This is a genomic window from Variovorax sp. RCC_210, assembly GCF_041355175.1.
GTDB lineage: Bacteria > Pseudomonadota > Gammaproteobacteria > Burkholderiales > Burkholderiaceae_C > Variovorax.
Window position 1 is genome coordinate 554,363 of the sequence record NZ_JBFUPJ010000001.1, and the last position, 221,575, is coordinate 775,937.

The window sequence follows — 221,575 nt, forward strand, 5'->3', positions numbered from 1 at the left end:
CCAGCCCGTCGCGGCTGGTCAGTGCGATGCGCTTCGGCGTGGACAGCGGCAGGCCCTCGAGGCTGGGGTGCGTGTCGGCCAGGCGCACAAGCTGCCGGTTCGTCCAGTTCATCGTGAAGTACTGCGGAGGCCGCGAGCCCGCGACCGACAGCACGATGCTTTGCTGCCCGGCGTCGTCGTCGCTCACGATGCGGTTGCCGCGCTGGGGCAAGGCGCGGTCCAGTGCGTCCTGCCGCTGGCGGGCCGCGTCGTTCCAGTACACGACGCGCGACACGTCGGTGCGGTAGTCGAAGCCGACGACGCGCCGCGTCCGCGGCTCGCGCAGCAACTCGCCGCGCACGTCGAAACGCGCATCGGCCAGCAGGGTCTCGCGCGGAAAGGCCGGGTCTTGCAGGTCGATGCGCACGAGCGCGTCGCGGCCGTCGACCGGGGCCAGCGCGTAGAGAAAGCGCGGGTCGGCGTCGAAGCCCAGCGGCTTCAGCGCCAGCCGCCGCGCTTCGGCGGGGTCGGTGCCTTCGTAGCTCATGAGGGGGCGCCAGCTGCCGGAGCCCGAGCCGATTTCGTCCTTGTTTTCGCTTTTGTTTTCGGCAGGCGCGGCGGGCGGCCTGACCATCACGCGCAGCACTGTGCGCGTCACGCCGTAGCCCAGGCGCACCTCGCCCTGTGCATCGGCCATCCACTGGCGGATGCCGCCCAGGTTGCGCTGCACCAGGCGCGAACGGCCGGTGCGCGTGTCAAGCCGGTACACGTCGGGCTGCCCGGGTGCGCTCGCGTCGAGGGCGATGAGAACCGTCTCCGGCTCGTTGGGCAGCGCGCCGACGATGCGGTCCTGAAACTGCGGAACACGCCGCGCCCGCTCGAAGGCGTTGCCCTGCTGGATGCCCAGCGTCAAGTCGCCCTTCAGGTTGCCGCCGTCGCGGTCGACGGCGATCAGCCGCGACTCGAAGGTGCGAACCCCGCGCCGGTCTTCCTGGAACCGCGCGCCCACCAGCACGCGCCGACTGCCGGCCCAGCGCACCATGCCGATGGTGTATTTGTCGCCGTCGGACTTCAGCACGATCCGAGGCTTCTCGCCGAAGCCGCTGACCACCACGTAGCCCTTGCCGTCGATGGTCTGCACCATCACCGCGCCGCGGCCGTCGGGCGAGAGCTGGGGCTGCTCGATGGCGGGCAGCTCGGCGAAGGCGTGGAGGGGGATGGGTGTTGCAGTGGGCTCGGCCGCGAAGGATGTGCCGAGGCCGGCGGCCCACAACGCGGCCGAGCAGAAGATGCGTCTGTGCGCAATGTGCATGAAGGACTCCCTGGAAAAAAGGCCGGGGCAGTCTATCGGCGAGGGCAGCTCACATTCTGTTTACACGCCCACGCAGCAGGAAGGGGGAAAGGACGGCGTCTTGCCCGCGGCACTTCACTCCAAGTGCCCAGGGCACCTCACGCCAGCTGCCCGCTCGCCAGCGCCGCCGCCGCGGCGCGCGTCTCCACGCCCAGCTTCTCGAAGATGTGCTCCAGGTGCTTGTTCACCGTGCGCGGGCTGGTGCCCAGGATCTCGCCGATGTCGCGGTTGGTCTTGCCCTTGGCGAGCCAGGAGAGCACCTCGGTCTCGCGCGGGGTCAGCGCGGCATCGGCCAGCCGCGCCGACGTGGTGCCGGCGCCGCCGTCGCGCTGCAGCGCGAACAGCAGCATCGTCTCGCCCAGCGCCGCCGCGCCCAGGTTGCGCACCGACAGCCGCATGCCCGTGGCGGTGCCGATGGCCATCGACGCGCCCGCCGCCAGCGCCGGTTCGATGGACGCGGGCAGCAACCCCGGCGCCACCGGGTCTTCGAGCGCATGCAGCCACAGCGCGGCCTGCGGCGAGCGCCAGGCGATGCGCCCGCGCGTGTCGACGAACACCACGCCCATGCCGGCCACGTCGACCGCGTCGCGTGCCATGCGCGTGATGCGGGCGTTGCGCGCATGGGTGTGCAGCCGCGCCAGCACCTCCTGCGCGCGAATGGGCTTCACCACGTAGTCGACGCCGCCGCATTCGAAGCCCTCGACCACGTGCGCGGTTTCGGACAGCCCCGTCATGAACAGCACCGGAATGTGCGCCAGCGCCGGGTTGGCCTTGATGCGCCTGCAGGTCTCGAAGCCCGAGAGCCCGGGCATCAGGCCGTCGAGCAATATCGCGTCGGGCACCACCAGCTCCAGCCGCTGCAGCGCGGCCTCGCCGTCGGCGGCCACCAGCACGGTGTAGCCGCTGGCCTCCAGCGTGTCGCACAGCATGCCCAGGCTGCTGGGGGCGTCGTCGACCACCAGCACCACGGGCCGTTCGGCCTCGGGGCGGGCGGCCGCATCGAGAGAACCGGGGGAAACAGGAGATCCAGGGGATTCAGGGGGCGAGGGTGTCTGCATCTTCAGCCAGTGCGTTGCGAAGGTTGTCGAGCTCGAAGCGCGTGACCATGCCGCGCAGCCAGGTGCAGGTGGCCGCCGCGCCGGGCGATGCGGCGGCCAGCCGGTCGAGCGCGGTGTGCAGGCCGCGCACATGGCCCATCTGCACCAGGCGCATGAGTTCGGCGCGGTCGTCTTCCGGCAGCGCGAGCGACGCGGGGCGCCGCGGTGCGGCCTCGTCGGTGGCGGGCGGCAGCGCGTCGGCGGCCGAGAGCCATTCGAGCCCGAGGTGCCGCTCCAGCGTGGCGATCAGCTCCGACTCGATCACCGGCTTGCCCACGAAGGCCTGGCAGCCCGCGGCCAGCAGGCGCTCGGGCTGGTTCTCGAACATGTTGGCCGAGACGATGACGATGGGAATGTCCGCGAAGCCCGAGGCCCGCACCGACGCGGCGGTCTGCCAGCCGTCCATGTCGTCCATGGTCAGGTCGAGCAGGATGGCCGAGGGCAGCTCTTCGCGCAGGCTGTCCAGGCACTCGGTGCCGCTGGCGGCCTCGCGCACCGCGAAGCCCAGCGGTGCCAGCATGCCGGCCAGCATCTGGCGCTGCACGGGCTGGTCGTCGACCACCAGCAGCGTGCGCCGCGCGCCGACGTAGCCCGACACGGGCTGCCTGAAGTTGGGTCCCTTGGCCTGCGGGCCGGGGTCGGCCACCGCGCGCAGGTACACGCGCACGCTGAAAGTGCTGCCCTGCGACGAGGTGCTGGCCAGCTTCAGCTCGCCGCCCATCAGCGACGTGAGCAGCCCGGTGATGGTCAGGCCCAGCCCCGTGCCCGGCTCGCCGCGCCGGCGGCCCGCGGCCCCGCGCTCGAAGGGCAGGAAGATGCGCTGGTGGTCTTGCGGCGCCACGCCGATGCCGGTGTCGACCACGTCGAAGCGCAGCACCTCGCGCCGCGCGTCCACATGCAGCGTGACGCTGCCGCTGTCGGTGAAGCGCACCGCGTTCGTCAGCAGGTTGATGAGCACCTGCCGCAGCCACTTGGCGTCGGCATGCACCCACGGCGGCAGCCGGCCCGCATGGGTGTAGACGAAGGCCAGGCCCTTGTTCTCGGCCTGCGGGCGCACCATGTGCACCAGCTGGTCCAGAAAGGCCGGCAGCGCCAGCGGCGCGGGCTCCAGCTGCAGCCGGCCGGCCTCGATGCGCGCCAGGTCGAGCAGCCCGTCGATCAGCCCCAGCATGTGCTCGCCGCTGCGGTGAATGGTCTGCACCGCCTCGCGCGGCGGCGCGGCGGCGTCGCCCTTCAAGAGAATCTGCGAGTAGCCCAGGATGCTGTTGAGCGGCGTGCGCAGCTCGTGCGTCATGCCGGCCACGTAGCGCGTCTTGGCCTGGTTGGCGGCCTCGGCGGCTTCCTTGGCGGTCTGCAGGGCCGCGTCGGTGCGGCGGTGCGCCTCGATTTCGAGCGCGAGCAGGTTGTTGTGGCGGTTCGATTCTTCCTGCGCCATCTGGCGGCTTTCGCTGCCCAGCACCACCCACCAGGCGGCCACCGCGGCCACCACCGACAGCAGCGCGAACACCTTCAGGAAGGCCGTGGCCATCACCGCGTCGCTGGTGCCGGCCAGTGCCTCCTGCGCGTACACCACGCCCACCACCGTGGCCAGCAGCGCGATGAGCGAGGCCGCCACCAGCAGGTAGTGCGCCACCCTGAAGTTGAGCCTGGCCGACAGCGCCGGCGGCAGCATGGCCTGCAGCCAGCCGCTCATCTGCTCGGCCGCGCGCGAGTCGGTCTTGCAGCGGTCGTGGCAGCGCGACTCCAGCGTGCAGCACAGCGAGCAGATGGGCGCGCTGTAGGCCGGGCAGTGGGCCATGTCCTCGGACTCGAAGCTGTTGTCGCACACCGAGCACTTCACGCTCTGGCCCGGCGCCCAGCGGTCGATGTCGGTGCGCGCCAGGTAGTAGCGCCCGCGCGTGCGCCATGCCAGCAGCGGCGACACCGCCATGGCCGTGGCCAGCGCGATGAAGGGCGAGAAGGCCTTGGCCCACTGGCCCAGCGCGCCCGAGTACGCCAGCATGGCCAGCGCCGCGGCCACCAGCATGGCAACCAGCCCGACGGGGTTGATGTCGTACAGGTGCGCGCGCTTGAACTCGATGGTCTTCGGGCTCCAGCCCAGCGGCTTGTTGATGACCAGGTCGGCCACCAGCGCGCCCACCCATGCGATGGCGATGTTGCTGTACACGCCCAGCACGTGCTCCAGCGCGGCGAACACGCCCAGCGCCATCAGCAGTATGGCGATGGCCACGTTGAACACCAGCCACACCACGCGCCCCGGATGGCTGTGCGTGAGCCGCGCGAAAAAGTTCGACCACGCCAGCGAGCCCGCGTAGGCGTTGGTCAGGTTGATCTTCATCTGCGAGACCACCACGAACAGCACCGTGATGCCCAGCACCCAGGCCGGGTCGCGCAGCACGTACGAGAAGCCCGTGAGGTACATCTGCGTGGGCTCGACCGCGTGGTTGGCCGGTATCTCGTGCTGCAGCGCCAAAAAGGCGAGAAAGGCGCCGCCCATCATCTTCAGCATGCCCGGCACGATCCAGCCCGGCCCGGCAATGAGCACCGCGGCCCACCAGCGGCCGCGGTTGGCGGCGGTTTTCTCGGGCAGGAAGCGCAGGTAGTCGACCTGCTCCCCGATCTGCACCACCAGCGAGAAGGCCACCGTGGCGGCGGCGCCGAACATGAGCGGGTCGAAGCCGCTGCTGTCCGACGTGCGGCCCACGAGGCCGGTGAAGTCGGCGTACAGCTCGGGCTTTTTCACCAGCACCGCGATGAAGGGGCAGACGAACAGCACGATCCAGATAGGCTGCGTCCACAGATGCAGGCCCGATATGAGCGTGATGCCGCGCGCCACGAGCGGAATGATCACGATGGACGACACCAGGTACAGCAGCCACAGCGGCCAGTCGAGGTACATCTGCAGCGCCAGCGAAAGAATGGCCGCCTCCAGCGCGAAGAAGATGAAGGTGAAGCTCGCGTAGATCAGCGAGGTGAGCGTGGAGCCCAGGTAGCCGAAGCCCGCGCCGCGGGTGAGCAGGTCCATGTCCACGCCGTGGCGCGCGGCGTAGTACGAAATCGGCAGGCCGGTCAGAAAGGTGATGAGCCCCACCACCAGGATGGCCCACAGCGCGTTGGAGAAGCCGTAGCTCAGCGCGATCGCCCCGCCGATGGCCTCCAGCGCCAGGAACGAGGTGGCGCCGAAGGCCGCGTTGGCCACGCGGAACTCCGACCACTTGCGAAAGCTGCGCGGCGTGTAGCGCAGCGCGTAGTCCTCCAGCGTCTCGTTCGCGACCCAGGCGTTGTAGTCGCGGCGGATGCGAAAGATCTTCTGTCCGGACACGGAGACGGAAGCGGGTTGCATGGTGGGTTCTCGCGGCGGCGGTGGCATGGATGCGGACACAGCAAGAAGCGCTCCCTGCGTCCATTCCATGGCCATCGACCTCGTGGTCTGGCCCGCGAGTCTGCGGGCAGGGCGTGCGCACGCCGCTACGTTGAATGACGTATTCGCGAACACGCGGCCGATTTCTAAAGTGCCAGCCATGGTGCTCGAGGCGCCGGCCGGTGCACTTCGATGGTGCGCCGCCTCTTTGGCTCCTTGGCTCCTTGGCTCCTCGGCCTCTCTATCGCTCGTTTTCATTCATCCCCGTTCCTCAACCTGCTGGAGTTTCCTGATGTCGCGTGATTCCGATACTTCTCTCGATGCCCTGGCCTTGCGCCGACGCCGCCTGCTGCAGGGCGCCGCCGCGCTGCCCGTGATGGGCCTGAGCGGCCTGAGCTTCGGCCAGGGGCAGTTCCCCACCGCCAAGGTCAACACCACCAAGCTCGCGGTGACCGACACCGAGGTCACCGTGGGGCAGCTGCATTCGTCCACCGGCACCATGGCCATCTCGGAAACCGGCTCCATCCAGGCCGAGCAACTGGCCATCGACCAGATCAACGCCATGGGCGGCGTGCTGGGCCGCAAGATCAAGGTCATCAAGGAAGACGGCGCCTCCGACTGGCCCACCTTCGCCGAGAAGTCGAAGAAGCTGCTCGTGAACGACCACTGCGCCGCGGTGTTCGGCTGCTGGACCAGCGCCTCGCGCAAGGCCGTGCTGCCGGTGTTCGAAAAAGAGAACGGCCTGCTGTACTACCCCACCTTCTACGAAGGCCTGGAGCAGAGCAAGAACGTGATCTACACCGGGCAGGAAGCCACGCAGCAGATCATCTGGGGCCTGGACTGGGGCGCGAAGGAGAAGAAGGCCAAGACCTTCTTCCTGGTGGGCTCCGACTACATCTGGCCGCGCACCTCCATGAAGATCGCGCGCAAGCACATCGAGAACTTCCAGAAGGGCTCGGTCAAGGGCGAGGAGTACTACCCGCTGGGCCACACCAACTTCAACTCGCTCATCAACAAGATCAAGGTGGCCAAGCCCGACTGCATCTTCGCGGCGGTGGTGGGCGGCTCGAACGTGGCCTTCTACAAGCAGCTGAAGGCCGCAGGCATCACCGGCGACAAGCAGTTCCTGCTGACGCTGGCCGTGACCGAGGACGAGATGACCGGCGTGGGCGGCGAGAATTTCGCGGGCTTCTATTCGTCGATGAAGTACTTCCAGTCGCTGGACAACGAGAACAACAAGAAGTTCGTCTCGGCTTTCAAGGCCAAGTACGGCAAGGACGCGGTGATCGGCGACGTCACGCAGGCCGGCTACCTGGGGCCGTGGCTGTGGAAGGCGGCGGTGGAGAAGGCGGGCAGCTTCGACGTGGACAAGGTGGTTGCCGGATCGCCCGGCATCGAGCTGAAGACGGCGCCCGAAGGCTACGTGAAGCTGGACGCGAACCACCACCTGTGGAGCAAGGCGCGCATCGGGCAGGGGCAGCTGGACGGCACGTTCAAGGTGGTGGCGGAGTCGGCGGAGCTGATCAAGCCGGACCCGTTTCCGAAGGGCTACCAGTAAGCGCTGCATTTCTCCCTGACTTGCTCCCTCCCCCTCTGGGGGAGGGCAGGGGTGGGGGCAAGCAGCGGTTGATAAGGCCTTGCGCTTGCCAGCGCCGCTGTGCCCCCATCCCAGCCTTCCCCCAGAGGGGGAAGGAGCCAATACCCCCAAACACCGGAACACCTTGCCATGACTCTGTCGGACATGATGAACATCGGCCTCATGCAGGGCTTCGCGGGGCTGAGCCTCTTCGCGGTGCTGCTGCTCATGGGGCTGGGCCTGGCGATCATCTTCGGCCAGATGGGCGTCATCAACATGGCGCATGGCGAGTTCATGACCATCGGCGCCTACTCGATCTACCTGGCCGCGCGCGTCACCGAAAGCCTGGCGCCAGCGTTCATGCCGTACTACTTTCCGATCGCCATCGCGCTGGCCTTCGTGTTCGCCTTCATCACGGGCTGGATCGTGGAGTGGGTGCTGATTCGCCACCTCTACAAGCGCCCGCTCGACACGCTGCTCGCCACCTGGGGCGTGAGCCTGGGGCTGCAGCAGGTCTTTCGCACCTTCATCGGCCCGAAAGAGGTGAGCCCCACGCTGCCCGAGTGGCTCATGGGCTCGTGGACGCCGCACGAGGGGCTCGACATTCCCATCAACGGCCTGTTCGTGCTGGTGCTCACCGCGCTGGTGACTAGCGGCGTGCTCATCGCGCTGCACAAGAGCCGCTGGGGCCTGCGCGTGCGCGCCACCGTGGCCAACCGCACCATGGCCAATGCCACCGGCATCGACACCATGAAGACCGACCGCCTGACGTTCGCCATCGGCTGCGGCATCGCCGGCGTGGCCGGCGCGGCCTTCACCACCATCGGCTCGACCGGGCCCACCTCGGGCTCGCTGTACATCGTCGACGCCTTCCTGGTCGTCACCTTCGGCGGCGCGGCCAGCCTGTTCGGCACCGTGGTCTCGGCCTTCGGCATCGCGCAGACGCAGTCGATCTCGGAGTTCTTCATGACCGGCTCGATGGCCAAGGTGCTGACGCTGTCGCTGATCGTGCTGATCCTGATGATGCGGCCCCAAGGCCTGTTCGCCGTGAAGGTGCGCCGTTGATGAACCCGATTGATTCCAGGAGAACGTTCCGATGAATTTCATCAAGGCCTCGATCCAGCGTTACCAGCTCGGCAGCCTGCTGCTCCTGGTGCTGCTGCTGGCGGTGGTGTTGCCGCTGTCGCTCGACATCTTTCGCCTCAACCTCGTGGGCAAGTACCTCACCTATGCGTTCGTGGCCGTGGGGCTCGTCATGGTGTGGGGCTACGGCGGCGTGCTGAGCCTGGGGCAGGGCGTGTTCTTCGGCATCGGCGGCTATGCGATGGCGATGTTTCTCAAGCTCGAGGCCTCCGACCCGGTGTCGACCAAGATCCAGACCACGCCCGGCATTCCGGACTTCATGGACTGGAACCAGATCACCGAGCTGCCCGCGCTGTGGTTGCCCTTCAAGAGCCTGCCGCTGAGCCTGGCGCTGGTGGTGCTGGCACCGATGGCGCTGGCCTGGCTCGTGAGCTTCGCGATGTTCAAGCGGCGCGTTGGCGGCGTGTATTTCGCGATCATCACGCAGGCCGTGGCGCTGATCTGCACCGTGCTCATCATCGGCCAGCAGGGCTACACCGGCGGCGTGAACGGCATGACCGACCTGAAGACGCTGCTGGGCTGGGACACCCGCACCGACAGCGCCAAGTACGTCCTGTACTACGTGTGCGTGGGCCTGCTGGTGGCGAGCATCCTGCTGTGCCGCTGGGTGCAGACCAGCAAGCTGGGCACGCTGCTGCTGGCCATGCGCGACAAGGAAGACCGCGTGCGCTTCTCGGGCTACGACGTGTCCAACTTCAAGGTGTTCACCTTCTGCCTGGCGGCCGGGCTCTCGGGCATCGGCGGCGCGATGTTCGCGTTGCAGGTGGGCTTCATGTCGCCGAGCTTCGTGGGCATCGTGCCCTCCATCGAGATGGTGATCTTCTGCGCCGTCGGCGGCCGCATGAGCCTGGTGGGCGCGGTGTACGGCGCGCTGCTGGTCAACGCGGGCAAGACGCTGTTCTCCGAGAGCTTCCCGGACCTGTGGCTGTTCTTGATGGCCGGCCTGTTCATCGGCGTGACCATGGCCTTTCCGATGGGGCTGGCCGGTGTGTGGGAAGAAAAGATCCGCCCATGGTGGAAGTCGCGCCGGCAGGCGTTGCGCGATGCGGCGGTGAAGCCGCCGGCCACCACGGCACCGGTTGCGCCACCGGCGACACAGCCACCCGAACCCGCGCTGCATGAACTGCCCGACGGTGTCGGCAGCCAGCGCGCCTGACCCGGAGCCACACCCCGTGAGCAACACAGACTTCGCGCTCGCTGTCGAAGACCTCACCGTGTCCTTCGACGGTTTCAAGGCCATCGACGACCTCACGCTGTACATCGACCGCAACGAGCTGCGCGTCATCATCGGCCCCAACGGCGCGGGCAAGACCACGCTGCTCGACCTCATCTGCGGCAAGACCCGCGCGAGCGCCGGCAGCATCAAGTTCAAGAACACCGAGCTCACGAAGATGGCCGAGCACAAGCGCGTGCGGCTGGGCATCGGCCGCAAGTTCCAGACACCGTCGATCTACGAGAACCTCAGCGTGTTCCAGAACCTGGAGGTGTCCTTCCCCAAGGGCCGCTCGGTGTTCGGTGCGTTGGCGTTCAAGTGCGACGACGAGGTCAAGGCCAAGGTACAGGCCATTGCCGTGGAGATCGGCCTGGCCGACCGCCTCGACACCGAGGCCGGCCTGCTGAGCCATGGACAGAAACAGTGGCTGGAGATCGGCATGCTGCTGATGCAGGAGCCCGAGCTGCTGATGCTCGACGAGCCCATTGCCGGCATGAGCGCGCGCGAACGCGAACTCACCGCCGACCTGCTCAAGCGCATCTGCCAGAACCGCGCGGTGATCGTCATCGAGCACGACATGGCGTTCGTGAAGCAGATCGCGCACAAGGTCACCGTGATGCACCAGGGAAAGATCCTCGCCGAAGGGCCGATGGAGAAGGTGCAGGCGGATCCCAAGGTCATCGATGTCTACCTGGGGCATTGAACGACGCGGATACCCCGCCGTCGTGATCGTTGGGCAGTGCAGTCGTTGAGCGCAGATCAAACGCCCTGAATAAGAGCATCAAGAACGCATACAGGAGCCATGAAGATGAGCAACACCATGCTGAAGGTAGAAGACCTGCACGTAGCCTACGGCCAGAGCGAGGCCCTGCACGGCCTCTCGTTCGAAGGCCAGGCCAACGAGACCATCGCCATCATGGGCCGCAACGGCATGGGCAAGACCACGCTGTTCAAGAGCCTCATGGGCATCCTGCCGCTGAAGAGCGGGCGCATCGAGGTGGCGGGGCAGGACGTGTCGCGCGACGAGAGCTTCAGGCGCGTGGCCAAGGGCATCGCCTACGTGCCGCAGGGCCGGATGATTTTCCCGACGCTGACAGTGGAAGAGAACATCCAGACCGGCCTGGAGAACTCCAAGACGCGCCGCATCCCCGAAGAAATCTACGCGCTGTTCCCCGTGCTGTGGGACATGAAGGGCCGCAAGGGCGGCAACCTTTCCGGCGGGCAACAGCAGCAGCTCGCCATTGCACGCGCGCTCGTCACGGACCCCAAGGTGCTGCTGCTCGACGAGCCCACCGAGGGTATCCAGCCTTCGATCATCAAGGACATCGCCAAGGCGCTGAACGAGATCCGCAAGCTGCGCGGCATCACCATCGTCGTGTCCGAGCAGGTGCTGAGCTTCGCGATGGACGTGGCCGACCGGCTGTTCGTCATCGAAGGCGGGCGGCTCGTGCACGAGACCGCGCGCGACAAGACCGATGTGGACCACATCAAGGCCTATCTCTCCGTTTAACCACCACCCACCAGGAGCCACTGCACATGACGGACACGCTGATCAAGGTCGACCTGACCAAGCCACCCACCGAGAACGAGAACATCCACAACCGCTGGCACCCCGACATTCCGATGGCCTGCTGGGTCAACCCCGGTGACGATTTCATTCTCGAGACCTTCGACTGGACCGGCGGCTTCATCAAGAACAACGACAGTGCCGACGACGTGCGCGACATCGACCTGAGCACCGTGCACTACCTGTCGGGCCCCGTGGGCGTGAAGGGCGCGGAGCCGGGCGACCTGCTGGTGGTCGACCTGCTCGACATCGGCGCCAAGCAGGACAGCCTGTGGGGCTTCAACGGATTTTTCTCGAAACAGAACGGCGGCGGCTTCCTCACCGACCACTTTCCCGAAGCGCAGAAATCGATCTGGGACTTCAAGGGCATGTTCACCAGCTCGCGCCACATTCCGCGCGTGAACTTCGCGGGGCTGATCCACCCCGGCCTCATCGGCTGCCTGCCCGACAAGCCCATGCTCGACATGTGGAACGAGCGCGAAGGCAAGCTCATCGCCACCGACCCGGACCGCGTGCCCGGCCTGGCCAACCCGCCTTTCGCCGGCACCGCGCACATGGGCAAGATGACGGGCGATGCGAGTGCCAAGGCCGCGGCCGAGGGCGCGCGCACCGTGCCGCCGCGCGAGCACGGCGGCAACTGCGACATCAAGGACCTGTCGCGCGGCTCGAAAGTTTTCTTTCCGGTGTACGTCGATGGCGCGGGCCTGAGCGTGGGCGACCTGCACTTCAGCCAGGGCGACGGCGAAATCACCTTCTGCGGCGCCATCGAGATGGCGGGCTGGGTGCACATGAAGGTCACGCTCATCAAGGGCGGCATGGCCAAGTACGGCATCAAGAACCCCATCTTCAAGCCCAGCCCCATCACGCCGCAGTACAACGACTACCTCATCTTCGAAGGCATTTCGGTCGACGAGAGCGGCAAGCAGCACTACCTCGACGTGAACGTGGCCTACCGCCAGGCCTGCCTGAACGCCATCGAGTACCTGAAGAAGTTCGGCTACTCGGGCGCGCAGGCCTATTCCATTTTGGGCACCGCGCCTGTGCAGGGCCACATCAGCGGCGTGGTCGACGTGCCCAACTCGTGCGCCACGCTGTGGCTGCCCACGGGCATCTTCGACTTCGACATCAACCCCAACGCGCTGGGCCCGGTGAAGATGCTCGACGGCAGCGTCGACATGCCGCTGTCGCCCGACCTGCGCTGAAGGCGGCACGCGCCATGCCCACCTACGACTACGCCTGCGCGCAGTGCGGCGGCTTCGAGGCGCTGCGACCTTCGGGCCTGCGCGACGAGCCCGCCGCCTGCCCCGATTGCGGATGCGCCTCGCCGCGCGTGCTGTCCGCGGCGCCGCGGCTGGCGCTGATGGCCTCGGGCACGCGCCGCGCCATGGAAACGAACGAGCGCGCGCGGCACGAGCCGGGCAGCTCGCGGGACTACGCGCGGTTCAAGCACCCGGCGGGGTGCGGGTGCTGCGGGTCTTCATCGAAACGCGGCGCGACGGTGACCGCGCCCAGCGGCGCGAAGTCGGCGCCGTCGAGGCGGCCTTGGATGATCAGCCACTGAACTTGTGTCATTTCTGAGCGAACTGTTTTCAGTCGTTTCAGAAACCTTCGTTTCGCTCGTTCTCGCCCCAGCTGTTTCACAGGGACATGCTGGGGCAATCCCTATTGACCATGCGAATTTCAAGGGCGGCATTGTTTCAATACCGTGAACGCCGCGGTTCCTTTTGCGGCGGTTTATTCGGGGTCTTCAGGATCAAACTTCTCCTCACCAACCAAACACCTGAAGGAGATTGAAATGAATGCCTCGAAGATCCTCGCCGCTGCTGCTCTCTCGCTCCTGGCTGCCGCCGGAGCCCATGCAGAAACCTACGACGGCGTGCACGTCGTGAACTCTTCCGTGTCGCGCTCCGAAGTCGCACCGCAAGCCGCTGCCGCCGCCCGCGCCGGCAACGAGTACAGCGATGCCTCCGGCGCCGGTGCCCAAGCCTTCACGTCGACCGCCAACCGCGCGACCGTGCAAGCCGAAGCCGTTGCCAAGGCCCACGACCCGCTCGCCAGCCTCGACCGCCGCGCTTTCTACCGCGACGAAGTGCCGCAAGCCTACAAGAAGCCCAGCGTGTCGTTCACGCGCCAAGCTGGCCTGTAAGCCACACCGGCAAGCCGATGCGCGACGCTTGATGCGTGGCACGCCGGCTGCATGAAGAACGGGCCCTGCGCAACCGCGAAGGCCCGTTTTTTTACGCCTGCATGTTCGACACGAGCTGTGCCACATGCGCGCCCAGGGCAAGCGATGCGGTGAGCCCCGGCGACTCGATGCCGAACAGGTTCACCAGCCCCGCGATGCCGTGCACCTGCGGCGTCTGGATGACGAAGTCCGTCGCCGTGTTGTGCATCGACGAGCCCGGCCCCGCGAGCCGCGGCCGGATGCCGGTGTAGCCCGGCTGCAGTTCGCCGTCCCGCAGGCCGGGGTAGTAGCGGCGCACCGATTGGTAGAAAGCCGCCTCGCGCGACGGGTCGAAGCTGTAGTCGATGCCATCGCGCCAGCTCAGGTCGGGGCCGAACTTGCATTGGCCGCCCAGGTCGAGCGTCACGTGCGCGCGCAGGGCGCCTTCGCGCCCCGTCGGGTACACGAGGTGGCGAAACGGCGATTTGCGCGCCAGCGAAAAGTAGTGGCCTATCGCGTAGTACAGCGGCGGGACATGCCCGGCCGGCATGCCTTCGATGCGCGACGCGATTTGCTGCGCGCCCAGCCCGGCCGCGTTCACGACCGTGTTGCACAGCACGCTCGTTTCTTCGGCACCGCCCACGTCGAGCACGATGCCGTCCGCGGTGGGCCGCGCCGCCAGCACGCGGCTCTGCAGCGCCAGCGAAGCACCCGCGCGCTCGGCATCGCCCAGGTACGACAGCATCAGCCCATGGCTGTCGACGATGCCGGTCGATGGCGAATGCAGCGCGCCCACGCAGGCCACTTCGGGCTCCATGTCGCGCGCCTCGGCCGCGCCGATGATGCGCAGGTCGGTCACCCCATGCGCCGCGCCCAGCTTCACGTACTTGTCGAGCTCGGGCAGCTCGGCTTCCTGCACCGCGACGATCAGCTTGCCGATGCGCTGGTGGCCGATGCCGCGCTCGGCGCAGTACGCATACAGCGCGACCTTGCCCGCCACGCACAGCCGGCCCTTCAGCGAGCCGGGCGCGTACGAGATGCCCGCGTGGATCACTTCGGAGTTGCGCGCGCTGGTCTGCGTGCCGATGGCGTTCTCGGCCTCGAGCAGCACCACCTCGCGCCCCGCCATGGCGAGCGAGCGCGCGACCGACAGCCCCACCACGCCGGCGCCGATGACGACGCAATCGATCCTGTCCATGCGCTTCAGTCCAGCTTGACGTTGGCTTCGCGAATCAGCGCGCCCCACTTGGCGTGCTCCGCGCGGATGTAGGCGTCGAACTGCTGCGGCGTGCCGGTGGCGGGCACGCTGCCTTCCAGCGCGAGCTTGTCCTGCACATCCTTGCGCGCCACCACCTTCACCACCGCGGCGTTGATGCGCGCGACCACGTCGGCAGGCAACCCCGCCGGCCCGACCAGGCCGACCCATGTCGTCGCCTCGAACCCCGGGAAGCCCTGCTCGGCCACGGTCGGCACGTTGGGCAGCGCGGGCAGGCGCTGCGCCGAGGTCACGGCCAGCGCGCGCACCTTGCCGCCCGTGAGCTGCGGCATCACCGACACGCTGCTGCCGAAGTACAGGCCGATCTGCCCGCCGAGCAGGTCGGTCATGGCCGGGCCCGCGCCCTTGTACGGCACCTGCAGCACCTTGATGCCCGCGCGGCGCGCGAGCATTTCGCCGGCCAGGTGGCCGACCGTGCCGTTGCCGGCCTGCGCGATGCTGAACTCGCCCGGCTTGGCCTTGGCCGCGGCGATGAAGTCGGCCAGCGTGCGCATCGGCGAGTCCGCGCGCACCGAAAGCACCACGGGCTGCGCGGCCACTTCGGCGATGGGCGTGAAGTCTTTCAGCGCCTCGAAGGGCATCTTCGGGTACAGCCACGGGTTGATGGTGAGGTTCGAGGTCTGCCCCATGCCCAGCGTGTAGCCGTCGGGCGTGGCCTTGGCCACGGCGTCCAGCCCGATGTTGCCGGCGGCACCGGGCTTGTTGTCGATGATGACGGTCCAGTGCTCCAGCACGGTGAGGCGCTCGGCGATCAGGCGCGAGGTGGCGTCGGTGCCGCCGCCGGGGGTGAAGGGCACCACTAGGCGCACGGGTTTCTGCGGCCAGCCACCTTGTGCGTGCGCCACGCCGGCGGCCTGCGCCAGCGCGGCGAGCGAGGCGAGGGAGGTGGCCTGCAGGAAGTCTCTGCGGTTCATGTCTTGTCTCCTTGGGGTTCTTGTCGGGTTCGGGGGGCGCCGCCGGGTCAGACCGGCAGGCCCTTGGCGCGCAGCACGGCGTCGAAGCGCTCGGGGTCGGCGGTGCCGGCGCGGTTGGTCTCGCGGATCTTTTCTTCCTTGGCGAGGTGCGCGCGCGTCTTCTCGAGCACGCTGGCCGCCTCGGCGGCCGGCACGGCGATGACGCCGTCGGCGTCGCCCACCACCAGGTCGCCCGGCAGCACGACCAGGCCCGCGCACGACACGGGCACGTTCACCTCGCCCGGGCCGTCCTTGCTGGGGCCGCGGTGGGTGTGGCCGCGCGCGAAGATGGGCATGCCTTCTTCGGCCCATTCGCACAGGTCGCGCACCGCGCCGTCGATGACCAGGCCGCCCAGCCTGCGCGCGATGCAGGTGGTGCGCATCAGCCCGCCGACCAGCGCCTGCGTGAGGTCGCCGCCGCCGTCGATGACGAGCACGTCGCCCGGCTCGACCATCATCAGCGCCTTGTGGATCATCAGGTTGTCGCCGGGGCGCACGCGCACCGTGACCGCCGGGCCGCACAGCACCGTGTCCAGCCGCGCGTGGTACTGGCGCAGGCCGACGGTGCCGATGTTGCGGCTCATCGCGTCGCCGATGGCGGCCACGGGCATCGTCTTGAAGGCGTCGACCACGGCGGCGTCGGGGCCGGCGGCGCGCGGGTTGATGCGGTAGCCGGGCGGCCATTGAAGGGGCGTGGTCATGCGGTGACTCCGTGAACGGTTGCGTGAGAAGAAAGAACCTGCGGGTTCACGCAGGCGGAAGCGTCTGCCGGTTGCCCTTGCAGCCAGCCGAGCACGTTGCGCGCGGCGCCGCTGGCCATGCCCGCGAGCGCGGCGGGCGTGGAGCCGCCCACGTGCGGCGTGAGCACCACGTTGGGCAGCGCGGCCAGCGGGCTGTGCGCGGGAAGGGGTTCGTCGGCCATCGTGTCGAGGCCGGCGGCGTACAGGTGGCCGCTTTGCAGCGCGGCAACGAGCGCGGGCTCGTCGATGACTTCGCCGCGCGCCGTGTTGACCACGATCGCGCCGCGCGGCAGCGCCGCGAACTGCGCAGCGCCCAGCATCTGGCGCGTGTGGCTGTTCAGCGGCACGTGCAGGCTCAGCACGTCGGCGAGCGGCAGCAGCGCATCGACCGAGGGCAGCAGGCGCACGCCGGCCACGGGCGAAACGCCATCGCCGGTGGTGGAGTGCAGGGCGGGATCGAATGCGACCACCTGCATGCCCAGCGCCAGGCCCACGCGGGCAACGCGCTGGCCGATCTGTCCGAAGCCGATCAGGCCCAGCGTCTTGCCTTGCAGCTCCACGCCGTCTTGCGCGCGCGACCAGCGGCCTTCGTGCAGTTCGCGGTCCATCCAGCCGATGCGGCGGGCGGCGGCGAGCATCAGGCCCAGCGTCATCTCCGCGACCGACTGTGCGTTGGCGCCGGGCGTGACGTACACCGGAATGCCGCGCGCCGTGGCCGCGTCGACGTCGATGTTGCTCACGCCCACGCCGTGCTTGGAAATGACCTTGAGCGTGGGGCACGCGGCGATGGCCCTGGCCGACAGCTGCACGGTGCGCGAGATGACCGCGTCGATGGGCTCGCGGGCCATGAGCTGCTCGACTTCTGCGGTGCTCTCGGCGCTGTCGGGGTTCGCGAGGTAGATGACGCGCGCGCCGGCTTCGGCGAGCAGGTCGGCGCCGGCTTTGGCGAGCCGCGGCGCCGTCACCAGGACGGTGGGTTTCATGTGTCTCCTGAAGGTTCGGTCTTCGATGTGAGGCGGATTGTGGAAAGTGCCATTCATTCCGTCCAATCGATAATGTTCATCTAAAGATTCCTCGGAGCTATGAATGGACATCCAGCTGCGCGACCTGAAGTACTTCGAGGTGGTGGCCGATACCGGCCACCTGGGCCAGGCCGCCGACAAGCTGGGCCGCACGCAGCCGGCGCTCACCAAGGCCGTGCAGCGGCTCGAAGAGGCCTTCGGCAGCGCGCTGTTCGAGCGCAAGGGGCGCGGCATCCAGCTCACGGCGGTGGGCGAGGTGCTGCTGGCGCGGGCGCGGCTGCTGCGCGGCGCCACCGAGGAGGCGCTGCGCGAGGTGAGCGATTTCGCCAAGGGCAACGCGGGCCATGTGCGCATCGGCAGCGGCCCCATCGCGGCCGACCATGTGCTGCCCGAGGTGTGCAACCTGCTGCTGGCCGAGGCGGGCGACACGCGCATCGACATCACCGTGGCGCCCAGCATGGCGCTGCGCGAGCGGCTGCGCGAAGGCGCCATCGACCTGCTGATCGGCCTCATGCCCGAGCACGACCCGGCCTTTGTCACGCACTCCATCGTCGAAGACGTGGTGGTGGTGGCCGCGAGCCCGCAGCACCCGGTGTTCGACATGCCGAAGATCAGCATGCAGGCGCTGCTGCAGTGGCGATGGGTGCTGCCGGCCGACCCGATTCCCAGCCGCCAGTGGCTGGACGCGGCCTTCCAGTCGCGCGGGCTGCCGCTGCCCACGGTGCAGGTCAACGCCAACTCGATTCCGCTGCTGCCGCGGCTCATTTCGCGCAGCGACATGCTGAGCTTTCTGTCGCGCCACACGCTGGGCGCGGCCGGGCGCGAGGGCACGCTGCGCGAGGTGCCGCTGAAGGCGACCACGCTGCGCCGCCACCTGGGCGTTACCTACCGGAAAGAGGGCTACCTGTCGCCCGCGGCGCGCCGACTGGTGACGCTGCTGCGCTCCGAAGGGAAGCAGCTTTTTTCGTCGGCGCTTTCAAAATATACGCATTGAGTATATATTCGCCGCCCATGAACATGCCGCAACAGGTGCTACTCCGCGACGCGATGCGTCAACTCAACATGACGCGCGACGCCTTCGCGGAACGCATCGGCAGCCGAAGGAGAGCGCTGGACGCCTGGCTGCTGCCCGACGAATCGAACGAATTCCGGGCCATGCCCGAAGTGGCGCGGCGCTTTGTCAGCGAAATCATGGCGTCCGACGGTTTGCGCGGCGAATATACGCAGAGCGCACATGAAGGCGCCTTGCGCAAGGCCACGGCGGTGGACGGCTCGCACCACCTGCTGTCGGTCAGCCAGTTCAACCGCGACGCCATCGACGAGCTGTTCCAGCTGGCCGACGTGATGCAGCCCATTGCCCGGCGCCGCAAGGTGAGCCGCGTGCTCGAGGGCGCCGTGCTGGCCAACCTGTTCTTCGAGGCCAGCACGCGCACCCGCGTGAGCTTCGGCGCGGCCTTCTGCCGGCTGGGCGGCTCGGTGTGCGACACCACGGGCTTCACCTTCTCGTCTATGGCCAAGGGCGAGTCGATCTACGACACCAGCCGCGTCATCAGCGGCTATGTCGATGCGATGGTGGTGCGGCACCCCGAGCAGGGCTCGGTGGCCGAGTTCGCGCGCGCCACCAACGTGCCGGTCATCAACGGCGGCGACGGGCCGGGCGAGCACCCGAGCCAGGCGCTGCTCGACCTGTACACCATCCAGCGCGAGTTCTCGCGCCTGGGCAAGCTGGTCGACGGCGCGCACATCGCGATGGTGGGAGACCTGAAGTACGGGCGCACGGTGCATTCGCTCATCAAGCTGCTGGCGCTGTACAAGGGGCTGAAGTTCACGCTCGTCTCGCCGCCTTCGCTGGCCATGCCCGCGGAAATCGTCGAGGCCGTGAGCCGCAACGGGCACGTGGTCGAGGTGGCCGCCACGCCGGCGAAGGCGCTGGCGGGCGCCGACATCATCTACGCCACGCGCATCCAGAAGGAGCGCTTCGCGCACGACGAGGTGCTCGAGGGTTTCGACAACGCCTTCGAGGTGAACCTTGCGCTGGTCGAGTCGGCTTGCAAGCCCGAGGTGGTGGTAATGCACCCGCTGCCGCGCGACGGCCGCCCCGGTTCGCACGACCTGAGCGTGGACCTGAACAACGACCCGCGCCTGGCCATCTTTCGCCAGACCGACAACGGCATTCCGGTGCGCATGGCCATCTTCGCCACGCTGCTGGGCGTGGACAAGCTGGTGAGCCGCTCGATGCGCGACGCCGCGTGGACGCCACCTTCGCACATCGGGCCGGACGACAGCGTGTTCCACGGGCTCGACTGAGGCCCGCCGCAAAGCGGGCGTGCGGCTCGCTTCAGGCGTGCGCGAGGATGTTGACCAGCTTGCCGAACGGATCGCGCACGTAGAAGCGGCGCACGCCCCATGGCTCGTCGACGGGGCCGTATTCGATCGCGAAGCCCGCCGCTTTCATCCGCGCCAAAGCAGTGTCCACGTCGTCGACTTCGATGGACAGGTCGGGCACCGGCGTGCCCGAGCCGCCTTCGGACGCGATGCTGAGCTGCACCGTCATGTCCGCCTGCGAGCCATAGGTCAGGATCCAGCCATGGTCCATCAGCAGGTCGAGGCCGAGCACGTCCTTGTAGAACACGGCGGCGCGTGCCGGATCGGGTGCCGCGATGTTGGCAACGATGCGTTCGACCTTCATTGCTCGGGCTTCGTCATGGCGAAGGTCTGCGGCTGGCCGTCGCGCTCCACATGGAGCAGGCCGTCTTCGATGCGGATGCGGCTCCACCGCTCGATGCGTTCGTTGCCATGCAGGATCTCGACGCTGTCTTCGGACACCACGCGGTAGTCGAGCAGCGGCGCCGCCACGGGGCCGTTCTTCTCGCCGAGGATGGCGGTCACGCGGCCAGCGGCGTTGAAGTGGTAGATGTTGACGAGGGTGTCGGAGACGAGGTCGAACGTGTGGTCGACGAGCAAGGGGAGGGGGAGCGGGGCGAGGGTCATGCGTGCTTTCGTTGAGGGTCCGGCATGGCTGAACCTCGCGGAATATAGGGCACCCTCGACCGCTCGACGCTTCAGCCCTCGACCCCTCGGTCCTCGACCTCTCAGCCCTCGACCCGCCGGTACGTCAGCAACCGTCCCCGGTACGCCGCCTGGCTCACGCTCGCCAGCTGGTCCAGCCGCTCCTCGCACATGCCGAAGCCCTCGTCGGCCATCTGGCGGTTGAAGGCGGGGCGGTTGCCGCGGTCGGGGTCGACGATCCACACCTCGGCGGCGGGGCTGGTGTGGCGGCCGATGAAGGCGGCGAGCAGGCCCTTGGCGTCGCGCTCGTACAGCAGGTCGCTGCCGATCACGAGGTCGAACAGGCCATGCACGTCGCCGTCGGCGCCGGTCTCGCGCATGCCCCAGTGGCCGCGGCGGTACTTCATGGGCGGCAGCGCGTTCAGGCGCAGGTTCTCCAGCAGGAAGCCGGCCGCGAGCGGGTGGCAGTCGCTGGCTGTCATGTCGTTGCCGCGGCGGTGGCCCACCAGGCTGGCCAGCCCCAGGCCGCAGCCGATCTCGAGCACGCGCGCCCCGCGCACCACCGGGTGCGCGGCCATGCGCGCGGCCAGTTGCGCGCCCGAGGGCCACAGCAGCCCGAACATGGGCCACGACGCGGAAGAGATGCCCTGCGCGGCGGCCATGCCCAGGGGGTCGGAGAACTGCTGGCGGTCGAGCAGCGAGCGAATGACGAGGTCGTCGGCACCCGCGATGGCGATGCGCTCCAGCTTGAGTAGATAGCCCGGCATCGAAGGGGTGCGGGGTCTCGCGTGCGAGGCCCCAGTGCTGCAAAGGTGGGCCAGTATGCGCCCTGGCCCAACACTCTGGCCCGCTCACGCTCGGCTAAGCGTTCCGTCACGCGCGCGTAATGCAATCGTCACCCGTGCCTAAGCTGCCTCTCACGGGCCGGTAAGAGCGGCGTCCTAGAGTGAAAACACCGTCATCACTCAAGGAGACAACCATGAGAGTCCGTACCGCAACCCTGTGCATCGCCGCCGTGCCGGCGCTGGTGCTCGCGTCGTTCGCGCATGCCAACGGCTTCGCCGACCCCGACTATCCGCAGGCCTCGCATTCGACGATGTCGCGCGACGCGGTGGCCGCCGACGCCATGCGCGCGAACAACAGCATGCATTCGACCGAGGTGCTCGAGTCGCAAGTGGCCACGCCGGTCTCGGGGCTGGACCGCGCGCAGGTGCAGGCCGAAGCGGTTCGCGCGAACAACAGCATGCATCCGACCGAGGTGCTGGAGTCGCAGGTGCAGGCGCCTGTGGCATCGGGAAGCCTGCCGGCAAGCAACAGCGGCGAATAGGCGGGCTGCGCGCGAGAGCGGCACGAGAGCGGCACGAGAGCGGCCGCGAGGGCGCCGCGGCAGGGTGCGCCGCGGTGCACGAAACCGCCATCGAGGGCGGGTAAGCTCGCGGCCCATGAAGCGCAACAGCACCCCCGGCACTCCCGCATCTTCCAGCGGCAAGGCAGCTGCCGTCGGCAGCAAGAATTCGGCGGCATCGGCGACCGCCGCCGCTCCTTACCCCACCGCTTTCCCGGCATCGCCCGACGGACCCGACGTGCAGGTGTCCGCCGTGCTCGCGCGCATCCAGGCCCTGTGGTCCTCGCTGGGCCCGGTGGGCCAGCGCATCGCGGACTTCATCGTGAAGAACCCGCGCGAGGTGGTGCACATGTCGGTCAGCGAAGTGGCCGAGCGCACGGGCTCCAGCGAAGGCAGCATCGTGGGCCTGTGCAAGAACCTGGGCGCCACCGGCTTCCAGCAGATCAAGATCGCGCTGGCGCAGGAGCTGGTGCGCCCGGTGCAGTTCATTCATGAAGACCTCGACCCGCAGGACAACGCCACCGCGGTGATCCGCAAGATCTTCAACAGCAACGTGCAGACCCTGCACGACACGGAGGCCACGCTCGACGCCAAGGCGATGGAGCGCGCGGTGAAGCTGTTTCGCAAGGCCGAGCGCATCGAGATCTACGGCATCGGCAGCTCGGCCACCATCGCCGAGGACGCGCACTACCGCATGCTGCGCATCGGCCTGAACGTGAAGCTGGCGGTCGACTCGCACGTGCAGGCCATCAGCGCATCGCTCACCGACGCGAAGACGGCGGTGCTCACCATTTCGCATTCGGGCAGCTCGCACGAGACGGTGACGGCCACGCGGCTGGCGAAGGAGGCGGGCGCGTCGACGGTGTGCATCACCAACTTCGGCAAGTCGCCTATCCAGGCCTATGCCGACGTGCTGCTCTTCACCATGGCGCGCGAAACCAACTTTCGCACCGAGGCGATGACCAGCCGGCTCGCGCAGCTGGCCATCATCGACGTGCTCATCGCCTGCCTGGCGCTGTCGGACTACGACGCCTCGGTGCGCACGCTGCGCCAGACCTTCGACGTGCTATCGCTCAAGCGGTACTGAAGCGGGACTGAAGCGGTAGTGGGGCGGCGCCTCGACCGCCTCCGGCTTTTCCGCCTCCGGCCTTTCCGCCTCCGGCTTTCCCGCCGGCATGGCGAACAGCCCCGCCACCGAAGGCGCGACCGCGCCGCTGGCCGTGCCGACCAGCACGCAGGTCATGCCCAGCCGCGCGGCGCCCTCGGCGTCGGTGAGCGGGTTGTCGCCGACCACCACGGTGTCTTCGGCGCGCGCCCCCAGGCAGCGCAGGCCTTCCTCGAACAGCAGCGGCGCGGGCTTGCCGACCACGCGCCAGGGCTGCACGCCGCTGGCCGCCACCACGGCCGCGAGCAGCGCGCCGGTCTCGGGCACCACGCGGCCCTGCGGGCCGGGGTGCGTGGCGTCGGCGTTGCTCACGACCAGGCGCGCGCCGCGCAGCAGCTCGTTCACCACCAGCGCGAGCCGCGCGTGGCTGAACTGCATGTCGAGTGCGAGCAGCACGAAGTCGGCGCCGGCCTGCACCTGCTGGCAGCCCAGCGAGCGCGCGAAGCGCTGCAGTGCCGGGCTCGCGGCCAGCAGCACGCGCGCGCCGGGGTGCTCGCGCGCCAGTTGCCGCACCGCCAGTTCGCCGGCCAGCACGATGCGCTCGGGCGGCACGCGCAGCCCGAGCCGGCGCAGGCGTTGCGCCAGGCCCGGCGCGGTGTGCGTGGAGTTGTTCGACACGATGGCGTAGCGCCCGTCGAAATGCGCCAGCAATTCGGCCGCGCCCGCAATGGGCTCCTGCTGGCGCACCAGCGTGCCGTCGAGGTCGACCAGCAGGTGGCGGGCCCGCGCCAGGCGGGCATGGGTGACCACGCTGCCTCGGATGTCATGGCCTGCGGTGGTCCCGGGTGTAAGGGGGTTCGTGCTCATGGCGGCGGATTGTATTGAACATTGCTCAGTGGTTTATTGAATTTGGAGTGAGCAAATTTCATTTGCTTGTCATCTTCGTTTTCTAAAGTTCCAGGCATCGGCTACCGAACCCAGCCCCCGAAACGAAAGAAACGCACCATGAAAAAGCTCCTGGCCCTTGCCTCCGCCGCCGTCTCGCTGACCGCCGCGCTCTCCCTGCCGGCGCAGGCCCAGTCCGTGGCCGACGGCTCGCCCGCGCACCCGCTGCGCGTGCTGCTGATTCCCGCCGATGGCGGCACCGAGTCGGGCACCAAGGCCGACTACGCGCCGGTGTTCAACGCCATCACGCGCACCACGGGCCTGAACTTCGACCTGAAGGTGGGCCAGTCCTACGGGGCCGTGGTCGAGGGCATGTGCAACCAGCTCGCGGACATCGCCTTCTTCGGTCCGGTGGCCTACGTGCAGGCCCACAAGCGCGGCTGCGCGCAGCTGCTGGCCGTGGGCGTGGAGAAGGGCGCCTCGGTGTACTACGCCGGCATGTTCGCCAAGGCCTCCGCGCCCATTGCGGGCATCAACGACGTGAAGGGCAAGCGCGTGGCCTTCGGCGACGTCAACTCGGCGTCGAGCTTCACCTTCCAGGTCGCGATGCTGATGGACGCGGGCATGGACCCGGCGCGCGACCTGTCGGCCATTCGCATGACCGGCAGCCACGCCAGCAGCCTGGCCGCGCTGGTGCAGGACCAGGTCGACGTGGCCTCGCTGTCGTTCGACTCCTACGAGAAGGCGGTGAAGCAGGGCGCGGTCGATCCGAAGACGGTGAAGGTCATTGCCAGGAGCATGGCCATTCCGTACCCGCCGCTCGCGCTCAACTCGAAGCTGCCCGAGCCGCTGAAGGCGAAGCTGAAGGACGCCTTCCAGACCGTGAACAAGGCCCCCGGCATCACGCCCGACATGATCCGCGGCTACGGCGGCGGCAAGATCGACGGCTACGACACCAAATTCTCCGAAGACGAGTTCAACGTGGCGGCCGAGAAGCTGGGCCTGCTCACCGACGAGCTCAAGGGCCGCATCCTGGCCAAGGCCGCGCAGCGCTGAGCGGGCAGGGCACGCCATGCTGAATTTCGAATCGGTCGCCATGCGCTATGCCGACGGCACGCAGGCGCTCGGCGACGTCTCGCTGCAGGTGCCCGCGGGGCAGTTCTGCGTGGTGCTGGGCTCTTCGGGCGCGGGCAAGTCGACGCTGCTGCGCATGGCCAACGGGCTGGTGAAGCCCACGCGCGGCACGGTGCAGGTCGAGGGCGTGCGCATCGCGGCCGATTCGCTGGCCCGCATCCGCCCGCGCATCGGCATGATCCACCAGCAGTTCAACCTGGTCACGCGTTCGTCGGTGGCCGACAACGTGCTCGCCGGTGCGCTGCCGGCCATGCCGACCTGGCGCGCGCTGCTGGGGTTGTTCACCGACGAAGCGCGCCGCAAGGCCTGCGAGCTCGTCGAATCGGTGGGCCTGCAGGAGCAGCACCTGCTGCGCCGCGTGAGCGAGCTTTCGGGCGGGCAGCAGCAGCGCGTGGGCATTGCGCGCGCCTTCATGCTCGAGCCGCCGCTGGTGCTGGCCGACGAGCCCGTGGCCAGCCTCGACCCGCAGACCAGCCACGACGTGCTCTCGCTGCTGCGCACGCAGGCGCGCGAGCGCGGCACCACGGTGCTGTGCAGCCTGCACCAGATCGAGCTGGCCTGCGAGTTCGCCGACCGCATCGTCGCGCTGCGCCACGGCGCGGTGGTGTTCGACGGGGCACCGGGTGCCTTCGATCCGCAGGTGTTCGATGCGATCTATGGACGCGAGCCCGTGGCGGTGCCCGTGCCCGTACCTGCGGTGCGGTCCGGCGACCATGCTGCGGAACCCGAGGCCGCGCTCCCGCTGCACGCCGGCGCGCTGGAGCTCGCGCAATGAACCGCCCCGCATCCGCCTGGAACCTGCCGCGCCCCTACGGCGCGCGCAGCCTCGCCGTGCTGCTGCTCGTGCTGGTGCTCGGCTACTTCGCCGGCCAGCGCGTGGAAATGGGCCGCATGCTGTCGCTCACCGGCGAAGGCGTGCTCGCGGCGGTCGGCCTGCGCGAGCAGTCGCAGGTGCTGTCGGGGCTGAGCACCATCGCGCGCTCGCTGTTTCCGCCGCAGGTCTCGGAGCGCACCGAGGTCGCACGCGTCGAGGGCTTCGACCGCAACCGGCTGCCCTGGTTCTCGCATGTGGAAACGGTGGAAACGCGCGAGCCCAAGCTCAACCCGCAGACGCTGCAGATGGAAGAACGCATCGACACCCGCGAAGAGCTGGTGGAGCCCTTCGGCTACCTCTGGCACGTGGCGGTGAAGATGCTGGAAACCTTCGAGATCGCCATCTGGGCCACGCTGCTGGCCATCGTGCTGAGCGCGCCGCTGGCCTGGTGCAGCGCGAAGAACTACACGCCCAACCGCGTCGTGTACACGCTGGCGCGCAGCGTGGTCGGCCTGTGCCGCGCGGTGCCCGAGCTGGTGAGCGCGCTGTTCCTGGTGCTGGCCTACGGCTTCGGTCCCATCGCCGGCGTGCTGGCGCTGGCGCTGCACTCGGCGGGCTTCCTGGGCAAGTTCTACGCGGAAGACATCGAGACCGCCGACGACAAGCCGCAGGAGGCACTGCGCGCCATTGGCGCGAACAGGTTGAAGGTGATGCGCTTCGCGGTGCTGCCGCAGGTGATGCCGCAGTTCATCGCCTACACGCTGTACGTGCTCGACCGCAACGTGCGCATGGCCACGGTGGTGGGGCTGGTGGGCGCGGGCGGCATCGGGCAGGAGCTGAAGGGCCGCTACGACATGTACAACTACGCGCACGTCGGCACCATCCTCATCGCCATCTTTCTCACCGTGCTGGTGCTCGACCGCCTCGCAGCGCGCCTGCGCAGCCGCTATGCCTGAGCCCTGACGTCCTCGCGCGCCGAAAGCGCCCACGGTCGCCGTGGGCCATAGCGCACCACACCCCTGAATTTCTTCACGCCGGTGCAACCCCCAGGGGGCTGCTCGGCCCCGCCTTGCCCGTCGTTCGTCCCACGTCCCCTCTTCGATCAAAGGAAATTGTCATGACTCCACGTGCCTCCCGCCATGGCTTCGTCGCTTCGGCCGCGGCCGGTCTCCTGCTGTGCCTGAGCCTGGCCGCCTGTGGCGGCGGCGGGGGTGGTGGCGGTGTGCCGGTGCTGCCGCCCGCCGGCACCACGCCGCCGACCACCACACCGCAGCAGCCCGACCAGCCGGCCGCGCCGGCCCTGAAGTGCGCGCCCTGAACTGCGCGCTGAGCCGTTCGCCTTCATCCATCGACCTGCCTCCCATTTTTTGTTTTTGCCCGCGTTGAAAGACTCCCCATGAACACCACCAACCGTCGCGATTTCTTCCGCAAGTCGGCCGGCGCCGTCGGCGCGGCCTCGGCCCTCACGCTGCTGCCGCCATCGATCCGCAAGGCGCTGGCCGTCGAGGCCGCGGTCGACACCGGCACCATCAAGGACGTGAAGCACATCGTCATCCTCATGCAGGAGAACCGCAGCTTCGACCACTACTTCGGCACGCTGCGCGGCGTGCGCGGCTTCGGCGACCGCTTTCCGATTCCGCTGGCCAGCGGCAAGCCGGTGTACTACCAGCCCAACTCCGTCGTGGGCGGCCCCGACATCCAGCCCTTCCGGCGCGACTCGCGCGTGGGCAACGCGCTGATCGGCTCGGGCACGCCGCACAACTTTCCCGACATGCAGGGCGCATGGAACCAGGGGAAGATGGACCGCTGGATCCAGTTCAAGAACCAGGCGACCATGGGCTTCTACCTGCGCGACGACATTCCGTTCCAGTTCGCGCTGGCCGACGCCTTCACGCTGTGCGACGGCTACCACTGCTCCATCCTCACCGGCACCGACCCGAACCGCATCGTGTTCTGGTCGGGCTCCAACTTCAACCCGGAGCTGCGCAAGAAGGGCATCAACAGCACCGACACCGACTCGGAGCCCGTCAACTCGCGCTGCTGGCCCAGCCCGTCGAGCTGGGTCGCGGGCCGCGCGCAGCAGGCCGACGGCACCGGCCAGAAAGACCCGGGCACGGGCGCGTACAACTACAAGTACGTCAACAACTCGTTCAAGTGGGACACCCTGCCCGACGTGCTGCAGAAGGCCGGCATCAGCTGGCACATCTACCAGAACATGAACAACAACTGGACGGGCGCCATGAACGGCTGCCTGGCCTTCGAGAGCTTCCGCACCGCGCAGCCCGGCTCGCCCAACTACGAGCACGGCCTCACGGGCGGCCCGGCGGCGGCCGACGGCGCCGTCAACTTCCTGGCGCAGCTCAAGCAGGACGTCATGAACGACACGCTGCCGCAGGTCTCGTGGGTGCTGCCCACGCAGGCGCTGGCCGAGCACCCGGGCAGCAGCGAAGGCGTGGCCGGCGCGGCCGACTTCATCTCCGACGTGCTGGCCGCGCTCACGTCCAACCCCACGGTGTGGAGCAAGACCGCGCTGTTCGTCACCTTCGACGAGAACGACGGCTTCTTCGACCACCTGGCGATGCCCGCGGTGCCTTCGTACGACGCCAGCGGCACGCTGATGGGCAAATCGACCGTGCCGCTGGACGGCGAGTACTTCGACGCCTCGGTGGGCAGCTACCTGAACGCGGCCGACACCACCAGCAGCAAGGTGCGCCCCTGGGGCCTGAGCTCGCGCGTGCCGATGTACGTGGTGTCTCCTTGGAGCAAGGGCGGCTGGGTCAATTCGCAGGTGTTCGACCACACCTCGCTGGGCCGCTTCCTGGAGCAGCGCTTCGGCATCACGGTGGACGCCATCAGCCCGTGGCACCGCGCGGTGTGCGGCGACCTGACCTCGTGCTTCGACTTCGTGAGCCCCAACGACCCGGTGGTGCCCAAGCTGCCCGACACCAGCAACTTCCCCGCGATCAACGCGGCGCAAAAGCTGCTGCCCACGGCCCCGGTCACCACCGCGCCCACCACGCCGCAGCCGCTGTTTCAGGAGACCGGCACGCGCTTTTCTCGCGCGCTGCCCTACGAGCTGCACACCAGCGCGCGCGTCGAGGCGCGCGGCATGCTGCAGCTGATCTTCTCGAACACCGGCACGCAGGGCGCCGTGTTCCATGTGTACGACAAGCTGCACCTCGACCTCATTCCGCGCCGCTACACGGTGGAAGCCGGCAAGCAGCTCTCGGACTACTGGAACACCGGCGCCACCGACAGCGGCAAGTACGAGCTGTGGGTGTACAGCAGCAACGGTTTCGTGCGCACCTTCAAGGGCGATGCGCTCGCGGCCGACGCCGCGGCCTTCAAGCCCGAGGCGCAGGTCTGCTACGAGCCGGCCACCGGCCAGGTCTACCTGAAGGTGCACAACATCGGCACGGCGGCGGGCACTGTCACGGTCACCTCCAACGCCTACCGCGGCGACGGCCCCTGGTCGCTGGAGGTGGCGGCGGGCGGCACCGGCACGCTGCACTGGAACCTGGACGACAGCGGCCACTGGTACGACTTCACCGTGAGCGGCGCCAACTTCGAACGCCGCTTCTCGGGCCGCGTGGAAACCGGCAAGCCCGGCGTGAGCGACCCCGCGATGGCGCTGCACCTGAAGGGCTGAGCACCGCCACCTTCACCCGCACAGACACCATGAAGCACAACAAGCGCGCCACGCGCGGCGCAGCCCTGCTCGGGCTGGCCGTCGCGCTCGGCTCGGGCAGCGGGCTGGTACAGGCCCAGACCACCACCTGGGACCCGGCCAAGTCGAACCTCGGCATCGGCACGGGCACCGGCAGCACCGGCGTCACCGGCACCAACAACCAGGCGCTGGGCGCCGGCACCGGCAACAACGTGAGCACCAATTTCAACCTCGCCATCGGCGACGGTGCGGGCGTGGGCGTGAGCGGCGGCAACGCCAACCAGGCCATCGGCTTCCAGGCCGGCGACAACGTCAAGGGCGGCTGGAACCAGGCCATCGGCCGCAGCGCGGGAGACAACGTCACCGGCGATCACAACAACGCCATGGGCTTTCACGCCGGCAGCGGCGTGACCGGCTCCGACAACAACGCGATGGGCACCAACGCCGGCATGACCGTCACCGGCAGCAGCAACGTGAGCCTGGGCAACGGCGCGGGAAACAACGTCAGCACCAACTGGAACCTGGCCATCGGCGAGGGCGCGGGCACCAACGTGTCGGGCAAGAACGCCAACCAGGCGATCGGCTACTACGCGGGCACCAACGTGGTCGGCGGCTGGAACCAGACCATGGGCCGCAGCGCGGGCGAGAACGTGACCGGCGACTACAACAACTCCACCGGCTACGCGGCCGGCCAGTTCGTCACCGGCAACCGCAACGACGCCACCGGCAGCAACGCGGGCCAGCACGTGAGCGGCTCCGACAACGAGGCCTACGGCACCAGCGCCGGCAGCAACGTGACGGGCAACGCCAACCAGGCCTACGGCAACGGCGCGGGCGGCAACGTGAACGGCAGCAACAACATCGCCTCCGGCCAGGGCGCCGGCGCGGGCGTGACGGGCTCGGGCAACCAGGCCAGCGGCATGCAGGCCGGCGCGCAGGTCTCGGGCAACAACAACGTCGCGACCGGCCAGGCCGCGGGCGGCGGCGTGCAGGGCAGCCAGAACCTGTCGTTCGGCAACGCGGCCGGCCAGGGCGTGGTGGGCAACGGCAACCTGGCGCAGGGCAACGGCGCCGGCCAGCACGTGAGCGGCAACGGCAACATCGCCATCGGCAACGACGCGGGCGTGTACGTGAACGCGAGCCAGGGCATTTCGCTTGGCGCGTCGTCGCGCGCCAGCGCCGACAACGCCATTGCGCTGGGCAGCAACGCCACGGCCAGCCACGAGAACAGCGTGGCGCTGGGCGCGGGCAGCACGACCACGCGCGGTGCGCAGGCGGCGTACACGGCCATCGGGCTGGCGGGCGTGCAGTCGTCGGTGGGCGAGGTGGCGCTGGGCAACCGGCAGCTCACGGGCGTGGCGCCCGGCAGCGCGGCCACCGACGCCACCAACGTCGGCCAGGTGCAGGGCATGGTGAAAGACGGCGTGGCCTCGGCCAATGCCTACACCGACACCATCGCCGCGCAGGGCCTGCCGCTGGGCAAGGCCTACACCGACGCGACGGCGGCCCGCCTGCAGGGGCAGATCGACGACAACGCACGCCGCGCCTACGCCGGCATCGCCAGCGTGGCCGCCATGGAAGCCGCGCCGATGGTGCCCGGCAAGCTGAGCTATGCGGTGGGCCTGGGCAACTACCGCAGCGAAAGCGCGCTGGGCGGCTCCATTCGCCACACCACGCAGGACGGGCGCTACAGCGTCACGCTGGGCGTGGGCGCGAACAGCTCGGGCGTGGTGACGCGGGTGGCGCTGACGGGCGTGTTCGACTGAGGGGCTTGCGCTTCAGTCGCGGCCAGGCCGCAGCTCAATCGCGCGTCAGCACGAAGCGCTTGCGGATGCCGCCCGCGGCCGAAGGCGCCACCCACAGGTCGAACTCCCCGGGCTCGACCACGGGCTTCATGTCGCGGCCGATGAACTTCAGGTCGTCGGCCGTGAGCGTGAACTCCACCTGCTGCGAGGCGCCCGGCGCGATGCTGATCTTGCGAAAGCCCTTCAGCTCGCGCACCGGGCGCGTCACGCTGGCGGCGCGCTCGGCAATGTAGAGCTGCACCACTTCGTCGGCCTCGCGCTGGCCGGTGTTGGTCACGGTGGCGCGCACGCGCAGCGTGTCCGACAGGGTCATGCGCTCCTGGCTCAGCTCCACGCTGTCGTAGCGCACGGGCGCGTAGCCCAGGCCGAAGCCGAAGGGGTAGAGCGCCTCGTTGGTCGTGTCGATGAAGCGCGCCTTGAAGGCGGTGTCGGGTGCGTTCTCGGGCGTGGGGCGGCCGGTGCGCTTGTGGCCGTAGTAGTAGGGCACCTGGCCGGCGGCCTGCGGAAAACTCACGGGCAGGCGGCCCGAGGGGTTGAAGTCGCCGAACAGCACGTCGGCAATGGCGTTGCCCGTCTGCACGCCGAGGAACCACGTGACCAGGACGGCGCGCGCATTGCGCACCGCGCCCTTCAGCGCCATGGCGCGGCCGTTGCTCAGCAGCACCACCACCGGCTTGCCGGTGGCGGCCACGGCCTCGGCCAGGTCCTGCTGCGCCTGCGGCAGGCCGATGTCGCTGCGCGAGCGGGCCTCGCCCGACATCTTCTGGCTCTCGCCGACGGCCAGCAGCACCACGTCGGCGTCGCGCGCGGCGGCCACGGCCGCGTCGATGCCGCCGGGCAGCGCGCTCTCGATGCCCGAGCCGCGCACCACGTTCACTGACGAGCCCGGGCCCAGCGCGGCGCGCAGGCCCTGGTCGATGCCCACCGGCGCCGACTGTCCCGGGAACAGGCTCCAGGCGCCCATCAGGTCGATGGTGCCTTCGGCGAAGGGGCCGACCAGCGCGATCCTGGTGCCGGCCTTGGGCAGCGGAAGCAGCATGCGCTCGTTCTTCAGCATGACGATGGAGCGGCGCGCGCTCTCGCGGGCCAGTTCGATGAAGGCGGGGTTCTCCGCGCGTTGCGCGGCGGGCGGGCCGTCCAGCCCGTGCATGGGGTCGTCGAACAGGCCCAGCTTCATCTTCACGCGCAGCACGCGGCGCACGGCCTCGTCGAGCCGCGACACCGGCACCTCGCCCGAGGCCACCAGGTCGGGCAGGTAGCGCATGTACAGGCCGCTTTGCATGCTCACGTCGGTGCCGGCCATGAAGGCCTGCTTGGCGGCCTCGCGCGGGTTGGCGGCGTAGCCGTGCTCCACCAGCTCTTCGTCGGCGGTGTAGTCGGAGACCACGAAGCCCTGGAACTTCCACTCGTCGCGCAGCACGCCGGTGAGCAGCGCGGGGTTGGCGGTGGAGGGCACGCCGCCGATCTCGTTGAACGCGCTCATGATCGACAGCGCCCCCGCGTCCAGCGCGGCGCGAAACGGCGGCAGGTACACCTCGCGCAGCGTGCGCTCCGAGATGTCGCTCACGTTGTAGTCCAGCCCGCCCTCGGCCGCGCCATAGGCCGCGAAGTGCTTGGGCGTGGCCAGCATGGCATCGGGCCGCGCGAGGTCGGGCCCCTGGAAGCCGCGCACGCGCGCCGCGGCGAACTGCCGCGCCAGGTACACGTCTTCGCCCACGCCTTCGAGGCCGCGGCCCCAGCGCGCGTCGCGCGCGATGTCGACCATGGGCGCGAAAGTCCATCTGAAGCCGTCGGCCGTGGCCTCGACCGCCGCCGCGCGCGCGGTGCGTTCGGCCAGCGCGGGCTCCCAGCTGGAGGCCTCGGCCAGCGGCATCGGGAACATGGTGCGAAAACCGTGGATCACGTCGGCGCCGAAGATCAGCGGAATGCCCAGGCGCGACTCCTTCACCGCGATCTGCTGCAGCCGGCGCTTGCCCTCCAGGCCGGCGTTGTTGAAGAGGCCCGTGAGGCGGCCGGTGCGCACGTCCTGCGTTTCCTGCTGGGCATTGCGCCAGCCGGCCTGCGGGTTGTTGGGGGTGTCGATGTCGGCGGGGCCGTAGAGGCTGAGCTGGCCGGCCTTTTCCTGCACGGTCATGCGGGCGATGAGCGCGTCGATGTCGGCCTCGCTGCGCACGCCGGCCGCCAACGGGAGCACAGGTGGCAAAGCCTGCACCGGTGCCCCGGCAGGGGCTTTTTCGGCGGCGGGAAGGGTGGGGGAGAAGGAGACGGAGGCCAGCGCAATCAGGCCGGCGAAGCCAAGGTTTCGAACGCTCATGGCGCATCATTTTGGGCCGAAAGCGAATCGCCCCAAAAAAATAGCCGCCGGCACCCGTCGCGCAGGCACCGGCAGCCATCGAAAAAACGGGCGGCGCTTACTGCTTGTAGCTGTCGTCCACGCGGTCGAGCTTGCGGATCAACGACGGCCACACGAAGCTGCCGCCCAGGCCGCCGGTCTGCACCTTCATGGCCTGGCCCACGCCCTCGACGATCTTCGGGTTCACGTGCGTGAGCTCGCTGCCGCCGGACTGCGCCGCGATCTGGATCTGGCAGGTGTTCTCGAAGGTGTACATCGACAGGAAGGCGTCGGCGATGGTCTTGCCGCAGGTCAGCAGGCCGTGGTTGCGCAGCATGAGGAAGTTGGCGTGGCCCATGTCGGCCTGCAGGCGCGGCTTCTCGTCGTCGCGGAAGGCCACGCCTTCGTAGTCGTGGTACGCCAGCGAGGCCAGCACGAAGGTCGACTGCTGGCTGATGGGCAGCACGCCGTTCTTCTGCGCGCTCACGGCGATGCCGGCCTTGGTGTGCGTGTGCAGCACGCACTGGATGTCTTCGCGCGCGGCATGCACCGCGCTGTGGATCACGAAGCCCGCGGGGTTCACGGGGTAGGGCGAGTCGATGACCTTGTTGCACTGCTGGTCGACCTTCACCAGGCTGGAGGCGGTGATCTCGTCGAACATCAGCCCGTACGGGTTGATCAGGAAGTGGTGCTCGGGGCCCGGCACGCGCGCGCTGATGTGGGTGAACACCAGGTCGCTCCAGCCGTACAGCGCCACCAGGCGGTAGCAGGCGGCAAGGTCGACGCGAAGCTGCCACTCTTCGGCGGAGACGAGCTTCTGGATTTCGGGTTGGGAAAAAGCGTTCATGTCGGGGATGTCCTTCGTGGTGGGTCTCAGGCCGCGGCGGGTTCGGAGAGCGCGGCCTTGTAGATGCTCTGTTTGGGCTGCGCCATCACGCGGCGCAGCATGGGTTCGAACTCCGCGATCGGCAGCGTCTCGGCCTGCGGGTCGAAGGCGGGGTTGTCGTAGAGCGCGCAGAACTCGGCCGTGCGCTCGTAGTGCGGGTGGTCCCTGAAGTTGTCGCGCATGTCGCGGTTCAGGCCGATGTGGTGAAAGAAGTAGTGGCCCTGGAAGATGCCGTGGTTCTGCACCATCCAGTGGTTGGCCTCGCTCACGAAGGGCTTGAGGATGGCCGCGGCGATGTCGGGGTGGTTGAAGCTGCCCAGCGTGTCGCCGATGTCGTGCAGCAGCGCGCACACCACGTACTCCTCGTCGCGGCCGTCGCGCAGCGCGCGCGTGGCGGTCTGCAGCGAGTGGGTGTAGCGGTCGACCGGAAAGCCGCCGTAGTCGCCCTCCAGGATCTGCAGGTGCTTGATCACGCGCGCGGGCAGCCCGGTGGTGAACTGCATGAATTCGCCGCCGATCAGTTGCCAGTCTTCGCGGGTGCTTTCCTGCATGCTCTTGAAACTTGCGCGTGCGTTCATCGGGAGGGGCTCCGTTCTTGTGTGTCGTGGGGTGCCGGTCACTGTAGACCCCGGCTTGACGCTCAACTGTCAAAAATTTGACAATGCAGGGTGCTCGTTAACCCCTGTCGCCAGGGAGACGGCGCACGCTTCGACATGCCTTCTTCCCCACCTTCTTCTGCTCCTGCTTCCCCGAAGCCACGGCTCTCGGCCCCGCACCGCGCCGCGCTGGAACGCAACCCCTGGTTCACCAGCATGCCGCGCGCGCAGCGCGACGCGCTGGTGGCGTCGGCCGAGCTCATCCACGTGCGCCGCGGCGCCATGGTGTTCCGCCAGGGCGATTCGATCGAGGCGGCCGGCGGCGGCTTCTATGGGCTGGTGGCGGGCACCATCAAGATCTCGTCGCTGCGCCAGGACGGGCGCGAGGCCATCCTCGCCATGCTGGAGCCGGGCATCTGGTTCGGCGAGATCACGCTCATCGACGGCTCGCCGCGCACCCACGACGCCACCGCGCTGGAGGCGCTCGACCTGCTGGTGGTGCCGCCCGAGGCCTTTGCGCGGCAGATGCGCGACGTGGTCTTCTCCAACGCCATGGCCGCGATGCTGGCCGCGCGCGTGCGCATGCTCTACGGCCTCACCGAGGACGCGACGCTGCGCAGCCTGCGCGCGCGGGTGGCGCATCGGCTGCTGGTGCTGGCGCGCGGCGACGCCACGCAGTCGGTGCTGCTGCGGCATGTGGTGAAGCTGTCGCAGGAGGCGCTGGCGATGATGCTCGGCGTGACGCGGCAAACGCTGTCGAAGGAGCTCAACGCGCTGGCGAGCGAGGGCGTGATCTCGCTGGGCTACGGGCGCATCGAGCTGCTGTCGCTCGATGCGCTGCAGGCGCTGGTGAGCACGGGGTAGGCGCGTGGCGTGGCCCGTGCCATGTTGCTTACGCCGATGCGGGCGCGGCCGCCTTGGGCTTCATCATCCGCCCCATCTGCCGGAACATGAACTCGGGCGCGAGGCGGCTCATCAGCATCAGCACGTTGGCCAGGCCGGGGCGAATCTCCGTCTGTCCGCGCTCGATGCCTTCGATGGCGCGCCGCGCCAGCTGCGCCACCGGCATGCCCTTGGTGCCTTGCATCTCGGCTTCAAACTCGCCGCGCAGCAGCGGCGTTTCCACGCCCGGCGGCGCGATCTCGAAGACGCTCACCGTGCCGCCCGACAACTGCATGCGCAATGCCCGCGTGTAGGCGTGCAGGGCCGACTTGGCGGCGCTGTAGATGGGCGATATCGCCAGCGGCACGAAGGCCAGTCCGGACGACACGTTGACGATGGCCGACGCGGGCTGCGCGCTCAGGTGCGGCAGGAACTGCTGCACCATCTGCATGGGCCCGCGCACGTTCACGTCGAGCTCGCGCGTCACGTCTTCGAGCCGGCGCGCCTCGTTGAGAACCAGCTTGCGCATGATGCCGGCGTTGTTCACGAGCACGTCCAGCGTGGGGAAGCGTGCCGTCACGCTCGCGCAGAGCGCCGCGATGGAGGCAGGGTCTGCAACGTCGCTCACGAAGCCGTGCAAACCGGGAAGGCGCTGCTGCGCCTGGGCGAGCCGGGCGGCGTCGCGGCTGGTGATGATGACTGTGTTGCCGCGGGCCAGCAGCTGGCGCGCCAGCTCGAAGCCGATGCCGCTCGTGCCGCCGGTGATGAGGATGGTTCGTTGACGCAGTTGCATGGTGTGTATCGCTGGTGGACGCTGGTGGAGGGGGATGGCTGCATCCTAGAATTAATGCTCTCCGTTGAACAGAAGGCACCGGAAAGTTTGATACCCACCCAAAAGAGAGTGTGAAATGAAAGCTGCGCCGACTACGTCTTCATCTGTCAAATCGCGTTTCACCAAGGAGGAAATCTCCCGCGCCAGGTCTTACGCCGTGAAGCGCCCCGCTGGCCCGATCGACCCGCGCCTGACCATGCTGGCGCATGACCTGATCGATCGCGTGGCCGACAAGTGGACGATGCTGACGCTCGAGGTGCTGACCGAAGACGCGCCATTGCGTTTCAGCCGCCTCGCCGAAAAAGTGACCGGCGTGAGCCAGAAGATGCTCACGCAGACGCTGCGCCAGATGGAGCGCGACGGGCTGGTCACGCGCACCATTTTTCCGGTGGTGCCGCCGCGGGTCGAATACGAACTGACGCCGCTCGGCCTGAGCCTGGGCGGCGCGTTCTGCGGCGTGTGGGTGTGGGCGTCGGACAACCTCGAGGAAGTCGAGCGCGCGCGGCGCGCATTCGACGCGAAGGCCGCCCAGGCCTAGGTCGCGTCGCGCCGCTCGGGGTGCGTCGTCACGCGCAGCCTTCGGCCGCCGACGGCCGCGGCCGGGCTCGCCACCCCAGCGCCACCACGGCACATGCCGCGGCCACGACGATCAGCACGGCCACCACCATCACGGCGAAGAACGCCTGGTCGAACGCCGTGTGCGCGAGCGCGACGAGCTGCGTTGCCGCGTGCGCCGGCATCGACTCCGCCGCGAGCAGCGCCGCGTCGATGCCGTCGCTGGCGGACGCGGGCGCGCCCAGCCCGTCGGGAATGGCCAGCGCGGCCGTGTAGCGCCACGAGAGCACGCTGCCGAGCAGCGACACACCCAGCACGCCGCCCAGCTCGTACGACACCTCCTCGATGGAGGCGGCCATGCCCGCGTTCTCCAGCGGCGCGTTGTTCATCACCGCGTTGGACGCCGCCGTGATGGTGGCGCCCACGCCCAGCCCCAGCAGCACGAGCACGGCCAGCTTGCCCAGGCCTTGCACGTCGGCATTCGATGCCAGCGCGCACAGCGCCAGCGCGGTGGTGAGCAGGCCCGCCAGGATGATCGGGCGCGACCCGGTGCGCGCCAGCAGCAGGCCCGCCAACGGCCCCGCCACGAACGCGGCCAGCGGAATCGGCAGGATCGCCAGGCCCGCCTGCAGCGGCGTGAAGCCGGCCACCAGCTGCAGCCGCTGGCTGAACACCAGCTCGACGCCGATGAGCGCCACCGATGCGACGATGGCCGCGATCACGCCGCCCGAGAAGTACGGGTTGCGGAACAAGCGAAAGTCCACCAGCGGCGCCGCGCTGCGCCGCTGGCGCCGCACGAACAGCACCATGGCGATCAACGCCAGCACGCCGGTGGCCGCGGCCATGGCCAACGAGGGCGAGGCCTTGGCGAATTCCTTGATGGTCAGCACCAGGCAGACCAGCGCCGCCAGCGCCTGCAACGAGCCGACGAAGTCCCAGGGCCGGCGCGGTGCGTCGGCGCCCTTGCGGTGCGCCGGAATGAGCCACAGCGTGAGCACCAGCGCCGCCACCACCACCGGCACGTTGATGAGAAACACCGACCCCCACCAGAAGTACTCCAGCAGCACGCCGCCGACCACCGGCCCCAGCGCGGCACCGCCGGAGGCCACCGAGGCCCACACGCCGATGGCCACGGCGCGCTCGCGCTCGTCGGCGAAGGTCAGGCGAATGATGGCCAGCGTGGCCGGCATCATCATTGAGGCGCCCACGCCCAGCAGCGCGCGCGCCGCGATGAGCACGCCCGCGCTGGGCGCATAGGCCGCGCACAGCGACGCCACGCCGAACACGGCCAGCCCCGCGACGAACATGCGCCGGTAGCCCAGCCGGTCGCCCAGCGCGCCCATGCCCAGCAGAAAGCCGGAGACCACCACGGTGTAGGCATTGACGATCCACAGCTTCGTCGAGGCCGATGCACCCAGGTCGTGCACGAGCGTGGGGAGCGCCGTGTAGAGCACCGTCATGTCGACCACGATGAGCAGCAGCGCCATGGAAACGATGGCCAGCGTGAGCCACTTTCTTGTCGGGTTCGTCATGGCTCAGCGCTCCAGTTCCTTGAGCATCGTGACGGACACGGGCGTGCAGCCGCGTGCCTCGAAGAAGCGATGCGCGTGCTGGTTGTCGATGCCGCTTTCGAGAAAGAGCCGCGCAATGCCGCGCAGGCGCAGCTCGGCGCAGACCCAGTCGAACAGCGCGCGGCCGGTGCCGTGGCGCTGGAAGGGCGCATCGACGACAAGGTCGTCGAGCGTGGCGAAGGCGCGCGCGGCCACCTGAGCTTCGTCGATGGAAACGAAAGCGATGCCGGCGAGCGAACCGGCGCTGTGCGCGGTCGCGATGAGCTGGGTTGCGCCGTGCGCCGGCTGGGCGAGGGCGTTGCGCACCTGGGCCAGCAGCACCTCGGGCAGGTCGCCGCACCATTCGCCGGGGGCGACGGCGCGTGGCCCCTGCAGTTCGCCGTGCGAGATGTAGCGGGGGCTGAGCTGTCGCAGGAACAGATCGACGATGGCCTGCGCCTGGGCAGGGTCGTGGCACCAGGTGATGTCGAAGGATGCGGCGGGAGTGGCGAGGATGAGTGGATTGCGGGTAATGGACATGGCGCCATGTTGCGCCATTAAAATGGATGAATAAAGATGAAATCCATCTGAATAATTGATGACAAGAGAGAGAAAGGGCCCCACATGGAATGGACAGTCGACCAGCTCCGCCAGTTCGTGACCACCGCCGACTGCGGCTCGTTCTCCGCCGCGGCGCGCCACCTGGGCAAGGCCCAGTCGGCCGTGAGCACCGCCATCGGCCTGCTGGAGGTGGACCTGGGCGTGGCGCTGTTCGACCGCTCGCGCCGCAACGCGCAGTTGTCGGCAGCGGGGCAGGTGCTGCTGCTGGAGGCGCGCGAGCTGCTGCGGCAGGCCGAGCAGCTCGACCAGCGTGCGCGCGACCTGAACGCGGGCAGCGAGGCGGCGCTGTCGCTGGCGCTCGACGAAGCCTTGCCGTACACCGCCATCGCAACACTGATGCGCGAGCTTTCTGCGAAATTCCCCAGCTTGGAGCTCACGCTGCTCAACGGCACGGCCACCGAGGTGGCGGACTACGTGGAGCAGGAGCGCGCGAGCGTGGCCTTTCACATCGACCGCGGGCCGGCGCGCGCCTGCTTCGACCAGCGCCACATCGGTACGGTGCCGCAGGGCGTGTTCGTGGCGGTGGACCATCCGCTGGCCGATGGCCGCACCGTGCGCCGCAAGGACCTGGCGCGGCACCGCCAGCTGCTGATGCATGCGGACGACGTGCACGAGGTGGCCTACAGCCCCCGCGTGTGGCGCTCCGACAGCTTCTACACCACCGCCGAGATGGTGGCGGACAACCTCGGGTGGGCGGTGCTGCCGGTGAACATCGCGCACTACGAGGGCTACCGCAAGGCGCTGCGCGAAGTGCCTTGCCCGTCGCTGGCGCTGCCGAGGCTGTCGGTGCGCATGCTGTGGCTGCAGGGGCGGCAGCCGGGCGCGACGGCGCTGTACGTGCAGCAGCGCTTCACCGAGCTGCTGGTCGAGAGCGGGGCCTGAGCTGCACCTGGGCAGGGCCTGAACAGGCCCCGAACAGACGCCGAACCGGACCTATCGCAGCACGCGCCCGTCGGCCGAGATGCTGATCAGGTCGATGCGCCGCACGTTGTCGCGCAGCCCCGGGCGCAGGTTGATGCGGAAGCCGCCGACGTCGTAGTCGGTCATGGCGGTCATCGTGCGCTGCAGGGTCGCGGTGTTGAAGCCGCGGCCCGCGCGGCGCACCGCCTCGCCGGCCGCCTTGGCCGCGATGAAGCCTTCGAGCCCTTCGTACGACGCGGTCTGGTCGGAGGTGTCCACCGCGGCCAGGTACTCCTTGACGATGGGAATGGCCGAGGGCCGGGGCGAGGGCACCACCTGCGAGATGACGATGCCGCCGATGTCCTTGCCCAGCGTGGCGTAGAGCGGGTCGATGCCGACGATGGAAAAGGCCATGAAGTTGCCCGTGTAGCCGTTCTTGCGCAGCGTGCGGATGGCGTTGGCCGTGGTGCCCGACAGCGACACCAGCACGATGGCCTGCGGCGACTTCTGCTGCACGCCCTTCAACGCGGCGTCCAGCTTGTCGCCGTTGGGCGGCACCAGCGCGGTGGCGACCAGCGCGGGCAGCTTCAGCTCGGCGATGGCCTGCTCCACAGCGGCCAGGCCGGCGCGGCCCATGGCGTCGTCGTCGCCCACCAGGGCCACGCGGGTCTGCCCCACGGTGGCGCACTGGCGCACGATCTTGAGGGCCTCGTCGATCATGCCGGGGCGCACATGGAACACGTTGGGGTGGTCGGCGCCGCGCAGGTTGTCCGACGCCGCGAAGGGCGCGAACAGCAGGCTGCCCTGCTGCGTGGCGACGTTGGCGCCGGCCTCGCTGCTGGCCGTGCCGACAAAGCCGAACAGCATGTCGGCCTTGTTGGCGCCCAGCAGCGTGCGCGCGTTGGCGGTGGCGCGGGCGGCGTCGTAGCCGTCGTCGAGCTGCAGCAGCTTCAGCTGCAGGCCGGTGGCGGCGTTGCGTTCGTTGAAGTCGGTCACCGCGAGCCGGCTGCCGGCGGCGAAGGCGCTGCCGATTTCACTGGCGCTGCCCGTGAGCGGCACCGACTGGCCCAGCAGCACCACGCGCGGCGCGCCGGCAGCGGCGGCGCGGGTGGCCTGGGCCGTCGCCGAAAGTGAAATACCGCCGATGCCGCTTCCCAGCAGCGTCGCTCCGAAGGCCTTCGCCAACCATTCCCTGCGCGATGTGCTCATTGGACACTTTCTTAAACAGTAGTAAAAAAGTGTAGCAATTTCGAGGCCAAAGCGAAAGGCGAGGAAAACGCGCTGTCACAGAATCGGCGCCATGCAGTTCACAAATACAAACAGATGGTGTTGCGAGGGGGTGGGGTCGGCGCTCGCCATCGCGGTGGCCGTCGCGGTGGCCATCGCACTGGCCGTTGCGGTGGCCGGTTGCACGGCACCGGTGCCGGCGACGAAGACGCTGGAGGTCGCGCAGCCGCCCGTTCAGCAGCAGGAGGCCGTGGCGCCGACGATTCGCATGCCGGCGGCCGAAGCGCCCGCCGTGCCGGCGCCGGCACCTTCGGAGGCCTCATCCGAAGCGGTCACCCAGCCCGTTCCGCAGCGCAGGCCCGTGCCGCGGTATCCGCCCGACCTCGCCAAAACGGGACTGGGCGGCACCGTCGTGGTGAGCTTCACCCTCGGCGCGCAGGGGCAGCCGGAAGACGTGCGCATCGAATCGTCGTCGCACCCGATGTTCACCAGGGAGGTGAAGGCGGTGCTGCCGCAGTGGCGTTACGACCCGGCCCGCGACGCCGCCGGCCGCGTGGTGCGCCAGCGGATGCGCGTGCCGTTCAGATTCCTGCAGGAGGACTGAGCGGCTCGCGGCGCTTCAAAGCAGGGTGGGTCAGGGTGGGTCAGGCGGTGCGCTCGAACACCAGGTCCCACACGCCGTGCCCCAGCTTGATGCCGCGGTTCTCGAACTTGGTGAGCGGGCGGTACTCGGGCTTGGGCGCGTAGGCCTCGGCCGTGTTGCGCAGCAGCGGCTCGGCGGCCAGCACCTCGAGCATCTGCTCGGCGTAGGGCTGCCAGTCGGTCGCGCAGTGGATGTAGCCGCCGGGGCGCAGGTGCTGCGCCAGCTTGGTCACGAACTCGGGCTGGATCAGCCGGCGCTTGTTGTGGCGCTTCTTGTGCCACGGGTCGGGAAAGAAGACGTGCACGCCGGCCAGGGTGCCGGCCTGCAGCATGTGGTCGAGCACGTCGACCGCGTCGTGCGCGCAGATGCGGATGTTCGAAATCGACTGCTCGCCGATGCGCTTCAGCAGCGCGCCCACGCCGGGCTCGTGCACCTCGCAGCACAGGAAGTTGGTGTCGGGCCGCACCGTGGCGATGTGCGCGGTGGCCTCGCCCATGCCGAAGCCGATTTCCAGCACCGTGGGCGCTTCACGTCCGCCGAAGGCCGCCGTCAGGTCGAGCGGCTCGGGCGTGTAGGGCAGCAGAAACAGCGGGCCCAGCTCGGCGAAGGCGCGTGCCTGGCCGTCGGTGGTGCGGCCGGCGCGCTTCACGAAGCTCTTCAGACGGCGGTGCAGCGGGTGCAGCTTGGACGCGTCGGGGCTGCTGTCGCCGGCATCGCCGTTGTCGGGGGCGGGCACGTCGCCAGCGTGGCCGTCGCCATGGTCTTCGCTGTGGTCGTGGCTGTTCTGGGGGGCGTGGGACACGGTGTCGGGAATGTTCATGAGGGCCGCGAATTGTAGAGAGCGCGCCATTCGGGCACCCAGGCGGCCAGTGCGGCGGCGCGATCGCTGGCTGTGGTGGATGAGGTAGGCGAGAGGCCCAGCACCTGCGCCGCGCGGTCCAGGGCCTTCAGCGCTTCCTCGGGCGTGCCGGTGTCGATCGCCGCGGCGTCATTTTGCTTCGACAGCTTGTCGCCGTCGGCGCCGCGCACCAGCGGCGTGTGCAGATAGCTGGGCGTAGGAAAGCCCAGCGCGCGCTGCAGCAGCACCTGGCGCGCGGTGTTGTCGGCCAGGTCTTCGCCGCGCACCACGTCGCTCACGCCCTGTTCGGCGTCGTCGACCACCACCGCGAGCTGGTAGGCCCACGGGCCGTCGGCGCGGCGCAGCACGAAGTCGCCGACCTCGTGCTGCACGTCTTGTCGTTGCGGGCCCAGGCGGCGGTCGGTCCAGTGCACGTCGGCATGGACGGCATCAACGGCGTGGACGGCATCAGCGGCATCGAGCTTGAACGTCGCAAAGCGCCAGGCCCGCGCGGGCTTGCCGTGCAGGCCGTCTCGGCAGGTGCCGGGGTACACGCGCTCGCCGTGGCGTTCGGGCGTCTGGCCGAGCCGTGCCAGGGCCTCGGCAATGTCCTTGCGCGAGCAGCCGCAGGGGTAGGCCAGCCCGCGCGCCTGCAGGGCGGCCAGCGCGGCCTCGTAGCGCGCGGTGCGCTGCGTTTGCCACACCGGTGCTTCATCGGGCAGCAGGCCGCAGGCGGCCAGTTGCCGGAGGATGTGCTCGCCCATGCCGGGCAGGCAGCGCTCGGTGTCGGCGTCTTCGATGCGAACCAGCCAGCGCGCCCGCGGGCCGCGGGCGCGCACGTCGAGCCAGCTGGCCAGCGCGGCGACCAGCGAGCCCGCGTGCAGCGGCCCGGTGGGCGAGGGCGCGAAACGGCCGGTCTCCCCCATCGCGCAGTCAGATCACGGCAAGCGCCAGCGACAGCCCCGAGAGAAACGCGTCTTCCACGCGGTGGCCGGTGCACCAGTCGCCCGCCACGCCGATGCGCGCCTTGGCGTCCCACAGGTGGGTGGTGCCCAGCGGCACCTGCGTTTGCGCTTCGCTCCAGCACAGCGCCTGGGCGTGCGCGGGCGTGGCGTGGATGCCGGTGATTTCAGCGAACGCGCGCAGCAGCTTGGCCTCGATGCGCGAGGGCGCGTCGCGCAGGTGTTCCTGCGACCAGGCGGCGCTGGCCTGCAGCGTCCAGCGTTCGATGGGCTCGCGGCCCGGCTTGGACGACTCGCGCGCCAGCCACGCCACGCGGTGGTGGGTGCTGCGCGCCGCATTCCATTGCGGGCCCAGGTGCGACATGGTGGGCTGGTTGGCCTGCGGGTAGGCGACCATCAGCGTCCAGCAGGGGGCGATGCGCACGGGCTCCACCTTGCGGCTGAGCGTGGCCGACAGCTTGCCGTCGCCCAGCAGCGCGCGGGTGCGCGACGGCGGCACGGCGAGCAGCACGGCGTCGAAGCCGGAGTACACATGCTGCGATTCTTCGGCGCCCGCGGTGCGCAGTTGCCAGCGTTGGGGGGCGAGCGCATCGGGCTCGATCTGCGTCACCTGCGTGCCGGTGACCAGGCTGGCACCCAGCGGGGACGCCCAGTGGGCCACCAGCGCATCCATGCCGGGCTGGGCCACCCAGTGCGGCTCGAGCGAAGGCAGGGCGGCCTCGGCCACGCGGCCGTGGGCGTCGAGCACGCGCACGAGGTTGGCGCTCCAGCGCTTGCACAGGCCGGGCGTGGCTTCCAGCGCCAGCGCGAAGCGCGGGTCGCGCACGGTGAAGTACTGCGCGCCGCTGTCGAACTTGCCGAAGGCGGTGTCCACGCTCGCCATGCGTCCGCCGGCGGCGCTCTCGCGTTCGAACAGCGTGACCTTGTGGCCGGCCTGCACCAGCGTGCGGGCGCAGGCCACGCCCGCGATGCCGGCGCCGACGACGGCGAAGTGGCGTGGGGTGGAAGCTGTGGAAGAGGTTCGGTGGCGGTCAGCCGGCTTGGCCGACTTTTCCGTTTTGGCTTTGGCGCGAGTGCTCATGACGGACTCTTTTCTTCTGGAGGGAATGCGGTTGGATGTGTCTGCACTCTACATCGGTCGGGCAGGGGCTTCGCCTGAGGGCACACCCCTAGCGCGGCGGTGCCGAATGTGCGTCATCCTCATCGACCCCGGTGCCGCTCCAGCAGCGCGCGCCGCGTGGCTTCATGCTCGAACTGCGCCAGCCACCATTCGAGCGCGCGCCCCGGCTTGCCCTTGCTGCGCGCGCGCCATACGCAATGCATGGTGCCCATCGGCGGTTGCCGCTCGGTCTTCAGCTCCACCAGGTGGCCGGCCTCGATGTACGGCCGCGCCATCGGCTCCGGCAGAAAGCCGCCGCCCAGCCCGTGCAGCTGCGCGGCGATCTTGGCCTGCATGCTGGGCACCGTGAGCACGTCCTGTCCGCCCATGAGGTTCACTGTCATCGGCGTGCCGTGGCGGGCCGAGTCGGCGGCGGCCACCGCGCGGTACTGGCGCAGCACCGTGTCGCTCAGCGGCTGCGGCAGGCGCGCGAGCGGGTGGTGCGGTGCCACCGCGTACACGAAGCGCAGCTCGCCGATCAGCCGGCTGCGGATGCCCGTGGCCGTGAAGGCCAGGCCCGCCGCATCGAGCACCGCGCCGATGGCCAGGTCGGCCTCGCCGGTGGTCAGCGCCTCGATGGTGCCCAGCAGCGTCTCGTCGCGCAGCTTCAGGCGCGTGGGCGGCTCCAGCGCGAAGAAGGCGGTGGCCAGGTCGAGCAGCGGGTCGCGCGCGATGACGCTGTCCACCGCGATGGTCAGCATCGGCTCCCAGCCGGTGGCCACGCGCTTCACGCGGTTCGCCACGGCGTCGATTTCGGCCAGCAGGCGGTCGGCCTCGCGCAGCAGCTCGGCGCCGGCCTCGGTCACCTTGGCCTGGCGGGTGCTGCGGTCGAACAGCAGCACGTCGAGCGCGTCTTCTATCTGGCGCACCCGGTAGCTCAGCGCGCTGGGCACCAGGTCGAGCGCGCGGGCGGCGGCGGCAAAGCTGCCGGTGGCGGCCACGGTCTGCAGCATCGAGAGGGCGTCGGGGGTCAGCACGTCGCGTGGGCTGGGCATGGCGGCTCCATTGATCAAATTATTTGAATGGTGCCATCAAAGTGCGGCGTCTTTCAGAAGGGGGCGCAGACCTAAAGTTCTTTACATCCGCTGCGCATCCGGCGCGGCATACGACGAAGGCCCGACGCGCCCCCCCAGGGGCAGGGCCACCAAGGAGTTCACGATGTTGCAAGTCCGTAAATCACAGGAACGCGGTTATGCCGACCATGGCTGGCTGCGCTCGTTCCACAGCTTTTCGTTCGCTGGTTACTACGACCCGGCCCACATGGGCTTCGGCAACCTGCGGGTGATCAACGAAGACCGCGTGGCGGCGGGCGCCGGCTTCGGCACCCACGGCCACAAGGACATGGAAATCATCAGCTACGTGCTGTCGGGCGAACTGGCCCACAAGGACAGCATGGGCAATGTGGAAAGCATTCCGCCGGGCGACGTGCAGCGCATGAGCGCGGGGCGCGGCGTGATGCACAGCGAGTTCAACCACAAGGCCGACGAGACCACGCACTTCCTGCAGATCTGGATCCAGCCGAACGTGCGCGGCATTGCCCCCGGCTACGAGCAAAAGCAGTTCAGCGACGCCGAGAAGCGCGGCAAGCTGCGCCTGGTGGCCTCGCCCGACGGCAGCGACGGCTCGGTGACGGTGAACGCCGACGCCCGCCTGTACGCCGGCCTGCTCGACGGCGAGGAAAAGGCCAGCCTGGCGCTCGACCCGGCGCGCAAGAGCTACGTGCACCTGGTGCGCGGCGAGCTCGAAGTGAACGGCCAGAAGCTCGTGGGCGGCGACGCCGCGATGCTCGAAGGCGAGTCGCAGCTGGCGCTGGCCGGCGGCAAGGACGCCGAAGTGCTGGTGTTCGACCTGGCCGCCTGATGTTTCCCCTGCCGGGTGCCGCGCGCACCTGGCTTCTTTCCTGTTCCCCTGTCCGCTTTTTTCATTTCAACAACCGAGGAGTTTTCAATCATGGCAACCAACAACACCACCCCCGCGCTTTCCGCCGCCCAGGACACCCTGGCACTGGTCGGCCGCATCCTGATCGGCACGCTGTTCATTCCCGCCGGCTTCGGCAAGCTGATGGGCTTCGCGGGCACCGTCGGCTACATCACCAAGGTGGCCGGCCTGCCGCTGCCCGAAGTGGCCGCGGCGATCGCGATCGTCGTGGAACTGGGCCTGGGCATTGCGTTGCTGGTCGGCTTCAAGACGCGCTGGACCGCGCTCATCATGGCGATCTTCACGGTGGCGACGGCGCTGTTCTTCCACAAGTTCTGGGCCGACGCGACGCAAAATATCCAGTTCTTCAAGAACATGGCCATCGCCGGCGGACTGCTTTCCTTCGCCGCCTTCGGCCCCGGCCGCTTCAGCATCGACAAGCGCTGACCGACCGCTGACCCACAGACCCATCCTCCCATCGACCCACTGACCCAGGAGCTCTTCACCATGGCAAACATCGTCGTCGTCTTCCACTCCGGCTACGGCCACACCCAACGCGTGGCGCAAGCCGTGGCGGACAGCGCGGGCGCGCAGCTGCTCGCCATCGACGCCGACGGCAACCTGCCCGAAGGCGGCTGGGAGCTGCTGGGCGCGGCCGACATGATCGTGTTCGGCTCGCCCACCTACATGGGCGGCGTGAGCTGGCAGTTCAAGAAGTTCGCCGATGCGTCGTCGAAGGTCTGGTACACGCAGGGCTGGAAGGACAAGCTCTTTGCCGGCTTCACCAACAGCGCGACCATGAACGGCGACAAGGTCACCACCATGGGCTACCTGTGGACGCTGGCCATGCAGCACAGCGGCATCTGGGTCAGCATGGGCATCCTGCCGACCAACAACAAGGCGGCCACGCGCGACTCGACGAACTACGTGGGCGGCTACGGTGGCCTGCTCACGCAGTCGCCGTCGGACGCGAGCCCGGCCGAGATCCCCAAGGGCGACCTCGACACGGCCCGCGCGTTCGGCGAACGCATTGCCACGGTGGCAAGATCGCGCAGCTGATTCCAAAGACCCGCCACGGAGAACACGATGACCGACCCCACCCACGACACCCAGTTGCTCACCCCGCACGACAAGGACCTGGGCGGGGGCTTCAAGGTGCGGCGCCTGCTGCCCGCGGCGCAGCGCCGCTCGGTCGGCCCCTTCGTGTTCTTCGATCACTTCGGCCCGGCCACGGAAGAGCCGGGCGGCGAGCACGACGTGCGGCCGCACCCGCACATCGGCCTCTCCACCGTCACCTACCTGTTCAAGGGCGCGATGATGCATCGCGACAGCCTGGGCAGCGTGCAGGAAATCTTGCCCGGCGCCATCAACTGGATGACGGCGGGCCGCGGCATCGTGCACTCCGAGCGCAAGCCCGAGCGCCTGAAGGCCGACACCTACGTAAACCACGGCCTGCAGCTGTGGGCCGCGCTGCCGCAGGCGCATGAAGAAGCGGAGCCCAGCTTCGAGCACACGCCGGCCGATGCCATTCCCGAGCTGGTGGAGCAGGGCGTCGACGTGCGCGTGCTGGTGGGCGAGGCCTTCGGCGCGCGCTCGCCGGTGAAGACGCTGTCGCAGACCGTGTACCTCGACATCGCGCTGCCGCCCGGCGGTCGCTTCGAGTTGCCTGCGCTGGCGCCCGAGCTGGCCGTCTACGCGGTCGATGCCGACATCGCCGTGAACGGCGAGCCGGTGCCAGCGCACACCATGGCCGTGCTGCCCGACGGGCAGGGCGCGGTGCTCACGTCGGCCGCTGCCGCGCGGCTGATGGTCATCGGCGGGGAGCCGCTGGACGGCCCGCGCTACATCACCTGGAACTTCGTTTCCAGCCGGCGCGAGCGCATCCTCGAGGCCGGCGCCGACTGGGCCGCCCAGCGCATGGGCCACGTGCCCGGCGAGACCGAGTTCATTCCGCTGCCGGGCAAGCCCTTCGGCGTGCGCGAGCCGGACACGGGCACCACGCCGGTCTGAAATTTCCGATTTCGCGCGAACGAAAAAGGCCCGATGCATTCGATGCATCGGGCCTTTTTTCTTTTGGCATGGCGCCCGCAGCGGCGCGCCATGCCCTGTCAGCGCATCACTCGTTGCCGATGGCCACGGTCTCCGACGGCGACGCACCCGCGGGTGCCTTCGGCAGCTCGACGACCGCCTTGCGGCCGCCACGGGCACGCCAGGCCGAGAAGCCCACGCCGGCCAGCAGCAGCACGCACAGGCCGATGAAGGTGCCGCTGATCGGGCGGGTGACGAACACCGACATGTCGCCGCGCGACAGCAGCAGGGCGCGGCGGAAGTTCTCTTCCACCATCGGCCCGAGCACGAAGCCCAGCAGGATGGGTGCGACCGAGAACTCCAGCGACATCAGCAAGGCGCCGACGATGCCGAACACCAGCACTTCCCAGATCTGGAACAGGCTGTTCTGCGTGCTGTACACGCCGGTGGCAATGAAGAACATCGCGGCCGGGAACAGGTACTTGTAGGGCACCTTCAGCAGCTTGACCCACACGCCGATCAGCGGCACGTTCAGCACCACCAGGATCACGTTGCCGATCCAGAACGAGGCGATCAGGCCCCAGAAGATGTCCGGATGCTCGGTGATGAGCTGCGGGCCGGGCTGGATGCCCTGGATCAGCAGCGCACCCAAAATCAGCGCCATCACCGCGTCGCCGGGAATGCCCAGGCTCATCGTGGGAATGAAGTCGACCTGCGTCTTCGAGTGGGCCGCTGCCTCGGGGCCCGCCACGCCTTCGATCATGCCGGTGCCGAACTTGTTCGGCGTCTTGGAGATCTTGCGTTCCACCGCGTAGGCGATGAAGGTCGTGATGGTCGGGCCCGTGCCCGGCATCGCGCCGAACACCGTGCCCACCAGCGTGCCGCGGATCATGGCGGGGAAGGCGCGCTTGAGCTCTTCCTTGCTCGGGCGCATGTCGCTCAGCTTGAGCGTGCCGGTGTCGCCGATGGCCTTCATGCGGTTCACGTTGAGCAGGAAGTCGGCCACGCCGAACAGGCCCATCGAGATCGCCACCAGCTCCAGGCCGTCGCTGAGTTCAGGCAGGCCGAACGCGAAGCGGAAGCTGCCGCTGTTCACGTCGGTGCCGACCACGCCGCACAGCAGGCCGAAGATCGTCATGGCCACGCCCTTGAGCGGCGAGCCGCGCGACATGGTGGAGCCGGCCAGCAGGCCCAGCATCATGATCGAGAAGATCTCGGTCGGGCCGAACTTGAACGCGATCTGCACCAGCAGCGGCGAGGCGAAGATCATCACGATGATGCCGAACGACGCCGCGAAGAACGACGCGATCATCGTGATGCCCAGCGCGACCCCGCCCTTGCCCTGCTTGGTCATGGGGTACCCGTCCAGGCAGGTGACCGCATGCGGCGGGTGCGAGGGCATGTTCATCAGGATGGCGCCGATGGCACCGCCGTACTGCGAGCCGTAGAAGATGCCGGCCAGCATCAGGATGGCGGGCACCGGGTGCATCACGTAGGTGAGCGGCAGCAGGATGGAGATGGCCTGCAGCGCGCCCATGCCCGGCAGCACGCCGATCAGGTTGCCTACCAGCACGCCGAAGAAGGACCACATCAGGTTCGAGCCCTGGAAGGCCACGCCGAAGCCGAACCACAGGTCGTGTAGCGATTGACCGATCATGATTTCAGCCTCCCCACTGGAACAGGGGGAGCTGCAACTTGAGCGCCCACCAGAAGACGACCACCGCGATGAAGCACATCGCAAGGGACAGAAGCAGCGCTTCGGTCAGCGTGTTGTCGCGGTCGCCGAGCGCCGAGATGAACACGATCGCGAAGGTCGCGGGCAGCAGGCCGCCGTACTCGCCGAACAGCAGGAACGCCAGGATGCCCAGGATGATGCAGACGCCGCCGCGAATGTCGGGCATGCCGCCCGGATGGCCGTGCGAAGCGGCTTCTTCGCTCGCGCCTTCGTCGCTCTTGTCGCCGCGCGCCGAGACCGCGATGAGCAGTCCCGTGAGCGCCAGCAGCGCACCGAGCGCGACCGGGAAGAAGCCCGGTCCCATGTGCGCGAGCTCGCCGACGCGGTAGCCGATGCCGGCATAGACGGCGGCCAGGCCGACGACGATCAGCAGCGCGCCGCCGTAGTAGTCTTTCTTGAATTTCGATGCGGGCCGAAGCGCGTGCGAGGCCGGATCTTCACCGTGCGGGTGCTGCATAAGTCTCCTTCGTTGGGAAGGAGCGGAGTCTAGGAATCGAGGCTTTCAATCCCCTTTCGGACCCGTCGCAAAGGCCCTGCGCGGCTTCAAAATACGTGTAATCACGTACCGGCGTATCCGGTGAAACCCTTGCAAAAACGGGGCTGCGATGTCGCTCGAGCGGAGCGCAGCGGTGGTCGGCTTACGCGACGTGCAAGGGCAATCGCAACGTGGCGCGCAAACCGCCGCCGTTCGCACGCTCCGGCGTGCCCGCGCTGTCGAGCGCGATGTCGCCCGCATTGCGCCGCGCATAGCCGCGCGCGATGGTCAGGCCCAGGCCCGCGCCCTGCGCGGAACCGTTGCCCGTGGCGGGGTCGCGGTGAAAGCGCTCGAACACGCTCTCGCGTCGCTCGGGCGGAATGCCCGGGCCGCTGTCGCACACCTCGGCCAGCGCCTGCGCGCCATCGCGCCGCACGGTCACCGTGATGTTGCCGCCGCGCGGCGTGTACTTGATGGCGTTGTGCACGAGGTTGGCGAGCACCTCGTGCAGCTCGGCGGCGTTGGCCTTCACTGGCAGCACGAGCGCATCGTCGTCGTCATGGCCTTCGCCGCCGCCTTCGTCCGCGAGGCCGCGCGCGTCGACCCAGCCCAGGTCCTGGTCGTTCTCGTGCGCCAGCGGCAGGTACTGCAGCACCACGCCGCGCGCAATGGCGTTCAGGTCGACCACCGCGGGCGCGGCGGGCGCCACCTCGTCCTCGGTGGTGGCGTGGGCCAGCGCGAGCAGCTGCTCGCTCAGCCGGCGCGTGCGCGACAGCTGCGCCACGATGGCGTGCAGCGACTCACGCATGCGCGCAGGGTCGGTCTCGCGCACCGCGTAGCCGGCCTGGATCGACAGGATGCTCAGCGGCGTGCGCAGCTGGTGCGAGGCATCGGCCAGGAACTGCGACTGCTCGGCCACCATGCGCCGGTGGCTCGCGATGTGGTGGTTCACCGCATCGACCAGCGGCGCCACCTCCTGCGGCACGCCGCCGGCGTCCAGCGGCTTCAGGTCGTCGCGCGAGCGCTCGCGCAGCGAGCGGCGCAGGCGGTCCAGCGGGCGCAGCGTCCAGGCCACGCCCAGCCACACCAGCAGCGCCATCACGAGCACCATGCGCGTGTCGCGCAGCAGCTCCTGGCGCAGCGACTCGGCCTGCGCCTCGGTGCGCGGGCCGGTGCCTTCGGCGGCCTGGATGAGCACGCTGTACGACACGCCGGGGTGCACGTTGTCGAACACCGTCTGGCGCAGCGCGGCCACGCGCACCGGGTGCTGCTCGTGCACCGCGTCGTAGAACACCGGCGTGCCGTCGGGTTGGGCTGCTCGCAGCGGCTCGGGCGGGCGGGGCAGGCCGGGCACGCCCATCAGCGTGGTCTCGGGCGAATTCACGTCCAGCGTCTCGCCCTTGGGAATGCGCTGCACGCCCACGTGCAGGTACTTGTAGCGCAAGTGCGTGGACTCGAACATCGCCTGGATCGAGAACGGCTCCTGCACCCGCACGCTGCCGTCGCTGGCCACCACGATGCCGTTGGCCAGAGCCTGCACGGGCTCCAGCAGGCTCTGGTCGTAGGCGACCACCAGCGAGTCCGTGAGGGCGCGGTAGTCGTTCCAGCTGTCCAGCGCCAGCAGCGCGACCATGCCCGGCAGCAACAGCGCGAGCAGGCGCGCGCGGATGCCGAAGCGCTGGGGTTCGGCCGCCGTGGCGGCCACGCCAGGCACCGAGGCCTCAGTCGGTGTCGGCGAGGTCGGCGGCGGGCGCTGAAGATCCATCGGCAATGCTCTCGAGCATGTAGCCCAGGCCGCGCACGGTCACGATGCGCACGTCGCTGTCGGCCAGCTTGCGCCGCAGCCGGTGCAGCACCACCTCGATGGCGTCGGGCCCCGCGGTGCTGTCGTTGGTGAACACCTTGGCGAACAGCTGCGACTTGCCCACCGGCGAGCCGCTGCGCATGAGCAGCGCGGTGAGCGCGGCCTGCTCGCGCGGCGTGAGCGACAGCAGCGTGCCGCGCAGCGTGAAGGCGTGGCTTTCGCTGTCGTACGAGAGCGAGGCGCACTGCAGGCGCGGGTGCTGCTTGCCGCGGCTGCGCCGCACCAGCGCCGACAGGCGCGCCTCCAGCTCGACCAGCTCGAAGGGCTTGGTCAGGAAATCGTCGGCGCCCAGGTTCAGCCCGCGCACCCGGTCCTGCAGCGCGCCCTGCGCGGTGAGGATCAGCACCGGCGTGCGGTCGTCGGCGTTGCGCATGTCGGCCAGCACGCTCAGTCCGTGCTTGTCGGGCAGGCGCAGGTCGAGCACGATGGCGTCGTATTCGGTGCCGGCCATGAAGGCCTCGGCGGTGCGCGCGTCGGGCGCGTGGTCGGCCACGAAGCCGCTCTGGGTCAACGCCCGGATCAGCCACGAGGCCATGTCCAGTTCGTCTTCCACCAGGAGGATGCGCATGGGAGGCTGCCGGTTATTTCTTCAGGCCGAGGGTGAGTTCGGTGTCTTCCGCGGCACGCGCGCTGGCATCGGCCGCGCGCGCGCTCAGGTCGGGCGCCAGGGCGCGCCGGCCGTCGAACACGAAGCAGTCGCCGTGGTAGTGCGCGCCGCCGACCTGTTCGAAGTATTTCAGGATGCCGCCTTCGAGCTGCAGCACGTTTTCCACGCCTTCTTCGCGCATCAGGATGGCGGCTTTTTCGCAGCGGATGCCGCCGGTGCAGAAGCTCACCACCGTCTTGCCCGCGAAGTCGGCGCGGTGCGCCTTGAGCGCGGGCGGGAATTCGGTGAACTTGGTGATGCGCCAGTCGATGGCGCCGTCGAAGCTGCCTTCGTCGACCTCGAAGTCGTTGCGCGTGTCCAGCAGCGCAATTTCGCGGCCCTCGTCGTCGTGGCCCTGGTCGAGCCAGCGCTTGAGCGTGGGCGCGTCCACGCCGGGCGCGCGGCCGGCGGCGGGCTGGATGGCGGGGTGGTCCATGCGGATGATCTCGCGCTTGAGCTTCACCAGCATGCGGCGAAACGGCTGCGTGGCCGACCAGCTTTCCTTGGCTTCCAGGTCGGCAAAGCGCGCATCGGCGCGCAAATGGGCCAGAAAGGCCCGAACGCCGTCGGCCGAGCCGGCCAGGAACAGGTTGATTCCCTCGGGCGCCAGCAGGATGGTGCCCATGAGGTCCAGGGCCTGGGCGCGGGCGCGCAGGTCTTCACGCAGCACGGGGCTGTCGTCTATGCCTACGAACTTGTAGGCAGCGATATTCAAAATCTCTTGCACGGGGGGCGATTCTAGGCGGCGCCGGGCCGCCCCAAGCCGCCGAGCCTCCCCCTTGGGGGGTGGCGAAGCACACGAAGCGGCAAGCCGGGGGGCTGAAGTTTCGATCGTCAACCCACATGGTGGAGGCGGTGCTTTCTACAATGAGGCCATGTTTGTTCACCTGCGCCTTCACACCGAGTTTTCCGTCGTCGACGGTACCAACCGCATCGACGAAGCCGTCAAGGCCGCCGCCTCCGACAACCAGCCCGCGCTGGCCATCACCGACCTGAACAACCTGTTCGGGGCGCTCAAGTTCTACAAGCAGGGGCGCGGCAAGGGCGTCAAGCCCGTCATCGGCGCCGAAGTGTTCGTGGACGGCCTGGGCAAGGAGCCCGGCGCGCTGACCCGCATCGTGCTGCTGGTGCAAAGCACCGAGGGCTACCTGAACCTGTCCGAGCTGCTGGCGCGCGCCTGGACGCAGAACGTGAGCCGGGGCCAGTCGCAGGCGGCCTGCAAGCTCGACTGGCTCGAGGAACTCTCGGGCGGCATGATCGCCTTGTCGGGCGCGCAGGCCGGGCCGCTGGGCCAGCCCTTGCTGCAGGGCCAGGACGAACGCGCGGCCGAACTGGCGCTGCGCCTGGCCGGCATGTTCCCGCACCGCTTCTACATCGAGCTGCAACGCGCCGGCCGTCCTGAAGACGAGCCGCACGTCATTGCCGCCGTGAAGCTCGCGGCCCGCCTGAAGCTGCCGGTGGTCGCCACGCACCCGGTGCAGTTCGCCGCCCGCGAAGACTACGAGGCGCACGAGGCGCGCGTGTGCATTTCCGAGGGCGAGATTCTCGGCAACCCGCGCCGCGTGCGCAGGTTCACCGACGAGCAGTACTTCAAGTCGACCGCCGAGATGCAGGCGCTGTTCGCCGACGTGCCTAGCGCGCTGGCCAACACGGTCGAGATCGCCAAGCGCTGCAACCTCACGCTGGTTCTGGGCAAGCCGCAACTGCCCGACTTTCCGACGCCCTTCATCGCCGAAGGCGTGCGCATGCCGATCGGCGACTTCTTCCGCCAGGAGTCGTTCGAGGGCCTCGAGGTGCGCCTGGCGCACCTGTACCCCGACGCGGCCAAGCGCGACGCCGAACGGCCGCGCTACGTGGAGCGGCTCGAGTTCGAGATCAACACCATCCTGAACATGGGGTTCCCGGGCTACTTCCTGATCGTGGGCGACTTCATCAAGTGGGCCAAGGAAAACGGCTGCCCGGTGGGCCCGGGCCGGGGCTCGGGTGCTGGCTCGCTGGTGGCCTACGCGCTGAAGATCACCGACCTGGACCCGCTCGAATACAAGCTGCTGTTCGAGCGTTTCCTGAACCCCGAACGCGTCTCGATGCCCGACTTCGACATCGACTTCTGCCAGGGCAACCGCGACCGCGTGATCGACTACGTGAAGGACAAGTACGGCCGCAACGCCGTGAGCCAGATCGCCACCTTCGGCACCATGGCCGCGCGCGCGGCCATCCGCGACGTGGGCCGCGTGCTGGACATGAGCTACATGTTCTGCGACGGCATCAGCAAGCTGATTCCGAACAAGCCCGGCATGTCGGTCACGCTGCAGTACCCGCCCGAGAAGAAGATCGAGGGCGACAAGAACAACTACGCCATCGAGATGGAGCCGCAGCTCGCGGAGCGCATCGAGAAGGAAGAAGAAGTGCGCATGCTGGTCGAGCTCGCGCAAAAGCTCGAAGGCATGACCCGCAACATCGGCATGCACGCCGGGGGCGTGCTCATTGCGCCGGGCAAGCTCACCGACTTCTGCCCGCTGTACCAGCAGCCCGGCAGCGAATCGGCCGTGAGCCAGTACGACAAGGACGACGTGGAGGCCATCGGCCTGGTGAAGTTCGACTTTCTGGGCCTGGCCACGCTCACGATCCTGGAGATTGCGCGCGAGTTCATCATGAAGCGCCACAAGGGCCAGGAGAACTTCGCCTTCGAGAACATTCCGCTGAAGGACGCGGCCACCTACCGCCTGTTCTCCGACGGCAAGACCGAGGCCGTGTTCCAGTTCGAATCCCGCGGCATGCAGGGCATGCTGAAAGACGCGCGCCCCACGCGGCTGGAAGACCTGATCGCGCTGAACGCGCTGTACCGCCCCGGCCCGATGGACCTGATTCCCAGCTTCGTGGCGCGCAAGCACGGCCGCGAAGACGTGGAGTACCCGCACCCGGCCGTGGCCGAGATGCTCTCCGAGACCTACGGGATCATGGTCTACCAGGAGCAGGTGATGCAGACCGCGCAGATCCTGGGCGGCTACTCGCTCGGCGGCGCCGACTTGCTGCGCCGCGCCATGGGCAAGAAAAAGCTCGAGGAAATGGCCGAGCACCGCGAGAAATTCCGCGCGGGCGCACTGGCCACGCACGGCATTCCGCAGGACAAGGCCGACGAGATCTTCGACTTGATGGAGAAGTTCGCGGGCTACGGCTTCAACAAGTCGCACGCCGCCGCGTACTCGCTGCTGGCGTACCACACGGGCTGGCTCAAGGTCCACTACACGGCCGAGTTCTTCTGCGCCAACATGACCGTGGAAATGGACGACACGGACAAGCTGAAGCTGCTGTTCGAAGACGCCCAGAAAAACTTCGGCATCACCTTCGAGCCGCCGGACGTCAACCGTGGCAACTACCGTTTCGAGCCCGTCACCGACAAGGTGATCCGCTACGGCCTGGGCGCCGTGAAGGGCACGGGCCAGCTCGCGGTGGAAGCCGTGGTGCGCGCGCGCGAAGAGGGCGGCCCGTTCAAGAGCCTGTTCGACTTCTGCGTGCGCATCGACCGCCAGCGCATCAACAAGCGCACGGTCGAGGCGCTGATCAAGGCCGGCGCGTTCGACGCCATCCAGCAGAACCGCGCCTCGCTGATCGCCTCGGTCGACCGCGCCTTCGAGTTCGCCAACGCCACCGCGGCCAATGCCGCGCAGGTCGACATCTTCGGCGACGCCGAGCACGGCTCGGCCACCGCCGAACCCGACCTGGTCGACGCCACGCCCTGGGGCGTGAAGGAGCGGCTCACGCTCGAGAAGACGGCCGTGGGCTTCTACCTGTCGGGCCACCTGTTCGACGAGGTGTCGCACGAGGTGCGCCGCTTCTGCAAGCGCGAAATCGGCGACCTGCTCGACAGCCGCGACCAGCAGGTCATCGCGGGCATCGTGAGCGACTTTCGCGTCATCAACGGCCAGCGCGGCCGGCTGGCGATCTTCAAGCTCGACGACAAGTCGGAGTCCATCGACGCCACCGCCGACGAGGCGCTCATCAACGCCAACCGCAACACGCTGAAGGACGACGAGCTGGTCATCGTCAGCGGCCGGCTGCAGCCCGCGCGCGGCGGCTTCGAGGCGCGCTTCCAGGTGCAGCAGGTGTGGGACCTGGCCACGGCGCGCTGCCGCTTCGGCAAGTTCCTGCGCGTGGCAGTGAACGGCAAGGCGCCCGACATCGCGCGGCTGCTGAAGGCCTTTCCGCCGCGCACCGAGCAGACCGAGGTGGGCGACCTGGTGCAGGGCCTGCCGGTGCGCCTGTCGATGGCGCGCGCGGGTGCGCAGGTCGAGCTGCAACTGGGCGAGCGCGCCAAGTTCTTCCCGACCGACGCGGCGCTGGCCAGCTGGACCGCGCAGGCGGAAGCGGGCAAGGCGCTGATCGTCTACGACTGATCGGGCCCGGGTACTTCCCGAGTACCTCCCAAGTACTTCCCATGTGCTTCGCCGGCGTGGGCCCATTGGGGCGCTGGCTACGATTCCTCCCGCATTGCAACCCCTGCAGTTCAAGGAGGAACTCGCCATGAAGAAAAAACCGTCACTCGTTTGCGCGCTGGGCCTGGCCACGGTGCTGGCCCTGCCGCTCGCGGCCTCGGCCCAGTACGTCGGCCCCAGCTCGGTGCCCGCCATGACCGTCAAGCAGCTGCTGGACACCGGCAAGGACGACCAGCACGCCACGCTGCGCGGCTTCATCGTCTCGCACGACGGCGGCGAGCACTACACCTTTGCCGACGACACCGGCCGCATGAAGGTGGAGATCGACGCCAAGCACTTTCCGCCCGGCGTGAAGATCGACGACAAGGTGCGCGTCGAGGTCTCGGGCGAGTTCGACAAGGACCTCGTGGGCAAGGCCGAGCTCGACGTGAAGCGGCTCAGCGTCGTCCGCTGACGCCGGCCTTTCGTTTTCAGAGCGCCTTCTTGAGCGCCTGCTCGATCTGCTCGAGCACCGCTTCAGGCGCATGCAGCCAGTCCTTGGCCAGCACCTGCATCACCTGCCAGCCGAAGGCGTCCAGGATGCGCGGGCGCGACACGTAGCGCTCCAGCACGTTGCGGTTCTCGTAGTGGGTGGCGGTGTCCACCAGCACGCCCAGCGCATAGTGGCCGTTGCCCTCCACGCGCACCGCCAGGTCGCAGCGAAAGCGCGACTGGCCCACCTGTTCGTCCACCGCGTGGCCGCGCGCGCGCAGTGCCTGCGCGATCTGCGACGCGACGTCGTCAGCGTGCGCATGACGCGACCGACCTGCCGCCGTGCCCGCGCCGCGCGTGAGCGGGTTCATGCCCTCGAGCACGCGCCGCGCCGTCTCGGCGTCGCCGCGCGACAGGCACTCCGCGTAGCGCAGGAAGTTCTTCAGCGCCGCCGCGCCCTCGTTGTGGTCGTTGGTGATCGCCTCGTGGCGAATGGTCGAGACCACCGCCATGTGGTGCCTGGCGCGGCTGAAGATCACGTTCAGCCGCTTCTCGCCGCCGCGCTGGTTGATGGGGCCGAAGTTCATCAGCATGCGGCCTTCGGGGTTGTGGCCGTAGCAGATGCTCAGGATGATGATGTCGCGCTCGTCGCCCTGCACGTTCTCCAGGTTCTTGATGAAGAGGCCGCAGAACTGGTCGTCTTCCTCGCGCACGTACTCGGCCTCGAGGCGGGCCGCGAAGTCGGGGTCGGTGGCGCCGAGCGCGTTCAGCTCGTCCTCGATCTCGCCTTGCTGCGCTTCGGAGAAAGCCACGATGCCCAGGCTGCGCCCGGTCTCGCGCTTCAGCAGCTCGCGCACCAGCTGTGCGATGTGGCGCGCCTCGCCGTCGTTCACGCGGTTCTCGTACACCGCGTCGCTCACGCGGTGGAAGCTGATGGCGCGCGAGAGCAGCGCGTCGGCATGCGCCTTCACCGATTCGTCGGTCGGGTTGCGCGACTGCACCACGATCTCGCCGCGCTCGGGCGCGGGCAGGCTGCGGTCCGGAATGGTGTACAGGTTGCCCGCGTAGAAGGCCGCGTTCGAGAAGCCGATGAGCGACTCGTAGCGGCTGCGGTAGTGCCAGGCGAGCAGCGTGGCCGGCAGGTTGCGCGCGCCCTGGTTGAGCAGGCTGTCGGCGTCGAGCACCACGGCGATGCGGTCGCCCCGTTCGCCGCTTTCGCTGTCCTCGCTGTCCTCGCTATCGTCTCCGCTCACGGAGATCGTGTCGTCTTCCGCGTCGCGGCTCGACGAGAAGAAGCTGGTCGGCGGCAGCTGCATCTCGTCGCCCACCACGATGATCTGCGGCGCGCGGTACAGCGCGGGCACGGCTTCTTCCACGGGAATCTGGCTGGCCTCGTCGAAGATGACCACGTCGAACAGGTCGGCCGCCAGCGGCAGCGTGTCGGACACCGACAGCGGGCTCATGAGCCAGATGGGTTTCATGTCGCGCACCACGCGGCCGGTGTCGCCGCTGGCCAGTTCGCGAATCGCCTTGTAGCGCATGGTCTTGCCGAACTCGTGCTCCAGCTCGCGGCGCCCGGCGTTGTAGCTCTTCTTGAAGAGCTTGCCGTCGGCGTCGAGCTGGCTGGCGGGCAGGGCGCTTTTCTGCACATGGTCGCGAAAGCGCTGGCGCACCGCGGCGGCCAGCGTGCGTGCGTTGTGCGCCAGCAGCAGGCGCTCGGCGTCGCCCAGGCGCTGCGCATGGCGCGCGAGCACGGCGCCGTCGAAGCGCGGCAGCCAGCGCTCGGCGCGGTACACGCGCTCCAGCCCTTCGCGCGCCACGGCGAACTCGATGGCGTCGGGCGGCAGCGCCAGGGTGCGCAGCGCGGTGGAAACGGCGGCGTCGGCATCGGCCAGTTCCTGCAGCGGCACCAGCACGGAGGGCAGGGCGTCTGCCTGGTCGCGCAGCGTACGCGCCAGGGCCTCGAGGGCGTTCAAGGGCTGCGCGCCGGCGTCGTGCAGCAGCTGGTGCCACAGGGCGTCGAGCGTGTCGGTGCGCGCGCCGGCCGCGGCGAGCTTCTCGACGGTCTTGCCGGCAGCGCCCGTGGCGTCGGTGCGCAGGTGCACCTGGAACCCGGCGCGCAGGCTGGTGCTGTCGTCTGCGTGGCGCATCGCCTGCAGTTGCTGCGCGAAGGCCTCGGCGTCGGTGCAGCCGTAGTCGGCCTCGATCTGCGCGGCCTGCTTCTGCAGCGCGGCGCGGGCGCTGTGCTCGGCCAGCAGGTCTTCCAGCAGCTGGCTGGGCTGCGGGCGCACGGCATGCGCCGCGAAGTCGTAGCGGCGCTTGAGCTCGCCCGACAGGCGCCACCACGACGGCTGCAGCCAGCGCAGCAGCGAGCCTTGCTGCGCGCGGGCCTGCGCGAGGCCGGCCTCGGTGTCGCCGGGCGAGAGCTTGTCGCGCCAGTGGGCGGTGCGCTGCAGCGTGTCGTCCAGCGCCTGCTGCAGGCTGCGGCGTTGCGCCAGTGCATTGCCGAGCGCCACGCTGCTCGGGTGCGTGCCGTCGAGCAGGGCCAGCTGGCCGCGTGCCGCCAGCGAGGCGACGCGGCGCGCGTCGGCCACCACGGCCAGTGCGTCGCGCCACAGCACCTTGTCGCCGGCCAGCGGCGGCCATGCATCGGCCAGCGCGTCGCGGCAAACACCACTCAGCTCGGTGGCGCGTTCGCTCAGCTCGACCAGCCGCGCAAGCGGCTTCTCCTGCTTCAGCAGCGCAGGCGCAAGCTGCGCGAACACATGCTGCGCGAGGCTGGGCGCGCCCAGGCTTTCGGTCACGGCCAGATGCAGCCGCGACACCAGCTCCGCATGCTGGCGCCAGGCTGAATAGGTGGGCAGCGCCTCGGCCTGCAGCGGCGTGAGCGCGGGGTCGTGCGCCTTCAGCGCAATGAGCCGCGCGACCAGTTCGCGCAGCGTGACCGCGATGTGCGCGGGCACGTCGCGCATGGCGGCGTCGAAGCGCTCCAGCGCCTGCAGGTCGAGCGCCATGGCATCGAGCACCCGGGTGCGCTCGGCCGATTCCTGCGTCAGCGCTTCGGGCGCTTCCAGCCATTGCTCGTAGGTCTTGCGCAGGTTCTGCATGAAGGACTTCTTGTCGCCCTGCGAGTCGTGGATCATGCAGCACAGCTCGTCCAGCCCCTGCTGGCGCAGGCGGTGGAACACCACGTCGATGGCGGCGCGCTTCTCGCAGACGAACAGCACGCGCTGGCCGCGGCCCACGTAGTCGGCAATCAGGTTGGTGATGGTCTGCGACTTGCCCGTGCCCGGCGGCCCCTGGATGATGTAGCTGGTGCCCGTGCGCGCCAGCGCCACGGCGGCCGTTTGCGTGGCGTCTCCCTGCACCACCGGCCACTGCGCGGCCAGCGGCAGCGCGGGGGGCGCCTCGGCATCGACCTGGCGCGGCTGCAGCGAGAACACGCGGTCGAAGGCCTCGCTCGCGAGTTCGCTTTCGGCCAGGCCCGAGTAGTCGCGCACCAGCGACATCTTGCGGTGGTTGAAGTTGCCCAGCGTCACGGCGGTGAGGTCGATGTCCCACTGGTAGGGGTTGCCGCTGCTCTCGCGCAGCGCGAGCGTGGTGCGCTCGGTTTCTTCCGCGGTCGCGGTGCCCGTCATTTGCGGCGCGCGCGGTTGCGGCGGCGCGCCGACGGCGTCGCGCAGCGGCAAGGGCACCGGGCGCACGCGCGCATGAAAGAGCTGCAGCCCGAGCGGGCGGAAGTCGTCCTGCGCGTAGCTGAAGTCCTGCGCGGCCACCGGCACGGCGGACGGCGTGCGCACTCGCGTGCGGCGCTTGAACTGCTCCAGCCGCTGGCGCGCGCGTTGGTGAATGACCGCGATCTCGGGCTGCTTCACCAGCCGCAACTGCACGCCCGGTTCGCTCTGCGCGATCTGCGCCGCGATCTGCGCATGGAACTGCTCGATGGGGGTCTCGCGCAGGTCCACCGTCTCGGGCAGCACGATGCCGTACAGCTGGCGCAGGTGGTGGCGCAACGTGGGGTTGACCTGTGCCTCGCTGGTGGCGGCTTCGAGCAGGTACTGGTCGCGCACGCCCTTCTTGCGCGTGAGCTCGACCGGCAGCATCAGCAGCGGCGAAGCGATGCGCTCGGCCTGCTCGGGCCCGCCGGGCGCGCCTTCCTTCAGGTTGTGCCAGCGCAGGAACGCGATGACCAGCGACAGCTGCGACAGGCCGTATTCGGCCCGGTCGCGCCGCGCTTCCTGAAGGATGCGGTCGAGTGCGCCCGGCAGGTAGGGCTGGTCTTCGAAGCGCAGCCAGCGCGCGAGCGGCACCGGGTCGCAGCTGGCGATGTCGGCGGCAAAGCGGCCGTCCCACACGCAGAGCTGGTCGACGCGGATGCTGTGCATGTCCACCACCAGCGGCACGCTGGCGATGGTGAGGTTCACGTGCGCCTGCGTCGGCTTGAAGTACAGCAGGCGGTTGCGGCGCGACAGGTCGAACAGCCGGTCGCGCAGGTGCAGCTGGATGGCCTGGCGGCGCTGGCTGGCGCCGTCCTTCGCGGGGGCGACGTGCCCGATACCCAAGCCCAGGCCGAAGTTCAGGTCCAGCGGCTGGTCGCGGTAGGTTTCGAGCCGGCGGATCACCGAGGGCAGGTCGCGCGCGCGCTCGTGGCGGTCGAGCGCGGTCATCTCGAAGACCACGGCGGCCACCACCGGGTGCAGGCGGCGGTTCAGCTCGAACAGGTTGCCGCGGTGCGCGGCGAAGCGGGCGAGTTCGTCGCCGAGCGTGAAGTCCAGCCCGCACGACAGGCTGGCCAGCACCTGGCCCAGGCACAGGATGTCGCCGAGCGCGTCGTGGTGGCCCAGGCGCAGCTCCCACGCGGTGTAGCCGGGCAGGTAGACGGGGCGCGTGGGCACGGTGTCGGGCGTGGCGTCTGCCATCACCGCGAGGTTCTCGACCGCGACGCTCGCATCGGCGTCGATGGTCACGCGCTGCTCGCCCACCACGCGCAGCACGGAGGCGACGGGTTGCTCCAGCGGCGCGATGGCCTCGGGGTGGCGGCGCGGCTCGGCGCCTTCGGGGTCGGCAAGGGCGAGTGCCGGTGCTGCGGGCGCCTCGGTCACGCGGTACGCGAAGACATTGCCGAGCGCGGCGACCTTGCCTTGCTCGTGCAATGCGGAGACCTCGCGCAGCAGCGGCAGCACGAGCTTGAGCACGTCGTCGGTCTGCAGGCCGCCGTGGACGTCGGCGGTGTCCAGCAGCTGCAGCAGGGGAGCGGTGGCGGTGGCTGTGACGTTGTGGGTGACGTTGGGGGTGACGTTGGTCATGCGGCGGCGGCCTTGGTGTGTTCGGTGGCAGCCTTGTCGAGCAGGGCGGCGGCGTCGCGCTTCACGCGTGCGAGGCTGCGCTTGGGAAAGCGCAGGTCCTTGAGCACGCGCTGCTCGAAAGGCTCGGCGCAGCCCAGGGCATCGGCCAGGCCGAGCGCGGCGGCGAGCGCAAGGTCGTCGAGCTCGGGGTCGGCCGCGACGAAGTCGACCAGCACGCTGGCCAGGTAGTCGTGCAGGCCGGCGGGCACGGGCTCGGGTGGCGGCAGCGCCGGCACAGGAGAGGTGAGCGACGTGGGAGATCGGGCCGGCGCGAAGTCGGGGAAGAAGCGGCGCGCATGCGCCAGCAGCGGTTCCGACTGCAGGAAGGGCCGCTGCAGCAACTGCGCGATGGTGGCGCGCGTGACGGCGCTCACGCGCTGCTGGCCGAGCATGTCGAGCGTGTCCAGCGCCAGCGGGCCTTCGAGCGCGGTGGCGAGCCAGTCCTGCGCGTCGTGCTGGCGCTCGGTCCACAGGCGCAGGGCGCGGGCGCGCACGAACACCTCGGGGTGGCTGGTGCCGCGGGTCTGCGTGTTGCGGGCGGTCGGGTCGACGCAGATCTCCTCGGCCTGCGCCAGGTAGCTCGCCACGTTGACCTGCGTAAGCCCGGTCTCGATCTTGATGAGCGCGCTCACCGCGGGCTCCAGCGCGCCGCAGGCCACGCAGGCGCCGCGGTCGGCGAAGGCCTCGGTGTAGAGGGCGAAGCGCCGCGCCGCCTGCAGGTGGCTGGCGTCGGCGCGCGGGTCGCTCGCGGTGGCGTGCAGCAGGCGGTCGACCACGTGGTACTTGCCGCCGTCGATCGCCCACAGCAGGTAGTGCGCCAGTTCGTGGCCGAGCACGGCCTGCAGCTCGGGGCCCTGGAGCCGCTCCAGCAAGGGGCCCGAGAGCACGATGTGCGCCTCGCCCGGCACGCAATGGATGGCCGCGTTCATCGCGCCGTCGCCGGCCTGGTACAGCGTGATGCCCGCGGTGACCCCCAGGCGCTGCGCCGCGAGCTGCGCATGGGCGTGCAGGTCGGGGTGCGCGGCTGCGTCGAGCCGATAAGAGTTGCGCAGCAGCTCGGTGCGCACCGCCGCGGCGTGCTGCTCGCGCGCCTGCGCGGAGGCGGCCCATTGCCAGACCTCGGGCTCCTGTGCCTGCAGGTGCGCGGCCAGGGCCTGCTGGTAGGGCAGCGGGGTCAGGTCTTCGAGGCGGACGGCAGGGGTGGCGTCGGTGGCAAGGGAGGTGTCGACCATGTCGGGAGCGCCGTTGTCGGTGGGTGGCCGACGATCCTAAACGAGCGGCCCCCGCGAGCGGGCGCACGCCCTGCCGAGCGCCTGCCGAATGACTCGCCAAGTCACTCCAGGTGCCTCGTCCCTACCAGCTGTAGCCCGCCGTGAAGTACACGCTGCGCCGCTCCCCGTAGTAGCAGCCGGTGGACGACAGGCAGGTGGCCACATAGGTCTTGTCGGACACGTTGGCCACGTTCAGCGCGAGCCGCACGCCCTTCAGCGCGGGCGACTGCCGGCCCAGGTCCCAGCGCACGGCGGCGTCGAACAGCGTCACGCCCGGAATGCGAAACAGGTTCGCGTTGTCGCCGTAGGTGGCGCTGGTGTGGCGCACGCCGCCGCCCACCGTGAGGCCGGCCAGCGCCTCGTTCTGGAAGGCGTACTCCAGCCAGAAGGCGGCCTGGCGCTGCGGCACGTACGCGAAGCGGTTGCCGCGGATGCTGACGCCCGCCGCGTTCGGGTTGGCGCGCGTCACGCGGCTGTCGGTGTAGGCGTAGGAGGCGATGGCGTCCAGGCCCCTGAGCACCTGGCCGCGCGCTTCGAGCTCGAGGCCGCGCACGCGCACCTCGCCGGTCTGCTCGCTGAAGGCGCGGCTCAGCGGGTCGGGCGTGAGCACGTTCTGCTGCGTGAGCTCGTAGGCGGCCGCGGTCAGCAGCGCCCTGGAGCCCACCGGCTGGTACTTCACGCCGACCTCGGTCTGCCTGCCGGTGGTCGGCTGGAACACGTTGCCCTGCCGGTCGGTTCCGGCGGCGGGCTGGAACGAGGTGGAGTAGCTCACGTACGGCACCACGCCGTTGTCGAAGCTGTACATCAGCGCGGCGCGGCCGGTGAACTTGCCGTCGCGCTGGTCGGCGTTGGCCAGGCGCAGCGGCGCCATGGTCAGCGTGCGGGTGTCGGTGATGGCGCGGTCGGTGCGCCCGGCGAGCACCAGGCTCCAGCGGTCCCAGTGCATCTGGTCCTGCAGGTAGAAGCCGGTCTGGCGGCGCTGCTGGTCGATGTGCGTGGCCACCGAGGGCACCTGGCCGCTGTCGCGCCCGTACACCGGCAGGTAGGCGTTGAAGGGCGTGGTGATGATGCGCAGGTTGGTCTCGTCGAACGCCGACTTCTCGTCGGAGTAGTCCACGCCCACCAATGCCGTGTGGCGCACGGGGCCGGTGTGGAAATCGGCCTGCACCTGGGTGTCGACCGTGAGCAGCTTCGCGGTCTCGGGAAAGGCCCACGCATAGCGCAGCAGCGACGAGGGGTTGCATGCCGCCAGGCAGAAGGCCTGCACGCGCTGCGTGTACGCATCGACCTTGCCGTAGCGCAGGTTCTGGCGCAGCGTGAAGGTGTCGTCCAGCTTGTGCTCGGCCTCGTAGCCGACGAAGTGCTGGCGGTTGTTGAAGCGGTCGTAGCCCGGCTCGCCGACGAAGGCGCGCGTGGGCAGCGCGGCGTAGCGGCTGGTGTCCAGCGTGCCTGCCGAAGGCAGCGCGGGCGCGCCGCCGCCGCCGGGGGAGTCGAGCGTCTGCCAGTGGGCCAGCAGCGTGATGCGGGTGGCGTCGGAGGGGCGGAAGGTGAGCGAGGGCGCGAAGTAGCTCTTCTTCTCCGACACGTAGTCGTACGACGTGTCGGCCTCGCGGTGCAGGCCGACCAGGCGGTAGCTCCACACGCCCTCGTCGTCGATCGCGCCGCCGAAGTCGAAGGCGGTCTGGCGGCGGTTGTGGCTGCCGAGCTGCACCTCGACCTGTCGCACGGTTTCCAGCGTCGGGCGCTTGCTGACCATGTTCACCAGGCCACCGGGCGTCGACTGGCCGTAGAGCACCGACGACGGGCCCTTCACCACCTCGACCCGTTCCAGCCCCCAGGGCTCGATGCGCGGCTGCGAGTAGCCGCGCGCGCCGAAGGGCAGGCGCAGGTTGTCGAGGTAGCGCGCCGGCGGCGTGAAGCCGCGCAGCGTGAGCCAGTCCAGCCGCAGGTCGGTGTTGCCGTACTGCGCGACGATGCCGGGCGTGTAGCGCAGGCTTTCGACCAGCGTGGTGGCGCCCTGCGAGTCCATCTGGTCGCGCGTGACCACCGACACGGACTGCGGCGTTTCCAGCAGCGGGGTGTCGGTCTTGGTGCCGCCGGTGCTGCGCTGAGCGACAAAGCCCTTGCCGGGGCCCTTGCCGCTTTCTTCCTCGGCGCTGGCGGTGACGGTGACCGGCGCGAGCGAGCCCGCGCGCTGGCCCGTCACGCGCACTTCGGACAGGGTCTCGGAGGTGGCGCCGCGCTGCAGCGCATAGACGTTGCCCGCGCCACGCACGGCCTGCAAACCGGTGCCGGCCAGCGCGACGGCAAAGCCCTCGTCGACGGTGAAGCGGCCGCGAATGCCGGAGCCGTTCAGGCCCGAGGTCAATGCGGCGTCGCTCGACAGCAGGATGCCGGCCTGGCTGGCGAACTGGCTCAGCACCGTGCCGAGCGGGCCGGCGGGAATGGCGTAGTCGCGGGCGGTGGCCTGGGCTTGCGTCTGGGCTTGCGCCTGGGCCTGGGCTTGCGCCTGGGCCATGGCGGGCAGCGCCTGCACCGCGGCGGCCACGGGGAGCACGGCCATGGCGCCGCGCAGGGCGCGCGCGAGCTGGCGCGTGGTGCGCGGGCGGAGGCGGGCAGGGCTGGAAGGGCTGAAAAGGCTGGAAGGAGAACGGTTCGGCAGGGGCGCGGGCATGGCGGCTTTCGGGCAAGAAGAAAGGGTTGGTACCTGTGTTGCCAACCGACGCCGCGAAAAGGGAACCTGCGCGCCTGGGTTTTTCAGAAATTTTTTTCGAATCAGCGTGCAGCCGCGTGCGGCTTCGCCTCGACCACCGTCCACCACGGCAGTGGCCGGCGCACGCGCACCGGCAGCGTGGCCTGCAGCGCCGACAGAATGCGCTCGGTGTCGGCCAGGGGATAGGCACCCACGAGCCGCAGGTCGGCCACCTCGGGCGCGCAGCCCAGGTAGCCGGTGCGGTAGCGGCCCAGCTCGGCGATGAAGTCGCCCAGCCGCATGCCGTCGGCCACGAGCATGCCGCGGGTCCAGTCGTCGCCGTAGCCCGCCGCGGGTTCGGGCGGCTCGACGTGGTCGGAGAAAAGGCGCGTCTGCTGGCCGGCCACCAGCGTGAGCGAATCGCCGCTGGCGGGACGCGACTCGATGGCGCCTTCCAGCACAGCGAGGCGCACTGCGTCATCGTCTTCATGGCGCACGGCAAAGCGCGTGCCCAGCGCGGTCAGCCGGCCCTGGGGCACGTCGACGACGAGCGGGCGATGGCTGCTCGAGGGGTTGGCATCGTCCGGGCCGCTCGTGACCAGCACCTCGCCCTTGTAGAGCACGATGCGGCGCAGGCGGGGCGAGAAATCGACGTCGAGCGCGGTGCCGGTGTTGAGCCACAACCGGCTGCCGTCGGCCAGCACGATTTCGCGGCGCTCGCCGGTCTCCGTGCGGTGCGCGGCCACCCAGCCGTGCCAGGGCACGTGGCGCGAAGCCAGCCAGCCCGTGAGGCCCGCGACAGGCACCAGCGCCAGGGCGCGCAGCACGGAGCGCCGGCGGTTGGCGGCGGCGCCGCCGCGCTCGAGCACCCGGCGCGCCGGCAGGCTGGCCACGCCGGCAAGGCCGCTGAACTCGCCCGAGATGCTTTCCACGCGACGCCATGCCGCGCGCTGGCGCGGACCGGCATCGAGCCACGACTGCCAGCGCCGGCGGTCGGCCTCGCTCACGGCGCCGGCCTGCAGCACGGCGAACCATTCGGCGGCTTGCTGCAGGTCTTCGAAGGCCGGCAGCTGCGTGGCCTCGGCGGCGGGGAGGGCCAGGCCCCTCATGAATTCGTCAGCAGCAGGCATTGCAGCATGGCCTGCGCCATGTATTTCTTGACCATGCGCTGCGACACCTTCAGCTGCGCGGCGATCTCGGCGTAGCCCAGCCCGTCGAGCTGCGACAGCAGGAAGGCGGTGCGCGCCTTGGGGTTGAGGCGGTCGAGCATGGCGTCGATGCGGCACAGCGTCTCGAGCGCCAGCAGGCGTTCTTCGGGGGAGGGCGCGAGCGGCTCGGGCAGCACGGCCACCGCTTCGAGCCAGGCCCGCTCGATGTCCAGGCGGCGCCAGTGGTTCACCACCACGCCGTGCGCCAGCGTGCGCAGGAACGCGCGGGGCTCTTTCAGCATCGGCGAATCGCGCGAGACCATGAGCCGCACGAAGGTGTCGTGGGCCAGGTCGGCCGCGCACGACGCACCACCCAGCCGGCGGCGGAACCAGCCTAGCAGCCAGCCGTGGTGTTCGCGGTAGATCGCATCGATGGATGCCGGCTCGGACGGAAGCGGGAGTGCTGACACGGGGCTGCGGCGGAATGCGAGAAGATGAGAATAGTTCGCATTCTATCCACGCGTGTGCATTCCAGCCACTTTCGACTGACAGCGCCAGGCCGGAGCCGGTCAGATGCGCAGGCTCAGGGCGACAGCCTCAATGCGCCATCGGCGCCACCGCCAGGTCCGGCACCACGTTCAGGATGCGCAGCGTCTGCTGCACCACCTGGCTGAACACCGGCGCGGCCACCAGGCCGCCGAAGTACTTGCCCGCGCCGGGCTCGTCGACCATCACCGCGACGATGATGCGCGGCTTGTCGATGGGCGACATGCCCGTGTACCAGGCGCGGTACTTGTTGCTCGCGTAGCCCTTGCCGACCTGCTTGTGCGCCGTGCCGGTCTTGCCGCCCACCGAGTAGCCCTGCGTCTGCGCCAGCGGCGCGGTACCGCCGGGCGCGGCGGCCAGGTGCATCATCTGGCGCACCTCGCTGGCCACCAGCGGCGAGAACACCCGCATGCCGGCAGGCTCCTCGCCGGTGTTCTTCAGCAGGCTCACCGGAATCACCTCGCCGTCGTGCGCGAAGGCGGTGTACGCGTGCGCGATCTGGAACAGCGAGGCCGACAGCCCGTAGCCGTACGACATGGTGGCCTGCTCGATCGGCCGCCACGATTTCCACGGCCGCAGCCGCCCGGTGACCGCGCCCGGGAACGGCGTCTGCGGCTTCTGGCCGATGCCCACGGCGGTGAGCGAGTTCCACATTTCCTGCGCCGACATGCGCTGCGAGATCTTGGTGGCGCCCACGTTGCTCGACTTCTGGATCACGCCCTGCACCGTGAGCACGCCGAAGTTCTCGTCGTCGTGGATGGTCGCGCCCGACACGGTGATGCGCCCCGGGTTGGTGTCGATGATGGTGTTGGGCGTGACGCGGCCCAGCTGCAGCGCGGTGGCCACGGTGATGGGCTTCATGGTCGAGCCGGGCTCGAACACGTCGGTCATGGCGCGGTTGCGCAGCTGCTCGCCGGTGAGGGCGTGGCGGTCGTTGGGGTCGTAGCTCGGGTAGTTGGCCATGGCCAGCAGCTCGCCCGTCTGCGCATCGACCACCACCACGCTGCCCGCGCGCGCCTTGTTGGCGACCACGGCGTCGCGGATCTTCTCGTAGGCCACGAACTGCACGCGGTCGTCGATGCTCAGCTGGATGTCGTGGCCCGGGGTGGGCGGCACCTGGTCCTCGGTGTCTTCCACGATGTGGCCCAGCCGGTCTTTCAGCACATGGCGCGAGCCCGACTTGCCGGCCAGCTCCTTGTTGAAGGCCAGCTCCACGCCTTCCTGGCCGATGTCTTCCACGTTGGTGAAGCCGGCCAGGTGGGCCGCGGCCTCGCCCTCGGGGTACTGGCGCCGGTAGTCGCGCCGCAGGTACACGCCCTTGATGCCGAGCGCGGCCACCTGCTTGGCGACGGGCTCGTCGACCTGGCGCTTGAGCCACACAAAGCTCTTGTCCTCGTCCTCGAGCTTCTTGTCGATGTCCTTCAGCGGCATGCCGAGCAGCTTGGCGGCCTGCCTGAGCTTGTCTTGCGTGGCCGGGTCGTCGCGCTCGATGTCTTCCGGAATGGCCCAGATGCTGGGCGCGGGCATGTCCGACGCCAGGATCAACCCGTTGCGGTCGAGGATGCGCCCGCGGTTGGCCGGCAGCTCCAGCGTGCGCTGGTAGCGCACCTCGCCCTGGTGCTGGAAGAAGTCGTTGTTGAAGATCTGCACGTAGGCCGCGCGGGCCGCCAGCAGCGTGAAGCCGAAGGCGATGCTGGCCACGATGAACTTGCTGCGCCACACGGGGGTGGGGCTGGCGAGCAGTGGACTGCTGCCGTAGCGGATGCGGCCGGTGGGATTCATGAGCCCCGATTATCGAGTTCCGGGTGACGTGCAAGTCACCCGGAACGGGGCCGTTTTCTTAGCTGCGCGTTAGGCACGCGCGAAAATCAGCGCTTGGGACGCAGCGTGATGATCAAGCGAGGAGGCACTGTGCCATCGATGTCGCGCGGCAGCTTTTCTGTCTTCTGCAATGCACGCAGTGCAGCTTCGTCCCAGGTCGGCAAGCCGCTGGACTTGGTCAGGGTGGGTGTCCCGACGATGGTGCCATCGGGCGCCAAACGAACATCAAATTCAGCGCCTGGGTTCCCGCTAACAAGTTCCGCATCGGGGTACACGACGTTAGGGCGAACCGCTCCGTTTACCTTGGCGCCATATCCCCCTGAGGGGCCGGAGGAGCGCAATGCGTTGCCCTTTGAGTCGTCTGCACCGCTCGCCCCCGCCATGCCCTGCATGCGCTTGAGCGTGGCGGCGCGGTCGGCAGCAGCCTGCTTGGTAGCGGCCTCGGCCTTCTTGGCTTCGGCCTGCTTTGCGTCCGCAGCTTTCTTCGCTTCAGCCTGCTTGGCCTCGGCCTCTTGTTGCTTCTTCTGGTCGGCGAGCTTCTTCTGCTGCTCCTTCTGTTGCTCTTTCAGCTGGGCCTGCTTTTTCTCGGCCTCGTCCTCGGCGCGCTGCCTGGCCTCGAGCTCTTTCTTCTTTTGCTGTTGCTGCTTTTCGAGCTCGCGCTCTTTCTGTTCCTTCTGCTCCTTGAGCTTCTTCTCACGCTCCAGGGCGATGTCAGGGGCCTTCGGTGCGGGCGCGGGCTCTGGCGCCTTCGCCACCGGGGGCGGCGGTGGAGGCGGCGGCGCGGGCGTGGGCGCCGGTGTGGGCGGCACGGGTGCGGGCACGGGCGGCGGCGGGGTGGGAACGGGGGTAGGCGCCTGCGGTGCCTGCAGCCGCGGCGCGGCCTGCTGCACCGTGGACGACCACAACTCCGCATCGACGGCGCCTTCGTCGGCCTCGCTCTTCCAGCGCACGCCCCAGGTGAGCGCGGCAATCAGCAAGCCGTGCGCGATGAGGGCCAGCACGACGGCACGCGGCGTGCCGCGCTGCGGCGGCGGCGCGAACTCGGGGCGATCCAGTGCGAGCGACATGCCTTATTTGCCGCCCGTGGTCGTCACCGACAGGCCCACGCGCTCCACGCCGCTGCGCTTGAGCTGGTTCATGGCCTTCACGACGGTCTCGTACTTCACCGACTTGTCGGCGCTGATGACCACCGGGCGGTCGTTGTCGCCGCCCTGGGCCTGCTTGGCCGCGGCGCCGATCTGCGTCATGGGGATCGACGTGCCGCCGGTGCCGGTGGACGGGTCCTTCTTGATCTGCACCTCGTCGTCGCTCTTGATGACGATCTCGATGGGCTTGTCGGGCTGCTTGTTGGCGCGGTCGACCGTGGGCAGGTTGATCACGCTCGGCGTGATGAGCGGCGCGGTGACCATGAAGATGATCAGCAGCACCAGCATCACGTCGATGAACGGGACCATGTTGATCTCGTTGATCGTCCGGCGTCCACGGCCCCGGGAAGAAACGGCGGGCATGCGTTGCGCCTCCGCTCAGCGGTTGGCCGGCGAAACCGACGACGCGGCGCCGCCCGCGTTCGGGTTGGCCGAGAGGTTGCGCTGCAGGATGTTGGAGAACTCCTCGATGTAGGTCTCCAGGGCAATGGCGATCTTGTCGATCTCGCGGGCGAAGCGGTTGTAGCCCACCACCGCCGGAATGGCGGCGAACAGGCCGATGGCCGTGGCCACCAGCGCCTCGGCGATGCCGGGGGCCACGGTGGCCAGCGTCACCTGCGTGAGGGCGGCCAGGCCGGTGAAGGCATGCATGATCCCCCAGACCGTGCCGAACAGGCCCACGTACGGCGACACCGAGCCCACGGTGGCCAGGAACGACAGGTTCTGCTCGGCCGCGTCCAGCTCGCGCTGGAAGCTCGCGCGCATGGCGCGGCGGGCACCGTCGAGCAGGGTGGGGGCGTCGCTCACATGGCGTTCGCGCAGCTTTTGATACTCGCGCATGCCCGAGGCGAAGATGCGCTCCATGGGGCCGGCGAACTTGGCGTTCTGCGCGGCCGAGGCAAACAGCTCGTTCAGGCTGGTGCCCGACCAGAACTCGCGCTCGAAGTCGTCGTTCAGCGCGCGCATGCGCCGCAGCGCGAAGTATTTGCGGATGATGGCGGCCCAGCTGGCAATCGAGACGATCACGAGCAGCAGCACGACCAGCTGCACCACGAAGCTCGCGTGGAGCAGGAGATTGATGATGGAGAGATCTTGGTTCATGGCTTGATAGGTTGTGTCATGGAGCCGCTGTAGCGCTCGAGGGTTCCCGTGACTTGCTTCGGTATGCGTGCGGGACGCAGTGTGGCGGCATCCACCCAGCCGATGCGGATCGTGCCTTCGCACAGCAAGACAGGTGCCGCGGCCCCTGTTCGCTCTTGCTCTGTTTTTGATAGCACGCGCTGACCGATTATCAACGACGCGGTGCCCAATTGTTGGAGATCGGCTGTAACCAGCAGTTCGTCGTCCAGCCGCGAGGGCCGGTGGTACTTGAGCTGGGTTTCGCTCACCACGAACTGGCCGCCTGTGTCCTCGCGCAGCTTGCGCTGTTCGATGCCCAGGGAGCGCAGCCACTCGGTGCGGGCGCGCTCCATGAACTTCAGGTAGTTGGCGTAGAACACGATGCCGCCGGCGTCGGTGTCTTCCCAGTAGACGCGGATGGCGAACGCGTAGCTCATTGCGCCTTGTGGCCTGCCTGGTTCGTCTGGTCCGCCTGGTTCGCCATGACGCGCAGCCGCTCGATGGCTTCCTGCAGGTGCGCCATCGAGCTGGCGGTGGAAAAGCGCACGAACTTCGCTGTCTCGGCCGTGCCGAAGTCGCGGCCCGGCGTGATGGCGACGTGCGCGCGCTTCATGGTCTCGAAGGCGAAGTCCCAGCTTCCTGCGATGCCGAGCTTTTCGGCAAAGCCGGTGCAGTCGGCCCAGGCGTAGAAGGCGCCGTCGGGCATCACCGGCACGTTCAGGCCCAGCGCGTTGAGCTGCGGAATGAACCAGTCGCGGCGCGCCTTGAACTCTGCGCGACGGCGTTCGTATTCCGCGATGCTGGCGTCTTCGAAGCAGGCGAGCGCCGCGTACTGCGACACCGTGCTTGCGCAGATGAAGAGGTTCTGCGCCAGGCGCTCGGTCACCGGCACCAGCGCCTCGGGCACCACCAGCCAGCCGAGGCGCCAGCCGGTCATGTTGAAGTACTTGCTGAAGCTGTTGATGCTGATGACGTTGTCGTCGATGGCCAGTGCCGTCTGCCCGAAGGCGTCGTCGTAAGACAGGCCCAGGTAGATCTCGTCGATCAGCGTGATGCCGCCGCGCTGCGACACCACTTCGTGGATGCGGCGCAGCTCGGCGGGCGCGATCGAGGTGCCCGTCGGGTTCGACGGCGAGGCCAGCAGCACGCCGCGCGTCTTGTCGGTCCACGCCGCCTTCACCTTGTCGGCCGTGAGCTGGAAGCGCTCTTCGGCCGTGGTGGGCACCAGCACGGCCTTGCCGTCCGCCGCGCTCACGAAGTGACGGTTGCACGGGTAGCTGGGGTCGGGCATGAGGATTTCGTCGCCCGATTCGATCAGCGCCAGGCAGGCCAGCTGCAGGGCCGCCGATGCGCCGGCCGTGACCACGATGCGGCGCGCCGGCACATCGACGTTGAAGCGCTGGCGGTACCAGGCGCTGATGCGTTCGCGCAGGAGGTCGAGGCCGGTGGCCTGCGTGTACTGCGTGGCGCCTGCGCGCACGGCGCGGGCGGCTGCTTCCTGCACCAGGGGCGGGGCGGTGAAGTCGGGCTCGCCGATGTTCAGGAAGATCATCGGCCGGTCGGTGTGGGCGACTTCCCGCGCCAGCGCACCGGCCGCCTTGGCCACTTCCATCACGTAGAACGGCTCGATGCGCTGGGCGCGCGTCGAGATCCTCATGCCTTCGCTTTCCCCGAAGCCCGGTCGGCCTCCACTTCGAGCGGACGCAGCTGCGGGGCCAGGCCGTTCAACACCGCGTTCACGTACTTGTGGCCGTCGGTGCCGCCGAATTCCTTGGCCAGCTCGATGCATTCGTTGAGCACCACGCGCCAGGGCACGTCGGGGCAGTTCTGGAATTCATACACGCCGATCCACATCACGGCGTGCTCGATGGGCGAGATCTCTTCGAACTTGCGGTCGAGCAGCGGGCGGATCAGCGCATCGAGCTGCTCGGCGCCTTCGATGGAGCCGTGCAGCAGCGCGTCGTAGTGCAGCGCGTCGGCCTTGTGGAAGCCGGCGAGGTCGCGCGTGAAATGGTCGATGTCGGTCGGGTCGTTGTGGCCCACCAGGTGCTGGTAGAGCGCCTGCAGCGCGAACTCGCGCGCGCGGCTGCGGTTGGACTTGGCCGAAGCCTTGCGCGCGCCGGTGCTGGTGAGGCCGACGCGCGACTGTCGGGGCTTGGTGCCGGCTGGCTTCAGGGGCTTGGAGGTGTCTTCGGTCATGAAAGGGTGGCCAGCAGTTGCGCCATTTCGACAGCCACGCGGGCCGCGTCGCGGCCCTTGTCGGTCTGCCGGGCAACGGCTTGCTCGAGGTTCTCGGTGGTGATGATCGCGTTGGCGATGGGCAGCTTGTAGTCCAATGAAACGCGGCTCACGCTGGCGCCCGATTCGTTGGCCACCAGCTCGAAGTGATAGGTCTCGCCGCGAATGATGCAGCCCAGCGCCACCAGCGCGTGGTAACCGCCGCGCTCGGCCAGCGCCTGCAGGGCGATGGGCACTTCGAGCGCGCCGGGCACCTGCAGGTGGTGGATGTCGGAGGCGCTCACGCCCAGCGACTCGAGCTCCGACAGGCAGGCCGACGCCAGCGCGTCTGTGATGTCGGCGTTGAAGCGCGCCTGCACGATGCCGATGCGCAGCCCTTTTCCGTTGAGCGGCTTGGTCTCGCCCTTGTTTGCAGCTTGCATGGTCGTTCAGTCTTTCGTGAGGTAGCCGGCAATCTCGAGCCCGTAGCCCGCCGCCATGCTCGGCATGCGGCGCGGCGTGCCCAGCAGGTTCATCTTGTGCACGCCGCATTCGCGAAGAATCTGCGCGCCGATGCCGTAGCTGCGCAGGTCCATGCGGCCGCGCTCGGGGGCTTGCGCGGGGCGCGCGGTGCCGTCGAATTGCGCGAGCAGCTCGCCGGCAGTCTCGCCGCAGTTCAGCAGCACGGCCACGCCCTTGCCCTCGGTGGCGATGTGCGACAGGCTGGCGTCCAGGCTCCACGAATGCAGCGAGCGGTTGATTTCGAGCGCGTCGAGCACCGACAGCGGTTCGTGCACGCGCACCGACACCGTGTCTTCGGGGCTCCACTTGCCGCGCACCAGCGCCAGGTGCACGCCGCGGCTGGGCTTGTCGACGAAGGCGTGGGCCGTGAAGGCGCCCCAGGCCGTCTGGATTTCGCGGCAGCCGACCTTCTCGACCAGCGACTCCACGCGGCTCCTGTGCTCGATGAGCGCGGCGATGGTGCCGATCTTCAGGTTGTGCTCGGCCGCGAAGATCTGCAGGTCGGGCAGGCGGGCCATGGTGCCGTCTTCGTTCATTACCTCGCAGATCACCGAGGCGGGCGAGCAGCCGGCCATGGCGGCCAGGTCGCAGCCGGCTTCGGTATGGCCGGCGCGCATCAGCACGCCGCCGTCCACTGCCTGCAGCGGGAAGATGTGGCCGGGCTGCACCAGGTCGGCGGCCACGGCGTTGGGCGCCACGGCGGCCTGCACCGTGCGGGCGCGGTCGGCGGCCGAGATGCCGGTGGTGACGCCTTCGGCGGCCTCGATGGACACGGTGAAGGCGGTCGAGTGCTTGGCGCCGTTGCGCTGCACCATGGGCGGCAGCTGCAGCCGCTCGCACATCTCGCGCGACAGCGTCAGGCAGATCAGGCCGCGGGCATGGCGGGCCATGAAGTTGATGGACTCGGCCGTGATGTGGTCCGCCGCGACGACGATGTCGCCTTCGTTCTCGCGGTCTTCCTCGTCCACCAGGATCACCATGCGGCCCGCGGCGAGCTCGGCCACGATCTCCTCGACCGGCGAGATCGGGGCGGGGGCGCGCGCGGCGCGGGGGGCGCCGATCGGCGTGACGGAGGCGTTCATTCGGCTGTGTCCTTGGAATACGGGGATGTGGGCGTGGATGTGGGGGGCACCAGCACGCCGGCCTGGAGCATGCGCTCCACGTAGCGCGCCACGGTATCGATTTCGAGGTTGACCTTCGAGCCCGCGTTCAGGGCGCCGAGGGAGGTGTTTTCGACGGTGTGCGGGATCAGGTTGATGCTGACCTCGGCGCCGTCGGCAATGTCGCTCACGCTGTTGACCGTGAGGCTCACGCCGTTGATGGTGATCGAGCCCTTGTAGGCCAGGAAGCGGGCCAGCGCCGGCGGGGCGACCACGCGCAGCTCCCAGCTTTCACCGATCGGCTCGAAGAAGCTCACGCTGCCGATGCCGTCCACGTGGCCCGACACGATGTGCCCGCCCAGCCGGTCGCTGGCGCGCAGCGCTTTCTCCAGGTTGATGCGGCTGCCTTCGTTGGTCAGGCCGGCGGTCTTGTCGAGGGACTCCGCGGAAATGTCGATGGTGAACAGCTGTCGCTCGGGGACGAGCGTGGTGACCGTCATGCAGGCGCCGTTGAGCGCAATGCTGTCGCCGAGCCCGACGTCATCGAGGTAGCCGTCGGGCACCGCGATGCTGAGTCGTTTGCCATAGGAGGAGGAGGTGCCGAGGTCGTGAATGGCGGCGATGCGCCCCACGCCGGTGATGATTCCGGTAAACATTCCCGCATTTTCGCAGAGAACGCGGGGTGTTCGGGGTAAACGCTAGAACGCGTCCCTTCCCGCGACCCGGGCCACCACGCGCAGGTCGGGGCCGAGCAGGTCCACCGACCTGAATTCCAGCGGCACGACGCCCTCGAGTGACGTGAGCGGACCGGCCGCATGGAGGTGGCTCGCGATGTCGAGCCCGCTGCCGATCAGCTTGGGCGCCAGGTACACCAGCAGCTCGTCGACGCAGCCTTCGCGCAGCATCGAGCCGTTGAGCTTGTGGCCCGACTCGACATGCAGCTCGTTCACGCCGCGCGCCGCCAGGTCTTTCAGCAGCGCCGGCAGGTCGACCTTGCCCTCGGCGTTGGGCAGGTAGGTGACGGTGGCGCCGCGGGCTTCGAGGGCTGCGGCCTTTTCGTCGTCCTGGTGGGCCGCGTAGATCCAGACCTGGCGACCCGCTATGAATATGTGAGCTTCGGGCGGCGTCTGCAGCCGGCTGTCGACCACGACCAGGTGCGGCTGCCGTGGCGTGTCGACCAGCCGCACGTCCAGCCGCGGGTTGTCTTCGAGCACCGTGCCGACGCCGGTCAGCACCGCGCTGGCCCGGGCGCGCCAGGCGTGGCCGTCGGTGCGGGCTGCTTCGGCGGTGATCCACTGGCTCACGCCGTTGGCCAGGCCGGTCTTGCCGTCGAGCGACGCCGCCACCTTCATGCGCACCCAGGGCTGCTTGCGGACCATGCGGCTGAAGAAGCCGAGGTTCAGCTCGCGCGCTTCGGCCGCGCCGGGGCCGACCTCGACCTCGACACCCGCCGCGCGCAGCCGCTCGAAGCCCTGGCCCGCGACCAGCGGGTTCGGGTCGGCGAGCGAGGCGACCACGCGGCGCACGCCGGCCGCGATCAACGCGTCGCAGCACGGGCCGGTGCGACCGTGGTGCGAGCAGGGTTCGAGCGTGACGTAGGCGGTGGCGCCCTCGACCGTATGGCCTTGGGCCGCGGCATCACGCAAGGCCATGACTTCGGCGTGCGGGCCGCCGACTTTCTGTGTGTGGCCCTGGCCGATCACGGTGTTGTCGGGGGCGACCAGCACGCAGCCGACGCGGGGGTTCGGGTCGGTGTCGTAGCCGGCCTGGCGCGCGAGATTCAGCGCGTCGGTCATGAAATTCACAGATGTCTTTGCCATTTCTTCTTGTTAATCAAGGTGTATTTGAATGGTCAATTGAAAGCTAATTGCAGGTCAATTGAAGATTGAAGCCGTTGAGCTATTGATATTCAACCGTCTGTCGCAATTGCGAATATCGGAGGACAGCGGGAAATAGAATTTTTGGTATTGCAAACAGGGAGCAGCGCTCGCCGACGCACAAAGATGCGAGGCCGGCGCGATACAACATGAATCACGGATTTTGCGCGTGCGCGCAGGCGAACTCGCGCCGCGTCGGAAAGCCGGGCGGCTTCACGCTTGTCGAACTGATGGTCGTTATCGCGTTGATGGCCATCCTGCTGGCGATGGCGTTGCCGAGCTTCAGCAGCATGACCGAAAAGCTCCGCGTCGAGGGCATGGCCTCGGCGCTGGTGGCGAGCATGAGCCACGCGCGCTCGGAAGCGGCCCGACGTGGCAAGACCGTGACGGTGCAGCAGCGCACGAATTGCGCAAGCAAGGACTGGAGTTGCGGTTGGGACACGGTGGTCGGCGATGACGACGACGTCGAAACGCTCAGGCGGCAAGAACCCGACACTCGGGTAAAGGTCACCAAGAGCAAGCACGGTGCGCTGTCATTCGATGCCATGGGTCAATCCGCAAGCTTCGTCAGCTTTGACTTCCAACCCGCGGGCGTGAGCAATTCGACCAACGTTGCCACGCTGTGCATCGCGCTGGGCGGACGCGCCAAGCTCGTCAAGGGGACCACCACATGTCCAACCTGATGCACCGCCTGCATCCCCATGGCCCGCACATGGCGCAAGCCGGCGTCTCGATGATCGAGGCCATGGTGGCGGTCCTGGTGCTCTCTTTCGGGCTGCTGGCGCTCGCGGGTTTCCAGTTGCGCGTGCTCGCCGACAGTTCGAGCGCGAGCAACCAGAACATGGCCGCGCAACTGGCCGGCGACATGGCAGATCGCATGCGCGCCAATCCCGTGGCGGCCGCCGCGCCCGGAACACCCTACGTGGCCGACTGGACGCCAGCGGGCTCCGCTGGCTCCAGCAAGTCATGCACGGGCGCCCAGATCACTTGCAGTGCGGCCGAGCTCGCGGCCGACGACGTGCGCCGCTGGCAGCGCGCGGTGGCCAGCGCGCTGCCAGGCGGGGCGAGCAACATCCAGCGCAAGGCGATGGCCGGCGGCTTGCTGTTCGTGCACGTCGCGTGGGACGAGCCTGCCGTCGCGCACCCGATTCCGCCGGACCCGGGTTGGAACTGCCCTGATGGCAAGGCCTGCCTCGAAGTCGCCGTCGCGGTGCCGCAGCCATGAGGCGCGGCCACGCATTTCGCCTGCGGCAGGCCGGCTTCACGCTGGTCGAATTGCTCGTCGCGATGATCGTCGGCATGCTGGTGGTGCTGGCCTCCATCACCAGCATGCTCGGCACACGCAGCGTTGCCATGGTGGGCGACGACGTCAACGCGCTGCACCAGTCTTCTGCATTTGCGTTCAGGCTGCTGGGCCAGCAGATCCGGCAGGCCGGCTACATCCCGATCGACCCGACCGAGCCGCTGTTCTACTTCGACGCCAACGCGAACAGGGCCACGAATCTTGCGGGTGAACGGGCCTTCTTCGCGGTCAAAGGCGGGGAAGCCGCTGGGGGCCCCGGCAATGACAGCCTGAAGATCGGGTATGCGCCGAATCCGAACTACTTCGCGGATTGCCTGGGGCAGGCAGGACGAGGCGCCGGGCGCCAGGGATACGTCCCCACGACACCCTCCGATCCGGGCAACGTTCGCCTGATCACCAGCGAGTTCGATGTTGTGAGGGGAACTCTCCGATGCAAGGGCAGCGGCGGTGACACGCCGAAGCCTATCGTCGACGGCGTCGAGCGCTTCGATGTCATGTATGGCGTGGGGACGCCAACCGGAGGCGACCATGTCGCGCGCTATGTGACCGCCAATGACGTCGCCAATTTCGATCTGGTCCGCACGGTGCGCGTGTGCCTGCAACTCGCGGGCAGTTCGAGGAGCAATCCGCACGGCAGGTACACCGACTGCGACGGCGCCGAGCGGGCGAGCGTCGACGGAAAGTTGCGGCGCGTCTACGCCGCGGTGTTCGCGTTGCGAAACAACCTGGGCGCGCCATGAATCGCGACGAATGGCTTCGCGTGCGCCGTGCCCTAGCAGATGTCCGCCGCCGCAAGGCGCAGCACGGCTTTTCGCTGTTCATCGTGATGCTCATGCTGGTGCTCTCGGCGCTGCTCGCGGTCGGTGGTGCGCACATGGCGCAGTTGCTCGAGTCGGTGGCGGGCAACCAGCGCGAACACCAGCGCGCCTTCGAGGCCGCGGAAGCCGCGCTGCTGGACGCGGAGCGCGACATCCGGCAGCTGGCCTTCGACGCCACGAAGCAGAGCTACGTGCCTTGCTCCGCGCTCGCGGTCTCGCCGTGCCGCAAGGCCGAGCAAGGCCGCGTCTTTCCCGACCGCGACACCGGTTGGGTCACGGCCTACGTGGCGAACGGAGAGAACAGCTGCGAGCGGGGCATCTGCTACTTCGCCGCGATCGATTCGGCGGCGGCGGCTTCCGAAAGCGAGGCCTACCGGTTCTGGTCCCGGAGGGCGTACGCCGACAAGCACGCGCTGTACGGGGCGTTCACCGGCGCACCCGGCGCCGGGAATCCGGCGCTGGAAAAGGCGAGGTACTGGATCGAGGTCATCGACCGCCCGAACAGCAAGCACCCGCTGTACCGCATCACCGCCGTGGCCACCGGCGCCCGCAGTGCGGGGAGCGCGGGGAGCGCGGGCGGCACGCGGGTCGAACTGCAGGTGACCTTCGATCCTGATCCCGTCACCAAGGTGAATTGAACATGGCAAGAACAAGAGATATGACATTCACCGGGCTGTCGAAAAGCGCCATGGCGTGCGGCCTGGTACTGGCGCACAGCGTCGGCCACGCCGCGCAATACCCGTTGGCGCAGACGCCACGCAACGCGGCGGTCAAGGAGCCGGCGCCGAACGTGATCGTGTCGGTCGACAACTCGGGAAGCATGGCCTTTTCGTCGATTGCATCGGAAGGGGACAAGGCGCCGCCCCCCGGAACGCCCAACCGCATGGAGGCACTGAAGACCGCGTTGAAGGACAACTTTTCCACCGCCAGCATCCCCGATGACCGGATTCGCCTTGCCTGGCAGGCGATGAATGTCGGCGCGGTACAGGTCAACCAGAACAGCTGCGTCGGGTTCTTCGGCGACACCGCGCCGGGGCGCTATCGGGCTGGCACCTGCAACATCGGCGGCCGCGCCAACGCCAACCTGATGCGTTCGCTCGACGGGGCGCATCGCGCGAATTTCATGACCTGGGTGGATTCCATGATCGCGGACGGCGGAACGCCGCTGCACGCGATGATGACCCGCGCCGGCGAATACATGAAGACCTCCGGCCAGTACAGCCCTTACTCGGACGATCCGGGCGTCAAGGACGCCACCGAGTCGAGCTGCCGCAAGTCGTTCCACATCTTCATGACGGATGGCGACTACAACCTCTTCGGCTTCGACGTGGAGCCGAATCAACTCAACATGCCGGACATCGGCAACGAGGACGGAACGCGCCGCGTTTTACCCGACGCCGAGGTCTACACGCCAGTGGCGCCCTACAAGGACGGCGCGGGCACCGTCAACAGCCCGGCCAAATGGAAGAGCACGTCTGGCACCTGGGCGCCGATCGCCGAATACCGTCCGACGCTGGCCGACATGGCCTTTCACTACTGGGCCAGTGACCTGCAGCCCGGCATCGCGAACAACCTCAAGAAGGTCGTTGTCGAGCCAGGCCAGGCACGGGTCGGCACGGCCACTGTTCCCGAGTACTGGAACGCCAAGAACGACCCGGCCACCTGGCAGCACCTGACCACCCACACCATCGGCTTCGGCGCCGCCTCGTCGTGGTCCGGTGCGCCGGCCATGTCTACGAACCTGGCTCAGCCCACGTACAGCGGCGGCTATGTGGGCCTGGTCGAGGGCACGATCGGTTGGAGGAATCCATTGGTGGCCACGGACTTCCAAGGGTGGAACAGCTCCAACTTGGGCTACTTCTACAGCAACCCCGCGGATACCGCCGCAGTGCGCATGGACCTCTGGCACGCGGCGCTCAACAGCCGTGGCACTTTCACGCCCGCTTCCAATTCCCAGGCGCTGAATGCGGCCTTCAAGTCCATCCTGTCGCAGATCCTGTTCAACACCAGCATTCCGCTCACGTCGATATCGGCGAACAGTTCCCGCTTGTCGACAGGCAACGCGGTCTACCAGGCGGGCTACGACACGGCAGACTGGTCGGGCAAGCTCACTGCCTCCAAGTTCGGCGCGAACGCCAGGCCGGCAGGCGAGCCCGACTGGTCGGCGCGCGAACTGCTCGACCGGCGCATGGCGGCGCCGGGGGCACACGCCACCGATCGCAAGGTGCTCAGCTTCTCTGGCACCGCGGCGGCCACGGCCACCACGACCGCGACCGTCGGTTCGGGCATTCCCTTTCGGTGGGATCGCCTGAGCGATGCGCAGAAGACGGCGCTCCAGGGACGCACCGGCACCGACACCGAAAGCGTCGCGTTCGGTAACGCCGTGCTCGACTTCCTGCGAGGCGACCGGCGCAACGAGGGGGCCGGCCTGCGACTGCGCCAGCGCGGCCACGTGCTCGGCGACATCGTGGGCTCCGGCGTCTGGTACGCAGGGCAACCCCAGAGCGGCTTCACCCACGATGGCTACGCCGCTTTTGCCGCGACCGCGCGCAAGCCGATGGTCTACGTAGGCGCCAACGACGGCATGCTGCATGCCTTCGACGCCGGCACCGGCAACGAGGCGTTCGCCTATGTGCCCGAAGGCGTCTACGGCACGCCGGCAGTGCCGATGCTCAAGCGGCTCAGCGAAGGGACCTACGTGCACCGCTACTTCGTCGATGGCAGCGCCTTCGTGGCCGATGCGTACATGGGCGGCACAGCGGCCCCCACGGCCACGGCTGCCGAGAAGGCGGCAGGCTGGAAGTCCTTGCTGGTGGGCACGCTGGGCGCAGGGGGCAAAGGCTACTTCGTGCTCGACGTGACCAAGCCCGAGTCCGTCGCCGAGCAGAACGCCGCCAGCGTGGTGTTGATCGACACGACCGCGTTGCCCGACCGCGACCTGGGACACCAGTTTCAGCAACCCGCGCTCGACGTCGCCTCGGGGCGGGCGGTGCAGGTGGCAAAACTCAACAACGGCCGCACGGCGCTGATCCTGGGCAATGGATACAACAGCGCGAGCGAAAAGGCGGTGTTGTGGATTCAGTACCTCGACGGCAACAGGGAGGTGCTGAAGATTCCCACGTCCGCCACGCCGGGCGTCGCTGCAGGCAACGGGCTCTCGGCCCCGAGGCCCGTGGACCGCAACGGCGACGGCAAGCCGGATTTCGTCTACGCGGGCGATCTGCTCGGCAACATGTGGAAGTTCGACCTCAGCAATGCGGACAGCGGCAGATGGAAAGCCACGATGAACCTGGCGCCGGTTGCTGCTGCGTCCGCACCTGCACCTGCGGCTGCGGTGAACTTCGATGGCGTTCCCCTGTTCGCCGCCGGCGCGAGCCAGCCGATCACCGCGGCGCCGGTCGTCGTCGGCCATCCGCGAGGCGGCTACATGGTGGTGTTCGGCACCGGGCGGCTGTTTGCGGTCGGCGACGAGCGCACCGCGACCCCTCATTACCTGTACGGCATCTGGGATCCGGCCAACGGCACGTCCGGAGCAGCGGCCATGGCCGACCTGGTGGCGCAGACCGCCGGCACGCGGCCGGTCAAGAGAGACGCAGCCGAGTACCGCACCGTCTCGCGCCACAGCGTGAGCTACACCGGCGCCGAGGCCAGGCGCGGCTGGTCCCTTCAATTGCCGGCCGGCGGCGAGCGCATCGTCTACCCGGGCAAGGCGCTGAGCAACAGCGCCGGCACGTTCGCGGCCACCGTTCCCGGCACCAGCAGCAACGTGCTCGATTGCACGGCCGGCAGCGACGACGACGGCTGGTCGATGGTGGTCGACTTCTTCAGCGGCTCGGCCCCCCAGGGCATCGCCTACAACGGCACTGGGACGGCGGACGCCTTTCTCGGCTTTCGCAACCGCTCGGGCAAGGACGACATCGTGTTCGTGCCTCAGGACCGCCAGAAGGGCAAGGATGTGATTTGCAACGCCGCCGGCGAGTGCCACACGACGACGCGGCCCGACGCGGTGCGCCGCTTCGGCTGGCGCAACCTCATTTCGACGGACTGACCCATGGCATCGAGACAACGCATGAACCAGCAGGCCGCGGCGCGGGGCGGTGTACGGGCCGACGTGCGAGGCCGCCTGCGTGGCTTCACGCTGATCGAACTGATGATCGTGCTGGCGGTGATCGCCATCCTCGCCGCCATCGCATACCCGAGCTACACACGCTATGTGCTGCGGGCCAAGCGGGCCGACGCAAAGCAGCAACTGCTGCAGGCGGCGCAATGGAGCGAGCGTTACCTGACCGCCAATGGCCGCTATCCACCGGCCAGCGTCGCGCTGCCTGACGGACTGAGCCACGCGCCGGCCGCGGGCACCGCCAACTACCTCGTCAGCTATGCCGACAGAAGTGAAACCACGTACACCTTGCAAGCGGTGCCGCAAGGCGGATCGGTGATGGACGAATGCGGAAAGCTCACGGTGAACCAGCAGGGCGTGAAGCTGGCCGGCAACAAGACCAGCGCGTCGGATGCGCTGGTGCAGCTCTGCTGGAACCGATGACGCGCAGGCTTAGAAGGCCGCGGCGGCCGGCGCTCAGATGTCGCGCAGCAACTGCCTGAACTCGTCCACGTCCTCGAAGCTGCGGTACACCGAGGCAAAGCGCACGTAGGCGACCTTGTCGAGCTTCTTGAGTTCGCGCATGACGAGTTCGCCGACCTTGGTCGATTCGATTTCGCGCAGCCCGCTGGCCAGCAGTTTCTGCTCGATGCGCAGCAGGGCGTTGTCGATCTGCTCGATGCTCACCGGCCGCTTGCGCAGCGCCAGCATCATCGAGGCGCGCACCTTGGTGGAGTCGAAGTCGGCGCGGCTGCCGTCCTTCTTCACGACGACAGGAAAATTGACGTCGGGCCGCTCGTAGGTGGTGAAGCGCTTGTCGCAGGCGCTGCACTGGCGGCGCCTGCGAACGAAGTCGGCGTCTTCCGAAACGCGGGTCTCGACGACCTGCGTTTCAAGATGACCGCAAAAAGGGCATTTCATGCGGTCAGGTCTTGGGGACGATCAGCGGTAGACAGGGAAACGGCTCGTCAGCGCGTGCACCTTGGCGCGCACGGCATCGATGTTCGCAGCGTCGCGCGGGTTCTCGAGCACGTCGGCGACCAGGTTCGCGGTGGCGCGGGCCTCTTCGTCCTTGAAGCCGCGCGTGGTCATGGCGGGGGTGCCGATGCGCACGCCGCTGGTGACCATCGGCTTTTCAGGATCGTTGGGGATCGCGTTCTTGTTGATCGTCATGTGGGCGGCGCCCAGAACGGCTTCGGCTTCCTTGCCGGTGATGCCCTTGGCGCGCAGGTCGACCAGCATCACGTGGCTTTCGGTGCGCCCACTCACGATGCGCAGGCCGCGCTGGGTGAGGGTGTCGGCAACGATCTGCGCGTTCTTGACCACCTGTTGCTGGTAGGCCTTGAACTCGGGCGTCATGGCTTCCTTGAACGCGACGGCCTTGGCGGCGATCACGTGCATCAGCGGGCCGCCTTGCAGGCCGGGGAAGATGGCGCTGTTGATCGCCTTCTCGTGTTGCGACTTCATCAGGATGATGCCGCCGCGCGGGCCGCGCAGGCTCTTGTGCGTGGTCGAGGTGACGATGTCGGCGTGCGGCACGGGGTTGGGGTACACGCCCGCGGCCACCAGGCCGGCGTAGTGGGCGATGTCGACCATGAAGATCGCGCCCACGTCCTTGGCCACCTTGGCGAAGCGCTCGAAATCGATGCGCAGCGAGTAGGCCGAGGCGCCCGCGATGATCAGCTTGGGCATGTGCTCGTGCGCCTTGCGTTCCATGGCGTCGTAGTCGATGGCTTCGTTGGCGTCCAGGCCGTAGCTCACCACGTTGAACCACTTGCCGCTCATGTTCAGCGGCATGCCGTGGGTCAGGTGACCGCCTTCGGCCAGGCTCATGCCCATGATGGTGTCGCCGGGCTTCAGGAAGGCGAGCATGACGGCTTCGTTGGCCGAGGCGCCGCAGTGCGGCTGCACGTTGGCGGCATCGGCGCCGAAGATCTGCTTCACGCGGTCGATGGCCAGTTGCTCGGCCACGTCGACGTGCTCGCAGCCGCCGTAGTAGCGCTTGCCCGGGTAGCCTTCGGCGTACTTGTTGGTGAGCTGCGAGCCCTGGGCGGCCATGACGGCCGGCGAGGCGTAGTTCTCGCTGGCGATCAGCTCGATGTGATGTTCCTGGCGCGCGTTTTCGGCTTGGATCGCGGCCCAGATTTCGGGATCGGTCTGTTCGACCAGGATGTTGCGTTGGTACATGGCAGTCCTTTGAAGACGAGGTCCTTGTTCTTCAACCAAAACAAGGGCTGCCCAGGCGAACGGCTGAACGCCTGTTGAGGTCAGGCGGCACGCTTCCCAGTGGTATTCCACGTCAGCGCGTGGCACCTTGTTCGGGTGCTGCGCCTATCGCCAGTCGCGTACCCGCCGAGTGTAGCGCACCGCATCCGGCGGGCAACCCGGCAAGGAGAATGTCAGGACACCGAGGAAAGCAGGGCGACCTTGGCCGGCTCGGCGCCTTCTTCAGGCTTGGCCGGCGCCACCACGGGCAGCGGCTGCGCGCGCATGCCCGGAGGCGGCGGCGTGACGGTGGTGGTGGACGGCGCGCGGCCGTTGGCCACCTGCAGCAGGCGCTCGTGCTCGGCGATGACCTTGCTGGCATAGCCGCCGTCGTCCTGCAGGTTGGCCGCGCCCACGTAGTAGCGCAGGCCGCCTTCCAGCGAGCCGGCGCGGGCGATGCATTCCTGCAGCACCTTGACGCCCACGCGCATGTTGGTCACCGGGTCGAAGGCGGTGAGCGTGCCGCCCGCGCTTTCGTACTTGTCGCCGTGCACGCGGGTCATGACCTGCATCAGGCCCTGCGCGCCGACCTGGCTCTGGGCGAACGGGTTAAAGCTCGACTCCACCGCCATGATCGCGAGGATCAGCGTCGGGTCGATCTTCGTGCGCTTGCCGATGCCGTAGGCCTCGGCCACCAGCACGCTCAGCGGCTCCGCGGCCACGCGGTATTTCTTGCTCAGCCAGTAGGCCACCGCGGCTTGCTGCTTGGGCAGGTCGCTCGGGCTCGCAGCCGTGGTCCGCTCGATGGCGGTCGGCTCCAGGTCGGTGGCTTCCGGCGCGGGCTTGCGCGATTGCAGCCAGCCCATCAGCTGCTCCTCGCCGGTCTTGCGCAGGTCGGGCCGCGCCACGAGGGCGAGGGCCGCGAACACGATGGCAAGGCCAACCAGTGCAAACCCGTTGTGGGTGATCTCAAAAAAGCCGTCTGCCACATCGGACACGAAGGTCCGTAGCCCGCGGGCTGTGGCATCGAACGCCTTGTTCATCGCTCTTCCTTTCTGTGCGGCACCCGAAACGCAACGCCGGTGAGGGCGAGGGATGAAGGCAGCGGCGCTTGGATTGGTACGAATCAGGCTCCGCGCATGGAGTGAAGGGGGTTGGGAGCGCGGCGACCTGATCAAGCCGGTTGGGATTCGGCAGCGGATTCAGGGGAGGCTCCGCCGCGTCGGGCGGTCGGAGCAGGGCGGATTCTAGCGTGGGTTAATACACGGTCAAGCATAAGGAATTGAATCTTTATGCTAATGAATGCCTAAAAACGTGACAGTTTCGAGGCGTTTCTGCTTAGGGGAAATCCCTTTGTAAAACGCGTTTGCAATCGGAGGGTGCGCCGCCTAATCTGAACGGGCCTGAGGTTTCAGGCGTTTTTCCGAGGTCCCGCAGTCCGAGGTGCAAGTCAAGGGCTCAGCGTCCGAGGAACCACGGTGGCAATCTCTTGCTGCCAGCACGGTGGGAACCATCGACTTCCTGTCGCGCGAATCGATGGCATGGGTCTTGTGCCCGCCATCAAGCCCGACGACGAGACATTCAGTCGCGTCGCCGGGCTTTCTTGTTTGCGCGCCTGGGTGACAAGCCTTTCTTCCTTCTGGCGCGCACCTCTTTGCGGCACACTCCCGCGATGGACGTAGCTTCGATCAAACAAAACAAATGGGTGCGACGTGGGATCGTCGCGGTGCTGGTTCTGCTGGCGTTCTGGGTCATCGCCTGGCTGGCGGTGCCCCCCATCGCCAAGAGCCAGATCCAGAAGATCGCGAGTGAAAAACTCGGCCGGCAGGTGACCGTCGGCAAGATCGATTTCAAGCCCTGGACGCTCGAACTCACGCTGAGCGACCTGCGCATCGCCACGGCCGACGGCGCCAAGTCGCAACTGGCCATCGGACGCATCTACGCCGACGCCGAGCTGCAGTCCATCCTGCGTCTCGCACCCGTGATCGACGCCGTCACCATCGATGCGCCGGCCGTCCTGCTCACGCACCAGGCCGATGGCAAGTACGACATCGACGACATCCTGGCCAAGCTTTCTTCCGGTCCGCCGGCCGACCCGAACGCCAAGCCCGCGCGCTTCGCCATCTACAACATCGCCATCAACGGCGGCTCGGTCGACTTCGACGACCAGACCGTCAAGCGCAAGCACGAGTTGCGCGACTTCGTGCTGAAGGTGCCGTTCCTGAGCAACCTCGACTCCAAGCGCGACATCAACACCGAGCCCAAGCTGGCCTTCGTGCTCAACGGCAGCAAGTTCGATTCGGCCGCCTTCACCACGCCCTTTGCCGACAGCCGCAAGACCGATGCGCAGGTGCAGTTCAAGGGCCTGGACCTGGTGCCGTACCTGGGCTACATCCCCGGCGGCCTGCCGGTTCGCCTGCAGGCGGGCAGCCTGGACGCCGACCTGAAGATCGCTTTCGAACACGGCGCCACCAACGGCTTGAAGATCACCGGCACGGTCGAGGCCCACACCACCAAGGTGGCCGACGCGCGCGGCCGCGACCTGCTGGGCTTCGAGTCGCTCAAGCTGGCGCTGGCCGATGTGCGTCCGCTCGAATCGGTGTTCCATCTGAGCGAAATTGCGCTGGTCAATCCGCAGCTGGCGGTGGCGCGCGACGCGGCCGGCCAGCTCAACCTGCTGGCGACCGACCCCGCGACCGGCGCGACCGAAAAGGCCGCGCCGCTGCCCACTACAGCCGCCAGCGCACCCGCCGGCAAGCCGGTCGAAAAGCCCGTGCTGAAGGTTCAGGTCGACAAGCTCGCCCTGAGCGGCGGGCGCGTCGGCTGGCGCGACGAAACCGTCAACCCCGCGGCGGCCATCGACGTGACCGCGCTCGGTTTCGACGTCACTGGTGTCACCTGGCCGATGGAAAAGCCGGCCCAGTTCAGCGGCAGCACCGCCGTGGCCGGCGCCTCGCTCAAGTTCAAGGGCACCGCCACCGACAAGGTGGCCGACGTGCAGACCGAGGTCGATGCGCTGCCGCTGTCGCTGGCGGCCCCTTACCTGGCGCAAAGCCTGGAGCCCACGCTCGACGGCAAGCTGAGCGGGCAGATCGACATCGCCTGGGCCCAGCCCGACCTGAAGTTCAAGGCGCGTCGCCTGTCCGCCGACGGCCTGGCACTGACCCAGGCCAAGACGGCGCTGGCCAGCGTCGGGCGCTTCGAGCTGGTCGATGCCGAAGCCGACATGAAGAAGCACACATTGAATGTGGCCTCGTTCACCGCCACCAACCCCAAGGTGCGCATCGAGCGCGACAACGAAAAGCACTGGATGTTCGAGCGCTGGCTCAAGACGCCGGCCGGCGGCGGCACCAGGGAAACCGAAGCCAAGGTCGCCGCGCCCAAGCCCGCCGCCGCCGAAACGCCGCAGCCCGGCGCCAACACCAAGCCGTGGGCGCTGACCATCGGCACGCTGGCGGTGGACAACGGCAGCCTTTCCTATTCGGACAAGGCGAGCGCCACGCCTGTGGCGGTCGAGGTCACGGCGTTCAAGCTCAACGCCCAGAAGATCGCGCCGGACACCAACACTGCCTCGCCATTGCAAGTGTCGGGGCGCATCGGCTCCGCCGGGCGTTCGGCCGACCCGGGCCGCTTCGACTACAAGGGCAACATCGTGCTCAAGCCGCTCGCGGCGGAAGGCCGGCTCGAGGTGGCGTCGTTCCCGGCGCATGCCTTCAAGGCCTACTACGCCGACGCGCTCAACGTCGACATTCGCCGTGCGTTCGCGAGCTACCGCGGCACCGTGCGCTACGCCACTCTGCCGGCGGGCATGAGCATCAAGCTGGCCGGTGACACCGCGCTGGACGACTTCCGCGCCAACAGCGTGTCGCTCACCCAGTCCCCCGGTTTCGACCGCAACACCAACCAGCTGCTGAGCTGGAAGACGCTGAGCCTGCGCGGCCTGCAGGTCAGCCTGGCGCCCAACGCGGCGCCCAGCGTCGACGTGCGCGAAACCACGCTGACCGACTTCTTCGCCCGCGTGATCGTCGACCCCACCGGCCGGCTCAACCTGCTGAGCCTCACCAAGAAGGGCGAGGCCGAAGGCAACGCCGCGGCTGCTTCCGCGGCGGCCACCGGCGACGCCACCACGCGCAAGGGCCCGGGCGGCACCACGACCACGACCCGGGCGGCGCCGGCCCGGCCTTCGGGCGGTGCGCCGGTGTCTGCCGAGGCCATGGTCGGCGGGGCCCCCGAGCCCGCCAGGCCGGTGGCCACGGCCCAGGCTGCACCCGCCGCCGCGCCGGCCGCCGACGCAGGCCTTGCACCGGTCATCAACTTCGGCCCGATGAGCCTGGTGAACGGCAAGATCGACTTCACCGACCTGTTCGTCAAGCCCAACTACTCGGCCGACCTGAGCGAGCTGACCGGCAAGCTCAGCTCCTTTTCGTCGAACCCGCCGAAGGGCGAGGGCGGCCGGCCGGCGCTGGCCGACCTCGAGCTGCGCGGCAAGGCGCAGCAGACCGCCGCGCTGGAAATCACTGGCAAGCTGAACCCGCTGGTCAAGCCCATCGAGCTCGACATCACCGCCAAGATGCGCGACCTCGACCTGGCGCCGCTGTCGCCGTACTCGGTGCGCTACGCCGGCCACGGCATCGAGCGCGGCAAGATGAGCATGGACGTCAACTACAAGGTGGCGCCCGACGGCCAGCTCACGGCCACCAACAAGCTGGTGCTCAACCAGCTGCAGTTCGGCGACGAGGTCGCGGGTGCGCCCGCCAGCCTGCCGGTGAAGCTGGCCGTGGCGCTGCTGGCCGACCGCAACGGCGTGATCGACGTCGACCTGCCGCTCAGCGGCTCGCTGAACGACCCGCAGTTCAGCGTCGGCCCGCTGATCTGGAAGGCCGTGGTCAACCTGATCGTCAAGGCCGTGACGGCCCCGTTCAGCCTGCTGACCGGCGGCCTGGGCGGCGGCAGCGGCGAGTCGAGCGCCATCACCTTCGAGCCCGGCGGCTCCGACCTGAGCCCGGTCGCGAAGGAAAGCCTGGACAAGGTCGCCAAGGCCCTGACCGACCGGCCCACGCTGCAGATGACGGTGGTCGGCACCTCCAGCCTGGACAAGGAGCGCGACGCCTACCAGCGCCAGCGCGTGCGCCAGCTGACCTATGCAGAGAAGCGCCGCGTGGCGGTGCGCGGCGGCCAGACCGGCACCGAAGTGCCGCCGGTCACCGATGCCGAATACCCCGACCTGCTGACGGCCGTGTACAAGCGCGCCGACATCACCAAGCCGCGCAACCTCGTGGGGCTGGCGAAGGAGCTGCCGCTGAAGGACATGGAGAACCTGCTGTTCGCCAGCGTGCCGGTCGACGAGGAATCGATGCGGCAACTGGCCGTCGAGCGCGGCGCCGCGGTGCGCGACTACCTGCTCGCCAAGAACGTGCCGAGCGAGCGGTTGTTCCTGGGGGCCGTGCGCACCACGGCCAGCGGCAACGACTGGAAGCCGGGCGCGGAACTCAGCCTGACGATGAAATGACCAGAACCGAAGGGCGGAAGAGGACCGGACAAGCAGGGGGCTTGGTTTTTTCCTCTGGCTTGCTATTCCTCTGGCTTGCTATATATGTAGTCCGTTAAGCTCCCCGCCCACAACCCCGCATTCGCCCTCATCCAGGGCGAAATTCAGCGGCCAACCGCAAGTGGGTGAAAATGTCGATGTGCGCCGGCCTTTGCCGGCGCCTTCGCTTTCTCTACCAAGACAACGATTTCGCGCAGTGACCTCTACTTCTTCCAAGCCACACGATCTTCAAGCCCTCGACACGCTCACCGGCGGCGCCTTCACCGCGCCAACCTCCGGCGAGCGTTCCGCGCGCATCCGCGACTGGCTCGCGGGCAACCCCGCGCCCGAGCAGATGCAGGAGGTCTTCAAGGAGCTGAGCGGTCGCGACAAGGGCGCCGCGCGCCTGCTGCGCGAAAAGCTCGACGAGCTCAAGCGCGCCAAGGGCCAGGAGGCCATTGCCGCCGAATGGGCGCAAAAGGCCGAGGCCCTGCTGGGCCAGTCCAAGCTCAACATCGCCGACGCACTGGCCTGGCAGCGTGACGCCGCCAAGGCCGGCGCGCCGCTGTCGCGCGAACCGCTGGCCGGCCTGAAGGCCAGGCTGGCCGAGCGCGTGAAGGGCATCGAAGACCTGCAGCACCGCGCGCAGGTGCACCGCGAAGCCGCCGTGCTGCTGGCGCAGCGTTTCGAAGTGCTGTCCACCAAGGGCTGGCAGGACGCCCAGGGCGCGGAAGAATCGCTGCGCGCCGACGTCACGCATTGGCAGCAGCAGGCCACCGAGATCACCTCGGACGCCAACTGGACCAGCCTGGACGCCAAGTTCGCTCCGCAGCTCGAAGCCTCGAAGTCGCAACTGCTGGTGGTGTCGGATTCGTTCCATAGCGCGCTGGCCCAGGCCATTGCCGCCGCCGCCGACGCCGCGGCCCCGCTGCCGCCCGTGCCCGTGTGGGCCGACGAGCTGCGCGCCGCGCGCGGCGAAGTCGTCGCCCCCAAGGCCGCCGCCGCGCCCGCGCGCCCGGCCGCTCCCAAGGTCGACCCGGCCGTGCGTGCCGCCGCGCAAGACGCGGTGCAGGCCGCGCTCGCCAAGCTCGAGCAGGAAACCGCCGAAGGCCACGGCAAGGCCAGCGCCGGCGCCGCCGCCGCGCTGCGCGCCGTGCTCAAGGAGCACGGCAAGATGGTCGATGCCGCGCTCGAAGCCCGCGTGCATGCCGCGCTGGTGGCTGCCGGCGAGCTCGAAGGCTGGCAGCGCTGGAGCGCCGACAAGGTCCGCGAAGACCTGGTCGCCAAGGCCGAAGGCCTGCTCAAGCGCCCCGAAGGCCAGGCCCTCGGCGGCCGCAAGATGCAGGAAACGCTGCGCGCGCTGCGCGACCAGTGGAAGCAGGCCGACCAGGGCGGCGTTCCGAACCATGCGCTGTGGAAGCGCTTCGACGAAGCCTGCAACGAAGCCCACAAGGTCGTCGAGGCCTGGCTCGAAAAGGTGCGCGCCGACGCGGCCGAGCACCGCGCGCACCGCGTGGCGCTGATCGAAGAGGTCAAGGCCTGGGCTGCCGAGCACGCCGGTGCCTCCGACCTGAAGGCGCACAACCGCGCGCTGCACCAGTTCGCCGACCGCTGGCGCGATGCCGGCCATGTGGGCGAAAAGGTGTTCGCTGAACTGCAACCGCAGTGGAACGAGGCTTTCGGCGCCGCCCGCGCACCGTTCGAAACGGCGCAGAAGGCCAGCGTCGAACGCCGCCAGGCCATGATCGCCGAGGCCATCGAACTCGGCGCCCAGCCCATGCTGCGCATCGATGCAGTGAAGGCGCTGCAGCAGCGCTGGCAGGCCGAGGCACAGGGCGTGCCGCTCGACCGCCGCCATGAACAGAAGCTGTGGGACGCGTTCCGCGCGCCCATCGACGAAGCCTTCAACCGCAAGACCGCCGAGCGCGAGAAGGCCTCGGCCGCCATGAGCGAGCACGACCGCTACGTGCTCGACGCCTCGAAGGCGCTCGACGCGGCCAACGCCGGCGGCGACGCACAGAAGATCCGTGCCGCCATCGCCCGCCTGGAAGGCGCGCTGCGCGGTGAAGCACCCCCGCCGGCTCCGGCACCGGCACCGAAGGCCGCTGCTTCGAGCGACGGTCCGTCGGTCGGCGCGACCGAAGTCGAGGCACCCGGCCAGGCCGCCGCCGAGTTCGGTGAAAGCGCCGAGCAGGCCCCGAGCCCGAGCGACGCGGAAGCCTCGCCCGGCACCCACAGCGGTGCCGCACCCGCAGCCTCGGCCGACCTGGTGGCGCCCGCCGACGGCGCCGATGCCTCGGCCCGCGCCGACAGCGAAGCGCACGACGCCGGCGAGCCTGCCGCCGCCGAAGCACCGGCCGCAGCGCCGAAGCCCGCGCCCAAGCCCGTCGTGGCGATGCGTGGCGACGACCGCCCGAGCAGCAAGAAGGGCGAGCCCGCACCCGCGGCGCGTGGTGCCGGTGGCCGTTTCGGCGACCGCCGCGATGGTGGCCGTCCCGGTGCCGGTGGCCCGGGTCGCCCCGGTGGTGACCGTGGTGCGCCTCGTGGCGATGCGCGCGGCGATCGCGGCGCGCCGGGTGGCGGCCGCTTCGGCGACCGTCCGCCGCGCTTCGAAGATCGCGGCCCCCGCCTTGGCGACGCCGCCTTCCGCGCACAGCGCGAGGCGCTCGAGCGCGCCGACATGGCGCTGCGCAAGCTGCAGGCGCAAGCCCACGGTGAAGCGCTGACGCAGGTGCTGGGCGCCTGGGAGCAGCGTGATGCCAGCCGCCTGCCGAGCGTGCAGGAACTGGGCCGCGCGGTGTCGCCCGCCGTGCGCACCGGCTGGTCGCAAGCCATCGGCACCGCGCCGTCGGCTGCTGCCGGCGATGCCGCCGAAGCGCTGCTGCGCCTCGAAATGGCCGCCGAAGTGCCGACGCCTGCCGAGCAACTCGACGCGCGCCGCGCGCTGCAACTGAAGCTGCTGACCAAGCGCGGCGATCCGGCGCCGGTGCAGACCTGGGGCCAGGACGCCGGCAAGGTGCTGGCTGCGCCGCACGACGCCACCAGCGCACGCCGCCTGCAGAACGCGCTGAAGGCGCTGCTGCGCAAGTAAGCCGCAGAGAGCGGCCATGAAAAAGACGCCCCGCGGGGCGTCTTTTTTTTAGCTCGAAACGAAGAAGCCTGTACCGGCTTAAACCTTCTCGCCGATCACAGGCGTCTGCACGGCCCCGGCCTGTTCGGTGGCATGCCCGGCCGCGATCCTGCGCCGCAGGAACAGCCCGCCGATGCCGAGCAGCAGCGCGACGGCGCCCACGATGAGCGTGCCCTTGTCGGTGGCGCTCGACGCCGCGGCCTTGTCCTTGACCTCCATGATCTGCTGCACTTCCGCCAACGTCACCACGGGCTGGCCCTTGAGCTTCACTTCGTAGACCAGGTTGTTGTCGGACGGATCGAGGCGCACATCGACGGCTTCGTCGATCAGCGGCTCCAGCTTCTTGCGGCCGACCGCGTAGTCGACGCGCCACTTCTCGGTGCTGCCGTCGGCCACCTTGGCATCGAGCACGAAATAGCGGCGCGTGCTGCTGCCGCCGCGGCGGCGCTTGGTGGTCTCGGTGACTTCGCTGCCGCCGACGATGGTGCCGCTCTTGGCGACCAGGTCTTCGACGGCGGTGCCATGCGTGTCCGCGCTGGCCTTGAACTGCGCGTAGCCTGCCCACCCCAGGATGCCGATGCCGATCACCAGTGCCAGCCACGCCTTGCCCGTGAGCTGATAGATCCAATCCCTCATGTTGTTTACCTTTTTGAACGAGTTGATAACCCGTCAATCGTAAAGGTTGAACAGCTATTTAATTGATAGCTAGAGGGCCAGTACTGGCGAGCCTTCAGGCCCGTTTAGGCAGAAAGAATTCATCGAAAATCCGCAGCATTTCCGGGAAGTCACGCGCGAAGTTCGGGCGATTCACGAAGTAGGCCTCGCAGGCCACCGCGAAGAACTCGCTGACCGACGTGGCGCCGTAGGCATCGAGCCAGGGAGGCTCTGCGCCGAAGCGTTCGGCCATGATGGTTTTCTCGCGGAAACCGTCGTAGGCGCGCTGCAGCACGCCTGTCCAGGCGGCGCGGGCCTCGCGGGCGCTGCGCGTTCCCGCGAAGCCGGCCGGCAGGGGCGGGCAGCCGTTGGCGTCGCCGTTGCGCATGTCGATCTTGTGGGCGAACTCGTGGATGACGACGTTGTAGCCACGCTCGGTGCTCACGCTGCTCGCGAGCACGTCGTCCCAGCTCAGCATGACGGGGCCGCGGTCCATCGCCTCGCCGGCGACCACCTCGCCGTATTCGTGCACCACCTGGGCCTCGTCGACCACCTTGCGCCGCGCCACCACTTCGGAGCGGTGCACCACGATGCCGACGAAATCGTCGTACCAGTCCAGGCCGCCCTTCAGGTGCAGCACGGGCAGCACGGCCTGCGCCGCGATGGCCAGCGCCACTTCGTTGGTGATGGTGAAGCCCTTGGCGCCGTGGAATTCCTTGTCGCGCAGGAATTCGGCGGTCAGGGTGCGAAGGCGCTGGCGGTCGGGCTCGGGCAGGGCGCCCAGGAAGGCGTAGCGCCTGAGCGCCGCCTGCCAGGCGGCTTCTGGGATCGGGGGCAGGGCGCGCAACCGGCGCAGCCACTTGAACATCGGTGGCGGCGGCGCGGCTAGCGCAGGTCGACGCGCTGCGCGCCGGCGGGGGAAAGGCAGAGCAGTTGGGCGCGCGGCGGGTGCGCCGCGGCGTCCCAGTCGCTCAGCACGATGCGACGCAACGCTTGGCCACTGCCATCGCTCAGGTCGTGGTCGGCGGGGCGGTGCGTGTGGCCGTGGACCAGCGCATGGGCGCCGGCCTGGCGCAGCCAGTTGCGCGCGGCGTCGCTGTCGACATCGGCCCAGACCGTCGAGGGGTTGCGCTTGCGGTCTTCGCTCTGCACGCGCATGGAGCGCGCGAGCGCGCGGCGCTCTTCCAGCGGCCTGGCGAGGAACGCGGCCTGCCATTCAGGCGTGCGAACCTGCGCGCGGAACTTGAGGTACTCGGTGTCTTCGAGGCAGAGGATGTCGCCATGGCTCAGCAGCCAGCGCTGGCCGTGCAGCACCAGCACCGTCGGGTCGTCGAGCAGGGTGAAGCCGCTTTGCGCCGCCAGCGAGGGGCCGACGAGGAAATCGCGGTTGCCGTGCATGAAGAACACGGGCAGGCGCTGGGCAGTGCGGCGCAGCAGCTCCGCGCACTGCGCCTCGAAGCCGGGCTGCGCGGCCGCATCGTCGCCCACCCACACCTCGAACAGGTCGCCGAGGATGATGAGCGCGTCGGCCGGCGTGGTCTGCAGGTAGCCCTGCCAGGCCTCGAAGGTGGCGGGCTCGCCGGCCTGCAGGTGCAGGTCGGAGATGAGGTCGACGGTGCGCCACGCGGGCGGCGCCACCAGCTCGGGAAAAGCCGGGCTAGCCACCGTGCTCATGCGAGGCCCATGCCAACTTCACGCCGACCCGCCGGGGTCGTCATTCAGCGATGACGACAGCCTTTTCGATCACCACGTCTTCGAGCGGCACGTCGTCGTGGAAGCCCTTGCGGCCCGTCTTCACGGCCTTGATCTTGTCGACCACGTCGGTGCCGTTGATGACCTTGCCGAACACGGCGTAGCCCCAGCCCTGGGCCGAAGGGGCGGTGTGGTTCAGGAAGCCGTTGTTCGACACGTTGATGAAGAACTGCGCGGTCGCCGAGTGGGGTGCGCTGGTGCGGGCCATGGCCACGGTGTAGTTGTCGTTCTTCAGGCCGTTGTTGGCCTCGTTCTCGATTTCGGCGCCCGTGGGCTTTTGCTGCATGCCGGGCTCGAAGCCGCCGCCTTGCACCATGAAGCCAGGGATCACGCGGTGGAACACCGTGTTGTCGTAGTGGCCCTTCTTGACGTACGAGACGAAGTTTTCGGCCGACTTCGGCGCTTTTTCAGCGTCGAGTTCGAGCGTGATCACGCCGTAGTTCTTGATGTGCAGTTCGACTTGGGGGTTGCTCATGAGGGACTCCTTCTTCGGAAAACAGGGATCACTTCGCCAGCAGCGAAGCGGACTTGATGGTGACGGCTTCGAGCGGCACGTTCTGCATGCCGCCCTTGTTGCCGGTGGCCACGCCGCGGATCTTGTCGACCACGTCGGTGCCGGCCACGACCTTGCCGAACACGGCGTAGCCGTAGCCGTCGGGGTTCGGCGCGTTCAGCGAGTCGTTGTTCTTCACGTTGATGAAGAACTGCGAGGTCGCGGAGTTCGGGTTGCCGGTGCGCGCCATGGCAACGGTGTACTTGTCGTTCTTCAGGCCGTTGCTCGCTTCCAGCGGGATGGCGGCGCGCGTGGGCTTTTGCTGCATGTCGGCCGTGAAGCCGCCGCCCTGGATCATGAAGCCGTCGATGACGCGGTGGAACACCGTTCCGTCGTAGTGCTTGTCCTTGACGTACTGCAGGAAGTTCTCGACCGACTTGGGCGCCTTGGCCGCGTCGAGCTCGATGACGATGTCGCCGGCCGTGGTGGCCAGCTTGACGCGCGGCGAGGCCGTTTGTGCGTGGCCGGTGGCGGCGAACGTGAGCGCGGCGGCCAGCACGAGGGCGCCGCGGCGGCTGAGCAGGCTGAACTTGGAGGAGGCGTGGATCGTCAAGAGAAGCTCCGAGTGCGAATGTATGAACGTGCGAATGTGCAGGTGAGGGGCGGTGGCCGTGCATGGATGCCGCCGCGGGCACCCACGGCGGCCATGTCGGCTACTTGCTGGTGCGGCCGACCGGCTTGCGGATGACCGCGGGCGCGGCGGGCAGGGCGGCGGCTTCGGCCTCGGCCTTCGACGTGAAGATCTGGCGGATCAGCGAGAGCTTGGGCGCAACGCTGGCGTTGGTGCTGGCGAACTGCTGCGCGCGCACGTATTCCTGCGCCGCGAGGCGGGCGTACACGTCGCCGAGGTTCTCGTGCGCCGTGGCGTAGTTGGGGTTGAGCTTGATGGCCTGCTCGAGCGCGGCACGGGCCTGGTCGAACTTGCTTTGCGAGGCATACAACGCGGCCAGGTTGTTGTAGGGCTCGGAAAGCTCGGGGAAGTCTTGCGTGAGCTGCGTGAACGCGGCGATGGCGTCGGCCTGCTTGTTCTGCTCAGTGAGGATCACGCCGCGCAGGAAGCGCATCTGCGGGTCGCGCGGCTTGCCGGCGATGTAGGTGTCGGCCTTGGCCAGCGCCTCGGCGGGCTTGCCCTGGCGCAGCAGCAGGTTGACCTCGTCGTAGTCGTTCGCGTACGCCGCGGGTGCCCACAGGCTGAACAGCAGTGGCAGTGCAAAAGCGATGGAGAGTCTGGAGAACGCGGCGTGCTTCATGAAGCCTCGGCAGAGATCCGGAGATCTGGAAATGGGGGAATGCGGGCTTGGGGAACACCCCGACGCCGCGCGGCGGCAGCCGTTTATACTTGGCCGGATTGTAGCCGAGGGGCCATGTCCAACCCCTTGCCGCCACAGCCCCGTCACCCCTGAAAAACACCGTCTGTCGCCCGTGCCGCACGTGCGCGAAATGACGCTTTCCGAATCTCATGAGTCTGCGCATCTACAACACGCTGTCGCGTGAATTGGAGGAATTCTCCCCATTGCATCCCGGACAGGTGCGCATGTACGTTTGCGGCATGACGGTCTACGACTACTGCCACCTCGGCCATGCCCGCTCGATGATCGCGTTCGACGTGGTGCAGCGCTGGCTCAAGGTGAGCGGCTACGCCGTGACCTACGTGCGCAACATCACCGACATCGACGACAAGATCATCCGCCGCGCCGTCGAAAACGGCGAGAGCATCCGCGCGCTGACCGATCGCATGATCGACGCGCTGCATGAAGACGCCGACGCGCTCGGCATCGAACGCCCCACGCACGAGCCGCGCGCCACCGACTACATCCCGCAGATGCTGTCGATGATCGGCACGCTCGAGAAGAAGGGACTGGCCTATCGCTCGAGCAACGGCGACGTGAACTACGCGGTGCGCAAATTTCCCGGCTACGGCAAGCTCAGCGGCAAGTCGCTCGACGAGCTGCATGCGGGCGAGCGCGTGGCCGTGCTCGACGGCAAGGACGACCCGCTGGACCCGGTGCTCTGGAAGAGCGCCAAGGCCAGCGAGCCCGACGAGGTGAAGTGGGCCAGCGAGTTCGGCGCAGGGCGCCCGGGCTGGCACATCGAGTGCTCGGCCATGGCCTGCGAACTGCTCGGCGAAACGCTGGACATCCACGGTGGTGGCGAAGACCTGCAGTTCCCGCACCACGAGAACGAAATCGCCCAGAGCGAAGGCGCCACCGGCAAGCCGCTGGCCAACACCTGGATGCACAACGGCTTCATCGTGACCGACAACGAGAAGATGTCCAAGAGCCTGGGCAACTTCTTCCTGATCCGCGATGTGCTCAAGAAGTACGACGCCGAGACCATCCGTTTCTTCGTGCTGCGCGCGCACTACCGTCGCCCGCTGAACTACAGCGACGTGCACCTCGACGACGCGCGTGCCTCGCTCAAGCGGCTGTACACCGCGCTCGAGCTCGTCACGCCGGCCGACGTGAAGCTCGACTGGGCCGACCCCTACGCCGCGCGCTTCAAGGCCGCGATGGACGAAGACTTCGCGACGCCCGAAGCGGTGGCCGTGCTGTTCGACCTGGCCGGTGAAGTGAACCGCACCAAGTCGCCCGAGCAGGCCGGCTTGCTGAAGGCGCTGGGCGCCTGCGTGCAAATATTGCAGGACGACCCGAAGGCGTTCCTGCGCGCGGGCGCCACGCTCGACGAGGCCACCATCCAGGCGCAGATCGATGCACGTGCCGCGGCCAAGGCTGCGAAGAATTTCGCCGAGGCCGATCGCATTCGCCAGGAACTCCTGGGGCAGGGCATCGTGCTCAAGGACTCGCCCACCGGCACGACCTGGGCGGCCGCGCAGTGAACGGCACGACCAACCCCATGCCCGCCACCAAGAAATCCAGCGTCCAGATCTACACGCCGGACTATTGGGAAGAGGCCTGCAAGCACCTGGCCAAGAAAGACCGCGTCATGAAGCGGTTGATTCCCAAGTTCGGCAACGCCTGCCTCGAGTCGCGCGGCGACGCGTTCACCACGCTCGCGCGCAGCGTGGTCGGCCAGCAGATCTCGGTGAAGGCCGCGCAAACGGTGTGGGACAAGTTCGTGGCGTTGCCGCGCAAGCTGACGCCGGCCAACGTGCTCAAGCTCAAGGTCGACGACATGCGCGCGGCTGGCTTGTCGGCGCGCAAGATCGAATACCTCGTCGACCTGGCCCTTCATTTCGATTCCGGCGTGGCCCACGTCGATTCGTGGAAGGACATGGCGGACGAACTCATCATCGAGGAACTGGTCGCGATCCGCGGCATTGGCCGCTGGACGGCCGAGATGTTCCTCATCTTCCACCTGATGCGCCCCAACGTGCTGCCTGTGGACGACGTGGGGCTGCTCAACGGCATCAGCGTCAACTACTTTTCGGGCGACCCGGTCAGCCGCAGCGATGCCCGCGATGTCGCCGTGGCCTGGGCGCCGTATTGCAGTGTGGCGACTTGGTATATTTGGCGATCGCTGGACCCGGTTCCAGTCGCGTATTGAATAACAGGAGAAGACGTTGGCGAAACGAACCTTCCTCGACTTCGAGCAGCCCATTGCTGAACTCGAAACCAAAATCGAAGAACTGCGCTATGTGCAGACCGAATCGGCGGTCGACATTTCTGAAGAAATCGACCAGCTCGGCAAGAAAAGCCAGCAGCTCACCAAGGACATCTACAGCGACCTGACGCCCTGGCAGATCACCAAGATCGCCCGGCATCCGGAGCGGCCCTACACGCTGGACTACGTCAACGAAATCTTCACCGATTTCGTCGAACTGCACGGCGACCGGCACTTCTCCGACGACCTGTCGATCGTGGGTGGCCTGGCGCGCTTCAACGGCGTGCCCTGCATGGTGCTCGGCCACCAGAAGGGCCGCGACACCAAGGAGCGCACCGCGCGCAACTTCGGCATGAGCAAGCCCGAGGGCTACCGCAAGGCATTGCGCCTCATGAAGACGGCCGAGAAGTTCAAGCTGCCGGTGTTCACCTTCGTGGACACGCCTGGCGCGTACCCCGGCATCGACGCGGAAGAGCGCGGCCAGTCGGAAGCCATCGGCCGCAACATCTTCGAGATGGCGCAGCTCGAGGTGCCGATCATCGTCACGATCATCGGCGAGGGCGGTTCCGGCGGTGCGCTGGCCATCTCGGTCGGCGACCAGCTGGTGATGCTGCAGTATTCGATCTATTCCGTCATCAGCCCCGAAGGCTGCGCTTCCATCCTGTGGAAGACCAGCGAGAAGGCGCAGGAAGCGGCCGATGCCCTGGGCATCACCGCGCACCGCCTGAAGGCGCTGGGCCTGGTCGACAAGATCGTGAACGAGCCGGTGGGTGGCGCGCACCGCGACCATCGCCAGATGGCTGCTTTCCTGAAGCGCGCGTTGAACGACGCCTTCCGCCAGGTCAGCGACCTGAAGCCGAAGGAACTGCTGGACCGCCGCTACGAGCGCCTGCAGAGCTACGGCCGTTTCAACGACACCAAGGCCGACAACGGCCGATAGGCCGCCCCCAGCCATGGCCTCCGCCTTCGAACGCGCCATGGCCGCGTTCGAGCCGGCGCACTGGCCGTTGGCGGTGGGCTTCAGCGGCGGCGCGGATTCGACCGCCTTGCTGGCCGCCTGCGCAGCGCGCTGGCCGGGGCAGGTGGTCGCCTTTCACGTGCACCACGGGCTGCAGGCTGCAGCCGATGATTTCGAGCAGCATTGCGTCGCGGTGTGCGAGCGCCTCGGCGTGCCTTTGGTCGTGCACCGTGTCGACGCGCGGCATGCGCCGGGCGATAGCCCTGAAGACGCTGCGCGCCGTGCGCGCTACGAAGCATTTGCCGAGATGGCGCGCACTGGTAATGCAGGTGCCGCTGTCACGTCGGTGGCGCTGGGCCATCACGCTGACGACCAGGTGGAGACGCTGCTGCTGGCGCTGTCGCGCGGAGCGGGTCTTCCGGGCCTCGCCGCGATGCCGGCGCACGCGAAACGCAACGGGCTCGACATCTACCGGCCCCTGCTGGCTGTGCCCGGTGCCCAGGTGCGCGAATGGCTTGCCGGGCGCGAACTGCCGTGGATCGAAGACCCGACCAACACCGACGCGCGTTACACGCGCAACCGGATCCGCTCGGTGCTGCTGCCCGCGCTGGCGCAGGCTTTTCCGCAGTTCCAATCCACCTTTGCGCGCAGCGCCGGGCATGCCGCGCAGGCCCAGCAACTGCTGTCCGAACTCGGCGAGCAGGACCTGCTCGCCGTGGGGGACCCGCCCCGCATCGCCGCGCTGCAGGCGCTTTCGCGCGCCCGGCAGGCCAACGTGTTGCGCCATTGGCTGGTGCGCTCGCACAGCTGCGCCCCCAGCGCCGCGCAGCTCGACCAGTTGCTCGACCAGCTCCGCGCATGCACCACGCGGGGCCACCGGATCCATCTCAAGGTGGCGGCCGGTTTCGCCGAGCGGCGGGGCGATTTCCTGCATTGGTACAATGCCCCGCCCTCGCCGAAGACTTCGCTCTGACAGCTTGCAGGGCGCCGCCTTTCAAGCGGCCCTTTTTCTTTCTCTGATTTCACCCATGGCATTGATCGTTCACAAATACGGCGGTACGTCGATGGGCTCGACCGAGCGCATCAAGAATGTCGCCAAGCGCGTTGCCAAGTGGGCACGCGCAGGCCACCAGATGATCGTGGTTCCGAGTGCCATGAGCGGCGAAACCAATCGCCTGCTCGGCCTGGCCAAGGAACTCGCGCCCAGCAAGCCCGGCGTGGCCCACAGCCGCGAACTCGACATGCTCGCCTCCACCGGCGAACAGGCCTCTTCGGCGCTGCTGGCCATCGCGCTGCAGGCCGAGGGCGTCGAGTCGGTCAGCTACGCAGGCTGGCAGGTTTCGGTGCGTACCGACAGTTCGTACACCAAGGCCCGCATCGAGAGCATCGACGACGCGCGCGTCATGGGCGACCTGAACGCCGGCAAGGTGGTGGTCATCACCGGCTTCCAGGGCGTGGACGACGCAGGCAACATCACCACGCTGGGGCGTGGCGGCAGCGACACTTCCGCCGTGGCCATCGCCGCGGCCATGAAGGCGCATGAATGCCTGATCTATACCGACGTGGACGGCGTCTACACGACCGATCCACGCGTGGAACCCGACGCACGCCGCCTCTCGACCGTGAGCTTCGAAGAGATGCTCGAGATGGCCAGCCTGGGCTCCAAGGTGCTGCAGATCCGCTCGGTGGAATTCGCCGGCAAGTACAAGGTGCCGCTGCGTGTGCTTTCGAGCTTCACGCCGTGGGACATCGACATCAATGAAGAGGCCAAGTCCGGCACGCTGATCACTTTCGAGGAAGACGAAAACATGGAACAAGCCGTCGTATCCGGCATCGCATTCAATCGCGACGAAGCCAAGATCTCGGTGCTGGGCGTGCCCGACAAGCCGGGCATCGCGTACCACATCCTCGGTGCCGTGGCGGATGCCAACATCGAAGTCGATGTGATCATCCAGAACCTCAGCAAGGACGGCAAGACCGACTTCAGCTTCACCGTGCACCGCAACGAGTACGCGAAGACGATCGACCTGCTGCAGTCGAAGGTGATGCCGTCGCTGGGCGCGACCGAGATCGTGGGCGACACCAAGATCTGCAAGGTCAGCATCGTGGGCATCGGCATGCGCAGCCATGTGGGCGTGGCGAGCAAGATGTTCCGCGTGCTGAGCGAAGAGGGCATCAACATCCAGATGATCTCGACCAGCGAAATCAAGACCTCGGTCGTGATCGATGAAAAATATATGGAATTGGCAGTGCGTGCACTGCACAAAGCCTTCGATCTGGACCAACCGAGCGCCTAAGTAATGGCATAATCGTGGCTTCTTTCAGGAACTGTGACCGAGTGGCCGAAGGTGCTCCCCTGCTAAGGGAGTATGGGGTGTAGAGCCTCATCGAGGGTTCGAATCCCTCCGGTTCCGCCAGATAGCAAAAAACGGCCCCTCACGGGGCCGTTTTTCATTTCTGTCTTTGCATTGCCGACCGACTGAGACAGCAACCGCTACGTCACCAACGCGTCCCGGTCCAGCGGCAGCCACAGCACAAACTTCGTTCCCGTCGAGCGCGATTCCCAGCTCACCGTGCCTCGTATCGCCAGCGCCCGTCGCCGCTGGTTCTGCAGCCCGCGCCCCGACGCCATCGGCGCATTGCCGCTCATTGCGCGCTGCACGTCGAACCCCTGTCCGTTGTCCTCGATCGTCACCTGAACCCCCGCGCCCGCCATCGACGTGCCCACGCGAATTTCCGTGGCGCGCGTGTGCCGCAGCACGTTCGAGATGCTCTCCTGCACGATGCGCAGGATGTGCAGCGCACTCGACGGATCCAGCCACGCCAGCGCAGGCAGCTCCTGCACCTCCCAGCGCAGCGACACGCCCGTGCCCTCCAGTCGCGGCTCGAGCCGGTAGCGCAGCGTGGCGAGCAGCAGCAGCAGGTCGGCCTCGACCGGCTCCAGCGAATCGAGCGTGAGCTTCAGGTCGTCGAGGCAGCTCTTCAGAATCTGCGAGACCTTGTCGTCGCTCATGCCGCCGCCTTCCACCGAGCGGATTGCGCTGATCAGCGAGGAGCCCAGCCCGTCGTGCATGTCCTGCATCAGGCGCTGGCGTTCGTCGCTGATGGTCTGCAGGCGCTCGATGTCGCGCAGCTTGCGGTGGCTCGCCTCGAGCTCGGCTTCGCGCGCACGCAGGCGCTCGGCCAGGCTCGCGTTGAGCTGCTCGACCGCGCCGATGGCCTGCACGTAGCGGCGGTACATCAGCGCGCCGAACACGCTGAAGGTCACGGCGTTGGTGTACGCCCCCAGGTACCAGCCTTCGGGGCTGATGAAGTTGTTCTGCAGCAGCCAGTCGGTGATGCCCAGCAGCACGCAGATGCCGATCCCCACCGCCACCAGCCGGCCTTCATTGGAGCGGCGCCACGCGCTGACGCCGCCCACCAGGCACACCGCGATGCCCATCAGCGCGGCGACCGCGTAGATCAACGGCGTGACCTGCGGCGTGTTCGCCACCAGGTCCAGCCCGGGCATCGTCACGATGCCGATGGCGGCGGTGGCCAGCACCACGCCGCGGCTCAGCCACTTCAGCCGGCGCCCGTGCAACTGGCGCAGGAAGAAGTGCACTACCATCACCAGCCAGAACAGCGAGTTGACGGTCAGCCAGGCGAACCAGTCGTTGGCCACGGGCTGCGCCACGTAGAAATGCAGCCCTCGCATGAAGGAGGTGGCCGAGAGGTTGAAGAACAGCAGGTAGCCGGTTTCGTCGCGGCGCCGGAACCACACGAACAGCGCGAACACGCCCACCGCCATGAACGCGGCGCTGAGCATCGCGGGCAGCTCCTGCTGCAGCCACTGGCGCATGCCGTAGCGCCCGCGTAGCGCGTCGGCGGGGCCGATCCACAACGACGAAAGCGCCACCTGGGCGCTTTGCGTGTGCTCGAGGCGCAGCAGGATTTCGCGCGGCGGCGTGCTGTCGGCGCTGTGGTCCAACGGCACCCACAGCGGGGTGCGGGTGCTGTTCCACAGCGGCCCTGACGGCTGCGCCCGCTGAACCAGCTGCCCGTTGACGTACACGGCGATGGTGCCGTCGGTCTTGATGCGAATGCCGTACAGCGCCAGCGGGCCGGGCGAGGGCGGCAGGTCGCGCGTGGAAAGCCGGACCCAGGTGGTGCGCGTCGTCGCTGCGGAATCGGAAGCCTTGGCGGATTCCGCCTGCCGCAACAGCGCGATGGGCAACGCCAGCGGCAGCTCGACCTGCTTCCAGGTCGCGGGCAGTGCGCTGCTGTCCTGCTTCAGCGGCGGGGTGCTGAACCCGGCCGAGTCGTCGACCTGCCAGTCGGCCTGCGTCAGGTGCAGCACCGACTCCGCATGTCGCAAGCCGGCAGTTCCACCGAAGAAGGCACCGATGACGCCCAGCAGTGCCATCGACAGGACGAGCACCACGTTGGCGATGAAGGGTGCAAGTCGGTAGTTCACGCAGGCTGGAAATAGGTTGCGCCAGGGGCGGCTCTGAGGCGATGTAACCTATTTTCGCATTCTGTAACGAATAGCGCCGACGCCGGCCAAAGGCCTCTTTCCTCGATGGCTCACGGCGGGGCAGGCTGCGCCAACACCCATTGCGCCAGCGACCGCGCCTCCACCTCCGACACCTGGGGCTGCCGCGGCATGATGACCCGGCCCCATGTGCCCACGCTGCCGCTGCGGATCTTCGCGGCCAGGCGCGCCGGTGCCTCGCTGTCGTTGCGGTAGCGCTGGGCGATCTGCGCGAAGCCCGGGCCGACCTGTTTGTGGACCAGCCCGTGGCAGGCCATGCAGCCGTTCCTGCCGGCCAGTTCGGCGGGCGGCGACTGCGCTGCGGCACCGGCGGCATGCGAGGCCAGAGATAACAAAGCCAAAGCAATCGCAAACAGTGGAGGACAGCGCTTTTCGTGGAAGTTCTTGGACATGAGGGCTCTGACTTGGCGGAAGATCGTATCCCCGCCGGCTTTCACGCTCCGTCGTGCGCCCGCGACAAGTGCGAACAAGAGTAACTATATGTATGGTTAAATCCGCGCAACTATCGCGAAGAAGACGAGGGATTGCATGAAGCTGTTGCTGAGCATTGCGTTCGCTGCCATGGCCCTGGTCGGTTGTGCCAGCGCGCCACCGACCCCCACCGAGCCCGGAACGGGCCGGGGCACGGCCTATGTGCCCATGGTCGCCATGCAGGGCGTGGACAAGGTGCGCTACGACAGCGACGTGGCCGAGTGCCGCACCGCGGCCAACCGCATCACCGCGCGCAGCGAAACCGGCGACGCCATGTGGGGCGCGCTGGGCCTCGGGCTGATCACGGTGCACGGCCAGGGCATCGTGGCCGCGGCTTCCTACACCGGCATCACCGCCGCCATCATCGACTGGAACGGCCGCCCCGACGCCGACCTGATCGCTGAGCACCAGCAGATCGCCATCGTGCATTGCATGGCCAAACGCGGGTATCACAACCTCGACGCCAACGTGCGCGACAGCTTCTACGGCAACACCTTCGACCCCGGCGTGATCGCCAAGCCGCGGCGCACCGGCGTCGATACGTACAACGTCGAAACGCTGGCCAAGGCCGGCCGCTGCAACCTGCAGCCGCGCGCTGAACTCACGGCCAAGGGCCCGGGCTACGAAACCTACAACGTGCCGTGCGACAACGGCGGCACCTGGGCGGTGCGCTGCGAATTCGGCAAGTGCCGGGTGCTTGCGCAGGCGCTCATCCGCCGTTCCTGAAGCGCCGTTCCTGCAGTTCGATTCAGTTGCCGTCGTCCGACGGCAACCATGCGAGCGACCGGTGCGTCGTTCGCTTCAGGGGCAGTGAGAGCGCAGAGAAGCGCTCCTCGACCTGCTCCCTTTCCCGTCCGCCGATGCGCGTGCCCAGCGACACCGGCAGCTGACGGCACAGCGCCAGCGCTGCACCCACATTGATCTTGCGCACCGCCGCGGTGGCGCGCGCGGCATCGCCCACGCGATCCGCAGGGCAGTCTTCCAGCCACAGGTCGTATTCGGCGAACAGCTCACGCGAGATGCCCGCGATGACAGGCGCCCTGGCCGTCCAGTCGTCGCTTGCGAAATGACCGAGGTCGAGGAAAGCGTCTTCCTCGTGATAGTGCTTCAGCGCCTTGGAAAAATCGTCGAGCGACGACAGCGGCTGCTGCTCCTTCTGCACCGTCAACACGGAGACGAAGGTCGCGGCCTCCAGGTAGTGCGTGAGCTTGTGGGCGACGGCAAATTCGGGCATCTCTCGCCCCAGCTCGTCTGCCACGGGGTCTTCTTCCTCTTCGTCGCTGGAGAGGTAGAAACGGGCTTCGTTCAATGGAAGGTCTTCGCTGGCGTAGACCCAGCTGAAGCGGCGGTACATGTCCTCGTCGTCGAGGCAGCCCGCCAGTGTTTCGACGGCTTCGCGCAGGCTCAGCAGCCGGGGCATGTCAGAGGCCTTCTTCCAGGAAAGAAGAAGGCCTCCGCATGCAGGCGTTCAATGCTGTGAGTTGCCAGGCAGCTCAACGCCAGACGTAGCGGCCGCGCACCAGGCGACCGTGTTCTCGGTGCGCCGGCACCCACACCTTGTGCGGGCGATGGTGGCCGCGGTCGTAGCCAGGGCCGGGGCCGTGGCGCGGGCCCGGCTGGGCGAGGGCGGCGGTGGAAGCGAGCAGGCAGGCTGCAAGAACGAAGATGGTTTTTTTCATGTTGGAGTTGTCCTCTGAGTGGTTGCACAGGTGCACCTGAATCGGTACGCGGTCCAGCTTAAGTGAGCTGCCGCGGCCCGCTCCGTAGGCGAAGCCGCACTTTACAAACAGGACACGAAGGCCCGTTGCGCAGGCCCTGCGTGGCTCACTTGATGATCAACCCCTTCAGCGCCGGGTCGGGTGCCGGCGGCTTGAGCTTCATGGCCCGCATCGTCTTCACCAATAGCTGCGCGATCATCACGTTGCGGTGGCGCTTGCTGTTGGCCGGTATCACGTGCCAGGGCGCGTGGTCGGTCGACGTGGCGCCCAGCGCGCTCTGGTAGGCCTGCTGGTAGGCGCTCCACTTGGTGCGCACCGAGAGGTCGTCCATGCTGAACTTCCATTGCTTGCCCGGCGTGTCGATGCGCGACTGCAGGCGCTCGCGCTGCTCGTCCTTGTCGATGTGCAGCATGCACTTCACCACCACGGTGCCGGTCTCGGTGAGCAAACGCTCGAAGTCGTTGATCTGCGCATAGCGGCGCTTGGCCTCCGCCTTGTCGATCCAGCCTTCGACCACCGGCACCAGCACGTCTTCGTAGTGGCTGCGGTTCCACACCATGATCTCGCCGGTGCGCGGCACGGCCGCATGGCAGCGCCACAGGTAGTCGTGCGCGCGCTCCTCGTCGTTCGGCGCCTTGAAGGCGGTCACGCGCACGCCCAGCGGCGAGGTGCGCGAGAACACCCAGCGCACGGTGCCGTCCTTGCCGCTGGTGTCCATGCCCTGCAGCACCAGCAGCAGCTTGCGCCGGCCCTCGGCGTGCAGCACGTCCTGCAGTTCGTCGAGCTCGACGGCCAGCGCCTCGACCTCGGTGCGCTGCGAGGCCTCGTCGCCTTCGCAGAAGGGCGTGTCGTCGGGGTCGATGTGTGACAGCTTGAACTTGCTGCCGACGCGGTATTTCTTGAAGCTGGCCATGAAGCGGAACTCCCGTGAAGAACGAAGGAAGCCCACAGCCTAAGCCATCGGCAACCGACGATCCATAGCAAGCGTTCTGCAGTCAGCGCTCGTCGTCGTCCGTGTCCAGCGAGGCGCTCCAGCGGTTGTCCCATTCGGCATGGCGCACGGCACCGTCGAGGTCGCGGCGGTCGCGCTTGGTGGGGCGGCCCTGCTCGATGGCCAGGGCGGGCTCGGTGCCCGAGCGGCGCAGCTCCCGAAACGCGGCCTGGGCGGCAAGGCTCTCGGGCGTTTCCTCGTAAAGCTGCTGTGCCACCGGCGCCGGCCCGCGCTGGCCGCTCACGCCGCGCACCGTCACGGTCCGCGTGAGCGGGCCCATGCGCATGGCGACGGTGTCGCCGGCCTTGACCTCGCGCGAGGCCTTGGCGATGTCGCCGTTCACCTGCACGCGGTTCTTGCCGATTTCCTCCGCGGCCAGCGAGCGCGTCTTGAAGAAGCGGGCGGCCCAGAGCCATTTGTCGATGCGCAGACGTTCCATAAAGGTCCGGGAGTGGAATTCAGGAATTGTGCCGCGACAAGGGCAGTCGCACGACGGCATCGAGCCCGATGACCTGTGCGGCATCGTCTTGCGCGGCTTCCCGGTTCTCGAGCGCGATGCGCCCGCCGAGCGCCAGCACGATCTCCCGGCAGATCGCCAGCCCCAGCCCCGAGCCGCTCGATGCGCTTCCCGCCGAGAAGGGCGCGAACAGCCGCTGGCGCAGCTCCGGCGAAATGCCCGGCCCGCTGTCGCGCACGGTCAGCACCGCCTCGTCGCCCTCGGGCCTCACCGACACCGACAGCGCCGCGCCCACCGGGCTCAGCTTGATCGCGTTGTGCAGCAGGTTGCGCGCCAGCTCCTGCAGCATCCACTGGTGTGCCTGCACGCGCACCGGCTGGTCGATGGCCAGCTCGAAATCGAGCGCCTTGTCGGCCACCAGCGGCGACAGGTCGAGCGCGATGTTGCGCACCACCTCGCCCAGGTCCAGCGTCACCGACTCCGGCTGCTGGCGCAGCTGCTCGACCTTGGCGAGCGACAGCATCTGGTTGGCCAGCGCGGTGGCGCGTTCCACCGTCTGGCTGATCTCGCCCAGCGCCTGCTCGGGCGCCACGTCGCCGCGCCGTGCCGACTGCACCTGCGCCTTCAGCACCGCCAGCGGCGTGCGCAGCTGGTGGGCGCTGTCGCGCACGAAGCGTTTCTGGTGGTCCAGCAGCCGCTGCAGCCGGCCCATGACTTGGGTGGTGGCGTCGATCAGTGGGCGCAGTTCGCGCGGGGCGTCGGGCGCGTCGATGGGCGAGAGGTCGTCGGCCGGGCGCCGCTCGATGGCCTCGCCCAGTTCGCGCACCGGCCGCGTTGCGCGCTGCACCACGAAGATGGTGGCCAGCGCGATCACGCCCATCAGCAGCAACTGGCGCCACAGCGTGTCCAGCAGCAGCTTGCGCGCCAGCGTCTCGCGGATTTCCAGCGTCTCGGCCACCTGCACCACCGCCATGCCGCGCCCGCGCGCGCTGGCCACTGGCTGCAGCAGCACCGCCACGCGCACCGGCTGGTTGCGGAACTGCGCGTCGTAGAAGTCGACCAGCGCGGCGTAGGCGCTGCGGTCGGGAATGCGGCCGCGCCAGAACGGCAGCTCGGCAAAGCCCGAGACCATTTCGCCATCGAGCGCCGACACCCGGTAGAACAGCCGGCTGCGGTTGTCGGCCTCGAAGGCTTCCAGCGCCGAGTAGGGCACGATGGCGCGCAGCTGCGCCAGCTCGTCGTAGCCCTCCACGTCGAGCTGCTCGCCGATGGTCTTGGCCGAGGCCAGCAGGGTGCGGTCGTAGGCCGTGGTGGCGGCCGCCAGGCTCTGGCGGTACAGGCTCACGCTGTTGATCACGATGAACACGGCAATCGGCGCGAGGATGCCGAGCAGCAGCCGCGCGCGAAGCGACGAAACGTGGGTCATGCCGGGCCGCTCACGCCTCGGGGCGCAGCAGGTAGCCCAGCCCGCGCATCGTCATGAGCACGGCGCCGGTGCCCACCAGCTTCTTGCGCAGCCGGTACACCACCACCTCGATGGCCTCGTACTGCACGTCGGCCTCGCCCGGGAACACCAGCTCGAACAGGCGCTCCTTGGTCACTGCATGGCCCGGCTTCATCATCAGCGCCTTCAGCAGCGCCAGCTCGCGCGGTGTGAGCTCTAGCAGCTCGGCGCGGTTGTAGATGGCGCCGTTGTCGGGCTCGAAGCGCAGGCCGCCGATCTCCTGCGGGTTCAGCCCCGCGTCCTGCCCGGTGACGCCATGGCTGCGCCGGCGCAGCGCGCGAATGCGCGCCTCCAGCTCGTCGAGGTCGAAGGGCTTGGGCAGGTAGTCGTCGGCGCCGGCGTTCAGGCCGACGATGCGGTCGCCCACCGTGCCGCGCGCGGTCAGCAGCAGCACGGGGGTGCGCAGCCCTTCGGCGCGGGCCTGCGCCAGCACCTGCAGGCCGTCGAGGTTGGGCAGGCTCAGGTCCAGCGCCACCACGTCGGGCTCGATGGCGCGCCACTGCGCCACGGCCTCGGCGCCGTCGCCGCAGATGCGCACGTCGATCCGGCGCCGCCCGAGGGTGCGCTGCAGGGTGATTTGCATCGAGGGGTCGTCTTCGACCAGCAGCAGCTTCATAAGGGGGGCAGGGCGATGGAAAAGGCGGTACGCAGCAACGCGTTCTTCGGTGTTTTCCCCAGTCTGGCGGACAGCCAACTGACAGCGGGGCGGCGCATGATAGCGCTCAGGTTCAAGTCAGGTTCCTTTCAAGTTCCTTCCAGTTTCCAGGAGACAACAATGCGTCGCGATACCTTTCTGAAGTCCTTGGCCGCCCTGGCCGCCGCCGGAGCCCTGCCACTGTCGGCCCGTGCCGCCGCCAACGTCAAGATGATGATCCCGGCCAACCCCGGAGGTGGCTGGGACACCACCGGCCGCGCGCTGGGCAAGGCCCTGAGCGACGCCAAGGTGGCCGACACCGTCACCTACGACAACAAGGGCGGCGCCGCCGGCGCGCTGGGCCTGGCCCAGTTCGTCAACGGCTCCAAGGGCGACGCCAACGCGCTGATGGTCATGGGCTCGGTCATGCTGGGCGGCATCATCACCGGCAAGCCGCCGGTCAAGCTCGAGCAGGCCACGCCCATCGCGCGCCTGACCACCGAATACAACGTGTTCGTGCTGCCGTCGAACTCGCCCTTCAAGACCATGAAGGACGTGGTCGAGCAGCTCAAGAAAGACCCGGGCAGCGTGAAGTGGGGTGGCGGCTCGCGCGGCTCCACCGAGCACATCGCCGCGGCCATGATCGCGCAGAAGGTCGGCGCCGACCCCTCGAAGATCAACTACGTGGCCTTCCGCGGAGGCGGTGAAGCCACCGCCGCCATCCTGGGCGGCAACGTCACCATCGGCGGCAGCGGCTACAGCGAGTTCGCCGAATACATCGCCGCCGGCAAGATGAAGGCCATCGCCGTCACCTCGGCCCAGCGCCTGCCGGGCATCAACGTGCCCACGCTGAAGGAGCAGGGCATCGACGTCGAGATCGGCAACTGGCGCGGCGTGTACGGCGCGCCCGGCATCTCGGCCGAGCAGCGCAAGGCGCTGACCGACATGGTGCTGGCGGCCATGAAGAGCGCTTCGTGGGCCGAGTCGCTGAAGAAGAACGACTGGACGCCGGCCGTGATCTCGGGCGACGCCTTCGCCAAGTTCGTCGACGACGACTTCGCCAGCCTGCGCGCGATCATGACCAAGTCCGGCATGGTCTGACGCCCCGCGCGCACCACTGGCTCGCCCACGGCGCGCTGTCCTCGCAAGAGCGGACAGCGTGCCGTTTTCAAATCCGGCTCCGCACTCGGCGCCACACCCGGGACAAAAAATGACAACTCCAGACTCCTCGGTCGCTCCGCAGCCCGCGGTCACATGGCCGCAGACCCTGGTCGGCGCCGGCGTGCTGCTGACCGGCCTGGCGCTGGCCTTCGGCGCCATCGGCATTTCTTCCGAAGCCGGCTACGGCGGCGTCGGCCCCAACTTCCTGCCCTGGCTGGTGTCCGTGGTGCTCGTGCTGTGCGGCGCCTGGATCCTGTGGGAGGCGCGCACCGGCGGCTTCCGCGAACTCGACGCGCCCTCGGGCGCCGAGCACGCGTACTGGCCCGGCTTCATCTGGGTGTCGGCGGGGCTGCTGCTCAACGCGGCGCTCATCACCACGCTCGGCTTCATCCTGAGCTGCACGCTGTGCTACGTGCTGGCCGTGCAGGGGCTGCGCCGCGCGAGCGGGCAGGCCGGCGTGAACTCGCCGCGCACCTGGGCCACCGACTTCATTGCCGGCGCGCTCATCTCCGCCCCGGTGTTCTGGATGTTCACGCAGTTCCTGGCCATCAGCCTGCCGGGCCTGACCTCGACCGGGTGGTTCTGACATGGAAATCTTCAACGCACTCATGGCGGGCTTCGCCACCGCCATCACCCCCATCAACCTGCTGTGGTGCCTGGTCGGCTGCGCCCTGGGCACCGCCGTGGGCGTGCTGCCCGGCATCGGCCCGGCCGTGGCGGTGGCCATGCTGCTGCCCATCACCGGCAAGGTCGACATCACGGCCTCGATGATCTTCTTCTCGGGCATCTACTACGGCGCCATGTACGGCGGCTCGACCACCTCCATCCTGCTGAACACGCCCGGCGAAACCGCCAGCATGGTGACCGCGATGGAAGGCAACAAGATGGCCAAGAGCGGGCGCGCCGGCGCCGCGCTGGCCACCGCCGCCATCGGCTCCTTCGTGGCCGGCACCATCGCCACGGTCATCGTCACGCTGTTCGCGCCTTTCGTGGCCGAGTTCGCGGTCAAGCTCGGGCCGCCCGAGTATTTCCTGCTGATGCTGCTGGCCTTCACCACGGTGAGCGCGGTGCTGGGCAAGAGCACGCTGCGCGGCATGACGGCGCTGTTCGTCGGCCTCGCGGCCGGCTGCGTCGGCCTCGACCAGATCTCGGGCCAGGGCCGCTACACCGGCGGCGTGCCCGAGCTGCTCGACGGCATCGAGATCGTGCTGGTCGCGGTCGGCCTGTTCGCGGTGGCCGAGGTGCTGTACGCGGTGCTCTACGAGGGCAAGGTGGTCGAGGGCCAGAACAAGCTCAGCCGCGTGCACATGACCAAGCGCGACTGGAAGCGCTCCATTCCGGCCTGGCTGCGCGGCACCGCCATCGGCACGCCCTTCGGCTGCATTCCGGCCGGCGGCACCGAGATTCCGACCTTCCTGAGCTACGCGATGGAAAAGAAGCTCGCCAAGGACAAGGACGCCAAGGCCGAGTTCGGCACCCAGGGCGCCATCGAAGGCGTGGCCGGCCCCGAGGCCGCCAACAACGCCACGGTGACGGCCGCGCTGATTCCGCTGCTCACGCTGGGCATTCCGACCTCAAACACCACCGCCATCCTGCTGGGCGCGTTCCAGAACTACGGCATCCAGCCGGGCCCGCAGCTGTTCACCACCTCGGCCGCGCTGGTGTGGGCGCTGATCGCGTCGCTGTACATCGGCAACGTGATGCTGCTGGTGCTGAACCTGCCGATGGTGGGCCTGTGGGTCAAGCTGCTGAAGATTCCGAAGCCCCAGCTCTACGCCGGCATCCTGATCTTCGCGACCGTGGGCGCCTACGGCATGCGCCAGAGCGCGTTCGACCTGTTCCTGCTGTATGCCATCGGCCTGCTGGGCGTGGTGATGCGTCGCTTCGACTTCCCCACGGCGCCCGTGGTGGTCGGCATGATCCTGGGCCCGCTGGCCGAAGCGCAGCTGCGCAACGCCATGTCGATCGGCGAGGGCAGCGCCGCGGTGTTCTTCCAGCGCCCGATGTCGATCACGCTGGTGGTCATCGTGGTGGCCGTGCTGGTGCTGCCGCGCCTGGCCAAGCGCATGAGCGAACGCAAGCTGAAGCGGCTGGCACAGCTGGACGCCTGACGGCTGACCCCCGCCAAGCGACGCCTCGCGTCTCCTCGGCGGCGTTTCGTCGCATCGCGGCTGCGCCGCGTGGCGCTCCTTTCTAGAGTCCGTTGCCGAAGACACCCCCGTCTTCGGCAACCGGCCCAACGAAAGGAACCACGCCATGGAACGCCGTCAATTCGCCCGCTCCCTGCTTGCAGCCACCGGCGCACTGGCCCTCGGGGCCAGGGCCGCCGAAGAGGCCCCCGGCAGTTCGCTCCCACCCGCCGCGCAGGCCGCGAGTGCATCCGCATCCCCCACGCTGAAGCCCTTCGTCTTCGAACAGGACGAGACCTTCTGGTTCGAAACCCTGCGCTCCTTCGGCCACATCGCCTACGGCGGCGCCGACTTCGGCGAAGTGCTGGCCACCGCGCAGCGCATCCGCAGCGGCGACTACGACAGCTGGCACGACGAATGGAAGCTCACCGCCGACCGCGTCGCCGCCGAGGCGCAGAAGAGCCTGGACGGCGGCCACGCCGTGAGCGCACGCGACGCCTTCCTGCGCGCCTCCAACTACTACCGCAGCGCGGAGTTCTTCCTACACGGCAACCCGGGTGATCCGCGCATCGCGTCCGCCTACGACCGCAGCGTGCAAAGCTTTCGCGCCGCGGCCCGGCTCATGGGCGGGGCCGTGGAGCCGGTGCGCATCCGCTACGAAGGCACCAGCCTGCCGGGCTACTTCTACCGCGCGGCGGGGCAGGGCAAGGCAACGGGCAGGCGCAGGCCCACTGTGGTCATGCACAACGGCTTCGACGGCTCGGTCGAGGAGATGCACTACGTCGCCGCCGTCGCGCTGGCCGAGCGCGGCTACAACGTGCTGAGCTTCGACGGCCCCGGCCAGCCCGGCCCGATGCACCGCGAAGGCCTGGTGCTGCGGCCCGATTGGGAACACGTGGTGGGCCCGGTGCTAGACCATGTGCTGGCGCGCCCCGACGTCGATGCGCGCCGCGTTGCGCTCCTGGGCAACAGCCTGGGCGGCGTGCTGGCGCCGCGCGCGGCGGCGTTCGAGCCGCGCATCCGTGCGCTGGTGGCGCTCGACGGCATCTACGACATGGGCCTGAAGACGCTGCCGATGTTCGGCGGGCAGCGCGACGTGGCGCGGCGCGTTCTCACCGCGCCCTCGGCGCCCGACATCGACAAGGCGCTGGCCCAGATGGCCGCGCACGACTCGCAGGCGCGCTGGGCCTTCAGCCACGGCGCATGGGTGACGGGCAAGGGCACGGCGCGCGGCTACCTGTCGACGCTGCTCGACTACCACGTGGCCGCCGGCATCGCCGAGCGCATCCAGTGCCCGACGCTGGTGTGCGCCGCCTCGAACGACATGTTCTTCAAGGGCCAGCCCGAGATGCTGCATGCGCACCTGACCTGCCCCAAGACCTTCATGGCGCTCGACGACACGCTGGGTGCCGGGGCGCACTGCCACGTGGGCGCCCAGCGGCTGGCGATGGCGCGCATCGGCGACTGGCTCGACACGACCTTCGCCTGAACTTTCCGCTCACTGCCTCGCGGCGGCGAGCGAACAAACCGACGGTCAGGCCGCCGGCCGCGGCTCCTCGACCAGGTCGTCGTCCAGGTGCGGGTCCGCCGGCTGCCCGCGCAGCTTGCGCACCGTGCGCTTGATCCAGTGCTCGATGTCGTCGATGTACGTGAACACCGCCGGCACCACCAGCAGGCTCAGCACGGTCGAGGTGATGAGCCCGCCGATCACCGCCATCGCCATCGGCGAGCGGAAGCTGGAGTCGGCCGCGCCGAAGCCGACCGCGATGGGCAGCATGCCCGCGCCCATGGCCAGCGTGGTCATGATGATGGGCCGCGCCCGCTTGTGGCAGGCGTCGCGCAGCGCGTCCCAGCGGCTCATGCCGTGGTCGCGGCGCGCCACGATGGCGTATTCCACCAGCAGGATGGAGTTCTTGGTCGCGATGCCCATGAGCATGATCAGCCCGATGAGCGAAGGCATCGACAGCGCCTTCTGCCCGATCAGCAGCCCCACGAACGCACCGCCGAGCGCCAGCGGCAACGCGCACAGGATGGTCACCGGGTGCAGGAAGTCCTTGAACAGCAGCACCAGCACGATGTAGATGCACAGCACGCCCGTGAGCATCGCCAGGCCGAAGCTGGCGAACAGCTCGGTCATGACCTCGGCGTCACCCACCTCGGCGATGCGCACGCCCGGCGGCAGCTTGACGATGGACGGCAGCTTGGTCACCGCGGCCTTGGCGTCGCCCAGGCCCACGCCCGACAGCTCGATCTCGAAGTTCACGTTGCGCGAACGGTCGTAGCGGTCGATCACGGCCGGCCCGCCTTCCATGGTGAGCGAGGCCACCTGGTTCAGCATGACCGGCCCGCGCGCGCTGGGCACCGACAGGCGCCCGAGCAGGTCGATGTCCTGGCGCGCCGAGTCTTCCAGCTTCACCACGATGGGCACCTGCCGCTGCGCGAGGTTGAGCTTGGCCAGCGACTGGTCGTAGTCGCCCAGCGTGGCCACGCGCAGCGTTTCCGCGATGGCCGAGCTGGTCACGCCCAGGTCGGCGGCGCGCGCGAAGTCGGGGCGCACCGCGATCTCGGGGCGGATCAGGCTCGCGGTCGAGGTGATGTTGCCCAGGCCGGGAACGGTGCGCAGGTCCTTCTCGACCGCGCTGGCGGCCGTGGCCAGCGCCACCGGGTCTTCGCCGGTGAGCGCCAGGATGTACTTCTCGCCCGAGCCGCCCAGGCCCACCGTGCTGCGCACGCCGGGCAGCGTCTCGAGCGCGGTGCGGATCTGGTTCTCGATCACCTGCTTGCGTGGCCGGTCGCCGCGCGGGTCGAGCTTGATGGTGAGCGTGGCCTTGCGCGTCTCGGGCGTGCCGAAGCTCGCGAACGGGTCGCCGCCCGCGCTGCCGCCGGCCACCGTGGTGTACACGCTCTTCACGTGCGCGATCTGCATCACGCGGCGGCGCGTTTCCTCGGCCGCGGCCGTGGTCTGCGCCAGCGTGGAGCCGGGCGCCAGCGACAGGTAGATCTGCGTCTGCGAGTTGTCGTCCGGCGGAATGAAGCCGGTCTTCAGCAGCGGAATCATGGCCAGCGAGCCGAAGAAGAACAGGGTGGCCAGCACCATGGTCTTGAAGCGGTTGTGCGTGGTCCAGCCCACCGCGCGCATGTACCAGCGCAGCCAGCCGGGCTCGACCTCCTTGGTGACGATGGGCTTCAGGATGTAGGCCGCCATCATCGGCGTGAGCACCCGCGCCACCACCAGCGAGGCGAACACGGCGAGCGACGCCGTCCAGCCGAACTGCTTGAAGAACTTGCCGGCCACGCCGCTCATGAAGGCCGTGGGCAGGAACACCGCGATGAGCGTGAAGGTGGTGGCGATCACCGCCAGCCCGATCTCGTCGGCCGCCTCCATGGCCGCCTGGTACGGCGTCTTGCCCATGCGCAGGTGGCGCACGATGTTCTCGACCTCCACGATGGCGTCGTCCACCAATATGCCGACCACCAGCGACAGCGCCAGCAGCGAGATCACGTTCACCGAGAAGCCCAGCAGGTGCATGCCGATGAAGGCCGGAATGACCGACATGGGCAGCGCCACGGCCGACACGAAGGTGGCGCGCCAGTCGCGCAGGAACAGCCACACCACGATCACCGCCAGGATGGCGCCTTCGTACAGCAGGTGCAGCGAGCCGTTGTATTCCTCTTCCACCGGGTCGACGAAGTTGAAGGCCTCGGTCAGTTCGATGTCGGGGCGCTGCACGCGCATGTCGGCCAGCGCCTTCTGCACCGCGTGGCCCACCTCGACCTCGCTGGCGCCGCGGCTGCGCGCCACCTCGAAGCCCACCACCGGCTTGCCGTTGAGCAGCGCGCCCGCGCGCGGCTCGGCGATGGTGTCGCTGATGCGCGCCACCTGGTCGAGCCGGATACGCCGGCCGTCGCTCAGCGCGATCTGCATGTCCCGCAGCTGGTCGGCCGATTGCACCGTGGCCAGCGTGCGCACCGGCTGCTCGCTGCCACCCAGGTCGAAGCGGCCGCCCGCGCTCTCGGTCTGCACCTGGCGCAGCTGGCGCGAGATGTCGCCGGCCGAGGCGCCCAGCGCCTGCAGCTTGACCGGGTCGAGGTCCACGTGCACCTGGCGCGTGGCACCGCCCACGCGGTTGACCGCGCCCACGCCGGGCAGCGCGAGCAGCTTCTTGGTGATGTCGTTGTCCACGTACCAGCTGAGCGCCTCGTCGTCCATCTGCGAGGAGGCGATGGTGAAGGCCAGCACCGGCTGGCCCGCCAGGTCGAGCTTGGTGACCACCGGGTCGCGCACGTCGGCCGGCAGGTCGGCGCGCACGCGCTGCACCGCGGAGCGCACGTCGTCCACGGCCTCCTGCACGGGCTTTTCGAGGCGGAACTCGACGATGAGGGTGGCGGCGCCGTCCTGCACCTTGGTGGTGATGTGCTTCAGGCCCTGCACGGTGGCGATGGAGTTCTCGAGCTTGCGCGCGACGTCGGTCTCCAGCTGCGAGGGTGCGGCGCCGGGCAGCGACGCCGAGACCGTGACGGTCGGCAGGTCGATGTCCGGAAAGTTCTGCACCTTCATCGCGTTGAACGACAGCAACCCACCGAAGGTGAGCAGCACGAACAGCATCACCGCCGGAATCGGGTTGCGTATGGACCAGGCGGAAACGTTCATGGCGTGTCCTTGAAGGGGTTACTTGGCCGCGGCGGCGGAGGCCGCCGGCTGGGCCGCGGGGGCAGTGGAGGTTGCGGGTTGCGCCGCGGCGGCGGGCGCCGGCGCATCCACCACGCGCACGAAGTCGCCGTCGTTCAGGAAGCCCGCGCCTTGCACCACCACGCGCGCGCCGTCGGGCAGCGCGCTGGTGATCTCGATGCGGTCGTTCAGCCGACGGCCGACCTGCACCTTCAGCTGCATCACCTTGTTGTCGGGCTTGAGCACGAAGACGTTGTTGAAGCCGTCGCGCGGCACGATGGCGCTCTGCGGCACGGTGGGCGCCGTGCTGCGGCCCAGCTCGAAGTCGCCGCGCGCGAACATGCCGGCCTTGATGCCGGTGTTCTGCTGCACCGCGGGCAGGTCGACATACACCAGCGCCGCGCGCGTTTGCGGGTCGACCGTGGGCGCGATGCTGCGCACCTTGCCGCGCACCTGCGCGCCGCTGGCGCTCACCACGAAGGCGGTGGTGCCGACCGCGACGCGGCCCAGCTCGGCCGAGGTGACCTCGGCACGCCATTCGAGGCGGCCCTGGCGGATCAGCCGGAACAGCTCGGTGCCGGCCGACACCACGCTGCCCACCGTGGCAGTGCGCGCGGAGATCACGCCGTCGTCGGGCGCCAGCACCTGCGTGTTGCGCCCGCGCACTTCCTGCGCCGCCAGCACGGCCTCGGCCGCCTCGACGCGCGCCTTGGCGGTCTGCTCGGTGGTCTGGTACTGGTTGATCTGCTGCTGGCTCAGCGCGCCGGTGGCCTGCAGCGTGCGGGCGCGCGCGGCGTTGCCGGCGGCGTCGGCCGCGGTGGCGCGGGCTTCGGCCAGCGAGGCGCGGCTCTGCGCGATGTCGGCGCGCACCGTCTCGGGCGAGAACACGGCCAGCACCTGGCCCTTCTTCACCACGTCGCCCACGTTCACGCGCACTTCGGCCAGCTTCAGCCCGTTCGACTCGGAGCCGACCACCGCCTCCTGCCAGGCGGCCACGTTGCCGTTGGCCGCGAGCGTGAGCATGAGCTCGGTGGCTTCGGGCTTGGCGACGGTGACGGTCAGCGCGGGCTTGGGGGCGTTGGCGCCGTCCTTCGTCCTGGCGGCGGTCGCGGCTTCGCCCGCCTTGTCGGCCGGCTTGCGCGTCATGAAGAAGACCGCCGCAAGCACGGCGACGAGCGCGATCAGCGCGATGACAAGGGTGGAACGCTTCATTGATTTCATGGCGACGTCGCGACCTTGGCGGCCGGGGTGGTGGTCATTGAGGACGATTCGGAAGAGGAGGAAGACGCGGAGGGAAGTTCGGCGGTCGCATCGACAGCCCGGTTCCAGCCGCCGCCCATCGAGCGGTACAGCGCCACCCACGCCTCGGTGCGCTCGCGCTGCAGCGAGACGCGCGCGGTCTGCGCGGTGAACAGCGTGCGCCGCGAATCCTCCAGCTCGAACAGGCTGGCAAGGCCGCTGCTGTAGCGGGCCTGCGTGGCGTCGAAGGAGGCCTGGTAGTTCTTCACCGCGTTGTCGGCGTCGGTGGTGCGGGCGTCGGTGGCGTCGAGGTTGACCAGCGCTTCTTCCACCTCGCGCACCGCCTGGCGCACGTTGGCGCGGTACAGCGACACGGCCTCGGTGTAGCGCGCCTTGGCCGCGTCGGTGTTGGCCTGGCGCGCGCCGCCGTCGAGCAGCGGCACGGTGAGCGACACGGGGCCCACGGTCCAGGTTTCCAGCGACTGGCGAAAGCCGCTCACGCGAATCTGCGAGCGGCCGATGTTGCCCGACACCGTGAGCTTGGGGTAGCGCTCGGCCTCGGCGGAGCCCACGTCGGCGCTGGCCGAGGCCACGCCGAGTTCGGCCGCGTACACGTCGGGCCGCTGCGAGATCGCCTCGGCCGGCACGCTGGCGATGCTGCCCACGGCCGGCAGCACGCGCTGCGTGGGCGCGGCGGCGAGCTTCTGCGCGAGCGTGGGCTCGTCGATGCCGCTGAGCGCCACCAGCGCCTTGCGCTGCACGGCGCAGGTGGCGCGCTGCTGCGTCAGGCGGCCCGAGGCGTCGGAGGCGCTGGCGCGGGCCAGCGCGGCGTCGGCCGGCGCGGTGAAGCCGGCCTTGGCCGACAGCTCGGTGAGGCGCGAGGTTTCCGAGCGCGAGCGCGCATCGGACTCCGACACGCGCAGCTGCTCCTGGCAGGCGCGCTCGGCGAAGTAGGCGTTGGCCGTTTCGGCGGCCACCGCCACGCGGGCGTCGTGCCACTTGGCGTTGGCGCTGTTCTGCTTGGCCTGCGCGGCGTCGCGGTCGGCGCGCAGGCGGCCGAACAGGTCGACCTCCCATTTCGATTGCAGGCCGGCCTGCAGCGTGGTGACGGGCGTGCTGGCCGACAGCTCGCTGCTGCTGGCGCTCCCGGCACTGCTTGCGCTGCCCCCCGTGCTCGGCGCGCCCGAAGAAAAGCCCGAGGTGCCGCGGCTGGCCGACGCCGTGCCGTCCAGGCTGGGCAGCAGGGCCGCGCCGGCCTGCACGCGCGTGGAGCGGGCCTCGGCCACGCGCGCCGCGGCGCTGGCGACGTTGGGGCTCGCGGCTTCGGCGGCGCCGATGAGCTCGACCAGCAAGGGGTCGTCCAGCTGGCGCCACCAGTCGGCCAGCACGGCCAGCGAGCCGCCGTGCGGCAGCGGCGCGTTCCATTGCGCGGGGAAGGGCGCGGCCACCTGCGCGGGCGGTCGCGTCAGCGAGCAGCCCGCCAGGCCCAGGCTCAGGGGCAGTAACAAGGTGGCGATCAGTTTCAGTCGGCTTCTTTTCATTTCTTCAGCTTTCTCTCGGCGCGGCGGCGGGCCGCTTCGGCCTCCACCAGCGCCAGTGCATAGCCCGTGAGGCGGTCGGCCCAGGTGTCGATGGCGCGCGGCGTGCGCAGCAGCGACGGGCGAATCGCCTCGATGAAGTCCTGGCTCACGTAGAGCTGCATCGACAGCCCGGTGATGGCGAAGGTCAGGCGGTGGATGTCGTCGTCGGCGCGCTCCACCCCGAGGTGGCGGCACAGCAGCTCGGCGATGGCGCGGTGCGGGCCCTTGATTTCTCGGTCGAGCTCCTCGGCCCAGCGGCTGGTGGGCTCCAGCATTTCGCGCATGTGCAGCTGGATGCATTGCCGCACGATCTCGCCCTGCTTGAGCGGGTCGATCATCGTGACCATGCACACGCGCAGCGTGTCTTCCAGCGACCGGCCGGGCGTGCTGCAGGCGGCCATCAGGTCGTTGGCGTCGCCGCCCATCGGCTCGCAGAAGGTGGCGGCGTACAGCCCCTCCTTGTCGCCGAAGTAGTAGCTGATGGCCGAGATGTTGACCTCGGCCTCGCGGGCGATCTCGCGCGTGGAGGTCTTGGCGAAGCCCTTCCGCGCGAACAGCCGCAGGGCGGTGTGCAGCAGCCGGTGGCGTGCCTCGGCGCCGTCGCTGCGCGGTGCGCGGCGGGGGGGCTGGAGGCCCGGGGCCGGACTGGCCGGGGTTCCCGGGGTGGGGGAATCGCTCGCTTTCATGCGTGGCATTAAACCACGCACAAAATCAAACGATTGATTTACTTAAGGCTTGCTGAAGCGCTTTCTGCAAACGCTTCACCGACGCTATCTGGCGCGGAAAACAATCTCTTTCATCCGCTGCAGCCGCGGCGCAACAACCGGCACCGTGAGCATGGTGCTCGCCACCGCCATCAGCAGCAAGGCGGTGAAGGCCTCGTTGGTGATGAGCGCCTTGTCGAGCAGCACGTTGGCGAAGATGATCATGATCAGCGCCTTGGTCTGCAGCAGCCAGCCGATGAGCGCGCCTTCGCCCGGCTGCCAGCGCAGGATGCGCCCGGCCAGCAGCGTGCCGATGAGCTTGCCGCCCACCGACGCCACCAGCAGCACCGCCGCCGCCACGAACACCGCGGCGCCGCCCACCTCCCAGTTGGTGCGCAGGCCCGTGCTCAGGAAGAACACCGGCATCGCCACCAGCAGCACGTTGTGGCGCAGGCCGTCGAGCTGCTTCTGGTCGAACCAGTCGGCGTCCATCACCGCGCCGGCGATGAAGGCGCCCACCATGTAGTGCAGGCCCGACCAGTCCGCCCCCAGTCCGCACGCGGCGAGCCACACAAGTCCCAGGAACCAGCGGTCTTTTTCGGGAATGCGCACCATCGCCCAGCGAAAGGCCGCGCTCGCCACGGCGAACAGCGCAAGGAACGCGAGCTGCCTGCCCACGCGCTCCCAGTCCATGAGGATGAGCGCCAGCACGCCCCAGATCGCGATGTCGTCCAGGCTCGCGTAGCGCAGGATGCGCTGGCCGATGGGCTGGCGCAGGATCTGCAGCTTCTCCATGAACAGGATCAAGATCGGCAGCGCCGTCACCGCGCACGACATGCCGATGCCCAGCACGAACTGCCAGGTCTGCGCCTTCGCCCCCATCCAGCCCGGAAAAGCCAGCATCCCCAGCGCCGCCACGCTGCCGAACACCAGCGGCACGCCCAGCGCCAGCCCCGCGGTCACGCCGCTTTCGCGCCGGTGCTCCCAGGCCTTGCGCAGGTCGAGCTCGATGCCGGCGATCCACACGAACAGCATCACCGCCCATTGCGCGATGGCGTTGAGCGACTGGATCACCGGCGCGTTGAAGACGAACTTGTAGTACTCCGGAAACACCGCGCCCAGCACGCCCGGCCCGAGCACGATGCCCGTGACGATCTGCACCACCACCAGCGGCGCGAAATACTCGGTGCGCCCAAGCCGCCACACGAGGTAGGGCGCGGTGAAGATGATCAGCATGGCGACCAGGAAGATCTCGGATGTGCTCATGAGGGCGGGGCTGTGCGGCCTGAAAGAAAAGAAGGGGAAGCGCCGCAGTTTGTCATGGGCGCTGGCGGCGGGCGAGGGCGCTACGATCCCGCCATGCCCGCCGCCTCCACCGCACCGCCCGCCTTGCCCCTCGATGCAGAGGGCATCCTCGCGCTCGCCGCGCGCTCGATGTTCCACCTGTTCTCCAGCATCAGCCAGGGCATGTTCCTGGTCGACCGGGGCGGGCGCATCGTGTGGGTGAACGAGGGCTATCGGCGCTTTCTTCCGGCGCTGGGCTTCTCGTCCATCGACCAGTTCATGGGGCACATGGTGGAAGACGTGATCCCCAACACCCAGATGCGCCGCGTGCTCGAGACCGGCGAGCCGATATTGATCGACCTGCTGACCAACAAGGCCGGCACCTTCGTGGTCAGCCGCATTCCGCTGCGCGAGGAGCGCGAAGGCGCCGAAAGGGGAATGGGCGATGTCATCGGCGCCATCGGCATCGTGCTGTTCGACCAGCCCGAGACCACGCTGCAGCCGCTCATCAGCAAGTTCGCGCTGCTGCAGCGCGACCTCGACGACGCGCGCCGCGAGCTCGCGAGCCAGCGGGCCAATCCGCTGTACCAGCACGCGGCCGACGGGCAGCGCCGCTCCAAGTACACCTTTGCGAGCTTCATCGGCAGCAGCCCCGCGGCGGTCGAGGTGAAGCGCCATGCGCGCCGCGCCGCGCAGTCGGCCAGCCCGGTGCTGCTGCTGGGCGAGACCGGCACGGGCAAGGAGCTGCTGGCGCATGCCATCCATGCGTCGTCGGCGCGCGCCAAGGGGCAGTTCGTCAGCGTGAACATCGCGGCCGTGCCCGACACCCTGCTGGAGGCCGAGTTCTTCGGCTTCGCACCCGGCGCCTTCACGGGCGCCGACAGGCGAGGGCGCGAGGGCAAGTTCAAGCTGGCCGACGGCGGCAGCCTGTTTCTCGACGAGATCGGCGACATGCCGCTGGGCCTGCAGGCCAAGCTGCTGCGCGCGCTGCAGGAGGGCGAGATCGAGCCGCTGGGCTCCAACAAGCTCGTGCCCTTCGACGCCCGCGTGATCGCCGCCACCTCGCGCGACCTGCCGGAGCTGGTGCGCCGCGGCCAGTTTCGCGAAGACCTGTACTACCGCCTCAACGTGTTGCCGCTGCGCGTGCCGCCGCTGCGCGACCGGCGCGCCGACATTCCCGCGCTGGTCGAGGCGCTGGGCGAGGACATGGCCCTGCGCAGCGGCGAGGCCCCGCCCGAGCTCACGCCCGACGCGCTCGCCCTGCTGGCTGGCCAGCACTGGCGCGGCAACATCCGCGAGCTGCGCAACGTGCTGGAGCAGGTGACCATGCGCAGCGACTCGCAACGCATCGACGCCGCGCAACTCGAGCGCATCCTGCGCGAGGCCGGGCTGGAGCAGATCGAGCTGCCCGCCACGCTGCAAAGCGCGCACGACGCCGACGAGCAGGCCGCGCTGCTGCGCCCGCTCGCGCAGCAGGTGGCCGAGCTGGAGCGCAAGGCGATCGCGGCGGCGCTGGCGTCGAACGGCGGGAACAAGCTGGCGACGGCGCGGCTGCTGGGCATTTCGCGCGCGACGCTGTATGAGCGCATGACGAGCCAGGACGCCTGAGGGCCTGCACACCCATCGGCCCGGCCGCATCCAGCGGGCGATACTCCCGCCCCTGAACATCAACCCAGACCCGACGACCCATGAAGGCCCTTGCCCGCATCGCTGCTTGCCTCGTTCTCTGCGTCACCGCCAATTTCGCCAACGCCGCCCCCCAATGCGCCAGCGAGGCCGTCGCCCGCGCCAGGAAGCTGCTGACCTTCCACTTCGGCGAGGACGACCGCATCCGCATCAGCCCCGACGTGAAGGAGATGGCGCCCATTCGCAACCCCGCCAACAAGAAGCAGCAGTTCAAGGTGCTCGAGGTGTGGGGCAGCATCTACAAGGGCGACTACCGCATGCGGCTCATCTACTACGTGTCGGGCAACGACTGCACGTTGATGGGCCAGGAAATCCTGGAGTACGCAAGCCTGTGAGCGTGAAGGCCCTGCGCTCCACCTTCGGGCCCAACTGCCACTGGTGCGGCCTGCCCATGGACTTCGACGAGCCGCACGGCCGGCCCGAGTCCGCGACCATCGAGCACCTGCTGGACGCCACGCTGGGCGGCCTGCGCTCGCAGAAGCACCGCCGCCTCGCGCACGCCGCCTGCAACCACGCGCGCAACGAATTCAGGCTGCAGGCCGAGCGGCAGTTCAGGCAGTGGATCGCCGAACGCCAAGCCTCCGCGAAAACCCTGACTGATAAATAGACAGTCGACTGAAATTCAGACACGGCAAGTGTTCTGGATTCAGGCGAAAGGCGCTTCTCTCCAGCGAAGAAGCGTTTGTTATCAATAGGTTACCGGGTGGCACGAAGTGTGCAATATTCAGTCACCTTTATCAGGAGACAAAGAATGAACCGTCGCCACCTCGTCGCCCTGGCCGCACTCGCCGCCTGTGCCGCTGCCGCACCCGCCTGGGCCCAGTCCAACGAAATTCGCATCGCGCACATCTACAGCAAGACTGGCGCGCTGGAGGCCTACGGCAAGCAGACCCAGACCGGTTTCATGATGGGCCTGAACTACGCCACCGAAGGCACCATGACCGTGGCCGGCAAGAAGCTGGTGGTCATCGAGAAGGACGACCAGGGCAAGCCCGACCTGGGCAAGTCGCTGCTGGCCGCCGCCTACTCCGACGACAAGGCCGCGCTGGCCGTCGGCCCGACCGCCTCGGGCGTGGCGCTGGCCATGCTGCCGGTGGCCGAGGAGTACAAGAAGATCCTGCTGGTCGAGCCCGCCGTGGCCGACTCGATCACCGGCGACAAGTGGAACAAGTACATCTTCCGCACCGGCCGCAATTCGAGCCAGGACGCGATCTCCAACGCGGTGGCGGTCGACAAGGCCGGCGTTACCGTGGCCACGCTGGCCCAGGACAACGCCTTCGGCCGCGACGGCGTGAAGGCCTTCGGTGCCGCGCTGAAGAAGGCGAAGCTGGTGCACGAGGAATACCTGCCGCCCGCCACCACCGACTTCACCGCCGGCGCGCAGCGCCTGATCGACAAGCTGAAGGACCAGCCGGGCCGCAAGATCCTCTGGATCGTGTGGGCCGGCGCTGGCAACCCGTTCAAGATCGTCGACCTCGACCTGAAGCGCTACAACATCGAGATCGCCACGGGCGGCAACATCCTGCCGGCCATGGCCGCCTACAAGAGCCTGCCGGGCATGGAAGGCGCGGCGTACTACTACTTCGGCATTCCGAAGAACCCGGTGAACGACGCGATGGTGTCGGCGCACTACAAGGAATTCAAGACGCCGCCGGACTTCTTCACGGCCGGCGGTTTCTCGGCCGCGATGGCGGTGGTGACGGCGCTGAAGAAGACCAACGGCGACACCAGCACCAACAAGCTCATCAGCACCATGGAAGGCATGAGCTTCGACACGCCCAAGGGCAAGATGACCTTCCGCAAGGAAGACCACCAGGCCATGCAGTCGATGTACCACTTCAAGATCAAGGTGGACCCGGCGTTCGCCTGGGGCGTGCCTGAACTGGTGCATGAGATCAAGCCCGAAGAGATGGACATTCCCATCAAGAACAAGCGCTGACCACGGCGCTTCAAGCCACCTGAACCCCGCGGCGCACGGAAGGCGCCGCCTCTTTTCACCGCTTTCCTTTCGCCCCGGATGGCCGCCGGGCGAAGCGCCAGCGTTCGCATCCGCATGTGCGTTCGCATCCCCATGTGCGTTCGCGTGCGCGGCGTGTTTCCACGGTCGATTCGTCAGTCTGCAGAGCAAGCGTTCTATACCCACAACAGAAGGAGACAGCGATGCCAGCGATGAGATTCAACTGGAAGGGACTTGCCGCAGCCGCGGCCATGGCGGTGGCCGCGCATGCCGCGACGGCGGCGGTGCCGCTGCCGGCGCTGGGCGCCAACCCGGCGGAGGTGAGCGTGTCGGGCCTGTCGGCCGGCGGCTTCATGTCGGTGCAGCTGCACGTGGCCTACTCGGCCACCTTCAAGCGCGGTGCCGGCGTGGTGGCGGGCGGCCCGTTCTATTGCGCCGAAGGCTCGGTGCTCAACGCCACGGGGCGCTGCATGACGCACAGCACGAGCATTCCGGTGGCCTCGCTGGTGAGCACCACTAACAGCTGGGCCGCCAGCGGCGCGATCGACCCGGTGTCGAACCTGAGCGGCTCCAAGGTGTACCTGTTCTCGGGCACCTCCGACAACACGGTGAAGCAGGCCGTCATGGACGACCTGAAGACCTACTACCAGAGCTTCGTGCCCGCGGCCAACACGGTCTACCGCAACAACGTGGGCGCGGGCCACGCCATGGTGACCGACGACTACGGCGGCGCCTGCAGCACCACGGCCTCGCCGTACATCAACAACTGCGGGCTCGACCTGGCGGGCGAGATCCTCACGCAGCTCTACGGGCCGCTGAACCCGCGCAACAACGGCGCGCTGGGCGGCACCTTCACCGAGTTCAACCAGTCGGAGTTCATCACCGGCCACGGCATGGCCGCCACGGGCTGGCTCTACGTGCCGCAGGCCTGCACCACCACCTCGTGCCGCGTGCACCTGGTGCTGCACGGCTGCAAGCAGAACTACACCGACGTGGGCGACCAGTACGTGAAGAAGACCGGCTACAACCGCTGGGCCGACACCAACAACATCGTGCTGGTCTACCCGCAGACCAGCACCGCGGCCACCAACAGCTGCTGGGACTGGTGGGGCTACGACAACGCCAACTACTCGAAGAAGTCGGGCCCGCAGATGGCGGCCATGAAGGCCATGATCGACCGCGTCACCGGCACATCGGGCGGCAGCGGCCTGCCGGCGCCCGTGGGCGTGGGCACCTCGGGCGCGACCGCCAGCAGCATGGTGATCGGCTGGGCCGGCGTGAGCGGCGCCACCGGCTACAACGTGTACCGCGGCGGCAGCAAGGTGAACGCGTCGCCGGTCACCGCCACCAGCTACACCGACACCGGCCTGGCCGCGTCGACCACCTACAGCTGGACCGTGGCCGCGCTGAACGCCAGCAACGCCGAGGGCGCCATGTCCGCCGCGGCCACCGGCAGCACGCTGGCCGGCAGCGGTGGCGGGGGTGGAGGCACCTGCTTCACCGCGAGCAACTACACGCACACCATCGCCGGGCGGGCCTACGCGCTGTACGGGCTCACGTACGCCTACGGCTCGAACCAGTCGATGGGCCTGTGGAACATCTACGCGACCACCACGCTGAAGCAGACCGGCCCCAACTACTACGTGATCGGCAGCTGCTGAGGCCGCGCACCTTTTGTTTTTATCGACTTGCTGATTCGCATGACCAACGATGCTTGAGACCCGAGAACTGACCATCCGCTTCGGCGGGCACGTGGCCGTCAACAACGTGAGCTGCGCCTTCGCGCCGGGCACGCTGACGGCCATCGTCGGCCCCAACGGGGCGGGCAAGACCACCTACTTCAACCTGATCTCGGGCCAGCTCAAGGCGAGCGCCGGCACGGTCACGCTCGACGGGCAGCTGCTGTCGGGCCTGTCGCCGTCCGCGCGCACGCATGCGGGGCTGGGGCGTGCGTTTCAGCTGACCAACCTGTTCCCCAACCTCACGGTGCTGGAGAACGTGCGCCTGGCCGTGCAGGCCACGCGCGAGGGAGCGCACCGGCGCGGGCTGAACCTGTGGAGCATCTGGAGCGACCACAAGGCGCTGACCGAGCGGGCCGACCAGATCCTGGCCGACGTGGCGCTGAAGTCGCGCGAGCACGCCACGGTGGCCAGCCTGCCGCACGGCGACCAGCGCAAGCTGGAGGTGGCGCTGCTGATGGCGCTGGAGCCGAAGGTGTTCATGTTCGACGAGCCCACGGCCGGCATGAACGCGGCCGAGGCGCCGGTCATCCTCGACCTGATCCGCAAGCTCAAGCAGGACAAGACCAAGACCATTTTGCTGGTGGAGCACAAGATGGACGTGGTGCGCGAGCTGGCCGACCGCATCATCGTGCTGCACAACGGCACGCTGGTGGCCGACGGCGAACCGGCGGAGGTGATCGCCTCGCCGGTGGTGCAGGAGGCCTACCTGGGCATCGCGAAGGAGGCTGCATGAGCACCGACAACCTCTTGACCCTCGAGGGCGTGCACACGCACATCGGGGCGTACCACATCCTTCACGGCGTCGACCTCGCGGTGCCGCGCGGGCAGCTCACCATGCTGCTGGGGCGCAACGGCGCGGGCAAGACGACCACGCTGCGAACCATCATGGGCCTGTGGCATGCGTCGCAGGGCAGGGTGCGCTTCGGCGACAAGGAAATCACGACGCAGCACACGCCGCAGATCGCCGGCCTGGGCATCGCCTACGTGCCCGAGAACATGGGCATCTTCTCGGACCTCACGGTGAAGGAGAACATGCTGCTGGCCGCGCGCGGCGCCAAGAACGCGCAGCAGATCGACGACACGCGGCTGAAGTGGATCTTCAAGCTGTTCCCCGCGGTGGAGAAGTTCTGGAACCACCCGGCGGGCAAGCTGTCGGGCGGGCAGAAGCAGATGCTGGCCGTGTCGCGCGCCATCGTGGAGCCGCGCGAGCTGCTCATCATCGACGAGCCCAGCAAGGGCCTGGCGCCCGTGATGATCAACAACATGATCGACGCCTTCGCGGAGCTGAAGCGCAGCGGCGTGACCATCCTGCTGGTCGAGCAGAACATCAACTTCGCCCAGCGCCTGGGCGACTCCGTCGCGGTGATGGACAACGGCCGCGTGGTGCATGCGGGGTCGATGGCGGCGTTCTCCGAGGACGCGCAGTTGCAGCAATCTCTTCTGGGCCTGGCGCTATGACGTATTCGATGACTTGTTCCCTCTCCCGCTTGCGGGCGAGGGCTAGGGTGAGGGCAGGCGGCCTGTGCAATGGCCGCGCCCTCGCGTGGGTGCCGCTGGCCCTCACCCCAACCCTCTCCCCGCAAGGGGAGAGGGAGCAAAACCAGCAGGGGGCGCGCGCATGACCAAGCTCGACTTCGACTGGAAACCCCTCCTGCTCGCCCCCGTGCTCGCCCTGGTCGCGCTGCCCCTCACCGGTTCCTTCTCGACCTGGCTCACGCTCACGGTGGCGGGCCTGGCCATGGGCATGATCATCTTCATCATCGCCTCGGGCCTCACGCTGGTGTTCGGGCTGATGGACGTGCTGAACTTCGGCCATGGCGTGTTCATCGCGCTGGGCGCCTTCGTGGCCAGCAGCGTGCTCGGCCTGATGGGCGACTGGACCGGTTCGGGCGAGCTGTGGCGCAACCTGGTGGCGGTGTTCCCGGCCATGCTGGTCGCAATGCTCGTGGCCGGCGCCGTGGGCCTGGCGTTCGAGCGCTTCATCGTGCGGCCGGTGTACGGCCAGCACCTGAAGCAGATCCTCATCACCATGGGCGGCATGATCATCGGCGAGGAACTCATCAAGGTGATCTGGGGGCCGGCGCAGGTTCCGCTGCCGCTGCCCGAGGCCCTGCGCGGCTCGCTGCTCATCGGCGACGCGGCCATCAGCAAGTACCGCCTGCTCGCGGTGGCCGTCGGCGTGGTGGTGTTCGGCGTGCTCGCCTGGACGCTGGGCCGCACCAAGATCGGCCTGCTCATTCGCGCCGGCGTGCAGGACCGCGAGATGGTCGAGTCGCTGGGCTACCGCATCGGCCGGCTCTTTGTCGGCGTGTTCGTGGTGGGCAGCGCGCTGGCCGGCCTGGGCGGCGTGATGTGGGGGCTCTTTCAGCAGAACCTGGTGCCGCAGATGGGCGCGCAGGTGAACGTGCTGATATTCATCGTCATCATCATCGGCGGGCTGGGCTCGACGGGCGGGGCGCTCATCGGCGCGCTGCTGGTGGGGCTGATGACCAACTACATCGGCTTCCTGGTGCCCACGCTCACGCAGTTCGCGAGCATCTTCCTGATGGTGGCCGTGCTGCTGTGGCGCCCGCAGGGCGTGTACCCCGTGGCGAACCGTTGAGGAGAAAGCCGTCATGTTCCTGAAACGACTTCTCTCCAACGACATGCCGCGCAGCCGCCTGCTGGCGCTGCTGCTGGTGGTGCTGTTCATTGCGCTGGCGTTCGCGCCGTTCATCTTCCCGGGCGTGAAGGCGCTCAGCGTCGCGGCCAAGATCCTGGTGTTCGTGGTGCTGGTGGCCAGCTTCGACCTGCTGCTGGGCTACACCGGCATCGTGAGCTTCGCGCACACGATGTTCTTCGGCATCGGTGCCTACGGCATCGCCATCTCGGCCTCGCGGCTGGGCCCGAACTGGGGCGCTGTGCTGGTGGGGCTGGGTGCGTCGCTGGCGGTGTCGCTGGTGCTCTCGTTCGCCATTGGCCTCTTCTCGCTGCGGGTGCGCGCGATTTTCTTCGCGATGATCACGCTGGCCGTGGCCTCGGCGTTCCAGACGCTGGCCTCGCAGCTGTCGGACTTCACCGGCGGCGAAGACGGCCTGACCTTCAAGCTGCCCGAGCTGATCTCGCCGAGCTTCGAGTTCGCCGAAGAGCCGTTCCTGGGCGTGTCGCTCGACGGCCGGCTGCTGTGCTACTACCTGCTGTTCGTGGCGGCCGTGGTGCTGGTGCTGGCGCTGCTGCGCATCGTGAACTCGCCCTTCGGCCGCGTGCTGCAGGCCATTCGCGAGAACGAGTTCCGCGCCGAGGCCATCGGCTACCGCGTGGTGGTCTACCGCACCACGGCGGCCGTGCTGTCGGCGCTGTTCGCCACGCTGGCCGGCGCCATGCTGGCCATCTGGCTGCGCTACAACGGGCCGGACACCTCGCTGAGCTTCGAGATCATGATCGACGTGCTGCTGATCGTGGTGATCGGCGGCATGGGCACCATCTACGGCGCGGCCATCGGCGCGGTGCTGTTCGTCATTGCGCAGAGCTACCTGCAAGACCTGCTGCGCATGGGCAGCGAGGCCGCCAGCGGCCTGCCATGGCTGGCCGCGCTGCTGTCGCCCGACCGCTGGCTGCTGTGGCTGGGCGTGCTGTTCGTGCTGTCCGTGTATTACTTCCCGACGGGCATCGTCGGCAAACTGCGAGCAAGGGCCGCGCGATGAGCGAACACCACATGCCACTGTCGCGCTATGCGCAGCTCGCGGGCCGCGAGGTCCACTGGGTCGAATGGGGCGCGGAGGACGCGCCGGTGGTCATCGCCTGGCATGGCCTGGCGCGCACCGGGCGCGACATGGACGAGCTGGCGCAGCACTTTGCAGCGCGCGGCTTTCGCGTGATTTGCCCCGACACCATCGGCCGCGGCCTGAGCCAGTGGAGCCCGCTGCCCGACGAGGAATACAAGCTGCAGTTCTACGCGCGCATCGCCAATGCGCTGTGCGACGAGCTGCGGCTGGGGCGCGTGCACTGGGTCGGCACGTCGATGGGCGGGGCCATCGGCACGGTGTGCGCGTCGGGCCTGTTCGAGCCGCGCATGAAGGCGCGCATCGCGAGCCTGGTGCTCAACGACAACGCGCCCGAGCTGGCGCAGCCGGCCATCGAGCGCATCCGCGCCTATGCCGGCCAGCCGCCGGCGTTCGACACGGTGGTCGAGCTGGAGGCCTTCTTTCGCACGGTCTACAAGCCCTACGGCTGGCTCAGCGACGCGCAGTGGCGCCGGCTGACCGAGACCTCCACGCGCCGCCTGGCCGACGGCCGCGTCACGCCGCACTACGACCCGGCCATGGTTCGGCAGTTCAGCGCGCACGACAACGACTACCTGATCTGGCCGCACTACGACGCCATCGAGGTGCCGGTGCTGTGCCTGCGCGGCGCCGAGTCGGACCTGGTGCTGCCCGAGGTGATCGCGCGGATGCAGGGGCGCGGCCCGGGTGCCGCCGGCAGGCTGCAGGTGATCGAAGTGCCTGCCTGCGGACACGCGCCGGCGCTGAACGTGCTGGAACAACTGCAGCCGATCGAAGGGTTTATTCGCGCGGCCGGCGCCTGAGGCAGGGCGGCGTGACAATCGCGCCGACCCTCACCCACCCAGAGCCTCAAGGCCTTCGAACACCATGTCCATCTCGCTGTACGACCTGTCCGTGCCCGTCTTCACCCGCGGACTCGGCCAACTGACCCACCTGCTCGACAAGAGCCTGGCGCACGCCAAGGCCAACGGCATCGACACGGCCACGCTGGTCGATGCACGGCTGGCGCCCGACATGCTCACGCTGGCCGGCCAGGTGCAGCGCGCGAGCGACGCGTCGAAGCTGGGCGTGGCCCGCATCGCCGGCCTTACCGCTCCCAGCTTTCCCGACGAAGAGAAAACCTGGGACGACCTGGTGGCGCGCATCGCCAAGACGCAGGACTTCCTGAAGACCGTCGAGCGCGCGCAGGTCGACGGCCAGGAGGAACGCGACGTGGTCATCAAGGCCGGCGGCGGCGAGGCGCACTTCACCGCGCAGCGCTACCTGCTGCAGTTCGCGCTGCCCAACTTCTTCTTCCACGTGACCACCGCCTACGACGTGCTGCGCCACAAGGGCATGCCCATCGGCAAGCTGGATTACCTGGGCAAGTTCTGAGGCGCTGGTGGGGTCACGGCGCCATCACGTTCCCAGTCACGGCACCGTGACAGACTTCAAATTGCCGTGACACATGCGCACGCCCCGCGTGCGCCGCCAACAATCGCGCCCTGACCGCTGTCGGTCTGACACGAACGGGGTTGCGATCATGAAGACGATGTTGTCCAGAAGGGCGTTCTCGGGGCTCGCCGCCGGAGCGTCCGCGCTCGCCGCGGCCGCCGGTGGTGGCTGGCCGGTGCGCAGCGCATTCGCCGCCGCGTCGCCGGGGCTGCGCGACTACGGCAAGGCGCCGGAATTCGCCGGCATCGACAAGTGGCTCAACTCGGAGCCGCTCACGTTGAAGGCGCTGGCCGGGCAGGTGGTGCTGGTCGATTTCTGGACCTACTCGTGCATCAACTGCATCCGCACGCTGCCGCACGTGGTGCGCTGGCACGAGAAGTACAAGGACCAGGGCTTTACCGTGGTGGGCGTGCATTCGCCCGAGTTCGCCTACGAGAAGCTCACGCGCAATGTGCAGGACGCCATCGAGCGCTTCCACATCCGCTACCCGGTGGCGCAGGACAACAGCTTCGCGACCTGGAAGGCCTACGACAACCAGTACTGGCCGGCGTTCTACCTGGTCGACAGCAAGGGCCAGGTGATGCGTCAGCATTTCGGCGAAGGGGAGTACGCCGAGATGGAAGCGGCCATCGAGGCGTTGCTGGCGCGCAAGTCAGCGACCTGATGTACCTGATGTGCCTGAAGCAGCTGATGCATTCGGGCGCAGGTCGCGTCTATTGCGCCGCCTGCGTGGGCCAGCCGGCCAGGTTGCGCTCGGCGATGCCCGCGAGCGCAGTGATCCATGCCGGGCTGTCGTTCAGGCAGGGGATGTAGCTGAACGCCTGGCCGCCGGCGTGCATGAAGGCCTCTCGGCCTTCCATGGCGATTTCTTCCAGCGTCTCCAGGCAGTCGGCCGGAAAGCCCGGGCACACCACGTCGACGCGCTTCACGCCCGACGCGCCGAGCTCGCGCAGCGTGGGCTCGGTGTAGGGCTCCAGCCACTTGGCGCGGCCGAAGCGCGACTGGAAGGTCACGCGGTGCTGCGCGGCCGACAGGCCCAGCCGTGCCGCGAGCAGGCGCGCGGTCTGCAGGCACTGCGCCTGGTAGGGGTCGCCCAGCGCGATGTTGCGCGCGGGAATGCCGTGGAAGCTCATCAGCAGCACCTCGCCGCGGCCCTCGGTCTTCCAGTGCTTCTCGATGCCCTGGGCCAGCGCGTCGATGTAGGCGGGGTCGTCGTGGTAGTCGTTGACGAAGCGGAACTCCGGCAGGCGGCGCTGCTTGCGGCTCCAGTCGTTCACCGCGTCGATCACGCTGGCCGTGGTGGTGGCCGAGTACTGCGGGTAGGCCTGCAGCACCAGCACGCGCGTGGCGCCTTCGGCCTGCAATGCATCGAGGCGCGAGGCGATGGACGGGTTGGCGTAGCGCATGGCGTCGCGCACCGCCACGCGGTGGCCGCGCTCCCCGAGCCAGCCGGCCAGCAGCGTGGCCTGCTTTTGCGTGAAGACTTTCAGCGGCGAGCCCTCGGGCGTCCAGACGCTGGCGTACTTGGCGGCCGACTTGGCGGGCCGCGTGCGCAGGATGATGCCGTGCAGGATCAGCGCCCAGATCGCCCGCGGAATCTCGACCACGCGCGGGTCGCCGAGAAAGTCCGCGAGGTAGGGGCGCACGGCCGCGGCGGTGGGCGCGTCGGGCGAGCCCAGGTTGCACCAGAGCACGGCGGTGCGCGGGCTTTGCGCGAACGCAGGTGCGGGCACACGTGTCGGCGCAGGCGTCGGTGCAGACGCTGGTGCAGGGTTACCGGGCAGGGCGGTCTCGGGGATAAAAGGCATTGCGATATTCTCGGGCATGACTTTCGCTCCCCCTGCGTCGACGGGCTTCGTGCCGCTCGATGTGAAACGCATCAGCGCGATCACGCTGGACCTCGACGACACCCTGTGGCCGATCTGGCCGACCATCGAACGCGCCGAGGGCGTGCTGCAGGCCTGGCTGCTGCGCGAGGCGCCCAAGACGGCGTCGCTGCTGCTGACCCCCGGCATCCTGCGCGAACTGCGCGAGGCCACCGCCAAGGAGCGCTCCGACCTGGCGCACGACCTGAGCGCGCTGCGCCGTGAATCGATACGCACCGCGCTGCGGCGCGCGGGCGAAGACCCGGCGCTGGCCGACCCGGCCTTCGAGGCTTTCTTCGAAGAGCGCCAGCGCGTGACCCTGTACGACGACGCGCTGCCGGCGCTGAAGTGGCTCAGCGAACGCTATCCGCTGGTGGCGGTGTCCAACGGCAACGCCGACATCCACAAGACCGGCGTGGGCCGCTGGTTTCGCACCGCCTTCAATGCGCGTGCCTTCGGCAGCGGCAAGCCGCACGCGCCCATCTTCCGGGCCGCGGCCGCCTCGGTCGGCCTGCTGCCCAAGGACGTGCTGCACGTGGGCGACGACGCGGAGCTGGACGTGGTCGGCGCGCTCAACGCCGGCATGCAGACCGCATGGCTGGTGCGCGACGAGCGCCCCTGGACGCACGACGCGCGCCCGCAACTCATCGTGCCCAACCTGCACGCGCTGTGCGTGGCGCTGGGCGCCTGAACGATCTGCTGGGCGGCGCTCAGCTGAACACAGGCCGGAAGAAGCTGCGCTCGTAGCTCACGATGCAGCGGGTTTCTTCCGCATAGCGGAACGCGGCCTGGCAGTCGGCGTCGTTCATCGAGTCGGCGCGGTACTTCTCGTAGGCCGCGAGGCTGGGAAAGGTGAACATCGCCAGCGCCACGTTGTTGGTGCCTTCCGAGGGCAGGAAGTAGCCGTGGTGCTGGCCGCCGAACTTCTCGACCAGCGGAATCCAGAGCTTGCCGTAGTGCTCGAATTCCTTGAGCTTGTAGGCGTCGACGATGTAGCGCAGGTAGCAGGTGACCATGGGTTGCTTCGGCTTTGGGGTTGAGGCTTTTTGGGGGTTAATGAGGCGGCTCGCTGCGGCGATCCGCCGGGCTGACTATAGTTTCAGCCCCACTCTCTAGCGGCGCCGCGGCGCGCAGGAAACCCCAAGTGCACTTCTCCAACTGGCTCCTCTTCTGCGGCGTGACCCTGCTCGTCGCGTTCACGCCCGGCCCCGCGGTGCTGCTCGCCGTGTCGAACTCGATGTCGGTCGGCCCGCGCCGCGCCATGATCAGTTCGCTGGGCAACGCGACGGGGCTGTTCATGGTGTCGGCCGCCGCCATGGCGGGGCTTGGGGTGGTGCTGTCGACCTCGGCCCATGCCTTCATGGTGCTGAAGGTGGCGGGCGCGGCCTACCTGATCTACCTGGGCGTCAAGCAGTGGCGCAGCCAGGGCAGCGTGTTCGCCGACGTGCAGGGCTCGTCGGTGGCGGGCTCGCCGCGTTCGAGCTGGCGCCTGTTCGGCCACGGCCTGACGGTGGCGCTGACCAACCCCAAGGGCATTCTTTTCTTCTCGGCGCTGTTCCCGCAGTTCCTCACGCAGGACGCGCCGCTGGCCATGCAGTTCGTGGTGCTGACGACCACCTTCGCGACCGCCTCGGTGCTGTCGCATGCGTTCTACGTGCTGCTGGCGCGGCTGCTGCGCAAGCAGCTGGCCGACCCGCGCCGCACGCGGCTGTTCAACAAGCTGTCGGGTGGTGCGTTCGTGCTGCTGGGGCTGAGCCTGCTGCGCCTGCGCAACAAGACGGCCTGATCGTTCTCGGGGCGCCTTCCGGTCGCCTTCCGCTTTCCGCTTTCCGTTTCAGTCCAGCGCGAACTGCTCGCGCATGGCCGCGCAGAAGTCTTCGGTGCCGCTCAGCGAGAGCGTGAAGGTGTCGAAGCGCGGGTTGTCCTCGCGCGTTTGCTGCAGGTCGAAGTCCCACGCCGCGCCTTCGTCGAGGGCACCGCGTGCACCGGGGAAGGCGGCTTCGGCCCAGGCCAGCACCCGGGCGATCTCGGCCTGCACCTTGGGCGACTTCTCGGGCGGGGTCGAGGCCATCGCGTCGAAGGTGCCGTGGCCTTCGGTGTCTTCGCTGTAGTCGAAATCCAGGTAACGCAGTTCGGTGGTCATGGAGATCGTCTTATGCCGTCAATGCCTTGGCGGCGGCCAGCCCGCTGAGCACCGCGCCTTCGAGCGTGGCGGGGTAGGGGCCTTCGGTGTAGTCGCCGCAGGCCTGCAGGCCCGGGGCGATGGCGGCGGGCGGGCGCGCCAGCCCGGGTGTGCAGGCGAAGGTGGCGCGCTTCTCGACCACGGTCTGCACGAGCTGCAGCGTCGTCTGGCCCAGTTGCTCGGCGGCTTGCGCGATGACCTGTTCTTCCAGCAGCTCGCGCGATGTTTCGTTGGCGCTGACGACCATGGCGAGCACGCCGTGCAGGCCGCAGAGCTGTCCCTTGTCGAACGCGAACTGCGCGGGCGCCGTGGCCGGGTTGCTGCGCAGCGCGAGCATGGGTTCGGCCAGCGGCGTGGCGCCGCGCACGTAGACCGTGGCGATGGCTTCGAAGCGCAGCGCTTCGGTGGTGGCGCACCAGGCATCGGCCGGCAGGCCTGACGCGCGGACCAGCCGTGCGGCGTCCCACGGTGCGCAGGCCAGCACGGCCTGGTCGAAGCTTTCTTCGTCCACGCGCCATGAACCCGCCTCGGGCGAGATCGCGCGCACGCGGTGGCCGATGCGCACGGCCGCGCCATGCGCCGCCAGCCACCGAACGGCCGCATCGGGCAGCAGGGCGCCCAGGTCGGCGCGTGGCAGCAGCAGGTCGGCGCCGCCGCTGCCGCTGAAGAGCGCGTCGTTCAGCACGCGCAAGAAAACCTGGCCGCTCGACTGGCCGACGGGCGTGTTCAGCGCCGAGACGCACAGCGGCTCGATCAGCTCCCGCATCACCCGCGGCGAGAGGCCGGTGCACAGGTCGGCAACGCTGGTTTCTGCGGCGCAGCGAAAACCCGCCAGCCGCCAGCCCACCGCCGTGCGCAGCAGCGACGACTTGTCGCGCCACGTCCAGCCGTGCGCCGTGAAGATGCCCGCCAGCAGGTCGAGCGGCGCGGGCAGGCGCGGCAGCTTGAGCCCGCCGCCATCGGCGAAGCGCAGCGAGAGCGGCAGGCGCAGCAGCACGGCGTCGACATCGACGCCGACGTCGCGCATGAGCTTCAGCGTGGCGGTGTACGCGCCGATGAGGATGTGCTGGCCGTTGTCCAGCGCCATGCCGTGCATGTGGTCGACGCGCCGGGCGCGGCCGCCAAGCGTGGGGGCGGCCTCGTACAGGGTGACGGCATGGCCGAGGCGCGTGGCTTCGATGGCGCAGGCGAGGCCGGCCCAGCCGGCGCCGATGACGGCGAGTTTCATGGCCGGCGGGTCAGGCCGGGAGCCCGGCGAGCGCGATTGCCGTCGCTCCAACCCTGCCCCGGAGGGCGGCGAGGCAAGAGAAGGCGCGGGTGCCGTTCATATGCGCCCCAGCGCCTGCACCTTCCACGCCAGCCACAGCTTGCGCACCGGCGTCAGGCTCACGCGCTGGTTCAGCACCTGGAAGTCGTCGCGCTCGATCTCGCGCAGCAGCGTGCGGTAGATGCTGGCCATCATCAGGCCGGGCTTCTGCGCGCGGCGGTCGGCCAGGGGGAGCAGGGACAAGGCTTCGTCGTACGCGGCGTGCGCGCGCTCGGCCTGGAACTTCATCAGCGCGACGAAGCGCTCGGAATGCACGCGGTTCAGTATTTCGTGCGCCTTCACGTCGAACTTCTGCAGCTCGTTCACCGGCAGGTAGATGCGCCCGCGCAATGCGTCTTCGCCCACGTCGCGCAGGATGTTTGTCAGCTGCAGCGCCAGGCCCAGCTTGTGCGCGTAGGTGGTGGTCTGCGCCTCGGTCTGGCCGAAGATGCGCGCCGCGACTTCGCCGACGACGCCGGCCACCAGGTGGCAGTAGCGCGCAAGGCCGGGAAAGTCGAGGTAGCGGGTCTGGTCCAGGTCCATCTGGCAGCCGTCGATCACTTCGAGCAGCTGGCGCGCCTCGATGCCGTAGGCCGCGGCGTGCGGCATCAGCGCCTGCATCACCGGGTGGCGCGGGGTGCCGGCAAAGGCCTGGGCGACCTCGGTGCGCCACCAGGCGAGCTTGGTGGCGGCCACGCCGGGGTCGGTCACCTCGTCGACCACGTCGTCGACCTCGCGGCAGAAGGCATAGAACGCCGTGATCGCCGCGCGCCTCGGCTTGGGAAGAAACAGGAAGGCGTAGTAGAAACTGCTGCCCGAGGCGGCGGCCTTGTCTTGCACGTATTGCTCGGGGGTCATCGGGGAGGCGCTGCTTTCATGGGCCGCCATTGTCTCCGCATCCGCAGGGCATTCCAGAGCAAGACGGGCGCGTCGAACTTGCCGATGGTGGGGCGCTGCGAGAAGGTGTCGAAGCCCAGGTCGTCGATCTTGTCGAGGATGCGCAGGCCGCCCTGCACCACCAGGCGCAGCTCCCAGCCCATGCGGCCCGGCAGCCGGTGCACCAGCGGCGCGCCCTCGGTCATGAGCTCGCGGGCCCAGTGCGACAGCACCGAAACCAGGTTGATGGCCTCCTGCGGCGGCTCGGCGCGCGAGAGCGGCGCGAACACCTTGAAGTTCTCGGGCGTCAGGCCACGCCGGCCGCAATCGGTCAGCGGAAAGTAGAAGCGCCCGCGCGGCAGGTCGACGCTGGGGTCCTGCCAGAAATTGATGAGCTGCAACGCGCTGCAGATGGCGTCGCTCTGCGCGAGCGCCTGCGCGTCGTGCACGCCGTACAGGTGCAGCAGCAACCGGCCGATGGGGTTGGCCGAGCGGCGGCAGTAGTCGAGCAGCTCGGCGCGGTCGGCGTAAGTGCCGCGGTCGCGGGTTTTCTCGATGTCCTGCATGAAGGCGCTCAGCAGGTCGGCCAGCAGGGCTTCGGGCAGCCCGTACTGCGCGATGCTGTGGGCGAGCGGGCCGAACACCTGGGGCCAGCGTGAGGAGGGCGTCGCCTCGCCTCGCGCCGCTACAGCGAGTTCTTCACGGTAGGCGCGCAGCTGGGCCAGGCGTTCGTCGGGGGAGGCATCGCCTTCGTCGGCAATGTCGTCCGCGGTGCGCGCGAAGTGGTAGATCGCGGCGATGGGCGGGCGCAGGTGCGGCGGGCACAGCCACGAGGCGACCGGAAAGTTCTCGTAGTGGGCCGGCGGGGCGGCGAGGTGGGGGGGAGTGGCGGACACGCCACGATTGTCCGCCACCACGCCATGCCCCCGCACTATGCTCGCAGCGTCGCCACTACGAACTCCCGCTTCATGAAAGCATCCGCTCCGGCCCCAGGGTCCCAGGTTCCCGCGTACGGCGAGGCGGCACATCCGGCGGGGCCCACGCTCATGATCGCGGCCCTGGGCGTGGTCTTCGGCGACATCGGCACCTCGCCGCTCTATGCCTTCAAGGAGACGATGAACCCCGAGCACGGCATTCCGTTCTCGCCCGATTCGGTGCTGGGGCTGCTGTCGCTGATCTTCTGGGGGTTGATGTTCGTGGTGACGCTGAAGTACGTGGTGTTCGTGCTGCGCGCCGACCACGACGGCGAAGGCGGCATCCTGGCGCTGCAGGCGCTGGCCCGCAGCGCGGTCGCCGGGCCGAAGACCAAGCCGTGGGTGTGGAACGTGATCGGCATGCTGGGCCTGGTGGGCGCGGCCATGTTCTACGGCGACAGCCTGATCACGCCGGCCATTTCGGTGCTGTCGGCGGTCGAGGGCCTGGAGGTGCAGGCGCCGATGCTGCAGCGCGCGGTGCTGCCGATCACCGTGGTGATTTTGGTGGCGCTGTTCGCGGTGCAGAAGAAGGGCACGGGCGTGGTTGGGAAGGTGTTCGGGCCGATCATGCTGCTGTGGTTCCTGGTGCTGGCGGCGGCCGGGCTATGGCAGATCTTGCAGCAGCCGCAGGTGCTGGCGGCGCTCGACCCGCGCCGGGCCGTGGGCTTCCTGTTCGAGCACCGGGCGCAGTCGCTGGCGGTGCTGGGCGCGGTGTTCCTGGCGTTCACGGGCGGCGAGGCGCTGTACGCCGACATGGGGCATTTCGGTGCCAAGCCGATCCGGCTGGCCTGGATCTTCATCGCGCTGCCGGGGCTGGTGCTGAACTACTTCGGGCAGGGCGCGCTGGTGCTGGGCAACCCGGCGGCCATCGACAACCCGTTCTTCCGGCTGTTTCCGTCATGGGGCGTGCTGCCGATGGTGGTGCTGGCCGCCATGGCGACGGTGATCGCGTCGCAGGCGGTGATCTCGGGCGCGTTCTCGCTCACGGCGCACGCCATGCGCATGGGCTACCTGCCGCGCATGCGGGTGATCCAGACCTCGGGCACGGCCATCGGGCAGATCTACGTGCCAGCCGTCAACTGGCTGCTGATGGTGGGCGTGCTGCTGCTGGTGCTGGGCTTCCGCAGCTCGGGCGCGCTGTCGGCGGCGTACGGCATCGCAGTGTCAATCACCATGGTCACGACCACGCTGCTGGCCGGCATCGTGGCCTGGGGGCTGTGGCGCTGGAACAAGGTGGCGGTGGTGGTGGGCGTGGCCGCCTTCGCGGTGGTCGACCTGACCTTCGTGGTCGCCAACAGCCTGAAGGTCGCCGAGGGTGGCTGGCTCACGCTGGCCGTCGCGGCCGGGGTGATGGTGCTCTTCACCACCTGGGCCAAGGGCCGCCGGCTGGGGCTGGAGGCCGCGGCGGCCGAGAGCCTGCCGCTGCGCCCCTTCATCGAATCGCTGGCGCTGCACATGCCGCACCGGGTGAGCGGCACGGCGGTGTTCCTGAACCCCGACGCCACGGCGGTGCCGCACGCGCTGCTGCACAACCTCAAGCACAACCAGGTGCTGCACGAGCAGGTCATCGTGCTGCGCGTGCTGCCCTGCGACACGCCGCGCGTGGACGCGCGCATCCGCATCGAGGCCGAGCAGCTGATGGAGGGCATCTGGGTGGTCACCGCGCGCCACGGCTTCATGGAGCGGCCCGACGTGCCGGAGTTCATCCGCATCCTGGCGTACCAGAAAACGCTGGCCATCGACTCGATGAAGACCTCGTACTTCGTCTCGCGCGCCTCGGTGGGCGAGGAGAACCTGCCGGGGCTCAACCCGATACGGCGCGCGCTGTTCGGCTGGCTGCAGCGCAACGCGGGGCGGGCGTCGGACTACTTCGAGTTGCCCGACAACCGGCTGGTGGAGATGGGGCAGCGCACCTAGCGCCAGCGCGTTTTCGAGGCGCGGGCGTGCGCCTAGTGACCGGCGGGTCATTGACAGTGTTTAACGTTTACCCTAGATTACTAACCAGTGGGTCAGTAATGACCTGGTTCGTCCTCCCTAGGGTGTCTCATGACCGCCTCCGCCGTTTTTTCTCGTGCCCGCAGCGCCGCCTGGCTGCTGCTTCCCGCCATTGTCCTGGCCGGCTGTTCGCCGAAACCCGTGGCGGAGGAGCCTGTTCGCGCGGTCAAGTTCGTGACCGTGGGCACCAGCGATTTCGATGCCCAACCCGAGTTCTCGGCCGAGGTGCGCGCGCGCGTCGAGTCCCGCCTGGGCTTTCGCGTGGCGGGCAAGATCACCCGGCGCCAGGCCGAGCTCGGCCAGCGCGTGCAGGCCGGCCAAGTGCTGGCCCAGCTCGACCCGCAGGACTACAAGCTCGCCGCCGACGCCGCGCGCGCCCAGCAGGCCGCCGCGCTCACCAACCGCGACCTGGCCGCCGCCGACCTGAAGCGCTACGCCGAGCTTCGCCAGCAGAACTTCATCAGCGGCGCCGAGCTCGAGCGCCGCGAAACCACCTGGAAGGCCGCGCAGGCCCAGCTCGAACAGGCGCAGGCGCAGCTCGCCTCGCAGGGCAACCAGGCCAACTACACGACGCTGGTGGCCGACGTGGCCGGCGTCATCACCGCCATCGAGGCCGAGCCGGGCCAGGTGGTGCAGGCCGGCACGCCGGTGGTTCGCATTGCGCAGGACGGCGCGCGCGACGTGGTGTTCGCGGTACCCGAAGACCGCGCCACGCTCATCAAGACCGGCTCGCCCGTCGCCGTGCGCGGCTGGTCGGGCGGCAGCGAGCTGCAGGGCCAGGTGCGCGAAGTGGCGGCCAGCGCCGACGCGGTCACGCGCACGTACTCGGTCAAGGTGGCCATCGACGCGGCCACCTCGCCGCCGCTGGGCGCCACGGTGTATGCCCGCCCGCAGGCGCTGGCCCATGCCAGCACCGCGGTGATGAAGCTGCCGACCAGCGCGCTGCGCCAGGAAGGCAAGGGCTCGGCCGTGTGGGTGCTCGACAAGGCGAGCATGACCGTGCGATCGCAGCCGGTGCAGGTGGCCACCGCCGACGGCAATGAAGCCGTCATCGCCTCGGGCATCGCGCCCGGCATGATGGTCGTGGCGGCCGGCGTGCATGTGCTGTCGCCGGGGCAGAAGGTCACCATCTACCAGTCGAAGGAGGCGGCCGCGGCGGCCGCCAATGCCGCCGCCGTCGCCGGTGCGAAGGAGTCGGCGCAGCCCGTTTCCGCCGTTGCCGCAACGCAGAAGGAAATCGCTCCGGCCGCAGCGGGTGCCTCCAAATGAGCGGCGGCGCAGCAGACCCCCACGACAAGCCCGCCGGTTTCAACCTCTCCAAATGGGCGCTCGACCACGCGCCCCTCACGCGCTACCTGATGGTGGTGCTGATGGTGCTGGGTGCCTTCGCGTACTTCCAGCTCGGCCAGGACGAAGACCCGCCTTTCACCTTTCGCGCGATGGTCGTGCGCACCTACTGGCCCGGCGCCACGGCGCAGCAGGTGGCCGAGCAGGTCACCGACAAGCTGGAGCGCACGCTGCAGGAGGCGCCGTACGCCGACAAGATCCGCAGCTATTCGAAGCCCGGCGAGTCGCAGATCATCTTCAACATCAAGGACTCGTCGAAGTCCGCCGAGGTGGCCAACGTCTGGTACACGGTGCGCAAGAAGATCGGCGACATGCGCGCCACCTTGCCGGCCGGCGTGCAGGGCCCGTTCTTCAATGACGACTTCGGCGACGTGTACGGCGTGATCTACGCGCTGGAGAGCGAAGGCTTCAGCTACGCCGAGCTCAAGACGCTGGCCGACGACGTGCGCCAGCAGCTGCTGCGCGTGAAGGACGTGGCCAAGGTCGACCAGTTCGGCGTGCAGGACGAGAAGGTCTACATCGAGATCTCGCAGAAGCGCCTGGCGCAGCTGGGGCTCGATTTCAACGCGGTGCTCTCGCAGCTGGGCTCGCAGAACGCCATCGAGAGCGCGGGCACCATCCAGTCGCCGCAAGACGTGGTGCAGGTGCGCGTGGCGGGCCAGTTCACCAGCGTCGACCAGCTGCGCGACATGCCCATTCGCGGCAGCTCGGGCAACCAGCTGAAGCTGGGCGACATCGCGGACATTCGCCGCGGCTACGTCGACCCGCCGGCCGTGAAGGTGCACCACCAGGGCAAGGAAGTGATCGCGCTGGGCGTGTCCATGGCCAAGGGCGGCGACATCATCGCGCTGGGCAAGGCGCTGAAGGCCACCACGGCCACCATCGACCAGCGCCTGCCGGCCGGCGTGAAGCTGGCGCAGGTGCAAGACCAGCCGGTGTCGGTGGCGAGCTCGGTGAACGAGTTCGTCGGCGTGCTGATCGAGGCCGTGGCCATCGTGCTGGCGGTGAGCATCATCTCGCTCGGGCTGCACAAGGGCGGGCGCTTCGGCTGGTACATCGACGTGCGGCCGGGGCTGGTGGTGGCGATCACCATTCCGCTGGTGCTGGCCGTGACCTTCCTGGCCATGAACTACTTCGGCATCGGGCTGCACAAGATATCGCTGGGCTCGCTCATCATCGCGCTCGGCCTGCTGGTGGACGACGCGATCATCGCGGTCGAGATGATGGTGCGAAAGATGGAAGAGGGCTACGACAAGGCCCGCGCCGCCACCTACGCCTACGACGTGACAGCCAAGCCGATGCTCACGGGCACGCTCATCACGGCGGCGGGTTTCCTGCCCATCGGGCTGGCCAAGTCGGTGACGGGCGAGTACACCTTCGCGATCTTCGCGGTGACGGTGATCGCGCTGGTGCTGTCGTGGATCGTGTCGGTGTACTTCGTGCCCTACCTGGGCACGCTGCTGCTGAAGGTGAAGCCGCACGCGGCTTCGCAGGAGCCGCATGACCCGTCGGCTCCCGAGGCGCCGCCGCACGAACTCTTCGACTCGGCCTTCTACAACGCCTTTCGCCGCACGGTGAACTGGTGCGTGGCGCACCGCTGGACGACCATCGGCGCCACGGTGCTGATCTTCGCGCTGGGCATCGTGGGCATGGGCAAGGTGCAGCAGCAGTTCTTCCCGGACTCGAGCCGGCCGGAAATCCTGGTGGACATCTGGTTCCCCGAAGGCACCTCGTTCGCGGCCAACGAAGAGGTGGCAAAGCGCGTGGAGCAGCGCTTCATGCAGGAACAGGGCGTGAAGACCGTCAGCACCTGGATCGGCTCGGGCGTGCCGCGCTTCTACCTGCCGCTGGACCAGGTGTTCCCGCAGACCAACGTGTCGCAGCTCATCGTGCTGGCCAAGGACCTGAAGGTGCGCGAAACTCTGCGCCTGAAGCTGCCGCAGCTGCTGGCGCAGGAGTTCCCCGAGGTGCGTGGCCGCGTCAAGCTGCTGCCCAACGGGCCGCCGGTGGCCTACCCGGTGCAGTTCCGCGTGATCGGGCCCGACCCGGCGCTGCTGCGCGGCCATGCCGACGAGGTGAAGGCCGTGCTGCGCGACAACGCCAACATGCGCGGCGTGAACGACAACTGGAACGAGTCGGTGAAGGTCATTCGCCTGGAGATCGACCAGGCCAAGGCGCGCGCGCTGGGCGTGACCAGCCAGGCCATCGCGCAGGCGTCGAAGACGATGTTCAGCGGCACCACCGTGGGCCAGTACCGCGAGAACGACCAGCTGATCGACATCGTGCTGCGCCAGGCGCCCGACGAGCGCCAGGCCATCTCGGACATCGGCAACGCCTACATCCCGACGAGCTCGGGCCGTTCGATTCCGCTCACGCAGATCGCCAAGCCGGTGTTCACCTGGGAGCCGGGCGTGATGTGGCGCGAAAACCGCGACTACGCCATCACGGTGCAGGGCGACGTCATCGAGGGCCTGCAGGGCGCCACGGTGACGACGCAGCTGCTGCCGAAGCTGCGCGAGGTGGAAGCCGGCTGGGCCGCGGCCGGGCAGGGCGGCTACCGCATCGAGGTGGCGGGCGCGGCGGAGGAAAGCAGCAAGGGCTCGGCCTCCATCGTGGCGGGCGTGCCGATCATGCTGTTCCTGGTGTTCACCTTGCTGATGCTGCAGCTGCACAGCTTCAGCCGCTCGCTGCTGGTGTTCATCACCGGGCCGATGGGCATCGCCGGCGTGGCCGGTGCGCTGCTGCTGCTGAACCGGCCCTTCGGCTTCGTCGCGCTGCTGGGCGTGATCGCGCTGATGGGCATGATCCAGCGCAACGCGGTGATCCTGATCGACCAGATCGAGCTCGACCGCGCGGCGGGCGTGCCGGCGTGGGACGCGATCGTCGAGTCCGCCGTGCGGCGGCTGAGGCCGATCGTGCTGACCGCGGCGGCTGCCGTGCTGGCGATGATTCCGCTGTCGCGCAGCGTGTTCTGGGGCCCGATGGCGGTGGCGATCATGGGCGGGCTGATCGTGGCGACGGTGCTCACGCTGCTCGCCTTGCCGGCGATGTACGCGGCGGCGTTCCGCGTCAAGCGTGAACCGGACGAACCAAAGACGTCGCCCGCATCGCCGGCGCCGAAAGTGGCCCCGATTAGTGTTTAAAATTGAAAGCTGACCGATTTCAAGCGGATGGTCTTTGGCCCATGCAACCTCATGGCGCAAAGGGGCCGTCCGCTTTTGCATTCACCTGAAAGATTGGCATCGCGCGGGTGGCGAAATTGGTAGACGCACCAGGTTTAGGTCCTGACGTTCGCAAGAACGTGCCGGTTCGAGTCCGGCCCCGCGCACCAGCCCTCTGCTACATAGCCTGTTCTATCGCGCAGTGAAGAAGCCCCCGTTTCGAAAGAGACGGGGGCTTTTTCTTTGGCCGGTACGTGCAGCGTGCGCGGTGTTGGCGGCGCTTACCAGTCGTTGTTGTCGCTGCCGCCGCCGCTGCCCCCGTCGTCCCACGAACTCGTGTCGGTGATGCCGAAGTCGTTGTCCACGATGCGCTCGGGCTCCTGGGGCGAAGACGACGGCCACAGGCTGCGGCCCATGTCGGCGTTGCCGCTGTCGTTGATGTGGGACGCGTCGTTGCGCTCGGTGGTGTTGTTGATGCCGGTGTCGGAGCGGTCGTGCATCCAGTGGCGCACGGCCTCTTGCGCCACGATCGCGCCCACGCCCACTGCCGCGCCGGTGGCCAGCGCGGAGCCTAGGCCGCCCATGCCTGGCGCGGCCGCGGGAGGCGCTGCGGGCATCCAGCTGCCGCCGCCGGGGCCGTAGCTCGGGTAGCCGCCGGGCGTAACGGGTGCAGCGGGTGCGCCGGGTGCACCGTACGTGCCTGGTTGAGGTGCGTACGACTGCGCCGGGGCGGCGGGCGGGGCTACCCGGCGGCGGAAAGCGAGGTAGCCCACGGCCAGCAGCCCGACCAGCGCGATCGGCAGCCAGGGGATGGAGCCGGTCCTGGCTTGCGTCTGAACGGGTGCGGCTGCGGGTGTGCTGGCGCGGGTCGGCTCGGTTCGGGCGGGGGAGGCCGTGGGCCAGTCGAGCTTGGTCGTCAACCGTTCGACCGCTTCGGGCTTGGCGAACGAGAGGTCGGGCGCCAGTTCCTTGGCCTTGGCCAGCGCGCTCCGGGCGCCGTCGAGCTTGCCTTGGGCGGCAAGCAACTCCGCCTGCACGAAATGGGCCTTGGCGCTGTTGGGGTGGTCCTTCAGCACCTTGGCGATCATCGCGTCGGCGTCGGCCATCTTGCCGCCGTTCGCGGCGTCGTAGATCTGCTGGATGGTGGGATCGCCCGAGGCGGGCGCGTCGGTCTTCGCCTGTGCGAGCGAAGGCATGCCGAATGCCACGACGAGGGTGAAGGCGAGGGCGGTGAACAGTCGCTGAAGCATGAAAAATCTCCTCTGCAGTCCTGCGCGTCAGGACGGTATGGATCCACTCTAGGCGCGCAATATTGGCCAAACCTGACCGCCGCCGGCGACACGGCGAGACCCCGTGAAAACCCGCTTTTCCGCCAGATTAGAATCGCAGGTTGCCCAGTTTTGCAGGCGGCACACGTGTGCCTCCGCATAAATCCCGCCAGCGCGTGTAAGTCCTTGATCTGTATTGATAAAAAAAGATGCAGGCCCCGCGCACCAGCCCCCTTACCAGGAAGACATCATGACCGTGACCGTTGAAACTCTCGAGAAGCTCGAACGCAAGATCACGCTGACCCTGCCGGTCGGCACCATCCAGAACGAAGTCGATTCGCGCCTCAAGAAGCTCGCGCGCACCGTCAAGATGGACGGCTTCCGTCCCGGCAAGGTGCCGATGAACGTCGTGGCCCAGCGCTATGGCTACTCGGTGCACTACGAAGTCATGAACGACAAGGTCGGCGAAGCCTTCTCGCAAGCCGCCAACGAAGCCAAGCTGCGCGTGGCCGGCCAGCCCCGCATCACCGAAAAAGAAGAGTCTCCCGAAGGCGAGCTGGCGTTCGACGCGGTGTTCGAAGTGTTCCCCGAAGTCAAGATCAACGACCTGGCTGGCGCTGAAGTCGAGAAGCTCTCGGCCGAAGTGGGCGACGACGCCATCGACAAGACGCTGGACATCCTGCGCAAGCAACGCCGCACCTTCGCCCAGCGCGCGCAAGACGCCGTCGCGCAAGACGACGACCGCGTGACCGTCGACTTCGAAGGCAAGATCGACGGCGAGCCCTTCCAGGGCGGCAAGGCCGAAGACTTCCAGTTCATCGTCGGCGAAGGCCAGATGCTCAAGGAATTCGAAGACGCCGTGCGCGGCATGAAGTCGGGCGACAGCCGCACCTTCCCCCTGTCGTTCCCCGCTGACTACCATGGCAAGGACGTGGCCGGCAAGCAAGCCGACTTCCTGGTCACCGTGAAGAAGATCGAAGCCTCGCACCTGCCCGAAGTCAACGAACAGCTCGCCAAGTCGCTCGGCATCGCCGAAGCCACGGTGGAAGGCCTGCGCGCCGACATCAAGCGCAACCTCGAGCGCGAAGTGAAGTTTCGCCTGCTGGCGCGCAACAAGAACGCCGTGATGGACGCCCTGGTCGCCAACGCCGAGCTTGACCTGCCGAACGCCAGCGTGCAGTCGGAAGTCAGCCGCATGGTCGAAGGCGCCCGCGCCGAGCTGAAGCAACGCGGCATCAAGGACGCCGACAAGGCACCGATTCCCGACGAAGTGTTCCGCCCGCAAGCCGAGCGCCGCGTGCGCCTGGGCCTTGTGGTCGCCGAGCTGGTGCGTGCCAACGACCTGCAGGCCAAGCCCGAGCAGATCAAGGCCCATATCGACGAGCTGGCCGCCAGCTACGAAAAGCCGGCCGACGTGGTGCGCTGGTACTTCAGCGACAACAACCGCCTGGCCGAAGTCGAGGCCGTGGTCATCGAGAACAACGTGACCGACTTCGTCCTGGGCAAGGCCAAGGTCAACGAGAAGTCGGTGTCGTTCGACGAACTGATGGCGCAGCAGCAAGGCTGATTCTCCAAGCCGCCCGCGACGCCAATGGGGCTTGTGCTTTGCGGCACGAGCCCCATTTCACTCAGGCGTACAGTGCACAAAGCAGTGAACGATCCCATCTTCCGGAGAGAAAATTCATGATCGCAAACGAAATTCAAGGCCTCGGCATGGTTCCGATGGTCATCGAGCAATCGGGCCGCGGCGAGCGGTCTTATGACATCTACTCGCGCCTTCTCAAGGAGCGCATCATCTTCCTGGTGGGCGAGGTGAACGACCAGACGGCCAACCTCGTGGTGGCGCAGTTGCTGTTCCTCGAGAGCGAAAACCCGGACAAGGACATTTCGTTCTACATCAACTCCCCGGGCGGCAGCGTGAGCGCCGGCATGGCGATCTACGACACCATGCAGTTCATCAAGCCCGACGTGTCGACCATGTGTCTGGGCTTCGCGGCCAGCATGGGCGCCTTCCTGCTGGCGGCCGGCGAAAAGGGCAAGCGCTTCTCGCTGCCCAACTCGAAGATCATGATCCACCAGGTGCTGGGCGGCGCACGCGGCCAGGCCACCGACATCGAGATCCATGCGCGCGACATCCTGCGCACCAAGGACCAGATGAACCGCATCCTGGCCGAACGCACCGGCCAGCCGCTGGAAAAGGTCAAGTCGGACACCGAGCGCGACTACTTCCTGACCGCCGACGAAGCCAAGGACTACGGGCTGGTCGACCAGGTCGTGGCCAAGCGCGGTTAAACCCGCCCGGGTGGCCACGGGCCGCCAACGCGGTTGAGATCGCCCGGCGCCGATGGCGCCAAATGGCAAAAAACGGCGTTTTCCACACGGGAAACGCCGTTTTTCTTTCGTTATCATTGTCCACACCCTGTCACGAGGCAAAAGTCCATGGCCGAAAAAAAAGGCTCTTCCAGCGAAAAAACGCTTTATTGCTCGTTCTGCGGCAAGAGCCAGCATGAGGTCAAGAAGCTGATCGCGGGCCCTTCGGTCTTCATCTGCGACGAGTGCATCGACCTCTGCAACGAGATCATCCGCGACGAACTCCCCGCGGGCGAAGAAGCGCGCGACGCGCGCAGCGACCTCCCGACGCCGCTGGAGATCAAGACCAACCTCGACAACTACGTGATCGGCCAGGAGCCGGCCAAGCGCATGCTGTCGGTGGCGGTCTACAACCACTACAAGCGCCTGCGCCACAAGGAAAAGGCCAAAGGCGAGGACGTGGAGCTCAGCAAGAGCAACATCCTGCTGATCGGCCCCACGGGCTCGGGCAAGACGCTGCTGGCGCAAACGCTGGCGCGCATGCTCGACGTTCCCTTCGTGATGGCCGACGCCACCACGCTGACCGAAGCCGGCTACGTGGGCGAGGACGTCGAGAACATCATCCAGAAGCTGCTGCAAAGCTGCAACTACGAAGTCGAGCGCGCCCAGCGCGGCATCGTCTACATCGACGAAATCGACAAGATCTCGCGCAAGTCCGACAACCCCTCGATCACGCGCGACGTGTCGGGCGAGGGCGTTCAGCAGGCGCTGCTGAAGCTCATCGAAGGCACCATGGCCAGCGTGCCGCCCCAGGGCGGGCGCAAGCACCCGAACCAGGACTTCCTGCAGATCGACACGACCAACATCCTGTTCATCTGCGGTGGTGCGTTCGCGGGCCTCGAGAAGGTCATCGAAAACCGCACCGAGGCCTCGGGCATCGGCTTCGGCGCCGCGGTGAAGAGCAAGGCGCAACGTAGCATCACCGAGGTGTTCCGCGAAGTCGAGCCCGAAGACCTGATCAAGTTCGGCCTGATCCCCGAGCTGGTGGGCCGGATGCCGGTGGTTGCGTCGCTCGCCGAACTCAGCGAGGACGCGCTGGTCCAGATCCTGACCGAGCCCAAGAACGCCGTGGTGAAGCAGTTCACCAAGCTGCTGCAGATGGAAGGCGTGGACCTCGAGATTCGCCCCGCGGCGCTCAAGGCGATCGCTCGCAAGGCGCTGGCACGCAAGACCGGTGCACGCGGCCTGCGTTCGATCCTTGAACAGTCGCTGATCGACACCATGTTCGAATTGCCGAACGCGACCAATGTCGACAAGGTGGTGGTCGAGGAATCGACCATCGACGAAAACAAGCCCCCGCTGCTCGTGTACCGCGAAGCGGCGAAAAAGGCCTAAAGCCAAAGACGCGAAGGATCTGCATGTCTGGCCACACCCCATTGCCTCCCGAAGCACTCGACCTGCCGCTGCTGCCGCTGCGCGACGTCGTGGTGTTTCCCCACATGGTGATCCCGCTGTTCGTGGGTCGCCCCAAGAGCATCAAGGCGCTCGAACTGGCCATGGAAGCGGAGCGCCGCATCATGCTGGTGGCCCAGAAAGCCGCCGCCAAGGACGAGCCCTCGGTCGAGGACATGTTCGAGGTCGGTTGCGTCTCGACCATCCTGCAGATGCTCAAGCTGCCCGACGGCACCGTCAAGGTGCTGGTCGAAGGCCAGCAGCGCGCCCGCGTGAACCGCATCGATGACGGCGAGACCCACTTCTCGGCCAACGTGACGCCCGTGGCGGTGTCCGAAGGCGGCGAGAAGGGCACCGAGGTCGAGGCGCTGCGCCGCGCGGTGATGCAGCAGTTCGACCAGTACGTCAAGCTGAACAAGAAGATCCCGCCCGAGATCCTCACCTCGATCTCGAGCATCGACGATCCGGGCCGCCTGGCGGACACCATCGCCGCGCACCTGCCGCTCAAGCTCGACAACAAGCAGGCCGTGCTCGACCTCGACGACGTCAAGGCGCGCCTGGAAAACCTGTTCGGCCAGCTCGAGCGCGAAGTCGACATCCTGAACGTCGACAAGAAGATCCGTGGCCGCGTGAAGCGCCAGATGGAAAAGAACCAGCGCGACTTCTATTTGAACGAGCAGGTCAAGGCCATCCAGAAGGAGCTCGGCGAAGGCGAAGAGGGCGCGGACATCGAGGAGATCGAGAAGAAGATCAAGCTCGCCAAGATGTCCAAGGAAGGCCTGAAGAAGGCCGAGGGCGAGCTGAAGAAGCTCAAGCTCATGTCGCCCATGTCGGCCGAAGCGACCGTGGTGCGCAACTACATCGACGTGCTGATTGCGCTGCCCTGGAGCAAGAAGACCAAGATCAAGCACGACCTGGCCAATGCCGAAGCCGTGCTCAACGCCGACCACTACGGCCTCGAGAAGGTCAAGGACCGCATCCTTGAATATCTCGCGGTGCAGCAACGCGTCGACAAGGTGAAGGCACCCATCCTGTGCCTTGTGGGCCCGCCGGGTGTCGGCAAGACCTCGCTGGGGCAGTCGATCGCCAAGGCGACCGGCCGCAAGTACACCCGCATGGCGCTGGGCGGCATGCGCGACGAAGCCGAAATTCGCGGCCACCGCCGCACCTACATCGGCGCGCTGCCGGGCAAGGTGCTGCAGGGGCTGAGCAAGATCGGCACGCGCAACCCGCTGTTCCTGCTCGACGAAATCGACAAGCTGGGCACGGACTTCCGTGGCGATCCTTCGAGCGCGCTGCTCGAAGTGCTCGACCCCGAGCAGAACCACACCTTCGGCGACCACTACGTGGAAGTCGACTTCGACCTGAGCGACGTCATGTTCGTCGCCACCTCGAATTCGATGAACATCCCGCCGGCGCTGCTGGACCGCATGGAAGTCATTCGCCTCTCGGGCTACACCGAGGACGAGAAGACCAACATCGCGATCAAGTACCTGCTGCCCAAGCAGATGACGAACAACGGCGTCAAGCAAGAAGAGCTGCTCGTCACCGAAGAGGCCGTGCGCGACATCGTGCGTTACTACACGCGTGAAGCCGGCGTGCGTTCGCTGGAGCGCGAACTCTCGAAGATCTGCCGCAAGGTGGTGAAGGGCCTGTTGCTCAAGCAACTGAAACCGAAGGTGACCGTCGACGGTGCCAACCTCAACGAGTTCCTGGGCGTGCGCAAGTACAGCTTCGGCCTCGCGGAAAAGCAGAACCAGGTCGGCCAGGTGGTCGGTCTGGCGTGGACGGAAGTTGGCGGCGACCTGCTGACGATCGAGGCGGTCACCATGCCCGGCAAGGGCGTGATCAGCCGCACCGGTTCGCTGGGCGACGTGATGAAGGAATCGGTCGAGGCCGCGCGCACGGTTGTGCGCAGCCGCTCGCGCCGCCTGGGCATCAAGGACGAGGTGTTCGAGAAGCGTGACATCCACATCCACGTGCCCGACGGCGCCACGCCCAAGGACGGCCCGAGCGCGGGCGCGGCGATGACGACGGCCTTCGTGTCGGCGCTCACGGGCATTCCCGTGCGCAGCGACGTCGCGATGACCGGCGAAATCACGCTGCGCGGCGAGGTGACGGCCATCGGCGGGCTGAAGGAAAAGCTGCTGGCCGCACTGCGCGGCGGCATCAAGACCGTGCTGATCCCGGAAGAGAACGCCAAGGACCTGCAGGACATTCCCGAGAACGTGAAGAACGGCCTCGAGATCGTGCCGGTGAAGTGGATCGACAAGGTGCTCGAGATTGCGCTCGAGAAGATGCCTGTGCCGCTGTCCGACGAAGAAGTGGCCGCATCGGCCGCTGCCGTGGCCGAGCTGGCCAAGCAGCGGGCGGGGGCTCCCGCTTCCGAAGGCTCGGTGAAGCACTGATCGATAGAGAAAGTTTGAGAAGCCTCGAAATATTGGTATATAATTCGAGGCTCGAAACGCGGGAATAGCTCAGTTGGTAGAGCGCAACCTTGCCAAGGTTGAGGTCGAGAGTTCGAGACTCTTTTCCCGCTCCAGTTTTGAAAAAGGGAAGCGCCAGCTTCCCTTTTTTTCGCTAGTTCGATTTCGTATTTCTGCGTGGCGCGATAGCAAAGCGGTTATGCAACGGATTGCAAATCCGTGTAGCCCGGTTCGACTCCGGGTCGCGCCTCCACCAATTCTCCTGTTAAATCAACAGGTTACATGCCTCGGACACTCCGGGGCATTTTTGTTTCCGGCCTCGTTTCAGCTCGTTTTTGGTTCGTTGCTACCCAAAATTAGTTGATCTGCTACCCGCCGACGGACTGTTTTATCCGTCAAAGCCAGTACGATCCGCGCTTCTACTGGAGCCCGATGTGTCCTCTGTCCAGAAGCGCGGCAACAAGTTTCAGCTGCGCGTAAAGCACCACCTCCTCGAGAAGCCGTTCTTTCACACCTTCGATGACGAGGCGGAGGCGAACAACTACGCCAAGACCCTCGACGCTTGGCTAGAGCGCGGCGTGGTGCCGATCGAGCTGCTCGAGGCGACGCAAGGGCCTGGGCCGACGTCGCCGCTGCTGCTCGAAGTCATGCGCAACTACGAGAACGACCCGAATACGCGCGTGGCGCCGACGGAGAGGCCAACGCTCACGCTGCTGGCCAGCGAGTTGCCAGGCGTGCGCATGTCGGGCATCACATTCCAACGGGTCAACCAGCTGATCGAGGGCTACAAGACCCGAGAGAAGAAGATGGCGCCAGGAACGATCAGGAAGCGCGTGGGCGCGCTTTCCAAGGTGGTCGCGTGGTACCACCGCTCCACGACCAAAGAAGGCCAGCAGCCGCCCGTGAACGTGGTGACGCTGCTGCCCCGCGGGTACAGTCAGTACGCTGACGGGTCCGTTCGAGACATTGCACGCGACGTGCGCATGTCGGCAGACGACGAGACTGCGGTGCGTGCGGCCCTCGCCGGCGTGAAGCGGCCCGACAAGGAACGCCCTTGGGGCGACGATTCGGCCTTCGACCTGCTGTTCTCGCTGATCATCGATACGGGGCTGCGACTTCGTGAGGCGTACCGACTGCGCGTCGACCAGCTGGACGTTGCCCGCGGGCTGCTGAGGATCGAAGGCAGCAAGGGGCACCACGGCGCAGCGAAGCCACGCGCGGTCCCCCTGAAGCGCGAGCTGCGCGCGAAGCTTGTCGAATGGTGCGACGGGCGAACGGGGCTGATTTTCCCGTTCTGGGACGGTACGCCGGCGGACTTGGCCACGTGCACGTCGCGTCTGTCGGCACGCTTCAGATCCTTGTTCGCCTACGCAATGGTGCCGAACTTCACAGAGCACGACCTACGCCACGAGGCGTGCTGCCGCTGGATGACGCTAAAGGGTGATCGCGGCTGGATCTTCAATGAGATTGAGATCTGCAAGATCATGGGTTGGACCGACACCAAGATGATGCTGCGCTACGCCTCGTTGCGAGGCGAGGACCTTGCGGACCGCCTGCTCTAGTTGGGCAGTGGCGGCAGTGCGGGCGGGCCGCGTCGCTTGGTGTTCTGTTTGATGATTCCCTGCGGCCGAGTGGTCTCGGGCCTGGCCAGCGCCATCTCGTTGAGCCGCTGCATCAGCGCCTGGCGGGGGAACAGCCAACTGCGACCAATCTTCACCGCGGGCAGCTCGTGGTTGCGGGCTTTCTCCTCGACCGTCGACGGCTCGCAATCAAGCAGCTGCGCGACTTGGTCTTTGTTGAGGATGTCTTCGCTCATAGCAGGCTTCCTTGCTGGCCTTCGGCCCGGGCGACCAGGTCAATGGCGATCTTCATCACGCGCAAGTATTCCGCCGACGGTCGCTTGTCGACCTCTTGGCCTGGACGGTACTGCCGCCAGATCTCTCGCTGCTGCGTCATCGGCACCATAGCCCAGTGCTTGCCGCACATCAGGAACTTCGGAGGCACGGCCTTGTTGCAGCCTTCGGCGTGGCAGGTATGGGTCATGCTGGCCGCTCCGCGTCTTCGCGCCGGCAGGAACTCGGATTCCAGCCGTGAGGCGACCATTCGACATAGCAGTCGTACCGCTCGAAGGTGCGGCCATCCTGCAGCACTACGCACCAGCGGCCGCTGCCGCCTGGTCGCGCCGGCGGCACGAAGAACTTGTCGACCTGTACACCGCTGATGAGTTCGCCAACGTTGCGGACGCCGCCGGTGGACGTACGGGTCCATTTGTCGGCGATCGCGCTCCATGGGGTGCCTTGCGTCATGCCATTGCTCCCTGCGCCTGGTCGACTTCCACATGCGCGCCGATCTGCTGCAGCTGCAGCTCGTGCAATTCGATTGCGGTCGAGATCACATCGAGCTCGAGCAGGTGCAGCGGCGTGGCGTTCCACACGCCGGCATCCATCGCCCGCCGGCCGATCTCCTGCAGGGCGATGGCGGCGCTGTGCAGATGCTCCCCCAGGCCGCGCACGATGCCACGGCGTTCCAGGCTTTGCGCGACCACGATCGCCCGCGCGACCGTCGACCACTCGTGCTCTGTGGCCACGCCTTCGCGAAGAGAGCGGGCGGCGTCCTGCAGCAGGTCGACGGCCGTGGGGCGCGTCGCGTTGTTCCTAGCCAGCGAGATCGGATTGAGCGAGGTCCGGCGCGGTCGGCGGGCAGTGCGGCTATGGCTCATTGCTTCTCCCAGTAGCCGCAGCGTTCGCGCGCGAAGGGGGACGAGCCGGCACAGACACAGCCACCCTCGCGTTTGCAGTGACCGCCGTCGCTGACTTGTTTTGCGAGAGCATCCATCGCGTACTGCAGCAGCTGCTTGCTGTTGTAAAGGTCGTTCCCCTGGATGCGCAGGGCAGGAATCGGCAGATCAGGCAGCTGGGTGCTCATGGCGCTGCTCCCTTCGGAAACGGCCAAGCGGACTGTGGGTGGAGACCCCGCGCGGCAAGTGCCGCGCCTTCCTCTTCATCTGCGCCGCGAGGCGCCTGGTCCTTGTCCCCGTCTTCCGCGCGCAGCGCGCCTGTATCTGCAGCTTGGGCTGCTCGAGCTGGCTTCTTCGCGACAGCCGTGCTCGCGCGTAGCCTCTGCGCCGCAGGCGGGGAGGTCGATTTTTTTGCATTTGCGGCTTCATCGGCCGGAGGCGTGGCCAGCTCCCCGCTGATGATGGCTCCCACGTTCACGCCGAGGTGCTTTGCAGCGACGAAAAGAGATTCGGGCTTGTTCCCCCACACGTGCACCTGATCAATCAGCACGCAGTCGATCAGCAGCTTGCGAAGGTCCGCATCTGCCATCGATCCGATTCGCTTCGCGAGGCCGTCGCTGTTCTTCGCCTGGTACAGGTCGCACAAAGTCCCGCGCGACCGGTACTCGACGCCCTCCAATGCCAAACGCGCAACGCGCTGAAGGAACCATGTGTCGAGCGCTACGCCGGTGGACGCGGCACGTACCTGCTCGAGGATGCGGAGGTGCAATCCGTGCTGCGCTGTGCGCGTCACTTCCTCCTTTTTGTGGGCTTCGTGTCGCGCCTTTTGCTGCTCTTCCCAACTGGCCTGCTTCGGCGTTTCCTTGACTTTCACGCCGGCGGCCTTGAGGTCCTCGCGCTTGACGGCCTCCACCGTCTTGCCGGTGCGCGGGTCTTGGATCGTTACAACGGCAATGTTTACCGCGGCGGCCTTTGCGCCCTTCTGCTTGACCTTTGCGGCTTCACCGAGCGCGTCCTTCACATCCTTCAGGGCAATGAATGCCCCCTTCAAGTTGCCCTGCGCATCGATCGCGGCACGTGCCTTGTTGCCTGCGACGACCGTCTTCCCCTTCGCCTCGAGCGCATCCTGCTCGCGCTTGAGGTGGGCGGTCTTCTTCGCCGCGTAGCAGTCGATGTCCGTGCACACGTTTTCACCGCTGGGCGTGCCGTCGCCGTAGCCGTAGTGGTTCCTCTCCGTGCGGATGAAGTCGCTGTAAAGCTCTGGGGAGGCGCCGCTGCGCTTCGGGCACGTGGTGCACGCGCCAGCCAGCGGCACCAGCTCAGCGTCGTCGAGCGCCCACTTCGCATCCTTGAGGGCTGTCGCGAACTTGCCGGCCAGATCTTCACGGATGCGACGGAACGAGCGCTTCTCACCGTAGCCGCTTTCGTGCTCGAGCGCGAGTTCGAGCGCCTTCGCCTGGTGCTTCTCGCCGTCGACGCGCGCGATGAGCGTGGCCACCACCGCGGTGATCTTGCCTTCGCGGTAAGCCTTGGCGCCGGCCGGACCCAGCGTGGCCAGCTTGAGCCGGTTGTATACGTGTGTGCGGCTCTTGCCGATCTGCGTGGCGAGTTCGTCCTTGGTGACCTTGTGCTCAGCGATGTAGGCCGCGAAGCCCTTGGCCTCGTCGATCGCATCCAGATCCTCCCGATGCAGGTTCTCGATCTGCTGCAGCTGTGCACTCAGCTTATCGGGGAGCGGGCGCACCATGGCCGGTATCTGGCCCAAGCCAGCGCGTTGCGCTGCCCGAAAGCGACGATGCCCGAAAATGATCTCGTAATGGGTGATGACGCCTGGGTCGAGCGGCATGGTGATGGGGCGCACGAGGATGGGCTGCATGACCCCTACCGCGCGGATCGAGGCAACAAGCTCTTCTTCGCTCTCCGCAGGGAATTCCGTGCGCGGGTTGAAGGGCGAGGGCTGAATCTCCCGTACGTTGAGCAGCGCAATGTTGCTCGACTCCGCGGTGTGGATGCCCTCGCCGCGTGGGCCCTCGACGATGACGACCAGGTCGTCGGGATGCAGCACCAGCGGGGAACCTTCGCAGTCCACCACGAGGCTGCCGGTGGGGTTCCGGCTGAGCACCGTTCCCTCTTTGCCGGCCTGCAGGTGCGGATCGCCGATGCGGTCCAGCAGCTCGCCGTTGATGCGGACGCGTTTGCCGATCCAGTCGACCTTTGCTTTCGTTGCCATGGGATTCCTTTCACGCCGCGCCGGTGGGGCGCGTGGGTTCGGTCAGAGGAGGGAAGGGGAGGGCGAGCGCGACGCGAGAGATCCGCGCGCGCAGCTGCAGGAGCTCGACGTAGGCCTGCCATGCGCGCGCCTCAGCCTCGCGCAGGCTGAGCTCGTGCAGCGCCTCCTGCAGTTCGGGAGAGGCCTCGCCGCCGGCATCCTTCACCGGGAGGGCGTCGACTAGGCGCGCGCTGGCGTCGAGCGGGGGCGACACGGCTGTTTCGGGTTCGCTGGCCAGCACCGCGCGGTCTGGATCGAAGCCGGGCAACGCCAGCGCCGCGCGACGGCCGATGACCGCCCGCATCAGAGCCTTCTTCTCAACCGCTGTTTTGAAGATCGGGTGAAAGCACGATTGGTCGACGCCGAGGTTTCGCTGGGCCCAGTCGGGGGTCAGATAGCTGTGCGGCGGCATGCCGCGCAGCGCCTCCAGCGCGCGGGAGGGCGCGCTGCCCTCGCGAGGGCGATAGTCGGGGAAGCGCTGAACTGGCGGTGCGGGCTTCGCGACCTGGCGCTTGGCAACCGGCTTGATCGGCTCGGGCTGCGTGATTGCATGCTCGGCGTCGGAGATGACCACTGGAGCGCGCGCCGTGAAGCATCGCACCGGCGCGACCGCGACATATTCGGTAGCGGTCGCCATGGGGGCATTGGGCATGCACTGGCGACCGTTGACCAGGCTCGGCAGCTTCATCGCGTCGTACGCGCCAGGGCGACTGGATCGGGTTGCGAGTTCCGCGCCGGTATAGACGCCTGCCATGACGCTCGGCGCGCCGAGCGGGCGGGCGCTTGGAATGCGTGCCGTGGTGTACCGCTCGCTCACGGCCTGCCCCCGCTGAAGATCGACCGCCCGAGATTCGCCAGGTCTTGCAGCAAGCGCTGTCCATCGCACGTGCGCCGATATACCCACATGCTGGCCACGATGCCGAACGGGCCGCCAGCAAGATAGGCGGCAACCTCCATGCCACTGGCGTTCGGTGCGAGCTTGAACAGCACCAGGTTGCAGGCGCCGATGGCCATGCTGTTGACGAAGGCGCCGGCGAAGTGGCCGTTGTTCACGAGCTGGCTTTGCAGCCCGAGCGCGAACACCAGGCCGAAGGTGCTGAGGAGCAGGTAGAGCGCGCTCATTTCGGCATGCCTGCTACTGCCTCGGTACCACGCACGCGATGGATGCGGTCGATGTCGACGCCATCAGTGGGCGTGCGGTCAATCTTGTCGCGGCCGAGAGCGCGTCGCGCGCGCTCTCGCACTTCGCGGGGCACCGCGTGAGCGAAGCCCTCGACGTCGAGCAGATCCAACGCCAGCGCAATCGTCGGGACGTCTTGGGCGCTGTAGAGCACCTCAGCGCCACGCTTGAACGATGTGCCGAGCAGCTCCATGCCAAGCGCCTGGGCCGGCGTGACGCCTTTGCCGACAACTGGGGGAGCGGCGTCAGTGCGAACACTGACGTGCCCGCCCTCACAGTCGATGATGGTGATCGTGATGTTGGCCAACGGTGGCTTTCGGTGATTTGGTGAAAGGCCACGGCCTGGACGGCGGCTGGATCTCGTGCGCCATCAGGTCGTGGTGAACGGCGCCGTGCAGACGTTTGCACCGCGCTTTTGAGGCTTACGGGATCGGCGCGGGGAGTAACTCGGCAAGGGCGATGGCAACGAGCACCACCGCGACGGTCGCGATCGCAACCATCGTGAACAGGCCTTTTGCGACTTCGACCATCAGCTCGAACGGCGAGCTGCTAGCTGGCTCTCTATCCGGATCGAGGCGATAGAGCGTGCGAGTTGCACGCGTCAGTTCATCGTGTCGGCGCACCAGCGCGTCGACGTCCTCTTGCGGCAGATCGGGGCGCATCAGCACCACCTCCAGGCGGCACCGGCAATGCGCTGCAGCAGCGGGCGTGGCGCGGCCGTGCGGCGGTCCAGCAGCGCCTCTTGAACAAGCTCGGCATCGGCGCTGAAAGTGGGCATGCGCGGCGGGAGCGCGCTGCCTATAAGCAGACCCCTGCAGGTACGAAGCGTGCGGCCGCGAACAGGCACAGGCGGCGTGTAGCCGGTGGGCAGGGCGCGCGTGTTCATGAGGCGCTCCCTGTGTCCTGGCCGGCCCGGATCTCGCTGGGGGGCGCGGGCCGCTCCTGCATCGCCTGGACCGAGCCGCCCTCGACCAGCTGCTGCATGTGCACGAACATGACCGAGGCCGCTGTCTTGAACGCCTCGAAGCTGTCAGGCCAGCGCTCGGCGACATCCCGCGACATGGTCGCGAGCAGCTTGGCGCCGGTCATGGTGCCCACCTCGGCGAACCATGCTCCGATCGTGCTGCCCTCGGCCCGGATGGCAAGCCGGTACTGCGAGCTGCGGCTCACGAGGTACCCCCTTTGACCGCTGCGATGATGCGATCGCACTCGGCCTGGGTGGTCTTGCTAACGATCACGCCGGCCTGACAGAGGTCCTTGAACCGCTTGACTACCGCGAGCATGTGCTCGGCCTCGAGCGCGAGCGTGTTGCGCCGCCGAATCTGCGCGAGCTGGGTGTCGTGAGCCGGGATGAGCGATCCCACCCACTCTGCGCTCGAGGGGCCGGCCTCGATCGCAGCCCGAGCCGTAGGGCTGAGCGCGTCCAGGGAGACGTTCACCAGCGTGGGCTGGCGATCATAGGGAAGGCGCATCCGCACTACGGCAGTCTTCTGACCGGCGAAGGGTTGCTCGACGATGGCGTCCAGCAATTCGTCGCGGTACTCTTGGAGCTTGCTCATGCTGCACCTCGCGCGTGCTCAAGCTGCCAGTCGCCGGTAGGGCCTTCGCCGCGCACGATGCCGACGCGGCGGCCGAAAGTCAGGCTGTAGCGGGTGTCACGGTGCTGGAGGATGCGGGCTGCTCGCAGCATGCCGGCGGCGGCGCGGCGGCTGATCGGGCGCGTGCCGTTGGTAGTGCTCAGGCGCAGGACGGGCTTCATGCCGCGCTCCCGATTGCTGGCTTGAAGCCGGGGCCGGCCATCCCGCCGCAGCTCTCCATCCAATCGCTGAACCCTTCGACCAAAACGTTCTCTGCGTCGCGCTGCGCGCTGATCAGGAAGAGTTTGGTGGGCAGATCGGCGTTGCGCTTGTACGCGTCGGTGATAAGTCGATCAGCGGCGCGGTGACCTGCCAGCCTCCGCAGGAACCATGCGCGATTGAATTCCGCCGACGTTACTCGCCCGCCGCTGCTATGCGGCGTTTCCGGCAGGTCCGGATAGGGCGCCTTCACCTCACGGCGGCGGCTGTTGATCGGCCTTGGCGTACGTGGCCGATTGGCTGGCGGCGGCCGGCGCAGGCTCGGTAGGGTCGTCAGCGGCACCGGGCGGGGCTGCTGGTTGCCGGGTACCGCCGGCGCGGGTTGGGTTCTGGGCATTTCGGCCTCCGTCTTGATGACGGGGCTGATTATGCAAATGTGCCTAGATTAAGTCAAAGCAAAAATGCATAACTTAGTCAGGGCACCGATTCAGGCAGTGCGAATCGTAGAAAGCTAGCCTCCTTTGGAATTGGAGGATTTTGGCCGTTGCTCGTTTCCCGGCTCCCCGAGCAGCCGCTCAATCCGGTCCGCCGCGAGCGGCGCATCGCTGGGGTCATTGGCCATGTCGGCCAGGAGAGAGCCGACAGCCTTGCGTGCGGGTAGGTCGTAGGCGCTGAGCGCGGCGCCCAACTGGACCACAAGCTCGCGCACCGTGAGCGGGCGGGGCGCGGTCCGAATTGATACCGGGGCGGAAGATGCGGCACGGTCCACGCTGGACGAAGGCGCGGCTCCAAGGAAGCCGCGTGCTTGCCCGACGGTCTCAGCTGCTTCGTCATCGAGGAAGGCTTCGACCCTGACGCCGTAGTGCCGAGCGACCGGCTCGAGCGTCGACCAACGGGGATTCCGCGTGCGGCCGTCGAGAAATCGCTGGAGCTGCGATTGCAGGCTTCTGTTTTTCAGGCTGTCAGCCAGAGAGTTCGGGTTGTCGCCCGCCTCTTCCATCAGTGCCCTCAAAAGTTGCCTGCCGTCCATGAATCGACTATGCAACATTGAGTAATGTGAAATTGCGTTGGCTGTTACGCAAACATGCATAATCTCGCCCATGAGCAAGACGGTAGAAATCATTAAGCGGCTGCGAAGCCGCGGCCTCTCGCAGTCCGAAATCTCTCGCCGCACCGGGGTCGCGCAAACGCGGCTCTCGCGATGGGAGGGCGGTGCGGTAGCTGCAGCTGCAGATGACGTCCTGAAGCTGCAAGACCTGGCCCAGGCGCTTGACGCCACGGACCGGGCCGCCGTTCAAGGGGAGGGTGGATAGCTTGAGCGGCTGCTCGGCGCGAGGGCGCCGGGCGGACTTGTTTTTGAGATTGCATCGCATGACTGCAGTCTCTTTTTTTCGCCTGTTTTTGACATGGCAACACATGGCAATTTGAAATGTCATCCATTGCGCACCCCAATCTGACCGTCACTTTCGACCCTGCTCTGCCCGAGCAGTTCTCAAGCTTGCGGGCCTATATAGCCTTCCGCGTTCAGGAGCAACGACTCAACGCCGCGAACCTGGCCGGCAAGATGGACCTGAGCCCGTCGACCTTGTCGCGGAAGCTCAACCAGAACGAGGGTGACACCCAGCGCTTCAACTGCGACGACCTAGAGGCGTACATCAAAGAGACCAAGGACATCGGCTCAGTGATGGCCTACCTAGCCTCGAAGTTTGTTGAGACGCCTGAAGCACGCAAGGACCGCGCGCTCGGCCGGGTTGAGGCAGCATCGGCGGCATTCGAGGCAGCGGTAGCGGCGTTCAGGGCGGCGCAATGAGACCGGCCGGGGAAGTACGCCAGGCACTGTTCGACGCAGCCCTGGCGCTGACGACTCCTGACCGCTCGCCGACCATGCTCGAGCTCGCGCTGCATGCGCAAGTGGGCTACGTCGCGGCGCGCAAGACGGTCGACAACATGCGGCGCGCTGGTGTACTGGTGCCGATCCGTGAGCGCAAGGTCGACTATCGAAACCGCCCGGTCGCGGAGTACTGCCCGCGAAAACGGCTGCAACAGGTGAGCGGCACGAAGTGCCCGCTTCGTGAAGCGGTCGCGACTTGGTCTGTTTCGATCGTTTGATGTCTCGCGCACCACTACCACCGATCAATTTCCGGGCGTTGGGCGATGCGCTTCTGTCGCAGGCCAAGGACCTGGTGCCGCAGTGGATTCGCGGCGGCCTCGTGCGTGGCAGCGAGTACATCTGTGGTTCTCTCTCAGGCGGGGAGGGTGACAGCTGCGCGATCAACCTCACGACCGGGCGTTGGGCCGACTTCGCCGGCTCTGATGAGGATCGAGGCAACGACCTAGTCGGCCTCTACGCCGCGATTCACGGGATAACGATGGCCGAGGCCGCCATACAACTGGCCGACGAGCACGATCTGCACGACGTGGCAGGCATTGTGAAACGACCGAGGGAAGGAGCGCCGCGCGCGCCGCGACCACCGCCCCCGCCACCTCCGCCGCCAGCGCCTGCGCAGCGAGAGAAGGAGCAGTGGGAGACGCGCATGCCCGCGCCGGCAGACGCGCCACCCGCAACGTTCTGGCACTACAGCCGGAAAAAAGAAGACATCCTGCACACCGCGATGTACTGGGTCGATGGGCAGCTGTTCGGCTACGTGGTCCGGTTCAGAACCAGTGATGGCGGCAAGGTCGCGATTCCGTACACCTGGGCTGCGAGTCTGCGCGATGGCTCAATGACCTGGAAGTGGCGCGGCTGGGACGACACACGCCCGCTCTTTTATCCAGGCGGCGCGCATCCGGGCGGTCGGACGGTCATCGTCGTCGAGGGTGAAGTTAAGGCCGAGGTCCTGCAGACGCTGCTCGATGCGCGAGCACCCGGCGTTTACTGCGTGGTGGGCTGGCCGGGTGGATGCAACGGCTGGAAGAAAGCGCATTGGGAATGGCTTGCGGGCAGCACGGTGTTGCTGTGGCCAGACTGCGACTCCAAGCGCGAAAAGGCTGCACAGGCGGTGCAGAAGTCCGTGGTGGCCCAAGCCATGGAGCAGCTCGAGCAGATCGGCGGGGAGATCGCAGACAGCGACCGCGCGCGCGTGCGTGAGACCGCGCTGCAGCTCCTGGCCAATTCGATGCCATACCTGCCGGCGAAGAAGCAGCCTGGCATGGCGGCGATGCTTGGTATCGGCACACTGTTGAGCGATGCTCATGGCTGCACTGTGTCGATGTTGCCCATTCCCGGGCCTGGCGAGCTGCCTGACGGTTGGGACTGTCACGACGCCATCGACACGGACGGCTGGGACTATGACCGCGTGCTCACGTTCTTCGGCCAGGCTCAGCCCCTGCAGGCCGAAGTGCACGCGGCCGGACCCGCAGCTGCGCCGCCTGACGCGAGCGGGGCCGCAGCTGAAGGTGGTGGTGGCGGATCGGACGATGGCGCGCGTAAAAGCCCCGCTGGCGCTGAGGACGGGGATAACGGCGAATTGCCGTGGTGGCTGAAGCCCTACTGGGACCCCGAGAAGGGCAGGTGGCTGGTTTCGCGCAAGCTGGTGATCGCGGCGCTGTTGAACGACGAGGCGCTAAAGGGTGTGCTCGGCCTCAACCAGCTGAGCAACAACATCGACGCGCGGCGGCCGTGGCCGTGGTCGCACGCGAAGGCGGGACCAATCACGGGCGCCGTCGACCTGCTTCTGGGCCGCTATCTCAGCAAGACATACGGCCTGCCCAGCATCAACCGGGCGGCATTGATGGAAGCCATCGAGACCGTGGCTCACGAGAACCCGTTCCACCCCGTGCAGGAGTACCTCACGGGACTGCCCGAGCCGGATCCCGTCGCGAAGCCGCTGATCGACAAATGGCTCGTGTACGTGATTGGCGAAACGCCGGAGACGCTCAAGCCGGAGGTGTTCGAGTACCTGTGCCTTGTCGGCCGATATTGGCTGCTCGGCATGGTGAATCGCATCATGGAGCCGGGCTGTAAATTCGACTATTGCCCGGTGCTGGAAGGTCCAGGCGGCATGCGCAAGTCGACGATGGTGGAGACGCTCGCGAGCTCGGCCTACTTCAGCGACACGCATTTCGACGTGAGCCGCGGCAAGGAAGGCCAGGAACAGGTGCAGGGCCTATGGCTCTACGAGATTGCCGAGCTGGCGAACTTCGGCAAGTCCGAGATCAACATCATCAAGGCCTTCATCTCGGCCAAGGTCGACCGGTACCGGCCGAGTTACGGGCGCGTCGTCGAGGCCTATGCGCGACAGTGCGTGCTGGCCGGCACGACGAACGAACGCACCTACCTGCGGGACCGCACTGGCAACCGGCGATTCTGGCCGGTGCCTGTGCGGCACGTTATCGACATCGAGTGGCTTTTGCGCAATCGCGACCGGCTCTTTTCTGAGGCGTTCGCGCTCTACCTGCAGGCCGAGCCATTCACGCCCGCGATCGCGGTGGAGGAACGGCTGTTCTTCCCGATGCAGGAGAGCCGCCTGGTTGAAACGGCCGTTCTCAGTGAACTGCTGCACGTCCTGACCAGGCCGCCCATGCAGACAGGCATTGGCGCGATCGTCAACGAGCTCACGACCTTCGTCACGATCTCGCAGTTGACGGCCGCCCTCGGTGTCGATGCAGCCAAAAGCAATGCTTCGCTCGAAGGCCAGATTCGCAGCTGGATGGAACACGAGGGCTGGGAGCGCTGCAAGAAGCAGCAGAACGGCGTTCGTGCGTGGGGCTACGAGAGGCCGAAGGATTGGCCGCCCTACGAACCAGAGGACGGGGCAGCAGTGCCTCCTCCGCCGCCGCCGGCACCGAAGCCGGCGGCCCATGAATATGGAGACGCCGACGATGCGCCGTTCTGACCAACAGGTCACGGCGCAACAAACGCGCCGGATCGCAAACACCGCCAGACGCAAGATTGGCAGCGGTGTGCCCGAAGGGCTGGGGGCCAAGCGCCCTCACTGCGGTGCGGTAGCGGGGAAGTCGACGCACGCGCCTATGACCTGAGTGTCCAACTGTCCACGGTGGCCAGGGTTTCGCATAGAGCCCTATGGCTTGCTTCTTCCTCCGAATTGGGGGTTGCAGCCGCTGCATTGTCCATCGCGATATTCGCAAAGCGGGCGCCCCCACACAGAGGCGTGCAGACGTGTGCACTCGCGCGCGCACAGCCCCTCGATCTCACGTATTTCTTCTATAGAGAGGTTTGGACACATGGACACCATGACTTCAGATCAAGCGATGACCGTCGCCGAAGTGAACGCTCGGCTCACGTTCATCAAGGACCGCATGCCGAAGACCTACGAGGCCATCCAGGCGAAGGCGAAAGAAATGGGTAGCGGGGCATTCGGCCTCGTCCGTCGCGGCATTCGGGGGGAACCGAACTGCTTCTATGCGTGTGAGCGTGATTTCAAGGTCGGCACATACTGGACCGTCCAGGTCGCGCCCGATATCGCCCGCCTGGTCGAGCTGTACGGCATGAGCTTCGTGTGCATGTGGGCCGAGCCGAAGGAGACCAATGGCGCGGATTGAATGGGTCAAGACGCGGCTCAACAATTGGGCGCTTTGGCGCTGCCAGATGGCTGGCAATGGCCTGGGTTTCTCGGCGCAAGCGTCGTTCCTCAACGATGCGCCAGGGTCGGAGCGGGAGGCGAAGATTCCCATCGACGAGATCGAGGCGTCCGTCACGCACGAGGGCATCGAGTCGCTGAAGGATTCTCGGCCGCATGTCTACCAGGTGCTGTACTGCATGTATCCGTTCGGGCTCGGCGTCAGTGGGACGTGCCAACGACTGGAGTGCGAGCGCGCCAACGTCTATGCGCTGCTCGATGTCGCAGACCGGCTGCTCGCCGCATGGTTCGCAGAGCGTGGTGAGCGGCAGCAGGCCGCGCGCGACACGATAAAGAAGAGTTTTACGACATAGACACTTCTGATAGATTTCAGGCACTCTGTGTGACAGTCATCTGATCACATCCAACGAAACCCGCCCTCGGCAACGACGGCGGGTTTTTGCATTTCCGATCACTGGGAGGGTCCGCTGCCGCAGCATTGCTGACGGCTGCGGCTAAGCGGGCAGGGCCGGCCTGCCTGGTGATCTCTGCTCATTCTTCTACCCCTATGCCAACCGCTGCACCGCGTCCTTGCACTAAGCCAGGTTGTCGCGCCCTGGTCACCGATGGTTCGGGTCGGTGCGAGAAACATCCGCGTGCTGCATGGCGCCAGGCCCGCACGCCGACGAAGCGCATCACCGGTCGCCGCCTGCAGGCCATGCGCGCCGCGCTGTTCCAGCGTCAGCCTTTGTGTGAGGTGTGCGAAAGGCTCGGCCTGGTCACGGTGGCCACCATCCGCGACCACCGCACGCCGCTGGCTGAAGGCGGTGCAGACGACGCCACAAACGAGCAGGCCATCTGTGCACCATGCCACGAGGGCAAGTCGCTTGGCGAGGCGCTGAGGGGACGCCTGCGGGGCCGCTGAGGGGGTGGCAGGGGTGCACCAAGGTGGTGCGGGGGGTGGGCAAAAGTCTGCAGCCCTGGCCCGGAAACTGATCGCCCCACCCGTTTTTTGCGCACGCAGGTTTCAGGGGGAGGGGGGGTGTCCAACGGGGGAGACCCCATTAACGAATCGAGGGTAGAAACATGGGTCAGCGTGGTCCAGCGCCAAAGCCTGCGGAGCTGAAACTGCTCGAGGGCAATCGAGGCCATCGCGCCATCGACTTGAACGCGACGTTTCGACCTGAGGTCGGCATGCCGTCGATGCCGAAGGACCTCAGCGTCGGCGCGCGCAAGGTGTTCAAGCGCCTCGGCCCCGAGCTGTTGCGATACAACCTGATGTCGGTCGTGTACAGCGACCTGTTCGAGGACCTCTGCGAGACCATCGCCGACGTCAAGGAATTGCGCCACTCGCTGCGCGCCAGGCAGAAGCTGTTGCGCGAGCAGGGCAAGGATCCGGCCGAGGCTTTCGAGGCAACGACGCCCGGCGGCATGCCCGTGCAGCACCCCCGCTACCAGGTCCTGAAGAGCGAACGGCAGATGATGCACTCGCTGCTGGGCAAGTTCGGGCTCAGTCCGGCTGAGCAGGCCAGCGTCACCACTGCCATCCGCGCCCAGCTGCAGCTCTTCGAGGGCGACGGTGGACCGGGCAAGAAATCGGCGGCCGAGCCGAATGCAAAGCCTACCGGCTTCGCCGACTTCGAGTGATGGCCAGCTATGCTGAGCGCGCGCTGGCCTATGCGCGGCGCGTCGTCGATGGCATCGAGGTCGCGGGCAAGTACGAGCGCCTGGCGTGCAAGCGTTATCTGCGCGACCTCGAGCGGCAGGGTGACGAGGATTTTCCGTACGTCATCAATGAGCGAGCTGGCTCGCGTGAGTGCCAGTTCATCGAGCTGCTCAGCCACATCAAGGGCGAGTGGGCGAAGCCGATATATGTCGACGGCAAGATCACGTACGCGAAGATCAAGTTGGAGGACTGGCAGGTCTTCATCGAGTTCAACCTCTTCGCTTGGGTGCACGTCGACACCGGCCTGCGCCGCTTCCGACGCAGCTACGAAGAGATCGCCCGAAAGAACGCGAAGAGCACGCGCGTGGCTGGGCGCCAGCTGTACCTGTGCTTCGCGGACGGCGAGCCGGGCGCCCAGGCCTACAGCGCCGCGACTACGGGTGAGCAGGCGCGAGAAGTGTTCGACACCGCTCGCGAGATGGTGCTCAAGGACGAGGAGTTCAGGAACCGGTTCGGCGTCACGGTGGGCCGGCACGACATCACGGCCGCACACAACGCGAGCACGTTCAAGGTGCTCAACGCCGAGGCCTCGACGCAGGACGGCTTGAACGTCCACTCGGCCGCTGTCGATGAAGTGCACGCGCACAAGAAGCGCGACCTCTGGGACGTGATCGAGTCAGCGGACGGGTCTCGGTCGCAACCGATGATCAGCGCGATCACGACGGCCGGCAAGGACATGTCGGGCATCTGCTACGAGCTGCGCGGCTACACGATCAAGGTCCTTGAAGGCACGCACGTCGACGAGACCTGGTTCGGCTTGATCTTCACGATCGACGAGGGCGACGACTGGGAAGATCAGAAGGTCTGGCGAAAGGCGAATCCAAACCTCGGCATTAGCGCGAAGCTCGACAAGCTGATTGCGGCGTGCCAGAAGGCCAAGGCGACGCCCAGCGCGCGCGGCAACTTCCTCACCAAGCACTTGAACGTGTGGACGAACGCCGGATCGGCCTGGATGGACATGGAGGCCTGGGCGGCATGCGCCGAACCCGCGCTGCGCGAGGAGCAGTTTGACGGCGAGCCGGGATACGGCGGGCTCGACCTAGCGCAGAAAACCGACTTCGCTGCGAACGTGAAGATCTTCCAGCGCGGCGAGATCTGGAACGTGTGCACACGTCTTTACTACAACGAGTTTGCCGTCCAGGAAAGCCCGAACGCGCAGCTGCCGGGTTGGGTCGAGCAGGGCTTTGTCAAGGTGAACCCTGGCAACCTGACGAACTTCGACGTGATCGCCGAGGACCTGCGCGCCGACTGCAAGCGCCATGACATGCAGGAGATCGGATTCGACCCCGCGCTCTCGATGTACTTTGCCGGCAAGCTGGTGGAAGAGGGCCTGCCAATGGTCGAGATCCAGCAGAAGGCGATGTTCTTCACGCAGGTACTGATGCAGGTGGAGACGCTGGTGCTCGAGGGCAAGTTGCGGCATGACGGCAACCCCGTGATGACGTGGATGGTCGGGAACCTGGTGGTGCTGAAGAGCAAGTTCAACGAGCTCATGAGCCCGACCAAGGACCGCGATGACAACAAGATCGACGGCGCCATTGCCATGCTGATCGCCTTCGGCCGCGCGTTGCTGCTTGCCGAGAGCAACACACTTCAACAAGGAATCGTCCAACTATGAACGCCGTCGCAACTTGGGACGCGGTGCAAAGCCGCGCCGCCTCGCCCGGCTCGAGCATCCTCAATGCCTGGCGTGCCGAGCGCGAGGCCACGCGGGCCGCGCCGCGCAACGACGTCACTGATAGCAAGCAGGTGATCAGCGGCGACAACGCCTCGATGCTGCAGCTGTTCGGCGTCAACTCTGCCGCGGCGGGCGTTGCGGTGACACCGGAGTCGGCGATGCGTGTGTCCGCGGTGTTCGCGTGCGTGCAGCGCATCGCCGGCGCTGTGGCTTCCCTTCCGATCGAGACATACCAGCGCGTCGAGGGCGAGCGCGAGCGGGTGGAGAATGCCCCGCTCTGGTGGCTGCTCAACGAGCAGCCGACGCCGCGCTTCACGGCCGCCAGTCACTGGGAGCACACGCTGGCCAGCATGCTGTTGCGCGAGTCGGGCTTCACCTACATTCGGCGCAACCGCATGGGGGAGATCAAGGAGTTTGTTCCGCTGCCCTGGGATGGCGTATCCCCGCGGCGCGTCACCACGGCGGACAGCGACAGGCTCGAGTACTCGATCAACGATGTGCGAACCTGGGGTTGCGACCAGGACGACATGCTGCACTTTCCCGGCTTCGGGTTCAACGGCCTGCGCGGCATGAGCGTCATCCAGTGGGCCGCTCGCAATGCTGCAGGCACGGCGATGGCCATGGACGAATACAGCGGCCGCTTCTTCGCCGGAGGCGCCCACCCGTCTATCGTGCTGTCGACCGACAAGCAGATGACGGACAAGCTCAAGACCGACACGCGCGAATCGTTCGCAGCGCGCTACAGCGGCGTCGAGAACGCCCACCGGCTGCCGCTCGTGCTGACTGAAGGCATGAAGGTCGCCAATCTCAGTCTCTCGGCCGAGGACTCGCAGCTGCTCGAGGCGCGCAAGTTCCAGGTCATCGACATCGCGCGGGCGTTCGGTGTGCCGCCCCACATGATCGGCGAGACCAGTGCGAGCACGAGCTGGGGCAGCGGCATTGAGGCCATGAGCCGGGCCTTCGTGACCTATACCCTTGAGACGCACCTGCAGCGCATCGAACAGGAGCTCAACCGAAAGCTTTTCCGCACGTCGAAGTTCTTCATGCGTTTCGACCGCGACGCGCTGCTCGAAAGCGACAGCGACGGCCAGGCGAAGTACTTCCGCGCTGGCATTGGCGGGCCCGGCGCTGGGCCCGGCTGGATGTCTATCGACGAGGTTCGCAAGAAGAAGAACCTCAAGCCGATGGGCGGCAAATCCGCAGAGGTTTATTTTCCGCCCGACAAGGCGCCAACCAACCCGACCGAGGGAACCAAGCCATGAACAGAAAATTCCTGCAGCTCATGCGCGACAACGCGACCACCGAGCGCAAGCCGCTCAACCTGGTGCGTGCCGAAGGCAGCGCGGACGCGACGCTCTACATCTACGACGTGATCGATGCCTGGTGGGGCGTTGCAGCCGCGCAGGTCGCGCCTGCGATCGCCGCGCTCGACGCTTCCATGACCCTGCACCTCCGAATCAATAGCCCGGGCGGCGACGTGTTCGAGGGTCGTGCTATCCGCACCGCGGTGCAGCAGTTTGCCGGCAAGACCATCGCGCACATCGACGGGCTTGCGGCCAGCGCCGCAACCACCATTGCTGATGCTGCCGACGAGATCGAGATCACCGAGGGCGGGTTCTACATGATCCACAACGGCTGGACGTTCTCGATGGGCAACAAGCACGAAATGCGCAAGACAGCCGATCTGCTGGACAAGGTGGACGCATCGATCGTTGCCGACTATGCCCGCCGGACAGGCCTCGATGTGGCCCAGCTCGTCGACTGGATGGACGGCGAGACCTGGTTCAGCGCGGACGAGGCCGTTACGCACGGGTTCGTTTCCAGGCTTGCCACGCTCCCCGACAAGGACCCCAACAACCGGGCGGAAAAGACCTGGAACCTGACGGCCTACGACAAGACACCGAAGGCGCTGCAGCAGCCCCCTGCGCCGCCTGCCACCGAACCGGACTACGCAGCCATGCGCGCACATGCCGAGCGCCGCCTGCGGGTCCTACAGCTCGCCTGACGCTCTCGCTTCAGCGAACAGCCACCCACCCGGGTGGCTTTTTTTTTAGCTCAACAACCCAGAAGGATCCGAAATGAGCATGCAAGCACTCCGGGAGCGTCTCTCCCAACTGAACAAGGACGCGAAGAACCAGCTCGAGGCCAACGGCTCGAAGACCTGGACCAAGGAAGACAAGGAAAAGTTCGACGCCATCATGGACGAAGCCGAGCGCGTCCAGTCGCAGATCGAAGCCAACCAGCGGGTGCTCGACCAGGCGGCCGAGAACGACTTCAGCAAGACGCCGCGCAACGAACCCGGCTCGAAGAAGACCGAGCTGCAGCAGGGCCTCGAGATCTTCATGCGCAAGAGCTTCCGCGAAATGTCGCAGGAAGACGCGCAGAAGGTGCGCAATACGATGAGCACGACCACCGGCTCGGAAGGTGGGTTCACCGTGCAGCCGCTGGTGGCCACGTCGCTGATCGACCTGCTGAAGGCCTACGGCTTCATGCGCCGTGTCGCTGACCAGATCACCACGGCGAACGGCGCCGACCTGGCATACCCGACCAGCGACGGGACGACCGAGGTCGGCGAGATCGTCGCACAGAACATCCCGGCCACGTCGGCCGATCCGACCTTCGGCACCCGCTCGCTGAATGTCTTCAAGTTCGGCTCGAAGATCATTACCATCCCGATCGAGTTGATCCAGGACTCGAGCATCGACATCGTGGCCATGGTGCAGCGTCGCATGCGCGACCGCATTGGCCGCGCGCAGAACGTGTACTTCTCCACGGGCACCGGCACAGCCCAGCCCATGGGTCTGTTCACGGCCGCCGGTGTCGGCAAAGTCGGCGCAACCGGGCAGCTGACCACGGTGACCTACGACGATCTGGTCGACTTGGTCGACTCGCTCGACGCCGCCTACCTGGACAACCCGCCCAGCACGCCGGAAATGCCGAACGTGGAGCCGGGCTGGATGTTCTCGCAGTCCATGCGTCGCGTTGTCCGCAAGATCAAGGACACGGCCGGCCGGCCGATCTGGACGCCGAGCTACGACGAGGGCGCGGCTGCCAAGACGCCCGACCGTCTGCTGGGCTACCCGGTGAACATCAACAACGATGCGCCGGCGGCGGGCGCCAACGTGAAGTCGATTGCATTCGGCAACCTGCACAAGTACCTGATCCGCGACGCCATGGACGTGACCATGTTCCGCTTCGACGACAGCGCGTTCGTGTCGAAGGGGCAAATCGGCTTCCTGGCCTGGTCGCGTTCGGGCGGCAACCTGATGGACGTCAATTCCGTCAAGACCTACCAACACTCGGCCACCTGATCGGCCAGCGCCAGCTTCTCTGCAGAAGCCCTTGGCCGTGCACGCGTGTGCACGGCCCTCTTTTCCCTTTTCCTCAGGAGCCAAGCATGAAGAAATCTTTGATCGCTCTCGCCGCTATCGCCGCGGGCGCATACGCCTCCAACCAGTTGGAGATCAAGGCAGGCGACAAGTTCGACGCGCCCGACGACGTCGCGGACAAGATGCTCGCTGACAAGGTCGTCGAACTGGCGCCCGATGCAGACGGCAAGCCGCAGAAGGCGGTGAAACGCACCAAGGTCCGCCTGCTCATCGACAGCGCGCTCGGCAATGCGAACGACGTGGTCGAGATTGACGCTGACCAGGTCAAGCAATGCGAGTCCGATGGCATTGCAGACAGCAGCAAGGCCGCCGTCACGTACGCCCTCGGCCTCGAGCAGAACAAGCCGCCGGCCTGACCCGCAACGGCTCGCCCCGGGGCGAGCCCTTGTGAAAGCGGATCTTGTCCGCTTCCACAAGCAATAGCGATCACACCATGAACCCCAAGATCATCACGAAAGCCGCCGCGGTCATCGATCTGGCGCGCGGGAAACTGCAGTGCAAGATCACTGGCAGCGACCGCGATGCCGACGTCCTGGACGCGATCGAGGCGGCCAGGGACTATGCGCAGGAATACCTGGGCCAGCCGGTTGGCGAGCAGGTGCTTGAGTTCACCTACTACACCTGGTGCGGTCGCGTCACGCTGCCTTGCGACGTGACCGAGCTGCAGACTGTGTCCGCAGCGGGCGCGCCGGTGCTGCCATTGCCGGCCCTTAAAGACCGGACGCTCGAGCTCGTCGCGACGGCGCCGGTCGTCATCCGCATCAAGTGCGGGTGGAGCGCCGAGACGCTACCCGGCACGGTCAAGGCGGCCATGCTGCTGGTAATCGCGGACCTGGTGCGCAACCCTCAGGCCCACACGGATGTGCAGCTGTACAAGAACCAGGCCTTCGAGAACATGCTGTGGGCGCACCGCGAGAGGCTGTCGCTGTGAAGTATCCAGACATCGGCGAGCTCGACCGGCTGGTGAAGATCCGGCTGTGGTCAGACTCGGCCTCGAGCGGCTTCGCGATTGACCAGCAGTTTGATCCTGGCCAGGATGCGTGGGCCCGCATCGACCCGGCCGGCAGCGCACTCTTCTACGGCACGCAGCAAATCGAGCCAGGCATGACGCACCGCCTCGCCACGTGGCGCAGCTCGACTATCAACGCACTGGCGATCACAGGTCGGCATGTCGTCGAACACGAGGGCATTCGGTACCGGGTGCGGCGCGTGACCGACATCAACGGCCGCAAGGACTTCGTGCTGATGGACCTCGAGCAGCTCAAGGCGATCGCGCCATGACCAGCGGAGTGCAGGTGTCGGTCGGCTTTGCTGGCCACTCGCGCATCGACTTCGACAAGAAGCCGATCAAGAGAACGTTGCGGCAGCAGGCCGGTGAGATCCGCAAGGTCGCCCGCCGCCTGGTTGCGCGCCGCGCGATCTCGGGCCCGGGTGAGATGCCAGGCAGACAGACCGGAGTGCTTCAGCGCTCGATCAAGGTCAAGGTGTCGTCGGGCGGCTTCTGGGCCAAGGTGGCGCCGTACAAGACCAGCGAGATGAAAGTGTTCTACCCGGCGTTCCTGTTTCACGGCTCTGCCAAGCGAAACATCGAGAAGCGCGGGAACTACATGGAGTTTGCGCTCAACACCCGCCGCGCTGCCGCCCAGAGCGCCATCCAGTCCGCGCTGCAGGGCGCATTGAAACCACGCTGACCCCATGGACCTCAACCTCGTCATTCAACAACTGCGCACCTTCGCGCCTTCGTTCGTCGGCCGATTCGCCGGCGCAGCGGAGTTTAAGAAGGTCTCGGAGAACACCGCGCTGCCGATGCCCTGCGGCTACGTGATCCCACTCGAAGACAACCCGGGCCCGCCTGGTGCCCTCAATGCGGTGCGCATGGACCTGACGGACAGTTTCGCGGTGGTGGTCTGCCTGGACAATTCGCTCGACGAACGCGGCCAGCAACCCGCTACGAATCTGCACTTCGTGCGCAAGGAGCTGTGGAAGGCCCTGCTCGGGTGGCGCCCGACCCTCGAATACAACGGCATCCACTACGAGGGCGGTAGCCTGCAGCAGCTGGACCGCGCACAGCTCTGGTATCAGTTTGAGTTCGGCGCGCCGATGCAGATCGGACCAGAGGACGGGTGGGAGCTGTCGATGCTCGATGCGCTGCCCAAGCTCAACACGGTGCACACAAAAGTCGACGTGATCGATCCGATCGCCGACAAGAATTTGCATTACCCCGGCCCCGATGGGCGCATCGAGTTCGAGACCCACGTCACCAACCTCAACCCATAGGAGCGAAACCATGTTCTTGAAACCTCAACCCGGTGTCGACGTGCCCGACGTCGAGCGCGGCGGCCTTCTGCCTGCCGACGGCCGCGAAGTGATTCCCTCGACGTACTGGCAGCGCCGCATCGATGACGGCGACGTCACCGAAGTCAAGCCGGCCGACACACCGACGGCACCGGTCTCCACCACCACGACGACCAGCAAGAAGTAGCCGCGGCTCTGCCGTCTCAATTCGCAACCCGCTCACGAGCGGGTTTTTTTATTCCTGGAGAGAACCATGACCGTACCCTTCATCAACATCCCGTCGCAGCTGCGCGTGCCGCTGTTTTACGCCGAGATGGACAACAGCCAGGCCAATGGCTCGGCCACTGGTGTGCGCCGCGCCCTGGCCATCGGCCAGAAACTCGCGGCCGGCACCGCGCTGCCGAACGTGCCCTACATCGTCGCCTCGGTCGCGCAGGCCGTCGCGCTTTTCGGCCGCGGCAGCATGCTGGCCCGCATGCTGCAGGCCTACCGCGACAACGACAACTATGGCGAGGTGTGGGCGATCGCGGTGGCGGACGCTGGCGCTGGCGTTGTGTCGACTGGCACGTTCACCGTGGTGGGCACTGCAACGGCCTCCGGCGCGATCAATCTCTACATTGCGGGCCAGCGCATCCAGGTCCCGGTATTGCTCAACGACACCCCGACGATCATCGCCGCGTCGATCGTTGCTGCCGTGACGGCGAACCCCGATCTGCCTGTTTCGGCGGCGGCGGCCGCAGGCGTGGTCACGCTCACCTCGAAGTGGAAGGGCGCGACCGCAAACGACATCACGCTGTTCGACAGCTTCCGCGGTGCCGCCGGCGGCGAGGCGCTGCCGGCCGGTGTCACACTGACCTATCCGGCCACGCTGTCTGGTGGCACCACGAACCCGACGCTGACGCCGGTGATCTCGGCGATGGGTGATGACGAATACGATTTCATCGTTCACCCGTACACCGACAGCGCCAGCCTCGATGCCTTCCAGCAGGAACTGAACGACACCACCGGTCGTTGGTCGTGGAGCCGCCAGATCTACGGGCACTGCTACTCGGCGCTGCGCGGCACCCTTGCCGCGCTGGTGACGTTCGGCGGCCTGCGCAATGACCAGCACCACACCGTGGCCGGTATCGATGCAGATTGCCCGCTGCCGTCGTGGGAATACGCTGCGCAGTACGCAGCGCGCAACGCGGTGTTCATCAACGCCGATTGCGCCCGGCCTACACAGACCGGCGTCCTGGCGACCGCGCCGGTGCCGCGTGCCGGCAAGAAGTTCCTCTTCACCGAGCGCGCGTCGCTGCTGAACTACGGAGTCGCCACCAGCTATGTCGTCGCAGGTGCGCTGCGCATCGAACGCGCGATCACGACCTACCTGAAGAACACCTGGGGCCAGCCGGATGTCTCCTACCTGGACAGCGAGACGCTGCACCTGTCGGCCTACGTGCTGCGCCGCCTGAAGGGTGTGATCACCTCGAAGTACCCGCGGCACAAGCTGGCCAATGACGGCACACGCTTTGCCGCCGGCGCCGCCATCGTGACACCTGCGGTGATTCGCGGCGAGCTGATCGCCGAGTACGAGGCGATGGAGGTCGAGGGATTCGTCGAGAACACCGAGCTCTTCGCCGCCAACCTGATCGTCGAGCGCAACGCGACGGATCCCAACCGGCTCGATGTGCTGTTCCCTCCGGACTACATCAATCAGCTGCGCGTCTTCGCGCTGCTCAACCAGTTCCGCCAGCAGTACCCCGCGCAGCTGGCCTGATCACCGAACCAACCCCCGAAAGGAAACATCATGGGAAATCGTGTTGCGGGCGTGTGCTACGTCAAGGTCGACGGCGCACAGCTCGAAGTCAAAGGCGGGCTCGAATGCCCGATCAACAACCGCAAGCGCGAGGCCATCGTGGCATCTGCGGGCGTGGCGGGCTTCAAGGAAACCACTGTCGTGCCGTACGTGAAGCTCACGGCCATCTTCACCGCGGACTTCCCGAAGGAAAAGATCTCCGCTGCCACCGACATGACTATCACCGCCGAGTATGCGAACGGCGAGGTCTACACGCTCTCGGACGCCTTCCTGGCGAATGAGTCGGCTGCGAAGGGCGAAGAGGGCGAGATCGAGCTCGAGTTCAACGGCATGCGGGGGCGCTGGCAATGAGCGGCGTGACCATCGCCCTGGCCAAGTCCATCCAGGCGCATGACAAGGACCTCGCCGAACTGGTGATGCGTGAGCCTTCGGTGAAGGACACGATGGAGCTGGGACAGCCCTTCCTGATCATCGTCGGCGACGGCGACACCGGCATTCGCATTCAACAGAAGGTCGTCGGCCAGTACATCGTGCGCCTGGCCGGCATTCCGATGTCGAGCGTCCACCAGCTCACGCTGCAGGACTTCAGCAAGGCGCAGGCGGCCGTGCTGAGTTTTTTCGGGGCGGGCGACGCCGAACTGTCGAGCAACTGATCGACAGGATCCACGACGTCGCCTATTTCTGGCGACTGGATCCCATGGCAATGGAACAGCTGCCGATCTCCCGCTTCGAGCAATACGACCTGCAGGCCGAGCGCATCGCGCGGAGCCAGCAGCCTCCAAACCCATAGGGCCGAGACATGGCAGACAACTTTTCTCTCAAGGCGATCCTGAGCGCCGTCGACCGCCTGTCGCCGGTGCTCAAGGGCGTGCAGGGCGTCGCCAAGACCACGCGCAAGTACCTGGGCGATGTGGGGACCAGCATCAACGGCCTTACGTCGAAATTCGGCGTGCCGCTCGGCATCCTGTCGACCATTGCCGCTGGCTTCGGCGTGGCCGCGATCAAGAAGGCGGTCGTCGGCTATGCCGAGCTCGGCGAAGAGGTCACCAAGGGCGCGCTGAAGGCGGGCACGAGCGCGGAGCAGTACCAGCGCATGAAGTACGTTGCCGAGCAGTCGGACACGTCTATCGAGGCGCTGAGCCTGTCCATGGGCAAGCTGAACAAGAATCTTGGCGCCGCCGTCAGCGGCAAGAATGCTGACCTGGTCGACCTATTCAAGACGCTGCACATCCCGATGCGCGATGTGAACGGTCAGATCCGCAACGGCGTCGACATGCTTCCCGAGCTGGCTGAGGCGTTCAAGAAAAACCAGAACCCTGTCGTGCAGGCCACGATGGGGACCGCCGCTTTCGGCAAGTCGTACCAGGATTTGCTGCCGCTGCTCAACGAAGGCGCGGAGGGCATCAAAAAGAACCTTGACCGGTTCAAGACGCTGAAGGGTGTCATATCTGCGGACGACCTGGCGGGGGCCAAGGAATTCGGCGACAAGCTCAAGGACGTGGATATCGTCACCAAGGGCTTCCAGATGACGATCGCGAAGGAACTCGTTCCGGTGCTTTCGCCGCTGATCGAAAAATTCATCCAGTGGGCGGCTGTCAACAAAAAGTTGGTTGCCGGCGAAGTCAAGAAGGTGTTCCAGGAGCTGGTCACCTCGCTCAAGCAAATCGATTGGGCCGCGCTGTTCAATGGCATCCGCGAGACAGCGTCTTCCATCGCAGGTGCGGTGAGCGCTGTTGGGGGGCTGAAAAACGCCTTGATCATCCTAGCCGTCGTCATGAACCTGCAGACGATTCTGGCCGTCTTCGGTGTGATTGGCGCGTTTGGCCGCATGGCTCTGGCGCTTGGCGGCCTGGCGCTGCGCATCCCCTTGGTGGCGTCCCTTGTCGGGCTGATCGGCACCAGCCTGCTCGCGGCCGGCCGGGCCGTGCTGATCTTCAGTCGCGCGCTGCTGCTGTCTCCGATCGGCGTCATCCTTGGCATCGCGGCCGCGGCCTGGGCAATCTATGAGAACTGGGACACGCTGAAGGGATGGTTCTCCAGTTTCATGGGGTGGCTGTCGTCGCAGTGGTCTTCGGTCACGGACTCCGCCTTGTCGTTCGGATCGAGCCTGACAGGACAGATCGTCTCGGCTTGGGAGTCGGTGCGGACCTGGTTCACTGGCCTCTTCGAGGGGATGGACGAGGGCTGGAAGAACGTCGTGCTCTGGTGCTTCCCCTTCATCGCCATCGGCAAGACGATCATCGATAACTGGGAGCCGCTCAAGGCGTGGTTCACATCCTTGTTCGATTGGCTCGGCCAAAAGTTCGCATGGGCCATCAGCGTTGCGCAGCGCATCGGTGGGGCCGTAGGCAGCGTTTTCGCGGCCGATGGTCCACAGGCCTCGGCTGCGACCTCAGCGGCCGCGCTGGGCGCGTCTGGAGCGCCTGCCGCGCCTGGTTCGCTGGGCTCTGGAAGTTTCAACCTCAACACGCCGACGCAGGCGACTCTCAACGGAAGGCTCGACGTCAGTTTCAAGGACGCGCCGCCGGGGATGCGGGTCGAGCAGGCCAAGACCGACGGCGGCCGTGTTGCGATGAACACTGATGTCGGATACCGCTACACAGGAGCCCTGGGCTACTAAACATGGCAGACGATCTCGCTCAGAACCTGCAGCCGGCCAGCTATCGCGGCGTGCCGTTCCACGTGGACGGCTCGACCTTCGAGGCCGGCCGGCGCACGCAGGTGAATGAATACCCGCAGCGAGACCAGCCGTACGCGCAAGACCTCGGCCGCGCGACCCGCGCTGTCGTCGTCGACGCCATCCTCGTCGGCGCTGATTACATCGAGCAGGCGAACGCGCTGATTGCCGCGGCGGAAGAGGAAGGGCCTGGCACCCTGGTTCACCCGTGGCTTGGCGCCATGCAGGTGAGCCAAAAGACGCCGGTGCGCTTTCGCTTCGATTCGGGTCTAGGAAAGGCCACCGTCAGCTTCGACTTCGTCGAGTCCGGCGAGCTGGAATTCCCGTCGGCCCTCGACAGCACACAGACACAGAGCCAGCTCGCTGCGGATTCCATGTGCACCGCTGCGGCCGAAAGCTTTTCCGATTCGTTCACAGTCGACGGGTTCTCCGACTTTGTCTCCGACATGGCTCGGTCGAACTTCAGCGCGGCGTTCGACTTTGCTTCTTCATTGGGCGGCAACTTCAGCGCGCTGTCCGGGTGGGCGAGCCAGTTGGGCGCGCTCAGCGGCAATGTGCTGCAGCTCCTCGCGGATCCGCTCGGCCTGGCGCAGCAGGTCATGGATTGGTTCGACCTGTCCGACATTGTTGCGTCTCTCGCTGGCAGCAACCTTGCCGCGGGCCCGACCTATGCGACGTCGGCCATCGTGGTGCCGCGGACCAGCGCGCTGAGCGATATGGCTTTAGGCATCGTCGGGCTGGCGGGGAACGGCGGCGCCAGCGGCGTGCTCAATGCGCCACTTCCTGCGCTCGGTGCGACGTCGGCGCGCCGGCAGCAGGTAGTCAACGCCGGCGCTATCAATGGGCTCGTGCGCCGTGCGTTGCTGGCTCAGGCCGTGGGCATGAGCAGCGTGGCCGACACGACCGTGCAAACGGATGCACACCGCATGCGTGACGCGCTTTGCGCGGCGCTCGACGCCGAGTCGCTGCTCGCGGACGATGCGAGCTATGAGGCGCTGCAGATCGCGCGGCGCGCTGTGTGGACTGACATCACCGCGCGCTCGAGCGGCGGTGCGCGGCTCATCGTCGTTACACCGAACGAAACGACGCCGGCGTTGGTGCTGGCGTACGAGCAGTACGAGGACGCTGGCCGCGCCGATGAGGTCGCCTCTCGCAACCACGTAATCCACCCGGGCTTCGTGCCCGCAATTGCCCTGCAGGTACTTTCCCGATGACCGACGCTTCTGATCTTGTCCGGCTTGTCGTCAACGGCGTGGAGTTCGGCGGCTGGAAGAACGTTCGCATCGAGAGCGGTATTGAGCGCCAGGCGCGCAGCTTTGACCTCGAGGTCACCGACCGCTGGCCCGGTGCAACAGACATTCCGCGGCGGATCCGCGCAGGAGACTCGTGCGAGCTGTACATCGGCGCGGACCGGGTCGCGACTGGCTACGTCGACGCGACACCGATTCGCTATGACGGGCACTCCGTCACTGTGGGCGTGCGCGGCCGAAGCAAGACCGCCGACCTGGTCGACTGCTGCCCGATTCAAGGAAGCAAGGGCGGTGGCGGTGGTGAAGCAGCGAAGGGCAACCGCTGGAAGAAGCTCGGCGTGCAGAGCATCGACGGCAAGGGCGGTGCTGCGCCGGCGGCGCGTGCCGTGCCTGGCAACGCTTCGGGCGGCAGCGGCGGCCAGTGGCGCGGGCAAAAGCTCGAGCAGATTGCGGCTGACATGGCGGCCCCCTACGACGTCAAGGTTGTGGCGGAGGTCGACACCGGCGCGTCGATCGCTCACCAGGTGCAGCAGGGTGAGACGGTGTTCGAGAGCATCGACCGCATGTTGCGTATGCGGCACTGCCTCGCAACCGATAACGCGATGGGCGAGCTTGTGTTCGTCGTCGCTGGCTCGGGCGGCAAAGCAACAACTGCGCTCGAGTTCGGCGGAAACATCCTCGCCGGTGAAGCCGAACTTGACTTCAAGAAGGTCTTCAGCGAATACATCTGCAAGGGACAGCGCTCGATCACCAGCCAGCAGACCGACGAGAACGAGGAGGGCGACGACGTCGAATCTGCCGTCACGTCCTCCGTAGGGACTAGCGCCGCGGTGACGGACGACCGTGTCGGCCGTCGCCGCGTGTTAGTGCTCAAGCAATCTGGGCAGGCCGACGAGGGCACGTGTGGCGACCGCGTAGCTTTTGAGCGCGCGCATCGAGCAGCGAAGGCGCTTGAGACGCTCTACACCGTCGCAGGCTGGCGCCAGGACAGCGGCGACCTGTGGCTGCAAAACCAGAGTGTGCGCGTCGTTGATGGACTGATCGGGTTCGACACCGAAATGTTGATCGCCGAGGTTCGTCTCCTGTTGGACGAGCAAGGCCTTCGGACCGAACTGAAGGTCGGCCCCGTCGACGGCTACGTGTCTGCGGCGCAGAAGAAGCAGAAGGGCAAGAACAGCAAGAACGTGAAGATCGTCAAGGATCGCTATGCCGGCAAGCTCGGCCTGAAGGGAGTCATCAGTGAATGATTTCGGAAATGCCCTGCGGCCCTTCCACAACCGCATCAACAACATGTTGGCCAGGGGCAAGCTCGCGGTGGTCAATGCCATGGGAAAGATGCAAGCGGTTCAGCTCGAGCTGCTCGATGGTGAGGTCAAGGACCGGCTTGAGCATTTCGAGCCGTATGGCTTCACATCGCATCCGCATCCGGGCAGCGCCGAGGCCGCAGTGATGTTCCTTGATGGCGACCGGTCGCACGGCATCGTGCTGGTGATCGCGGATCGAAAGTACCGTATGAAGGGATTGAAGCAGGGCGAGGTCACCATTCAGGACGATCTCGGCCAGTGTGTGCACCTGACGCGTGATGGCATCGTGGTGAAGGGCGCAGGCCTGCCGATGCTTTTCGAGGACACGCCGTCGATCACCTTCAAGGCCGACAGCTTCGTGCGCTTCGAGACACCACGCGTGGAGGCCACGCAACTCCTGCAGGCCCAGCAGCTGACCATCGGCGGCGTCACCGGAGGTGTGGGCGCGGCCACGGCCACGATGACCGGCGGCAATGTGAACTTCAACAACACGACGTTCGCCTACCAGGGCGGGACGGTCGGCTACACGCTGACTTCGATCAAGAGCGATGGCCGGCGCATCGACGGCGGCCACGTGCACCCTGAGACGGGCGGCACGACGCTGATACCCAATACATGAAAAACGCTTCGGCTCGGCCGCTGCAGGGAGACCGTGCATGAGCAATTTGAACAAGACCGTTACGCCAATTGGGCCTGGGCGATACAACTACTCGAAGAGCGATATCACCGGCTTCAGTCGTGCAAGCACAGCGACCTATTTCGATGACAGCGGCGCCTTGCGCATCGCCTCCGTCAACGAGCCTCGGTTCGAAGGGGGGCAGCTTGTGGTGGAGGAACAGGGCACGAACCTGCTGCCCTGGAGCGCTTGCACGGACATGGCTGGGAAGGGCACCACGCCGCCCACTTGCGTTGCTACGACCGTTGACGGCTTTCCTTGCTCGGCGATCACGTTTGATCAAACGATGACGCAGGGATTCGCTGGTTGCCGGGCTGACCGAAGTACGCCTGGGATGACTGCGCCTGTCACGCTGGGGGCGCGCTATTCAACCCGGGGCTATATCAAGTTGAGTCGCCCGCTGGTTGGAAGCGAGCAAATTCAGTTCTTGTTCACTGGTGCATCGGGCCTTGGCACCTTTCCGATAACCGCTGCGAACAGTGCTGACTTTCTCGCCGGATTTCGTCCCGCGATCCCGCCGGCGGTTCTCGCGCTTGGCACGGGGGTTAACTACCCAGTGGTTACGTTGGCGTCGGCAGTTTTTAGCCCCCTGGTTGTGTACTGCTGCAACGCTCAAATTGAGCAGGCAGCGAGCATCAGCAGCTACATCCCGACAGCAGGCGCGGCGGTGACTCGGGCCGCTGACTTCGCGTCGCTGATCCAGTACCTGGCTGGCGCGCCTGGCTCGCTCACGATGTCGATCGACGGCAATGTCATCTCGGTCACCGGCGCACTTCGCGATCCGCTGACGCGCGCCGTGATCATCAGCCTCTTCACATGGGCTCGCGCCCGGGCCGATGACCAGCTGCCCGGCGACGAGCGCATGGGCTGGTGGGGTGACACATATCCTGCTGCGGCAGGGGACCGCACCGGCTCGCGGCTTTGGCTGCTGTCGCGCTCGACCATCACAGCGACTACAGCGCAGCGTGCACGTGAATACGCACAGGAAGCGCTTGCCTGGTTGGTCGCCGATGGCGTGGCCACTGAGGTGATCGTGCAGGCCGAGCGCGAAGGCCTGTCGCAGATCTCGCTGTGGTGCCAGATCGTGCGGGGCGATGGCTCGCGAATAGATATTCGATTCAACGACGCATGGAGTTTCCTCAATGGCATTTAATCGACCGCAGCTCACCGCGCTGGTCAAGACCTTGCGCGACGATATGCTCTCGCGCGTGGGCGACGAGACGCAGCTGCGCCGCGCCGACGCCGAGGTCTACGCTCGTGTGTTTGCCGGCGCAATGCACGGCCTCTACGGCTACACCGACTGGATCTCGAAGCAGATTATCTGGGACCGCTGCGACGACGACACGCTCGAGCGTTGGGCGTCGATGTGGCTGCAGGTGCCGCGAAAGCCTGCGGCGGCCGCCACGGGCGTTGCCACCTTTGTGCTTGCTGTGGGCGCCGCAGTGCCCGCCGGCAGCGTCGTACAGGCCTTCGATGGCGTGCAGTACCAGACCACGGCCGACAACATCGGCAGCACCGCGCCGGTCGTGGCGCTCGTTGCCGGCGCGGCCGGCAATCGCGCGGCCGGCCAGGCGCTGTCTTTGGTTTCGCCGATCGCAGGCGTGCAGACGCAAGCGATCGCCAGCGAGATCTCTGGCGGCTCAGACATCGAGAGCCCGGACTCGTTGCGCGCCCGGCTGATTGCGCGAGTCCGTACGCCGCCGGATGGCGGCAGCGCGACCGACTACCTCCAGTGGGCACTCGAGGTTCCGGGCGTTACTCGCGCGTGGGTGGCGCCGCTCGAGCAGGGCGCTGGCACAGTCGTTGTCCGCTTCGTGCGGGACAACGACGCCACGCCGATTCCCGACGCGGTCGAGGTCGCCGCGGTGCAAGCGCACATTGATCCGCTGAGGCCGGTTACGGCGGACGTGTATGTCGTGGCCCCGATCGCGGATCCGCTCAACTTCCAGATCACGCTGACGCCGCCGACTGTGGCAGTCAAGGCGGCCGTGGAGCTGGAACTGCGTGACCTGTTGTTCCGCGAGGCAGCGCCAGGTGTGACCCTGCTGGTGTCCCATATCCGCGAAGCCATCAGCACCGCCGCGGGCGAGACCGATCACGTGCTGGTGTCGCCGGCGGCGAACGTCGTGCCGGCCATCGGGCACATGCCCGTCTTCGGGAGCATCACATGGGTGTGATTACCGCCAGTGCAGACGATTACACGAACCAGCTCGAGCAGCTGCTGCCGCAGGGGCCTGCCTGGCCACGCGACAGCGACTCGCCCCACGCGCGCGCGTTCCCGCCGGCAGGCGCGTCCATGGCGACGGTGCATGCGCGCCTGAACCAGCTGATCGAGGAGGCCGACGCGCGAACGACCAGTGAGCTGCTCGTGGACTTCGAGCGCGTGGTCGGCCTGCCGGATCCCTGCCTAGATCCGCCCACGTCGACGGCGGAACGACGGCGACGCGTCGTGCAGCGACTCACCTACCAAGGCGGCCAATCGGTCGCCTTTTTTGTTGGTCTGCTCGCGGCGCTTGGCTATCCCGGCGCCACGGTCAAGGAATACCGGCCGTTCCGTGCGTTCAGCAAATGCAACGCGTCGCTCAACCAGGGCGGCTGGCGGTACGGCTGGACGGTGAACGTGCCGGCCAGCGTGAACGTGAAGGTCATGACCTGCGTGGCGCGCTGCAACGACCCGCTCGCGAGCTGGGGGAATCCTGGCCTGGAGTGCCTTCTGGCCGCCCACAAGCCGGCGCACACGCGTCTGTTCGTCGGCTATGGCGTTTGATTTTTACGAGAGGAATATTTCATGAAGCGCATCGATACAGCCACCAAGTCGGCCAACAAGTTTGGCGCAGGCAAGGATGGCTTTACCAACGGCAACGTCGTGGGCGGCATCCCTGCGACGGACTTGACAGATAGCTGGTTTGACAACGTGCAGGAGGAGCTGGCCAGCGTCATCGAAGCCGCCGGACTGACGCTCAACGGCGCGGACTTCACGCAACTGCTGCAGGCGATCCGCGCTGTAGCTACTGGGCGCTCCCTCCGCTATTCGATCTACATGTGGGTGGCCGGCGTGCAGCAAGTCAGCGTGAACGGTGGCGCGTTCACGGCAGTCGCCGGCGCCGCGTTCAACGCACTCGCTGGCACGAAGTCCATTCGGGAGCGCGCCCTGGGCGGCGGCGGCGGCGGCGGCGGTGCTGCGGCGACAGGCGCCAGCCAGGTCGCCGCCGCACAGGGCGGAGCAGGGGGCGCGTATGGCGAAGCGATCCATACCAGCGGCTTCGCAAGCTTGGTCATCACGGTTGGTCGAGGCGGCGCAGGCGGCGCCGCCGGCAACAACAACGGTGTGGCGGGCACGGCATCGTCGGTGGGCGCGCTCATGACTGCACCTGGTGGACCGGGCGGTGCAGGCGGGCCAGCCAACGCGCTGGGCAACGGGTCCGTGGTCGACGGGTCGCCAAGCAGCGCCCCCACTGGCGCCAACATCCGCAGCGTGCCTGGCGGCGGTGCTGGTATCCGCTTCTTGCTCAGCTCTGGCCAATTCATCGGCTCACGTGGCGGGCAGGGCGGCGATGGTGCGCCGGCTGCAGCTTCCCAAAACAACGGCGCGGGGCCTGCCGCACCAAGCCTTGGCGGTGGCGGTAGCGGCGCCACGTTGGGCTCTAGCCTGGCCGCTGCTGCTGGCGGCGCGGGCGGCGACGGTTACGTAATCATCGAGGAGATGGCATAAATGAATTTCGCTCAAATCGTCTGGGGCCTTGTCGCCGAGATCATCGTCCTGCCGCGCGCGGAGGTGGACCTGCTCGGCCCTGCAGAGGGGGACGCGGAGCCGGTGCTCATCGTCAAAGCCGGAGACGAGATCCCTATCTCCCTGTGCTATCACCCCGACTATGTGGCCACGTGTGTCCCGATCCCCGAAGGCACGACGGTGGCCATCGGCGATCGCTGGAGCGAGGGGCAGGGTTTCAGCGGTCCGCCGCCGGCGCTCGAGGCCGCACTGGTGCCGGCGTCCGTCACGATGCGCCAGGCGCGCCTTGCGCTTCTGTCCGCCGGGAAGCTGGCTGCCGTTTCAGCTGCCATCAACGGGTTGTCCAGCCCGCAGAAAGAGGCTGCGCAGATCGAGTGGGAGTTTGCCGCGACGGTGGACCGGGCATCTCCGTTCCTAGCCAACCTGGCGGCCTTGCTTCAGCTGGATGACCAGGCGCTCGACGACTTGTTCATTTCTGCGGCGCAGCTCTAGGCGCATCACGCTCCCAACCCACCCGCCTCGGCGGGTTTTCTTTTGCCTGAAGGGCGCCATGTCGCAACCATCCATCACCGACATCGTCGGGCTCTGCGTGTTCCTGGCCACGCTCTTCTTCTCGGCGGAAGTGGCGAACGTCGTCGGGCCGTACATGGCCATCGTGACGGCCGCCGCGATCGGCGGCTCGTTCGCCTTGATCCGCCGCGACAAGTCGAGCCGCCGGAGCGCGGTCTTCTTTTACTTCCGGGTGTGCGGCGTGGCCACGATCGGCACTGTGGTCGTTTCCATCGTGCTGGCCGGCTACCACCCGCAGCTCACCGAACGCGTGCTGCTTGCGCCTGTGGCGTTCGTGATCGGGCTGATCGGCGACGACTGGCCATCGCTTTACCGCGCCGGTGCGCAGAAGCTTGGCGCGCTTCTCGACATCCTGATCAAGCTGAAAGGCGGCGGGCAATGAACGAGCTGCAGCACTTCATCGCGTTCCTCAACTTCTGCCTATGCATCCCGAGCATGGTCATTTGCATCTGCCGCCTCAACGCGATGGACAGCAAGACCGTGCTCTGGCGTGTCCAGGCCGAGTACGCGCTCGGCGCCGGCGCTCTTTTCTTTTCCGCCTTCCGCCCCTTGATTGGCGAATGGCCCGGCTATGCGTCGTTGCTGATGGCGGCCTACGTGCTCTGGATGCTCATGGCGAGCGGGCATGCCTGGAAGAACGACAAGCCACCGGAAGTGGCCACCGATCACTCACCACTCAGCGAAGAACCATGAACGAACAACTTTTCACCGGCCCCGATGGCCACGAGCTTAACCACCATTACGAGGCCTGCAAGCTTCGGGCATACCCAGACCCTGCGTCGGCGCTGTTCAAGGCGCTGCAGGCGGCCCGCGTCGATCCCTACAGCCTCGCGACCGTGCCGCTTCAGTTCGGCCATCTGAGCGGAAAGCCCTGGACGATCGGCTGGGGCGACACCGAGGACGTGCGCGTCGGCCAGGTCATCAGCCAGGCCGAAGCGGACGGCCGCTATGCCAAGCGCCTGGTGCGCGACTTCGAGCCTCCGACGCGCCGGGCCGTCCTAGTGCCGCTGACCCAGCGACAGTGGGACGCCATCGTTTCGACGGTCTACAACACCGGCCCCGGCGGTGGCGGTCGCGACGGCATTCTGTTCCTGGCTGATGGCACGCCTTCGACCTTCCTTCGCAAGCTGAATGTGGGCGACTTCGCCGGCGCGGCGGCCGAGCTTCCGAAGTGGGTTCGTGCCGGCGGGCAGGTGCTCAAGGGGCTGCAGCGCCGGCGCGAGGCGGCCCGCCTGGTCTTCCTGGGCATGGACGCTCGCTCGGCCATCATTTCCGGTGAGGCGAGGTTCCCGTGAGCGCGATCGCAGGCTTTCTGGGCATGCTGCCGGGCTGGCTCTGGGCCTGCCTGGTGGCCGCGACCGTGCTTCATGGGTGCTGGGTTGGCCACCAGCGCGACGGCGCCGTCAACGGCCTGCACGACCTGCAGGCGAGCGTGGCGAAGCAGGAGACTGTTCGCGCGGAGGCCGCGTCGACGGCCAACGCGAATTTCCGCAAGTTTGAACACCAGCAGGCTGCCATTGCGGCAGATCTCGAAAATGCAAACCAAACGCGCAAGCAGGCTGCAGGCACTGTCGATCGCAGCAATCGTGATGATGTTGACGGGCTGCGGCGCGATGTCGCACGGCTTGACGCCGCCGCCCGTAGTGGTGGGTTGCCCGGCGCCGCCGCCTATCCCAGCGAGCTTGAGGCAAGCAGGCGAGCGGCTCAAAACGCAAGAGGACTATTCCTTGCGTGCGCAGCGGAATATCAGGTTGTGGCGGGAGCAGCTCAACATGACGCCATCGACCTCGGCACCGGAGTGAGTTACGCCGACCTCGTGCAAACGACTGCACCCCACTGACAAGGGCCCCCAGCGCATCTGCGCTGGGGGCCCTTTTGTCGTTTTCTCTCCGGTGATGGCGCTACCATTCGCGCATGCGAGAACAATACCTAGATGGCCTGCGAGGGTGGGCCGCGCTGATCGTGGTCGCTTATCACATCACACTGATGATCTGGGGCGAACTGCATCCTCCCTTCAAACTGCTAGTCCTGGACGGCCCGTTTGCTGTCTACATATTTTTTGCGCTTTCGGGCTACGTGCTGAGTGTTGCGAACTTTCGAGGTAGTTCCAAGCGCGAAGTCTTCGACATGGCGTTGCGTCGCTATCCGCGTTTGACGATCCCGATCTTCGCGATTTCCGCACTCGCGCTTTCCATGATGCTGCTCGACGTGTTCGCGAATCCTGCCGCCTCCAAAGTGTTGGGGACCGAGTGGTGGCTTGGCATCTTCTATACCTTTGATCCCGGCTTGTTCGACATGCTGTATTACTCCCTCTGGGTGGTCTTCTTTGGCGGCAACGCGTATTGGTACAACTCATCGCTGTGGACTATGCCGACTGAGATGATCGGGTCGTTGCTGATATTCGCCTTCCTCTTGATCGCTGGGCGTAGTTCTCTGCTTCGCCTCCTGGGCCACGCCCTCTTCATAGGTATCTGCTGGTGGCTGAAGTCGTTCATGCTCGCGATGGCTCTCGGCGTCGCCATCGCGCACTTCGTTCAATCGGGGGCTCATCAGCGACTGAAAAACTCTACATTTGGCTTTTGGTGCTCGTGGATCTTGCTGGCGGCCGGCCTCTTTGGGGCAGGCCAGCGGACGGACACCTACGCTTCTGTCTCCTCAGGTTTCAGTGCAGCTGCTGTGGTCTATGCAGTGATGATCAACGCACCGATGCAGCGCGCGCTGTCTCTCCCGTTTTCCCAGTGGCTGGGCAAGCTCTCCTTTTCCTTGTACCTGGTGCACATTCTGGTGATCTGCAGCGTTGGATCGTGGGCCGCGGTGGCTTTGGCCGAAATCGGCTGGCTCACCATCTTTGGTAAGCTTTTTTTGTTTGCAGCAACGCTGGTCACAGCCGTTGCGGCCGCCATTGCTTTCTATCCAGTCGACCGGTTTGGCATCGAAATCAGTCGACGATTCGCTCGTGCCGTTTTGGGAATGCCCCGCGTTGATCAGCCCCGGCAGGACGCTGTGACGCTGCTTTGACAGCGCGGCATCGGGCCAAAATGTTAGGCCTGCAGACTTAAAAATGGCCCAGGTAGTGTCCTGACGCAGTTGCAGGGTCGTAGGGCATCCTGCGCGTTGGCCGGCGACTCAGCGCCTCGGCAATCTTCAGCGCTTCCGGAGTGCTTACCAGCTCATGCTCTCGAGCTTTGCGACGGGCCTCAGCAGGCGAGTCAGGGCCGCCATCCTCGGGCTCGAAGGCGCTATTTGAGATTGCGACAGGGCGACACCACCACGTCTGCGGATACCTGTCGGAGCGGATGTTCTTCATGCCGCGGCCGCGGGGCACAACCTCCGTGCCCCTGATCAGGATGCCGCCCCGGATCTTTCGGATCTCCGCGCGGTCGAGCACCGGGATGACGTAGCTCTCGCCGTCGTCGCGCAGCAGCATTGCAATCCAGATGCCGCGACCTGGCTGAAGGCCGGGCACGCGCTCCGTAAAGACCAAGTCGCCGAGTGCGCGTGTGTGCTTTACCGCCTCTTGCGAGAGCAGCTTGTTTCCTTCAAAGCGGGTGCGAAACACCTCGTACAGGATCCGTATTGCCACTGTACAAATATACAGTAGTATTCGTCCATGGATGACGACGAGATCCCGACCGACATATGGATCTTTTACTGCGCGAAGCGGCTGAAGATGCATTGGCGCACGGTCGATCCAGAGCAGCTTGAGGAGCTCGCCACCGACCTGGCCAAGGACGTTCACTTGCGTGCGTTGTCGCCGCTCGCCGCGGCCGCGCGGTGGCTTGAGCCAGTCGAAGATCCTCAGCCGCCGGCTGAGCGATAATGAGGGGTGCACGGCGATGACCAAAGCGGATTCGAAGCAGCGCAGAAGGTGGTTTGGGTAGCTCCTCGCTAACCTGTTGATTTCATTGGGCTGGTTCCGATTGCAAATCCGTGTAGCCCGGTTCGACTCCGGGTCGCGCCTCCACCTTCTCGTTCAACTAGATTCGACTCCGACTTTCAAGCCCCGCCAACCGACGTTGCCGGGGCTTGTTTTGTTTGGGTTATCGTCGATGTTCAACCTGACGCCCGGATGGTGAAATTGGTAGACACATCGGACTTAAAATCCGCCGCTTCCTTGATCGGGGCATACGGGTTCGACCCCCGTTCCGGGTACCAAACTTACATGGGAGCACTCGATGCCTCGCTACAACGCTCCATTTGAAATCCACGTTCACGGCGATGTGCCGTTGCGTTCGGACGTGAGCTTCGACCAGATCCAGGAGGCGCTCAAGCCCCTGTGGACCTATGCCGGCGCCAAGTCGCTGGCGGACGGCGCAACGAGCACCTACGAAGAAGAGCCGGGCATCCGCTTCGAGCAAAAAGACCACACGCTGCAGATCTGCTGGACCGTGCCGGGCGACGAAGACTTCCGCCAGGCGCTCGACGAGATGTGCATGGCCCTGAACGAGTTGTCGGACCGCGGCGCGGCCATCGAGGTCACCTTCTACGACACCGATTTCGACGAGGAAGAGGGCGACCCCGACGAAGAATCGCGCGACGATTTCCTGATGCTCTTCGTCGGCCCCAACCCGGCCGCGATCATGCAGGTGCAGCGCGACCTGCTGGTGGAAGACGTCGTCAACCTCATGGAGCGCCACTTCGACGGCGCCGAGCTGGGTGGCGTGGTCTCCGAGATCGATCGTCTCTTCAGCGACCGTTTCGACGCCCTGGTGAACTCGCTGGAAATCGGCAAGCGCCCGCGCGGCACGGGTGGCCCCGGCAGTGGCGGCAGCGGTGGTGGTCATGGCGGCGGTCGCCGTCCACGCCACCTGCACTGAGAACTTCGACTCTCTTCCAGAACCAGGCCGCATGGCCCTGTTTCCAGCCTCCGCGTTGCGCCCTGGCGTGCGCAAGCGCGAGGTGTTCGGCTGGGCGATGTACGACTTCGCCAACTCGGGCTACACCACCGTCGTCATCACCGCCGTGTTCGCCGCCTACTTCGTGGGTGGCATCGCCAAGGGCGCGCCGTGGGCCGCCTTTGCATGGACCGCGGCGCTCAGCGTGTCCTATGCCATCGTGATGCTCACGATGCCCGCCATCGGCGCCTGCGCCGACCAGCACGCGGCCAAGAAGCGCGTGCTGGTCTTCGCGACCCTCGGCTGCGTGCTGGCCACTGCCGCGCTGGCCGTCACGCCGCGCTTCACCGGCACGTCGGGCGTCGCGTTGGCGATGGCACTGGTCATCGTTTCCAACGCTTTCTATTCCTACGGCGAATCGCTCACGGGCGCCTTCCTGCCCGAGCTGGCCACGGCCGACGGCATGGGCAAGGTGAGTGGCTGGGGCTGGAGCTTCGGCTATGTCGGCGGCATGCTGGCGCTGGGCGTGTGCCTGGCCTATGTGCTGTGGTCGCAATCGAAGGGGCTGCCGGCCGCGCACTTCGTGCCGGTCACGATGCTGATCACCGCTGCCATCTACGGCGCCGCCGCGTGCGCCACCTTCGCGCTGCTGCCCGAGCGCGCCACGCCGCGAACGTCCAGCGTCAACGTCGAAACTGCTGCCGAAGCCGGCGCTTGGCGGCAACTGCGCGACACCTTCCGCCAGGCGCGGGCCTACCGTGACTTCATGTGGCTGCTGGCCTGCACGGTGTTCTACCAGGGCGGCGTGGCGGTCGCGATCACGCTGGCGGCCATCTACGCCGAGCAGGTGATCGGCTTCGTCGCCAGCGAGACGATGGTGCTGATCTTCGTGCTCAACATCGCGGCGGCGGTGGGTGCCTTCGGCTTCGGCTACGTGCAGGACCGCGTCGGCCACAAGCTCTCGCTCGCGGGCACGCTGGTCGCGTGGATCGCGGTGTGCGTGATTGCCGCGCTGGTGACCACCAAGGGCGGCTTCTGGTGGGCCGCGGCCATCGCGGGGCTGTCGATGGGCTCGAGCCAGTCGGCCGGCCGCGCCATGACCGGCTACCTGGCGCCGCCGCGGCAGCTTGCGGAGTTCTTCGGCCTGTGGACCTTCGCCACGCGGCTCGCCAGCATCATCGGCCCGCTGAGCTTCGGCGCCATCACCTGGATGACCGGCGGCAACCAGCGCATCGCCATTCTTTCGACGGCGGTGCTGTTCGTGGCGGGGCTGTTGCTGCTGCTGCCCATCGACATGCAGCGCGGCCGCCAGGCCGCGCTGCGCACCTAGACCTGCAAGGCGCCGGTCAGGGCAGCTTGTCGCCGAACAGGCTGTCGTTGGTCAGCGGGTAGCCGACCTCCGGCGCATAGCGCTTGGTCCAGTTGTCCGGGTTCTTCACGCGCGTAGCGAATGCGGCCAGGTCCGAGCGGTCGAGCGAGCCGGTGTAGATCGCGTTGGTCTGGTTGGCCGGCGACACCGTGAAGCTGAAGGCCGTGCCCGCCGTGGTGAGCGCATCGGGAATGCTGCCCGCCGCGCCACCCAGCGTGATGCTCGCCAGGTAGTTGCCCACCGCGGTGATCTCTCCCGCCTTGCCGTCGCCCAGGCCCGCAATGGTGCCGCCCGCGAGGGCGTAGACGGTTTCCGACTTGCCGATGCCACCCGGAGAGCCCAGCGTGAAGCCCTTGTCCGCGATCGGGTTGCCCGTGACGTCGGTCTGGATGGTCACGATGGTGCCGGCCGGCAGGTTCTGGTCCGCGGTCCAGAAGAAGGCCGTTTCATTGGTGATGCCGCCGAACTCGGCCGCGCCCGCCTTGCGGTCGCGGTCGGTGAACAGCACCTGCGTGCCGCCGTTCACGGCCTTCAGCAGCACGAAGGCGTAGGCGTCGGGCGCTTCGGCGTTGGCGGCCATGAAGAGCAGGTCGCCGGCCACCAGCGGCGTGGGCGTGCCTGCGGTCGTGAAGCTCAGCTGCGTGGCATCGGCGATGCCCGCGAAGGCGTTGCCGGCCGCGTCCATCACGGCGTTGGTCTCCACGGTGAGGAAGTAGCCCGTGCTCATCGCGAGCTTCGCGGTCGGCACCAGCTTCACCGTGTTGAACGCCACCTGGATGCGCGCGGGCGGGCTGTTGGTGTGAAAGCGCTCGACCACGCTGCCGTCGGCCTTGTGCAGCACGATGCTGCCCGAGCCCAGGCGCACGGCTTCGTTGAACGACAGCGTGATCGAGGTGTCAAGGTTCACGCCCACGCGGCCTGCCGCCGGCGATGTCTTCTTCAGCGTCGGGCCGGCGGTGTCCACCCAGGGTGCGCCGAGGCGGACCACGAAGCCGTCGAACTTCTGCTCGGCCGCGGGCAGGTCCTTGGAGGCGGTCTTGCCGTCCCATTTGGTGTCGCCGTTGTCCAGCAGCAGCTGCACCTGGGTGCCGGCCTTGACCGGCCCCGGCACCTCGACCGTCGACTCGAAGCTGCCGCCCGTTTCCTTGCGCAGCGCCTCGAGGTCGTTCGACAGCTCCACCGGCGCGGTGTTCGCGTTGCCGTTCCATGCGAACAGCGCGAAGTTGCGGTCGACCTCGGGCACGCTGGCGCCCGCCGGACCGGCCACGATCAGGTAGTTGCCGTCGCTGCCCTTGTCGATGGAGCGGATGCCGCGACCGCCCAGCTCCAGCTCGATGGGCGCGCCGAAGCTGGCTTGGGTGGAGGTGCCAGCCATCAGCGCGGCGTAGTTCTGCAGAGGGACGATCAGCGCCTTGGCACGCACCAGCCCGCCCGTCTGCGGCGCCCGAAAGCCCAGCCACAGGGCGATGTCGCCCGGCGAGCTGGTCATGCCCTCGATGGAGAAGCCGTCCACGCGCTCGGGCACGATGCCGGCCGCCGCCGACACGGCAAAGCCGAAGTGGTTGGCGCCCAGGCCGTGGCCGTTGCCGGCGTCCCAGGCGATCAGTTGCGCCTCCAGCAGCGAGAACTGGCCCAAGTAGTCGAACGCGGTGTTCGCGCCGGTGCCCGTGACCTTCACCGCGAACAGGTGCGAGCGGTCGGCCGCGGCGTCGCCGCCGTCCTTCTTGTTGCTGTTGGAACCGGTGAAGTACAGCGTGTCGCCGATGCGCGTGCCGGCCTCGAGGTCGAGTTCCTTCGCGAGCTTGGGGCCTTCGAGCTTGTAGCTCCACTCTTTCACCGCCGCGCCGCCGCCGCGCGGGTACACGCGCAGCACGTTGGCTTCGTCATCCGCGACGATCATGAAGTTGTCGGGCAGGGCGAGCGCGGTCGATGCGTCGGACGAGCCTTCGGTGGTGCCGGCATTGGGCGTGAACCGCGCCTTGGAAACGAGCTGGTCGGGCTCGGGCTGAACGACGGGTTCGGGTTCGGGCTGCACGGCCGGCGGCGTGGTCGCCACGGGCGGGAAGAAACCACCGATGCTGCCGGCGTCACTGCCGCCGCCGCAAGCGGCGAGCAACAGGGAGAGGGTGCTGGCGAGCAGCATGGGCTTGAAGGGAATGCGGGCCGAAAAAAGCGAGTTCGGAAGCGAGTTGGGAAGCGGGTTCATTGTGCGCGGTGGTTCTCTGTAGGAAACCGCGCATGCTGTTGATTGCACATGACAGGTCCGTGAAAGACCGTGCGCAAGTCAGGCTCTGTTCAGGGTGTTTGCTGGCGCAATTGCTTCGGTACCTTGTACCGTTCGCCGTCGTAGCGCAGCACCACGGTGCTGAACCTGGCGGGCAGCGTTTTCTCTACGCAGCCTTGGTCTTCTTCCTGCTGCGCTCGGCTTTGCACCAGGGTGCGCGACAGCTGCAGGTCGGCCAGGCCGTTGCTCGTGGCCTTGCCCACCGAGAGCATGGTGCGCAGCTTTTCGAAGTGGCCGGTGCAGGTCGCGTCCCAGCCGCCGTTGTCGTGGTCGAGCTCCACCTCCTGCAGCACCTGGCGAAACTGCTTGCCGTGGTGCACGTACAGCCGCACGGTCTCGCTCGCGAGCGGGCTGCCGGGCGCGCTGGTGCCGCGGTAGCGCACGCGCACGCCGAAGGCCCGGGCCTCGCTCGACAGCACATAGCGCGAGGTGTCGATGCGGATGTCCTGGATCGACGTGGTCGCGTCTTCGTCGAGCGCTTCGGGCTGCATCAGCCGGCCGATGACGGTGTCGCGCTCGGTGTTGCCGTTGTCGGGGCGCTGGATCAGCAGGATCTCCAGGTCGAAGACCTTGGCGCCGCGGTCGGTCGTTTCGCGCGGCATCGGCAGCACGACGATGCTGCGGCCCGGAAACGCCGGCCAGATCTTGCAGGCCGCGAGCCGCTCGTCGAGCGGGCGGTTGGGGTGCAGCTTGGCGTGCATGCGCTCGGCCAGGCCGCTCTCGCAGGCCGCGTGGCTCAGGCCGGCGGCCGAGAGGCACAGAAGAAGGGCGGCGTGGCGAAGAAAGCGCATGAAGGGAGTTGGGTTCAAGCCGACGCCGGGGTCGCGCTTGCGGTCAGCCCGAGCCATCGCGCCGCCGCGACCTCGAGCACGGCGAGCTGGCCGCTGCTTTCCAGGCGCAGCATGCCCGCGACCTGTTCGTCATGCGCGAGCTGGTCGTCGTGCACGAGCTGGCCCGCCGCTGCGAGCAGCCGCCGCGTGTGCTGCGCGACGGGCACGCCCGTGTCGATGAAGCGCAGCGCGGCCGGGGCGTGCTTGCGCAGCTCGTCCTTCACGAGCGGGTAGTGGGTGCAGCCGAGCACCACGGTGTCGACGTCGTTCGCGCCGTCACCGAAGGGCCCGGCCTCGTTCATGTAGCGCTCGCACAGCGCGGCGATGCCCGCGGCGTCGAAGCCTTCGATGGCCTTCACCAGGCCGTCGCAGGGCACCGGGCGCACTTCCGCCGAACCGGCGAAGGAGGTGCGCAGCGCGGCGTACTTGGCGCTCGCCAGCGTGCCGCGCGTGGCCATCACCGAGATGTGCCCGGTGCGGCTCGTTGCCACCGCCGGCTTCAGCCCGGGCTCCAGCCCCACGATGGGCAGCGCGGGGTTTTCCGCGCGCAGCAGGTGGATGGCCGCGGTGGTCGCCGTGTTGCAGGCCACCACCAGCGCCTTGATGCGGTGTTCGCGCACCAGGTGCTCGACCACCGCGCGCGAGCGCTCGATGACATAGGCGTCACCGCGCTCGCCGTACGGCGCGTAGGCGGTGTCCGCGAAATACACGAAGTTCTCGCGGGGCAGCTCGGCGCGCAGCGCGGCCAGCACGCTGAGCCCGCCCACGCCGCTGTCGAACACGCCGATCGGGTTCAAGGCCTCAGGCCTCTTCCATCATGATGGTCTTGAACTCGCCGCTGGCGATGCGCTTTTGCCACTCGGCCGGGCCGGTGATGTGCGCGCTGGTGCCGCCGGCATCGACAGCCACCGTCACGGGCATGTCGACCACGTCGAACTCGTAGATGGCTTCCATGCCCAGGTCGGCAAAGCCCACCACCTTGGCGGTCTTGATGGCCTTGCTCACCAGGTAGGCGGCGCCGCCCACGGCCATGAGGTACGCGCTCTTGTGCTTCTTGATGGCCTCGATGGCCACCGGGCCGCGCTCGGCCTTGCCGATCATCGCGATCAGGCCGGTCTGCGCCAGCATCATCTCGGTGAAGCCGTCCATGCGCGTGGCGGTGGTCGGGCCGGCCGGGCCCACGGCCTCGTCGCCCACAGGGTCGACCGGGCCGACGTAGTAGATGACGCGGTTGGTGAAATCTACCGGCAGCTGCTCGCCCTTGGCCAGCATGTCCTGGATGCGCTTGTGCGCGGCGTCGCGGCCGGTGAGCATCTTGCCGTTCAAGAGCAGCGTGTCGCCGGGCTTCCAGCTCGCCACTTCGGCGGGCGTGAGCTTGTCGAGGTCGACGCGCTTGCTCTTCTTTTCGTCGGGCGCCCAGTTGACGTTGGGCCACAGGTCGAGCGACGGCGGGTCGAGGTACACCGCGCCGCTGCCGTCCATCACGAAGTGCGCATGGCGGGTGGCCGCGCAGTTGGGAATCATCGCGACCGGCTTGCTGGCCGCATGCGTGGGGTACATCTTGATCTTGATGTCGAGCACGGTGGCCAGGCCGCCCAGACCCTGCGCGCCGATGCCCAGGGCGTTGACCTTCTCGTACAGCTCGATGCGCAGCGCCTCGACCTTGCTCAGCTCCGCGCCCGAGGCCTTCTTGGCCTGCAGCTCGTGCATGTCGAGGTCGTCCATCAGGCTTTCCTTGGCCATCAGCGCGGCCTTCTCGGCCGTGCCGCCGATGCCGATGCCCAGCATGCCCGGCGGGCACCAGCCGGCGCCCATGGTGGGCACGGTCTTCAGCACCCAGTCGACCACGCTGTCGCCGGGGTTCAGCATGACCAGCTTGCTCTTGTTCTCGCTGCCGCCGCCCTTGGCCGCCACGGTCACCTCGACGGTGTTGCCCGGAACGATTTCCGTGAAGATCACCGCGGGCGTGTTGTCCTTGGTGTTCTTGCGGTCGAACTGCGGGTCGGCCACGACCGAGGCGCGCAGCGTGTTGTCGGGGTGGTTGTAGCCGCGGCGCACGCCTTCGTTGATGGCGTCGTCCAGGCTGCCGGTGAAGCCGCCCCAGCGCACGTCCATGCCCACCTTGAGGAACACGTTGACGATGCCGGTGTCCTGGCAGATCGGGCGGTGGCCCGTGGCGCTCATCTTGCTGTTGGTGAGGATCTGCGCAATGGCGTCCTTGGCCGCGGGGCTCTGCTCGCGCTCGTAGGCCTTGGCCAGGTGGGCGATGTAGTCGGCGGGGTGGTAGTAGCTGATGTACTGCAGCGCGGCGCTGATCGATTCGATCAGGTCGGCCTGCTGGATCGTGGTCGTCATGGTGGGGGGAGTTTTTTATGAATGTGAAAACGCCCCCCGATTATCTCAGCCGACGCGCCTACCGCGCCGCGGCCCGGGCTTGCTCTATCCAGCCGTCGAACAGCTGCTGGTGCACCCGGATCCACCCGTCGGTGTGGCGCTCCACGTCCTGCTGCGTGTTCGCGCCCTGGCTCATGCGCAGGTTCTGCGCGTTGATGTCCGAGATGGGCAGCTTCATCACCTCGAACAGCCTGGCCGCCGCCGGGTTCTTCTCGGCGAAGGCGCGGTTGGCGACGATCTGTTCCTGGTTGGCCTGGAAGCCGTAGTTCTTGCCGTTGGGCAGCTGCGTGTCCGCGGCGCCTTCCTGCGAGGAAGAGAAGGGCACCTGCAGCCACACCACGTCCGTGCCCGGGCGCAGCACCGCGCTCACCCAGTAGGGCGTCCAGGTGTAGTACAGCACCGGCTTGTCCTGCTTGAAGCGGGCGATGGTGTCGGCCATCAGCGCCGCGTAGCTGCCCTGCTTGTGGGTGACCGTGTCGCGCAGCTGGTAGGCGCCCAGGTGGTTCTCGATGGCCAGCTCGCAGCCCCAGCCCGGGTTGCAGCCCGTCAGGTCGGCCTTGCCGTCGCCGTCGGCATCGAACAGTTTTGCGATGGCCGGGTCCTTCAGCTGCGCGATGTTGGTGATGTTGTATTGCTCGGCCGTCTTGCGGTCGATCAGGTAGCCCTGCACCGCCCCGTCGGAATACACGCCCTTGCGCCACAGCTTGGCGTCGCCGCCGCTGTTCTTGTAGAAGTCGGCGTGCAGCAGGCTCCAGTGGTTGGTCATGAAGGTGGCGTCGCCATTGGCGATGGCCAGGTGCTCGGTGGCGGGCTCCAGGTCCTTCATGGGCTCGACGGTGTAGCCGAGCTTCTGCAGCCCGCGCATCACCAGCAGCGTCTGGAACGCCTCTTCGGCGAGCGAGCTCTTCAGCGGCAGCACGGTCACGCCCTTGCCGGGCAGCTCGTTGGCGGCGTGGGCCACGTTCGCGGCCAGGCCGAGGGCGACGAAGCCGGCGGCCACCAGGCCGCGCGCGATGGCATTGATCTTCTTCATGCGTCGGGTTCCTCCTTCGATGCTCAATGGGCTTGGGTGGACAGGGCGGGGGCGGCTTGCGCTCCTTGGCTCGAGGTCGGGCTCACCAGGCGCTGCAGCTGGCGCAGCACGAAACCGACCGGCCCCGTGTGCCACCAGCGGCGCCCGGCGCTGCGGCGCGACTTGCCCATGGCCTGCGTCAGGCGGTCCAGCGTGATGGCCAGCAGCACGATGCCCAGGCCGCCCACGGTGGCCAGGCCCATGTCGAGCCGGCCGATGCCGCGCAGCACCATCTGGCCCAGGCCGCCCACGGCGATCATCGAGGCGATGACCACCATCGACAGCGACAGCATCAGCGCCTGGTTGATGCCCGCCATGATCGACGGCATGGCCAGCGGCAGCTGCACCTTCACCAGCATCTGCCAGGGCGAGGCGCCATAGGCGCGCGCGGCCTCGATGAGGTCGGGGCGCACCTGGCGCAGGCCCAGGTTGGTCAGCCGCACCAACGGGGCCAGCGCGAAGATGATGGTCACGATCACGCCCGGCACGTTGCCGATGCCGAACAGCATCACCACCGGCACCAGGTACACGAAGGCGGGCGTGGTCTGCATCGCGTCGAGCACCGGCCGCATGATGCGTTGCGCACGGTCGCTGCTGGCCAGCAGCACGCCCAGCGGCAGGCCGATGACCATGCAGAACACCAGCGAGGTCAGCACCAATGACAGCGTCACCATGGCCTCGGGCCAGATGCCCAGCATGGCCACCAGCAGCAGCGCTACGGTGGTGCCGATGGCGAGCGCGCGGCCGGCGAACTGCCAGGCGAACAGGCCGATGAGGGCGATCATCGCCAGCGTGGGCAGGCCGGTGAGCAGGCCCTGCACCCAGTTCAGCGTGCTGTCGATGGGCAGGCGCACGGTCTGGAAGAAGGGGCGGAAGTGCTCGACCACCCAGCCCAGGCCCTGGTTGATCCAGCTCTCGATGGGCAGCGAGCCGTCCCACAGGCGGTGCAGCTGGAAGCCGCTGGTTGCACTGTCGGCCTGGCCGGCGAGCTGGTGCGCGGCGCCGACCGGCGCGTCGAGCCAGGCGCTGGTGGCCGAGGTGTCGGGCGCGGCCGAGATGGCTTGCCACGGATCGACGAAGGCAGAGGCGTCGGGTGTGGCGGGTGCGTTCAATGCAGGCGTGTTCAACGCAGGCGCGCCCAGGTCGGGCGTGGCCAGCTCGGAAGGAAATGTGGTGTCGTTCATCGTTCAGGGTCCTTCGTGATTCAGTGCGGCTCGGCGGCGAGCGCGGGGGCGGCGTGCGGCGACACGGGCTCGATGGGCGGCGTCTCGCGGTCGAGGAACTTCAGCAGCGTCGTCTTGCTGATCGCGCCGCAGAAGCGGCCGTCGTTCGCCACCACCGGCAGCGCGCAGGGCGCCTGCGCGAGCTGGCCGATGAGCCCGGCGACCGGCGCCTCGGCATCGATGCGCGGCAGGTCGGCCAGGAACGCGTGCTGAAGGCCCAGCGGGCCTGAATGCCCGTCGAGCGCGCCGCGCAGCGTGTCGGCAGACACCACGCCCAGAAAGCGCTTGGTCGGGCTGGTCACGTAGGCGAAGTCGCGGTCCTGGTCCTCGAGCAGCTTGAGCGCCGCGCGCGCGCCGCGCTCGGGGTGCTCGGACACCACCGTGAGCGACTTGCGCGCGATGTCCGCCGCCTTGAACACGGCCGCCGCGTCCACGCCGCGCACGAAGCTGCGCACGTAGTCGTCGGCGGGGCTGCGCAGGATCTCGTCGGGCGTGCCGACCTGGATCACCTGGCCGTCCTTCATGATCGCGATGCGGTCTCCGATGCGCATGGCCTCGTCCAGGTCGTGCGAGATAAAGACGATGGTGCGGCGCTGCTCCTGCTGCAGGCGCAGCAGCTCCGACTGCATCTCGGTGCGGATGATCGGGTCGAGCGCCGAGAAGGCCTCGTCCATCAGCAGGATCGAGGGGTCCGAAGCCAGCGCGCGCGCCAGGCCCACGCGCTGCTGCATGCCGCCCGAAAGCTCGTCCGGGTAGCTCGCGCCCCAGCCTGCCAGGCCCACCTGCGCGAGCGCCTTGTCGGCCTGCGCCAGGCGGTCTTTCTTGCTGGTGCCGGAGAGTTCGAGGCCGAAGGCGGTGTTCTCGCGCACCGTCATGTGCGGCATCAGCGCGAACGACTGGAACACCATGCTGATGTCCTTGCGGCGCAGGGCGCGCAGCCGGGCGTCGGAATGCTCGTTGATGTCGGCGCCGTCGATCACGATGCGCCCCGCCGTGGGCTCGATGAGCCGGTTCAACAGCCGCACCAGCGTGGACTTGCCGGAGCCCGAGAGACCCATGATGACGAAGATTTCTCCAGCCTGGATTTCGAAGGTGGCGTCGAACACGCCGATCGACTGACCGGTGCGCGCGAGGATTTCTTTCTTTGAAAAACCTTGCCGGACCAGCTCCAGGGCTTGCTCCGGCTCGTCGCCGAAGACCTTGAAGACGTGGTCGATGAGAATTCCTTTGGCCATATGCGGGGGCTCCTTGTTGAAGGGTGGACGGAACGCCGCTCTTCACGAAGTGAAAGGGCGACAGCGACCGCGCCATCAGCCGATGGGTTGCCGGGGAGCGCGCGAACGTCGTGAAAGTCGTGAACGTCGTGAACGTCGTGAACGTCGTGAACGTCGTGAACGTCGTAAATGACGACGGCAGACGCGCGCAATGGCCCGGCAGCCTCGAGGGCTGCCGACAGGCACTGAAGACGACATGGCGACGAAGCCAGTGCCCGCCGGATGCTTCATTCGCAGGTCAACGGGCCTGGTCGAGGGGCGCCGCCTGGATGAGCGTGACGTGGCAATGGGGGCAGAACAAATCCGCCCGGTTTGCCGGGCTGGGCCCGGCGGCAAAAGCACCTTGCACCGCGACGGGATTCAGGGATCCGCGAGTAGTGAAGGGGTGACCGACCCGCGTCGCCATGAAGAATCATCATGACTTGTGGGTCGTCGTAAGCCTTTGATCATAACTTTTCGGCATGATGAAAGTCAAGGCGCAAGGCGTATCGTCATGTCAGCGGAGAGGCAATGGCCCCGTCAGATGCGAGCTACTCGTATTGGCCGATACTCGGCACCGCGTCCGCACGGGCGCGACCTTTCATGATCCCCGGAGCTTTTTTCCATGACGACTTCCCCCAAGACCCGCGCCGAGCGTGACACCTTCGGCCCGATCGACGTGCCGGCCGACAAGCTGTGGGGCGCGCAAACGCAGCGCTCGCTGCAGAACTTCGACATCTCGGGCGAGCAGCAGCCGCGCGAGATCATCAAGGCGCTGGCCCAGGTGAAGCGCGCATCGGCCGTGGTGAACCACGCGCTGGGCCTGCAGGACGAGAAGAAGACCCAGGCCATCGTGGCCGCGGCCGACGAAGTCATCGCCAGCAAGCACCCGGGCGAGTTCCCGCTGGTGGTGTGGCAAACGGGCTCGGGCACGCAGACCAACATGAACGTCAACGAGGTGCTGGCCAACCGCGCCAGCGAAATCCTCGGCGGCGAGCGCGGGGAAGGGCGCCTGGTGCACCCGAACGACGACGTCAACCGCAGCCAGTCGAGCAACGACGTGTTCCCCACCGCCATGCACGTGGCCGCCGTGGAAGCCATCACGCACAAGCTGCTGCCCGCCATTGCCAAGCTGCGCGGCACGCTCGACCAGAAGGCCAGGGACTTCGCCGACATCGTTAAGATCGGCCGCACCCACCTGCAAGACGCCACGCCCCTCACGCTGGGCCAGGAGTTCTCGGGCTACGTGGCGCAACTGGCGCATGGCGAAGCGCACGTGCGCGCCGCGCTGCCGCACCTGAGCGAGCTGGCACTGGGCGGCACGGCCGTCGGCACCGGGCTGAACGCGCCCAAGGGCTACGCGGAGCAGGTGGCGGCCGAGCTGGCCAGGCTCACGGGCCTGCCCTTCATCACTGCGCCGAACAAGTTCGAGGCCATGGCCAGCGTCGATGCGCTGGTGCACGCCCACGGCGCGCTGAAGACGCTGGCCGCCAGCATGAACAAGATCGCCAACGACGTGCGCTGGCTCGCCAGCGGCCCGCGCAGCGGCATCGGCGAACTGAGCATTCCCGAGAACGAACCCGGCTCGTCGATCATGCCGGGCAAGGTCAACCCGACCCAGAGCGAGGCCGTCACGATGCTGGCCGCGCAGGTGTTCGGCAACGACGTGGCCATCAACATCGGCGGCGCGTCGGGCAACTTCGAGCTGAACGTGTTCCGCCCGATGGTGGCGCACAACTTCCTGCAGAGCGTGCGCCTGCTGGCCGACGGCATGGTGAGCTTCAACGACCACTGCGCCGTGGGCATCGAGCCGAACCGCGAACGCATCACGGAGCTGGTTCAGCGCTCGCTGATGCTGGTAACCGCGCTGAACACGCACATCGGCTACGACAAGTCGGCCTATATCGCCAAGAAGGCGCACAAGGAAGGCACCAGCCTGCGCGAAGCGGCGATCGCCTCGGGCCACCTGACGGCCGAGCAGTTCGACCAGTGGGTGGTGCCGGAGAACATGACCGGTCGTTGAACCCCGTTCAGCCCCAATAAAAAAAAGGACCCGCGAGGGTCCTTTTTCGTTGCGGGCCGCTCAGTAGCCGATGGTGTAGCGCTGGCGCGAGTGCGCGGGCTTTTCCAGCTCGTCGATGAACGCGATCGCGTAGTCCTCGAAGCTGATCCAGCTGCGGCCTTCGGCGCTCACGAGCAGGTCGTCGTTGCCCAGGCGGAACTTGCCCGTGCGCTCGCCGTCGACGAACTCGGCGGAGGGCGACAAGAAGGTCCAGTCGAGGCCCTTCTCGTTGCGCAGCGCGTCCAGGAACACGCCGCCGGCCGAGGCTTCGGCGCGGTAGGCGTCGGGGAAGTTCGGCGTGTCGATCACCTTCAGGCCGGGCGCGGCGAACAGGCTGCCGGCGCCGCCGACCACCAGCAGGCGCTTCACGCCGGCGCGCTTGGCCGGCTCGATGATGGCCGCGGGCGGCACGGTGGCGAAGTGCGCGGCGCTGAACACGGCGTCGTGGCCGGCCAGCGCTTTTTCCAGCGCGGGGGCGTCGAGCACGTCGAGGTCCAGCGCCTTCACGTTGTCGCGCCCGGCCAGCTTGGCGCTGGCCTTGCGCGCGATGGCCGTGACCGTGTGGCCGCGGCGCAGCGCTTCTTCCAGAAGGCGGCCGCCGGCGCGTCCGGTGGCACCGATGATGGCGATGTGGCTCATGAGGAACTCCTGTCGAAAAAGACGAAAGTGGATGGAATGAACCGCATCTTAGGTTTCTGATTCCGAAAGAAATACCTCGATTTGCGCGTTTGTTTATTTCTAAAATCGTTCGAATGGACCGACTGAATGCAATGCGGGTGTTCGTGAACGTGGTCGACGCGGGCAGCCTTTCTGCCGCGGCCGACAAGCTCGACATGTCCCGCCCCGTGGTGACGCGCTATGTGGCCGAACTGGAGCAATGGACCGGCGCGCGGCTGCTCCACCGCACCACGCGCCGCCTGAGCCTCACCGCCGCCGGCGAAGAGCTGCTGCCGCGCTGCCGCCAGGTGCTGGAGCTGGCGCTCGACATGCAGGCCGCCGTGCGGCACCCGGCCGAGGCCCCGAGCGGGCAGTTGCGCATCACCGCCAGCACCTCGTTCGCGCAGGCGCAGCTGGCCGACGCGGTGGCCGACTACGTGCGGCTGTACCCGGGCGTGGCGGTCGACCTGGTGCTGCTCGACCGCGCGGTGAACCTGGTGGACGAGCGCATCGACCTGGCCATTCGCGTGGCGGCCGAAATCGACCCGAACCTCATCGCGCGGCGGCTCACGGACTGCCGATCGGTGGTGTGCGCGTCTCCGGCGTACCTGAAGGAGCACGGCCAGCCGCTGCGGGTGGAAGAGCTGGCGCAGCGCAACTGCCTCACGCACTCGTACTTCGGGCGCAGCCTGTGGAACTTCACGCGCAAGGAGACGGGGGAGCCGGCCTCGGTGGCCGTGGGGGGCAATGTGTCGGCCAACGACGCGGCCAGCCTGATGTACCTGGCGCGCGCCGGCGCCGGCGTGGCGATGCTGCCGACCTACCTGGCGGCGCCCTTGCTGCAGGCGGGGGAGCTGGTGCGGCTCTTCGACGATTTCGAGCCGCAGGTGGTGGGCATGTACGCGGTGTACGCATCTCGCAAGCACATGCCGGCCACCTTGCGCACCATGCTCGACTTTCTGGCCGGGCGCTTCAGCGACGTGCCGTCGTGGGACGCCCGGTGCGCCGCTGCGGCGGCCGCAGCTGCAGCCACCGCCGCCGTGTGAGGCGCGCGGGCTGTCGCCGTCAGTGGGGCGCGCCGCCCTGGCTCGCGTTCGCGGTCATCAGCTTGTCCGTGTAGGCAATGGCGATGGCCGAGAACAGGAAGGTGATGTGGATCACCGTTTGCGCGATCAGCACGCGGTCGGTGTAGTTGTCCGCGTTGATGAACGTTTTCAGCAGGTGGATGGAGCTGATGCCGATGATGGCGGTGGCCAGCTTCACCTTCAGCACCGAGGCGTTCACGTGGCTCAGCCATTCGGGCTGGTCGCGGTGGCCTTCGAGGTTCATGCGGCTCACGAAGGTTTCGTAGCCGCCCACGATCACCATGATCAGCAGGTTGGAGATCATGACCACGTCGATCAGCGCCAGCACCACCAGCATGATCACCGTCTCGTTCAGCGAGGCGACCGGCACGGTGGTCTTGTAGCCGATGCTGGTAATGAGCGCCTGCAGCGCGGTCTGGCTGCCGAAGGCGGCCTCGACCAGGTGCAGCAGCTCGACCAGGAAGTGCACCACGTACACGGCCTGCGCCACGATCAGCCCCAGGTACAGGGGCAGTTGCAGCCAGCGGCTCGCAAAGATCAGCCGCGGCAAAGGCCCCATCGGAAAGGTCCGGGGGGTGGGCGGGTTCCTGGGGTCGAAAGGGTCGGGAGCGGACATCGGCAGGCCGGTGGTGGAGGACGAAAGATTCTAGGGGTGTCCCCAAGTCGCACTCGTGATAACCCTGCGAACTAACATCGGACCGTCAGTGACCCGTAAGTGGGCCAGCCGACATTACGGCCGCATCCATCCAGGAGACAAGAGACATGAGCAGCGCATCCAAGAACATTGAATCCGTCCTGGTCGAGAACCGCGTGTTCCCGCCCGACGCCCGCGCCACCCAGGGCGCACGCATTGCCAGCATGGCCGCCTACGACGCCCTGCGTAAGGAGGCCGAGCAAGACTTCGAAGGCTTCTGGACCCGCCTGGCCCAGGGCAACCTGCAATGGACCAAGCCCTTCACGAAGACGCTCGACGAGTCCAAGGCACCGTTCTACGAATGGTTCGGCGACGGCGAGCTCAACGCCAGCGCCAACTGCCTCGACAGGCACATCGGCACCCCGGTCGAGAACAAGACGGCCATCGTCTTCGAGGCCGACGACGGCACCGTCACCAACGTCACCTACAAGGAACTGCTCGCGCGCGTGAGCCAGTTCGCCAACGCGCTGAAGGCGTCGGGCATCCGCAAGGGCGACCGGGTCATCATCTACATGCCGATGACGGTCGAGGGCGTCATCGCCATGCAGGCCTGCGCGCGCATCGGCGCCACCCACAGCGTTGTGTTCGGCGGCTTCTCGGCCAAGGCGCTGCAGGAACGCATCATCGACGCGGGCGCTGTGGCCGTCATTACCGCCAACTACCAGCTGCGCGGCGGCAAGGAACTGCCGCTGAAGGCCATCGTGGACGACGGCATCGCGCTCGGCGGCTGCGAGTCGATCAAGACCGTGTTCGTGTACGAGCGCACGCCCACCGCGTGGACGCGCGTGGAAGGCCGCGACAAGACCTTCGACGAAGCGCTGAAGGGCCAGGGCACCGAGTGCGCGCCCGTGCCGGTGAACGCCGAGCATCCGCTGTTCATCCTCTACACCTCGGGCTCCACCGGCAAGCCCAAGGGCGTGCAGCACGCCACCGGCGGCTACCTGCTGTGGGCCAAGCTCACGATGGACTGGACCTTCGACATCCGCCCCGAAGACGTGTTCTGGTGCACCGCCGACATCGGCTGGATCACCGGCCACACCTACGTCGCCTACGGCCCGCTCGCGGCCGGCGCCACGCAGGTGGTGTTCGAGGGCATCCCGACCTTCCCGCACGCGGGCCGCTTCTGGCAGATGATCGAGAAGCACAAGGTCAGCGTGTTCTACACGGCGCCCACGGCGATCCGCTCGCTCATCAAGGCGGCCGAGGGCGACGAGAAGGTGCACCCGAAGAACTGGGACCTGACGAGCCTGCGCATCCTGGGTTCGGTCGGCGAGCCGATCAACCCCGAGGCGTGGATGTGGTACCACCGCAATATCGGCGGCGAGCGCTGCCCCATCGTCGACACCTTCTGGCAGACCGAAACCGGCGGCCACGTGATCACGCCGCTGCCGGGCGCCACGCCGCTGGTGCCGGGCTCGTGCACGCTGCCGCTGCCGGGCATCATGGCCGCCATCGTCGACGAGACGGGCAAGGACCTGCCCAACGGCGCGGGCGGCATGCTGGTCATCAAGCGGCCCTGGCCCTCGATGATCCGCACCATCTGGAACGACCCCGAGCGCTTCAAGAAGAGCTACTTCCCTGAAGAGATGGGCGGCACCATCTACCTGGCCGGCGACGGCGCGGTGCGCAGCGAGGACCGCGGCTACTTCCGCATCACCGGGCGCATCGACGACGTGCTGAACGTGTCGGGCCACCGCCTGGGCACGATGGAAATCGAGTCGGCCCTGGTGTCCAAGACCGACCTGGTGGCCGAAGCCGCCGTGGTGGGCCGGCCCGACGACGTGACGGGCGAGGCGGTGTGCGCCTTCGTCGTGCTCAAGCGCGGCCGCCCGACCGGCGAAGAGGCCAAGCAGATCGCCAACGAACTGCGCGCGTGGGTGGCGAAAGAAATCGGCCCCATCGCCAAGCCCAAGGACATCCGCTTCGGCGACAACCTGCCCAAGACGCGCAGCGGCAAGATCATGCGGCGCCTGCTGCGCAGCATCGCCAAGGGCGAGGCGATCACGCAGGACACGTCCACGCTGGAAAACCCCGCCATCCTCGACCAGCTGTCCGAACGACTGTAGGACGTGGCCGCCCGTTCGCCCCGGGCGGGCGAAGCGGCCCTTCGGCTGGGGTAAAACTGGTCGGCACGCCGTGCGCCCGGACGCTACCGGACGCGCGCGGCGCCTTGCCGATGTGTTCGATCCCTACGAAGGAGGCCCCCCATGGGCGTGAGATCCGCTTTTCTTTTTGTCATCGTGCTGCTCATCGCGGCGCTCGCCGCGCTGAACTGGGGCGCGCTGTCGGCGCCCTCGGAGGTGTGGCTGGGCTTCATGACCGTGACGGCGCCGCTGGGGCTGATCATGCTCGGCCTCACCGTGGTGCTGGCCGCGTTCTTCCTGGTGTACGTGCTGTACCTGCACAGCTCGGTGCTCATCGACACCAAGCGCCACACCAAGGAAATGCAGGTCCAGCGCGACCTTGCCGACAAGGCCGAGGCCTCTCGCTTCACCGAGCTGCGCAACTTTCTCGAGGCGCAGGAAAACAAGCACATGGGGCAGAACGCCGACCGCCAGACCGCGCTGCTGGCGCGCCTCGACCAGCTGGAGACCGCGGTGCGCCTGCGCTCCGACCAGACCGACAACACGGTGGCAGCGCACATCGGCCAGCTCGAGGACCGCATCGAGCGCCGGCCGTTGCCGGTGGACATCAACCCGCAAGCCTGAGCTCGGCGGGGCAGGGGCGAGGTGCCCCTCCGGCTCCCGCTACTTCGTCGACAGCACCCAGGCGGCGAGCTTCTTGGCGTCGGCTTCGCTGACCTGGTTGTTCGCCGGCATCGGCACTGGCCCCCACACGCCGGAGCCGCCCTTCATGATCTTGGTGGCGAGGGTGTCTACCGCGCCCTTGTCGTCCTTGTACTTGGCGGCCACGTCCTTGAACGACGGCCCCAGCACCTTGCGCTCGACCGCATGGCAGCTCATGCAGTTCTTTGACGTCGCCAGCGCCAGGTCGGCGAATGCGGGCGCGGCGAGCACCACCAGGCCAAGGCCCAGGGCTGCGGACAACAAGACTCTTTTCATGGGGAAATATTTGTTAAAGGCTGAGTTACATTCGTCTCAACGCGATTGTAGGTAGCGCCGCACATGGCGTCCGGATGCGTTGCCAATACAACCCGGAGGGATTCGCGATGTGGTTTCTGGCGTTGGGCCTGCTCAGTATCGGCCTCAAGTATTTCGAAGTGGGCATGGTCGCCGGCTGGAGCTGGTGGATCGTGCTGTCACCGTTCGCGATGGCGCTCGCCTGGTGGGCCTGGGCCGACTCGTCGGGCTACACCAAGCGCCGGATCATGGAGCGCGAAGAGCAGCGCAAGCAAGACCGCATCAACCGCCAGAAGACCAACATGGGCGTGAAGCCCAGCAACGGCCCGCGCCGCTGAGCGCAGGCGGGCACGGAGACGGAGCAGGGCGGGCGCGGAGCCGGAGCAGGGCGGGCGCAGGGGCGGGCGCGGGCGACCGCAAGGCCGCCCGGCCTTCACCTCATCAGAACTTGTCGAGCACCGCGCCCGAACTGGCGCTCGATGCGTTGAACGCGAACTTGGCCTGCACGCCGCGCGTGTAGCGCGGTGCCGGCGCCTTCCAGCCTTCGCGGCGCTTGGCGATCTCGGCTTCGGGCACGTTGAGTTCGAGCACCAGCTTGTGCGCGTCGATGGTGATCGAGTCGCCCTCGTTCACGAACGCGATGGTGCCGCCGGCCGCGGCTTCGGGCGCCACGTGGCCCACCACCATGCCCCAGGTGCCGCCGGAGAAGCGGCCATCGGTGATCAGGCCCACGCTCTCGCCCAGCCCCGCGCCGATGAGCGCACCCGTGGGCGCCAGCATTTCCGGCATGCCCGGGCCGCCCTTGGGGCCCAGGTAGCGCAGCACCATCACGTCGCCCGCGACGATCTTGCCGTCCAGGATGGCCTTGAGCGCCGACTGCTCGTCGTCGAACACGCGCGCCGGGCCGGTGATGACCGGGTTCTTCAGGCCGGTGATCTTGGCCACGGCGCCTTCGGGCGACAGGTTGCCCTTCAGGATGGCCAGGTGGCCTTCGTCGTACATGGGCTTGTCGATGGGGCGAATCACGTCCTGGTCGGCGCGCGGCACGTCCGGCACGTCCTTCAGCACTTCCTCGATGGTCTGGCCCGAGATGGTGATGCAGTCGCCGTGCAGCAGGCCGGCCTTCAGCAGCACCTTCATCACCTGCGGAATGCCGCCTGCCTGGTGCAGGTCGACCGCCAGGTACTTGCCCGAGGGCTTCAGGTCGCACAGCACCGGCACCTTCTTGCGCATGCGCTCGAAGTCGTCGATGGACCATTCGACCTCGGCCGCGTGCGCGATGGCCAGGAAGTGCAGCACCGCGTTGGTCGAACCGCCCGTGGCCATGATGACGGCCACGGCGTTCTCGATGGCCTTCTTGGTCACGATGTCGCGCGGCTTCAGGTCCTTCTTGATGGCCTCGATCAGCACCTTGGCCGATTCCTTGGCCGAGTTGGCCTTCTCGTCGTGCGGGTTGGCCATGGTGGAGGAGTAGGGCAGCGAGATGCCCAGCGCCTCGAACGCGCTGGACATGGTGTTGGCCGTGTACATGCCGCCGCACGAGCCGGTGCCGGGAATGGCGCGTTTCTCGATCTCGTGCAGGTCTTCGTCGCTCATGTTGCCGGCGGCGTTCTGGCCCACGGCCTCGAACACGCTCACGATGTTCAGGTCCTGCCCCTTGTAGCGGCCCGGCAGGATGGTGCCGCCGTACACGTAGATGGCGGGCACGTTGGCGCGCAGCATGCCCATCAGGCCGCCGGGCATGTTCTTGTCGCAGCCGCCGACCACCAGCACGCCGTCCATCCACTGGCCGCCCACGCAGGTCTCGATGCAGTCGGAGATCACTTCGCGGCTCACCAGCGAGTACTTCATGCCTTCGGTGCCCATGGCCATGCCGTCGGAGATGGTGGGGGTGCCGAACACCTGCGCGTTGCCGCCGGCTTCCTCGATGCCCGCGATGGCCGCGTCGGCCAGCTTCTGCAGGCCCGAGTTGCAGGGCGTGATGGTGCTGTGGCCGTTGGCGACGCCGACCATCGGCTTCTTGAAGTCGCTTTCCTCGTAGCCCATGGCGTAGAACATGGAGCGGTTGGGCGCGCGGCTCTTGCCTTCGACGATGTTGGCGCTGCGGCGGTTGATCTGGATCGGTTTGGTGTCCATGGTGTCTCTTCTGTCGTGGGGTGTGGGGATCGCGGCGCCCGCGGTGCGGCAGGTGCGCGACGGGCTCAAGTATCGGACTTCTGATTGATTGGTTCCAATCCGATTTGGGGTGTGCATTGATATGCTCGGCATATGAAAGAAAGCCTGATCGACCTGCGCGCCTGGCGCCAGTTCGTCGCCGTGGCCGAGGAACTGCACTTCGGCCGCGCCGCGCTGCGCCTGCACATGACCCAGCCGCCGGTCACGCAGGCCATTGCCCAGCTGGAGAAAACGCTGGGCGTGGTGCTGTTCGACCGCACCCGAAGGCGCGTGGCGCTCACCCCGGCCGGCGAGGCGCTGCTGCCCGACGTGCGCGAGCTGCTGGCGCGCGCGCAGGCGCTGCCGGCGCGCGCGCAGGCCGCGGCGGCGGGGCAGGTGGGGCGGGTGCGCATCGCCTTCGTGTCGACGGTCGGCTTCGAGCAGCTGCCGGCCTGGGTGCGCGAATTTCGCGTGCTGTGCCCCGAGGTGGCGCTCGAGCTGGTCGAGGCCACGGGCGACGTGCAGCTCGAAGCCTTCGCGCGTGGCGAGATCGACGCGGGCCTGATGCTGCATTCGCCCGGCGCCGCGCCGCCGGGGCTCGCGCGGCTGCCGGTGTCGCAGGAGCCGCTGGTGCTCGCGCTGCCCGAGCGGCACGCGCTGGCGACCACGAAAAAGCTGCTGCTGGCCGACGTGCTGAAAGAGCCGCTGGTGATGTTTCCGCGCCGCATCGTGCCCTCGCTGCACGACGCTGTCTTCGACCTGTACCACGCGGCCGGCCGCACGCCGCTGCTCGGGCAGGAGGCGATCCAGATGCAGACCATCGTCAACCTCGTCTCGGGCGGCATCGGCGTGGCCTGGGTGCCCGAGAGCGTCACGCAGTTCCGGCGCGCAGGCGTGGTGTACCGGCGTGCCGCCGAATTCGCGCCGGCCGCGCGCCACCGCAGCGCGCCGGTGCTGCCGGCCTGCGAGACCAGCCTGGTGTGGCCCGAAGATGCAGACAACCCGGCGCTCGCGCGCTTCGTGGCCTTCGTGCGCGAGCGCGGGCGGCAAGAGCCCAGGGCGCCGGCGCGCTGATCCGGCAAGATGCGCCCCAGGAGGGCAAACGACATGCACACGGTTCTGGTGATGGGCGGCGGCTTCGTGCTGCTGGCGGTTTTCCTGCTGGCCGCGCGCTTCGTGGGCGACGGCTCGGAGGTGGCGCTGGCCGCGGCGGCGAAGTGGTTCATTGCGGCGTGGTTCGTCGGCGCGGGCATCAACATGGCCGTGGGCGTGCTCACGGCGGGCTATTCGGTGGCCGAGGAGCTGCCGATCTTCCTGCTCATCTTCGCGGTGCCGGCCGTGGTGGCGGGGCTGCTGTGGTGGCGCTTCGGGCGCCAGGTTCGGCCATGAGTTCAGCCTGAATTCGGCCTGAATATCCCCGCGCCGGTCCCGACACGCGGCCGGGGCACAATCCGCGCATGCTCATGTATCCGCAGATCAACCCCATCGCCCTGCAACTCGGGCCGGTGGCCATTCACTGGTACGGCCTGACCTACCTGGCCGCCTTCGCGCTGTTCTATTTTCTCGGCACGCGCCGCTTGCGCCACGAGCCGTACCGCTCGCTGGTCGGCGCCGGCGCCTGGCAGCGCAAGGACATCGAGGACATTCTGTTTCTTGGCGTGATGGGCGTCATCGTCGGGGGGCGGCTGGGCTACTGCCTGTTCTACAAGCCCGAGTTCTACCTGACGCACCCGCTCGAAATTCTCTACGTGTGGCAGGGCGGCATGAGCTTTCATGGCGGGCTGCTCGGCGTGATCGGCGCGATGGTGTGGTTCTCGCATTCGCGTGCGCGCCCGTTCTGGCAGGTGATGGATTTCGTCGCCCCCTGCGTGCCGACCGGCCTGGCCGCGGGCCGCGTGGGCAACTTCATCAACGGCGAGCTCTGGGGCCGCTTCAGCAGCCCCGACCTGCCATGGGGCATGGTGTTTCCGCAGAGCGGTTCGATGCTGCCGCGCCACCCGTCGCAGGTGTACCAGTTCCTGCTCGAAGGGCTGCTGCTGTTCGCGGTGATGTGGCTCTACGCGCGCAAGGAGCGCAAGCAGGGGCAGGTGGCCGCGGTGTTTCTCATCGGGTACGGCGTGCTGCGCTTCGTGGCCGAGTACTTCCGCGAGCCCGATGACTTTCTCGGCCTGCGCGCGCTCAGCCTGAGCCAGGGCCAGTGGCTCAGCGTGCCGATGGTCGTCGCCGGCATCGCGCTGTGGTTCTGGTTCGGCCGCACGGCCACCAAGACGAGCACTGCGCGCGCCTGATTCGTTAGTTCGCAGGGTAAATCCCAGCCGCGCACCGGGTGCGCGGCCCTTGCGCCGCATGGGATGCGGGCTCAGAATTACGCGTAATTACAGGAAATTACGCGCTCCAATTCTGACGTTGCCCGTTCCGACGAGTCCTCACGAGTCCTCCCATGCGCCTGGTCCCCAACTCCCTGCACGACGAAGTCGCCGCCACGCTGCGCGAGCAGATCTTCGACGGCACCCTGGCGCCCGGCAGCTTCGTGGACGAGGCCGCCCTGTGCGAGCGCCTTTCCATCTCGCGCACGCCGCTGCGCGAAGCGCTTAAGGTGCTCACCGCCGAAGGCCTGCTGCGGCACGAGCCGCGGCGCGGCTGCTTCGTCAACGAGGTGACCGAGCGCGACCTCGACGAGATCTTTCCGGTCATCGCGCTGCTCGAAGGGCGCTGCGCCTACGAGGCCGCGCGCAACGCCAGCGACGCCGAGCTGCACGAGCTCGATGCGCTGCACGAACGGCTGGTGCGCCATGCCAAGGCGCGGCGCATCAACGACTACTACGCCACCAACCACATCATTCACGAGGCCATCATCCAGCTGGCCGACAACAAGTGGCTGGCCCAGGTGATCGGCGACCTGCGCAAGATATTGAAGCTCGCGCGGCTGCAGCAGCTGCATGCGCCGGGCCGGCTCGACCAGAGCCTGTCGGAGCACCTGGCCGTGTTCGCCGCGCTGAAGGCGCGCGACAGCGAGGGCGCCGACGCCGCCATGCGCACGCACATGACGCG

Annotated in this window: 214 protein-coding genes, 5 tRNA genes and 1 riboswitch (2 of these 220 cut by a window edge); of the genes, 119 read left to right on the forward strand and 100 right to left on the reverse strand. The window is 67.6% G+C overall.

The features are described from left to right. From AB6807_RS02740 to AB6807_RS02750, 3 genes are all read right to left on the reverse strand, one after another. On the reverse strand, positions 1–1,291 hold the 5' portion of the coding sequence (locus AB6807_RS02740; RefSeq protein ID WP_371083412.1) for an alpha/beta fold hydrolase. Its footprint begins 794 nt before the window's first position; only the first 1,291 of its 2,085 coding nucleotides appear in the window; its start codon is at positions 1,289–1,291; its stop codon lies beyond the left edge, outside the window. Between the two features lie 137 nt (positions 1,292–1,428). Then, complete coding sequence (locus AB6807_RS02745; protein ID WP_371083413.1) at positions 1,429–2,388, reverse strand: response regulator; 960 nt, start codon at positions 2,386–2,388, stop codon at positions 1,429–1,431. Further along, positions 2,366–5,797, reverse strand: a complete 3,432-nt coding sequence (locus AB6807_RS02750) for an ATP-binding protein (protein ID WP_371084141.1) — start codon at positions 5,795–5,797, stop codon at positions 2,366–2,368. The genes AB6807_RS02745 and AB6807_RS02750 overlap by 23 nt, the downstream gene beginning before the upstream one ends. Positions 5,798–6,080: 283 nt before the next feature. Here AB6807_RS02750 and urtA point away from each other — a divergent pair, with 283 nt between their 5' ends. The 8 genes from urtA to AB6807_RS02790 all read left to right on the forward strand — a co-directional run bounded on the left by urtA (position 6,081) and on the right by AB6807_RS02790 (position 13,433). After that, a complete protein-coding gene (gene urtA, locus AB6807_RS02755) occupies positions 6,081–7,346 on the forward strand; it encodes an urea ABC transporter substrate-binding protein (protein WP_371083414.1) in 1,266 nt (421 codons plus the stop codon). Between the two features lie 168 nt (positions 7,347–7,514). Next, entirely contained in the window at positions 7,515–8,429 is a 915-nt protein-coding gene (gene urtB / locus AB6807_RS02760; RefSeq protein ID WP_371083415.1) for an urea ABC transporter permease subunit UrtB, read from the forward strand. A 31-nt stretch (positions 8,430–8,460) separates the two neighbouring features. Next, complete coding sequence (urtC, locus tag AB6807_RS02765) at positions 8,461–9,663, forward strand: urea ABC transporter permease subunit UrtC (RefSeq protein WP_371083416.1); 1,203 nt, start codon at positions 8,461–8,463, stop codon at positions 9,661–9,663. Between the two features lie 16 nt (positions 9,664–9,679). Beyond that, positions 9,680–10,423 (forward strand): urea ABC transporter ATP-binding protein UrtD, encoded by a 744-nt coding sequence (gene urtD, locus AB6807_RS02770; protein ID WP_371083417.1) that lies wholly within the window; start codon positions 9,680–9,682, stop codon positions 10,421–10,423. A gap of 117 nt (positions 10,424–10,540) precedes the next feature. After that, a complete protein-coding gene (gene urtE / locus AB6807_RS02775; protein ID WP_371084142.1) occupies positions 10,541–11,230 on the forward strand; it encodes an urea ABC transporter ATP-binding subunit UrtE in 690 nt (229 codons plus the stop codon). Positions 11,231–11,256: 26 nt separating this feature from the next. After that, complete coding sequence (gene fmdA, locus AB6807_RS02780) at positions 11,257–12,489, forward strand: formamidase (protein WP_371083418.1); 1,233 nt, start codon at positions 11,257–11,259, stop codon at positions 12,487–12,489. 14 nt (positions 12,490–12,503) lie between these two features. Continuing rightward, entirely contained in the window at positions 12,504–12,848 is a 345-nt protein-coding gene (locus AB6807_RS02785) for a zinc ribbon domain-containing protein (protein WP_371083419.1), read from the forward strand. 234 nt (positions 12,849–13,082) lie between these two features. Then, positions 13,083–13,433, forward strand: a complete 351-nt coding sequence (locus tag AB6807_RS02790) for an alpha/beta hydrolase (protein ID WP_116908711.1) — start codon at positions 13,083–13,085, stop codon at positions 13,431–13,433. A 91-nt stretch (positions 13,434–13,524) separates the two neighbouring features. On the opposite strand, the gene AB6807_RS02795 is transcribed toward AB6807_RS02790, so the two are convergent. From AB6807_RS02795 to AB6807_RS02810, 4 genes are read right to left on the reverse strand one after another with little or no spacing between them, the layout of a single operon-like run. Then, positions 13,525–14,649 (reverse strand): NAD(P)/FAD-dependent oxidoreductase, encoded by a 1,125-nt coding sequence (locus tag AB6807_RS02795; protein ID WP_371083420.1) that lies wholly within the window; start codon positions 14,647–14,649, stop codon positions 13,525–13,527. Between the two features lie 5 nt (positions 14,650–14,654). After that, entirely contained in the window at positions 14,655–15,641 is a 987-nt protein-coding gene (locus AB6807_RS02800; protein ID WP_116908713.1) for a tripartite tricarboxylate transporter substrate binding protein, read from the reverse strand. Between the two features lie 47 nt (positions 15,642–15,688). Next, the gene (locus AB6807_RS02805; protein ID WP_371083421.1) at positions 15,689–16,381 is read right to left on the reverse strand and encodes an RraA family protein; all 693 of its coding nucleotides are present in this window, start codon (positions 16,379–16,381) and stop codon (positions 15,689–15,691) included. Further along, positions 16,378–17,403 (reverse strand): hydroxyacid dehydrogenase, encoded by a 1,026-nt coding sequence (locus tag AB6807_RS02810; RefSeq protein WP_371083422.1) that lies wholly within the window; start codon positions 17,401–17,403, stop codon positions 16,378–16,380. Before AB6807_RS02810 ends, AB6807_RS02805 begins: the two co-directional genes overlap by 4 nt. Before the next feature lie 103 nt (positions 17,404–17,506). On the opposite strand from AB6807_RS02810, the gene AB6807_RS02815 reads away from it, so the two are divergent. After that, a complete protein-coding gene (locus tag AB6807_RS02815) occupies positions 17,507–18,436 on the forward strand; it encodes a LysR family transcriptional regulator (protein ID WP_116908716.1) in 930 nt (309 codons plus the stop codon). A 17-nt stretch (positions 18,437–18,453) separates the two neighbouring features. Beyond that, positions 18,454–19,749, forward strand: coding sequence for an aspartate carbamoyltransferase (locus tag AB6807_RS02820; RefSeq protein ID WP_371083423.1), 1,296 nt, complete (start codon positions 18,454–18,456; stop codon positions 19,747–19,749). Positions 19,750–19,780: 31 nt separating this feature from the next. On the opposite strand, the gene AB6807_RS02825 is transcribed toward AB6807_RS02820, so the two are convergent. The 3 genes from AB6807_RS02825 to AB6807_RS02835 all read right to left on the reverse strand — a co-directional run bounded on the left by AB6807_RS02825 (position 19,781) and on the right by AB6807_RS02835 (position 21,218). Continuing rightward, the gene (locus tag AB6807_RS02825) at positions 19,781–20,131 is read right to left on the reverse strand and encodes a VOC family protein (protein ID WP_371083424.1); all 351 of its coding nucleotides are present in this window, start codon (positions 20,129–20,131) and stop codon (positions 19,781–19,783) included. Continuing rightward, positions 20,128–20,433 carry a hypothetical protein gene (locus AB6807_RS02830; RefSeq protein ID WP_371083425.1) on the reverse strand — a complete coding sequence of 102 codons (306 nt, stop codon included), beginning with the start codon at positions 20,431–20,433 and terminating at the stop codon, positions 20,128–20,130. The genes AB6807_RS02825 and AB6807_RS02830 overlap by 4 nt, the downstream gene beginning before the upstream one ends. A 101-nt stretch (positions 20,434–20,534) precedes the next feature. Continuing rightward, complete coding sequence (locus tag AB6807_RS02835; RefSeq protein ID WP_116908720.1) at positions 20,535–21,218, reverse strand: methyltransferase; 684 nt, start codon at positions 21,216–21,218, stop codon at positions 20,535–20,537. Positions 21,219–21,430: 212 nt separating this feature from the next. Here AB6807_RS02835 and AB6807_RS02840 point away from each other — a divergent pair, with 212 nt between their 5' ends. Both AB6807_RS02840 and AB6807_RS02845 read left to right on the forward strand, forming a co-directional pair. Next, positions 21,431–21,778, forward strand: a complete 348-nt coding sequence (locus tag AB6807_RS02840) for a hypothetical protein (protein ID WP_116908721.1) — start codon at positions 21,431–21,433, stop codon at positions 21,776–21,778. Between the two features lie 115 nt (positions 21,779–21,893). Continuing rightward, entirely contained in the window at positions 21,894–22,883 is a 990-nt protein-coding gene (locus tag AB6807_RS02845) for a MurR/RpiR family transcriptional regulator (protein ID WP_371083426.1), read from the forward strand. Here AB6807_RS02845 and AB6807_RS02850 read toward each other — a convergent pair. Then, positions 22,863–23,768, reverse strand: coding sequence for an HAD-IIA family hydrolase (locus AB6807_RS02850; protein WP_371083427.1), 906 nt, complete (start codon positions 23,766–23,768; stop codon positions 22,863–22,865). The two genes, AB6807_RS02845 and AB6807_RS02850, sit on opposite strands and share 21 nt — an antisense overlap. Positions 23,769–23,906: 138 nt before the next feature. Here AB6807_RS02850 and AB6807_RS02855 point away from each other — a divergent pair, with 138 nt between their 5' ends. From AB6807_RS02855 to AB6807_RS02880, 6 genes are all read left to right on the forward strand, one after another. Continuing rightward, positions 23,907–24,842 carry a phosphate/phosphite/phosphonate ABC transporter substrate-binding protein gene (locus AB6807_RS02855; protein ID WP_116908723.1) on the forward strand — a complete coding sequence of 312 codons (936 nt, stop codon included), beginning with the start codon at positions 23,907–23,909 and terminating at the stop codon, positions 24,840–24,842. Positions 24,843–24,858: 16 nt separating this feature from the next. Next, positions 24,859–25,695: a phosphonate ABC transporter ATP-binding protein gene (phnC, locus tag AB6807_RS02860; protein ID WP_371083428.1), complete on the forward strand. Its 837-nt coding sequence runs from the start codon at positions 24,859–24,861 to the stop codon at positions 25,693–25,695. Next, positions 25,692–26,690 carry a phosphonate ABC transporter, permease protein PhnE gene (phnE, locus tag AB6807_RS02865; RefSeq protein ID WP_371083429.1) on the forward strand — a complete coding sequence of 333 codons (999 nt, stop codon included), beginning with the start codon at positions 25,692–25,694 and terminating at the stop codon, positions 26,688–26,690. The genes phnC and phnE overlap by 4 nt, the downstream gene beginning before the upstream one ends. Before the next feature lie 161 nt (positions 26,691–26,851). Then, entirely contained in the window at positions 26,852–27,052 is a 201-nt protein-coding gene (locus AB6807_RS02870; RefSeq protein ID WP_371083430.1) for a hypothetical protein, read from the forward strand. Between the two features lie 78 nt (positions 27,053–27,130). Further along, on the forward strand, positions 27,131–29,383 hold the full coding sequence (locus AB6807_RS02875) for a phosphocholine-specific phospholipase C (RefSeq protein WP_371083431.1): 2,253 nt from the start codon (positions 27,131–27,133) through the stop codon (positions 29,381–29,383). 29 nt (positions 29,384–29,412) lie between these two features. Beyond that, positions 29,413–31,167, forward strand: a complete 1,755-nt coding sequence (locus AB6807_RS02880) for a YadA family autotransporter adhesin (RefSeq protein ID WP_371083432.1) — start codon at positions 29,413–29,415, stop codon at positions 31,165–31,167. Positions 31,168–31,201: 34 nt separating this feature from the next. Here AB6807_RS02880 and AB6807_RS02885 read toward each other — a convergent pair whose 3' ends face one another. The 3 genes from AB6807_RS02885 to AB6807_RS02895 form a co-directional block, all read right to left on the reverse strand. Beyond that, positions 31,202–33,520 carry a glycoside hydrolase family 3 N-terminal domain-containing protein gene (locus tag AB6807_RS02885; protein WP_371083433.1) on the reverse strand — a complete coding sequence of 773 codons (2,319 nt, stop codon included), beginning with the start codon at positions 33,518–33,520 and terminating at the stop codon, positions 31,202–31,204. A 97-nt stretch (positions 33,521–33,617) separates the two neighbouring features. Beyond that, entirely contained in the window at positions 33,618–34,385 is a 768-nt protein-coding gene (locus AB6807_RS02890) for a class II aldolase/adducin family protein (RefSeq protein WP_371083434.1), read from the reverse strand. A gap of 26 nt (positions 34,386–34,411) precedes the next feature. Further along, positions 34,412–35,002 (reverse strand): HD domain-containing protein, encoded by a 591-nt coding sequence (locus tag AB6807_RS02895; protein WP_116908732.1) that lies wholly within the window; start codon positions 35,000–35,002, stop codon positions 34,412–34,414. A gap of 135 nt (positions 35,003–35,137) precedes the next feature. Between AB6807_RS02895 and AB6807_RS02900 the strand changes: the two genes are divergently transcribed. Next, positions 35,138–35,884, forward strand: coding sequence for a Crp/Fnr family transcriptional regulator (locus AB6807_RS02900; protein ID WP_371083435.1), 747 nt, complete (start codon positions 35,138–35,140; stop codon positions 35,882–35,884). Between the two features lie 28 nt (positions 35,885–35,912). Here AB6807_RS02900 and AB6807_RS02905 read toward each other — a convergent pair whose 3' ends face one another. Then, positions 35,913–36,695, reverse strand: a complete 783-nt coding sequence (locus AB6807_RS02905; RefSeq protein WP_371083436.1) for an SDR family oxidoreductase — start codon at positions 36,693–36,695, stop codon at positions 35,913–35,915. A 196-nt stretch (positions 36,696–36,891) separates the two neighbouring features. On the opposite strand from AB6807_RS02905, the gene AB6807_RS02910 reads away from it, so the two are divergent. After that, positions 36,892–37,272, forward strand: a complete 381-nt coding sequence (locus tag AB6807_RS02910) for a winged helix-turn-helix transcriptional regulator (RefSeq protein WP_371083437.1) — start codon at positions 36,892–36,894, stop codon at positions 37,270–37,272. 28 nt (positions 37,273–37,300) lie between these two features. On the opposite strand, the gene AB6807_RS02915 is transcribed toward AB6807_RS02910, so the two are convergent. After that, entirely contained in the window at positions 37,301–38,821 is a 1,521-nt protein-coding gene (locus AB6807_RS02915; protein ID WP_371083438.1) for an MFS transporter, read from the reverse strand. 3 nt (positions 38,822–38,824) lie between these two features. Next, on the reverse strand, positions 38,825–39,379 hold the full coding sequence (locus AB6807_RS02920) for a GNAT family N-acetyltransferase (protein ID WP_371083439.1): 555 nt from the start codon (positions 39,377–39,379) through the stop codon (positions 38,825–38,827). Positions 39,380–39,463: 84 nt separating this feature from the next. Here AB6807_RS02920 and AB6807_RS02925 point away from each other — a divergent pair, with 84 nt between their 5' ends. Beyond that, positions 39,464–40,342: a LysR family transcriptional regulator gene (locus tag AB6807_RS02925; RefSeq protein WP_371083440.1), complete on the forward strand. Its 879-nt coding sequence runs from the start codon at positions 39,464–39,466 to the stop codon at positions 40,340–40,342. Positions 40,343–40,393: 51 nt separating this feature from the next. On the opposite strand, the gene AB6807_RS02930 is transcribed toward AB6807_RS02925, so the two are convergent. After that, positions 40,394–41,569: an ABC transporter substrate-binding protein gene (locus AB6807_RS02930; protein WP_371083441.1), complete on the reverse strand. Its 1,176-nt coding sequence runs from the start codon at positions 41,567–41,569 to the stop codon at positions 40,394–40,396. Between the two features lie 130 nt (positions 41,570–41,699). Here AB6807_RS02930 and AB6807_RS02935 point away from each other — a divergent pair, with 130 nt between their 5' ends. Beyond that, positions 41,700–42,191, forward strand: coding sequence for an energy transducer TonB (locus AB6807_RS02935; RefSeq protein WP_371083442.1), 492 nt, complete (start codon positions 41,700–41,702; stop codon positions 42,189–42,191). Between the two features lie 40 nt (positions 42,192–42,231). Here AB6807_RS02935 and trmB read toward each other — a convergent pair whose 3' ends face one another. From trmB to AB6807_RS02955, 4 genes are all read right to left on the reverse strand, one after another. Then, a complete protein-coding gene (gene trmB / locus AB6807_RS02940) occupies positions 42,232–43,032 on the reverse strand; it encodes a tRNA (guanosine(46)-N7)-methyltransferase TrmB (protein WP_371083443.1) in 801 nt (266 codons plus the stop codon). Positions 43,033–43,046: 14 nt separating this feature from the next. Next, positions 43,047–43,994 carry a tRNA glutamyl-Q(34) synthetase GluQRS gene (gene gluQRS, locus AB6807_RS02945; RefSeq protein ID WP_371083444.1) on the reverse strand — a complete coding sequence of 316 codons (948 nt, stop codon included), beginning with the start codon at positions 43,992–43,994 and terminating at the stop codon, positions 43,047–43,049. A 7-nt stretch (positions 43,995–44,001) separates the two neighbouring features. After that, the gene (locus AB6807_RS02950; protein ID WP_371083445.1) at positions 44,002–45,111 is read right to left on the reverse strand and encodes an NAD(P)/FAD-dependent oxidoreductase; all 1,110 of its coding nucleotides are present in this window, start codon (positions 45,109–45,111) and stop codon (positions 44,002–44,004) included. A 119-nt stretch (positions 45,112–45,230) separates the two neighbouring features. After that, entirely contained in the window at positions 45,231–46,184 is a 954-nt protein-coding gene (locus AB6807_RS02955) for a LysR substrate-binding domain-containing protein (RefSeq protein ID WP_116908744.1), read from the reverse strand. A 163-nt stretch (positions 46,185–46,347) separates the two neighbouring features. Here AB6807_RS02955 and AB6807_RS02960 point away from each other — a divergent pair, with 163 nt between their 5' ends. The 4 genes from AB6807_RS02960 (at position 46,348) to AB6807_RS02975 (ending at position 49,116) form a co-directional block, all read left to right on the forward strand. Next, positions 46,348–47,049: a pirin family protein gene (locus tag AB6807_RS02960; RefSeq protein WP_116908745.1), complete on the forward strand. Its 702-nt coding sequence runs from the start codon at positions 46,348–46,350 to the stop codon at positions 47,047–47,049. Between the two features lie 90 nt (positions 47,050–47,139). After that, positions 47,140–47,553 carry a DoxX family protein gene (locus AB6807_RS02965; RefSeq protein ID WP_116908746.1) on the forward strand — a complete coding sequence of 138 codons (414 nt, stop codon included), beginning with the start codon at positions 47,140–47,142 and terminating at the stop codon, positions 47,551–47,553. Positions 47,554–47,613: 60 nt separating this feature from the next. Next, on the forward strand, positions 47,614–48,165 hold the full coding sequence (locus tag AB6807_RS02970) for a flavodoxin family protein (RefSeq protein ID WP_116908747.1): 552 nt from the start codon (positions 47,614–47,616) through the stop codon (positions 48,163–48,165). Positions 48,166–48,192: 27 nt separating this feature from the next. Next, the gene (locus tag AB6807_RS02975; protein WP_371083446.1) at positions 48,193–49,116 is read left to right on the forward strand and encodes a pirin family protein; all 924 of its coding nucleotides are present in this window, start codon (positions 48,193–48,195) and stop codon (positions 49,114–49,116) included. A gap of 106 nt (positions 49,117–49,222) precedes the next feature. Here the strand turns inward: AB6807_RS02975 and AB6807_RS02980 are convergent, their stop codons facing one another. The 5 genes from AB6807_RS02980 to AB6807_RS03000 form a co-directional block, all read right to left on the reverse strand. Beyond that, positions 49,223–50,791 carry a tripartite tricarboxylate transporter permease gene (locus AB6807_RS02980; RefSeq protein ID WP_116908749.1) on the reverse strand — a complete coding sequence of 523 codons (1,569 nt, stop codon included), beginning with the start codon at positions 50,789–50,791 and terminating at the stop codon, positions 49,223–49,225. Between the two features lie 4 nt (positions 50,792–50,795). Beyond that, positions 50,796–51,326, reverse strand: coding sequence for a tripartite tricarboxylate transporter TctB family protein (locus tag AB6807_RS02985; RefSeq protein WP_371083447.1), 531 nt, complete (start codon positions 51,324–51,326; stop codon positions 50,796–50,798). 181 nt (positions 51,327–51,507) lie between these two features. Next, a complete protein-coding gene (locus tag AB6807_RS02990; RefSeq protein ID WP_371084143.1) occupies positions 51,508–52,977 on the reverse strand; it encodes a sensor histidine kinase in 1,470 nt (489 codons plus the stop codon). 88 nt (positions 52,978–53,065) lie between these two features. Further along, positions 53,066–53,776: a response regulator gene (locus tag AB6807_RS02995; protein ID WP_116908751.1), complete on the reverse strand. Its 711-nt coding sequence runs from the start codon at positions 53,774–53,776 to the stop codon at positions 53,066–53,068. Between the two features lie 13 nt (positions 53,777–53,789). Beyond that, on the reverse strand, positions 53,790–54,581 hold the full coding sequence (locus AB6807_RS03000; RefSeq protein WP_371083448.1) for a sulfurtransferase: 792 nt from the start codon (positions 54,579–54,581) through the stop codon (positions 53,790–53,792). A gap of 148 nt (positions 54,582–54,729) precedes the next feature. Here AB6807_RS03000 and dnaE point away from each other — a divergent pair, with 148 nt between their 5' ends. Together dnaE and AB6807_RS03010 are read left to right on the forward strand one after the other, a co-directional pair. Further along, positions 54,730–58,248 (forward strand): DNA polymerase III subunit alpha, encoded by a 3,519-nt coding sequence (gene dnaE, locus AB6807_RS03005; RefSeq protein ID WP_116908753.1) that lies wholly within the window; start codon positions 54,730–54,732, stop codon positions 58,246–58,248. A gap of 127 nt (positions 58,249–58,375) precedes the next feature. Next, entirely contained in the window at positions 58,376–58,741 is a 366-nt protein-coding gene (locus AB6807_RS03010) for a YgiW/YdeI family stress tolerance OB fold protein (RefSeq protein WP_116909091.1), read from the forward strand. Between the two features lie 16 nt (positions 58,742–58,757). Here AB6807_RS03010 and AB6807_RS03015 read toward each other — a convergent pair whose 3' ends face one another. The 16 genes from AB6807_RS03015 to ribD form a co-directional block, all read right to left on the reverse strand. Next, a complete protein-coding gene (locus AB6807_RS03015; protein ID WP_371083449.1) occupies positions 58,758–64,064 on the reverse strand; it encodes an AAA domain-containing protein in 5,307 nt (1,768 codons plus the stop codon). Next, positions 64,061–65,335, reverse strand: coding sequence for a SprT-like domain-containing protein (locus tag AB6807_RS03020; protein ID WP_371083450.1), 1,275 nt, complete (start codon positions 65,333–65,335; stop codon positions 64,061–64,063). Before AB6807_RS03020 ends, AB6807_RS03015 begins: the two co-directional genes overlap by 4 nt. Before the next feature lie 121 nt (positions 65,336–65,456). Beyond that, positions 65,457–68,048 carry a TonB-dependent siderophore receptor gene (locus AB6807_RS03025; RefSeq protein ID WP_371083451.1) on the reverse strand — a complete coding sequence of 864 codons (2,592 nt, stop codon included), beginning with the start codon at positions 68,046–68,048 and terminating at the stop codon, positions 65,457–65,459. Between the two features lie 101 nt (positions 68,049–68,149). Further along, entirely contained in the window at positions 68,150–69,175 is a 1,026-nt protein-coding gene (locus AB6807_RS03030; RefSeq protein ID WP_371083452.1) for a FecR domain-containing protein, read from the reverse strand. Next, positions 69,172–69,684: a sigma-70 family RNA polymerase sigma factor gene (locus AB6807_RS03035; RefSeq protein ID WP_371083453.1), complete on the reverse strand. Its 513-nt coding sequence runs from the start codon at positions 69,682–69,684 to the stop codon at positions 69,172–69,174. Before AB6807_RS03035 ends, AB6807_RS03030 begins: the two co-directional genes overlap by 4 nt. A 127-nt stretch (positions 69,685–69,811) precedes the next feature. Next, positions 69,812–71,542: a penicillin-binding protein 2 gene (locus tag AB6807_RS03040; RefSeq protein ID WP_116908758.1), complete on the reverse strand. Its 1,731-nt coding sequence runs from the start codon at positions 71,540–71,542 to the stop codon at positions 69,812–69,814. 86 nt (positions 71,543–71,628) lie between these two features. Next, a complete protein-coding gene (gene tolA / locus AB6807_RS03045; protein ID WP_371083454.1) occupies positions 71,629–72,648 on the reverse strand; it encodes a cell envelope integrity protein TolA in 1,020 nt (339 codons plus the stop codon). A 3-nt stretch (positions 72,649–72,651) separates the two neighbouring features. Then, positions 72,652–73,089, reverse strand: coding sequence for a biopolymer transporter ExbD (locus tag AB6807_RS03050; protein WP_116908760.1), 438 nt, complete (start codon positions 73,087–73,089; stop codon positions 72,652–72,654). 15 nt (positions 73,090–73,104) lie between these two features. Then, on the reverse strand, positions 73,105–73,827 hold the full coding sequence (tolQ, locus tag AB6807_RS03055; protein WP_116908761.1) for a protein TolQ: 723 nt from the start codon (positions 73,825–73,827) through the stop codon (positions 73,105–73,107). Next, entirely contained in the window at positions 73,824–74,282 is a 459-nt protein-coding gene (gene ybgC / locus AB6807_RS03060; RefSeq protein ID WP_116908762.1) for a tol-pal system-associated acyl-CoA thioesterase, read from the reverse strand. Before ybgC ends, tolQ begins: the two co-directional genes overlap by 4 nt. Next, positions 74,279–75,502, reverse strand: coding sequence for a pyridoxal phosphate-dependent aminotransferase (locus AB6807_RS03065; protein ID WP_371083455.1), 1,224 nt, complete (start codon positions 75,500–75,502; stop codon positions 74,279–74,281). The genes ybgC and AB6807_RS03065 overlap by 4 nt, the downstream gene beginning before the upstream one ends. Continuing rightward, positions 75,499–76,044: a transcription antitermination factor NusB gene (gene nusB / locus AB6807_RS03070; protein WP_116908764.1), complete on the reverse strand. Its 546-nt coding sequence runs from the start codon at positions 76,042–76,044 to the stop codon at positions 75,499–75,501. The genes AB6807_RS03065 and nusB overlap by 4 nt, the downstream gene beginning before the upstream one ends. Continuing rightward, entirely contained in the window at positions 76,041–76,505 is a 465-nt protein-coding gene (gene ribH, locus AB6807_RS03075; RefSeq protein ID WP_116908765.1) for a 6,7-dimethyl-8-ribityllumazine synthase, read from the reverse strand. The genes nusB and ribH overlap by 4 nt, the downstream gene beginning before the upstream one ends. 6 nt (positions 76,506–76,511) lie before the next feature. Beyond that, positions 76,512–77,666 carry a bifunctional 3,4-dihydroxy-2-butanone-4-phosphate synthase/GTP cyclohydrolase II gene (gene ribBA, locus AB6807_RS03080; RefSeq protein ID WP_116908766.1) on the reverse strand — a complete coding sequence of 385 codons (1,155 nt, stop codon included), beginning with the start codon at positions 77,664–77,666 and terminating at the stop codon, positions 76,512–76,514. Next, a complete protein-coding gene (locus AB6807_RS03085; RefSeq protein WP_371083456.1) occupies positions 77,663–78,340 on the reverse strand; it encodes a riboflavin synthase in 678 nt (225 codons plus the stop codon). Before AB6807_RS03085 ends, ribBA begins: the two co-directional genes overlap by 4 nt. 42 nt (positions 78,341–78,382) lie before the next feature. After that, a complete protein-coding gene (ribD, locus tag AB6807_RS03090) occupies positions 78,383–79,504 on the reverse strand; it encodes a bifunctional diaminohydroxyphosphoribosylaminopyrimidine deaminase/5-amino-6-(5-phosphoribosylamino)uracil reductase RibD (protein ID WP_371083457.1) in 1,122 nt (373 codons plus the stop codon). A 206-nt stretch (positions 79,505–79,710) separates the two neighbouring features. On the opposite strand from ribD, the gene AB6807_RS03095 reads away from it, so the two are divergent. Genes AB6807_RS03095 through AB6807_RS03120 form a run of 6 tightly spaced genes read left to right on the forward strand, consistent with a single transcriptional unit; the run spans position 79,711 to position 86,225 of the window. Beyond that, complete coding sequence (locus AB6807_RS03095) at positions 79,711–80,244, forward strand: GspH/FimT family pseudopilin (protein ID WP_371083458.1); 534 nt, start codon at positions 79,711–79,713, stop codon at positions 80,242–80,244. Then, positions 80,232–80,786, forward strand: a complete 555-nt coding sequence (gene pilV, locus AB6807_RS03100) for a type IV pilus modification protein PilV (RefSeq protein WP_371083459.1) — start codon at positions 80,232–80,234, stop codon at positions 80,784–80,786. The genes AB6807_RS03095 and pilV overlap by 13 nt, the downstream gene beginning before the upstream one ends. Next, the gene (locus AB6807_RS03105) at positions 80,783–81,604 is read left to right on the forward strand and encodes a PilW family protein (RefSeq protein ID WP_371083460.1); all 822 of its coding nucleotides are present in this window, start codon (positions 80,783–80,785) and stop codon (positions 81,602–81,604) included. The genes pilV and AB6807_RS03105 overlap by 4 nt, the downstream gene beginning before the upstream one ends. Then, positions 81,601–82,320 (forward strand): PilX N-terminal domain-containing pilus assembly protein, encoded by a 720-nt coding sequence (locus AB6807_RS03110; RefSeq protein ID WP_371083461.1) that lies wholly within the window; start codon positions 81,601–81,603, stop codon positions 82,318–82,320. Before AB6807_RS03105 ends, AB6807_RS03110 begins: the two co-directional genes overlap by 4 nt. 20 nt (positions 82,321–82,340) lie before the next feature. Beyond that, a complete protein-coding gene (locus tag AB6807_RS03115) occupies positions 82,341–85,730 on the forward strand; it encodes a pilus assembly protein (protein WP_371083462.1) in 3,390 nt (1,129 codons plus the stop codon). Between the two features lie 3 nt (positions 85,731–85,733). Continuing rightward, a complete protein-coding gene (locus tag AB6807_RS03120) occupies positions 85,734–86,225 on the forward strand; it encodes a type IV pilin protein (protein ID WP_371083463.1) in 492 nt (163 codons plus the stop codon). Positions 86,226–86,258: 33 nt separating this feature from the next. On the opposite strand, the gene nrdR is transcribed toward AB6807_RS03120, so the two are convergent. The 3 genes from nrdR to AB6807_RS03135 all read right to left on the reverse strand — a co-directional run bounded on the left by nrdR (position 86,259) and on the right by AB6807_RS03135 (position 89,029). Next, entirely contained in the window at positions 86,259–86,702 is a 444-nt protein-coding gene (nrdR, locus tag AB6807_RS03125) for a transcriptional regulator NrdR (protein WP_116908774.1), read from the reverse strand. Positions 86,703–86,723: 21 nt separating this feature from the next. Then, a complete protein-coding gene (glyA, locus tag AB6807_RS03130; RefSeq protein ID WP_116908775.1) occupies positions 86,724–87,968 on the reverse strand; it encodes a serine hydroxymethyltransferase in 1,245 nt (414 codons plus the stop codon). Positions 87,969–88,010: 42 nt separating this feature from the next. Continuing rightward, a riboswitch (ZMP/ZTP riboswitch) is annotated at positions 88,011–88,136 on the reverse strand. A 44-nt stretch (positions 88,137–88,180) separates the two neighbouring features. Beyond that, on the reverse strand, positions 88,181–89,029 hold the full coding sequence (locus tag AB6807_RS03135; RefSeq protein WP_371083464.1) for a transglycosylase SLT domain-containing protein: 849 nt from the start codon (positions 89,027–89,029) through the stop codon (positions 88,181–88,183). Between the two features lie 629 nt (positions 89,030–89,658). Here AB6807_RS03135 and AB6807_RS03140 point away from each other — a divergent pair. Further along, on the forward strand, positions 89,659–93,495 hold the full coding sequence (locus AB6807_RS03140) for a DUF748 domain-containing protein (RefSeq protein ID WP_371083465.1): 3,837 nt from the start codon (positions 89,659–89,661) through the stop codon (positions 93,493–93,495). Between the two features lie 235 nt (positions 93,496–93,730). Continuing rightward, entirely contained in the window at positions 93,731–96,604 is a 2,874-nt protein-coding gene (locus AB6807_RS03145) for a DUF349 domain-containing protein (protein WP_371083466.1), read from the forward strand. 78 nt (positions 96,605–96,682) lie between these two features. Here AB6807_RS03145 and AB6807_RS03150 read toward each other — a convergent pair whose 3' ends face one another. The 6 genes from AB6807_RS03150 to AB6807_RS03175 all read right to left on the reverse strand — a co-directional run bounded on the left by AB6807_RS03150 (position 96,683) and on the right by AB6807_RS03175 (position 100,852). Further along, complete coding sequence (locus tag AB6807_RS03150; RefSeq protein ID WP_371083467.1) at positions 96,683–97,279, reverse strand: hypothetical protein; 597 nt, start codon at positions 97,277–97,279, stop codon at positions 96,683–96,685. Positions 97,280–97,373: 94 nt separating this feature from the next. After that, positions 97,374–98,165, reverse strand: a complete 792-nt coding sequence (locus AB6807_RS03155; protein WP_116908780.1) for a zinc-dependent peptidase — start codon at positions 98,163–98,165, stop codon at positions 97,374–97,376. A 17-nt stretch (positions 98,166–98,182) separates the two neighbouring features. After that, positions 98,183–98,971, reverse strand: a complete 789-nt coding sequence (locus AB6807_RS03160; protein ID WP_371083468.1) for a UDP-2,3-diacylglucosamine diphosphatase — start codon at positions 98,969–98,971, stop codon at positions 98,183–98,185. 40 nt (positions 98,972–99,011) lie between these two features. Next, positions 99,012–99,524 carry a peptidylprolyl isomerase gene (locus AB6807_RS03165; protein WP_116908782.1) on the reverse strand — a complete coding sequence of 171 codons (513 nt, stop codon included), beginning with the start codon at positions 99,522–99,524 and terminating at the stop codon, positions 99,012–99,014. A 28-nt stretch (positions 99,525–99,552) separates the two neighbouring features. Next, entirely contained in the window at positions 99,553–100,155 is a 603-nt protein-coding gene (locus tag AB6807_RS03170; RefSeq protein WP_116908783.1) for a peptidylprolyl isomerase, read from the reverse strand. Positions 100,156–100,255: 100 nt separating this feature from the next. Next, complete coding sequence (locus AB6807_RS03175; protein ID WP_371083469.1) at positions 100,256–100,852, reverse strand: tetratricopeptide repeat protein; 597 nt, start codon at positions 100,850–100,852, stop codon at positions 100,256–100,258. Between the two features lie 209 nt (positions 100,853–101,061). Here AB6807_RS03175 and cysS point away from each other — a divergent pair, with 209 nt between their 5' ends. From cysS to AB6807_RS03205, 6 genes are all read left to right on the forward strand, one after another. After that, the gene (cysS, locus tag AB6807_RS03180; protein WP_371083470.1) at positions 101,062–102,438 is read left to right on the forward strand and encodes a cysteine--tRNA ligase; all 1,377 of its coding nucleotides are present in this window, start codon (positions 101,062–101,064) and stop codon (positions 102,436–102,438) included. A 17-nt stretch (positions 102,439–102,455) separates the two neighbouring features. Continuing rightward, positions 102,456–103,106: a DNA-3-methyladenine glycosylase gene (locus tag AB6807_RS03185; protein ID WP_116909094.1), complete on the forward strand. Its 651-nt coding sequence runs from the start codon at positions 102,456–102,458 to the stop codon at positions 103,104–103,106. 16 nt (positions 103,107–103,122) lie between these two features. Further along, positions 103,123–104,103, forward strand: coding sequence for an acetyl-CoA carboxylase carboxyltransferase subunit alpha (locus AB6807_RS03190; protein WP_116908786.1), 981 nt, complete (start codon positions 103,123–103,125; stop codon positions 104,101–104,103). A gap of 13 nt (positions 104,104–104,116) precedes the next feature. Next, the gene (gene tilS, locus AB6807_RS03195; RefSeq protein WP_371083471.1) at positions 104,117–105,094 is read left to right on the forward strand and encodes a tRNA lysidine(34) synthetase TilS; all 978 of its coding nucleotides are present in this window, start codon (positions 104,117–104,119) and stop codon (positions 105,092–105,094) included. A 55-nt stretch (positions 105,095–105,149) separates the two neighbouring features. After that, complete coding sequence (locus AB6807_RS03200) at positions 105,150–106,418, forward strand: aspartate kinase (RefSeq protein ID WP_116908788.1); 1,269 nt, start codon at positions 105,150–105,152, stop codon at positions 106,416–106,418. Positions 106,419–106,445: 27 nt separating this feature from the next. Then, a tRNA-Ser gene (locus AB6807_RS03205) sits at positions 106,446–106,538 on the forward strand. A gap of 77 nt (positions 106,539–106,615) precedes the next feature. On the opposite strand, the gene AB6807_RS03210 is transcribed toward AB6807_RS03205, so the two are convergent. Further along, complete coding sequence (locus AB6807_RS03210; RefSeq protein WP_371083472.1) at positions 106,616–108,577, reverse strand: ATP-binding protein; 1,962 nt, start codon at positions 108,575–108,577, stop codon at positions 106,616–106,618. Between the two features lie 110 nt (positions 108,578–108,687). After that, positions 108,688–109,047, reverse strand: coding sequence for a c-type cytochrome (locus AB6807_RS03215; RefSeq protein ID WP_371083473.1), 360 nt, complete (start codon positions 109,045–109,047; stop codon positions 108,688–108,690). A 136-nt stretch (positions 109,048–109,183) separates the two neighbouring features. On the opposite strand from AB6807_RS03215, the gene AB6807_RS03220 reads away from it, so the two are divergent. Next, complete coding sequence (locus AB6807_RS03220) at positions 109,184–109,852, forward strand: hypothetical protein (RefSeq protein ID WP_371083474.1); 669 nt, start codon at positions 109,184–109,186, stop codon at positions 109,850–109,852. A gap of 22 nt (positions 109,853–109,874) precedes the next feature. Here AB6807_RS03220 and AB6807_RS03225 read toward each other — a convergent pair whose 3' ends face one another. From AB6807_RS03225 to AB6807_RS03250, 6 genes are all read right to left on the reverse strand, one after another. Next, entirely contained in the window at positions 109,875–110,546 is a 672-nt protein-coding gene (locus AB6807_RS03225; protein ID WP_371083475.1) for a hypothetical protein, read from the reverse strand. Between the two features lie 73 nt (positions 110,547–110,619). After that, complete coding sequence (locus tag AB6807_RS03230) at positions 110,620–110,805, reverse strand: hypothetical protein (protein WP_132748840.1); 186 nt, start codon at positions 110,803–110,805, stop codon at positions 110,620–110,622. A 145-nt stretch (positions 110,806–110,950) separates the two neighbouring features. After that, entirely contained in the window at positions 110,951–111,757 is an 807-nt protein-coding gene (locus AB6807_RS03235; RefSeq protein ID WP_371083476.1) for a PPK2 family polyphosphate kinase, read from the reverse strand. Between the two features lie 82 nt (positions 111,758–111,839). After that, on the reverse strand, positions 111,840–112,274 hold the full coding sequence (locus tag AB6807_RS03240; RefSeq protein ID WP_116908794.1) for an RNA-binding S4 domain-containing protein: 435 nt from the start codon (positions 112,272–112,274) through the stop codon (positions 111,840–111,842). Between the two features lie 19 nt (positions 112,275–112,293). Continuing rightward, on the reverse strand, positions 112,294–113,718 hold the full coding sequence (locus AB6807_RS03245) for a sensor histidine kinase (protein WP_371083477.1): 1,425 nt from the start codon (positions 113,716–113,718) through the stop codon (positions 112,294–112,296). 10 nt (positions 113,719–113,728) lie between these two features. Further along, positions 113,729–114,412: a response regulator transcription factor gene (locus AB6807_RS03250; protein WP_116908796.1), complete on the reverse strand. Its 684-nt coding sequence runs from the start codon at positions 114,410–114,412 to the stop codon at positions 113,729–113,731. Positions 114,413–114,571: 159 nt separating this feature from the next. Here AB6807_RS03250 and AB6807_RS03255 point away from each other — a divergent pair, with 159 nt between their 5' ends. The 4 genes from AB6807_RS03255 (at position 114,572) to AB6807_RS03270 (ending at position 119,209) form a co-directional block, all read left to right on the forward strand. Beyond that, on the forward strand, positions 114,572–115,531 hold the full coding sequence (locus AB6807_RS03255) for a tripartite tricarboxylate transporter substrate binding protein (RefSeq protein WP_116908797.1): 960 nt from the start codon (positions 114,572–114,574) through the stop codon (positions 115,529–115,531). Positions 115,532–115,640: 109 nt separating this feature from the next. Next, positions 115,641–116,177 (forward strand): tripartite tricarboxylate transporter TctB family protein, encoded by a 537-nt coding sequence (locus tag AB6807_RS03260; protein ID WP_116908798.1) that lies wholly within the window; start codon positions 115,641–115,643, stop codon positions 116,175–116,177. 1 nt (position 116,178) lies between these two features. Then, positions 116,179–117,702, forward strand: a complete 1,524-nt coding sequence (locus AB6807_RS03265) for a tripartite tricarboxylate transporter permease (protein WP_116908799.1) — start codon at positions 116,179–116,181, stop codon at positions 117,700–117,702. 145 nt (positions 117,703–117,847) lie between these two features. Further along, positions 117,848–119,209: an alpha/beta hydrolase family protein gene (locus tag AB6807_RS03270; RefSeq protein WP_371083478.1), complete on the forward strand. Its 1,362-nt coding sequence runs from the start codon at positions 117,848–117,850 to the stop codon at positions 119,207–119,209. Positions 119,210–119,254: 45 nt separating this feature from the next. On the opposite strand, the gene AB6807_RS03275 is transcribed toward AB6807_RS03270, so the two are convergent. The 5 genes from AB6807_RS03275 to AB6807_RS03295 form a co-directional block, all read right to left on the reverse strand. After that, positions 119,255–122,371, reverse strand: coding sequence for an efflux RND transporter permease subunit (locus AB6807_RS03275; protein WP_116908800.1), 3,117 nt, complete (start codon positions 122,369–122,371; stop codon positions 119,255–119,257). An 18-nt stretch (positions 122,372–122,389) separates the two neighbouring features. Continuing rightward, the gene (locus AB6807_RS03280; RefSeq protein ID WP_371083479.1) at positions 122,390–123,610 is read right to left on the reverse strand and encodes an efflux RND transporter periplasmic adaptor subunit; all 1,221 of its coding nucleotides are present in this window, start codon (positions 123,608–123,610) and stop codon (positions 122,390–122,392) included. Next, complete coding sequence (locus AB6807_RS03285; protein ID WP_371083480.1) at positions 123,607–125,169, reverse strand: efflux transporter outer membrane subunit; 1,563 nt, start codon at positions 125,167–125,169, stop codon at positions 123,607–123,609. The genes AB6807_RS03280 and AB6807_RS03285 overlap by 4 nt, the downstream gene beginning before the upstream one ends. Then, entirely contained in the window at positions 125,166–125,903 is a 738-nt protein-coding gene (locus AB6807_RS03290) for a CerR family C-terminal domain-containing protein (protein ID WP_371083481.1), read from the reverse strand. Before AB6807_RS03290 ends, AB6807_RS03285 begins: the two co-directional genes overlap by 4 nt. 75 nt (positions 125,904–125,978) lie before the next feature. Next, positions 125,979–127,178: a cation:proton antiporter gene (locus AB6807_RS03295; protein WP_371083482.1), complete on the reverse strand. Its 1,200-nt coding sequence runs from the start codon at positions 127,176–127,178 to the stop codon at positions 125,979–125,981. A 93-nt stretch (positions 127,179–127,271) separates the two neighbouring features. Here AB6807_RS03295 and AB6807_RS03300 point away from each other — a divergent pair, with 93 nt between their 5' ends. From AB6807_RS03300 to AB6807_RS03355, 12 genes are all read left to right on the forward strand, one after another. Then, positions 127,272–128,804: a sigma-54-dependent Fis family transcriptional regulator gene (locus AB6807_RS03300; RefSeq protein ID WP_116908805.1), complete on the forward strand. Its 1,533-nt coding sequence runs from the start codon at positions 127,272–127,274 to the stop codon at positions 128,802–128,804. Between the two features lie 80 nt (positions 128,805–128,884). Further along, entirely contained in the window at positions 128,885–129,217 is a 333-nt protein-coding gene (locus AB6807_RS03305) for a hypothetical protein (RefSeq protein ID WP_371083483.1), read from the forward strand. Beyond that, the gene (locus AB6807_RS03310) at positions 129,214–129,489 is read left to right on the forward strand and encodes a hypothetical protein (protein WP_116908807.1); all 276 of its coding nucleotides are present in this window, start codon (positions 129,214–129,216) and stop codon (positions 129,487–129,489) included. Before AB6807_RS03305 ends, AB6807_RS03310 begins: the two co-directional genes overlap by 4 nt. A gap of 144 nt (positions 129,490–129,633) precedes the next feature. Continuing rightward, positions 129,634–130,821 (forward strand): substrate-binding domain-containing protein, encoded by a 1,188-nt coding sequence (locus AB6807_RS03315; RefSeq protein WP_371083484.1) that lies wholly within the window; start codon positions 129,634–129,636, stop codon positions 130,819–130,821. A gap of 221 nt (positions 130,822–131,042) precedes the next feature. Next, positions 131,043–132,500 (forward strand): PHB depolymerase family esterase, encoded by a 1,458-nt coding sequence (locus AB6807_RS03320; RefSeq protein ID WP_116908809.1) that lies wholly within the window; start codon positions 131,043–131,045, stop codon positions 132,498–132,500. A gap of 49 nt (positions 132,501–132,549) precedes the next feature. Further along, positions 132,550–133,314, forward strand: a complete 765-nt coding sequence (locus tag AB6807_RS03325) for an ABC transporter ATP-binding protein (RefSeq protein WP_116908810.1) — start codon at positions 132,550–132,552, stop codon at positions 133,312–133,314. Next, positions 133,311–134,039 (forward strand): ABC transporter ATP-binding protein, encoded by a 729-nt coding sequence (locus AB6807_RS03330; protein ID WP_116908811.1) that lies wholly within the window; start codon positions 133,311–133,313, stop codon positions 134,037–134,039. Before AB6807_RS03325 ends, AB6807_RS03330 begins: the two co-directional genes overlap by 4 nt. A gap of 160 nt (positions 134,040–134,199) precedes the next feature. Then, a complete protein-coding gene (locus AB6807_RS03335) occupies positions 134,200–135,183 on the forward strand; it encodes a branched-chain amino acid ABC transporter permease (protein ID WP_116908812.1) in 984 nt (327 codons plus the stop codon). A gap of 13 nt (positions 135,184–135,196) precedes the next feature. Then, entirely contained in the window at positions 135,197–136,264 is a 1,068-nt protein-coding gene (locus AB6807_RS03340) for a branched-chain amino acid ABC transporter permease (protein ID WP_116908813.1), read from the forward strand. Then, complete coding sequence (locus AB6807_RS03345; protein WP_116908814.1) at positions 136,261–137,145, forward strand: alpha/beta fold hydrolase; 885 nt, start codon at positions 136,261–136,263, stop codon at positions 137,143–137,145. The genes AB6807_RS03340 and AB6807_RS03345 overlap by 4 nt, the downstream gene beginning before the upstream one ends. 64 nt (positions 137,146–137,209) lie before the next feature. Further along, entirely contained in the window at positions 137,210–137,716 is a 507-nt protein-coding gene (locus tag AB6807_RS03350; RefSeq protein WP_116908815.1) for a DUF1993 family protein, read from the forward strand. Positions 137,717–137,864: 148 nt separating this feature from the next. Further along, positions 137,865–138,440 carry a thioredoxin family protein gene (locus AB6807_RS03355; protein ID WP_371083485.1) on the forward strand — a complete coding sequence of 192 codons (576 nt, stop codon included), beginning with the start codon at positions 137,865–137,867 and terminating at the stop codon, positions 138,438–138,440. A 49-nt stretch (positions 138,441–138,489) separates the two neighbouring features. Here AB6807_RS03355 and hemH read toward each other — a convergent pair whose 3' ends face one another. Continuing rightward, positions 138,490–139,560, reverse strand: a complete 1,071-nt coding sequence (gene hemH, locus AB6807_RS03360) for a ferrochelatase (RefSeq protein WP_371084144.1) — start codon at positions 139,558–139,560, stop codon at positions 138,490–138,492. A 40-nt stretch (positions 139,561–139,600) separates the two neighbouring features. Here hemH and AB6807_RS03365 point away from each other — a divergent pair, with 40 nt between their 5' ends. Continuing rightward, positions 139,601–140,332, forward strand: coding sequence for an HAD family hydrolase (locus AB6807_RS03365; RefSeq protein WP_116908817.1), 732 nt, complete (start codon positions 139,601–139,603; stop codon positions 140,330–140,332). 19 nt (positions 140,333–140,351) lie between these two features. Here the strand turns inward: AB6807_RS03365 and AB6807_RS03370 are convergent, their stop codons facing one another. Beyond that, positions 140,352–140,657 (reverse strand): NIPSNAP family protein, encoded by a 306-nt coding sequence (locus AB6807_RS03370; protein ID WP_371083486.1) that lies wholly within the window; start codon positions 140,655–140,657, stop codon positions 140,352–140,354. Between the two features lie 128 nt (positions 140,658–140,785). Between AB6807_RS03370 and AB6807_RS03375 the strand changes: the two genes are divergently transcribed. After that, positions 140,786–141,427 carry a LysE family translocator gene (locus AB6807_RS03375; protein WP_116908819.1) on the forward strand — a complete coding sequence of 214 codons (642 nt, stop codon included), beginning with the start codon at positions 140,786–140,788 and terminating at the stop codon, positions 141,425–141,427. A gap of 48 nt (positions 141,428–141,475) precedes the next feature. Here the strand turns inward: AB6807_RS03375 and AB6807_RS03380 are convergent, their stop codons facing one another. The 4 genes from AB6807_RS03380 to hpnC form a co-directional block, all read right to left on the reverse strand. Further along, a complete protein-coding gene (locus AB6807_RS03380) occupies positions 141,476–141,784 on the reverse strand; it encodes a hypothetical protein (RefSeq protein ID WP_371083487.1) in 309 nt (102 codons plus the stop codon). A gap of 10 nt (positions 141,785–141,794) precedes the next feature. Further along, positions 141,795–143,051: a hydroxysqualene dehydroxylase HpnE gene (gene hpnE / locus AB6807_RS03385; RefSeq protein ID WP_371083488.1), complete on the reverse strand. Its 1,257-nt coding sequence runs from the start codon at positions 143,049–143,051 to the stop codon at positions 141,795–141,797. Between the two features lie 96 nt (positions 143,052–143,147). Then, positions 143,148–143,987, reverse strand: a complete 840-nt coding sequence (hpnD, locus tag AB6807_RS03390; protein WP_116908822.1) for a presqualene diphosphate synthase HpnD — start codon at positions 143,985–143,987, stop codon at positions 143,148–143,150. Beyond that, a complete protein-coding gene (hpnC, locus tag AB6807_RS03395; RefSeq protein ID WP_371083489.1) occupies positions 143,984–144,901 on the reverse strand; it encodes a squalene synthase HpnC in 918 nt (305 codons plus the stop codon). The genes hpnD and hpnC overlap by 4 nt, the downstream gene beginning before the upstream one ends. Before the next feature lie 150 nt (positions 144,902–145,051). Between hpnC and AB6807_RS03400 the strand changes: the two genes are divergently transcribed. The 4 genes from AB6807_RS03400 (at position 145,052) to AB6807_RS03415 (ending at position 151,652) form a co-directional block, all read left to right on the forward strand. Continuing rightward, positions 145,052–146,896 carry a potassium transporter Kup gene (locus tag AB6807_RS03400; RefSeq protein ID WP_371084145.1) on the forward strand — a complete coding sequence of 615 codons (1,845 nt, stop codon included), beginning with the start codon at positions 145,052–145,054 and terminating at the stop codon, positions 146,894–146,896. Positions 146,897–147,025: 129 nt separating this feature from the next. Continuing rightward, positions 147,026–148,243, forward strand: a complete 1,218-nt coding sequence (locus AB6807_RS03405; protein WP_371083490.1) for an efflux RND transporter periplasmic adaptor subunit — start codon at positions 147,026–147,028, stop codon at positions 148,241–148,243. Further along, the gene (locus tag AB6807_RS03410) at positions 148,240–151,464 is read left to right on the forward strand and encodes an efflux RND transporter permease subunit (RefSeq protein WP_371083491.1); all 3,225 of its coding nucleotides are present in this window, start codon (positions 148,240–148,242) and stop codon (positions 151,462–151,464) included. Before AB6807_RS03405 ends, AB6807_RS03410 begins: the two co-directional genes overlap by 4 nt. A gap of 101 nt (positions 151,465–151,565) precedes the next feature. Beyond that, positions 151,566–151,652 (forward strand) — tRNA-Leu (locus AB6807_RS03415). Positions 151,653–151,763: 111 nt separating this feature from the next. On the opposite strand, the gene AB6807_RS03420 is transcribed toward AB6807_RS03415, so the two are convergent. Then, positions 151,764–152,732, reverse strand: a complete 969-nt coding sequence (locus AB6807_RS03420; RefSeq protein ID WP_371083492.1) for a hypothetical protein — start codon at positions 152,730–152,732, stop codon at positions 151,764–151,766. Positions 152,733–153,000: 268 nt separating this feature from the next. On the opposite strand from AB6807_RS03420, the gene tig reads away from it, so the two are divergent. From tig to AB6807_RS03455, 7 genes are all read left to right on the forward strand, one after another. Further along, positions 153,001–154,317, forward strand: a complete 1,317-nt coding sequence (gene tig, locus AB6807_RS03425) for a trigger factor (protein ID WP_116908827.1) — start codon at positions 153,001–153,003, stop codon at positions 154,315–154,317. A 116-nt stretch (positions 154,318–154,433) separates the two neighbouring features. Continuing rightward, on the forward strand, positions 154,434–155,042 hold the full coding sequence (gene clpP, locus AB6807_RS03430; RefSeq protein ID WP_093129806.1) for an ATP-dependent Clp endopeptidase proteolytic subunit ClpP: 609 nt from the start codon (positions 154,434–154,436) through the stop codon (positions 155,040–155,042). A gap of 147 nt (positions 155,043–155,189) precedes the next feature. Next, positions 155,190–156,455, forward strand: a complete 1,266-nt coding sequence (gene clpX / locus AB6807_RS03435; RefSeq protein ID WP_093129807.1) for an ATP-dependent Clp protease ATP-binding subunit ClpX — start codon at positions 155,190–155,192, stop codon at positions 156,453–156,455. A gap of 23 nt (positions 156,456–156,478) precedes the next feature. Further along, the gene (gene lon / locus AB6807_RS03440; RefSeq protein WP_371083493.1) at positions 156,479–158,920 is read left to right on the forward strand and encodes an endopeptidase La; all 2,442 of its coding nucleotides are present in this window, start codon (positions 156,479–156,481) and stop codon (positions 158,918–158,920) included. Positions 158,921–158,978: 58 nt separating this feature from the next. After that, positions 158,979–159,054 (forward strand) — tRNA-Gly (locus AB6807_RS03445). A gap of 63 nt (positions 159,055–159,117) precedes the next feature. Next, positions 159,118–159,191, forward strand: a tRNA-Cys gene (locus AB6807_RS03450). Between the two features lie 181 nt (positions 159,192–159,372). Further along, a complete protein-coding gene (locus tag AB6807_RS03455; RefSeq protein ID WP_371083494.1) occupies positions 159,373–160,500 on the forward strand; it encodes a site-specific integrase in 1,128 nt (375 codons plus the stop codon). Here the strand turns inward: AB6807_RS03455 and AB6807_RS03460 are convergent. The 16 genes from AB6807_RS03460 to AB6807_RS03535 form a co-directional block, all read right to left on the reverse strand. Further along, the gene (locus tag AB6807_RS03460) at positions 160,497–160,754 is read right to left on the reverse strand and encodes a helix-turn-helix domain-containing protein (protein ID WP_371083495.1); all 258 of its coding nucleotides are present in this window, start codon (positions 160,752–160,754) and stop codon (positions 160,497–160,499) included. The two genes, AB6807_RS03455 and AB6807_RS03460, sit on opposite strands and share 4 nt — an antisense overlap. Further along, on the reverse strand, positions 160,751–160,981 hold the full coding sequence (locus AB6807_RS03465; RefSeq protein ID WP_371083496.1) for a hypothetical protein: 231 nt from the start codon (positions 160,979–160,981) through the stop codon (positions 160,751–160,753). Before AB6807_RS03465 ends, AB6807_RS03460 begins: the two co-directional genes overlap by 4 nt. Then, a complete protein-coding gene (locus AB6807_RS03470) occupies positions 160,978–161,244 on the reverse strand; it encodes a hypothetical protein (protein WP_371083497.1) in 267 nt (88 codons plus the stop codon). Before AB6807_RS03470 ends, AB6807_RS03465 begins: the two co-directional genes overlap by 4 nt. After that, positions 161,241–161,657: a hypothetical protein gene (locus AB6807_RS03475; RefSeq protein ID WP_371083498.1), complete on the reverse strand. Its 417-nt coding sequence runs from the start codon at positions 161,655–161,657 to the stop codon at positions 161,241–161,243. The genes AB6807_RS03470 and AB6807_RS03475 overlap by 4 nt, the downstream gene beginning before the upstream one ends. After that, positions 161,654–161,863 carry a hypothetical protein gene (locus AB6807_RS03480; protein ID WP_371083499.1) on the reverse strand — a complete coding sequence of 70 codons (210 nt, stop codon included), beginning with the start codon at positions 161,861–161,863 and terminating at the stop codon, positions 161,654–161,656. The genes AB6807_RS03475 and AB6807_RS03480 overlap by 4 nt, the downstream gene beginning before the upstream one ends. Next, positions 161,860–163,905 (reverse strand): ParB/RepB/Spo0J family partition protein, encoded by a 2,046-nt coding sequence (locus AB6807_RS03485; RefSeq protein ID WP_371083500.1) that lies wholly within the window; start codon positions 163,903–163,905, stop codon positions 161,860–161,862. The genes AB6807_RS03480 and AB6807_RS03485 overlap by 4 nt, the downstream gene beginning before the upstream one ends. Before the next feature lie 10 nt (positions 163,906–163,915). Next, entirely contained in the window at positions 163,916–164,632 is a 717-nt protein-coding gene (locus tag AB6807_RS03490) for a hypothetical protein (RefSeq protein ID WP_371083501.1), read from the reverse strand. Positions 164,633–164,757: 125 nt separating this feature from the next. Then, positions 164,758–165,066 (reverse strand): hypothetical protein, encoded by a 309-nt coding sequence (locus AB6807_RS03495; RefSeq protein WP_371083502.1) that lies wholly within the window; start codon positions 165,064–165,066, stop codon positions 164,758–164,760. Then, positions 165,063–165,431 (reverse strand): hypothetical protein, encoded by a 369-nt coding sequence (locus AB6807_RS03500; RefSeq protein ID WP_371083503.1) that lies wholly within the window; start codon positions 165,429–165,431, stop codon positions 165,063–165,065. Before AB6807_RS03500 ends, AB6807_RS03495 begins: the two co-directional genes overlap by 4 nt. A gap of 115 nt (positions 165,432–165,546) precedes the next feature. After that, positions 165,547–165,786, reverse strand: coding sequence for a hypothetical protein (locus tag AB6807_RS03505; protein WP_371083504.1), 240 nt, complete (start codon positions 165,784–165,786; stop codon positions 165,547–165,549). Beyond that, positions 165,786–166,010, reverse strand: coding sequence for a hypothetical protein (locus AB6807_RS03510; protein ID WP_371083505.1), 225 nt, complete (start codon positions 166,008–166,010; stop codon positions 165,786–165,788). Before AB6807_RS03510 ends, AB6807_RS03505 begins: the two co-directional genes overlap by 1 nt. Continuing rightward, positions 166,007–166,294 carry a hypothetical protein gene (locus AB6807_RS03515; RefSeq protein WP_371083506.1) on the reverse strand — a complete coding sequence of 96 codons (288 nt, stop codon included), beginning with the start codon at positions 166,292–166,294 and terminating at the stop codon, positions 166,007–166,009. The genes AB6807_RS03510 and AB6807_RS03515 overlap by 4 nt, the downstream gene beginning before the upstream one ends. Further along, positions 166,291–166,683, reverse strand: a complete 393-nt coding sequence (locus AB6807_RS03520; RefSeq protein WP_371083507.1) for a hypothetical protein — start codon at positions 166,681–166,683, stop codon at positions 166,291–166,293. The genes AB6807_RS03515 and AB6807_RS03520 overlap by 4 nt, the downstream gene beginning before the upstream one ends. Continuing rightward, positions 166,680–166,883: a hypothetical protein gene (locus AB6807_RS03525; protein WP_371083508.1), complete on the reverse strand. Its 204-nt coding sequence runs from the start codon at positions 166,881–166,883 to the stop codon at positions 166,680–166,682. Before AB6807_RS03525 ends, AB6807_RS03520 begins: the two co-directional genes overlap by 4 nt. Then, complete coding sequence (locus AB6807_RS03530) at positions 166,880–167,317, reverse strand: hypothetical protein (protein WP_371083509.1); 438 nt, start codon at positions 167,315–167,317, stop codon at positions 166,880–166,882. The genes AB6807_RS03525 and AB6807_RS03530 overlap by 4 nt, the downstream gene beginning before the upstream one ends. A gap of 114 nt (positions 167,318–167,431) precedes the next feature. After that, entirely contained in the window at positions 167,432–168,043 is a 612-nt protein-coding gene (locus AB6807_RS03535) for a hypothetical protein (protein ID WP_371084165.1), read from the reverse strand. Between AB6807_RS03535 and AB6807_RS03540 the strand changes: the two genes are divergently transcribed. From AB6807_RS03540 to AB6807_RS03710, 35 genes are all read left to right on the forward strand, one after another. Next, positions 168,021–168,233, forward strand: coding sequence for a helix-turn-helix domain-containing protein (locus AB6807_RS03540; protein ID WP_371083510.1), 213 nt, complete (start codon positions 168,021–168,023; stop codon positions 168,231–168,233). The genes AB6807_RS03535 and AB6807_RS03540 overlap by 23 nt on opposite strands. 116 nt (positions 168,234–168,349) lie before the next feature. Further along, on the forward strand, positions 168,350–168,730 hold the full coding sequence (locus AB6807_RS03545) for a hypothetical protein (protein ID WP_371083511.1): 381 nt from the start codon (positions 168,350–168,352) through the stop codon (positions 168,728–168,730). A gap of 74 nt (positions 168,731–168,804) precedes the next feature. After that, on the forward strand, positions 168,805–169,029 hold the full coding sequence (locus tag AB6807_RS03550; protein ID WP_371083512.1) for a hypothetical protein: 225 nt from the start codon (positions 168,805–168,807) through the stop codon (positions 169,027–169,029). Beyond that, positions 169,029–171,755 carry a VapE domain-containing protein gene (locus AB6807_RS03555; RefSeq protein ID WP_371083513.1) on the forward strand — a complete coding sequence of 909 codons (2,727 nt, stop codon included), beginning with the start codon at positions 169,029–169,031 and terminating at the stop codon, positions 171,753–171,755. Before AB6807_RS03550 ends, AB6807_RS03555 begins: the two co-directional genes overlap by 1 nt. A gap of 349 nt (positions 171,756–172,104) precedes the next feature. After that, positions 172,105–172,422 (forward strand): hypothetical protein, encoded by a 318-nt coding sequence (locus AB6807_RS03560; RefSeq protein WP_371083514.1) that lies wholly within the window; start codon positions 172,105–172,107, stop codon positions 172,420–172,422. After that, the gene (locus AB6807_RS03565; protein WP_371083515.1) at positions 172,409–172,813 is read left to right on the forward strand and encodes a hypothetical protein; all 405 of its coding nucleotides are present in this window, start codon (positions 172,409–172,411) and stop codon (positions 172,811–172,813) included. The genes AB6807_RS03560 and AB6807_RS03565 overlap by 14 nt, the downstream gene beginning before the upstream one ends. A 344-nt stretch (positions 172,814–173,157) precedes the next feature. Beyond that, on the forward strand, positions 173,158–173,364 hold the full coding sequence (locus tag AB6807_RS03570; RefSeq protein WP_371083516.1) for an HNH endonuclease: 207 nt from the start codon (positions 173,158–173,160) through the stop codon (positions 173,362–173,364). A gap of 161 nt (positions 173,365–173,525) precedes the next feature. After that, a complete protein-coding gene (locus AB6807_RS03575; RefSeq protein ID WP_371083517.1) occupies positions 173,526–174,086 on the forward strand; it encodes a P27 family phage terminase small subunit in 561 nt (186 codons plus the stop codon). Continuing rightward, complete coding sequence (locus tag AB6807_RS03580; RefSeq protein ID WP_371083518.1) at positions 174,086–175,783, forward strand: terminase large subunit; 1,698 nt, start codon at positions 174,086–174,088, stop codon at positions 175,781–175,783. Before AB6807_RS03575 ends, AB6807_RS03580 begins: the two co-directional genes overlap by 1 nt. Next, positions 175,780–177,105 carry a phage portal protein gene (locus tag AB6807_RS03585; RefSeq protein ID WP_371083519.1) on the forward strand — a complete coding sequence of 442 codons (1,326 nt, stop codon included), beginning with the start codon at positions 175,780–175,782 and terminating at the stop codon, positions 177,103–177,105. Before AB6807_RS03580 ends, AB6807_RS03585 begins: the two co-directional genes overlap by 4 nt. Beyond that, entirely contained in the window at positions 177,102–177,848 is a 747-nt protein-coding gene (locus tag AB6807_RS03590) for a head maturation protease, ClpP-related (RefSeq protein WP_371083520.1), read from the forward strand. The genes AB6807_RS03585 and AB6807_RS03590 overlap by 4 nt, the downstream gene beginning before the upstream one ends. Before the next feature lie 73 nt (positions 177,849–177,921). Next, on the forward strand, positions 177,922–179,154 hold the full coding sequence (locus tag AB6807_RS03595; RefSeq protein ID WP_371083521.1) for a phage major capsid protein: 1,233 nt from the start codon (positions 177,922–177,924) through the stop codon (positions 179,152–179,154). Positions 179,155–179,240: 86 nt separating this feature from the next. Continuing rightward, the gene (locus AB6807_RS03600; RefSeq protein WP_371083522.1) at positions 179,241–179,588 is read left to right on the forward strand and encodes a hypothetical protein; all 348 of its coding nucleotides are present in this window, start codon (positions 179,241–179,243) and stop codon (positions 179,586–179,588) included. 77 nt (positions 179,589–179,665) lie between these two features. Next, positions 179,666–180,163 carry a head-tail connector protein gene (locus AB6807_RS03605; protein WP_371083523.1) on the forward strand — a complete coding sequence of 166 codons (498 nt, stop codon included), beginning with the start codon at positions 179,666–179,668 and terminating at the stop codon, positions 180,161–180,163. Further along, positions 180,160–180,513 (forward strand): hypothetical protein, encoded by a 354-nt coding sequence (locus AB6807_RS03610; protein WP_371083524.1) that lies wholly within the window; start codon positions 180,160–180,162, stop codon positions 180,511–180,513. Before AB6807_RS03605 ends, AB6807_RS03610 begins: the two co-directional genes overlap by 4 nt. Continuing rightward, positions 180,510–180,923 (forward strand): hypothetical protein, encoded by a 414-nt coding sequence (locus tag AB6807_RS03615; RefSeq protein WP_371083525.1) that lies wholly within the window; start codon positions 180,510–180,512, stop codon positions 180,921–180,923. The genes AB6807_RS03610 and AB6807_RS03615 overlap by 4 nt, the downstream gene beginning before the upstream one ends. Positions 180,924–180,927: 4 nt before the next feature. Beyond that, positions 180,928–181,509: a hypothetical protein gene (locus tag AB6807_RS03620; protein ID WP_371083526.1), complete on the forward strand. Its 582-nt coding sequence runs from the start codon at positions 180,928–180,930 to the stop codon at positions 181,507–181,509. Between the two features lie 10 nt (positions 181,510–181,519). Then, a complete protein-coding gene (locus AB6807_RS03625) occupies positions 181,520–181,714 on the forward strand; it encodes a DUF2635 domain-containing protein (RefSeq protein WP_371083527.1) in 195 nt (64 codons plus the stop codon). A 66-nt stretch (positions 181,715–181,780) separates the two neighbouring features. Continuing rightward, a complete protein-coding gene (locus AB6807_RS03630) occupies positions 181,781–183,286 on the forward strand; it encodes a phage tail sheath subtilisin-like domain-containing protein (RefSeq protein WP_371083528.1) in 1,506 nt (501 codons plus the stop codon). A 30-nt stretch (positions 183,287–183,316) separates the two neighbouring features. Continuing rightward, positions 183,317–183,676 (forward strand): phage tail tube protein, encoded by a 360-nt coding sequence (locus AB6807_RS03635; protein ID WP_371083529.1) that lies wholly within the window; start codon positions 183,317–183,319, stop codon positions 183,674–183,676. Positions 183,677–183,681: 5 nt separating this feature from the next. Further along, positions 183,682–183,978: a phage tail assembly protein gene (locus AB6807_RS03640; RefSeq protein WP_371083530.1), complete on the forward strand. Its 297-nt coding sequence runs from the start codon at positions 183,682–183,684 to the stop codon at positions 183,976–183,978. A gap of 146 nt (positions 183,979–184,124) precedes the next feature. Then, positions 184,125–185,945, forward strand: coding sequence for a hypothetical protein (locus AB6807_RS03645; RefSeq protein ID WP_371083531.1), 1,821 nt, complete (start codon positions 184,125–184,127; stop codon positions 185,943–185,945). Positions 185,946–185,947: 2 nt separating this feature from the next. Beyond that, positions 185,948–187,216: a DNA circularization protein gene (locus AB6807_RS03650; protein WP_371083532.1), complete on the forward strand. Its 1,269-nt coding sequence runs from the start codon at positions 185,948–185,950 to the stop codon at positions 187,214–187,216. After that, positions 187,213–188,499, forward strand: a complete 1,287-nt coding sequence (locus AB6807_RS03655) for a phage baseplate assembly protein (RefSeq protein ID WP_371083533.1) — start codon at positions 187,213–187,215, stop codon at positions 188,497–188,499. The genes AB6807_RS03650 and AB6807_RS03655 overlap by 4 nt, the downstream gene beginning before the upstream one ends. Beyond that, a complete protein-coding gene (locus AB6807_RS03660) occupies positions 188,492–189,175 on the forward strand; it encodes a phage baseplate assembly protein V (protein WP_371083534.1) in 684 nt (227 codons plus the stop codon). Before AB6807_RS03655 ends, AB6807_RS03660 begins: the two co-directional genes overlap by 8 nt. Positions 189,176–189,212: 37 nt before the next feature. After that, positions 189,213–190,385 carry a phage GP46 family protein gene (locus tag AB6807_RS03665; RefSeq protein WP_371083535.1) on the forward strand — a complete coding sequence of 391 codons (1,173 nt, stop codon included), beginning with the start codon at positions 189,213–189,215 and terminating at the stop codon, positions 190,383–190,385. Next, positions 190,375–191,409 (forward strand): baseplate J/gp47 family protein, encoded by a 1,035-nt coding sequence (locus AB6807_RS03670; protein ID WP_371083536.1) that lies wholly within the window; start codon positions 190,375–190,377, stop codon positions 191,407–191,409. Before AB6807_RS03665 ends, AB6807_RS03670 begins: the two co-directional genes overlap by 11 nt. Beyond that, a complete protein-coding gene (locus AB6807_RS03675; protein WP_371083537.1) occupies positions 191,400–191,999 on the forward strand; it encodes a YmfQ family protein in 600 nt (199 codons plus the stop codon). The genes AB6807_RS03670 and AB6807_RS03675 overlap by 10 nt, the downstream gene beginning before the upstream one ends. A 21-nt stretch (positions 192,000–192,020) precedes the next feature. Beyond that, entirely contained in the window at positions 192,021–192,944 is a 924-nt protein-coding gene (locus AB6807_RS03680; RefSeq protein WP_371083538.1) for a hypothetical protein, read from the forward strand. Next, positions 192,945–193,454: a hypothetical protein gene (locus AB6807_RS03685; protein WP_371083539.1), complete on the forward strand. Its 510-nt coding sequence runs from the start codon at positions 192,945–192,947 to the stop codon at positions 193,452–193,454. It abuts the gene before it with no gap. A gap of 58 nt (positions 193,455–193,512) precedes the next feature. After that, complete coding sequence (locus tag AB6807_RS03690; RefSeq protein ID WP_371083540.1) at positions 193,513–193,914, forward strand: hypothetical protein; 402 nt, start codon at positions 193,513–193,515, stop codon at positions 193,912–193,914. Further along, positions 193,911–194,225, forward strand: a complete 315-nt coding sequence (locus AB6807_RS03695) for a hypothetical protein (protein WP_371083541.1) — start codon at positions 193,911–193,913, stop codon at positions 194,223–194,225. Before AB6807_RS03690 ends, AB6807_RS03695 begins: the two co-directional genes overlap by 4 nt. Further along, positions 194,222–194,827, forward strand: coding sequence for a lysozyme (locus AB6807_RS03700; RefSeq protein ID WP_371083542.1), 606 nt, complete (start codon positions 194,222–194,224; stop codon positions 194,825–194,827). The genes AB6807_RS03695 and AB6807_RS03700 overlap by 4 nt, the downstream gene beginning before the upstream one ends. Further along, the gene (locus AB6807_RS03705) at positions 194,824–195,372 is read left to right on the forward strand and encodes a hypothetical protein (RefSeq protein WP_371083543.1); all 549 of its coding nucleotides are present in this window, start codon (positions 194,824–194,826) and stop codon (positions 195,370–195,372) included. Before AB6807_RS03700 ends, AB6807_RS03705 begins: the two co-directional genes overlap by 4 nt. Before the next feature lie 74 nt (positions 195,373–195,446). Continuing rightward, a complete protein-coding gene (locus AB6807_RS03710) occupies positions 195,447–196,550 on the forward strand; it encodes an acyltransferase family protein (protein WP_371083544.1) in 1,104 nt (367 codons plus the stop codon). A gap of 37 nt (positions 196,551–196,587) precedes the next feature. On the opposite strand, the gene AB6807_RS03715 is transcribed toward AB6807_RS03710, so the two are convergent. Next, the gene (locus AB6807_RS03715; protein ID WP_371083545.1) at positions 196,588–197,376 is read right to left on the reverse strand and encodes a hypothetical protein; all 789 of its coding nucleotides are present in this window, start codon (positions 197,374–197,376) and stop codon (positions 196,588–196,590) included. 219 nt (positions 197,377–197,595) lie between these two features. Between AB6807_RS03715 and AB6807_RS03720 the strand changes: the two genes are divergently transcribed. From AB6807_RS03720 to AB6807_RS03730, 3 genes are all read left to right on the forward strand, one after another. Then, positions 197,596–197,687: transfer RNA gene (locus tag AB6807_RS03720), tRNA-Leu, on the forward strand. A gap of 20 nt (positions 197,688–197,707) precedes the next feature. Beyond that, the gene (locus tag AB6807_RS03725; protein WP_116908829.1) at positions 197,708–198,349 is read left to right on the forward strand and encodes a DUF6806 family protein; all 642 of its coding nucleotides are present in this window, start codon (positions 197,708–197,710) and stop codon (positions 198,347–198,349) included. 31 nt (positions 198,350–198,380) lie between these two features. After that, entirely contained in the window at positions 198,381–199,697 is a 1,317-nt protein-coding gene (locus AB6807_RS03730; protein WP_371083546.1) for an MFS transporter, read from the forward strand. 16 nt (positions 199,698–199,713) lie between these two features. Here AB6807_RS03730 and AB6807_RS03735 read toward each other — a convergent pair whose 3' ends face one another. The 7 genes from AB6807_RS03735 to proV all read right to left on the reverse strand — a co-directional run bounded on the left by AB6807_RS03735 (position 199,714) and on the right by proV (position 208,774). Further along, complete coding sequence (locus AB6807_RS03735; RefSeq protein ID WP_371083547.1) at positions 199,714–201,942, reverse strand: Ig-like domain-containing protein; 2,229 nt, start codon at positions 201,940–201,942, stop codon at positions 199,714–199,716. An 89-nt stretch (positions 201,943–202,031) separates the two neighbouring features. Then, a complete protein-coding gene (locus AB6807_RS03740) occupies positions 202,032–202,811 on the reverse strand; it encodes a hypothetical protein (protein WP_116908832.1) in 780 nt (259 codons plus the stop codon). 14 nt (positions 202,812–202,825) lie between these two features. Further along, positions 202,826–203,647 carry a glutamate racemase gene (murI, locus tag AB6807_RS03745; protein WP_371083548.1) on the reverse strand — a complete coding sequence of 274 codons (822 nt, stop codon included), beginning with the start codon at positions 203,645–203,647 and terminating at the stop codon, positions 202,826–202,828. Positions 203,648–203,651: 4 nt separating this feature from the next. Next, positions 203,652–205,205: a fumarate hydratase gene (locus AB6807_RS03750; protein WP_371083549.1), complete on the reverse strand. Its 1,554-nt coding sequence runs from the start codon at positions 205,203–205,205 to the stop codon at positions 203,652–203,654. Between the two features lie 58 nt (positions 205,206–205,263). Continuing rightward, entirely contained in the window at positions 205,264–206,277 is a 1,014-nt protein-coding gene (gene proX, locus AB6807_RS03755; protein WP_371083550.1) for a glycine betaine/L-proline ABC transporter substrate-binding protein ProX, read from the reverse strand. A 23-nt stretch (positions 206,278–206,300) separates the two neighbouring features. Next, positions 206,301–207,500, reverse strand: coding sequence for a glycine betaine/L-proline ABC transporter permease ProW (gene proW / locus AB6807_RS03760; RefSeq protein WP_371083551.1), 1,200 nt, complete (start codon positions 207,498–207,500; stop codon positions 206,301–206,303). A gap of 20 nt (positions 207,501–207,520) precedes the next feature. Beyond that, on the reverse strand, positions 207,521–208,774 hold the full coding sequence (gene proV, locus AB6807_RS03765; protein WP_116908837.1) for a glycine betaine/L-proline ABC transporter ATP-binding protein ProV: 1,254 nt from the start codon (positions 208,772–208,774) through the stop codon (positions 207,521–207,523). 643 nt (positions 208,775–209,417) lie between these two features. On the opposite strand from proV, the gene fumC reads away from it, so the two are divergent. Beyond that, entirely contained in the window at positions 209,418–210,815 is a 1,398-nt protein-coding gene (gene fumC, locus AB6807_RS03770) for a class II fumarate hydratase (RefSeq protein ID WP_371083552.1), read from the forward strand. Positions 210,816–210,875: 60 nt separating this feature from the next. Here the strand turns inward: fumC and AB6807_RS03775 are convergent, their stop codons facing one another. Beyond that, the gene (locus tag AB6807_RS03775; RefSeq protein WP_371083553.1) at positions 210,876–211,493 is read right to left on the reverse strand and encodes an NAD(P)-dependent oxidoreductase; all 618 of its coding nucleotides are present in this window, start codon (positions 211,491–211,493) and stop codon (positions 210,876–210,878) included. Positions 211,494–211,606: 113 nt separating this feature from the next. Between AB6807_RS03775 and AB6807_RS03780 the strand changes: the two genes are divergently transcribed. Then, a complete protein-coding gene (locus tag AB6807_RS03780) occupies positions 211,607–212,557 on the forward strand; it encodes a LysR family transcriptional regulator (RefSeq protein WP_371083554.1) in 951 nt (316 codons plus the stop codon). Between the two features lie 19 nt (positions 212,558–212,576). On the opposite strand, the gene AB6807_RS03785 is transcribed toward AB6807_RS03780, so the two are convergent. Beyond that, positions 212,577–213,212, reverse strand: a complete 636-nt coding sequence (locus tag AB6807_RS03785) for a YqhA family protein (RefSeq protein WP_116908841.1) — start codon at positions 213,210–213,212, stop codon at positions 212,577–212,579. A 146-nt stretch (positions 213,213–213,358) separates the two neighbouring features. On the opposite strand from AB6807_RS03785, the gene acs reads away from it, so the two are divergent. Together acs and AB6807_RS03795 are read left to right on the forward strand one after the other, a co-directional pair. Then, positions 213,359–215,356, forward strand: coding sequence for an acetate--CoA ligase (gene acs, locus AB6807_RS03790; protein ID WP_371083555.1), 1,998 nt, complete (start codon positions 213,359–213,361; stop codon positions 215,354–215,356). 141 nt (positions 215,357–215,497) lie between these two features. After that, the gene (locus AB6807_RS03795; protein WP_371083556.1) at positions 215,498–215,998 is read left to right on the forward strand and encodes a LapA family protein; all 501 of its coding nucleotides are present in this window, start codon (positions 215,498–215,500) and stop codon (positions 215,996–215,998) included. Positions 215,999–216,037: 39 nt separating this feature from the next. Here AB6807_RS03795 and AB6807_RS03800 read toward each other — a convergent pair whose 3' ends face one another. Further along, positions 216,038–216,352 carry a c-type cytochrome gene (locus AB6807_RS03800; RefSeq protein ID WP_116908844.1) on the reverse strand — a complete coding sequence of 105 codons (315 nt, stop codon included), beginning with the start codon at positions 216,350–216,352 and terminating at the stop codon, positions 216,038–216,040. 107 nt (positions 216,353–216,459) lie between these two features. On the opposite strand from AB6807_RS03800, the gene AB6807_RS03805 reads away from it, so the two are divergent. Next, positions 216,460–216,708 carry a TIGR04438 family Trp-rich protein gene (locus tag AB6807_RS03805; protein WP_116908845.1) on the forward strand — a complete coding sequence of 83 codons (249 nt, stop codon included), beginning with the start codon at positions 216,460–216,462 and terminating at the stop codon, positions 216,706–216,708. A gap of 103 nt (positions 216,709–216,811) precedes the next feature. Here AB6807_RS03805 and ilvD read toward each other — a convergent pair whose 3' ends face one another. Next, positions 216,812–218,506: a dihydroxy-acid dehydratase gene (ilvD, locus tag AB6807_RS03810; RefSeq protein WP_116908846.1), complete on the reverse strand. Its 1,695-nt coding sequence runs from the start codon at positions 218,504–218,506 to the stop codon at positions 216,812–216,814. A gap of 132 nt (positions 218,507–218,638) precedes the next feature. Here ilvD and AB6807_RS03815 point away from each other — a divergent pair, with 132 nt between their 5' ends. The 4 genes from AB6807_RS03815 to AB6807_RS03830 all read left to right on the forward strand — a co-directional run. Beyond that, positions 218,639–219,598 (forward strand): LysR family transcriptional regulator, encoded by a 960-nt coding sequence (locus tag AB6807_RS03815; RefSeq protein WP_371083557.1) that lies wholly within the window; start codon positions 218,639–218,641, stop codon positions 219,596–219,598. A gap of 33 nt (positions 219,599–219,631) precedes the next feature. Next, the gene (locus AB6807_RS03820; RefSeq protein ID WP_371083558.1) at positions 219,632–219,913 is read left to right on the forward strand and encodes a hypothetical protein; all 282 of its coding nucleotides are present in this window, start codon (positions 219,632–219,634) and stop codon (positions 219,911–219,913) included. 68 nt (positions 219,914–219,981) lie between these two features. Continuing rightward, positions 219,982–220,812, forward strand: a complete 831-nt coding sequence (gene lgt / locus AB6807_RS03825; protein WP_116908849.1) for a prolipoprotein diacylglyceryl transferase — start codon at positions 219,982–219,984, stop codon at positions 220,810–220,812. A gap of 152 nt (positions 220,813–220,964) precedes the next feature. Further along, a protein-coding gene (locus AB6807_RS03830) for a GntR family transcriptional regulator (RefSeq protein ID WP_108135279.1) crosses the window boundary here: on the forward strand, positions 220,965–221,575 show its 5' portion. Its footprint extends 58 nt past the window's final position; only the first 611 of its 669 coding nucleotides appear in the window; its start codon is at positions 220,965–220,967; its stop codon lies beyond the right edge, outside the window.

What these genes read in the sequence shown, in the direction of transcription:
- AB6807_RS02745 (WP_371083413.1), bottom strand. Translation starts at nt 2,388, where the DNA reads ATGCAGACACCCTCGCCCCCTGAATCCCCTGGATCTCCTGTTTCCCCC.
- AB6807_RS02750 (WP_371084141.1), bottom strand. Translation starts at nt 5,797, where the DNA reads ATGCCACCGCCGCCGCGAGAACCCACCATGCAACCCGCTTCCGTCTCC.
- urtA (WP_371083414.1), top strand. Translation starts at nt 6,081, where the DNA reads ATGTCGCGTGATTCCGATACTTCTCTCGATGCCCTGGCCTTGCGCCGA.
- urtB (WP_371083415.1), top strand. Translation starts at nt 7,515, where the DNA reads ATGACTCTGTCGGACATGATGAACATCGGCCTCATGCAGGGCTTCGCG.
- urtC (WP_371083416.1), top strand. Translation starts at nt 8,461, where the DNA reads ATGAATTTCATCAAGGCCTCGATCCAGCGTTACCAGCTCGGCAGCCTG.
- urtE (WP_371084142.1), top strand. Translation starts at nt 10,541, where the DNA reads ATGCTGAAGGTAGAAGACCTGCACGTAGCCTACGGCCAGAGCGAGGCC.
- fmdA (WP_371083418.1), top strand. Translation starts at nt 11,257, where the DNA reads ATGACGGACACGCTGATCAAGGTCGACCTGACCAAGCCACCCACCGAG.
- AB6807_RS02785 (WP_371083419.1), top strand. Translation starts at nt 12,504, where the DNA reads ATGCCCACCTACGACTACGCCTGCGCGCAGTGCGGCGGCTTCGAGGCG.
- AB6807_RS02790 (WP_116908711.1), top strand. Translation starts at nt 13,083, where the DNA reads ATGAATGCCTCGAAGATCCTCGCCGCTGCTGCTCTCTCGCTCCTGGCT.
- AB6807_RS02795 (WP_371083420.1), bottom strand. Translation starts at nt 14,649, where the DNA reads ATGGACAGGATCGATTGCGTCGTCATCGGCGCCGGCGTGGTGGGGCTG.
- AB6807_RS02800 (WP_116908713.1), bottom strand. Translation starts at nt 15,641, where the DNA reads ATGAACCGCAGAGACTTCCTGCAGGCCACCTCCCTCGCCTCGCTCGCC.
- AB6807_RS02805 (WP_371083421.1), bottom strand. Translation starts at nt 16,381, where the DNA reads ATGACCACGCCCCTTCAATGGCCGCCCGGCTACCGCATCAACCCGCGC.
- AB6807_RS02810 (WP_371083422.1), bottom strand. Translation starts at nt 17,403, where the DNA reads ATGAAACCCACCGTCCTGGTGACGGCGCCGCGGCTCGCCAAAGCCGGC.
- AB6807_RS02815 (WP_116908716.1), top strand. Translation starts at nt 17,507, where the DNA reads ATGGACATCCAGCTGCGCGACCTGAAGTACTTCGAGGTGGTGGCCGAT.
- AB6807_RS02820 (WP_371083423.1), top strand. Translation starts at nt 18,454, where the DNA reads ATGAACATGCCGCAACAGGTGCTACTCCGCGACGCGATGCGTCAACTC.
- AB6807_RS02825 (WP_371083424.1), bottom strand. Translation starts at nt 20,131, where the DNA reads ATGAAGGTCGAACGCATCGTTGCCAACATCGCGGCACCCGATCCGGCA.
- AB6807_RS02830 (WP_371083425.1), bottom strand. Translation starts at nt 20,433, where the DNA reads ATGACCCTCGCCCCGCTCCCCCTCCCCTTGCTCGTCGACCACACGTTC.
- AB6807_RS02835 (WP_116908720.1), bottom strand. Translation starts at nt 21,218, where the DNA reads ATGCCGGGCTATCTACTCAAGCTGGAGCGCATCGCCATCGCGGGTGCC.
- AB6807_RS02840 (WP_116908721.1), top strand. Translation starts at nt 21,431, where the DNA reads ATGAGAGTCCGTACCGCAACCCTGTGCATCGCCGCCGTGCCGGCGCTG.
- AB6807_RS02845 (WP_371083426.1), top strand. Translation starts at nt 21,894, where the DNA reads ATGAAGCGCAACAGCACCCCCGGCACTCCCGCATCTTCCAGCGGCAAG.
- AB6807_RS02850 (WP_371083427.1), bottom strand. Translation starts at nt 23,768, where the DNA reads ATGAGCACGAACCCCCTTACACCCGGGACCACCGCAGGCCATGACATC.
- AB6807_RS02855 (WP_116908723.1), top strand. Translation starts at nt 23,907, where the DNA reads ATGAAAAAGCTCCTGGCCCTTGCCTCCGCCGCCGTCTCGCTGACCGCC.
- phnC (WP_371083428.1), top strand. Translation starts at nt 24,859, where the DNA reads ATGCTGAATTTCGAATCGGTCGCCATGCGCTATGCCGACGGCACGCAG.
- phnE (WP_371083429.1), top strand. Translation starts at nt 25,692, where the DNA reads ATGAACCGCCCCGCATCCGCCTGGAACCTGCCGCGCCCCTACGGCGCG.
- AB6807_RS02870 (WP_371083430.1), top strand. Translation starts at nt 26,852, where the DNA reads ATGACTCCACGTGCCTCCCGCCATGGCTTCGTCGCTTCGGCCGCGGCC.
- AB6807_RS02875 (WP_371083431.1), top strand. Translation starts at nt 27,131, where the DNA reads ATGAACACCACCAACCGTCGCGATTTCTTCCGCAAGTCGGCCGGCGCC.
- AB6807_RS02880 (WP_371083432.1), top strand. Translation starts at nt 29,413, where the DNA reads ATGAAGCACAACAAGCGCGCCACGCGCGGCGCAGCCCTGCTCGGGCTG.
- AB6807_RS02885 (WP_371083433.1), bottom strand. Translation starts at nt 33,520, where the DNA reads ATGAGCGTTCGAAACCTTGGCTTCGCCGGCCTGATTGCGCTGGCCTCC.
- AB6807_RS02890 (WP_371083434.1), bottom strand. Translation starts at nt 34,385, where the DNA reads ATGAACGCTTTTTCCCAACCCGAAATCCAGAAGCTCGTCTCCGCCGAA.
- AB6807_RS02895 (WP_116908732.1), bottom strand. Translation starts at nt 35,002, where the DNA reads ATGAACGCACGCGCAAGTTTCAAGAGCATGCAGGAAAGCACCCGCGAA.
- AB6807_RS02900 (WP_371083435.1), top strand. Translation starts at nt 35,138, where the DNA reads ATGCCTTCTTCCCCACCTTCTTCTGCTCCTGCTTCCCCGAAGCCACGG.
- AB6807_RS02905 (WP_371083436.1), bottom strand. Translation starts at nt 36,695, where the DNA reads ATGCAACTGCGTCAACGAACCATCCTCATCACCGGCGGCACGAGCGGC.
- AB6807_RS02915 (WP_371083438.1), bottom strand. Translation starts at nt 38,821, where the DNA reads ATGACGAACCCGACAAGAAAGTGGCTCACGCTGGCCATCGTTTCCATG.
- AB6807_RS02920 (WP_371083439.1), bottom strand. Translation starts at nt 39,379, where the DNA reads ATGTCCATTACCCGCAATCCACTCATCCTCGCCACTCCCGCCGCATCC.
- AB6807_RS02925 (WP_371083440.1), top strand. Translation starts at nt 39,464, where the DNA reads ATGGAATGGACAGTCGACCAGCTCCGCCAGTTCGTGACCACCGCCGAC.
- AB6807_RS02930 (WP_371083441.1), bottom strand. Translation starts at nt 41,569, where the DNA reads ATGAGCACATCGCGCAGGGAATGGTTGGCGAAGGCCTTCGGAGCGACG.
- gluQRS (WP_371083444.1), bottom strand. Translation starts at nt 43,994, where the DNA reads ATGGGGGAGACCGGCCGTTTCGCGCCCTCGCCCACCGGGCCGCTGCAC.
- AB6807_RS02950 (WP_371083445.1), bottom strand. Translation starts at nt 45,111, where the DNA reads ATGAGCACTCGCGCCAAAGCCAAAACGGAAAAGTCGGCCAAGCCGGCT.
- AB6807_RS02955 (WP_116908744.1), bottom strand. Translation starts at nt 46,184, where the DNA reads ATGCCCAGCCCACGCGACGTGCTGACCCCCGACGCCCTCTCGATGCTG.
- AB6807_RS02960 (WP_116908745.1), top strand. Translation starts at nt 46,348, where the DNA reads ATGTTGCAAGTCCGTAAATCACAGGAACGCGGTTATGCCGACCATGGC.
- AB6807_RS02965 (WP_116908746.1), top strand. Translation starts at nt 47,140, where the DNA reads ATGGCAACCAACAACACCACCCCCGCGCTTTCCGCCGCCCAGGACACC.
- AB6807_RS02970 (WP_116908747.1), top strand. Translation starts at nt 47,614, where the DNA reads ATGGCAAACATCGTCGTCGTCTTCCACTCCGGCTACGGCCACACCCAA.
- AB6807_RS02975 (WP_371083446.1), top strand. Translation starts at nt 48,193, where the DNA reads ATGACCGACCCCACCCACGACACCCAGTTGCTCACCCCGCACGACAAG.
- AB6807_RS02980 (WP_116908749.1), bottom strand. Translation starts at nt 50,791, where the DNA reads ATGATCGGTCAATCGCTACACGACCTGTGGTTCGGCTTCGGCGTGGCC.
- AB6807_RS02985 (WP_371083447.1), bottom strand. Translation starts at nt 51,326, where the DNA reads ATGCAGCACCCGCACGGTGAAGATCCGGCCTCGCACGCGCTTCGGCCC.
- AB6807_RS02990 (WP_371084143.1), bottom strand. Translation starts at nt 52,977, where the DNA reads ATGGTCGCGCTGCTGGCGCTGGACAGCTGGAACGACTACCGCGCCCTC.
- AB6807_RS02995 (WP_116908751.1), bottom strand. Translation starts at nt 53,776, where the DNA reads ATGCGCATCCTCCTGGTGGAAGACGAACTGGACATGGCCTCGTGGCTG.
- dnaE (WP_116908753.1), top strand. Translation starts at nt 54,730, where the DNA reads ATGTTTGTTCACCTGCGCCTTCACACCGAGTTTTCCGTCGTCGACGGT.
- AB6807_RS03010 (WP_116909091.1), top strand. Translation starts at nt 58,376, where the DNA reads ATGAAGAAAAAACCGTCACTCGTTTGCGCGCTGGGCCTGGCCACGGTG.
- AB6807_RS03015 (WP_371083449.1), bottom strand. Translation starts at nt 64,064, where the DNA reads ATGACCAACGTCACCCCCAACGTCACCCACAACGTCACAGCCACCGCC.
- AB6807_RS03020 (WP_371083450.1), bottom strand. Translation starts at nt 65,335, where the DNA reads ATGGTCGACACCTCCCTTGCCACCGACGCCACCCCTGCCGTCCGCCTC.
- AB6807_RS03025 (WP_371083451.1), bottom strand. Translation starts at nt 68,048, where the DNA reads ATGCCCGCGCCCCTGCCGAACCGTTCTCCTTCCAGCCTTTTCAGCCCT.
- AB6807_RS03030 (WP_371083452.1), bottom strand. Translation starts at nt 69,175, where the DNA reads ATGAGGGGCCTGGCCCTCCCCGCCGCCGAGGCCACGCAGCTGCCGGCC.
- AB6807_RS03040 (WP_116908758.1), bottom strand. Translation starts at nt 71,542, where the DNA reads ATGAATCCCACCGGCCGCATCCGCTACGGCAGCAGTCCACTGCTCGCC.
- tolA (WP_371083454.1), bottom strand. Translation starts at nt 72,648, where the DNA reads ATGTCGCTCGCACTGGATCGCCCCGAGTTCGCGCCGCCGCCGCAGCGC.
- AB6807_RS03050 (WP_116908760.1), bottom strand. Translation starts at nt 73,089, where the DNA reads ATGCCCGCCGTTTCTTCCCGGGGCCGTGGACGCCGGACGATCAACGAG.
- tolQ (WP_116908761.1), bottom strand. Translation starts at nt 73,827, where the DNA reads ATGAACCAAGATCTCTCCATCATCAATCTCCTGCTCCACGCGAGCTTC.
- ybgC (WP_116908762.1), bottom strand. Translation starts at nt 74,282, where the DNA reads ATGAGCTACGCGTTCGCCATCCGCGTCTACTGGGAAGACACCGACGCC.
- AB6807_RS03065 (WP_371083455.1), bottom strand. Translation starts at nt 75,502, where the DNA reads ATGAGGATCTCGACGCGCGCCCAGCGCATCGAGCCGTTCTACGTGATG.
- nusB (WP_116908764.1), bottom strand. Translation starts at nt 76,044, where the DNA reads ATGACCGAAGACACCTCCAAGCCCCTGAAGCCAGCCGGCACCAAGCCC.
- ribH (WP_116908765.1), bottom strand. Translation starts at nt 76,505, where the DNA reads ATGCAAGCTGCAAACAAGGGCGAGACCAAGCCGCTCAACGGAAAAGGG.
- ribBA (WP_116908766.1), bottom strand. Translation starts at nt 77,666, where the DNA reads ATGAACGCCTCCGTCACGCCGATCGGCGCCCCCCGCGCCGCGCGCGCC.
- AB6807_RS03085 (WP_371083456.1), bottom strand. Translation starts at nt 78,340, where the DNA reads ATGTTTACCGGAATCATCACCGGCGTGGGGCGCATCGCCGCCATTCAC.
- ribD (WP_371083457.1), bottom strand. Translation starts at nt 79,504, where the DNA reads ATGGCAAAGACATCTGTGAATTTCATGACCGACGCGCTGAATCTCGCG.
- AB6807_RS03095 (WP_371083458.1), top strand. Translation starts at nt 79,711, where the DNA reads ATGAATCACGGATTTTGCGCGTGCGCGCAGGCGAACTCGCGCCGCGTC.
- pilV (WP_371083459.1), top strand. Translation starts at nt 80,232, where the DNA reads ATGTCCAACCTGATGCACCGCCTGCATCCCCATGGCCCGCACATGGCG.
- AB6807_RS03105 (WP_371083460.1), top strand. Translation starts at nt 80,783, where the DNA reads ATGAGGCGCGGCCACGCATTTCGCCTGCGGCAGGCCGGCTTCACGCTG.
- AB6807_RS03110 (WP_371083461.1), top strand. Translation starts at nt 81,601, where the DNA reads ATGAATCGCGACGAATGGCTTCGCGTGCGCCGTGCCCTAGCAGATGTC.
- AB6807_RS03115 (WP_371083462.1), top strand. Translation starts at nt 82,341, where the DNA reads ATGACATTCACCGGGCTGTCGAAAAGCGCCATGGCGTGCGGCCTGGTA.
- AB6807_RS03120 (WP_371083463.1), top strand. Translation starts at nt 85,734, where the DNA reads ATGGCATCGAGACAACGCATGAACCAGCAGGCCGCGGCGCGGGGCGGT.
- nrdR (WP_116908774.1), bottom strand. Translation starts at nt 86,702, where the DNA reads ATGAAATGCCCTTTTTGCGGTCATCTTGAAACGCAGGTCGTCGAGACC.
- glyA (WP_116908775.1), bottom strand. Translation starts at nt 87,968, where the DNA reads ATGTACCAACGCAACATCCTGGTCGAACAGACCGATCCCGAAATCTGG.
- AB6807_RS03135 (WP_371083464.1), bottom strand. Translation starts at nt 89,029, where the DNA reads ATGAACAAGGCGTTCGATGCCACAGCCCGCGGGCTACGGACCTTCGTG.
- AB6807_RS03140 (WP_371083465.1), top strand. Translation starts at nt 89,659, where the DNA reads ATGGACGTAGCTTCGATCAAACAAAACAAATGGGTGCGACGTGGGATC.
- AB6807_RS03150 (WP_371083467.1), bottom strand. Translation starts at nt 97,279, where the DNA reads ATGAGGGATTGGATCTATCAGCTCACGGGCAAGGCGTGGCTGGCACTG.
- AB6807_RS03155 (WP_116908780.1), bottom strand. Translation starts at nt 98,165, where the DNA reads ATGTTCAAGTGGCTGCGCCGGTTGCGCGCCCTGCCCCCGATCCCAGAA.
- AB6807_RS03160 (WP_371083468.1), bottom strand. Translation starts at nt 98,971, where the DNA reads ATGAGCACGGTGGCTAGCCCGGCTTTTCCCGAGCTGGTGGCGCCGCCC.
- AB6807_RS03165 (WP_116908782.1), bottom strand. Translation starts at nt 99,524, where the DNA reads ATGAGCAACCCCCAAGTCGAACTGCACATCAAGAACTACGGCGTGATC.
- AB6807_RS03175 (WP_371083469.1), bottom strand. Translation starts at nt 100,852, where the DNA reads ATGAAGCACGCCGCGTTCTCCAGACTCTCCATCGCTTTTGCACTGCCA.
- cysS (WP_371083470.1), top strand. Translation starts at nt 101,062, where the DNA reads ATGAGTCTGCGCATCTACAACACGCTGTCGCGTGAATTGGAGGAATTC.
- AB6807_RS03185 (WP_116909094.1), top strand. Translation starts at nt 102,456, where the DNA reads ATGCCCGCCACCAAGAAATCCAGCGTCCAGATCTACACGCCGGACTAT.
- tilS (WP_371083471.1), top strand. Translation starts at nt 104,117, where the DNA reads ATGGCCTCCGCCTTCGAACGCGCCATGGCCGCGTTCGAGCCGGCGCAC.
- AB6807_RS03200 (WP_116908788.1), top strand. Translation starts at nt 105,150, where the DNA reads ATGGCATTGATCGTTCACAAATACGGCGGTACGTCGATGGGCTCGACC.
- AB6807_RS03215 (WP_371083473.1), bottom strand. Translation starts at nt 109,047, where the DNA reads ATGTCCAAGAACTTCCACGAAAAGCGCTGTCCTCCACTGTTTGCGATT.
- AB6807_RS03220 (WP_371083474.1), top strand. Translation starts at nt 109,184, where the DNA reads ATGAAGCTGTTGCTGAGCATTGCGTTCGCTGCCATGGCCCTGGTCGGT.
- AB6807_RS03225 (WP_371083475.1), bottom strand. Translation starts at nt 110,546, where the DNA reads ATGCCCCGGCTGCTGAGCCTGCGCGAAGCCGTCGAAACACTGGCGGGC.
- AB6807_RS03230 (WP_132748840.1), bottom strand. Translation starts at nt 110,805, where the DNA reads ATGAAAAAAACCATCTTCGTTCTTGCAGCCTGCCTGCTCGCTTCCACC.
- AB6807_RS03235 (WP_371083476.1), bottom strand. Translation starts at nt 111,757, where the DNA reads ATGGCCAGCTTCAAGAAATACCGCGTCGGCAGCAAGTTCAAGCTGTCA.
- AB6807_RS03240 (WP_116908794.1), bottom strand. Translation starts at nt 112,274, where the DNA reads ATGGAACGTCTGCGCATCGACAAATGGCTCTGGGCCGCCCGCTTCTTC.
- AB6807_RS03245 (WP_371083477.1), bottom strand. Translation starts at nt 113,718, where the DNA reads ATGACCCACGTTTCGTCGCTTCGCGCGCGGCTGCTGCTCGGCATCCTC.
- AB6807_RS03250 (WP_116908796.1), bottom strand. Translation starts at nt 114,412, where the DNA reads ATGAAGCTGCTGCTGGTCGAAGACGACCCCTCGATGCAAATCACCCTG.
- AB6807_RS03255 (WP_116908797.1), top strand. Translation starts at nt 114,572, where the DNA reads ATGCGTCGCGATACCTTTCTGAAGTCCTTGGCCGCCCTGGCCGCCGCC.
- AB6807_RS03260 (WP_116908798.1), top strand. Translation starts at nt 115,641, where the DNA reads ATGACAACTCCAGACTCCTCGGTCGCTCCGCAGCCCGCGGTCACATGG.
- AB6807_RS03265 (WP_116908799.1), top strand. Translation starts at nt 116,179, where the DNA reads ATGGAAATCTTCAACGCACTCATGGCGGGCTTCGCCACCGCCATCACC.
- AB6807_RS03270 (WP_371083478.1), top strand. Translation starts at nt 117,848, where the DNA reads ATGGAACGCCGTCAATTCGCCCGCTCCCTGCTTGCAGCCACCGGCGCA.
- AB6807_RS03275 (WP_116908800.1), bottom strand. Translation starts at nt 122,371, where the DNA reads ATGAACGTTTCCGCCTGGTCCATACGCAACCCGATTCCGGCGGTGATG.
- AB6807_RS03280 (WP_371083479.1), bottom strand. Translation starts at nt 123,610, where the DNA reads ATGAAATCAATGAAGCGTTCCACCCTTGTCATCGCGCTGATCGCGCTC.
- AB6807_RS03285 (WP_371083480.1), bottom strand. Translation starts at nt 125,169, where the DNA reads ATGAAAAGAAGCCGACTGAAACTGATCGCCACCTTGTTACTGCCCCTG.
- AB6807_RS03290 (WP_371083481.1), bottom strand. Translation starts at nt 125,903, where the DNA reads ATGCCACGCATGAAAGCGAGCGATTCCCCCACCCCGGGAACCCCGGCC.
- AB6807_RS03295 (WP_371083482.1), bottom strand. Translation starts at nt 127,178, where the DNA reads ATGAGCACATCCGAGATCTTCCTGGTCGCCATGCTGATCATCTTCACC.
- AB6807_RS03300 (WP_116908805.1), top strand. Translation starts at nt 127,272, where the DNA reads ATGCCCGCCGCCTCCACCGCACCGCCCGCCTTGCCCCTCGATGCAGAG.
- AB6807_RS03305 (WP_371083483.1), top strand. Translation starts at nt 128,885, where the DNA reads ATGAAGGCCCTTGCCCGCATCGCTGCTTGCCTCGTTCTCTGCGTCACC.
- AB6807_RS03315 (WP_371083484.1), top strand. Translation starts at nt 129,634, where the DNA reads ATGAACCGTCGCCACCTCGTCGCCCTGGCCGCACTCGCCGCCTGTGCC.
- AB6807_RS03320 (WP_116908809.1), top strand. Translation starts at nt 131,043, where the DNA reads ATGCCAGCGATGAGATTCAACTGGAAGGGACTTGCCGCAGCCGCGGCC.
- AB6807_RS03325 (WP_116908810.1), top strand. Translation starts at nt 132,550, where the DNA reads ATGCTTGAGACCCGAGAACTGACCATCCGCTTCGGCGGGCACGTGGCC.
- AB6807_RS03330 (WP_116908811.1), top strand. Translation starts at nt 133,311, where the DNA reads ATGAGCACCGACAACCTCTTGACCCTCGAGGGCGTGCACACGCACATC.
- AB6807_RS03335 (WP_116908812.1), top strand. Translation starts at nt 134,200, where the DNA reads ATGACCAAGCTCGACTTCGACTGGAAACCCCTCCTGCTCGCCCCCGTG.
- AB6807_RS03340 (WP_116908813.1), top strand. Translation starts at nt 135,197, where the DNA reads ATGTTCCTGAAACGACTTCTCTCCAACGACATGCCGCGCAGCCGCCTG.
- AB6807_RS03345 (WP_116908814.1), top strand. Translation starts at nt 136,261, where the DNA reads ATGAGCGAACACCACATGCCACTGTCGCGCTATGCGCAGCTCGCGGGC.
- AB6807_RS03350 (WP_116908815.1), top strand. Translation starts at nt 137,210, where the DNA reads ATGTCCATCTCGCTGTACGACCTGTCCGTGCCCGTCTTCACCCGCGGA.
- AB6807_RS03355 (WP_371083485.1), top strand. Translation starts at nt 137,865, where the DNA reads ATGAAGACGATGTTGTCCAGAAGGGCGTTCTCGGGGCTCGCCGCCGGA.
- AB6807_RS03365 (WP_116908817.1), top strand. Translation starts at nt 139,601, where the DNA reads ATGACTTTCGCTCCCCCTGCGTCGACGGGCTTCGTGCCGCTCGATGTG.
- AB6807_RS03370 (WP_371083486.1), bottom strand. Translation starts at nt 140,657, where the DNA reads ATGGTCACCTGCTACCTGCGCTACATCGTCGACGCCTACAAGCTCAAG.
- AB6807_RS03380 (WP_371083487.1), bottom strand. Translation starts at nt 141,784, where the DNA reads ATGACCACCGAACTGCGTTACCTGGATTTCGACTACAGCGAAGACACC.
- hpnE (WP_371083488.1), bottom strand. Translation starts at nt 143,051, where the DNA reads ATGAAACTCGCCGTCATCGGCGCCGGCTGGGCCGGCCTCGCCTGCGCC.
- hpnD (WP_116908822.1), bottom strand. Translation starts at nt 143,987, where the DNA reads ATGACCCCCGAGCAATACGTGCAAGACAAGGCCGCCGCCTCGGGCAGC.
- AB6807_RS03400 (WP_371084145.1), top strand. Translation starts at nt 145,052, where the DNA reads ATGATCGCGGCCCTGGGCGTGGTCTTCGGCGACATCGGCACCTCGCCG.
- AB6807_RS03405 (WP_371083490.1), top strand. Translation starts at nt 147,026, where the DNA reads ATGACCGCCTCCGCCGTTTTTTCTCGTGCCCGCAGCGCCGCCTGGCTG.
- AB6807_RS03410 (WP_371083491.1), top strand. Translation starts at nt 148,240, where the DNA reads ATGAGCGGCGGCGCAGCAGACCCCCACGACAAGCCCGCCGGTTTCAAC.
- AB6807_RS03420 (WP_371083492.1), bottom strand. Translation starts at nt 152,732, where the DNA reads ATGCTTCAGCGACTGTTCACCGCCCTCGCCTTCACCCTCGTCGTGGCA.
- tig (WP_116908827.1), top strand. Translation starts at nt 153,001, where the DNA reads ATGACCGTGACCGTTGAAACTCTCGAGAAGCTCGAACGCAAGATCACG.
- clpP (WP_093129806.1), top strand. Translation starts at nt 154,434, where the DNA reads ATGATCGCAAACGAAATTCAAGGCCTCGGCATGGTTCCGATGGTCATC.
- clpX (WP_093129807.1), top strand. Translation starts at nt 155,190, where the DNA reads ATGGCCGAAAAAAAAGGCTCTTCCAGCGAAAAAACGCTTTATTGCTCG.
- lon (WP_371083493.1), top strand. Translation starts at nt 156,479, where the DNA reads ATGTCTGGCCACACCCCATTGCCTCCCGAAGCACTCGACCTGCCGCTG.
- AB6807_RS03460 (WP_371083495.1), bottom strand. Translation starts at nt 160,754, where the DNA reads ATGAGCGAAGACATCCTCAACAAAGACCAAGTCGCGCAGCTGCTTGAT.
- AB6807_RS03465 (WP_371083496.1), bottom strand. Translation starts at nt 160,981, where the DNA reads ATGACCCATACCTGCCACGCCGAAGGCTGCAACAAGGCCGTGCCTCCG.
- AB6807_RS03470 (WP_371083497.1), bottom strand. Translation starts at nt 161,244, where the DNA reads ATGACGCAAGGCACCCCATGGAGCGCGATCGCCGACAAATGGACCCGT.
- AB6807_RS03475 (WP_371083498.1), bottom strand. Translation starts at nt 161,657, where the DNA reads ATGAGCCATAGCCGCACTGCCCGCCGACCGCGCCGGACCTCGCTCAAT.
- AB6807_RS03480 (WP_371083499.1), bottom strand. Translation starts at nt 161,863, where the DNA reads ATGAGCACCCAGCTGCCTGATCTGCCGATTCCTGCCCTGCGCATCCAG.
- AB6807_RS03485 (WP_371083500.1), bottom strand. Translation starts at nt 163,905, where the DNA reads ATGGCAACGAAAGCAAAGGTCGACTGGATCGGCAAACGCGTCCGCATC.
- AB6807_RS03490 (WP_371083501.1), bottom strand. Translation starts at nt 164,632, where the DNA reads ATGAAGCTGCCGAGCCTGGTCAACGGTCGCCAGTGCATGCCCAATGCC.
- AB6807_RS03495 (WP_371083502.1), bottom strand. Translation starts at nt 165,066, where the DNA reads ATGAGCGCGCTCTACCTGCTCCTCAGCACCTTCGGCCTGGTGTTCGCG.
- AB6807_RS03505 (WP_371083504.1), bottom strand. Translation starts at nt 165,786, where the DNA reads ATGCGCCCCGATCTGCCGCAAGAGGACGTCGACGCGCTGGTGCGCCGA.
- AB6807_RS03510 (WP_371083505.1), bottom strand. Translation starts at nt 166,010, where the DNA reads ATGAACACGCGCGCCCTGCCCACCGGCTACACGCCGCCTGTGCCTGTT.
- AB6807_RS03520 (WP_371083507.1), bottom strand. Translation starts at nt 166,683, where the DNA reads ATGAGCAAGCTCCAAGAGTACCGCGACGAATTGCTGGACGCCATCGTC.
- AB6807_RS03525 (WP_371083508.1), bottom strand. Translation starts at nt 166,883, where the DNA reads ATGAAGCCCGTCCTGCGCCTGAGCACTACCAACGGCACGCGCCCGATC.
- AB6807_RS03530 (WP_371083509.1), bottom strand. Translation starts at nt 167,317, where the DNA reads ATGCCCAGAACCCAACCCGCGCCGGCGGTACCCGGCAACCAGCAGCCC.
- AB6807_RS03540 (WP_371083510.1), top strand. Translation starts at nt 168,021, where the DNA reads ATGAGCAAGACGGTAGAAATCATTAAGCGGCTGCGAAGCCGCGGCCTC.
- AB6807_RS03535 (WP_371084165.1), bottom strand. Translation starts at nt 168,043, where the DNA reads ATGATTTCTACCGTCTTGCTCATGGGCGAGATTATGCATGTTTGCGTA.
- AB6807_RS03545 (WP_371083511.1), top strand. Translation starts at nt 168,350, where the DNA reads ATGTCATCCATTGCGCACCCCAATCTGACCGTCACTTTCGACCCTGCT.
- AB6807_RS03550 (WP_371083512.1), top strand. Translation starts at nt 168,805, where the DNA reads ATGCTCGAGCTCGCGCTGCATGCGCAAGTGGGCTACGTCGCGGCGCGC.
- AB6807_RS03555 (WP_371083513.1), top strand. Translation starts at nt 169,029, where the DNA reads ATGTCTCGCGCACCACTACCACCGATCAATTTCCGGGCGTTGGGCGAT.
- AB6807_RS03560 (WP_371083514.1), top strand. Translation starts at nt 172,105, where the DNA reads ATGGACACCATGACTTCAGATCAAGCGATGACCGTCGCCGAAGTGAAC.
- AB6807_RS03565 (WP_371083515.1), top strand. Translation starts at nt 172,409, where the DNA reads ATGGCGCGGATTGAATGGGTCAAGACGCGGCTCAACAATTGGGCGCTT.
- AB6807_RS03570 (WP_371083516.1), top strand. Translation starts at nt 173,158, where the DNA reads ATGCGCGCCGCGCTGTTCCAGCGTCAGCCTTTGTGTGAGGTGTGCGAA.
- AB6807_RS03575 (WP_371083517.1), top strand. Translation starts at nt 173,526, where the DNA reads ATGGGTCAGCGTGGTCCAGCGCCAAAGCCTGCGGAGCTGAAACTGCTC.
- AB6807_RS03580 (WP_371083518.1), top strand. Translation starts at nt 174,086, where the DNA reads ATGGCCAGCTATGCTGAGCGCGCGCTGGCCTATGCGCGGCGCGTCGTC.
- AB6807_RS03585 (WP_371083519.1), top strand. Translation starts at nt 175,780, where the DNA reads ATGAACGCCGTCGCAACTTGGGACGCGGTGCAAAGCCGCGCCGCCTCG.
- AB6807_RS03590 (WP_371083520.1), top strand. Translation starts at nt 177,102, where the DNA reads ATGAACAGAAAATTCCTGCAGCTCATGCGCGACAACGCGACCACCGAG.
- AB6807_RS03595 (WP_371083521.1), top strand. Translation starts at nt 177,922, where the DNA reads ATGAGCATGCAAGCACTCCGGGAGCGTCTCTCCCAACTGAACAAGGAC.
- AB6807_RS03600 (WP_371083522.1), top strand. Translation starts at nt 179,241, where the DNA reads ATGAAGAAATCTTTGATCGCTCTCGCCGCTATCGCCGCGGGCGCATAC.
- AB6807_RS03605 (WP_371083523.1), top strand. Translation starts at nt 179,666, where the DNA reads ATGAACCCCAAGATCATCACGAAAGCCGCCGCGGTCATCGATCTGGCG.
- AB6807_RS03615 (WP_371083525.1), top strand. Translation starts at nt 180,510, where the DNA reads ATGACCAGCGGAGTGCAGGTGTCGGTCGGCTTTGCTGGCCACTCGCGC.
- AB6807_RS03620 (WP_371083526.1), top strand. Translation starts at nt 180,928, where the DNA reads ATGGACCTCAACCTCGTCATTCAACAACTGCGCACCTTCGCGCCTTCG.
- AB6807_RS03625 (WP_371083527.1), top strand. Translation starts at nt 181,520, where the DNA reads ATGTTCTTGAAACCTCAACCCGGTGTCGACGTGCCCGACGTCGAGCGC.
- AB6807_RS03630 (WP_371083528.1), top strand. Translation starts at nt 181,781, where the DNA reads ATGACCGTACCCTTCATCAACATCCCGTCGCAGCTGCGCGTGCCGCTG.
- AB6807_RS03635 (WP_371083529.1), top strand. Translation starts at nt 183,317, where the DNA reads ATGGGAAATCGTGTTGCGGGCGTGTGCTACGTCAAGGTCGACGGCGCA.
- AB6807_RS03645 (WP_371083531.1), top strand. Translation starts at nt 184,125, where the DNA reads ATGGCAGACAACTTTTCTCTCAAGGCGATCCTGAGCGCCGTCGACCGC.
- AB6807_RS03650 (WP_371083532.1), top strand. Translation starts at nt 185,948, where the DNA reads ATGGCAGACGATCTCGCTCAGAACCTGCAGCCGGCCAGCTATCGCGGC.
- AB6807_RS03655 (WP_371083533.1), top strand. Translation starts at nt 187,213, where the DNA reads ATGACCGACGCTTCTGATCTTGTCCGGCTTGTCGTCAACGGCGTGGAG.
- AB6807_RS03665 (WP_371083535.1), top strand. Translation starts at nt 189,213, where the DNA reads ATGAGCAATTTGAACAAGACCGTTACGCCAATTGGGCCTGGGCGATAC.
- AB6807_RS03670 (WP_371083536.1), top strand. Translation starts at nt 190,375, where the DNA reads ATGGCATTTAATCGACCGCAGCTCACCGCGCTGGTCAAGACCTTGCGC.
- AB6807_RS03675 (WP_371083537.1), top strand. Translation starts at nt 191,400, where the DNA reads ATGGGTGTGATTACCGCCAGTGCAGACGATTACACGAACCAGCTCGAG.
- AB6807_RS03680 (WP_371083538.1), top strand. Translation starts at nt 192,021, where the DNA reads ATGAAGCGCATCGATACAGCCACCAAGTCGGCCAACAAGTTTGGCGCA.
- AB6807_RS03685 (WP_371083539.1), top strand. Translation starts at nt 192,945, where the DNA reads ATGAATTTCGCTCAAATCGTCTGGGGCCTTGTCGCCGAGATCATCGTC.
- AB6807_RS03690 (WP_371083540.1), top strand. Translation starts at nt 193,513, where the DNA reads ATGTCGCAACCATCCATCACCGACATCGTCGGGCTCTGCGTGTTCCTG.
- AB6807_RS03695 (WP_371083541.1), top strand. Translation starts at nt 193,911, where the DNA reads ATGAACGAGCTGCAGCACTTCATCGCGTTCCTCAACTTCTGCCTATGC.
- AB6807_RS03700 (WP_371083542.1), top strand. Translation starts at nt 194,222, where the DNA reads ATGAACGAACAACTTTTCACCGGCCCCGATGGCCACGAGCTTAACCAC.
- AB6807_RS03710 (WP_371083544.1), top strand. Translation starts at nt 195,447, where the DNA reads ATGCGAGAACAATACCTAGATGGCCTGCGAGGGTGGGCCGCGCTGATC.
- AB6807_RS03725 (WP_116908829.1), top strand. Translation starts at nt 197,708, where the DNA reads ATGCCTCGCTACAACGCTCCATTTGAAATCCACGTTCACGGCGATGTG.
- AB6807_RS03730 (WP_371083546.1), top strand. Translation starts at nt 198,381, where the DNA reads ATGGCCCTGTTTCCAGCCTCCGCGTTGCGCCCTGGCGTGCGCAAGCGC.
- AB6807_RS03735 (WP_371083547.1), bottom strand. Translation starts at nt 201,942, where the DNA reads ATGAACCCGCTTCCCAACTCGCTTCCGAACTCGCTTTTTTCGGCCCGC.
- AB6807_RS03740 (WP_116908832.1), bottom strand. Translation starts at nt 202,811, where the DNA reads ATGCGCTTTCTTCGCCACGCCGCCCTTCTTCTGTGCCTCTCGGCCGCC.
- AB6807_RS03750 (WP_371083549.1), bottom strand. Translation starts at nt 205,205, where the DNA reads ATGACGACCACGATCCAGCAGGCCGACCTGATCGAATCGATCAGCGCC.
- proX (WP_371083550.1), bottom strand. Translation starts at nt 206,277, where the DNA reads ATGAAGAAGATCAATGCCATCGCGCGCGGCCTGGTGGCCGCCGGCTTC.
- proW (WP_371083551.1), bottom strand. Translation starts at nt 207,500, where the DNA reads ATGAACGACACCACATTTCCTTCCGAGCTGGCCACGCCCGACCTGGGC.
- proV (WP_116908837.1), bottom strand. Translation starts at nt 208,774, where the DNA reads ATGGCCAAAGGAATTCTCATCGACCACGTCTTCAAGGTCTTCGGCGAC.
- fumC (WP_371083552.1), top strand. Translation starts at nt 209,418, where the DNA reads ATGACGACTTCCCCCAAGACCCGCGCCGAGCGTGACACCTTCGGCCCG.
- AB6807_RS03775 (WP_371083553.1), bottom strand. Translation starts at nt 211,493, where the DNA reads ATGAGCCACATCGCCATCATCGGTGCCACCGGACGCGCCGGCGGCCGC.
- AB6807_RS03780 (WP_371083554.1), top strand. Translation starts at nt 211,607, where the DNA reads ATGGACCGACTGAATGCAATGCGGGTGTTCGTGAACGTGGTCGACGCG.
- AB6807_RS03785 (WP_116908841.1), bottom strand. Translation starts at nt 213,212, where the DNA reads ATGTCCGCTCCCGACCCTTTCGACCCCAGGAACCCGCCCACCCCCCGG.
- acs (WP_371083555.1), top strand. Translation starts at nt 213,359, where the DNA reads ATGAGCAGCGCATCCAAGAACATTGAATCCGTCCTGGTCGAGAACCGC.
- AB6807_RS03795 (WP_371083556.1), top strand. Translation starts at nt 215,498, where the DNA reads ATGGGCGTGAGATCCGCTTTTCTTTTTGTCATCGTGCTGCTCATCGCG.
- AB6807_RS03800 (WP_116908844.1), bottom strand. Translation starts at nt 216,352, where the DNA reads ATGAAAAGAGTCTTGTTGTCCGCAGCCCTGGGCCTTGGCCTGGTGGTG.
- AB6807_RS03805 (WP_116908845.1), top strand. Translation starts at nt 216,460, where the DNA reads ATGTGGTTTCTGGCGTTGGGCCTGCTCAGTATCGGCCTCAAGTATTTC.
- ilvD (WP_116908846.1), bottom strand. Translation starts at nt 218,506, where the DNA reads ATGGACACCAAACCGATCCAGATCAACCGCCGCAGCGCCAACATCGTC.
- AB6807_RS03815 (WP_371083557.1), top strand. Translation starts at nt 218,639, where the DNA reads ATGAAAGAAAGCCTGATCGACCTGCGCGCCTGGCGCCAGTTCGTCGCC.
- AB6807_RS03820 (WP_371083558.1), top strand. Translation starts at nt 219,632, where the DNA reads ATGCACACGGTTCTGGTGATGGGCGGCGGCTTCGTGCTGCTGGCGGTT.
- lgt (WP_116908849.1), top strand. Translation starts at nt 219,982, where the DNA reads ATGCTCATGTATCCGCAGATCAACCCCATCGCCCTGCAACTCGGGCCG.